Below are 228058 nucleotides of genomic sequence, written 5' to 3' on the forward strand. Positions count from 1 at the left end.
AAGTCCTGGGCCTGGAAGGCATTCTGAAAAAGCAGGTGCGCAAGCTGTCGCTGGGCGAGCGCATGAAGTGTGAACTGGCTGCGGCGCTGCTGCACCGCCCGAAGATTCTGTTTCTGGACGAGCCGACCATCGGTCTGGACGTCAATATGCAGGAGGCCGTTCGCGAATTCGTTCGTGATTACAACCAGCGTTACGGCGCTACCGTTATGCTTACCAGCCATTACATGGCGGACGTCACGTCCCTGGCCCGGCGCATCCTGGTGATCGACCAGGGGCAGCTGGTGTTTGACGGCGATCTGGCCCAGCTGGCCGAGCAGGGCTCGGGAGGCAAGACCGTGCGCTTGCAGTTCCGGCAGCCGGTCAGCGGCGCACAGCTGGCCGCCTACGGCACGGTGGTGAGCAGTGACGGCCTGAGCGCCGAGCTGCGGGTCCCCCGCGCCGAGGTGAGTGCCCGCGCAGCGCGGCTGCTCTCCGACCTGGATGTGGCGGACCTCACGGTACAGGATCCGCCCATCGAGGCCGTGATGGCCGAACTGTTCGGGGCAAAGGCCGAGGTTCCGGCATGAAGTGGTTGTGGCACAAGGTCCGCGTGCTGTTCGCCACCCGTTTCGCCGAGATGGCCGAGTACCGCGCCGAGATCGTGATCTGGATGCTCTCGGGCACCCTGAGCATCGTGATGATGCTGGTCTGGATGGCGCAGGCCCAGAGCAGGCCCGACGGGACCGTCAACGGCTACGCGCCCGCCGAGTTCGCGACCTACTTCATCAGCACCTGGTTCGTGGCACAGCTGCTGGTCGTGTGGGTGGCGTGGGAGCTGGATATCGAGATCCGGCAGGGTCTGCTTTCGCCGAAACTGCTGCGTCCCATGGACCCCATGTGGCACCATTACGCCTCGCATGTCGCTGAGCGGCTGGTCCGGATCCTGCCCATGCTGGCGTTGCTGGGCCTGATGACCTGGTTCTCGGGCGCGCGGTTTAGCGGGGAACTCTGGGTCTACCCGGCGGTGCTGGGCCTCTCGGTCCTGGGATTTACCGCGCGCTTTCTATGGGAATACACCATCGGGCTGCTGGCCTTCTGGACCGAGAGCAATACCAGCTTTCAGGAGCTGGTATGGCTGGTCTACGCCGCGCTGGGCGGGATGTTTGCGCCGCTGTCCTTTTATCCGACCTGGGTGCAGGACATCGCCCGGTGGACGCCTTTTCCCTACATGCTGGGCCTGCCCGCGCAGCTGCTGGCAGGAAAGGCCACGTCCGAGCAGGCGTGGCAGGGCGCCGGTGTGCTGCTGGTCTGGCTGGTGATTTTCTGGTTTCTTCGCGCTGCAGTGTGGCGCGCCGGCCTGCGCAAGTACGGGGCGGTCGGGGCATGAGGCGGCACTTGCGCCTGATGCGCATCTTTATCGGGGCGACGGTGTCGGCACAACTGGAATACCGGGCCAACTTCCTGGGTGCGGTGCTGGCCAGCCTGGGCGAAGCCGGAGTAGCGCTGCTGGGCATCAGCCTGCTGTTCTCGCAGCCAGGGGTGCAGGGGGTCGGCGGCTGGACCTACCGCGAAGCGCTGCTGGTCACAGGCTTTTTTATGCTGACTGAGGGCTTTATCAGCGTGTTCGTGCAGCCCAACATGTCCAAGATCGCGGAGACCATTCGCACCGGCAATATGGACTTCACGCTGCTCAAGCCGGTGGACGCGCAGTTCAATGTCAGCACCCGGCACCTGAACGTGCTGCGCTTTCCGGACATCCTGATCGGCCTGGGCCTGCTGCTGTACGCCTCGGCGGGTCTGACCGTCACGGTGGGCGGCGTATTGACGGCTGCTGTGCTTTACCTCTCAGCGCTGGTCATCGTGTACTGCATCTGGCTGGGCCTGTCCACCACCGCGTTCTGGTTTGTAAAGACGCAGAACGTCAGCGAGCTGTTCAATGGTGTGTTCGGGGCCGCCCGCTTCCCGGTCTCTGCCTTTCCGGTCCCGGTCCGCTTCGTACTGACCTTTGTGGTGCCGGTGGCTTTCATCACGACCGTGCCTGCTCAGGCAGTGACTGGCCAGATATCGGCCCCGATGGCCCTGGCCTCTCCGCTGGTTGCCCTGGTGCTGTGCCTGCTGACACGGCTGCTGTGGCGCAAGGCAGTCGCCAGCTACACCAGCGCGAGCAGCTGATGTGGTGGTCGCGCCGTCGCCGGGCGCCCGCTTCCCTGCCGCCGGCCGCCCTGACTCACCTGACCGAGTTACACGATGTGTTCTCTCCAGAAGACGCCCGGCAGGCAGGGAACCGCACCGGGCACGAGAAATATATGGTCGGGGATCTGCTTCGCCCCCGTCCCTGGCTGAGCCTGATGGGTTCTGCCCAGGAGCTGCCGGCGTTGCTCTGGCGCACCGAAGGTCCTGGCCTGCTGGCGCTTCTGGGCGAGGCCGGGCCCTGGGTGTACGTTCCGGATGTTGCCGCCCTGCAACGTCTGGGCCGGGCCTATGACCAACTGGTGCGGGCAGCGTGGCCGGCAGGCGGGCCAGCAGGCAGTCAGGAGGAGAGCAGCCTGCTGGCCCGCCTGCACCTTCCTGGCCCAGTATCGGAATCTGGAGGCGACAAGGCGACCCTGCTCGAACACGAGTCGGCCTTCTGGACGCTGGCTCACCAGACAGCCCGGAACCGCCAGGAAGCGTGGGCGGCTCACCGGGTCTGGCCGTAAGCGGCCGGGTTATTCCTGCTGAGCGTCGTACACCCGCTGCGCGGTGCTGAATCCGCTCAGCGCGGCAGGAACGCCGGCGTAGATCGCCACCTGATGCAGCACGTCGCTCAGGTCACGCGGGCTGACGCCGGTCTGGCGGGTGGCCCGGACGTGGCCCTCAAGTTCCCGTTCCCGGCCCAGCGCCGCCAGAATGCCCAGCGTCACCATGTGCCGCTCACGGTCGGTCAGGTTGCCCCGGCCCCACACCGCTCCCCAGGCGTATTCGGTCATGAAGCGCTGGAAATCCTGGCCAAACGGAGGTTCCCCGTCCTGAGGAGCTTGTGCATCTGGAAAGGCGCGTTCCACGTACTCGGCACCCATGATGCGGCGGCGCCTGGCCAGGCCCTGCTGAAACTGTGTGTCGTCCATCTGCCTACGGTACCGGGCCGGGCGAGCCGAGTATGATCCCATGCTTAAGCACCCCTGCTTCTGCCGGTGCCGGCGGAGTCTAGATTGGGCAGGTGACCCAGCCCAGCGCCACCGTGACCCCCCTTCTGTTTACTCCCCTCAAAATTGACAGCCTGACCTTGCCCAACCGGGTGGTGCTCTCGCCCATGTGCATGTACAGCGCGCAAAATGGCCTCGCCAACGAGTTTCATCAGGTTCATCTCGGCCAGTACGCCCTGAGCGGCCTGGGCCTGATCTTCACCGAGGCTGCGGCCGTTTCGCCTGAGGGCCGCATCAGCCCCGAGGACCTGGGTCTGTGGGATGATTCGCAGATTCTCCCCCTGGGCCGAATTACTGATTTCGCCCATGCCCACGGCGCCTTGATCGGTATTCAGCTGGCGCATGCCGGGCGCAAGGCCAGCACCTATGCGCCCTGGCGCGGGCGGGGAATGGTGCCTATCGAGCAGGGTGGCTGGTCAGTGATCGGGCCAGATGGCCGGGCGTTCCACGAACTGTACCCCGTGCCTTCGGCCATGACCACCGATGACATCGCGCGGGTGACGGCTGATTTCGCGTCTGCAGCGCGCCGCGCTGAAATGGCGGGCTTTGATGTCGTGGAGGTTCACGCGGCGCACGGCTACCTGCTTCACCAGTTCCTGTCCCCGCTGGCCAACAGCCGCACCGACAAGTACGGCGGCTCCTTCGAAAACCGGGTTCGCTTCCTGCTCGAAGTCGTGCGGGCTGTGCGGGCGAGCTGGCCTTCCCACAAGCCGCTGTTCGTGCGTCTCAGTGCCACCGACTGGGCTCCAGGCGGGTGGGACGAGTTTCAGACCGTGGACCTTGCGCGGCTGCTGCGTTATGAGGGAGTAGACGTGCTGGATATCAGCAGCGGTGGGTTGACGACCGAGCAGCGCATCACGGTGGGCTCGGCCTATCAGACACCGTTTGCTGCAATGGTTCGCCGGGAAGTTCCTGATCTCATCGTCATGACGGTGGGCCAGATCGAAACCCCGGAACGTGCCGAGGGCCTGCTCCTCAACGGCGACGCCGACCTGATTGCTCTGGGCCGACCTCTGCTGGGCGATCCGCACTGGGTGTGGAAGGCGGCCGTGGCGATGGGCGTGAAGCCTCAGGTCGTGCCTCCCTATGAGCGCGGCACCCGCACCACGCTGTAGGTCGCTACCGCTCAGGCGTCCGTGAACTGACCGTCGAGCAGATGCAGGGTGCGATCGGCGTAGGCTGCCAGCCGGTCATCGTGGGTGACCAGCAGCACGCCCGCGCCCTCTTCCCTGGCCAGACTGACCAGCAGGGCCGCGACCGTTTCAGCGTTGGCCCGGTCCAGGCTCCCGGTCGGTTCGTCAGCCAGCACAACCGCCGGTCGGGCGGCCAGGGCCCTGGCGACCGCCACGCGCTGGCGTTCCCCGCCGCTCAAGACGCCGGGAAGACTGGCCTCCCTGCCCTGAAGGCCCACCCGGGCAATTAACTCCCGAGCCCGGCCTGGGTGGTCCTGACCGGCCAGCCGGCAGGGGATCAGCACATTGTCCAGCACGCTGAGATCCTCCAGCAGGTAGTGGTGCTGGAAGACCAGCCCGACCCGCCCGGCCCGCCGCTGCGCACGGGTCTGGGTATCCAGCGTGTCGGCCCGTTCGTCTGCCCACCAGACCTCGCCCTGCTGAGGAATATCCAGCCCGCCCAGCAGGTGCAGCAGGGTGCTTTTGCCGCTGCCGCTGGGGCCGGTGACCGCTACGACCTCGCCAGGCCACACCTCCAGGCTGACCCCGTGTAATACGTCCGTTCCGGCAAAACCGTGGCGGAGATTCCGGGCGTGCAGGACAGGCGGATGGGATGTTGCCGGGGAGAGCGTCACGACGCGCATGCTAGGGCATCTGACCTATAGACGCTGGTGTTGCACGCTCCGGGGGCGACGGGACGCTACACTGCGCGCGTGGACCTGCTGGACACTCTGAAACACTCCCCCCTTTTCCAGCGCGTGCCTGAAGACGCTGTGCGTGAGGCGGCCCGTGTTGTCACCCCCCGGAATTTCCAGGCGGGTGACACCGTTCTGGAACAAGATGCCCAGGGAGAAGCCCTCTACCTGCTCACCAGTGGTGCCGTGCGGGTCAGCCGGGTCAGTCTGGGCAGCCGTGAACGGGTCATGGGTGATGTCTATGCCCCGGGCGTGATCGGCGAGACTGCCGTTCTGGCCTCCGTGGGCGAACGCAGCGCCACCGTTGTCGCGCTGACTGATGTCACTACGCTGATGCTCTACCGCGATCATTTTTCGCAGATCCTGCGCCGTCACCCCCTGGTGCTCTGGAACCTCAGCGCCATGCTGGCCCAGCGCATCACCCACCTCAATGACGAGCTGATCGCCTTCGGCCTGAACACCGAAGCGGCCCTGGCCCACGTCTTTACGCATCAGCACCGGCAGCGTGTGCAGGCTGGGATACCGAGCCCGGAAGTTCTGCCGCTGGGAACCCAGGACATCATGCAGCGCATCAGCGCCAGCCGTGAGACCGTGTCGCGTGTGATGCGCAAGATGGAACGCCAGGGTCTGTTGAAGGTCAGCAACCAGACTGTGGTACTGCTGGACGTGCACGCCCTGGAGCAAAGCAGCCTGGACGAGGCGGACAACGAGTAAAACCCTTTCGTTGGGTGTTGATCTGACTCGGGGGTTTCGGGGAGCACGGGGTGCTGTGCGCCCACGCCCGGTATCTTACAGATATGCGTCTCGTCAGAATTCTTCATCAGGGGCAGGCCCGCTGGGGTCAGCTGCAGCAGGATACGGTACTTCTCAGCAGTGGAATGGGGGAAGCACCGACCGGAGAGACCGTACCGTTTGACCCGGCTGCCCTGCTCGCGCCTGCTGAGCCCAGCAAGATCGTGTGCGTGGGCCGCAACTACCTGGACCACATCCGGGAACTCGGCAATGACACCGGCGACCTTCCGAAAGAGCCGGGGATTTTCCTCAAGGGGCCCAACACCCTGGCCGAACCCGGCGGAACAGTCGTGCGTCCGGACTGGACTGATAACTTTCATTTCGAGGGCGAACTGGCCCTGGTCATGGGCAAACAGGCGCGTAACCTGAGCCCAGAGACCGCCCTGGACCACGTTGCCGGCTTTACCTGTGGTCTGGACCTGACCGCGCGTGACCTGCAGAAGACCGACCTGCAGTGGTTCCGGGCCAAGGCCGCAGACCGGTTTTGTCCGCTTGGACCGTGGCTGGAGACCGACTTCAATCCAGCTGATGTCCAGGTTCAGACCCGGGTCAACGGTGAGACGCGCCAGAACGGGCGCACAGCCCAGATGATTTTCCCTGTCGTGGACATTCTGGTCTACATCACGCGGTTCGTGACGCTGGAAGCCGGAGATGTGGTGCTGACCGGCACCCCTGACGGGGTCGGGGCCCTGCAAAGCGGCGATAAGGTTGAAGTTGAAGTCGAGGGCATTGGAGTGCTGACCACGCTCATAGGCTAAGCAGACAAAGAAGGGAGGCCGGACTGTGTCCGGCCTCTTGTTTTGTCGCACACCAAGGGTTGTGCGTCTGGTCTTATCTGAGCAGGTGGCGGCTGATCACGACACGCTGGATCTCGTTGGTGCCCTCGTAGATCTGGTTGAGCTTGACGTCACGAAGCAGCTTCTCCACCGGGTACTCACCGACATAGCCGTAACCCCCGTGTACCTGAATCGCTTCGTTCGCGGCGTCGAAGGCCATTTCCGAGCAGTAGGCCTTGGCAATCGCACTTTCATACCCGTGGGGCTGGCCCTGGTCTACCAGCCAGGCGGCCTTCTGGTACATCAGGCGCCCCGTTTCGATGCCCATGGCCATTTCGGCCAGCTTGAACTGAATGGCCTGGAACTGTGCGATGGGTTTGCCAAACGCCTCGCGTTCCTTGGCGTATTTGACGCTTTCGTCCATCGCGCGCCGGGCAATTCCGACGCTGCCCGCCGCCACCGGAATGCGGGTCTTGTCCAGGGTCTTCATGGCGATCTTGAAGCCGTCCCCCAGTCCACCCAGCTGGTTTTCTCTGGGAACGCGAACGTTCTCGAACACGAGTTCCGAAGTCAGGCTTGCCCGCTGGCCCATCTTGTGCTTGATCTTGTTGTATGAAAAGCCCGGCGCGTCCTTGGGGACAACCAAGGCGACCGTAGCCTTATGCCCGCCCTGCCGGTCGGTCGTGGCGAACACCACTGTGATCTCGGCCAGACCACCGTTGCTGATCCACATCTTGGTGCCGTTGAGGACCCATTCGTCACCGTCGAGCACTGCGGTCGTGTGCATGGCAGCGGCATCTGAACCGTTGTTCGGCTCACTGAGCGCAAAGGCGGCCAGCCCTGCTTTCTCCGTCAGGGGGCCCAGGAACCGCTGCTGCTGCTCCTCTGTGCCCCCGATCAGGAGCGGCGCGATGCCCAGCTCGCTGGCCATCAGAACGGTGTAGATACCCATGCAGCCGTAGGCCAGCTCCTCACCGATCAGGCACTCGTCGAACATCCCCAGGCCCAGCCCCCCGGCATGTTCGGGAATGGTGGGGTTGAGCAGTCCGACCTCGAACGCTTTCTCGACGACCTGCCAGGGCAGCTCTTCTTTCTGGTCGTATTCGGCCGCGATAGGAATGATTTCCCTGCGTGCAAAATCACGGGCGAGTTGCTGCAACTGGCGTTGTTCGTCGTTCAGGGTGAAGTCCATGTGCGCTCCTGTGAAGTCGCCACGCCGGGCGACCAATCGTTTATACCGAGTTCAATTTATCAGAATGAGAACAGACTCTTATAGCCTAACGGTCGTTAGGCAATTCGGGAAGCCGTCACACGCTCAGTTGCACAATCAGCCGCTCCAGCACCGTGCCAGCATCAAGGCCGCGCTTCATTCCCAGGTCCGCTTCAAGGATGCGGCTCAGGTGCCCTCGCATGCGGGCTTCATTCAGCCGCCGGGCCACATCCAGGGCTTTCTTTGCCGGGTACGGCTTGACCCCCAGCCGCTGCGCCGCCAGCGCTTCGGTGACGCGGCCTTCTTCCTGCAGCAGGGCCACGCAGCGGGCCACCAGGCTGTATTGCCAGATCACTGCGCCCATCAGCTTGAAAGGGTCCTCGCCGGATGCCAGAAGCCGCCGCAACTGCGTCAATGCTTCGCCGGGCCGCCCGGCAGTGGCTGCGCCCAGCATGGCAAAGCTGTCCCCTGGAGGCTCCCGGCCGACGACGCGATGAACAGTGACGCGGTCCAGAGCGCCGTCCAGCAGAGCCAGCTTGTTCAACTCGCCGACGATGCCTGCAAGGTCAGGCCCAAACACCTCACCCAGATACGCAGCGGCGTCGCGCTCCAGAGGAAGCCCAGCTTTTTTGGCACGCTGCACCACCCAACCGGTCACGTCTCCTGGTTTAACCGGTGCTGGCGAAGGGATGACCTCGCCGTGTTTTTCGTACAGCTTGAGGCGGGTCGCCGGCGGAGCCTCGTCAAGCAGCGCGACCGTGACCGGCGCGCCTGAGAGCAGCTCAAGCAGCGCCTTGTCAGCCTTGACACCCTCCAGGTCGACAATGACGCCTCCATCCCCAAACAGCCCAGGAGAGAGGTGGGGACGCAACCCCTCAGCGCTGACGTCCTCGCCGCCCAACCGGGGTAGTTCACGGGGGTTGAGCCCACGGGCGCGCAGTGAATCACGCAGGGTTTCATCAGCCAGAAACCGGTTTCCGGTAAATGCGAGCAGGGCCACGCCCCGACTGTATCCCGCTGCGCCCTCAGCTGCTCAGGAGTGAATCACCCTGAGCAGTGAGGTCTACACCAAGCCCGGCGGCTATCTCTGAGAGCCAGTCAAGCATGACCGCGGCGCTTCCCGGGCGGTCCTGAGGGTCGCGCCGCATGGCGGCCAGCATCAGCGGATGCAGGCTACGTGGGCCGGGAAGCGCCGCGCGATCGTCGTGCAGGCCAGCCAGCCAGCCCATGGCATCTTCGTACGGTGGGAAGCCCGCCAGACAGTCAAACAGCAGGACACCAGCCGAATACAGGTCACTGCGCGGCTCTCCCCGCAGGCCGCGGAACTGCTCGGGGGCCATGAAATGCGGCGTGCCCATGCGGGTGCCCTGGTGGATATCCAGAGGCAGCCCGCGGGCGTGGCTCATGCCGAAATCGATGATTCGGACGGCGTCGGCCAGTGGCCGGCTTTTAGCCAGAAGCACATTTTCCGGCTTCAGGTCCTGGTGGGTGACGCCCTGCCAATGCAGTTGGCGCAGACCTTGCAGCACGCCCGCCGTAACCCTCAGTGCTTCAGGTACAGGCAGGGGACCGTTCTCGATCCGTTGGCGCAAGGTGCAGCCCTCAATCCATGAAAAGAACAGCTGTGTGGGAGAACGGGCCAGTAATGTCGCCAGCTGCCGATGATTCAGACAGGACGCCACGGTTCCTTCGTGTTCGAAACGTGCCACTGTGTCGGTGTCATTGGATTCGAGGGTTTTAACGAATACGTCGCGGTCCTGCCAGCGGGCACGCTCGGCCACCACACCTCCATGGCGTGACACCAGCACAGTGCCCTCCAGAGGCTGAACAGCCGACATGATCTGCACGTCCGCCATCATATTGACCTTTCCGGGCTTCTGGCCCACGGGGAACAGGTTCAGTTCAGCCTCACACTGCTGGTCAGGTTCTTGATAACAGCTTCATTGCGGCTGTAGTCCTTGACGTTACCCGCCACTGTGACCACAAGAAGGCGGCCGTTCAGGCTGGTCATCAGGAGTTCACGGCGTAGTTCATCGCCCTGTCCGGGAGTAGTGAATACAAACTGCGCCCAGGACGTTCCGCCCTGCTGCAGCAGATTGGCCTTAAGGGACTTGATATTGGGAACCTGGGCCCGGATCAGAGCAGGAAACTGGGCAACCAGTTTTTCGACTTCATTGGTGGCCAGTTTGCCTTCGCGCCATTCGAACGCGACGCTGACCTTGCGGTCTTCGGTCACAAAAACGACGTCTGGTCGGCCAGCGGCTGATGGAAAGGCTTTGCGGATGCCCTCGGCGGTCAGGGTCAGGAGCTTGGCGTTGGGTTCCACAGTGACTGGCAGAATGCCAAGTTTCACGGGGGCTGCCGCGGCCAGACCGGACAGAACAGTGGCGGCGGACAGGGTGACAAGCAGAGCGCGCTTCATGTGGTCTCACCCTATCCGCCGCATCCACGCTGCTCATGAAGTGCGTATGAGGAACGTGGAAGGTGAATCATATGGCAATCAGGCCATGCGCCCTGGTGCTGGAGGCTCGTCCTTGTCAAGAAAGCCCGCTGCGCGCACCAATAATCATGCTGGTCACGTAGGTGTTGGCCCGGATCAGCTGTGACATTCCTGTGGCGAGCGCGTCCCAAAGCCCCTGATGCCATAGCCAGTAAGCTCCCGGCTCGCCTCGGCACGGCCGCTCTGGCCCGGAGCCGCGGTGCCACTCTCACCCGACCGGCACAATCTGGCATACAAGGGTCCTGAGCGAGACGTTGTCCTGACAGTCTTTTCCTGGTAGCGCGTCTTGCCGGCGTATACCCTCCGGGAACCGGTCTGTGCAATCCATCGGACCTGATGGATACCGGCCGTCAGCCTGATCAGGTCACGGTTATCACACAGGTAAGCCGGGCCAATGACAGGTCTGGCTCTTGGATTGAGTGCTGGCCAGAGCATGCAGCTGTAGTAATGGGGCACTGCCTACTCGCTTCTCGGCGAAGGTGATGTCTCGGGCGTAAGCAAGTTTGAAGTGAGAATCAGGATCTGCCTATGGTGGCGGTCAAGTGCCAATGGTTGCACTCCAGAAGGCACGGGCCACAGCTCCGGGCAGGAAGACCTGAAGGTCAGGGCAGGTGGCCGCTAGACTCTGCGCATGACCGATCTCCAGCTTCCAACCGGTTTTCGCGCCGCGGCCCTTGCCGCTGGAATCAAGCCCAGTGGCAGGACCGATCTGAGCACTGTGGTTTCAGATGCCGACTGTGCCTGGGCCTTCGCAGGGACCCGCAGCACGACAGCTGCGGCCTGCGTGACCCGCAACCGTGATGTCTACGCTCAGGGTGGGCCAGTGCGCGCGCTGCTGGTCAATGCCGGCAACGCCAACGCCGCCACAGGTGCCCGGGGCGCAGCCGATAACGCTGATATGGCCGACGCGCTGGGGAGCGTGCTTAATGTGCCTCAGGACAGTGTGCTGACCGCCAGCACCGGCATCATCGGGCACCTGCTGCCTATGGACCGGGTACTCAGCGGCATCGAGCATCTGCCCGAAGACCTGGGAAGTGGCGCTGACCTCTTTGCCCAGGCCATCATGACCACCGATACCCGGCCCAAAACGGCCTCCGTGACCCTCAGCACCGGCGCGCGGATCGTGGGAACTGCCAAGGGCAGCGGCATGATTCATCCCGATATGGCCACCATGTTTGCCTTTGCCCTTACCGACGCCCAGGTCGATCAATCCGCCCTGCGCGCTGCTTTCCCAGCTATTGTCGCGCGCACATTCAATGCCGTGACCGTAGACGGAGACACCAGCACAAACGACATGGCAGTGGTGCTGGCCAATGGCCTGGCGGGGCCGGTACCGCTGGAAGAGTTCCTGGAAGCGCTCGAAGGAGTCATGCGCAACCTGGCCCGCCAGATCGCCGCCGATGGAGAAGGCGCGACCAAGCTCCTGACCGTGCGTGTGTCAGGGGCACGGAGCGAGGCCGAGGCCCTGAACGCTGCCCGCACCTGCTGCGTGAGCCCGCTGCTCAAGAGCGCAGTACACGGCAACGACCCCAACTGGGGACGCGTCATCATGGCGGTAGGCCGCAGTGGCGCAGCCGTAAATGTCGAGGCGATGACCGTCAGTGTCCAGGGCCACGCCGTCTTTGCGGGCAAGCCGCTTTCCTATGACGATGCGACGGTCAGCCAGAGCATGAAGGCTGAAGAGGTTGTTTTCGAAATCAACCTGGGGGTTGGAGAAGCCGTGGGGGAGGCCTGGGGCTGCGACCTGAGTGCTGAATATGTCAGCATCAACGCTGACTACACGACCTGAAGCCTGTGTGATGCGCGCCTAACGCGACGAAGACGCGACCCCTGTTTCTGGCTGGCATAGTTTGACTGGCAGAGAAGGCCGCCCAGGCACCTGGGCTGCTGGATTTCCGGCAGCCTTCGGGCCTGGCCTTTGAGGGAACCTTGAGGGCTGGATACCCAGCCCGGGCCCTCGGCGTACCGTGTCGTATGACCCAAGCCCTGAGCAATACACTCACAGACCTGCTCCAGGAGTCTGCACTCGCCCGTCCAGTGGATCTGCGCTATGCGTCTAACCGGTACGCCGTAGGAGGCGCAGTGGCGGCGGCCGTGACCGCGAGGCTGCTGGGCGGGAGTTGGGCAGATGCGCTGGGGGTAGGCGGCGCAGCGTTTCTGGCCTGGGCTACCGCGCGTGAGCTTGACCCTGACCATTCTGAGACGGCCACCGTGGCGCTCCCGGTCGCCGCGGCAGCCGCATGGATGGGCGGCCCCGGCAATCCCCTGTCCGGGCTGGCTGCCCTGAGCGCGCTGCGAGTGATGGCTGGGACTGTTGGGCGTGGTCCCACGGCAGTTGATCTCGCGGCCCTGGCTGGTCAGGCCGGCCTGAGTGCGGCTTGCGGTGAAAAGGCGGCTGCGCTGCTGCCTGCCGTGACGCCCTACGTTACACCCGGTGCCAAGGCCCTGTGGCCGATGGGCGGGGCGCTGGTGCCTGCTCTCAGCGGAGGGGCCGGCGCTTCCCTGCCAGCCAGCATTACCGGACTTGCTGCCCTGATTCTGGCACCTCGGCTGATCGAACCGGAACTGACAGCAGCGGAGTGTGACCATCCACCGCGAACGGTGCAGCCTGTAAGGGTCCAGCGGGCCCGTCAGGCGGCTGTGCTGACCATTCTGGGAGGTGTGGTTACCGGACAGACCCGGTCATTGGTCCCCCTGGCAGCAGCAGCATTGGCTGTCGGCCTGCGGCGTCAGGGGTAAGACGGCATGATCAAAAGCGTGCCGTGAACTGCAGGCCGCTGCGGCCGGGCAGGACGCACGCTACACTTTCCGCTGATGCCTGCGCCCTTCGACACGCCCCTGGCCCTGATCGGTCACCCACCTGACGCCGCGCGTGCCCTCAGGGCGCTGGGACTGCTGGCCATGAGTGTGCCGACCGATAACCTGGGAGCTACTTTGGAGGCCTGCCGGGCGCTGCACTTCACCGGGGCCATAGTGCACTCGACCCTCGAATCGCATCTGCCTGATATCAGCACCCCAGATGCCGGTGCGCGGCGGGTAGGCCGGGTGGACGCCCTGGCATTTGCGGGGGGCACACATGGCATTTTCGCCTTGTCAGATGCTCTGGGCGAAGCCCTGACCGACAGCGGCTATGCCACTCGCGGGGCTGGCGCCCTGCTGATTGGCCTGGACGCCGTGGACCTTACACTGGCGCTCCCACTGGCCCGGCTGGGTTTTGCCAACATCGGGGTAGCGGCCGAGACGCTTCCAGATGCCGAACGCGCAGCCCGTCATCTTCCGGCTGGTTTGCGGACCTTCCCGGTCAGCCGCCGTGACGCAGCGCTGGCGACCCTGGCCGAACGGGCGGACCTGATTGTCCTGACCGGCGGATCGTTGCCGTTGGGACTTCTGCAGCCTTATCACACCCTGGCAGACCTGACCGGACACGCGGTCGTCGGCGCTTCAGGGGCCACTGTGCTGGACCTGTCATCATTGCCCGCCCGCCGCCTGGCCCGGCAGCTGGAACACGCCACGGGGCAGCGCTTTCATGCTCAGGATCTGTCTGAGATCGCAGCATTACTGCACTAGGGTACGGGAGTCATATGGTGACGGTAACTTCCGGGATGGCTCAGCAGGATCACAGGGGACTATAGACGTCGTGGCATCTGCTGTCTGATCAAGGCAGTAACCAAACTTCATTTCCTAGGCCACAAGAGCATTCCAAAGGGAGATGGTCCTCTGCTGGCAGGTCATGTCCACGGCCTGCCTACATGTCTGTTGCGGCGCGCAGAGCTCTTTTAAGGAGTCTGGCCGTTTCATATCCAGCTGGTGAGCTTTTTCTGACGGGCGGTACTGGTCAGGGTATGGATTGAAGCTGGCTCTGACAGTGCCACACCTGGGCACACCCTGTCCGGGAGTTGACACCTGGTTACCTAAAAGCCGTAGAGTACGGTTGTTTTCAGATTCTGAGTATCTGTCGTGCGTGGCGTGAGCCGCGTACTTCCTGCGGTGTGCCCTTGGCCCTCAAATTGACATTCCCTGATCCTGGAGGATTCATGACTGTTGCACTACGCCTTTCTGTTCGCCCTGCCTTAGCTGTCCTGGCCGCAAGTCTGCTGCTGGCCAGTTGCAGCACCACCCCCGCTCCAGTAGCGGAGACCCGTCCCCACGACGCCCGCACTTTCACGCCTGTGGTGCCGACCACGACGCCGGTCCCGGGCGCAAGTCTGTATCAGGGAACCTACGCTGGCCTGAAAGGCCAGGCGAGCTACCAGATTGAGGTGCCCGACAACTGGAACGGCACGCTGGTCATGTACGCTCACGGCTACGCGGGCACAGGCCAGGAACTGAAAGTCGCGCCGCCGGCACTCCGTACTTACCTGCTTAGCCAGGGCTACGCCTGGGCCGCAAGCAGTTACTCGGCCAACTACTACGACGTGCAGGCTGGTGTGGAAGACACCAACGCGCTGGCGCTGGCGTTCCCCACACTGACTGGGGGAAAGCACGCCAAGCCCGGCAAGTACCTGATCATGGGCGTCTCGATGGGCGGCCATATCGCAGGTGCAGCCGTTGAAAAGGAAACGCTGGCCACCGCACGCAGCAAAGTGAACTATGCCGCCGCCCTTCCTCTTTGTGGGGTCATGGACGAGGAATACGAATTCCAGTGGCTGGGAGATTACACCATGGCCGCCGCGCAGCTGGCCGGTCAGGGCACACGGACCTATCCTCAGGCCGACTATCAGGACAGGCTGGCGGCCATCAAGGCGGCGCTGTTCACGGAAACTGAGGGCTCCCACTGGACCGAAAATCCAACTCAGGGCGCTAAGTTGCGGGACCTTGCGCGCAATCTCACCGGTGGCGACCGCCCGGTCTTCGAACTGGGCTTCCGACTGGCTGGTACGCAGAGTGCCGTGTTCAGCACGGGTGGAGCGGACGGCACGATTAACGGCATTCTGAACAAGTCTCTGTATGGAAATGTCGGCGTGACCTACCGCTGGACCACCGGCCCTACCCCCACGGCCGAAGAGCTGGCGTTCAATGCCGCTCTCCCGCGCGTATTTGCTTCAATGAAGGCCAATCAGGCACGCCCTGATGGATTGCGGTGGTTGCCCCGGGTGAACGGTGAGTTCAGCGTGCCGGTGCTCACCCTGCATACCCTGGGCGACTTCTATGTGCCGTTTGCCCATCAGCAGAAATACCGGCTGGCGGCCCAGGCGAACGGCAATGGTGACCGGCTGGTGCAGCGGGCCATCCGCGCTGCTGGGCATTGTGAGTTCACTGCCCCCGAACTGGTGGAAGCTTTCAACGACCTGGTGATCTGGGAAAAAACTGGTGTGAAGCCCACTGGTGATGACGTGCTGACTGCCGCTACGGTCGCAGCACCTACATACGGGTGCCGCTTCACGCGAGGCGTCCGTGCTGGCGTAGAAGCCTGCCCGGCCCAACCCTGATCCACTGCCTGGCAAAACGACATCACTGGAAGGAGCAGCCACCGTGCTGCTCCTTCTTATTGCAACAGGCTGTGATCGGGAGGAGAGGGCGCGACGAGCCTTTTGCCTGGAAGCCGCTGGTCTTCGACAGACTCTGCTGGTTGGTTATTGTTTTGGGGATATGTGCTGGAGCTGCGTCCGTCTTACCGGACGCGGCTCTTTCTACAGAAAGGCGGCCCCCTGGGGCCGCCTTTATCGTGTTGGCTTGCCGCCGCTACTGGGTACTGCGCGGGTCAAGAACGTCGCGCAGACCGTCACCCAGAAGGTTGAATCCCAGCACGGTCAGGAAGATAGCGAACCCTGGAAACAGCATGGTCCACGGCGCGTCAATGTAGTACTGACGCGAGTCGCTGATCATGGTGCCCCATTCCGGCATGGGCGGCTGGGCTCCGATGCCCAGGAAGCCCAGGGCAGCGACCTCAATGGTCGCGGTGGCGATACTCAGCGCGCCCTGAACGATCAGAGGTGAGAGGCTGTTGGGGAGAACGTGCCGGAAAATGGTGCGTCCCTGGGAAGCACCAAGCGCGCCAGCGGCCTGCACAAATTCACGCTCACGGACACTCAGCACCACCGAACGGGCCAGACGCAGGTAGACGGGAACCTGCACCAGCGACACCGCCAGCATGGCGGTCACCAGCTGAGGGCTGTTCAGGGCAAACATCCGGTCCATCACGGCAATGGGGGGGGGTGGATCACTGGCATTGAAGATGCTTGCAAAGCCGATGGCCAGCAGAATTCCTGGGAATGCCAGCATGACATCCGAGAAGTAGCCCAGCACATTGTCGAGCCAGCCACCAAAGTAGCCGGCAAAGATACCCAGCAGTGATCCTACGACCAGGGCCAGGATGGTACTGACAACACCGACCTTCAGACTCAGCTGCGCGCCGTGCAGCACCCGGGTGGAAATACTGCGGCCCAGGTTGTCTGTTCCGAAGGGCGCAGCCCAGGCATTGACTTTTCCAGTGACCGGATCCTTATAGGTCTCGGCCACCTCCTTGTTCCACAGCGCGGCAACGCTCGGCGGTTTGAGGTTCATGCGGTAATTACGGTCGGTGGTTGGGTCATAGGGCTTGAGCACCGGGGCCAGGATCGCCAGCAGGACAAAGAGCGCCACGATGACAGCACCGACCTTGCCTGGTGTACTGCGGCGGAAACGGCGCCAGAAGACGCTCTGGGACCCGCGGGGTTTGGTCAGGGTAGGGGAGATGGTCGTCACGGGGTCACCTGTACTGAATGCGCGGGTCAAGCGCGGCGTAGCTGAGGTCGACCAGCAGGTTCACGAGGCTGACCACCAGCGCTGCAAAAATTACTCCACCCTGGATGACAGGGTAGTCGCGCTGGCTGATGGCCTCATACACCCATGACCCGATGCCCGGCCACGAGAAGATGGTTTCGGTCAGAACCGCGCCGCCCAGCAGAGCGCCAGCCTGCAGCCCGATCACCGTGACCACCGGCAGCATCGCGTTGCGCAGTGCATGCTTGAGGGTCACGCTGCGTCCGGACAGGCCTTTGGCACGGGCCGTCCGCACGTAGTCCTGTCCTAAAACATCCAGCATGCTGCTGCGCGTGATCCGCGCGATGATCGCCAGGGGAATACTCCCCAGAGCGATGGCCGGCAGAAGCAGGTGGCGCAGGGTGTCCCAGAGTGCCGCCGGCTGTCCACGCAGTATGGCGTCCAGAACATACAGTCCTGTGATCGGTTCGAGGGTCGATTCATTGCCCAGACGGGCGCTGGGAGGCAGCCAGCCCAACTTCACGGCAAAGAAATACGAGAGCAGCAGACCCAGCCAGAACACGGGCATGCTGACCCCCACCAGACTGATGGTGGTCGCCAGGTTGTCCCACATGCTGTTGCGCCGCAACGCCGCAATAATGCCCGCCGGCATGCCGATCAGGATCGCGAAGGTGAGCGCTGCCAGACTCAGCTCTGCCGTGGCTGGGAAGCGGGATCCCAACTCGTCACGAACAGGGATATTGCTCTTGATGCCGCTGCCCAGATCACCCTGTACCAGGGCCTGAATGTACTTGGGGTACTGGGCGTCCATTGGGTTGGACGGATTGAAAAACCAGGGCTTGTTCAGCCCCATCTGCTCGCGTAGAGCTGCCGCTGCGGCTGGCGTCGCCCGCTCGCCCAGCAGCGCCGTTGCAGGGTCGCCAGGGATGGAACGGACGAACACAAACACCACCAGGCTGATGCCCAGCATGACCACCAGGGTCCTTAACAGGCGCCGGATCAGATAACTGCCCAAAATAGGACCTCCTTGGAAAACAGAATAGAACTCTCCGGAGACGCAAGGTCAGGCGGGGCGGGCCGCTCCGAGCTGGCCCGTCCCGCCGTATCTGCTGCCTGAAGCCTGACCCCGGGAGGGTCAACTGCCTTCTCCCGGGGAGGCCAGAGGGTGCTTACTTCTTGCCGTCAACGCTGATGGTGTTAAAGGCCTCACTGCCCAGCGGGCTGGGAATCCAGCCCTTGACGTAGGAGCGGGCCGCGGCCAGCGGGTTGCTGTGCACCATGGGAATGCGGTAGGCAGCCTTGTAGGTAAGCTCGTGAAGCTGAGCGTACACCTTGGCCTTCTCTGCCTTGCCGACGGCGGCGCGGCCACGCTCGAGCAGGGCCTGCACTTCGGGTGGATTCCAGTTGATGTCGCTGCTGCCGTTGGGGCCGTAGTACGCGCCGTAGAAGTTGTCCGGGTCGCCGTAGTCGCCGGTCCAGCCGATCATGTACATGTCGAAGCCGGGTTCCTTGTTGCGGTCTTCCAGGTACTTGGCCCAGTCTTCGGTCTTCAGGTTCACCTTGATGCCAATGGCGCTCAGGTCAGCTGCAATGGCCTCGGCGATGGGCTTGGGGGTCGGGAAGTAGGGGCGGCTGACGGGCATGTACCACAGGTCGATGGTAAAGCCGTTGGGGTAACCGGCGTCGGCCAGCAGCTTCTTGGCGGCGGCTGGATCGTACTTGTAGTCGGCAGGCACGCTCTTGCTGTTGGCCCAGTCCAGCACGGGGGGCAGGAAGCTGGCGTTGCTGACACCCAGACCGTTCCAGAAAGCATCAACAATGGCCTTCTTGTTGACGGCCATGGTGATCGCCTGACGCACCTGTGCGTTCTTCAGGTACTGGTTTTTGTTGTTCATGGTGAAGAAGCCCACGTTGAAGCTGGGTCGCTTCACGGCCACAAGGTTGCGGTCGGCGTTGATGGCCTTGAGGCTGTCGGGGCTGAGGTCGCCGGTGAAGTCGATGGTGCCGGCCTTCAGTTCGTTCAGACGCTGGGACGCGTCCTTGATGGCGCGGATCACCACGGTGTCTACCTTGGGTTTGGTGCCCCAGTAGGCCTTGTTGGCCACCAGGGTCACGCGGTCACCCGTGCGCCATGACTGGAAAATGAACGGGCCGGTGCCGATGGGCTTGCTGGCCGGCGTGCCGTATTTGGCGCCGTCCTTCCTGATGGCCGTGGGGCTGGCAATCCCGAAGTAGCCCGCGCCGATGACTTCTGGGAAGACGCTGCTGGGCTTGTTGAGGTCCACCCGCACGGTGTAGTCGTTGACCTTGACGATGTTCTTGATGACCGAGGTCGCGTCGCCCTTGAAGCCGCCGAGCAGGTCGCCCACGATTTCGTAGGTGCGGCCCTGGTCGCGGAAGCCGTAGGGGTGGCTCTTGTCCCACCAGCGGCTCATGTTGAAGACCACTGCGTCGGCGTTGAACGGCGTGCCGTCATGGAACTTCACGTTGCGGCGCAGGTTGAAGGTCCACTGAGTGGCGTTGGCATTGCTCTTCCAGCTGGTGGCCAGTCCGGGCTCGGTGTCGGTGGTGCCGTTCTTGAAATCGACCAGCGTGTCGTAGATCTGACGCTGAATCAGAATGCTGATGCCGTCCGTGATGTTTCCGGATTCCAGGCTGACGGGTTCACCGTTGGCGCCGAAGACCAGCGTGGCGGCCGAAGCGGTGGGAAGGGCGGCGAGCAGGGCGGTAAGAAGCAATTTCTTCATGGAGCCTCCGGGCGGGTCAGGACACTGTGAATGAGTGCACCGTGACCGTAGGTTAAACGAGTTGGCGTGCGCCCAGCCTAGGCGGGAAGGCCGAGGGTGTCAACCGGTCTGGACCCCTTGGATCACCGGCTTCCAATCAGGGTGAGTCCGAGCAGCGTCGGGTTGGCACCTTTGCCGGCACTGATCAGCGTGACGCTTTGAATCGTGAGGTCCGGTTTGGGATTGGGCCATTCCAGAAGCGTGACGTTGACATCCAGCCCATTCTGGGTCTGTCCGCTCCAGGCTGGGGCAGTAATCATGCTGCTGGGCAGGGTATCGGTCCACGCCCGCAGATGCCGGCCATACTCCAGAGGCACGCTTTGCGTGGTGCCGTCGGTGTACTTGATCTCGTACCTGCCAATAGGTTCCCGGTTGGTCGGCGCGGGCCAGCCGGTCGTGTGCAGGAACACCAGCGCGTCGGCCTTGCGCCCCAGTTCAGCTGTGACCTTTTCAGGCAGTTGCCTGGCTGCGGCGCGGTCCCCCCGCAGCATCACAGCCCCACTGACGTCGAAACGGTAGCCGCCCAGCATCACGTTGCCGGTGGGGAGGCGGCTCAGGTCTGTTTCCGCGCCCTTCCCGATCCAGCCCTTGCCGTCTGCGTCGGTCAGCTTGCGCGTCACCAGCGGGCTCAGATTCACTAGTGCGCCCGGCGCCTGGCCAAAGCGCTGCGGCTGATAGAGGGCCCGGTAGGCCGATACAGGATCCTTCAGCGGGGCTGCTGCCGGGTTCCAGAAACTCGCACCCGCGCGGACCAGAGCCACGCCCTGCTCGGCCATGCCGTCCCACACACTGGGATTGCCGAAGTACCCTGACCAGCGCGTCTGGATCATGCCCGCAGCGCCGGATCTGGCGGCGGCCCGGGCCATGTCCTCGGGGTTGCTCTCCTCGTACCAGGACGCGCCCAGGACCGGGAAGCCCAGTGCCTTGATCCGGTCCAGCATGCCGGTGTTGGCATCGGCGGTGTAATTCCAGTAGGCAACCTGAATGTCCTTGGGCAGCCTGGCCGGCAGGGTCGCAATGACGCTGTCACTGAACGCTGCGTCGTGCCACATCATGGTGCCTACCCCTCGGGCTTTCAGAAATCCGTGAATCTTGACCGTATCGTCGACGAACAGTTTCTCGAAGCCGGCAGCCTTGCCGTTGGCGCGCGCCGGGAAACGGTCACGGTTACGGACCTCGTCGTGACCGATGTGAATGACCTTGGGCCCAAAGACCTCGATCATTTCGCTCAGGACCGGAAAGACGACCCGGTCGTAGGTTTGCGGATTGAGTGTGTCATAGGCGTAGGGCTGCTGCGAATCCGGGTCCTGCACCAGGTCCCTGTTGCGTCCGCCGTGGAACATCCAGCCGGCATGTCCCAGGGTTTCCAGCAGGGGAATGACTTCCAGGCCGTGTTCCCGCGCCAGCCGGGCCACCCGCGCAGCCTCAGCCTTGGTGGCGCCGCCCGGATGTGCCCAGCCGCCGGCCTTAGCGGCGTCCCACTGCACGTAATTGCTCATGACCAGGACGGTATTGAACTTCAGCCGTGCCAGAAGCGGAATCAGGCGGTCATTGACCGGCTGGCTGGTGGAATCCAGATACAGCATGGCCACCCGCTGTTTCAGAGCCGGGGCGTCCTGAATCCGGGCGTAGCGAAGACCTTGAGGAGTAAGCAGACCAGCCAGAGTCTGCGCGCCGTAGTACGCCCCCTGAGCATCGGCTCCCACCACATAGGCGCCGCTGGCGTCGACCCACAGGGCGTAGCCTTCGGGAGCCTCGGTATACAGACCTGCCGCCCGGGCCTTTGCTGCCAGCGCAGCGTCCGCCCGGGTCCCGATCACGATGGGAGTCCTGCCGGCTTCTGCCAGGCCTGTGCCCAGCAGGGATTGCCACGTCGCGCGCAGGTCACGGGCTGCCCAGCCCAGTTGCGGCGCACTTCCCGAAATCTGGAGTCCCAGCCCGGAGAGGGCCAGGGTACCGGCTGGAAATTCGGCCTTCTGCGGGGTTGGAATCAGACTGGGATGTGCGGAAATGGTACGCGCGTCGGAAACCTGCGTCACGCTGAGCTGCGCTCCAGTGGCGGAACTGAGCAGAACGGAGCCCAGCAGACAGGCGCCCAGCAGCCTCAGGTGGGGGCCCCGGACATGGGACGACGGAGAACGCACGGCGGTGGGGACACGGCGGGAAGGAATGCGCATGGTTCAGAGCTCCTTTCGGGCAAGAGGCGCGGGGAACTGACATTGGACTGGACGAAGTATGCCCATCACTCATGAAAAAGACGAGGGGAATGGCGCACAAGCCACTCCCCCTGAACCCTGGCGCCTGGTTTACAGGCTGGCGTTCCAGGCTTTCACGATGTCGTCCAGGGCCGCCTTGACTGTCTTCTGCCCGGCCATGGCAGACTCGATGTTGTCCTTGAAGACCTTGTTGAGCTTGCTGGCATCCGGATAGACCAGAGTCAGGTCCCGGGCCTTTTTCAGTTCTGTACTGGACACCAGTTTGCCCTGCTCTACAGCGCCCGACCCACCCTGCTTGAAGAACTTGTCCGTGCTGGCCTTGACGGTGGACGGGAAGGTGGTCTTGGTGACCTTGGAGAAGGCCAGCTGGTTGGTGTCGTTGGTCAGGAACAGGGCCAGCTTCTGGGCCAGGGCCTTGTCCTTGACGCCCTTGGGCACGGTAAAGCCCATCAGCGGTGTGTGAATCACGTTGCCGGCGATGTTGATGGGGTAGGGCGCCACGCGGGTGACGTCATAGATGGCCTTGTTGTCGTTCTGTACCCGCAGGATGAACTGCGGCCCGGTGATCAGCATGGCCAGCTTGCCAGCCGAATACAGCTCGGTGGCTGCCGTGAAACCGCGGCGCATGGTGTCTTCGGGAATGTAGCCCTTGCGGTACAGGTCCACGTAACTCTGGACCAGCTTGATGTGCTCGGGGCTGTTGAATACGGCTTTGCCGCCGGACTTGTCCAGCACCGGCAGTCCGGCTTCCTGGAACAGATACAGCATGTTGATGCCGTTGATATTGGGCATGAAGCCGTACAGGCCCGTCTTGTCCTTGATCTGCTTGGCCGCCGACATCAGCGTCTGGATGGTGCGTGGGGGATTGGCCGGGTCCAGCCCAGCCTTGCGGAAGATGTCCGCGTTGTACGCCACGACCTTGGGAGCCCAGTACCAGGGCACGCCCATAATTTTGTCCTCGTAGGTGAAGGTCTCCAGCGGCGACGCAAAATACAGCTTTTTCTGGGCAGCCGTGAGGCTCAGCGGTTCGAGCGCCCCCTGCTGCACCAGTTTGACGGTCATGTCCGACGACAGGTTGACCGCTGCCGGAGGCCTCCCGGAGGCCACAGCCGCCAGCAGTTTCTGCTCCATGGCATTGGCGGGGACATCCACCCACTTGAGCTCGACATTGGGGTTTTCCTTCTCGAACTGCTGTACCAAGCGGTTCATTTCGTCGTTGAACAACGGAGCCAGACTGATGGTCCAGAACTCGAGCTGCGTCTTCTGGGCACCGGCGGTACCCACGGCAAGCAGGGCGGCGGTCAGGGCAAGTGTTTTCATGCAGGCTCCTTGGTGAACATCGGCCTGTTCAGGTCAGGCCACAGGGAAACTCTGGCAGCGCACGGATGGCAGCCGGATAAAGACGGAATAAGCGAGCTGCACAGACTGTAACGTCTGAGTCAGGCAGGTGTCTGAGAATATGAGCCACGTTCTCACCTCCAATCCTCCCTGCGGGTCAGGAACGCTGGTGAAAGGCACAATGCGTTTACGCTGTTGGACGTGACTCAAGCTGACCTGCTGCCTGGCGCCCTGGCGATGGTAGATATTCCCGGGCCCACCCTGGACCCTGACACAGCTGATTTTCTGCGCCGGTATGGGGTACGGAGCGTCTGCCTGTTCGGCAAGAATGTGCGCAACGAGTTCCAGTTACGGGCCTTGTGCCGTGACCTGAGAGACCTGATGGGCGACGGCGCCCTGATTGCCCTGGACCATGAGGGAGGCGCCATTCTTCGCCCGGATTTCTGGCCGTTTGCGCCCTCGGCCATGGCGCTGGGAGCCGCAGACGACCGGCAGCTGACCCGGGACGTCAACGCCGCGCTGGCACGGCAGCTGCGCAGTGTCGGAATCAACTGGAATTTCGCGCCGGTACTGGATGTCAATCTCAACCCTGGGAATCCGGTAATCGGGGAGAGGGCCTACGGTGCGGACCCGGCGCTGGTGGCCCGACATGGCCGCGCTGCCCTGGAGGGACACGCCGCCGAGCGCATTGCGGCGTGTGTCAAGCACTTTCCGGGTCACGGCGATACTCATCTGGACAGCCATCTGGCCCTGCCCACCGTACGCAAGACCCGCGTGGAACTCGAACAGGGCGAACTAGCTCCCTTCAGGGCCCTGCTCGGCGTGTCGCCAGCTGTCATGACTGCGCACATCGTGTATCCGGAACTCGATCCCCGGCACCCCGCCACCCTGAGCCGCGTGGTGCTGCATGATCTGCTGCGCCGCGACTGGGGATACCAGGGCGTCATCGTGACAGACAGCATGGGCATGCAGGCCATCGACGCCAACTATGGCCGTGGTGAGGCGGCGGTGCTGGCGCTTCAGGCTGGTGCCGATCTGGTGATGGCACTGGGACGCCGTGAGGTGCAGGAGGCGACGTTGCAGGCTATCGCGGCCGCTATGAAAACCGTTCTTGACGGCGGTGAGATGCAGGCCAGCCTGAACCGTCTGCGTTCCCTCGCACTTCAGTATCCGGCTCAGGCCGATGAAACATTGAATCCTGCGGCTGATGCGGGCTTTTTTGGAGAAGCCTGGGCGCAGGGGTTGACGACCTGGGGCGAGCCTGTGCCGCCAGCCCCAGACTCACGGGTTGTGCTGATTGCCCACCGGAGTCCGGAGCGGGAAACGGTCAGCGAGGCCGCAGCGGACGCCGAGACCCTGGCACGCGAACTGGGAGCGGTGTATGAGGTGGAGCTTGTTCCATTCCAGACGCCCGATGAGCTGGACTGGACCGCCCTGAGAGCGCGGGGCCTTCCCTTGATTCTGGCCACGACAGGACGTCACCGCCACGCTGCGCTGCAAGGTGCCCGGCCGGACCTCCACCTGGCCCTCTATAACCCCTACGCCATCCTGGACGTGGATGCGCCGGCTGTCGTGTCGTACGGTTTCCGTCCAGAGGCACGCGCTTCTGTGCTCAGGTGGCTCCGCGGAGAGTTGCCGGCAGCCGGTCGTCTCCCTTTTCAGGCATGAACCCAAAACGAGCGCACCGGGTCAGCCTGACCCAGTGCGCTCTTATTCGTGCTTATTCGTGATTCTCAGCGTTCCCAGGGCCACGCCCCGGCTGCAGCCGCAATTCCCAGGGCGCGCGGCCCGGTGTGGATGTTGAGCACCGGATTAACCGGGGCAAAGTCAGACCAGACAATCGGGTGCCGGCCGCGCAGAATCTCAAGGGCGGTGTCCGCGTCTTCGCGCACACTGCCATACAGCAGGCCCAGGCGCAGGGGGGTGCCTTCCCCGTACTTCTGAGTGACCTGGGTGGCCACCGCTTCTATGGCGCTGCGGTAGGTGCGGGCCCGGCCGACATTGGTGTACTGGCCGGTGCTCTTGTCGACCGTGATCACCGGCTTCAGGTTAAGCAGCCCTCCCAGTGTGGCCTGTACCCGGCCTATCCGCCCGCCCCGGCGCAGATATTCCAGTGTCTCGATAGTGAAGTACAGTTCTGTTTCCTGGTGAACTCTCTGCATCCAGTCCAGCGCGACTTCTACACTTTCACCGCGCTGGACTGCGGTGCTGGCGGCATGCACCTGAAAAGCCTGAGCAGCGCTCAGGGTACCGCTGTCATGGATGTGCCAGGTCAGGTCGGGATTCAGGCTTCGCGCCTGCTCCGCAGCATTCCGGCTGCCACTCAGCCCGGCACTGATGGTCACGGCCAGGATCTGTGCGGCTCCACTTTCCTGAGCGGCCGTCACCCAGTCCTGCGGCGTGGGCTGACTGCTGGTGGGGTGCTCAGGATCGGTCCGCAACTTCTCGTACAGTTCCTCCCGTGTAATTTCGTTCATGCGGTAGGTCGTCGAGCCGAAGTTCAAGGCGAACGGCGCGACCGGAACAGAGTTGAGCAGGCTGGGAAACGCGTCGAGGCCGCCATCGGTGATGATGCTGAACGGGGAAGTGGTCATGTGATCTCCTGTGCGTTCATACGCTCAATGAGTTTCAGAGCCGCCGAGTGGTCCTCATGTTCCCCAATAATCTGTGCTGCTGCCCGGTACAGGCCGAGGGTCTGTGCCAGCACCGGGGCGCTGCCCTTGACGCTTTCGACCACATCCAGGGCAATTCCGGCGTCCTTGGCCAGCAACCCCAGCGCAAAGGTCACCGGAAATTCGCGGGTCAGCACGCGCTGTCCGATCAGATTCTCACTGGCGTTGCTGCGCCCACTGCTGGCATTGATCACTTCCAGCGCCGCGCCGATATCGACGCCGTGCTTGCCCAGGACAGCCAGCCCCTCGCCCGCGGCCCACAGGTTGACGGCCAGCAGGACGTTGTTGATCGCCTTGACGGCGAAACCTGCACCCGTATCCCCCACGTGCACGACCTTGCCGGCAAACGCCAGATGCGGGCGCACGGCGTCGACTTCGGCAACCGGGCCGCCCACCATGACCGTCAGCGTCCCGGCCTGGGCGCCATTGGTCCCGCCGCTGACGGGAGCGTCCAGAAAGGTCACGCCATGGGCAGACAGAACTTCGCGCTGTCGCCGCGCTGAATCCGGATGTCCGCTGGTACAGTCCACCCACACGGTACCTGGACGGAGCCGGGAGCCCAGCTGGCGGATGACCTCATCCACCTCGGCGCTGGTGGGCAGGCAGCTGAACAGCACATCGGCCTGAGCACAGTCCTGAAGGTCAACGGCTGTGCTCGCGTGCTGCGCCGCGTGGGCCCGGGCGCGCTCTGGAGTACGGTTCCAGACCAGCGCGTGGCCCCCGGTGTCCTGGGCCAGCCGCGCGAGATGCGCGGCCATCGGGAAGCCCATTGCCCCAAGCCCGATGAATGCAGAGGTGGTCGTCATGATGAGTCCAGGCTAGTTCAGCCGGCCAGGGGCCGTGATAAATCTGAACCGGGTTTAATCTTGAGACGCGCGGCTGCCTGTGGCCGGCAGCCGGAGTTCATGGCCCGCCTCTCCAAAGCGTTCCCGCAGAAAGCGGCCCTGGGCCAGCAGGCGGTCGGCCGCCGCATGGTCGTGGCGCAGGGCCTCCCGGACACCGTCTTCCATCAGGGCCAGCTGCTCTTCAAGCAGCTGTTCGGGAGGCTGACCCTGGGCGTCCAGGGCTGACCGGGCGCCGTCGGTCAGGGCCTGATAGGCCTGCAGGGTATCGGGCAGATACGCCTGACGCGTCTGGGCCAGCAGATAGCCAGTCCGGGCATCAGCTCCAGTATTGGTGAGCCGCTGAGCATCCGAAATGACGCACAGCAGGCCCCAGGCGCGGCTGCGGGCTGGCTCAGGCAGGTCCAGGATCAACGCCTCCACGCCCGTGGATGATGCGGCAGCGAGCGCCTCGGGACGCGGCGGTCTGGTCAGCGCTGCGGCACGCCGGTTGGACTGCGTGGTGTTGTTGACGTACGTAATCAGGGCAATCCCACTGAAAATCACGATCAGGATCAGGACGGCCGTCATGAACGGATGCTACCCCCTTAGTCGGCTGTTTTTGTGGCGGCGCTCAGGGACTTCAGGTCCAGCAGAAAATTTCCGTCTGCCGGAAGCATCACGGTGTTGATGCCCGGCGACAGCTTTTCGGCCACGGTCAGCTGAATCAGCTGTGGGTTCTCGCGCAGGGCCCGGCCACGCAGTGACAGCGCCTGTGCTTCACCCCGGGCCGTGGCTACGGCTGCCTTGGCGGCGCCCTCTGCCTCCACGACGGCGCGCTGGGCACTGATGTTGGCCTGCTGAAGCCGGTTTTTCTCGACGGCGACCTGCTGCTCGGCCGTCTGCTTCTGCTCGATGGCCTTGGCCACACTTTCCGGAATCCGCAGTTCGCGAAGCAGGACGCTGTCGAGCAGCAGATTGTTCTTCGAGAAGATCTCGGTCAGCGAGCGGGTAATGTTCGCCTCCACCTCCTGGCGCTGGGTACTGATCAGATCGGCAGCGTTGAACTGCCCGATCGCGTCACGGACCTTGCTGCGGACCTGCGGCCTGACCACTGTGACCATGTAGTTGCGGCCCAGTTCCTTGTGCATGATGGCCGCCTTGGTCCGGTCGATGCGGAAGTTAACCGTCACATCGGCTGTGATATCCAGGCCTTCCTTGCTGCGGGCCCGAATGGCTCCCTCATCTCCGTCGCTGACACCCTGCCTCAGGGTCATTTCCTGGAGCCGGCCGTCATACAGGTTGACCCGGTCCACAAACGGCACCACGAAGTGCACGCCTTCCTGCAGCGGCTGGGGCTTCACGCCGCTCAGGGCACTGAACACCACCCCCACGTAACCGGCAGGGATCACCTTGATGCCCTGTGCCAGCAGCAGGCCGGCCAGGACGACTCCTCCAACAGTAAAGGCCGTGCGGCCGGACACCTGCCTGGGCGGGTTTACTGGAGCGGAAGAGCCACGGGTCTGTGTTGTTGCGGTGTCACTCATGCCTGCTGGTACGCGCCGAATCTGCACAGAGTTTCCCTTCAGGGCTGAACGCCGTCGACGTAGACCCAGCGGCCATCCACCTGCGCAAAGGTGCTGCGTTCGCGCAGGTGGGCCCGCTCGCCCCCAGGAAGCCGCAGACTGGCGGTAAACGTCACTTCATGGTCGCTGGCACCGTGTACTTTCAGGCCCAGGTACCGGGTACCGTCGTGAAGGTCCATGCTGGTCGGGCGGGTATGCGGATGCCAGGTGTCCAGGACGAAAGCCTCGTCCCGAAGGGCATAGGCGCTGTAACGGGCACGCATGAGGGCTTCAGGCGAGGAAGGCAGCGCCACGCCGCTGTGAAAGGGGCCGCAGCAGTTTGAGTAGCTTCGCCCGGATCCGCAGGGGCAGGGTTTTAACGGAGGGTACGCCAGAGCCATGTCCGCAAGGTAGCGCCCCCGGCCGGCCGCTCGGCGGCCGGCGGACTTGCCCGCCTTCACGTCATAATGCGCGGTGCATGAGCGGCGCTGAGACCATTACCTCCCTGCAGAACCCACACGTCAAGCGGCTGGTGCGTCTGCGTAATCGCCGCGAGCGGGAAGCCCACGGTGTAATTCTGATCGAGGGGGCGCGTGAACTTGCCCGGGCGGTCCAGGGCAGCGTGCCCCCTCACACGCTGTACTGCTGCCCTGAGCTGTACAGCCCGGAGGCCAGGAGCCTGGCTGCCACGCTGCCCGGGGACCGGCTGGAGCTGTCCCGAGCCGCGTTTGAAAAGGTCAGCGGCCGTGAGAATCCCGACGGTCTTCTGGGTGTAGCCGATCTTCCTGCCCCGCGCCTGCCGGAGCCGGGCAACGACGCTGTTCTGGTGGTCCTGCACGGCCTGGAAAAGCCCGGCAACGTGGGGGCTATTCTCCGGAGTGCCGACGCTGCTGGGGCGCAGGGTGTGCTTGTCCTGGGGAGAGGCGCCGATCCTTACGGACCCAACGTGATCCGCTCCAGTCAGGGGAGCGTGTTTACCATGCCGGTGGCTGTCCTGGACGAGGGCACGGCCTTGGAGTGGCTGTCCACGCGAGGCTTTACCACCGTCGCCTGCACTCCGGATGCCCCCCGGACCTACTGGGACGCTCCCCTGACCGGGCGTGTGGCTCTGCTGCTGGGCACGGAGCACGCCGGGCTCCCCGAAAGCTGGCGCCACACGGACCACAGTGTCAGCATTCCCATGCACGAGGGCAGCGGCGCCGACAGCCTGAACGTGGCAACAGCCGCAGCACTGGTGCTGTTCGAATGTGCCCGTCAGCGTCGGGTCCAGGAGCGCGGAGCCCGTACGTGACAGCAGTTGCCCGGGACCCTTACCGCGACTGGCTGCGTGCGCGGCTGAGCCCGGAAACAGGTGTGGGGGATGCCGAACAGGTCATTGAAGAAGCCGCGCAGCGCCGGGGCTGGCCTGCCCAGCGAGTCTTGGGGCCACGGGATGTTGTGGCCCTGATGCAGGACATCTATGCCTTGGTTCGTGCCCTTTTAGGGGACCCGGCGGCAGAACGTTGGGTGGAAGCTGCCACCCTGGACCTGGCAACTTTTGCACAGTCGGTGCCTGTCCCCAGCCAGCCGGTGCGCGGTGAAATTGCACCGGTGCTGGGAGCAGGTCCCGTGCGTTGGGGCCGCCGGGCCCATGACCTGCCCCTGCTGCTGGCGCGGTCGCACGCAGAAATTGCCGGCCGGAGCCTGGAGGCTATCCGCGCCAACCCGGACCTGAGCCCTCTTGAGGACGCTGCTGAGTGGGACATGCAGGCCACCCAGGCTGAGGTCCGCCGCTGGGAGACCGAGGAAGTGCTGAGCTCGCTGCGTGCAGATCACGCCCGTGTGGAAGTGGCAGACCAGGTTGCGGTTGCCGCAGCGCAGGCAGAAGTGCTGCACCTGACTGTGCGGGAACTTGAGCAGTTAGAGGCGCAGGGCCAGCCGGTTGGTCCCAGACTGGCGCATACACGGCTGATGAGCCAGCAGACTGACGCCTTCCTGGCGTCGTTCAGTCCGCTGATCCGGCTCGACGACGCCGATAGCCCTGTGGAGGTTCCGATGATGGATCTCTCCAGCGTTCGTTACTCGTTGGGTGTTCCGCTTCATCCAGCAGTGCTGCGTGCTCGCAGTCAGCTGAACTACGCCCGGTGGCAATCGGGAGATCAGGCCACCGAAGACCCGGCGGTTCAGCAGGCCCGTGCCGCACTCGCACAGGCAGAGCATGAGGCCCAGGCCCAGCTGAATGCGACCCTGAGCGCTGCGCGTGCACATCAGCGGGCGCTTGAGGGTCTGATTCGGCAGGTCGCGCTATTGGAAAAGCGCGTTCAGTCGCTTCGTCAGACGGGACGGGACAAGCTCGGCGTGGCACGTGTGGTTCTCGAATGGCGACAGACCCGCAGCGCCGCAAGGGTGCAGGCTCACCGCCTGCAGGAAGCAGCCAGCCTGTTGGACGCGTTGATCTCCGACAATGATTCAGGACGATGATTACTGGGCAGGTGGAGGCCCTCCTGTCTCTCCAGGACCTGGAGGGCGAACGATGGTCAACATGTAGCGTCCGAGGGCTCGGATGGCCTCATAGAAGCGGTCGAATTCCACGGGTTTGACCACGTAGCTCGCAGCGTAGGCCTGATACGAACGCAGGACATCCTCTTCTGCCTGACTGGTGGTCAGCATAATCACGGGAATGGTCATCAGGTCAGGGTCCCGTTTGAGCTCCTCCAGCAGTTCCAGACCGTTCATTCGGGGCATGTTGATGTCCAGAAGAATCACATCTGGCCTGGGAATCCGGGGGCGGTCGGGGCAACACCGCAGCAGTTCGAGAGCTTCCACCCCGTCGCGTGCAATATGCAGGGTATTGGCAATGCCTGCTTCGGAAAACGCCTCGCGCGTCAGATGAATATCTGGTTCGCTGTCCTCCACGAGAAGAATCTCGATCGGGGAAGCGGAAAGTGGAGTGGGGAAGAGCGTGGTCATGACATCAGGCCTCGTGGAAAAACACAAGACAACCCGGAGCCACAAGGGAGCCGGGGTGCCGGTCATTTCCTGTTTCGAGTCTGGCGGTGCGGGCCATGAAGTGACAGACAATATCCTTAAATTTTTCGTGTCTGGCCCTTGGCTTGCCCTTGAATATCCTTCACATAAGCGCGCGAAGACAGCGGGTAGGCGGCGCCTGCTAGCCTGCTTGGCATGAATCTCCTGCAATACCTGCTGCTCGGGGGCTCCGGCTTCCGGGACGTTCGGACACTGGTGCAGGACCTGGAATGGGACGAAGCCAGCCGCACCTTTGAAGGGCTGCCCTATACCCTGGCCGACTTGATTGCACACCTGGCAGTAACCCAGCGCGCGAGTCTGGACCTTGCCTCAGGAAGAAGTGAAAGCTGGCCCGAAGATCTGCCGGTGTGGCCAGTCTCTGCCCTGGACGAGGCCCAGTTCAGGGCCCACCTTATAGAACTGGAACTGGGTCTGCTGCAGGCCCAGGCGCTGGCTCAGGACCCCTCGGAGCGGGCCCGAGAGATTCTGATCGACCTTGCGGCCCACAGCGCCTACCACTGGGGCCAGGTGGCTGTCCTCAGGCGTCTGGCCGGCACGTTGCCTGATTCAGCGCGTTAGGAACCGGGTTCTGGATGCGCCCTGCCGGCAGAAACGTCCTGGGTATTGACTTCAGAAGGGCTGAACCGGTTCCCATCTGAAAAAGTATCGACGGCTCTACCCTCGGGCATGACCTCCGATGTTCAGGTGATCCACAATGCCGAGCACAATCGCTATGAGTTACACAAGTCTGGCCAGCTGGCCGCTTTCGCCGAATACCGCCCGGCAGGAAACGCGGTTATGCTCAGCCACACTGAAACCAGGTCTGAGTTCGAAGGTCAGGGGCTGGGGTCCCGGCTCGTTCAGGAGACGCTCGATACCCTGCGTGCTGAAGGACGCCAGGTGGTCCCCATGTGTCCCTTTGTGGCCAATTACATTCGTGAACATCGTGAGTACGTGGATATGGTGCAGCCGGATCAGCGCGGAGTTTTTGGACTTTGAGCGTTACCCGAGAGGTAGCAGGGTCAGCCTGACGCCACCAAACTAACGTCTGTTAGGCTGAACGGATGTGGATTCAAAAGCGGCAGGTTGGTGAGGCCGAGGTGGTCAGCCTGACCGACGGCCAGTTCCGTCTGGATGGAGGGGCCATGTTCGGCACAGTGCCCAGGGTGCTGTGGGAAAAAGTGGCGCCCCCGGATGAGCTCAACCGGATCACCCTGCGGATTAATCCGCTGCTGATCCGGCTGGCGGGGAAGAATATCCTGGTCGAAACCGGGTTCTGGGACAGAGGCGGCGAAAAGTTCGAGGCAATGTTCGGGGTAGACCGTGACGAGACAGTCTTCCGGGGCCTGAGCGATGCCGGTCTGGCGCCTGCTGACATTGACCTGGTGATCAATACCCACCTGCATTTCGATCACGCCGGTCGCAATGTGACTGCGCTGGGCGAACCAACTTTCCCGAATGCCCGTTATGTCGTGCAGGCTCAGGAACTGCACGACGCGCTTCACCCCCATGAACGCAGCCGCGCCAGTTATATCCGCGATTACATCGAGCCGCTGCACGATGCCGGGCTGTTCGAGGTGGTGGACGGTGAGCATGAACTGCTTCCCGGCCTGAGTGTGCTGCCGTTGCCCGGCCATAACCTGGGGCAACAGGGCGTGGTGCTGCGCAGCGGAGGACAGACCCTGGTGTACACCGCCGACCTGCTGCCCACCACCATGCACAGCCCCACAGCCTGGGTCATCGGGTATGACCTGTACCCGGTCACCAACCTGGAAAACCGTCGCCGGTACTTTGCCGAGTGGCATGAGCAGAATGCCCTGATCTGTACGCCTCACGATCCACAGGTGCCGTTCGCGCGTTTCGAGCCCAACGCCAAGGGGGGCTTCCGGGTGGTGGCTGACACGCAGGCTTAAGGAAAAAGTGCAAAGAGGCGCAGCTGGACCTGACTCCGGCTGCGCCTCTTTAGTGATCTGTCTTGGGAGGTTTACGCCGGATGCAGACCAGCGAATGCCAGGCCCATGGTCTCTTCCCAGCCGTGGGCGATGTTCAGGCACTGCAAGGCGTGGCCCGCTGTGCCTTTGACCAGGTTGTCAATGGCGCTCATCAGCACGACCCGTCCGGTATCCACATCCATCTCGAAGCCGATATCGCAGTAGTTGGTGCCGTCCAGCAGCATGGGGTCCGGGTAGCGGTGGATGCCCTTGGCGACCTTCACGATGCGCACAAAGGGTTCATTGCCGTACACCTCGCGGTAGGCACTCCAGACATCGCGGTCACTGTAACCGTCGGGAATCCACGCATGTGCTGTGGTCAGAATGCCGCGCACCCGGGGCGTGCTGATGGCGGTCAGGTGCAGGGGAAAGTGCCCGGGCAACTCCTGCTGGGCTTCAGCGGTGTGACGGTGCCCAACTGGCTTGTAGACCCGCAGGCTGCCGGCACGCTCGGGATGATGGCTGCCGTCGCTGGCACTGGCGCCCGCAGCGCTTGATCCGACCAGTCCAGTAGCAATGATGTCCTTGGGCAGCAGCACGCCCAGCTTGACCAGGGGATACAGCGCCAGCACCACGCTGGTGGCAAAGCAGCCGGCGCAGGCAATCCGGGTGGCACCGCGCAGCTCCTCCCGGTGGAGTTCCGGGTTGCCGTAGACCCATTCGCCCAGTTTCTCAGGCGTGGGGTGATCCTCGCCGTAGGTGGCGCGGTAGACCTCAGGGTCCTTCAGCCGGAAATCGGCCGACAGGTCCACGATGACCCGGCCTTTGGCCTCGAATTCGGCAATGCGTTTGGCAGCCGAGTTATGCGGCAGGGCCAGCACCACGATATCGGCGTCTTCCAGGGCCGCCGCCTTGATGAACTTAAGGTTGGTGCGCCCGCGCAGATTCGGGTGAATCATGCTGACCGGCAGACCGGAGCTGCGCTCACTGGTCACCTGGGTGACCTTCAGGTTGGGGTGGCTCAGCGCCAGCCGAAGAAATTCCCCGCCGGCATAGCCGCTGCCTCCTACAATTGCCACTGTCTTGTGCTCACTCATCGCTCCATACTCTGCGCGATAAAGAGAAGCCGCGACGTAACCTACCTGTCACTTGTCCAGAGGCAGGGGACGCTTTCAAGTGAAAACCCGCCCTGGCCTTGACCAGAGCGGGTGAAAGTTCTGCCTGAGACTCAGGCTTTAGGAGCAGCGACGCCGCCGGGGACCTTACGGCGGACCTTCCACTCTTCCAGGAAGACCACCAGAGGCGCCACGATGTAGATGCTGCTGTAGGTCCCGACCAGGATGCCGATCAACAGAATCAGGCTGAAGTCGCGCAGCACGGGACCACCGAAAATCAGCAGGCTGACCAGCGGCAGCATGGTGCTGATGGAAGTCATGATCGTGCGCGAGAGCGTCTGGTTGATGCTGGTGTTCACGATCTGACGGTAGGACTTACCGCGCATCTCGCGCAGGTTCTCACGGATACGGTCCGACACGATGATCGAGTCGTTCAGCGAGTAGCCGATCAGGGTAAGCAGCGCAGCCACGCTGGCAATCGTGAACTCCAGGCCCAGCAGGCTGAACAGACCCAGTGCGATAGCCACGTCGTGAACGGCGGCCAGGATGCTGCCCAGACCCATCACGAAGTCGAAGCGGAAGCCCACGTAAACCAGGATCAGGCCCAGACCCAGCAGAACGGCGGCGATTGTTTTGTCAGTCAGCTCGCGGCCTACAGCTGGTCCGACGGTTTCCGTGGACAGCACTTCGGCGTTTCCAACCTGGCCGATAGCTGCGCTGATGGTCGTCAGCTCTGTGTTGTTCAGCTCCGGGACCTTCACGGTGTACTGGGTGCCGGGCTGTCCAGGAACCACATCACGCTGGATGGTCGCGTTCTGGGGAGAGATCTTGCTCACTCCGGCACCGGTCACGGCCGTGCGGATCTGCTCGGTCGTGACTGCTGCCGGAGCGCGGACGGTCATGGTGGTTCCACTGGTGAAGTCCACGCCGTAGTTCAGGCCCTTCACCGCCAGAATGCCGGCGCCCGCCAATGCAATCAGCACCGAAGCGGTGGTCACCAGCGGGGCAGCCTTGATGAAATCAATAGCCGTCTGCTTGATGCGCATCGGGGCACTCATATTGGGTCGGCGCTGGGCCAGCCACTCCATGAACCACTTGGCGAATACCAGGTTAGAGAAGGTAGACGCAATAACGCCAATAATCAGGGTGACGGCAAAGCCCTTTACAGGGCCGGTGGAGTAGTTGTACAGCGCCATGGCGGAGAGCAGGTGGGCAGCGTTTACGTCCAGAATGGCGGCGGTGGAGTGTTCGTAGCCGGCCCCGATGCTGTTCTTGATGCCTTTGCCGCGCTGGAGTTCTTCCTTGATGCGTTCAAACGAAATCACGTTGCCGTCTACTGCCGCGCCGATGGTCAGCACTAGACCGGCAATACCGGGGAGGGTCAGGGTGGCCCCGAAGCCGCCCAGCATGCCCAGGATAATCACGGCGCTGAACAGCAGACCCAGGGCGCCCACCAGCCCGAACCAGAAGCCGTAGTACAGGAACAGCATGCCAAAGACCAGGGCAATGCCCACCAGCGAGGCGATCGCGCCGCTGCGGATGGCGTCGGCTCCCAGGGTCGGCCCGATGGCCCGTTCGGCCTCGGTCTTCACCTTAATGGGCAGGGCGCCGGATTTGAGCACCAGAGCCAGCTGACTGGCTTCCTCGGCGTCGAAGTTGCCGCTGATCTGCACGTCACGGAACAGGCGCTGCTGGATGGTCGCCACCGACTGGATCTGGTCGTCAAGAACCACAGCCATCAGCTTGTTGACGTTCTTGCCCGTAAAGTCGCCGAAGGTCTGGGCGCCCTTATCGGTGTTGGTGAACGACACCACCCAGCGCCCCGTCTGTGGGTCGGTGGCTGCCTGCGCGCTGGCAATAATCTCGCCAGTCGCCTGCACGGGTCCCAGCTGATCCAGCGAGTATCCGTTCGAGCGGGGGTTTTTCTGCGCCAGCTCGGGGTCGGGCTGCGCGTTGTCCTGCACGATACGGAACTCAAGACGCGCCGTGCGCTGAATAATTTCACGCGCCTGCTGCTGCACGGCGGGGGTGGCGCCCGGAATTTCGACGACCACACGCTTGCCACCTGCGACAGTAACGGTCGGTTCTGCGACGCCAAGGGCGTTGATGCGGTTTTCGATCACGGTCTTGACGCGGTCGAGCTCTTCCTTGGTGGCAGGACCGCCCTCAGGTGCCAGCTCGATCCGCAGGCCGCCCTTAAGGTCCAGACCCAGGGTCATGAACTGGAATTTGTCGTTCCAGAGGCTCAGCGGCTGGTCCGGGTGCTGCCAGGGCCGCCAGATGAACAGCAGGCTGGCCAGCAGGGTAAGCAGCAGCAGCAGGCCAGTCAGAAGATTGGGTTTGCGCCCGGCGGGGGCATTGCGTGGTGGGGGGCGGCGGTTGGAGCCGCCACGTTTATTGCGGTTGTTGCTGTACGTCACTTCGAACTCCTGAGCTGTGTGGGGTGGACAGGGACAGAGGCGGACCGCAGAGGGTCAGCCGCCGTCGGTCTGCTGACGACCCCAAGTAATCAGGTCCGGGCGTGGCTGCCATGAGACCGGCGCTGGGCGGATCTGAATCCGTGTGTGCTGTTCCCTGCTTAGCCGCCACGGTTCCGGCGGCGGTGAGGCAGGCAGCGGCGTGGCTGGAACTGGCTGCGGAGCAGGTCGCAGTTCCGGCATCCCCGGAGAGACGCTGCCCGCCGTCATCCGCTGCGAGGCGTCGACCGTGGACATTGGAGTCCCCAGGATGACGGCCAGGACCGACAGCAGGGTCAGAACCCCGGGCAGGGCAATCAGCCGGGTGTGCCACTGCAGTGGGAGGGGAGACCTGTCCTTCAAAGCGATACAGGATACCAGACCAGCGCAGCTTGGTTCCCCGCTTACGGTCGCTTTCCGGAATGGATATGTGTGGCACTCGTTGGACTGTAAACGTGTGACGCGTCTGCCTCCTGGTTTCACCGGCGACGGGGCTGGGCCTCGAAACAGTTGGAGCTCGTTGGGAGCTGCCGCACCTCGGAGGCCTTCTCAAGGACAAGCAGTTGGCTGGAAGCCTTGCCCTGTACCGTTTATGACTGTGTCTATGTACGTGTGGTTCCGCTCTGTGTGATCTCTCATGACTTGCCCGAAGGTGACAGCGGAACAGGTGTTTGCTCAGCACGATGGCTATCTGGGTTCGGACACGACGCCCCAGGTCCAGCCGGTGCCATGCATGGTGTTGCCGGGGAGCTGACCCGCTTCTCTATGACAGATCACCACCCCCATGCTGAGTACTGCTGGCCTGGACTAGCTCAGGCCCCATGTCCATCAGGGTGGGGTGACGGGAAGCCGGGCTGCATGCCAGTCGAGGGTGTCTGAAAGCAAAAAAGAGGGCGGCTCTCCATTTCGGAGAGCCGCTCCTTTGCTACAGGTACTTCAGGCCTGTTCGACTTCGACCATCTCGCTGGCTTCGATGATGTCGCCTTCCATCACGTCATTCCAGTCGAGGTTGATGCCGCACTCGTAGCCGGTCTGCACTTCGCGGACGTCGTCCTTGAAACGCTTGAGGCCCACAATGGTGCCTTCGTAAACCGTCTGCTTGCCGCGGGTGACCTTGGCTTTGGCGTTGCGGCGGAACATGCCGTCGGTCACGTAGGAACCGGCAATATTGCCGCTCTTGGGGTGACGGATGACCATGCGGACCTCCGCGCGGCCCAGGTAGCGCTCCTCGAACACGGGCTCTACGTTGCCCTTGATCAGGCGGTCCACCTCGTCGATCAGTTCGTAGATGATCCGGTAGGACTTGATATCGACGCCCTTGTTCTCGGCCATCTTGGTGACGCTGCCCGAAGGGGTCACGCTGAAGCACAGGATGGTCGCTTCGGCGGTACTGGCCAGCAGGACGTCGCCCTCGGTCGGAGCGCCGATGCCGGCGAGCATCACGTTGATCTTGACGTCTTCGCCTTCCTTACGCGCCAGGATGCCCTGCAGGGCCTCGACGCTGCCCTGCGTGTCGGCGCGCAGAACCAGATTGACAGTCCGTACTTCACCGATGGGACCCATGATGTCTTCAAGGGTGCGCTGGGTCTTGCGGCGGTCCCGGGCGTTTTCCTGGTCGCGGCGGACATCCGCGCGGGCGGCGATCACGTCACGAGCAGCGTGCTCATTCTTGGCGCTCTGGACCTTCTCACCGCTGGCCGGCACTTCGCTGAAGCCCAGAACCTGCACCGGAGTGCTGGGCCCGGCTTCCTTGATGCGGCCGCCGGCCGAATCGGTCATGGCCTTGATCTTGCCGTAGTTCTCGCCCACCACCAGGAAGTCCCCAACGTGCAGGGTGCCTTCCTGAACCATCACGGTGGCCAGCACGCCGGCCTGGCGATCTACCTTGCCTTCGATAATGACGCCGCTGAACGGACCTTTGGGGTCTGCGCGCAGGTCTTCAAGCTCGGCGGTCAGGCTGATGTATTCCAGCAGGTCCTCGACGCCTTCACCGGTCTTGGCGCTGACAGGAACGACAATCAGGTCACCGCCGTACTCTTCTGGTACGAGGTTGAGCTGGGTCAGGTCGGTCTTGACGCGCTCAGGGTCGGCCTGGGGAAGGTCAACCTTGTTGATGGCCACGATCATGGGCACCTTGGCGGCCTGCGCGTGGGCAATCGCTTCGCGCGTCTGGGGCATCAGCGAGTCGTCGGCGGCAATCACGATAATCGCGATATCGGCCACGTTGGCTCCACGTGCCCGGATGGTCGTGAACGCTTCGTGACCGGGAGTGTCGATAAACACGATCTTGCCCTTGCTCGTCTTGGCCTCGAAGGCCCCGACGTGCTGGGTGATGCCGCCGGCTTCCTTGGCTGCCACCCGGGTCTTGCGGATGTAGTCCAGCAGGCTGGTCTTGCCGTGGTCGACGTGACCCATGATGGTCACGACCGGCGCGCGGTGGGGAATTTCGTTGACTGCAGGCTCGGGTGCGGCGACTGGCTCGGCCACAGCCTGTGCAGCCTGGGCCGCAGCCGGCTGAGACGACGCAGCCTGAGGAGCTGCGGGCTGTGCTGCCGCAGGCGTCTCAGCCACCGGAGTGCTGTCCTGAGCCTGAGGAGCACTTTCTTCTTCCAGAATCTGCTTGATCAGGTCAACGGTCTCTTCTTCAATGGTGCTGCTGACGCTCTTGTAAGCGACGCCCAGGCCATCGAGGATTTCGAGCATCCTGGCATTCTCGACACCAAGATCCTTGGCTAGGGTGTAAATACGGACTTTCGACATGGCTCACCTCCGGTGAGTCCCGCGCCGGGCCGGTCCCTTGGGGGGCGGCGGGCAGCGGGAAAAAAGATCAGTCAGTCATGGGCTGATTCGTCTGGGTAGTTTGAAACCGTCTGACAAGCAGCGCCGCGACATCCGGCGCCTGCGGACCAAAGGCCCGGCGAAGGCGTTTGTCCTGCCAGCAGTTGGGAGAATCGGAACACACGTACGCACCTCGGCCAGTCCGGTTAACAGTCTGCTCCTGCCAGTGCCCTTCTACCCGTGTCAGGCGTACGAACTCGCTCTGGGGGCGGCGGGCCCGGCAGACCACGCACGTCCGCTCGGGAACGTGGTGCTCGCGGGGCTGTCCGGCTGGCGTGGCGCACATGTGGCTTTAGTCCTGCGTGTCGTCCGGGCTGGCAGTGGCCACCGACTTGCTGTCCTTGAACAGCGCGTCGAAGGCGGACTTGGCCGTGTCGTCACCGTCGCGGCCATCCTGGTCATCCTGGAGGGCCTGCTGCATGGCAGCGTCGAGGTCGCTGATGGCTGCTGTCTCGCGCAGATCGATCTTGAAGCCGGTCAGCTTGGCTGCCAGGCGTACGTTCTGACCACCCTTGCCGATCGCCAGAGACAGCTGGTCAGGCGTGACGGTAACGGTCGCCTCGCGGCGGTCCGGCTGAACTTCGATCAACCCCACCTTGGCCGGAGACAAGGCATTGCGGATGAACTCGCGGGTGTTGGCGTCCCACAGAATCACGTCCACGCGCTCGCGGCCCAGTTCGCCGGTGACAGCCTGAATGCGGTTGCCGCGGTGGCCGATGCACGCGCCGATGGGGTCGACGTTGCTGTTGTGTGAGAACACCGCGACCTTGCTGCGCTGCCCGGCCTCACGCGAAATGGCCTTGACTTCCACGATGCCGTTAGCAACTTCCGGGATCTCCTGCTTGAGCAGGTAGTCCAGAAGCCGCTCGTCGGCGCGGCTGGCCAGGATCGTCGGCCCCTTGGGCGTCTTGCGGACTTCCTTGAGGTAGATCTTGACCCGGTTGCCTGGCGTGAGCTTCTCGCCGGGGATCTGCTCGCGCGGCGGCAGAATAGCTTCGCCGGCGCCCAGTTCCACGAACCAGTTGCCCTTGTTGTCGCTGCGCACGACCTGCGCAGTCAGCACCTGGCCCTCGCGGTCCTTGTACTCGTTGAACACCACGTTGCGCTCGGTTTCGCGCATCTTCTGGGTCAGGGTCTGTTTGGCGGCCTGCAGCGCGATGCGCGAGAACTTCTCGCGGTCCACCGGGAACTCCATTTCCATGCCGATCTCGACGCCAGGGTCAAGTTCGAGCGCGTCGGCCAGTGAAATCTGCAGATGCTCGTCCTCGACCTTCTCGACGACCTCACGTACGACCAGCACTTCCAGCTCGCCGCTCTGCGGATCAAGGTGCACTTCGATGCGCTTGTCAGGCTCCACGTTGCGGGTATAGGCCTGAGCCAGAGACTGTTCGAAGGCCTCGATCAGCTGCAGCTCGTTGATGTTGCGGGCCTGCGCGACTTCACGCAGCGCATCCGCGAAATTGATCTCGGGTTGGGTCATCTCACTCTTCCTTTGTGGAGCTTGTGGAGTCAGGTACTCAGCGGTGCCGGTCCGGGAATTCGGCCAGGTTGGCCTGCACAGCGCTGGCAGAGACCGTGACGTCCTGCCCGCTGACATCGAAAGTCACCTGGTCGCCACTGACCGCCTTGATAGGCGCGGTGAAGGCGTGGCCCTCTCCACGGACGCGGGCCTTGAGCCCAAGCATGCGCTCAAAGTGCCGGGCGCGCGTCAGAGGACGCTTGGACCCAGGCGACTCGAATTCCAGGCGGTATTCACCGGCCACTGGGTCCAGCCGGTCAAACTCGGCCTCGGCCGCGCGGCTGGCTTTGGTCAGGTCCTCCATGGTGACGGGCTGTTCGTCAAGCCGGTCGACCCGGACCAGCACGATTTTCTCGCCGCCCTGTGACTGCACCTGAACTTCCAGCACCTCGAAGCCCAGGGGCTCCACGGCCGCATGGGCGATCTGTTGCAGGGTTGAATTGTCGGTTGTGTTGTTATTCATATTGTTTCGGCCCCGGTGTTGCTGGCCTGTTAACCACCCCCTCCACAAAAAAAGGTGGGACACCTGCCCACCCTCTTCCAGAGGAATTCCGGACTTCAGTATACCCGAATGCACCAAGTCAGACGGTAAACGCCTTACAAAGCGCCTGCGCACAGCTCCGGAGACACCGTGCAGGACGTCATACAGGTCACACCTGCCACGTCACTTTTGAACGTCGATGACGATCTGGCCGTCCTGAAGCCGGGCAATTTCTGCAGCAGGCGGCCCTTCGGAGCGCCGCATATTGCTCAGGCTGCTGCCTTCCGGGGCGCGGGCCACAGCGTCACCAATGCGGATCTGCGTGCTGGCAATCGGCCGGGCCCACACGATGGCTTCGGCGTGGCCCCCCTGACCGGCATGGGCCACGCCCCGCAATGCCCCCACCACGATCACGTCGCCACTGGCCACGATCTCGGCGCCGGGATTGACGTCTCCCAGCACAATTACGCTGCCCGGGTATTCGCCACGGAAGCCTGCCCGTACTGTGTGCGGCACGATCTGTGTACGCGAATTGACCACCAGTGTGCCGGGAGCAGCCTCGCTGGACGGGCCCGGCACGGTGACACGCGGCGCCCGGATGCGGCCAGGGGTGCCGCCTGCAGCCCGGATAGCCTGAAGGGCAGCTTCCACAGCGCCGGGATCGGCGTCGCCCTGGATTTCCAGAGTGACGTGCGATACCAGCAGATCGGTACGAACAGCCAGCAGCTCGCCCACGCTATGGGCAGTATCACCCGGTTCGAGGAGAAGGTTCAGGCCACCGAGTGTGCCGCGCAACTTCATAAACCTCACTCTAGCGTTACCCAACGGCCATCAGGCCATGCCATAGAGGCGTGAAGAAATGATGCGTAAACAGTGGCCTGGGTCATGGTGTAAACTGCCAGTCATGCCTTTTGAGGAGATTACCCTTGGTGCAGCTTGATTCCGGTGCGGTCGCAGAGGGCCGTATCACGCGCGTAACAGACTTTGGCGCGTTTATTCAGTTCGAGAACGGCGAGACGGGCCTGGTCCACATGTCGCAGATTGCTCATTCGTTCGTGCGGAACATCCACGACCATGTGCGCGAGGGCGACACTGTGGAAGTCAAGGTGCTCGGCCGTGACGAACGGGGCCGTCTCGACCTGTCGATCAAGGAACTCCTTGAAGAACCCGAGGAAATTCCGCGCCCCCGCGCGATTGGGCGGCAGAGCCCACAGTTCGAGGCCAAGCTGCGCTCCTTTATGCGCGACGCCAAAGAACGCACCACTGGTGGCGGTGGCAAGAAGCCGGCCACCAAGCGTAAGAAGTAAACTTCCCGCGCATTCATGGCATCCGGAGCAAAGGCCCGGGTGCCTTTCTGTTGCCGGTAGGGAGAGGGTCAAGACACGGAAGCGGTGTTTTAACCGTCACGTAACCCGCAGGCGCCACACTGCGCAGCATGAAACGTCCCCTGCCACTGCTGCTGCTCACTGGTGCCCTCGCCCTGGGGTCCTTTGTTGGATATCAGGCCAACGAACGTCAGAACAGTCCTGCCGAGACAGCGTCGGTGACTTCCAGCACCCCGGTGGAGGAAGAGTCAATTCAGGGCCAGATGGTGCCAGCCACCAACCGGCCGGCTGCCTTCAATCAGGCGCGGGCCCGCACCGAATCCGAAGCCAACACCGTGCAGGTCGTCAAGGACCGCCAGGACGGTCTGGTGTACATCAGTGTCACGGAAAGCAGCAGTGGCAGCGAGCAGGCTCAGCTCCGCCAGCGCCTGCAGGAACAGTTCGGCCTGCCTGAACTTCCTGGGGGCAACGGGGCACGCAGCGGAACCGGCAGCGGATTTTTCGTCAGTGCTGCCGGTGACATCATTACCAACAACCATGTGATCGAGGGGGCCAGCGAGATCACCATCCGGCTGCATGGCAACAAGAAAACCTACAAGGCAAAGGTCATTGCCCGTGCCCCGGACTTTGATCTGGCCCTGATCCGTGCCGAGGGGGTGCCCCGGGAGGACATTCAGGCGCTGCCGCTGGGGGACAGCTCCCGGCTGGACGTCGGCCTCAAAGCCATTGCCATGGGCGCGCCATTCGGGCTTGATTTCAGTGTTTCCGAAGGCATTATCAGCAGCCTGGAGCGCACGGTGCCAGTCGGAACCAAGCAGGTGAACCAGCAGGTGATCCAGACGGACGCGGCCATCAACCCAGGCAACAGTGGCGGGCCACTTCTAAACAGCGCCGGAGAGGTGATCGGGGTGAACACCCAGATTCTGACGGGCGGCATTGGACAGAGCGCCGGCGTCGGGTTTGCTATTCCTATCAATACTGTAAAGAAGCTGCTCCCCCAGCTTCAGGCCGGGAAGGGAGGTGTCATCCGAACTCCGACCCTGGGAATCCAGTTCACCGACCTGAGTGCCCTGAGCGACGAGGAACGCAAGGCTTACAATCTGCCGGCCAGCGGCGCGCTGCTTCAGCAGGTGTACCCCAACAGTCCTGCAGCACGTGCGGGACTCAAAGGCGGGAGCGAGGCGGCGACCGTTTCTGATACAGGAGGCGGAAGTGCACAGATTGCCACCGACGGCGACATCATCACGGCGGTGGACGGCCAGGCCATCACCGAGGGTGACGACCTGCGGCGCGCGGTGATCGGCAAACAGATCGGAGACCGCCTGACACTGACGGTGAGGCGGGGAAGCAAAACACGCGAGGTGACCGTCCAGCTCCAGGCGTTCGACTTCCCGCAGGCAAGCGGACAGGAGTAAAGAGGGCCTTTCTGGAGAACGCCCCCAGCCATGGGGGCGTTCAGGTGTTCAGTGCCGATTGGAAACCAAGGATGAGGGCCCAGACCAGGGTGGAATACCGAACCAGACTCCAGGTGCACCTTCAGGCTGGAGCTCCCATGGTTTCCGCAAACAATGGGCCCAGATCGGTCATACGGCCAGTCGGTTCAGGTGCAGTCAGTGTGTAACTACCAAAAACCTGTAGAAATTCGGCATGTGACAGGGCGCGGGTCTGGCCTGTGGGGCCGGTCGCCTGCACCTGATCACCCCGTGCGGTCAGGTGATAGACGCCCAGCTCACGCACAGTGGCCTTGCGCCCGCGCCCCGAGCACAGCAGCGCGGTCACGCGGTACTCGCGGCCACCACGGGTCAGCAGGAACGAAAGAAGTTCAGTGGGCGCCAGCATCCGGCGCGGAGCATAGCAGGGAAGACCGGACCGGTGCGTCACGCGGTACTCGTCCTTTGCAACCCGGCGCGGATATCCCGCGCGTCAGGACACCACCGTTCCGGCGCCTTCCAGTGCGGCTGTAACGGGCTGTCCAGCGCGGGCGTCTCCGAAAATGACCCGTTTGACGCCGCCCTGCACAGCCTCAGCAGCGCCCAGCACCTTTTTCTTCATTCGGTCCTGCGCAAATTCCAGGTAGTCCTCGACATTGCTGGCTGGAATCTCGCGGATCAGGCTGCTTTCGTCGGGATAGGCGCGCAGCAGGCCAGGCACGTTGGACAGCAGCAGCAGGGCGTCTGCCTTCAGGGCCACGGCCAGAGCCGCCGCCGCGCGGTCCCCGTCGACATTGATGGCCACCCCCTCATAGCTGGCTGCGGGCGGGGTCAGCACCGGCAGGTAGCCGGCGCCCAGCAGGAGCTCGATGAGTTCTGTGTTGACCTTCTCCACGGTCCCGGTGTGGTCCCCCCGCAGCACCTTGACCTTGCCGTTTTCCACTGCCCGTACGCTGTCCTTGTGACGGCCTTCGAATATGCGGCCGTCGAGCCCTGAAAGGCCCACTGCGTTGACCCCGAGCCTCTGCAAACGCTCGACGATGCCCTTGTTCATCTTGCCGCAGTACACCATCTCGAAGATTTCCAGGGTCTCGCGGTCGGTAAAGCGGGAGGTGTAGCCGCTGGGACTGGTCACGAAACGGGGGGGATGTCCCAGTGCTTCGGCAATGCGGTTTGTTTCGCCGCTGCCGCCATGCACGAGCACCAGCCGTTCGCCCGCCTTCCAGCGGGCCGCGAGGTCGGCACAGACAGCGTCGTAATCAATCCCGGCACTTCCGCCGACTTTCACGATGATCATAGTGCGAACCTTAGCATATGACAATAAATAATGTCAAAGGATTTTCAAATGTAAAATCTTTGCAGCAGATGTAGCGTTCCAACCACAGCACATGCCGTCACCCATCCCAGAGCAATCGGCCGGTAGATTCGCTGATACGACGCTTTCCGAGTCTTGTGACGAAGCAGGAGCTGCGCAGCCAGAGATCCCGCCCAGCCTCCCCAGGCTTCCAGGCGATGCAGGTTTTTTTCAGGCGTGCGCCGCCTCAACTGCGTCGCCAGACGCTTGTCATGCCCCATGGCGATAAAGGCAACCATGCCCCAGATGATCTGCCAGGCCACAAAGAGGCGTACCGCGATCTCCAGAACCTCAGTGGTGTCGAGCCTGCCTATCACTGCATGGTGCGCGGCAGCTGGTCGGTCGGCAGGATCTTGCGAGGCTCCCGGAATTCTATGTTCTCCCACTCGCCTTCCTCGGTGACCTGCAAGAGAGGATTGAGCGAACGGAAATGCTCGACCACAGCCTGAACCAGATCATCCGGGGTACTTGCCGCACTCGTGATGCCTACCGAGCGCACCCCACTCAAGTCCAGCATCTGCAGGTCCGCCACAGTCTCGAGCCGCTCGGCCCGGCCGCAAAGGCTGCGGGCCAGTTCCAGCAGACGCATGCCGTTGCTGCTGTGGGTACTGGTCAGGACCAGGAACATATCCACCACCGGTGCGATGGCCTTGACGGCGTCCTGACGGTTCTTGGTGGCGTAGCACAGGTCCTCGCTGGGAGGCACGACCAGCGCCGGAAAGCGGCTCCGGAGCACATCCACTGTGCGGCGTGTGTCGTCCACACTGAGCGTCGTCTGCGTGAGCACCACGACTCTTGAGGGATCAGGCACCTCCACCGTATGCGGATCGTTGAGCCCCGAGTCTTCGTTGTGCGCCTGTCCCAGAACGCCCACCAGGATGGTATGGTCCGGCGCCTCTCCGCGGGTACCGATGACTTCCTGGTGCCGGGCACTGTCGCCGATCAGCAGAATGGTATAGCCCTCGCGGGCATATTTCTTGGCCTCGGTGTGAACTTTCGTGACCAGTGGGCAGGTAGCGTCAATGGTCGCCAGACCCAGCTGCCGGGCACGTTCGCGCACCACCGGGCTAATGCCGTGGGCACTGAAGATCACGGTCTCGCCGTTTTCAGGGAGCGCCTCGATGGCGTCGAGGTCCTCAACAAAGTGAACACCGCCGCCCGCGCGCAACCGCTCGACCACCGTGTGGTTATGGACAATGGAGTGGTACACCGTGACTGGCTTTTCCTCAGTGCGGGCCGCTTTCTCCACCGCCTGGATGGCCATGACCACGCCCGCGCAAAAGCCCCGCGGTTTGGCCAGATGAATGCGCTCGATCATGTCAGACAGTGTAGGGGAGAGCCGGGTTGCAAAAAGCGAGAGGAATGAGCCTTGGACGCCATCTGCCCCTGTCCCGGCTGGCACGCCCTGCCCTCAGCACCGCTGCGCCAATAGCGCTCGTAGTCACCAGTAGAAACGACATTTTCCAGGTCTCTTTGGTCCAGACGCAGGCCCCATCCAAGTGAATGCCCGGCCACTGTGGCCGAATCAGTCCACCACGGTAAAGCCCAGCTTGTCGGCCTGTTCTACAAAGAAATTGATGTTCTCGCTGAGGGTCTGCGGCCCCAGGCTCTTGCGGTTGTGCTCGCCGGTGGCCGCGATAATCAGGGTTTCTGCCAGACAGGCAGGAACCGCCCCTTCACCGAACTGCAGGTCGATGTTGCTGGTCATGCCGCCGGGAGGCCGGACCACGCCTCCGGGAATGATGCGCACACCAGGAACTTTTTCGACGCTCTGATCGACGTCTGCCGGCCGTCCCTCATCGAAGATCCAGGCGCCCGGCTTGACATGCTGCGGGAAGATCACTGGATTGGGGTCGCTGGTCGCCGTGAAGATCAGATCCGCTTCATTGAGGGTGTCGTAGCTGGTGGTGGTGACGATCTCGGTGTCCTTGTTGGCCCGGCGCAGGGTCGCTGCGCTGCGCTCCAGACGCTCCATATCGCGCCCGATCATGATCAGGCGGCCCACCTGGGGTGCGATGGTCCGCGCAATCCCGAAGGCGACGACCCCATTGGCCCCGACGATGCCGGCAGTCGCTGCCTTGAGGTCCCGTCCGGTCTCCTGAAAGTGCTGCAGGATGCCGGGAATCGCGGCCTTGATGGTCCCGGAGGTGTAGGCTCCACCGTTGGTGATGGTGATCTCGGGCACGGCCGCCTGCACGTCCACGCCCTTGTTGCCCACCACCGACCAGAAGGCCCCCAGGCCAAAGACCTCTGCGCCCAGTTCGTGGGCCAGTCGTGCTCCTTCGATGGCACGCTGGGTCGCCAGTTCCGGCTGGTCACGGAAAACGTCGGGCAACAGCGGGCTCGACAGCAGGTAACAGCGGATCGCCTTGCCGTCAACCGTCCGGATGCCACGCAGTTCTCCGACCTTCATAGGACGCAGCCGCTCGGCCATCTGGCGGACACTGGCCTCACTGACCACGCCCCGTTCCACCAGGGGCCGCAACCAGGCGAAGCGCTGCGCCGACCAGAAATTCTCCAGCGTCATGGGGTGAATCATGAAGGCGGCAACCACTTCGTCGTTGCGTTTGCCTGCCAGCGGTACCTCATCACCGAAGCGCGGCTCCGTGCCGTCCAGAATGCGCCCCAGGTTCTCTTTGAAGCGCCACGCGGCCGTGACCAGCAGTCCCAGGGCCGCGAGCCGGGCAGGGACCCCCACGGGAATCAGCAGCGTGGCCAGTGTGAAGGCCAGGAGCGCCGAGAGCGTTGCGCTGCTGACAAAGCCCCAGTACCCAACGACGCCGGCGTAGACCAGCACGGGCAGAAGAGCCGCCCAGAAGGGTACGGCCCCTGTGACTGGCAGTGCTGCCAGAGTACCCAAAAGCACCAGATTGCCCCGGCCACGCGGACGCGTGTTGCCGAACAGCGCGCGTGGTGGGTTGAGATGGCCCAGGTAAGCTGCCAGGGCTGCCAGCACCGTGAGGTCTGGCTGCTGAAGACTTGACGCCATCAGCACCGCCAGGAACCCCTTGAGAAAATCCAGTGAGGCCGACGCGACGGCGAGACCGGGTCCCACGCGCCGCAGGACGTTTTCGACGCCCAGGTTATGGGCATTGTTCAGCCGGACGTCAACGCCCGCGCGGGTCAGCAGCGCATGACCGATGGGAACGCTACCCACAAGAAAAGCCACCAGCAGGAGCAGCGCGGACAGAAACAACATGCCGGGCATTCTAGACCAGCCGCACCTGGAATCAGCGCGGGCCTCCGGATCTGCCGGATCACTCGCCTGCTATGTAGGGCTAAAGCAGATCTGGTTGGCTGGCGACCGCTGTCACAAAGATCTACAGTTCCTGGGCGTGATCCTGTTCCCAGACCAGGTCTCGCAATACCCAGCCACTGCCGGGGAAGCGTAGACCAAGGCGCAGTTCACCGAGCAGATATTCACGCACGACATGTACGTCCAGACCGCCTTCGACCAGGTCCCCCAGATTGCGTTCGCCGTCCAGTTCTTTGGCTACTGGATGCAGGTTGGCACGCTGGCCGGCTGGCATCATGCGCAGACTGAACCAGGCGAAATGATCCAGTGGTTCCAGGCGCCCTTCGCGAACGGCCTCGGTGACCTGCTGGGCAACATCAAAGAGCGGCACTTCCGACTCCCTTGACGCAGCACGGATGCTCAGGCCGTCTTCGCGGTCAAAGAGCCCCAGTTCTCCCCGGAAGTAGCGGCTGGGGCTGCCGATCACGGCGCACAACGTTTCCCACTCGTCGGCGGCCCGGGCCCAGTCGGTTGTGAAGTGTTCGTAAGGCCCCAGCGGCGTGCCAGTGACCTCGCGAGGCACAAACTGAAAAGAGCCGGATTCGGGCAGCAGCGGCGCTGCCTGGAGGGCCTCGCGACCCATCCAGTCGAGGATGCCACCAGCGACGATCTCGCCCTGCCGGAAGGCCACGGTAAAGGGTACGTTCGTCTGCACGTCCAGAACCCCAGTCTGACGGGTGGCATGCACGAGTTCGAGCACACCCAGGAGCGGAAGATCAGTCAGCAAACCCTGCATTGCTGCCCAGCCTAGCACCCAACGTTAGACCCGGAACGACAGTCGTTCTCTTGTGGGGTGGGTCTCACTGGTCAAATCAGTCCAGGCAGCACCTAACTGGGAGGCCACATCAGTGGCACTCAGACCATAGCCGTGAAGCTGACCGGCACGTTCACCGGCACGTGCATGGAGCCTGACCCCAGCCACAGCCGCCTGTACCACGTCCATTCCCTGTCCCAGAAGGGACGCCAGGATGCCGGAAAGGGTATCGCCCATTCCCGCGCTGGCCATCCCAGGATGTCCCCCCTGGGCAACACTCAGGCCCCCCGAATACGCAACGACACTGGGCCCGCCCTTGAGCACCACCACCCCGCCCAGCTGTTCCTGCAGGGCCCGGGCAGCCTCCAGGGGATAACGGGTCAGCTCCGGGGTGGAAGTCCTCAGCAGGCGCGCGGCCTCACCTGGATGAGGCGTCCACAGGCATGAGTCATGTCCATGACCTATCAATTCCGGTTGCAGGGCGTCGGCGTCCAGCACTGTGGGAATGTTCCACGACAGTACCCGGCGCGCGATATGAGCGGCGTCCGGACCCAGACCCATGCCCACGGCCACGGCGTCGGGCCGGCGGTCACCAAAGGCCCTGAACGCTGCGTCCCATACTGAATGACGGTGCACCATCAGTTCCGGCATCACCAGCGGGATTTCGGCCACCGAATGCACCGTGACCAGGCCCGAGCCGGTCCGCAGGGCTCCGGCAGCTGTCAGAGCGGCGGCTCCCACTGTTCCCGGATGACCACCCAGAACCCAGACGTGTCCAGCCGTGCCTTTGTGCGCGTCGTTGCGGCGTGCCGGCAGCATGGCCCCCACCTCGGCGTCCGTAGGGCGCACAGCCAGTGCCTGTGCCTGCACCCACGCGGCAGGCACGGTCAGCGGCACCAGGGTCACGGCGCCTGCGCGCGCCGCCGATTCTCCGAACAGCAGGGCTGGCTTCCAGCCCATCAGGCTCACCGTGTGCTGTGCCTGCACGGCAAGGCCCGCCTCGGCGCTGTGGGCGTCTATTCCACTGGGAATGTCGATACTCAGAACTGGGCAGCTCGCCGCGTTAATGATGTGAACAAGCGTGTCCAGTGGGGCCCGCAGAGGTGGTGTGAACCCGGTGCCCAGCAGACCGTCCACAAGCAGAGCGGCAGCCTCCACCGAGCGCTGCGCCGCTGCTGCTTTCAGCGGGCGGCACGCCACCCCTACGGCCTGCAGGCGGCGGCGGTTGAGCTGTGTCAGCCGGTGACGGGCGGGCAGGGCCAGGACCTCCACCTCGCGGCCCTGCACATGCAGATGCCGGGCGGCCACCAGCGCGTCGCCCCCATTTGCTCCGCCTCCAGCCAGGAAGAGCACACGCCCAGCCGGATACTGTTGCTGAACAAGCCGGGCCACGGCTGATCCGGCCTCCTCCATCGCCAGGTCCAGCAGACCGGCGCGTTGCAGCTGCTGGTCCACTGCGGACGCCTGGGCCGCAGTCAGCACGTACTGGGGCATGACGTAGGCCTCCCGGTCAGGCCCCGGCAGAGCGCATCAGCAGCACCACGGCCAGAACCAGGACGACAAGAATGATCCAGCGCATATTCCTGAGCACCGGACTGCGGGCGTACTGTTCCTTGATATCGGCGCGGGTATCTTCCTGAGAGCGTTTGACACTCAGCCGCTGTCCACGCCGGATGGCGGCCACAGATTCACTGACCTTGCCCTGACGTCGCAGCGCCACCCCAAGGTTATGATGCCCGCCGTCGTAGTCGGGGTTGAGCGCAATAACTTCGCGGTAGCGCCGCTCAGCGCTGACAACATCTCCGGCTTCCAGGTCCAGATTGCCCAGATTGGTCAGCGCCCGGTAATGTTTGGGATCGGCCTGCAGAGCCTCTTCCAGCCGCAGGCGGCCCTGAATGGCGTCTCCCATCAGGGCACTGAGAATGCCCTGCATATTCAGTGCTTCGGCGCGCGTGAGCGGATGTGACAGGGCTGGCTCCAGACCGGAAGCCAGGGCGGCCGGGTCGGTCTCTTTCTGTAAGCCGTCGAGGCCGTCGAGTGCAGCTTCAAGTTGCTCGGGTGGCGCCGCAAGGCGAACCACGTCGCGCTCTGGGGCGTCGGCAGGAGCCCGGCCAAGTGCGGCGCGGTAGCCGTCCAGCGTACTTCTGGCCTTGGAATAGCGGCGGGCGCGTACCTGCTCCTGAAACCCTGTCAGCAGCTCAAGCGCGTCCTGCACGTCTACGTCCATCTGCTGGGCGCGGGCGACCTGCGCAGCGCGTTCCCATTCTCCAGCCCGCACCAGTGAATCCAGGGTAGGGGGAACCAGAGGGGGTGATGCATACAGCTCAGGGGAGTCCTGGGCAGCGGTATGGGGCCCGCTCTGCCCGGAACGGACGGGATCACTCATGCCGGAGAGTATACTGACGCGCTCAGCTGGCCGCCGTTGCGCCTGCCCATTGTGATTCCTGCCCACGTTTCTTTGCCCCTGCTCAGAGTGCCCAAGCGTACCGAGCTCCTGAACCCAACTGCCGGAGACCCCGTGACCCTGCCTGATCCTGTCCCTACCACCACCGACCCCGCTGCCGACACCAAAGAGGCGCCGCTGTACTCGCCTGCGCGGGTCCGCGAGCTGCTGAACCGGCATGGACTGAGGCCCACCAAGAGCCTGGGGCAGAACTTCCTGATCGACGGGAATATTCTGCGAGCCATTGCCGAGGCCGGTGGGGCACAGGCCGGGGCACGCATTCTGGAGGTTGGACCGGGACTGGGGGTGCTGACCCGTGAAATCGCTTCGCGGGGCGCACATGTCACCGCCCTGGAAAAGGATGAGCGGCTGCGCCCGGCGCTGGCCGAGACTCTCGCAGGGCTGGATGTCGAGCTGATCTGGGGCGACGCGCTGGACTTTGACTATGCCAGCCTGCCCGAGGGCACGCGCGTGATCGCCAATCTGCCGTACTACATCACGGGAGTGCTGCTCTCTCGCTTTATGCATGCCCCGGGCATCGTGTCGGCCACGGTCCTGGTACAAAAAGAAGTAGGCCAGCGCCTTGCTGCCCGGCCCGGTGAAGACGCCTACGGGTTCCTGAGTGCATTGGCAGCCCTGCACGGCAGTGTCCGGCATGTCCGCGATGTGCCCAAGGGTGCATTTCTCCCGGCCCCTGACGTGACCAGCAGTGTGATCCGGCTGGACTTTGACCGGAGCCGCCCGGCTCCTGAAGCAGCCCTTTTGAAGTTTGTGGAAGGCGCGCTGCACCACCGACGCAAGACACTGCGCAATAACCTGCGCATGATCGGGCATGAAGGCCCGGCCATAGACGCTGCCCTGATTGCCGCCGGACTGCGCCCCGACGTGCGCGCCGAGGACGTGCCCCTGAGCAAACTTGAAGACGTGGCGCGGCGTCTAGGCGTGGTACGGTAACATTTAAGGATCCTGATCCGCCTGCCTAACCCAGAAATTGTGGGCCGCGCTGCCGGCCCGGAGGACAATGTGAAGTTTTACGTTATCGGTGACGTCACCGTCGACCACCTGTACCACCTAGATCGCCTGCCTGCTCCCGGCGAGGAAGTAGCCCCGATTCGTGCCAGCATGGAGCCCGGTGGAGCTGGAGGGACCATCAGCGTGACCCTCGCGCGCCTGGGCCACACCGTTACCCTGGCTGCCCGCGTGGGCGCCGACCCCTTTGCTGAGTATGCCCTGAGCCATGTGCGGCAGACCGGGGTCAGTGAAAGCGCGATTCAGCGTGATCCGGAAGTGCTGACGAGCACGATTACCGTTATGCAGACGGCCAGTGGCCAGCGCGCCATGATCAGCGACGGCGCCGCCAACCGGCTGCTTGATCCTGCGAAGCTCAAGAAGAAGGATGTCGAAGGAGCCGACGCTCTGATCGTGAGTGCCTACAGCCTGACTGAAGGCCCACAGCGTGAATACGCCCTCAAGGCTATTGATCTGGCCCGGGGTGCCAAGAAGCCGGTGCCGGTGTTTATTGACCTGGGTGCCGGCGCGGTCAACCGGGCAGGTACCAGCCTGCTCGGTAGCGTGATTCAGGCGGACTACCTGATGCTCAACCAGCACGAGCTCTTGGCCCTGACCGGCACCAACAGCATCAGTGCGGCGTTGGCCCAGCTGGGCAGCAAGGGTGCCCAGCGAGTGATCGTCAAAGTCGGCAAGATGGGCTCAATCGTATGGACCCCCACGGAAACGGAACTGGTCGACGCTGTGACCCTTGCGGAGAACCTGGTCGACTCCACGGGAGCGGGTGACACTTTTACCGGGGCCTTTGCCCACGCGGTGATGACCGGAGCGTCACTGGCCGAGGCTGCGCGTGCGGCCAATGCTGCGGGCGCCCTGTCGGTGACAAGCTTTGGTGCTCAGGAACGGCCTATTACCCCGGCTGATCTGGCACAGGTCCTGAAGCAGTAGGCTTCAGCCGGAATCTGGATCAGTGAGGTGCCCTTGATCGGGGCACCTCACTGGCTGTGCTATATGACGCGGCTCTGAAACACCATGACATCGCTGCGGCTGTCCAGGGGCCCACCCTGAAAGCTGCCGGTGACTTTCGGGGACTCAAAGCCCGCGAAGCGCAACAACCATTCGACCTCATAGCGCGTGTAGTAACGCTGGGTCAGGGTGTAATGCTGTCTGGTCAGACGGCCGTCCGGCTGCGTGGTGTCCACGTGATATTCGGTGGTGATGTGCTGGCGGGCTTTGTTGTGCCGCTGCACCAGGAAGATATCGCGGCGTGATCCGTCCGGAGCATGGAACGTTTCTCCCTCATGGCGTAGGGTGTTCATCTTCCCGAAGCGCGGCACGTACAGGTCGAATACGAATGGAGTCCCTTTCGGGGCGTGAGTCCTCAGGTTTTCCAGCGCCTGAAGTTGTTCGCTGGGCGTGTAGAGGTGCATCAGGGCGTTGAACGGTGCGATCAGCAGGGAAAACTGCTCATCCAGACGGAAGGTGCGGACGTCCCCCTGCACAAACTGCGGCTGTAGCCCGTCGCGCGCAGCGCGGCTCCTGGCGCGCTCGATCATGCGGGCGCTGGGCTCCAGGCCGATGACATCCACCCCTTTGCGCGAAAGGAATGTGGTGACTCGGCCCGTGCCAGCCCCGACTTCCAGTACCTTGCCGCCCGCCCGCTGTGCTATGCCGGCATAGAAGTGCAGGTCATCCCGGTACAGGTCGTACTGGTGATCGTACAGGTCAGCGAACTCGTCGTAATTCACAGGCGTCAGTATGGCTGGGCAACTCAGTCGCCGTAGCGCTCCAGAAAGGCTTCACGGCTCAGGATGCTCAGCTTGGGCTGAGGAGCACCCGGAACACTGCCGTAACCGCGGCGCAACACGTTGGCCCAGCGCTGGAGCCGCCGCGTATCGGCCGGTGGCAAGTCCACAGTTTCGAACCCCAGGGCTGCGAGCAGGCTTGAGAGGGCTGAAAGGCAAAACACTACCTGCGTATCTTTCAAGTCAGCTCGCGTGCGCAGATCGCGGGCCACTCCACGGAAGTCCTCGCGCGCCAGCCGGACGCTGCGCCGTAAGCCGAGGTCGACCAGCAGCGGATTATTGACGTGGAACTCTGCGGCGGGGATTCCCTGGGGAATCAGCGTGCCGTTCGAAAGCTTGACGCCGTGCAGTGGAAAGGTCACCCGTCCGGTCCGGAACAGATTGTCAGCGCGGCCTTCGGTGGGCCTGACCTGATGGAGCCGGTCATACACGGCGTCAAGGCCAATAAACAGCCGCCGTCTGAGGCCGGCAGTATCGAGAGGAATGGCGCCGTCCAACTCTCCAAGGGGCACGCAGCGGTAGCCGCGAGAGTGCAGTTCCGTAAGCAGTCCAGGCAACGCTGGAACCGTAGTTCGCGCTCCTGGTCCAGCATCATGCAGCACGACCACGGCTCCCGGTGTCACCTGGGCCAGTACCCGCTCTTTCACTTCGGTGGGCGACTGGGCTGGGTCCCAGTCCCGCGCCTCCACGCTCCAGTGGGCCCCTGTCAATCCCGCCATGCGCTGACCGAGCACAGTTGCCAGGGAATACGCCCCATGCGGGGGCCGGTGAAACCTTACCGGCTGTCCGGTCACTACGCCGATCCGCCGGGCAGACCGCGCCGGGTCCAGGAAGCCGTCCCATGGGGTCCGCAGCCAGGCATGTACGTGGCGGGCTGCGTGGGCTCCAACCTCGTGGCCCTCATCCAGCATGCGGCGGATCAGGTCCGGGTGCGCTTCGGCGCGGTTGGCTATCACAAAAAAAGTGGCCCGGGCCTGGGTATCGCGCAGGGCATCCAGGACAAGTGGTGTCGTCACCGGATCAGGACCGTCATCGAACGTAAGAGTCAGTTCACGGCGTTCCCGGCGGCCTTCTCGGATCAGTCCAGCACCAGCCTGTTGTACCAGCAGATACGGCAGCCCTAGATAAACCAGCAGAGCCCCACCAAGTGCAGCCAGTGCGCGCCGCTTCATGCGCGCCCTAGATGTCGCAGCAGCACTTCAGCCACCTGGTCGGCGGCGTCGGGCCGGCCAACTGCACGCGCGCACTGGCTCATGCGCTCACGTTCGTCTTCGTCCAGGGCACGCAGTACTGCCCCACGCAGATCGCGCCGCTGGCGGACCCACACGCCCGCTCCGTGCCGTTCCAGGAAGTCTGCGTTGTGCTCTTCCTGGCCAGGAATCGGCCCAAACACCACCATGGGCACGCCCAGGGCTGTTGCTTCAGCCACCGTGAGGCCTCCAGCCTTTCCGACGACCAGATCAGATGCCGCCAGCAGTTCCGCGAAGTCGGTGGTGTGCCCCAAGCGGTGGATCGTTGCGCTCCCGGACTGCTTCACACCCCGGCCCCGCGCTCCGGCCAGCAGCAGCACCTGCACCCTCCGCCCGAGATTACTTAGTTCGGACAGCAATTCGTTCAGAGCCCGGTAATCACCGTTTCCACCGCCGGACACCAGGAGCAGGGGCAGGTCAGCCCGCAGGCCGTGCTTCTCGCGGAGTGCAGCCCGGTCAGCCCCGATCAGCTGGCGAAAGCGTGCATGGATGGGAATGCCAGTCACAAATATCTTCGCCGGGTCAGCGCCACGCTCCACCATCTGCTGCGCCGTTTCTTCCGAGGCCACCATGGTCAGCTCCGCCTCGGGCCTGATCCAGTGCCGGTGGGCACGGTAGTCGGTGACGACCAGGGCCTGGACGAATGACAGTCCAGTCCTGCGGCGAACCGTGTCGGCCAGTGGAACGGAAGACCAGTAACTGCTGACCACCAGTTCGGGCAGTGTCTGTTCCAGATCGCGCTGCATGCCGCGTAAGCCCACCCAGCGGCAGAAGCTGACGATCAGGCTGAAGGGCCGGTCGTGATCGGTTCCGTGGTAGAACCACGCATACAGCCACGGGGCGTAACGCAGCTCAAAGGCATACAGGTCAACGGTCCACACACGCTCAGTGGGCCCAAGGTAGGCGACCGCGTCGCCCTGCCGCGTTTCGAGCGGCACGCCCCGGGCCTCCAGCGCCTGCTGCACTGCCATCTGCGCCTGGTGATGCCCCGATCCGATGGACGCGCTGACGAACAGCGCCCGTAATGGGCCTTGCTGACTGGACTTTTTCATGCGGGTCACGCCCGCCTCAGCATCCAGAGGCCCGCCACGGCAAACACGATATTGGCCAGCCACACACCCACCTCCGGAACAGCCGGCATGGCTGAAGCCACGGTCAACCCAACGAAGAACAGCAGGTAGTAGGCGACCGCAATCAGCAGAGCAATGCCCAGACTGACCCCCAGGGTCCGGCCAAATCGCAGTGCGAAAGGCAACGCGGAGAGCGCCAGCACGAGGTTGGCAAATGGCAGCGCCAGCTTACGGTTCAGATTGACCCGCGCGGCCTGACGCTCGCTGGCTTTCACACCGGGGGCAGTCAGGGCGGTGATCAGTTCGGGCCAGCCTTCGCTGTCGGCACCAATGGCGTCGGCGTACTGGGCCAGGGTCTGCTTGCGGCTCAGGCCGGTATCCACTTTCAGCGTGTCGGTGGTTTTTTCCGGGATGACCACACTGGGAAACACGTTCTGCACGGCTTCACGAAAAGCGAGGGGATCGTTCTCCGGGACCCTGTTCAGTTCGGAGGCTGCCTCGTAATCCACGGTGTAGACCTGATAACCGCTCAGGGCCAGCTGGTTGTTCTCGAAGGTCCCCTTGTCGGCAAAAATCAGCGTTGCGCGCCTGGGAGCGTCTGCATTCCATTTTTCGACACGTACTCCCCGAAGTTCGCGGGTAGCAGAGTCGTACGAAGCCAGCGCCAGCGTCAGGCCTCCGCCCAGGTCAACGGTCTTTCCGACCAGCTGCGACAGGCCAGCTCCCGTCAGCGCGTCCCAGTACAGGCCGCGGGTTTCCACATTGGCCTTCGGTGCGATCCACAGACTTAGCCACAGGGCCAGCGCCGTCACCAGCCCCGCCACCAGCGCCACAGGCCGTGCCACGCGTCCCAGCCCGATGCCCCCGGACTGCACGGCCACGAGTTCACGCTCGGTGCTCATGCGGCCGAAGGCCACCACGGTCATCAGAACAATGGCCATGGGAAAGACTTTGACCAGCGTGTCCGGTACCTGATACGCAATCCAGCGGCTGACCAGGCCCAGCGGCACGCCTGCCAGCCACTGGCTGGAAATGAAGAAGTAACCGAAGCTCAGCACAGCCGTAAACAGCAGTGTGCCGGCCAGCAGCGGCGGAATCAGTTCGGCAGTTACGTAGCGGGTCAGGCGGGTCACTGGGCAGCCTCGCGCGGACAGACAAAGAAAACAGGCGCCAGGAAAAGAGGGGAGAACAGCATTCCCCTTACCCTAGCGCCCCGACCGGGCGGTCGTCTCACCCTTTGGACAGGGCAAACAGGATGGTAGCTTCGACGGCCAGTTCGCCGTTGACCTCGGCGCGGCAGGTTGTCTTGCCCAGGCCACGACGGGCGAATTCCAGTTTGGCGTGCAGATGCAACTGGTCACCCGGAACGACTTTGCGCTTGAACCTGGCTCCTTCGATCCCGGCGAGATAGCCGACCATGCCTGGTTCGAGACTTTCGTGCATGCAGAAGAAGCTGGCCTGGGCGAGCGCTTCAATCATCAGGACGCCGGGCATCACTGGCTCCTGGGGGAAGTGCCCCGGGAAGAAGGGCTCGTTGAAGGTGACGTTCTTGATGGCATGCACCTCGCCGTTTTCCACACTCAGCACGCGGTCGACCAGCATGAAGGGAAAACGGTGGGGCAGCGTTCTGAGCACGTCCTGAATCATGATCGGGTCCATAGTGTCCTCCTGAAGAAGCAAAGAAAAGGCCGGAGCCTGGAGCGGCCCGGCCTGAAGTGGCGCGCGGGACGCGAATCAGCGGCGCAGGTAGTTGTCGCTGGACACCAGGCTGTCACCCAGCACCGGGATCATTTCCAGCGCCATGCCTGTGCCGACCGCGACGGCTTCTACCGCGTTTTCTGCAACGGCGACCGGAATGCCGGTGGTCTGGCGCAGCAGTTCATCGAAATTGCGCAGCAGGCTGCCGCCGCCGGTCATCACGATGCCACGGTCGATGATGTCGCTGACCAGTTCCGGCGGAGTGATTTCCAGTACGCGCTTAACGCCTTCGACAATCTTGGTGACCGGCTCGGAGAGTGCTTCGACAACATCCGTGCTGTCCAGGCTGATGGTCTTGGGCAGACCGTTGACCAGGTCGCGGCCACGGACTTCGGCGGTCAGGTTCTCGGAGTCGTCGAGCAGCATGGCTGCGCCGACCTTGACCTTGATTTCCTCGGCAGTGCGCTCTCCGATCAGCACGTTATGCTTGCGGCGAACGTAACGGATGATGCTCTCGTCGAATTCGTTGCCCGCCACGCGCATGGACTCGCTGACCACGATGCCGCCCAGTGAAATGACAGCAACGTCGGTACTGCCCCCACCGATGTCTACGACCATGGAACCAATGGGTTCGGCAATCTTGAGTCCGGCACCGATCGCAGCCGCCAGAGGCTCTTCGATCAGGAAGGCGCGCTTGGCATTACTGTTCAGAGCTGCACGCAGGACGGCGCGTTTTTCCACGTCACTGACGTTGCTGGGCACTCCGACCATCAGCTGCGGCTTGAAGCCGAAGAGACGTCCGGCATTGCCCTGCACCTTCTGCAGGAACATGGTGATCATCTTCTCGGTGAGGCCCTCGTCGGCAATGACGCCGTCCTTGATAGGCCGCACAGCGACAATGCCGCCAGGTGTGCGCCCGATCATGCGGTAGGCCTCCTCACCCACGGCCTTGACCTGCTTGCTGTCGCGGGCCATGGCAATCACACTCGGTTCCTGAAGCACCAGGCCGCGCGTCTTGCTGTAAATAAGGAACGTTGCCGTTCCCAGGTCAATGCCGATATCTTCAGAAAACCTTCCCACGCAATCCTCCGGTCAAAACGCATCAATCGTAGCACGCACCATGAAAGCTTCCTGAAGTCGTTCAGAAGCCCCGACAGCCTTTCAGGAACGCGGTTTGATGTAGGCGCTGAGGGCAAAAATGAGTCCGGTCACAATCACCATAAGGGTGGCCCGGGTAAAGCCTGGCAGGGAATCCAGATTCAGGCGTGCGCTGAGGAGGGTCTCGATGCCTCCCAATGAGCGCAGCCACAGGGACGTGCCACCGTTGGGAACCAGAGAAGCGAACGTACCTATGGTCAGCACAGCCAGCGCCATTCCGGTCAGGAACAGAACAACAGTCAGGACCCAGAGCAGCGCACGCATAAAGATTTCACTTTGAGAAGGGCAGAGGCCGGCAGAGTCATCCGGCGCATTCTAAACGCGTGGTTGTTCGGCGCGGTGAAACAGCGTTTCGGAGGATGGGTTTTCCTGGGGAGCAGAGCGAGAACAGAACCCAGTGCCTCCGCCGGGCTGATATGTATGGCTCTACATGCGGTCTGTGACCGCCGACCACGTGACTGACCGTGACACGTTAGAGCGATATCACAGTCCGCAACCAACTGGCCTTCGACCTACTTCTCATGTGAACTGAGCCCTGAATAACCCGAAGAAGTGCTCGGCCTCTACACTGCGGGGGTGAGTCTGCCCGCCCGCGTCCGCGTCACCCGTCCACCCCTTCCTCTGGCTCCTGCGCTTCGTCAGGCGGCGGCGCGGCTCTGTCCGGCTGCGCCGCTGGACCGTCTGTCCAGCGCGGCCCTGGCGATTGCAGGCGGCGCGGTGATAGGAGCGCACCTGAAGTGGGAGGAGGGAGAGGTCCAGGCCATAGAGACAGGCTGGCGCGGGCGGGGCATCGAGGAAGCACTTGCCTCCGCCTTGACTCCTGCGACCTAACGGTCGTTTGGTAGGCTGAACTCATGACCAGCCCCGATACCGGCATGAGCTTTGCCCTCAGCGGCGACCAGCGCATGATTCTTCAGATGGTGCGCGACTATTGCAGGGCCGAACTGGCTCCCAGGGCCGCTGAATTTGACCGGAGCGGCGAGTACCCCCGTGAACAGCTGCGTGGTCTGGCCGAGCTGGGCCTGATGGGGGCCACGGTACCTGAAGAGTGGAACGGTGCTGGCCTGGACTCGGTCACGTATGCCCTGTGCTTGGAAGAAATCGCCGCGGCCGACGCCAGCGTGGCCGTTATCGTCAGTGTGCAGAACGGCCTGCCAGAGCAGATGATTCTGCGCTACGGCACCGACACCCAGCGCGAGAAGTACCTGAAGCCACTGGCCAGCGGCGAGCATATCGGCGCCTTCTGCCTGACCGAAAACAGTGCCGGAAGCGACGCCGCCAGCCTGCGGCTGCGGGCCGAGCGTGATGGGGACAGCTGGGTCTTGAATGGCAGCAAGTCCTGGATCACGTCCGGGGGACAGGCCGATACCTATCTGGTGATGGCCCGGACCGGCGAGAGCGGCGCCAAGGGTGTGAGCTGCTTCATCGTTGAGAACGGCACGCCCGGACTGAGCTTCGGGAAGCCCGAGGAAAAGCTGGGCCTGCACGCGTCACATACCACCACCGTAAACTTTGAAGGCGTGCGCGTCTCCCAGGAAAATATGGTCGGCGCGGAGGGCCAGGGGCTGATCATCGCGCTGGCCAGCCTGGACTCTGGACGCATCGGCATTGCCATGCAGGCTCTGGGGATCGCCCGCGCTGCAATGGAACACGCCACCCGCTATGCCAATGAGCGGGAGCAGTTCGGCAAGAAGCTGCGCGAGTTCGAGGGCGTGTCCTTCAAGATTGCGCGCATGGCGGCGCGCATTGAAAGTACGCGGCTGATTGCCCTGAAGGCGGCGTGGCTCAAGGACCAGGGCCTGGCGTTCGGAAAGGAAGCCAGCATCGCCAAGCTCCTGGCCAGCGAAACGGCCGTGGACGTCACCCGTGACGCTATCCAGGTGTTCGGCGGCAACGGCTACAGCCGGGAATATCCGGTGGAGCGCCTGTACCGCGACGCCAAGGTCACCGAGATCTATGAAGGCACCAGTGAGATTCAGCAGCTGGTGATCAGCCGCGCGGTGTTCAAGGAACTCGAGTAAGGAAAATCAGGCAGAGGAAGAGGGAAAGCATTGAACACGTGCTTTCCCTCTTTGGTAAAGCGAAGCCTCAGTCGGTGTACGCGCCGACCTCGGCACCGCTGACCAGCTTGGCGTACTTGGCCAGGACTCCGCGTTCGTAGTTGGGCTTGGGCGGGCTCCATTCGGCGCGGCGGCGGGCCAGTTCCTCATCCGGCACGTGCAGCGTGAGGTTGAGGGTCTCGGCGTTCAGTTCGATGGTGTCGCCCTCGTGGACCAGCGCGATAGGGCCGCCGACAAAGGCTTCCGGCGCGACATGGCCGACCACCAGGCCGAAGGTTCCTCCGGAGAAGCGTCCGTCCGTGATCAGGCCGACACTGTCGCCCAGACCCTTGCCGATGATGGCACTCGTCGGAGAGAGCATCTCGCGCATGCCGGGGCCGCCTTTGGGACCCTCGTAGCGGATGACCAGCACGTCACCGGCTTTGATGCGGTCGCCCATGATGGCTTCCATGCAGGCTTCTTCCGAGTCGAATACCCGCGCGGGCCCGGTGATCTTGATCTGCTTCAGGCCGCTGATCTTGGCCACGCTGCCATTCGGCGCCAGGTTTCCGCGCAGGATTGCCAGGTGACCCTGCGTGTAGATCGGCTGGTCGAAGGGACGGATGACGTCCTGGTCTGCATTCGGCGCATCAGGCTCATCTGCCAGGTTTTCCGCCACCGTCTTACCGGTCACAGTCAGGCAGTCGCCGTGCAGCAGGCCCTCTTTCAGCAGCATCTTCATCACGCGCGGAATGCCGCCTACCTCGTGCAGGTCGGTAGCCACGTACCGTCCGCTGGGCTTGAGATCACAGAAGACCGGTGTGCGCTCGCGGATGCGCTCAAAGTCTGCCAGCGTCAGGTCAATGTTGCAGGCGTGCGCCACGGCCATCAGGTGCAGGACGGCGTTGGTGCTTCCACCCACGGCCATGATCACGGTGATGGCGTTCTCGAAAGCCTCGCGGGTCAGGATGTCCAGTGGGCGGATATCCGCCTCGATAAGTTTCAGCAGCGCGCGTGCACTGTCGGCGCTGCTGACGGCCTTCTCGGCGTCCACAGCGCTCATGGTGCTGGAGTGCGGCAGGCTCATGCCCATCGCCTCGAAGGCGCTGCTCATGGTGTTGGCGGTGTACATCCCGCCGCACGAGCCGTTGCCGGGGCAGGCACGTTTTTCGATCTGCTCGAAATCGTGCCGGCTGATCTTGCCGGCGCCGAACGCCCCCACCGCCTCGAATACGCTGACAATAGTCAGGTCCTGCCCGTTGTAGTGTCCAGGTTTGATGGTGCCGCCGTACACGAAGATGGCCGGAATGTTCAGCCGGGCAATGCCGATCATGGCGCCCGGCATGTTCTTGTCGCAGCCGCCCACCACAATCACGCCGTCATGAGACTGTCCGCGTGAGACGGTTTCAATGGAGTCGGCAATCACCTCGCGGCTCACCAGCGAGCACTTCATGCCCTCAGTACCCATGCTGATGCCGTCGGACACCGTGATGGTGCCGTAGATCTGGGGCATGCCGCCCCCTTCATGAATAGCTCCGGTGATGTGGTCTGCTAGCTCTCCCAGGCCGTTGTTACACGGCGTGATGTTGCTCTGGGCGTGCGCCACGCCAATAATCGGCTTTTCGAAATCACCATCCTGGAAGCCCACAGCGCGCAGCATCGCGCGGTTTGGGGCACGCTCGTCGCCTTGCGTGATGTGGTGACTGTTCCAGTTCAGCTTGCGCTTCTGTGCCGTGTCGGTCATGCCTCACCCTACGCCCTGAGCGTGTGGCAACTGGTCCAGAAGCACAGACAGGTGCGCATCAGAACAACAGGGACTCCCCTTTTTGGGGGAGTCCCTGACCAACGCCGCGTGAACTTATTTGGGGGCAGGCGCGGCTGTAACCTTCACCACATCGGGGAAGGACTCGGTTTTCATCTTGGCAATCTGAGAATTGAGGTATTTCTGCGCAGCTTCCCGGGTCAGCTGTTCACGAATGACAGGCGCAGCTTCGGCCAGTGGAACCATTCCGGCTTCGGTGCGCTTGGACACCAGCACGACGTGCCATCCGAACTCGGACTGGACGATCTGGGGGGTGTTCAGCGGGCCGGTGAAGCTGGCCTTGTCGAAGGTGGCAACCATGTCGCCTTCTCCGAAGCAGCCCAGGTCGCCGCCCTGCGCAGCACTTCCAGGATCCTGGCTCTTGCTGGTAGCAATTTTGGCAAAGTCTCCGCCGGCCTGCAGCTCTTTGACCACGGCCTGGGCTTCAGCCTGAGATTTGACCAGAATATGCCGGGCACACGCTTCACGCTGACGCATAAACGAAGTGCGGTTGAGGTTGTAGTTGCCTGCCACCACAGCGTCTCCGAACTTGAAGCGGCTCTGGATGGACCGGAGGTAGGTGCCGACGATCAGCTGCCGCTCGAGATCGGCACGCAGGTCTGCTTCGCTGGCATACCCGGTGCCACTCAGGGCATCGGCAAATTCGGCGTCACTTTCAAAATCGGCGCGAGCATCGGCCACCTGCTTGTCTATCTCGGCGGCGTCGGCCTTGACGCTGCCGCGGGCCAGCTGGTAAACAGCGCGGTCACGCAGATACTGCTTGAGAAATTCGCCGCGGGCGTCGTTGAATTCTGCCATGTAGCTTTCTTCGAACGGTACGCCCTGAGAATTCAGCACCCGGGCCACGGCCTGCCGGAAGGCACGGTTGAATTCGGCCAGGGTGATGACCTCCTGGCCGATCCGTCCCACGACGGCGCTGTCCTGCGCCGCGGATGTCTGAGCCGGCGCGGTCTGCGCAGGAGCAGGCGTCGCAGGTGTGGTGCTTGGAGGCGTGGTCGTTTGGGCCAGGGCGCCGCCTCCAAGCAGCGCCAGCGTGATCAGGAGTTGTTTCACGCCTCCCACTTTAGCGCGCACATTTCAGCCCTCACTGTGTAGCAGGTGAAGGCAGGGAAAGAACAGTGGGTCAACCACGTCGTCCCGCTTCATGTCGAAGGCGGTCCGGGAACAGGGGCTGATACAATCCGCCCCGTGCGCCTGACCCTGCAAGAAACGACCGACCCGCGTGTCTACGACGATGCGGTGAGCCGCCTGCCCATTACCAGTGCCCTGCAGGGCTGGGGCTACGGCGAGGCAAGGCGCGCCCTCGGGCAGACTCCGGTACGGTACCTGATCACCCGGGACGGCCAGACGGTCGGTGCTGTGCAGCTGATCCGCAAACGGCTGGTCCCTGGCTTTTCTACGCTGTACGCCCCACGCGGCCCCGCTCTGGAAAGTCTGGACCTTCTGCCGGCCGTTGCTGACGCAGTGAAGAAAATTGCCCGGCCGACGGACGCCCTATTGAAGATCGAGCCCCCGGTGCCTCTGCCTGCCAACGACGACAGCCGCGCCATTCCTGAAAGTTACGGACCGTTTCAGCGTGCGGCCACCGAGCAGCCGGAGCACACCATCGTGGCGGACCTGCGTCAGAACGAAGACGAGCTGTTCGCAGGGCTGCACAGCATGGCCCGGCGTAACGTTCGCACCGCTCAGAAGCTTGGAGTCGTTGCAGGGCGCGACGACGACTTTGAGGCCTTCTGGGAGATTTTTACGGCTACCAACGAGCGGGCCAAGCTGGGGGCCTTCCCGCGCAAGTACTACGAGACCATGCTGCGTGAAGGCAACGCCCACGGAGGTGAGGCGTATCTGGTGCTGGCGCGGTCACAGGGCAAGGCTCTGGCAGGCGGATTTTTCCTGGCGATGGGCAAGGGGACCTATTACCTGTTTGGGGGCAGCGTCCGTGACGACCGGGTGGATGATGCCGGTCAGCCGTTCAAGGACGCCAAGGCTCCCGACGCCTTCTACTGGAACGCCATGCTTGACGCGAAACGACGTGGTTACGAACTGTTCGATTTCTGGGGCATCCCACGCGAGCTTGACGAGAGCAAACACAGCTTCGGCGTCTTCAAGATGAAGCTCAAATTCAGCGAGCAGCGGGTCTGGTATCCGGCTTATGACCTGAACCTCAACCCGGCCGCGCCGGTCATCGTCAAGGCCCTGCGCTGGCGCAAGACCCAGAACAACCTTCGTAAGCGCGGCAGCGCCGAAGACGTGCTGTAACACGCGACGCCAGCATCTGAGCGGCGGCAGAGTGCCTGACCACCTTGATGCTCCGGGCTGCCGCAGTAGCGTAGGCTGGTTCAGGAGCCTTTTTGTGTGCTCTGCCGGGGGCTGCCTTTACCCGTCACTCAGCCGGAAGGCGTGAGTGAGGCGTTAGTCATCAGCGCCTAACGTGGAGGCAGCTCTGTTCCGGCACCAGCCCCAATTCTTCCGCGAGGACACCATGAAAAAAGCGCTGTTGACCTTTTGTCTGCTCCTGGGTACAACCGCAGCCCAGCAGGGCCCGGCCACCACGTCCACCCTGACGGGTATTCGCCTGACTCCTGGGGCCATCCGGGTAACCGACGCGGGCGCGACACGCGAACTGGGGCAGTATCTGAACACGCTGGCCAAAGATCAGGGGAGTGGCTGCCAGACCAGCGAGTACCTGGTATGGGACGATCCTGACCTGGCCGAGCAGATCAGCGACGATCTGGCCTCGGCGTTCCAGGCCCGCAAGCTGGTGTTCAAGACCCTCAGCGAGGAAGAGGAGGAGGAGGCCTATTCGCTTTCATTCCTGCTGACCCAGTCGCCAAATCGTTTTGTCGGCATGCTGTTCATGGACTCCGAGAGTGTGGTACTGGGTTGGTGTCATCTGAAAGCGGCGGCCCAACAGGCTGCGCCAGCGGCACCAGCTGTTCCCGCAACTCAACCCAGGCCAGCGGCACCCACCAGTGCTTCCCAGCAGGCAGGTCAGCAGTCCGGGAGCGCGCCCAGGCCCGGACATTACCGCGGGGAACTGGTGGGAGATTTCAAAGGCAACGCCATCAGCTTTCAGGTGGCGGCCGACGGCAAGATCATCAGCAACGTGCAGATGACTGGTTACTGGCGGTGCAGTGATTCGCTGAGCAACACCACCTATAAGACCAATCCCAGGCTGGTCAGTACCTATGGAGCCATGCCAGGAACCGTGCCTGTAAAGGGAGGCCTCTTTTCCGCCGAGGCCAAGCAGCCTTATCTACTCTGGGATGTCAGTGGACGATTTGTGTCGCCGACTACCGCGCAGGGCACGTTCATGGTTCAGTCAAACGACTGTACGTCCTACAAGCTCACCTTCACCGCGACCCGTCAGTAGGCTTCGGCTGAGGCGCAGCGCCCTGCGCCACTGTTGTCTCCGTCGGGAAGGCGGCATGCTTGCGTCTTGCTGTGGGTACATTTCAGGATGCTGACTCGGTTGTTTCCGGACGCCGTTTGCGATGGCGTTTGACAGGAGCGGGTGGCGCTCCCCAGACGTCGAGCTCTTCCTGGCTTACCCCAAGTTCCAGCAGCGTCGCCGTGTCCTGCGGCGTGAGGCCGGCATCTGGCAGCAGGTCGGGGCGCCGTCTCCAGGTCCGCTCCAGAGCCTGCGCCCGGCGCCAGGCTGCGACTGCTGCATGATTGCCGCCCTTCAGGACCTCTGGAACCGGCTGACCCTGCCACTCGGCAGGGCGGGTGTATTCCGGATAGTCCAGCAGCCCGCTGCTGAAGCTGTCGGCCTGATGAGATTCCGGATCGCCCAGTACTCCAGGCACCAGCCGCGCGACTGCCTCAAGCACGCAGGCGGCGGCCGCTTCGCCACCCATCATCACAAAGTCGCCGATGCTCAGTTCGCGGGTCACCAGGCCTTCGACCCGGGCATCAAAGCCCTCGTAGCGGCCGCACAGGAATGCCAGATGCTGGCGACCAGCCAGTTCTTCGGCCACCTGCTGGGTGAAGCGCTCGCCCGCCGGCGTAAACAGAATGACCTCGTCGGCAGGAGGCAGGCTGTGCAGGGCACGCTCAGCCACATCCACACGGATCACCATGCCCGCGCCGCCACCGTAAGGTGTGTCGTCAACCTTCAGATGTCTGTTCTGCGCAAAGTCACGCATATTTACCAGATTGACGTCCACCAGCCCCCGCTCCCGCGCCTTGCCAACAATGGCTTCGGCAGCGAATGGAGCCAGGAGCTCGGGGAAGAGAGTAAGAAACGAAAACGTCAGCATCAGGGCCTATTTCTCAAGGTCTTTGGGGTTTCCCTGGTTCGCGGCGTCATCGTCACTCTCTGCTTCCTCGTCATCACCCAACAGCCCGGCCGGAGTTTCGGCTGTCAGGGTCAGCGAGACCGGCTGGCGACCTTCCAGATTCACCTGCACGTACGGCGCCTGAAGAGGCACAAACGAGTCGCCCCCCTCATGCCGGACCACCAGCAGATCCTGATGCCCCGAATCCTCCACGTCCACGACTTCGCCCAGTGGCGTGCCTGATTCATCACGCACCGGCAGGCCACGCAGCTCGTGGTAGTAATAGACGCCCTCCTCGGGGGCTGGCAGGTCGCTGTCGGCGGCATACACATTGAGGCCGCGCAGGGTCTCGGCCCCTTCCCGCGACGTGATGCCTGCCAGATGCAGCGCGACCCCCGGAACCAGCGGCTCGGCCCGGCGGACGCGCAGCCAGCCCCTGTCTTCAACATAGACGCGCGGCAGCTTCAGCACCTGTTCTGGACTCCCCAGCACATACAGCTTGATGCCTCCCTGCACGCCGTGCGGACCCAGGAAATGCCCCACGCGGGTGTGGTCGACTCCGGGCCCGCTCACGCTTTGCGCGGTGCGTCCAGGTCGACGTTAACGCGCTCGCGGGGGTCGCTCGCCGCGCGGACCAGCGTACGGATAGCCTGGATCACGCGGCCCTGACGGCCAATGAGCCGCCCTTCCTCGCCCGGGGCCACGCGCACCAGCACCGTCGGCCCACGCCTGGAAACGCGCACGAGCGACGGCTGGTCCACCACGCTCTGCGACAGAAACAGGGTCAGGTCCACAGGATCACTCTTCATGGGGCACATTCTAGAGTACGCTGGCGCCTTCCCGGGTTATTTGAACGTGCTGGGGCATGAGAAAGGGCCCCCGAAGGGGCCCCGTTCAGACTGAAGGGAAAACGCTCAGGCGACCTTGACGCCCTGCGCCTTGAGCAGGCGGCGGGCAGTCTGGGTGGGCTGGGCGCCCTGGGCGAGCCAGTAAGCGGCGCGCTCGGTGTTGACCTTCAGGTAGGTCTCGGTGGTCTTGCGTGGGTCGTAGTGACCCAGGTTTTCGATGTATCCACCGTCACGGGGACGACGGGCATCGGTCACCACAATGCGGTAGTGGGGGTTATGGGTGGAACCAAAGCGGGAAAGGCGAATCTTAACCATGTCAAAGAACCTCTGGGGTGGTGGTGAGGGTAAAGCTCCCGCTTAGGATCACGGGGTCATGCGCCCGTCAGCAGCCAACCGGAAAGCGCACCGCAAAAGAGTATCAGACCTTTCGGCCCAGGAGCAAGCCTGCCGCTAGAACCCGGGAGCGACAGGCTGCCGGGTTGCGCCCTGGACCCGGTTAAGCTGAAACGCCATCCGGCCAGGGCCAAACACCGGGCTTCCCCCAACCCGTCCCAGCGGCGTTCCCTGCGCCACCCGCTGCCCAGCACGTACCTGGGGGTCCTGCAGTCCCAGATACACCGTGACCGCGCTGGAGTGCTCGACCAGCACCACCCAGCCCAGACTGGCGTAATAGGTGGCGGCCAGGACGTCTCCTGCCTGTGACGCCACTGCCTGGGCGTCCTCGGGACCCTGCAGCACCGTCCACTGCGCTCCGTTGGTCCCGTACGGACTGCTGACCTGCCCGGAGCTGATCGGGAACCCCTGGGGACCCGTCTGCACCGGAAGCGGCGCCAGGGCTGCTTCGACCCGGGTCTGTTCCTGCTCGACCTGCTGGCGGCGCGCCTCCAGGGCAGCCTGCTCCTGCTGGATCTGCTGCTGACGGGCCCGCTGTGCCGCGGCCTGGGCGGCCCGCTGCTGCTCCGATCTCTCCGCAGCCTGGCGCTGGGCCTCTTGCTGCTCGGCCCGCCGCCGCGCAGCTTCCTGAGCCTGCCGCTGTGCCGCCGCCTGAGCCTGCCGCTGCGCGGTGGCCTGCGCCTGCCGCTTTGCAGCTTCTTCAGCCTCGCGTTGCGCGGCCAGCTGCCGGGCACGTTCCTCAGCCTCCCGGCGGGCCTGTTCCTGACGGGCACGTTCCTGAGCCACTCTCAACTGTTCGAGCCTGATGGCTTCCAGCCGGGCGCGCTCCTGGGCCTCGCGGATACGGCGCTGCTCTTCTTCGCGCCGGCGGCGTTCTTCTTCCAGACGCCGGCGACGTTCCTCTTCCAGGCGGCTGCGCTCGGCAACCACCTGACCGACAAGCTGATCGATGCTCCGGGCTGTCAGGGCCTGCTCCGCCTGGGTCTGGGCCGCCAGGGTCCGCTGTCCCTGTTCCGAAGCGCGCAATGTAGTCAGCAGCTGAGTCTGCTCCTGTCGCCGGGTCTGCAACTGCGCCAATGCTGTGCGGCGCTGATTCTGTACCTCGCGCAGCGCCCGGGCGTTGCTCTCCTGCTGCGCCTGCTGGGTCTGCAGTTCCCGAACTTCTCCACGCAGCGTCTCGATGATGCGGGTATTGTGCTGTCCCGCCATATTTGAGTACTGCAGCCGGATCAACAGGTCCGAGAGGCTGGAGGCCTGCGACAGGAGCTGAAGGTAACGCCCACTGCGTTCGCGGTACAGCGCGTTGAGAATCTGTCTGACGTCGTTCTGCAGCCGCGTGACCCGCACCTCAGTCACCTGACGCCGGGCCGTGGTGTCGCTCAGGGCCTGCTCGGCCAGGGCTGTGCGGGCATTGAGCGTGGCAACATCGTTTTCCAGGTTGGTGATGCTGCCGGCCAGGGCGTCCAGACGCGCCAGCGTTTCCTTCTGCTGGCTGCTGAGGTTGGCGATGCGGCTGCGCAGCTTCTGCAGCTCACGGGCCTGCTCGGCACTCTGGGCCCGCTGCTGTTGCAATTCACTCTGCAGCTGCTCCAGGCGCTGGCTGGTGGTCTGGGCTGCAGCCCCAAGCAGCAGGGTGCCCAGCAGCAGACCTAGCACCGGCCGGCGCCCCAGCAGCGCCGGGCGACGGGTCGGGGTCACTCCAGCTCCTGCAGGTAGCGGCGCGTGGCAAACAGGCTGCCTAGCAGGCCGATCATGATGCCCAGCACAGCCACACCTGAGAGCAGTGGCAGCAGCGTGGCGCTGTCGGTGACGACCGGGAAGACAGGAGCCAGTTCCTGCACGCGGCGGGCCAGCGTCAGGTATGCGGGGGTCAGCACCGCAAGGGCAAGGGTGGCGGCCAGCACCCCCACCAGCAGGCCCTCAATCACATGTGGAAGGCGGATAAAACCGCGCGTCGCGCCCAGCAGCCGCATCACACTGATCTCGTTACGCCGGGCGTACATGGCCACCCTTACGGCATTCAAAATGTTGAACAGGGTGCCCAGCAACAGCAGGCCGACCAGCGCGTAGCCCGCTCCACGCACGGCGGTCAGGGTCTTGACGGTGGGGTCCACATAGCCGGCTCCATACTCCACGTCCTGAACCCCGGGCAGGGTCGAGGCGGCCGCAGCCACTGCGCGCGAGTCTTCTACGCGGTTGACCAGCATGCGCAGCGTGTCCGGGAAGGGGTTGCCCACCAGCGCCGCAGCGTCCCGGGTATAAGGAGAGTCGCGGGTCATCTCTTCCAGCACCATCTCGCTGGTGACCAGCCGGGCCTCACGCACCTGTGGCAGGGCGCGCATGCGTGAAAGCAGATCGGTGTCGTTGGCGTCGGGTTTCAGAAAAGCCGCGACCTCCACCTGGGACTCGAGCTGCTGCAGGGTGCGGTTGACATTCAGCGTCAGCAGCAGCACGAACCCCAGCATCAGCAGCGTCAGGGTCATGGTGACCAGCGTGGACAGGGTGGCGGTCAGGTTGCCGCGCATCGCCAGCAGCGCCTGTCGGAAGTGGTACATCACAGGGCGTAGCCTCCGTAAGGATCGTCGCGCACCAGTTTGCCCTTACGCAGGGTCAGGGTGCGGTGGCGGTAGGTCTCCACCAGTTCGCGCGCGTGGGTGGCCACAATAACGGTGGTTCCACGCCGGTTGACGTTCTGCAGCACCTTGAGCACCTCACGGCTGTTGTCGGGGTCCAGGTTGCCGGTTGGCTCGTCGGCCAGCAGCAGGGGCGGATCCGACACGATGGCCCGGGCAATAGCGACGCGCTGTTGCTCGCCCTGGGACAGCTGGACCGGCAGGGCATACTTCTTGTGTTCAAGCCCGACCGTGCGCAGGGCGGACGTGACCCGTGAGGGCCATTCACGCTGCGGCACCCCGGTGACGCGCAGGGCGAAGGCCACATTGTCATAGGCGTTCAGATGTTCGAGCAGCAGATTGTCCTGAAAGACCGTCCCGATCCGGCGGCGCAGCAGGGCTGTGCGCCGGCCGCGGTAGCGTGAAAGCGACTCGCCGGCCACCTTCACTTCTCCACGGGTCGGCAGCGCCCGTTTGAGGACCAGATTCATGAAACTGCTTTTTCCGGCGCCCGAGTGGCCGACGAGATAAACGAATTCTCCCTTCCCCACATGCAGGCTCACGTCGTCCAGCGCCAGCGTGCGGGTCACGGGGTACTCCAGGGACACCTGCTTGAGGTCGATCATGCGCGCCTCAAAGGCAGCGCGAAAGGCAGGAATATCAGAGGCGATGGCATGCTCGCCGTTCAGCATAGCCCAGGCATCCGAATGGGAAGTTAAACCTCATGGTGGCTCACCCAGGGCGGGTATTCTGATCAGGTGAACCCTAAACGACTCACCATTGTTGCCGCCGCCCTGGCCGGCACTGCAGCGGTCGGATATGCGCAGCTTGGCGGGTACACCACTGCCAACCTCGCCAGCACGGCCTCAGGAAAGAGCCTCCTGGAGGTTTTAAACAACCTCAATCAGTACTACCTGTACCCGGTGGACCAGGAGAAGGTGCTGCGCGGCGCGATTCAGGGTGCGCTGGGCAGTCTGAATGACGAGTTTACCTACTACACCGAACCAGCCAACAGCGCCATCGACGCCGAGAACCTCAGCGGTGAGTTCGGCGGGATTGGCGTGACCCTGGTGGCCGCTAACCCGGACGGAACCGGCGGCAAGATCGACAACGTGTTCCGCGGGGGCGCGGCCTCCGAGTCGGCAGTCCAGATCGGCGACATCTTCGTGAAGATCGGCGACAAGGAAGTCATGACCAGCAAACTCGACGAGATCGTGCGTCTGGTGCGCGGCAAGGTAGGCACGACCGTGAACGTGACTTTCGCACGTGACGGCAAGCCATACACCGTCACGATGGAGCGCCGCAAGGTCACCATTGTCAGCGTCGAGCAGACCATTCTGCCCGGCAACGTGGGTTACATCGCTCTGAATACCTTCTACAACGAGAAGGTCAGCGAGCAGTTCCGCGCCGCAGTCGCCAGCATGAAGAGCAAGGGCGTCACCAAGCTGGTGCTCGACCTGCGTGACAACGGCGGCGGTCTGTTGAACTCCGGCGTAGACGTCGCCGATCAGTTCCTCCAGAGTGGTCCGATTGTCAGCCTGCGTGACCGGAGCGGCAAGACCACGGTCTCCGGTTCGGCCCGCGCGCAGGCCAGTGATTACACCGGCAAACTCGTCGTTCTGGTCAACAAGAACAGCGCGAGTGCCAGCGAAATTGTGGCTGGAGCGCTGCAGGACACCAAGCGGGCCAGCGTGGTCGGCGAGCAGACCTTCGGTAAGGGCGTGGCACAGATCCCGCTGACCACCACCGACGGCGGCAAGGTTGCCATCGTCAACAGCGCCTGGTTGACACCTGCTGGCCGCGAAATTCATAAGAAGGGCATCACGCCCGACGTGGTGGTCAAGGACACCCGCTCCACCCTGCCGCTCAACTTCAGTGGGGCCGGGGCGACTCCTGGGCAGAAGATCACCCTGACGGTAGAAGGCAAGCCTGTGACCGTCACGGCAGACAAGGACGGCAAGTTCACCTATACCGGCACGGTCAAGCGTCCGGTGCGCAGCACCTCTCAGGGTGAAGCCGTGGTGGACCTGCAGGGCGACGCTATTCTCAAGCGCGCTGTCGATCTGCTGAACTAAGCGAAGTCAACTTTGTGGCGCCCGCCTTCCGTGCCTGGAAGGCGGGCGCTGTGGTCACTGGCTTTTTCGCTTTGAACCAGGCTGGTTTGATCTGTTGCGACGAGCATACAGCTGGGCGTGGTGACCATTGGCCGGGCCTCGCGGTGCGGCGAGAACTGTCCTGGACAGGTTTGGATTGATTGTCGGGCTGGTCAGTCTGTATCAGTCCCAGTCCCATTCACGCCAGTCACTGGGCCTGGCTTCAGGCTGTCTGGAAGGGGTTGGCTGGGCACCAGAGCCCGGATACCACGGATAGGCCGCCGCCAGCGCCTCATCCAGCCGTTTGCGCAGCAGCGTGGCCAGCACAGCCGACTCACGGGCGCTCACGCGGCCGATTTCCTGTTCCAGCCGGACCTGGATCCGTCCCATTTCCGGCAGATAGGGTTCCCGGGCCTTGCGCACCGCTCCCTTTCGCAGGGGCTCTGGGTGCACCACGGGAATGTACGACTCAGCTGCCGCTTCCAGCAGGGCGGCTCGTCGCATTTCACGGACTTCGCGGGCCTGTTCAGCGCGTGCACGGGCATCGGCAGCCCGGGCCTGCGCTGCCAGGAAGGTGTCGTCACGCTCGACTTCCAGGACCCGGGCCTCGGCATACAGCTTCACGGGAGGCAGGCGGCGGCGTCCCATCCGCAGACCGTTTTCACGGGTAGTGTCATGCTCGCCCAGAAAGCGCCGGATCAGCGGTGGAGTCCAGCCCCGGTCCTTGAGGTCCTGAGTGGCCAGGAAGCCCTCTGGATTCACAGGTTTTTTCCCGGTCGGCCGGGTTTGCCGCGGACTCATGGTTCACGCGGCGTCCACTCTCGCCGAAGCAGGTCCAGGCGCACACTGTCAAAGCGCTGTCCACCGACCACCCGGGCCTCGCGTATCCTGCCGGCTTCCTGAAAACCCAGCCGGAGAGCTGCACGGATCATTCGCTCGTTGCCGCTCCAGGTAGTGAAGGTGAGCACGTGGGCTTCCGTTTCATCGAAGGTGGCCTGGACCCACTGTGTCAGAGCGCTGGAGCCCAGTCCCTGTCCCCACAGGGCCGGGTCGTACAGCAGGATGCCCAGGTCCCACCACCCGCCGCCGGCCGGCTCCTCCTCGGAGCGGTTGACCATGCCCACACATCGTCCTCCCAGGTCAATGACGCGCTGGTGTGGATCAGGCGGTGTCCGGGCCAGATGCTCCACATAGGCTTTCAGGGACGCGGTGGTAGTCGCCGCGGGAAAGTATGGAGCGTCCCACTGCCGCCACTCGGCCTGCGGGTCGGTCAGCCAGCGTTGCAGGGTAGACAGGTCACGCGGCCGGCGACCCCGGATAGTGACCTCCTGGGCCGGGGAGTGCTCTCGGGAACGGGCGGCCTCTTCACTCACGGATGCACTATGCCAAACCACGCAGTCTGACCGCGTGTTCCCGGTCTTTAGAGCGTTTGACAGAATAGAAGCATGAATACAGCCGGGGTCCGAGGTTACGCCATCGAGTTGCGGACGCGCATTGTGGCGCTGGTCGAGGGAGGCGCTTCCCCCGACGAAGCCGCACGACATTTCTCCGTGCATGTTTCCACTGTCAAGCGGTATCTGGCACGGCACCGGGCAGGAACCCTGCAAGTGGTTGCGCGGCCAACAGGGCGTCACCGTACGGTGACGGCTGATCACGAAGTGCAACTGCTGGCCCAACTCGAAACCCACCATGACGCGACCTTACAGGAGCACGCCGACATGTTGGAAGCCAGTACCGGGGTAAGGGTGAGTTACAAAACGGTAGACCGGGTCTTCCAACGTCATCACATCACTCATAAAAAAAACGCTGGTCGCCAGAGAACGCAGTGAGGAACGCCGCAGGGCGTTCCTGAACGATCTCCGGCCCCTTCTGGAACGCCCTGATCACCTGGTGTTTGTCGACGAGAGTGGCTTCAACACGGCCATGACGCGCGGGCATACCCGCGCGTCACGTCAGGAACGGGCAGTGGGAGTGGTCCCACGCAATCATGGCCGGAACTACACCCTGATCTGCGCCTTGAGTCTGGCTGGGCCACTGGCCCCCTTTGTTCTTGACGGTGCAGTGACGGGCGAGTGCTTCGAGTTCTATGTGGCCCAGGAATTGTGCCCACTGTTGCGTGCCGGGCAGGTGGTCATCATGGACAATCTCTCTTCACATCATCGAGCGTCCATTCGGACGCTCGTCGAGGAGGTCGGGTGCCATCTCTTGTATTTGCCGCCCTACAGCCCTGATTTCAACCCGATTGAGTGGTTGTTCTCGCAACTCAAGGCTCGGCTGCGGGGGGAGGCCCGTCGTACGGTGAAGAGCCTGATGCAAGGGATTGCGGACGCACTGAAGGTCGTGTCTGGGACCGATATCCAAGGGTGGTTCTTGGCAGCCTTCAAAAAACATCTCTTATGACAAATGCTCTAGAAGCCCGTTAGCCACCCAGCCGCTGGAGCAGCGGTGGCAGCAGCACCGTGGCGCCGACCCCCAGCGCTCCCAGGCTGCCTACCAGTACGGCCGCTGCCGCTGCGTCTTTCGCGACCTTGGCCAGCGGATGCACCGCCGGACTGGCCAGATCCACCACGGCTTCGACTGCGGTATTCAGCAGTTCCAGCCCCAGAACCAGCGCGCAGCTCAGGATTACCGGCGCGGCCGGCGCATTCAGCCACCAGGTCACGCCAAGCGCCAGAAGCGCAGCCCACAGTTCAATCCGGAAGTTCGCCTGAGTCCGGTACACGTGAGCCAGGCCCATCCAGGCAAACCCTGCCGAGCGCCACCAGCGTTTCAGGCTGAGGGCAGAGCCGTCCGAACGCATGGGCTCAGACCCCGGGAGGCAAGGCTGAGCGAGCCGCTTCCCAGGCATCATGGAAAATCTGCCACTCGGGTCCGGTGGCCCCTTCCTCGAATCCCAGGCCTTCGGCGTGGGGGTGGTCGTGCCCGGTCAGGTGCGTCATACCGTGACTGGCCAGCAAGGCCACCTCACGGGTCAGGCTGTGTCCACGCGCGTCAGCCTGGCGCCGGGCGGTATCCAGGCTGATCACGATGTCTCCCAGGTGCGGAGGCACAAACGGGTCACCCGGCTCCCAGGTGGGAAAGCTCAACACGTCGGTCGCGGCGTCCTCGTCCCAGTGCTCCAGCTTCAGGGCGCGGATCGCCCGGTCACCCACCAGCACGACCGTCACTTCCCGGTCTGCGACCCCAAAATGTCGCATGGTGGCCTCCAGACTCCGGCGCAGTATGGGGCGCAGCCCAGCCGGCGGGGCCTTGCGAACGATCAGGTCAATCATGCTGGCAGGGTAAAGCAAAAAAGCGCCGGGACCACGTGATGGACGTGATCCCGGCGCACACTGCCAGTTCAGGCAGGGCGCATGTCGTCCCCGTCGGCCTCGGGGATGCTGGCAAACTCGCCGCGCCGCGCCGCACGCTTGTCCTGCTCGGCTTCCTCGGCAACTTCGTAGGCTTTGATGATCCGGCCCACCAGCGGGTGGCGCACCACGTCCACCTCGGTAAACTCGTGCCAGGCGATGCCCTCGATGCTGCTCAGGACCCGCTTGGCCACTGCCAGGCCACTAGTGATGTGCCGTGGCAGGTCGATCTGGGTGACGTCGCCAGTCACAACAACCTTGCTGCTGTAGCCCATGCGGGTCAGGAACATCTTCATCTGCTCGCCGGTGGTGTTCTGGGCCTCGTCGAGGATCACGAAGGCGTCGTTCAGGGTGCGTCCGCGCATGAAGGCCAGCGGCGCGATTTCAATAACGCCACTGGTCAGATATGACTCGAACTTCTCCTGATCAAGCATGTCCTGCAGGGCGTCGTACAGCGGGCGCAGGTAGGGGTCGATCTTGGCCTGCAGGTCGCCGGGCAAAAAGCCCAGTTTCTCGCCGGCTTCTACCGCCGGTCGCGTCAGAATGATGCGCTTGATCTTCTTGGCCTTGAGGGCCTGAACGGCCATGGCCACAGCCAGGTACGTTTTCCCTGTACCGGCTGGACCCACGCCGAAGGTAATGTCACTGGTTTCGACCTTCTCAAGGTAGATTTTCTGACCGGGGGTCTTGGGTTTGATGCCTCGCGGAAGGCTGAGGCCAGTGATCTGGGTTTCCTGGGCCAGACTGCGGCCCTCATCGCTCAGGCGGGCGCTGCGCAGCAGGCTTTCAGGCGTCAGCTCGCCTCCGCTGCGGACCACGTCCAGGGCGTCGCGCACCATGCGCTCGGCGCGGGCCACTTCCAGCTCTTCGCCAGTAATGGTCATCGTTTCTCCGCGCGCGATCAGCTTGGCGCGGGTCAGTTCACGCATGCGCCGCAGGTTGACATCACCGGCGCCCAGCAGCGCGTATGCCTCGCGCTGATTTTCCAGCGCGACTGTGGCGGTTGCCGTGGGGGAGGGGGTAGAGGTGGACTGGGACTCGGTCGGGTCGGTCAAAACGGCTCCTGGCGCCACAGGCGCACACTCCCGCCGTGATGCTTCACGGGTGGGAGAAAGGGGACGGGTCTCATGCGGATGGATCATTGTCTGACCTGCCTAGGCGCCGGGACGTGTGCCACCGCACAATCTGAGCGTGTCTGGCAGGGTCGATAAAGCCCGGGCCAAGCCCGGAGAACAATTGTTTTGACCACACAGGGTCGTATCGGCCAGCTCCTGACCGCTACACTGACCCGGTGAGTGTGGACCACAGCCTGGCAGTCACCGGCACGGCCCCGCGGGCTTTTCTCTTTGCGGATCCAGCGGCCCATTCGCTTTCCCCGCGCATGCACAATGCAGCATTCGAGTGGGCTGGCATTTCGGGTCAGTATCAGGCGCAGCAGGTCCCGGCCGCCGATCTGCCTGCCAGGGTAGAAGGTCTGCGCCAGCCCGGTATCCTGGGCGCCAACCTGAGCCTGCCGCACAAGGAAAGCGTGCTGCCTCTCCTTGACGCTCTGAGCGACGCGGCCCGGGCCATCGGGGCAGTGAATACCATCATTCACCGTGATGGCCAGCTGATCGGAGACAACACCGACGCTCCGGGACTCATGGCAGCCCTGGATGACGCCGGTGCGCCTGACCGTGGTCCAGCCGCGGTCCTGGGGGCCGGCGGCGCGGCGCGCGCGGCCGTGTGGGCCCTGCGGGCCGCGGGCCGTGAGGTGCTGGTTGTTAACCGTACCCAGGCCCGGGCTGAGGCGCTTACCCGCGAGCTGGGAGGCCGGGCCTGCGCGGTAGCTGCCGTGTCGTGGGCTGAGGTAACGCTGCTGGTCAATGCCAGCAGTGCGGGTTTGGGAGACCCGTATGCCACGCCCCTGGCTGATTTTGCCTTCAGACAATTGCCCGCGGAAGCATTGGTGTACGACATGGTCTATAAACCGGCCGAGACCCGGCTGATGCGTGAAGCCCGCGAGGCCGGCCGCCACGCCGAGAACGGTCTGGGAATGCTGGCTCACCAGGCCCGGCTCGCCTTCCAGGCCTGGACCGGGCATGACGTACCGGTCCGGATTTTTCTTGATGCTCTGGCAGGAGTCACCTCATGACCGATTCCCAGCCGCCTCGCGAGCGGCCATGGATGCACTGGGCGCCGGTGAGTCTCCTGCTGGCGGTGATCGGTCTCTCGCTGGTGCTGGCGGTCGTGGCTTCACGGTATGTGGCGAGCGAGCAGCACACACGATTTCAGCGGGCCACCGATGCCCATACCCTGGCGCTGCGTGAGCGGCTCACGCAGTATGAAAACGTCCTGCTGAGCGCCCGGGCAGCCCTGTCGCTCCGCCAGGACCTGATGTCCCAGAATGACTTTGTCAGCTACGCCCAGCGGCTGGATCTTCTCGAGCGCTATCCCGGCATACAGGCCCTTGGCTTCAATGTCTGGGTACCGGATGGTCGGCTGGGACCTGTGCTTTCGGAATTACGGCGCAAAGTCAGGCCCGACTTTACCCTCCGCCGTGAAAGTCCGGCGCCGCTGGCCATGGCGCCTATCACACTGATTGCTCCTCCGACGTCAGAAAACATCCGCGCCCAGGGCTACGACATGTACAGCGAGGTCAACCGGCGGGATGCATTCGACCGTGCCCGGCGCCAGGGAGGGATGCAGGCCACCAGACCCGTCACATTGGTGCAGCGGGACACCTCGGCGGTGCCCCTGAAGGGATTTCTGGTGGTGCTGCCAGTCGCGAACAGAAGTGTCGAACCTGCTGGTGAAGCGCCTGAGGGCTTGCGTGGGTTTGTGTATCTGGCCATTCGCACCGACGAACTCCTGGCGTCCCTGAATGGAGCACGTCTGCCAGGCCCCCTATCGGCACAGGTCACGATGGGGGGGCGGGCGCTCAATGGTCCCGCCGAGACCCCTCAGGGAGCGTTCCGACAGGTGCGGCGCCTGACCCTGGCAGGACAGCCCTGGACGGTGCAATACACAGCTTCCCAGACATTCGGCCGCGGTCTCTCCAGTGCCCTGCCGATGATTGCTGTCATTCTTGGCCTTCTCATTGGAGGGTTGTCGTACTGGATGACTCAGGCGCAGGTCAATGGACGCCGCCGGGCGGAGGCCCTGAACCAGACCCTCGTGGAAGCCCGCACGCAGCAGGCCCAGGCCCGTGCGGAGTTCGAGGCTATCTTCCAGTCTATGCAGGACGCAGCTGTATTTACCGATGCCGGTGGTCATATCCGGCGTGTGAACCGCGCGATGGGAACCTTGTTCCGTCAGCCTCTTCAGCACCTGATGGGCCAGCCTCTGGCAAAGCTGCACCTCGACCGGCGCCTGGAGAGCCGGTCCACCTTTCAGGCCCTGACCACGCCGTACCGCCGGGACGACGGCACCATTTTTTCTGGAGAAAGCCAGCGCAGCGAGGTCCGGTCCGAAGAAGGTGAACTTTTGGGATCTCTGGAGGTCGTGCGCGATGTGACCGAGCGGATGGAGGCTGAGCGTGCTCTGCAGGGTGCCCAGCGCCGCGCCGGAGAGATCCTGGATTCGATTCCCCACGTGCTGTGGGTCAGCGACTCGGGTGGTGAAGTCACCTATCTGAATGCACAGTACAGAGGGCGGTTCGGTACGGCCCACATCCGGGTTCATCTGGACAGCCAGGACCACGGCAGTTACGACGCGCTGTGGCGCCGCGCCCATGCGCTGGGCGGCGCGTCACAGGCTGAGGTGCGGTTGCGGATCGGAGACGTCAGCCGCTGGCATGTCCTGCGCGTGAACCCGGTGCGCAATGAGCGCGGTGAGATCGTGGAGTGGGTGGCCAGCGCCACGGACATTCACGACCGCCTTGTGGCCGAACGCCTGGCCCAGCACAACGAGCAGCGGTACCGCGGTGTCCTGGAGGGCATGCCGCAGATCGTCTGGCTGACCGACGCGCAGGGTGCGCCCAGCTATTTCAACCGGCGCTGGGCTGAGTATGTGGGCCCCGAGCGTGCCGTCCAGGGCTTTTTGCAACTGCTGCATCCCAACGACCGCGGCGAATATCAGGCCCGCTGGGCGGCGGCACTGGAGACCCAGCAGCCCTTTGAGGCTGAGCACCGGCTCCTGGGGGCCGACGGTCGGTACCGCGCTTTCGTAAGCCGTGGCTCTCCGGTGCGTGATGCCACTGGACGAATCATCGAGTGGGTGGGCACCAGCACCGACGTGGATGACCCGGTGTTTGCCGAGACGGCCGCCCGCCTGCTGGCTCACGTGACCGAGAGACTTTCCGCCCTTCCAGGCAACCGGCGGCGGCTCCGTGCGCTGCGTTACCGCGAGGCTCTCGACCTGCTGACCGAGCGGTTCGCGGAAGCTGCTGCGGTCTGGACCGTGCCCGAAGAGCCGATGGCTGTGTCGCAGGCCCTGCCAGCGTGGAGTCAGGGTCCCTTTCGCGAGGTGTTCGCGGCGCAGGTCAGGCTGGCGATGGAAACCGGGGAAGCTCAGTTCCCGGCTGACCAGGCCCTGCTGCATCAGATCGGAGTATCGGAAGCTCTGCTGATCCCACTGCTTTCACGCGACGGCACGCGTTTTGGGGTCCTTGGTCTGGCCTTCCGGCAGCCGCTTCAGGACCGGGACCATGAGCTGGCCTCTGAGCTGGCCCAGCGCTTTGCAGCGGCGATGGAAAATGATGCGCTCCGGGCCCGCGCCCTGGAAGCCCAGCGCGATCTGGAGCTGCTTAACCAGTCGCTTGAAGAGCGGGTCCAGCGCCGCACCCGCGAGCTTGAAGCCACCGCGCGGGAACTGGAAGCGTTCAGCTACAGCGTGTCGCACGACCTGCGCACTCCGCTCCGGCACGTCGTGGGCTTTGCCGACCTTTTGCGCAAGGACCTGGGCGACAACCTGAGCCCCAAGAGTGCGCGCTACCTGAGTGTGATTTCCGAGGCCAGCACCCGCATGAGCCAGCTGATTGATGACCTGCTGGCCTTCTCGCGGATGGGGCGCCAGGAATTGAGGAATGTTCCTGTGGACCTGACCAGTCTGATTCGCGCCAGCTGGCATGGGCTGGAGCCTGACCGTCAGGGCCGAGAAATTCAATTCAGACTCGATGAGCTGCCTACCGTTCCCGGCGACCCCGCGCTGCTCGGGCTGGTATTCACCAATCTGCTCAGCAATGCCATCAAGTACACCCGGACCCGTCCTCAGGCCATCATCGACGTGACGGGCCTGGTCCAGGACGGGCAGGTCACCGTGCAGGTGCGGGACAACGGTGTGGGTTTTGACATGCGTTACGCGGATAAACTGTTCGGTGTGTTTCAACGACTGCACCGCGCTGAGGAATTTGAGGGCATCGGGATTGGCCTGGCCAACGTCAGGCGCATCGTGACCCGCCACGGCGGCGGGGTTACGGCTGATAGTCAGCCGGACCAGGGGGCCACCTTTACTGTTACGCTACCGCTGGAGCGCCCTGATAATGACTGACCAGACCCTGACCTCGCCTGCCAATCAAGTGGCAGGGAACCGTGCTTCCAGCAGCTGGGAGGGCACACCTGGTCCCGGTGAGACCCTTCGTATCCTGCACCTCGAAGACAGCGAACTGGACCATGAGCTGGTGGTCCTGAACCTGGCCGGTGACCTGCCCTGGACAGTTGAGGTCACACGTGTGGAGGACGAGGCTGGCTTTCATGAAGCGCTTGAAACCTCGCAGCCCCACCTGATACTCAGCGACTTTGCTCTGCCCAGCTATGACGGCCTGAGTGCCTTCCGTGCGGCGCATGAACGTCTGCCGCTGGTTCCATTCATCATTGTGACTGGCGCAATGGGGGAGGAGGTTGCGGTCGATACCCTCCGGCAGGGGGTCACAGACTACATCCTCAAGCAGCGCCTGGAGCGGCTGGCTCCGGCTGTACGGCGCGCCCTGAATGAGGTCGAGGCCCGGATCAGCCGCGAGCGGGCCGAACAGGCAGTGCGCGAACTGAACACCTCACTGCAGGCCCGGCTGGAAGAGGTCGAGCGGCTGCGCAATATCGCCGAGCGCCAGAGTCAGCGGCTTGAAGTGCAGGCCAAGCAACTCGAGGAGGCTCTGAACATGCAGAAGACCTTCCTGGCAGAGACCAGTCACGAGTTACGGACACCATTGACCGCCCTGCACGGCTATCTGCGCCGTGCTGAGCGCGAGGTGGGCGGCAGTCAGACTCTGCTTGACGCCCAGCGGGTCGCTGAGAATATGACCCGGCTGGTCAATGACCTGCTGCAACTTTCGCGCGGGGAGCTGGTTCAGAGCATCGAGATGCACTTTATGAATCTGGGCAATGTGCTGCGGCAGGTAGGCCGCGACTTTGGCGTGCGTGCTCCGGAAGAAAGCCCGGAGATTGTAGGAGATCCAGGCCGCCTGACCCAGGTGTTCATGAATCTGGTGACCAACGCGGTGCGGGTCAGCGGCTCTCCCGATCTGGTTCACATGGAAGTGGCGCACCGCCCTGGTGAAGTCGAGGTGCGCGTTGTTGACCGGGGCCCTGGGGTTCCTGACCCGATCAAGCCACGTATTTTCGACAAGTTCTACCGGGGCAAGGAGGCGGGGTCCGCAGGATTGGGACTGACCATTGCCCAGCAGGTTGTGGTTGCCCATGGCGGCAGCATCGACGTGATTGACACACCGGGCGGCGGAGCCACCTTCAGGGTCCGGTTGCCCACGCCCGACGAGGAAGACGAGTAGGCTCCGTGGACGGTGGCCTGACGCTACCCTGAGGGAATGAAGAAGACCCTGAACGTTACGTGGCTCGGAGAGCAGCGTTATCTGGGCGTCAGCGAAAGCGGCCATCAGCTGCTCATTGACAATAGCCCGGTGAAGGTCGGCGTGTCGCCGATGGAAGCCCTGCTGGGTGCTCTTGCCACCTGCACTGCCTACGACGTGGTTGAGATCATGAAAAAGCGCCGCACGCCCCTGAGCACCTACCGCATTGAGGTCGAAGGGGAGCGCGCCGACACCGATCCCAAACGCTATACCACCATCACGGTGCGGCATATTGCCAGCGGGGAGGGCATTACGGCTGAGGCGCTGGAGAAGGCCGCCCATCTGAGTCACGAGAAGTACTGTTCGGTGGCTGCCAGTCTGAACAGTGAAATCAAGCTCGAAACACAGCTGGAATAAGCATCCCTGACGGACCTATCGACCAACCGGAAGAGTCGAGGCCTAGAGGAATTGCAATGCAGCGGTCTGCGAAGAATATGTACGCGGCAGATAGGAATTGGTTATCGCTGACTTTCCTGCAAGACAACATTACTAACCAAAGTTAAAAAGGAGGCGCCATGACGCCTCCTTTTTCTTTACATCAGTCAATCACGTCTACGATCTCACTGCGTTCCTCTAAAAGCACAGACGATGAAATTCAGATCAGTCCGTCCTTCAAACCTTCTGATTGCGCACTCTTCGTGCTCGCGACGCGGCTTAATCAGAGGACATATCAGGTGGGCAGGGGCGTGGTTGCCGTGGTGCTGTCGCGGGCAGTCTTAAGAGCCTTCGTCCACCAGGCCAGTTCCTCAAGCATGGCCTGTACGCCAGGCTCGAGGTGCGTCAGTTCGTTCAGGTCCTTGCCCTGCTGCCATACGGCAAAAAAGTCCGCACCTTGAATATGTACGCCTGTACGAATTGGAGCCATCTGAAGCTCTACGGCGATGAGGCGCAATTGCTCAATGGCACGGGCTGCACCCACAGAGCCGTAGCCAACGAACGCGACAGGCTTCCTGTTCCATTCGACATATGAGTAGTCAAGGGCGTTCTTCAGAACAGCGGTCGGACCGCGGTTGTACTCCGCCGTAATAATGACGTAGCCGTCAAATTCCGCGACTTTTTGTTGCCAGCGCTGGGCCACCTCATTCTGGCTTGGGACGTAGGCGTTTGAGGCCACTTCATTGAAAAAGGGAAGTGGGAAGTCGCGCAGATCCACAACCTCAAAGTCCAGGTCTGTACGGCCTTTCGCAAAACGGGCAAACCACTCGGTGGGTTTATCGGCAAAGCGGGTTTCACGGGTGCTGCTGATAATGATCGCAATCTTGGGCATGGTCAGCTCCTGTTTGAGACGGCGCGAAAGCGGGGCAGGTACACGGTTTCCGGAGCACCATAACAGACGAAAAGGGGGCTACCCTCCGTTTCTATCGTCAGACTTAAGGCGTGATGCAGTCTCCGGATGTGCCGGTTTCTCCGCCCCGGCCTAAGGACGCCCCGCACAAACAGGGGAAGATTCTGGATGCCGCGCGCTGCCTGTTTGCAACAAAGGGCGTGTCTGCGCCAATAGACGCAATAACCTGTAGGGCTGGCGTCGGAATCGGCACGCTAAACCATCACTTTCCTGCTCATGAGAACCTGAATGCCGAGCTGCTCTGCAACGACTATCAGGCGTTTCACGAGGCACCGGACGAGGAGCTGGCGATTGAGGACGGTCATGAGCTGGCTGAACCGGGTTTAATGACTCAACCTACGCTATGAACGGCGCGCTGATGCTCACCCTGATTGACCTTGACCTGCAGCTTGATCTGTTTGCAGACGGTGAATTGCATAGCCTGAGAGGACGACAGCTGGCTATGTCGTGTCAGCGTGATGGGAAGTCCACGATGAGGATTCCCTCTACATGCAAGGGCTGCGCGGCCACGACCTGACCATCTGCACTGACCGCGAAGGACCCGCCAAAACGGCTGTCCCGATCATCGAGGTGATTGGTCAAAAAGCCAGCCGTGCGGGAGCGGGAAGATAGTGCTGGTGGTTAAATCGGTCACCAATTTCCTGTTGGCAGGGGGATCGGCAGTGCAGACCCTGGCGATGGTCCGGAGCGGGGGTGGCTGGGTTACGCGACGGGCTCCTGTAAACCGTTGCGATTGACAACGATCAGGGTTCAGAAGTACCGTCATTCCAGACTGTTGTCAAAAGCAACGAAAGGAGAGAGATGAGTTCTGTCACCCCCGGCGATCTACTCCGACGCATTACCCACCTCCATACCGCCCTTCAGCAGGAAGGGGCCAACTGCTGCGGCATCACCAGCCTTACACGCTGCCAGATCCTTACTACCGTGGGCCGCGACGGCACCCTTACTCTCGCTGGCCTCTCGCGCCGGCTCAATCTCGACAAAGGCTGGCTCAGTCGCACCATCGACGACCTAGTACACAGTGGCCTCATCCACAAGCAGCCCAGCACCACCGACAAACGCACCATCGACCTCACCCTCACCCCACAGGGCCAGCATCGGGTGGCCGCGCTTAGCAGCGAACTGAACGATCAGTCCGGCCGCGTGATCGACCGCCTGCCGGTCACCGAACGCCACAACGTCCTGCGCGCCCTGGAATTGCTCGCTGATGCCCTCGAAGCCGAACTCAACTCACAGGAGCCCTCCTTATGCCCCGTGTGCTGACCTTTCGCCCGGCCACACCAGCGGATCTTTCCGCCATCGAAGCCCTGCTGACCGCTGCTGGACTGCCTGTAGAGGGCGTTCGTGACCACATGTCAGGCTTCCTGCTCGCAGAGGACCTCACCGGGCTGGCGGGGGTGGCGGCAATCGAAGGTTACGGTAAGCAGGGTCTGCTGCGGTCGGTCGCCGTTCGCGAAGACCACCGTGGAACAGGGCTCGGCGTACAGCTCACGCGTGCTCTGATCGACCGCGCCCGTCACAGCGGTCTAAGCACCCTGGTGCTGCTCACCACCACGGCCGAGCACTTCTTCCCGAAATTCGGCTTTGTGCGCATCAGCCGGGAAGAGGTGCCCCTGGACGTTTTCGCCTCTCGGGAATTTCAGGGCGCCTGCCCCGCTTGCGCCGTGGTGATGCAACTGGACCTGGCGGGGGTGAATGCGTGACCGCCCCGGCATGGGTGCGCACTTCTATAGCCCTGCCTCGTCCTTCGGTGTGCCTGGCCGTCCCCAAGATCAGGAACGCCCTATGCGCGCAGCGCCCCTGACGCAGCACTTCAACGGAAGGATGGTGCAGATCGACCGCGAGCGACCAGGCGTATTCATGGTCTGTGCCCTGATGAACGAAGCCGGTCAATGCAATCTCGGAAAACACGGAGAACACGACGAGGGAAGCTTGGTGGGCTGCTGTCTGCTGGACGTGGGAGAGCATGGCGTCGAGCGTTTATGTCGGTGATGGTGAAACTCGAAGAGTGGCAAGGGCGAATCGGGGAATGTCAGAGCGTTCGTGAGTTGAGGGCGGGATTGTACTGGTTGCGTTTCGTGGGGACAGGAGATACGAAGACCATTAAGTGGGCTGCACAAAACCAGTGCACTTAATGGTCTTCGTGCCAGGGCTGCAGGCCCTTTGCCAGAGCGTACACTCGATCAGAATCAACCCATCCGCGTCAGCCTGCATAGAAACTCCCGGTTGGCGGGCAAAGAGTGTAGGCATCATTGAGGCAAAGGGTCCTGTTCTACTCGCTGCACGGCAACTTCAGCACCAAGGGAGTACACCGCATGTTGACTGATCGTGGTTCAATCCCGGCACCTGCTCCGAGCCGGGGCCATCGCTTTGAGCTTGGCCTGTATACCTTCGCGGAACGTACACCTGATCCCTACACCGGTCAACTGGTATCCCCAGCTCAGCGCCTGCAGGATCTGCTGGAGGAAATTGTTCTGGCAGATCAGGTGGGGCTGGACGTCTTCGGCATAGGAGAGCACCACCGCCCTGAGTTTGTTGTTTCCAGCCCCGCAGTGGTTCTGGCTGCGGCGGCTGCACGGACGAGATCCATACGTCTGACGAGCGCTGTAACGGTACTGAGTTCCGACGATCCGGTCAGGGTGTTCCAGGATTTTGCCACTCTTGATCTGCTGTCTCAGGGACGGGCGGAAATCATGGCTGGGCGGGGCTCGTTTATCGAGTCCTTTCCGCTATTTGGCTATGACCTGCACGACTATGACGCCCTGTTCGCCGAAAAGCTTGATCTGCTGCTGAAGCTTCGGCAAGCCGAGCGGGTGACATGGACGGGACGGTACCGCCCGGCGATCACCGACCTGGGAGTGTACCCGCGCCCATTGAACACTCTGCCTGTCTGGCTGGCAGTCGGAGGCACTCCTCAGTCAGCCGTCCGGGCGGGCACGCTGGGCCTGCCCCTGGCGGTGGCCATCATTGGCGGAATGCCAGAGCGGTTCGCTCCGCTGATAAGCCTCTACCGCACTGCTGCCCAACGGACCGGCTTTGAGCCTTCGGGGCTGCCTGTCGGCATCAATTCGCATGGTTACATTGCTCCTACCTCCCAGCAGGCTGCAGACGAGTCTTTTCCGTACCATCAGCATCTGATGAATACCATTGGCCGGGAGCGCGGCTGGCCTCCGTTCACCCGCGAGCAATTCGATGCTTCGCTGGACCTGCGTGGAGCACTGGTGGTCGGCGATCCTCAGCAGGTGGCGGAGAAGATCCTGTTTCAGCATGGGATTTTCGGGCATCAGCGATTCCTGCTGCAATTGAGTGTGCGTACCATGCCGCACGCGCAGATCATGCGGGCCATCGAACTGCTCGGAACTCAGGTGGCGCCTGTTGTGCGTGAGGAAGTCAGGCGCCGGACGTCTCCTGGCAGCGCCCCATCCGAAGCCCGATCTGAGTGATGGTTTCCGAGGCCTGCTGGTGTGTACCCGACTCAGGCCAAGGTCATGCTGGCAAGTCTGGTGAGCGGCACGGCCATGCCGTGTCCTGCGTGGTGGCCCCTGATTTCTCGGGCGCCCAATACAAGCCTGCTCGGCAGGGCACGCGGTTGAAGATGATGAGCCCTCAGTTTCAGCGGGCGGCCGAAATGACCGCACTGCTCGAGAGTAGATTTCCTGGATCGGACATAAATTTCAGGAACACGCTCTCTGAGCGGTTTATCCATTAACACTGGTATTCCTTACACGCAGCTCGGCGTTATTACCCTGGGACTGGTTCCAGCATCATGCACTCACTCTTTCTTTAAAGAGTTGAGGATCCTTCTCATCTGTGCAACCCTGACATCCAGAGACGCCAATCAGCTGTAACGACCCTCTTGCCCTCGTGTCCCTTCAAAAGGAGACAGTATGCGGCCAAAATCCCGGCACCTTCGATTTTCGCTGGCAGCTCTTCTGGTAGGCCTTTCAAGCTGTACGGTGGTCAACCCGAGTTTTCCGCAGGGCATCTTCCCGCGTGACTTTCCCCGGGTGCCTCCCGCGGACGCCGCCGCGGCCCAGGTTCCCGCGGGGTACCGGGTCGAAGTGGTCATGCGTGACCTCGAGTATCCCACCAGCGTTGAAATGGACGACCGGGGCAACCTTTACATTGCTGAGGCGGGCTTCACCTACGGGGATCCGGTAGCGCCTGCGCGCGTTCTCCGGGTGACACCATCGGGTGGAATCTCGATTGTTGCTGAGCAGCTCAGAGGGCCCATCAATGACCTGCTGTGGCACCAGGGCCGGCTGTTCATTTCCCACTTCGGACGGATCTCCGCACTTGAGCAGAACGGAACGGTCACTGACCTGGTCACTGATCTGCCCGTGAGCTTCGGCCATCAGAACAACCAGATGACCGTGGGGCCGGACGGCAAGATCTACTTTGGGCTGGGCACCATAACCAACTCCGGGATTGTTGGTCTCGACAATGCCTACCCCTTCGTTGACCTGCTGCTGTGGCCGGACATGCGTGACGTTCCGGCCCGGGATATACGGCTGACCAACGAAACATTCCTGACGCCGCAGCCGAACAACGTCCTGGCCCGGCAGGGTCGGCTCGTGGACCTGGGAAGCAACCTCACTTACGCCGTGACCAGCCTGTTCAACCGCGATCCGAATACATCCATGCTGGTTCGCACCGGGCCCTTCCAACCCTTCGGGCACAGTGGCTCCAAAGTGATTCCCGGCCAGATCAAGGCCAACGGAACCGTACTGCAGATGAATCCGGACGGCTCTGGTCTGAACGTCTACGCCTGGGGCTTCCGCAACCCGTACGGTGTCGGCTGGGGACCCGACGGAAGGCTGTACGCCACGGACAACGGTTACGACGAACGGGGAAGTCGTCCCATCGCCAACGCCGAGGACAACATCTGGGTGGTGAAGCAAAACGCGTGGTACGGCTGGCCGGACTACTCCAGCGGTATTCCCGTGACGGACCCACGCTTCCACTCCACACGCGGGCCCCGACCTCAATTCCTGATGGCCGAGCACCCCACTGTCGAAAAGCCACTGATGACCCGTCCGAAACACGCCGCAGTAACCAAATTTGACTTCAGCCGGAGTGCTGCATTTGGCTTCGAGGGCCAGATGTTCCTGGGTGAATTCGGTGCGGGCGTGCCGATCACAGGCCCCGACCAACCGCAGGTGGGGCAGCAGGTGGTCCGGATCAATCCCGCCACCGGAGAAAGCGCCACCTTCTTTGCCGCCAGGCCGGGCGCACTGGGGCCGAAGGGAGCAGAGTACATCGCCACGGCTGGCCCGAAGCACCCGGTAGATGTGCGGTTCTCACCGGACGGTTCAGCGATGTACATCGCTGATATTGGCGCCATGACATTCAGGCTGGCAGGAGCTGGGCCGTTTCCCAAGCCGTTCCCGGGAACTGGTGTGATCTGGCGTGTGACGCGTGAAGGAGCACCTGCGGCCACCCCCCCTGCAAACCTCTCGCCACTTCCGCCACGAGCTACCCGCTAAACGGCAACTATGCCGGGAGCTTGCCCTGAGTATCCGGTTAGGGTACAGGCTCGTATGAAGCCAGCCCGGTATCCAGGGTTCCGGGTGTTCCTCGCGCACTTTCATTTCCAGCCGGAACGTTAAAAGACATTCTATGGAGCATCTGGGGCTCTCTCCGTAGGGTGAGGTATGACCACATCCCACTGGGCACTGCCTCCGCCGTCCTTCGCACCGCTCATTCAGGACCTGGAGGCCGACACCGTCGTTGTGGGCGGCGGCATAGCGGGAGTGACGACGGCGTATCTGCTGGCGTGCGAGGGGCAGCGGGTCGTGCTGCTGGAACGCGACGAGATCGGCAGTGGTGAAACTTCCCGCTCGTCGGCACAGCTGACCGCCAGCCTGGACTTCCGGTACTTCGAACTGGCCGCTCTTCATGGGGAAGACCGGGCTCGCCTGATTGCCAGGAGCCACCTGGAAGCTGTGGACGAGATCGAGCGGATCGCAAGCGGCGAACGCATTGCGTGTGACCTAGTCCGGCTTCCCAGTTTCCTGTTCGCCCCACCAGAGCAGCAAAAAGATCTGATGCGGGAGCTGGCAGCTATGCAGAGTGCTGGCCTGAACGTACAGATGGTGGACCCGCCTGCCGGAACGCTCAATCTGGGGCCGTGTCTGCGTCTGGAGCATCAGGCGGCATTTCATCCAGTCCGGTATCTCCAGGGCCTGGCCGAGGCAGCCCAGCGCCGGGGCGCGAAAATCTATACCCACTCGGCGGTCACTTCTTACGACTCCACCGGTGTGGTCACGCAAAACGGAGCACGGGTGCACGCCGCGCACGTGGTTCTGGCGACCAATGTTCCGGTGGCTGACCGTGTCAAGTTCTCATTCCGGCTCGAACCGTACCGGACCTACATGATCAGCCTGGACCTGACGGCTGCCATCGAGCCCGGACACTACTGGGACACTGTGGACCCCTACCACTACGTCAGACTGGACGGCGACCTGCTTCTGGTCGGTGGGGAAGACCACGTCGTGGGCCGTGCAGACGACGCAGAGAAGCGCTACCGCTGCCTGGAGGTCTGGGCGCGTGAACACTTTCCGGTAGGCCAGCGCCGGGAAGCGTGGTCAGGACAGGTGGAGAACACGCCGGATGGTCTGGCGTACATCGGCGAAAGTGCCGGCGTGTACGTTGTAACCGGCGATGTGGGAAACGGTCTGACGCATGGCACCATCGGCGCTCTGGTCATCCGGGACCTGATTCTGGGCCGGGAGAATGCCTGGACTGAGCTGTACGATGCCAACAGGGTGCCGCGCGGAAACCGCCTGGAGTGGCTGAAGGAAGGAATCACCGCTGCGGCGCACCTGGGAGAGTGGGTCACTGGGGGGGACGACCCCACCGACATCGCGCCGGGTGAGGGGGCAGTCATCCGGCAGGGAATCAGGAAGCTCGCCGTGTACCGGGACGAGCACGGTGAACTTCATACGCGCAGCGCCATGTGCCCACACTTCGGGTGTGTCGTTCACTGGAATACCGGTGAAAAAAGCTGGGACTGCCCATGTCACGGTTCACGGTTCACGGCGTTCGGGGACCTTCTCCACGGACCAGCCCGGACCGGGCTTGCGGCTGAGGACCTGTCCAGCGACGCCCGCACGCCGGACTAACCGGCCCTGTTCAGGGTGAAAGAAGCAGGCGGCAGCCAAGAATTGTCCTTGCTGCTGCCTGCTTCCCTGGTCATGCCCCGGGGGTGCTGTGGTGCGCTCTTAGGGTTTGGGTGTACTTGCTCCCCGGGCCTCACGAATCGCGTAGACCCGGCGCATGTCTTCCAGCTCGCCCAGGCAGGGCTGCTGCTCGGAAAGCGGCAGGGCACTGAGACGCTCGTCGAGTTTGACGCACCAGCGTGCCGCGAACATCCGTTTCACCGCGCGCAGGGCCGGTCCCGAGCCTTCGCCGCCGTTCTGGAAGAAGGCGACCACCGCAAAGGTCGGCTTTCCGTCCTTGCCGATGGGGCCATAGCCCTCGTACCAGGCATGCGTGTAGGCATAGCCGTCGCGGTAGCTGCGGCCGTTCTCGGCGGTTCCGGTCTTTCCGCCGGTGCGCACTGGAAAGTTCAGGGGGCCGACCTCATGGATCGCCGTACCGTACCGGGTTCCGGCGGTCGTGCCGGCCATGCCTTCCTGAACTAGCTTGAACACGTCGGTGTTGCCGTTGCGCACCACACTGGTAACTGGCTTGCGAGGCTGTTCCTTTCCTCCGACTGCCTTCAACACGGTCATGGGTCGCTGCTGACCATTGTTGATGATGGTGGACATCACCCACGCCACCTGCGCAGGCGTAACCAGGACGTCCCCCTGCCCGATACTCATGATCAGGCCGAAGCCGGGAAACCAGGGGGCCTCGGGTGTGGTGTAGTCATCGATGTTCGACAGCCGGCCGGTCTTTTCGCCCACCAGTTCCAGGCCGGTGGTGCGGTTGTATCCCAGTTCAGTCAGGCGGCTCTTGAGCTGCCGTGAGTAGACGCCCGGAGTGGCCAGCGCAGCTGAATGGTAGTACCAGGGATTGCAGGAGTAGGAGATAGCCAGCCGGCCGTCCACCATGCCAAGTGAGAACCGGGCCCAGTTGTTGAACCGGGCGCGTCCAAAGTAGTACGAGGGAGCGCAGTGTATAGAAAAGTTGCCCCACTTCTCGATGTACATCAGCGTCGTGGCAATCTTGAATACACTGCCTGGGTTGTAGGCCTGTACCACCCGGTTGCTGGTCACGGCGTCCAGGGCGGCGTCCGGCCGGTTCGGGTCCACAGCCCAGTTCTTGGCCTTATGGTCCGGACTCGGCACCCGTGAGAACCAGTTCGGGTCATAGGCCGGGCTGCTGGCCATGGCCAGGACTTCATTGGTGCGCGGATCGAAGGCGATTACCGCGCCGCGGGACAGCTTCTCGGCCGGTTTGCCCCATTTGGCACGCCCCGCATTGATATCGGTCAGACCCTCACGCAGGGCGGTTTCGGCGGTGCGCTGGAGCAGGCTGTCCAGCGTGAGGGTCACGTCCTGTCCCTTCACGCCCTGATCAAGTACGCGTTCGGTCTGCGGCCGGCCATTTGCCGTCACTTCCCGCCGGCGCAGGCCGTTTTTTCCCTGCAAGGTGGTCTGCAGGCTGTATTCCAGCCCCGAACGACCAACCAGATCGCCCACGGTGTAGTTGCCTTCCTCGACCTCACGGGCGTTGGCTTCCGATACGTACCCCAGCAGGTGCCCGGCGAGCTTGCCTTCGGGATAGATCCGCTCGACCCGCTGGCGCAATTCCAGGCTCGGCACCAGCACCACGTATTCGTACAGCGCGGCCAGCCTCTCTTCAGGCACGTTGCGGGCCAGAATCACGTCCGGTTCCTTGCGTGGGTCGGGCTCGCGTGGCTGGCCATCCACCAGCACGTCCTCCTTGATTCCTGCCAGATACCGGATCTTGTCCCAGGAAGGAATGGCCTGCTCCGGGTCCGAAGGATCGCGCCGGCCGGTGTACACCAGATCGACCGCCAGCCGGTTCGTGGCCAGCAGCAGTCCGTCGCGGGTACGGATTTCTCCGCGCATGGCCCGCAGCACCTCATCGCGCTGGTAGTTGCTGGTGGACTGCACCGCAAACTGGCTGTGCTGCGTCACCTGCAACTGGTACAGCCGCGCGCCCATGCCCACCAGGCCCAGCGTAAACGCCAGGGCCATGATGCGGACACGGCCATTTGGAGCGGAGGCTGCCCGCTCCTGTCCGGTGCCGCCACCGGCGCGGCGACGCAGGGTCTGGCGACGCTCTCTGACCCTGCTCATGAAAAGTGCTCTTCCTGGCCGTCACGCGGTCCCATCGCCCAGCTCATGACACGCTCCCATAGCGGCGAAACAAGTAGTGTACCGGCGAACATCACTGGAATGATTCCCAGCAACGTGTCGAGCGTGACCAGTTCCGAGCGCATCCAGTAGGTGAGCAGCAGAAAAACCAGCCACTCGCCCAGCGTGGCCGCCAGAACAGTCAGAAAAGCCTGAAAAATACCGCTGTCACCAAACGAGCGCCGCACGAACAGGACCAGAAGCGCGCCCCCGGCGACACCCGCCGCATGCAGACCGAGCATCCCACCGCCCAGCAGATCCTGCGCCAGTCCCACTCCGTAGGAAGCCAGCAGTGCGGGCAGGGCGGGTATGCGCCAGGCCAGCGCTGCACCTGTCAGCAGAAACAGGTCGGGCGCCGGCAGGCCCAGGGTATCGAACAGGCGAGACAGCAGCCCCTGCACCACGACCAGGGCAAAGATGTACAGCGTCGGCCGGACCCAGCGCGCTGACCCCCGGTGCGCCCGGGCCGAAGCCCTCACACACCCTCCAGGATTGTCACGTCTTCAATCACGCCGACATCAATGGCTGGCTTCACGATAACGCTGCGGTTCACGTCATTTGGCCCGAGGGGCAATACCTTTTCGACGGTGCCAACCCGGATTCCCACCGGATACAGTCCACCGATACTGCTGGTGACCAGAACGTCCCCCTTCTTGACCGGCACACTGCGCGAAAACTCGGCCTTCATGCGGTCAGGCGGCAGCCCGTGTGCCAGTCCGCGCCCGCCCTTGCTCCCCTGAAGTGTGACGCCCACGCTGCTTTCCGGGTCCACCAGGGCGACCACGGTGGACTGACTTTCACTGACGCCCGTGACCTGACCAACCAGGCCGCCCGGTACGGTAACAGGCATCCGGAGTCGGACACCGTCACGCTTGCCCTTGTTGAGGGTCAGCCGGGCCAGGAGGGCGCTGGGGTCCACTGCAATCACCTGTGCAATGCCCAGGGCGTTGGGCGCCTGCGTGGCCGTGATTTTCTCCAGCTGGCGAAGGCGCATGACTTCACGGGTCAGCATCTCGTTGCGCTGCCGAAGCTCGTCGTTCTGTGCCTGAAGCCTGCGCAGGTCGGCGTTCAACCGGCGTTCCTCGAACAGCGTCGAATAGGCGCGGCGCAGGTTATCTGCGGCCACCACCCCGATCCGGCTGACCGGAGCAGTGGCGGCGCGCAGGGCAGTCGGCGCCACTGCCTGGAACCGCAACAGCAGCAGACTGATCAGCAGCAGGCCCACAAAGACCAGCAGGAGCCGGGGCCGTTCCTTCACGCGCCGTGCACCTCATCCCAGACCGGCACGCCAGCGCGGCGTAACAGGGTAATGACCACGCTGAGCGGAAAACCCACCACGTTGGTGTACTCGCCCTCGACCCGGGAGACCAGCGAAGCTCCGAGCGCCTGAATGCCGTAACCACCCGCCTTGTCCATTCCTTCGCCGCTACGGGCATAGAAGGAAATCTCGGCTGCGGTCAGGGGACGGAAGGTCACGTCGGTGCGGGCCACCTCTACCTGCTCCGTGCCTCTGTGCAGGGCGGCCACGCCGGTAAACACCTGATGGCTGCGGCCGGACAGCACACGCAGAAACGCCTCGTTCTCGCTGGTGTCCGCCGGTTTGGCCAGCAGAACGCCTTCACAGGCGACCACCGTGTCTGCTGCCAGCACCACACTCTCCGGGTGCAGTCTGGCCACCGAGCGGCCCTTGAGGAGTGCCAGCTCTGCCGCCAGCCGTGCCGGATCGGTCTCGGTGCTGTCCTCGTCCTCGCCACTGACGACCACCTGAAACGGCACGCCCAGGTTTTCCAGCAGTTCCCGGCGTCTGGGACTGCCGGACGCCAGCACCACGCCCGGATGCCCTGAGGGCATTAGTAGCCCTCGCCGCTCTGCGCGCCAGAAACCAGCGCAACACCACCAGAGGTGCCCAGGCGGGTCGCGCCCGCCGCGATCATCTCTTGCGCGTCGGCGGGCGTGCGGACCCCCCCGGCAGCCTTGATCTGGGCGCGGCCGGCAATGGTGTCGCGCATCAGCGCAACGTCTGCAGGGGTCGCGCCACCCGTTCCGAACCCCGTGCTGGTTTTGACAAAATCCGCCCCGCCAAGCACGGCTGCCTCGGTGGCCCCGCGTTTCTGCTCGTCGCTGAGGTAACACGTCTCGATAATCACCTTCAGTACGTGCTCCGGTATCGCGCGCCGTACCGCTCGGACATCCGCCTCGACGGTGTCCCAGTCGTTGTTCAGTGCGGCACCGATATGAATGACCATATCGACCTCGTGGGCGCCGGCTTCCACACTCAGGCGCGCCTCCACGGCCTTCTGCTCGCTGGACACGGCACCCAGGGGGAAGCCGCACACCGTGGCCACCTTGACCGCGCTGCCCTCCAGTTCGGCGACAGCCTGAGGCACGAACACCGGGTTTACGCAGACCGCGTAGAAGGAATGCTCCCGCGCTTCGGCGCACAGGGTGCGGATATCAGCAGAGGTGGCGGTGGCTTTCAGGAGGGTGTGGTCAATGTACGGCGCGAGCTTCACGCCCCTCAGCATACGCGGGGTGGACTAAGAAAAATAAAGAAACACCTGCTTGCACGCTACCCTGGAAGCATGACCGAACCCCAGCGTATAGAGCCCGGTGCGACCTTCCCCGAATTCAGCCTTCCCGACGCGAGCGGAAAGGCGCACCGTCTTTCCGAGTATGCCGGCCGGTACGTGGTGCTCTACACCTACCCCAAAGACGACACTCCCGGGTGCACCAAGGAAGCCTGCGACTTTCGCGACCACACCCTGCTCAAATCCCTGAATGCCGTGATTCTCGGCGTCAGCCGGGACGATGCCAGCAGCCACGCCCAGTTTGCCGAGAAGTACAGCCTGCCGTTCCCGCTGCTCAGTGACCCGGACGCCGAGTTCCTGAAGAGCATCGGCTCGTACGGCCCCAAGACCCTGTACGGCAAGGTGACCGAAGGGGTCAAGCGTCAGACGTTCCTGATCGGCCCGGACGGACGTCTGGTCAAATCATGGCTGGCCGTCACGGTGGACGGTCATGCCGACGCTGTCGCGGACGCGATCCGGGAACACCAGTCGAAGGAACCGGTTGCATGAGCGATCTGGAGGCACTGAAAAAAGAGGCCGCGGTGCGCGCCGCAGCTCTGGTCGAAAGCGGCATGCGGGTCGGCCTGGGGACGGGCAGCACGGCCAAGTACGCCATCGAGGAACTCGGACGCAGGATCGCCAGCGGTGAACTGAAGGACATAGTGGGGGTGGCGACCAGTGAGGCCAGCGACCAGCTGGCGCGGCAGCTCGGAATTCCGGTTGAGCCGCTTGATCCTCGTCCCCTGGATATTGCCATTGACGGCGCCGATGAAATAGACCCGAAGCTGAACCTGATCAAGGGCCTGGGCGGCGCCCTGCTGCGCGAGAAGCTGACCGAGGTTCAGGCCCGGCGCTTCATTGTGATTGCTGACCACACCAAGACGGTCACGCACCTGGGCGAGAAAGCTCCAGTGCCTGTAGAAATCGCAAAGTTCGGGTTCCTGAGCACCATCGAGCGCCTCAGGGCCATGGGGCTCGGAGGCCGGTTGCGTCAGCCCGGAGCGCAGCCGTACGTGACCGATAACGGCAACCACATCTTCGATGCGCAGCTGCCTGAGTCCTTCGACCCGGCCACCCTGGAACGGCAGTTGAAAGGCACGCTGGGCGTTGTGGAGACCGGGTTCTTTCTGGGCATGGCCGAGCGCGCCTTCGTGGCCTCACCGGATGAGGTCCGGGAACTGACTCCGGTTTAATTTCAGCATGAAGAGTGGGGCGGCCGGACGTGGCCGCCCTTTTTCATTCAGTCCGGAGGCTTCCGAGCTGCCTCGCCAGTTCCTCTGGCGCCTGCGTGGGCAGCTGACAGGCATGATTCACGCAGACGTAGGCTGTTCCTCCGCCGCGGCGCCCTTCGAGCACGGGCAGGTTGCCTCCAGGCTCGGTAAAGGCGAGCGCGGTAAAGGGCAGCGGAAAGCGGGCCGCCACCCGTTCCAGGGGCGCCCTCTCGGCGGCTGTGCCAAGAATGGCGACTTCGGTATGTCCGGCGTGCAGGAATGCAGCCGCCCGCCACAGGCCGCCGAATCCCGACGGAGCCGCCTGCATGTCGGTGCGGAAACTCTGCACCGTGCGCCGGGCGATGGCCTCGGCCTCCTGGTCTGCAAAGTAGCGGTGCATCCACAGCCCCAGCAGGGCCGCCGCCGCATTGTCCGACAGGACCGCCGAGTCGAAACCCTGCACCTGGCGCGACAGCAGGGGCTCCGCCTGGCCTCCTGTGGAATGGAAGACCCCAGCATCCTCGTCCCAGAAGTCCCGGCGGACCAGGGTCCAGAGTTCCCGGGCCCACTCCAGGTGACCCAGATCACCGCCAGCCTGAAACAGAGCCACCAGGCCCAGGCCATACAGCGCGTGGTCCTCCAGCAGACCCTCGACCCTGGCCTGCCCGTCTTTGAAGGTGTGCCGCAGCGTGCCATCCGGCAGCCTGAGTTCACGCCTGACAAATTCAGCGTTCTGACGGGCGATTTCAAGGTAGCGGGGCTCTCCGAGCACACGTGCGGCATCGGCGAAGGCTGCCAGCGCCAGTCCGTTCCAGGAGGTCAGCACCTTGTCGTCGGTACCCGGCTGGGTTCGCTGCTCACGTGCCTCCAGCAGCCGCGCGCGAGCCTGATCCACGCGGCTGTGGAAGGCCTGGGGATCTTCGCCCAGGTCGCGGGCCAGTTGCTCCAGCGGCGTCGGCAGGTGCAGCACGTTCCGGCTGCCGTACTCCCGGCGGTGCGGATCAAGGAAGTTGCCCTGGTCGGTCACACCGTAGACCCGCTCGATCAGGGCAGAATCGCCGCCCAGCACCGCCCGGATTTCAGCCGGGGTCCACGTGAAGGTCAGCCCTTCCACACCGCCGTGGTCGGTGGGTGTATCGGCGTCCTGGGCGCTGTAGAACCCGCCGGCAGGGGAGAGCATCTCGCGCTCCAGATAGGTCAGCGTTTCCCGCGCCAGACGGGCGAAATCCTCGTCGTCCGTATGCTGGTAGGCCTGCACCAGAACACGGGTCAACTGCGCGTTGTCATACAGCATCTTCTCGAAATGAGGCACCAGCCAGCGCTCGTCCACGCTGTACCGGTGGAAGCCGCCGCCGAGCTGATCGTAGATGCCCCCAGCCGCCATACGCCTCAGGGTATGCAGCGCCATGTCACGTCCCTCGGGGCGGGTCAGCAGGAACTCCAGCAAGGTCGGGGCCGGGAACTTGGGCGCGCCACCAAATCCGCCCAGGTCCGCGTCAAACACCCTTCGGAGTTTATCCGGAGCCTGCTGAAGAAAACCGGCCGGAAGGTCCCCCTGCGATGGCCGGGGCCGGCTGGCCTCGCGGATGTGATCGGTCAGCGCCCGGGCATTCCCGGTCAGCTTTTCGCGGTCGTTCTGCCAGGCGTTGGCGATACTGGCCAGCAGGCGCCGGAAGCTGGGCAGGCCGTAGCCGTCCTGAGGCGGAAAGTATGTGCCAGCGTAAAACGGTTCGCCGTCCGGGGTCAGAAAGACGGTCATGGGCCAGCCGCCCTGCCCGGTCATGGCCTGCGTGGCTGTCATGTACACCGCGTCCACGTCCGGCCGTTCCTCACGATCCACCTTGACGCACACGAAGTGCTCGTTCATCTGGGCTGCGGTCGCCTCGTCCTCAAACGACTCGTGAGCCATGACATGACACCAGTGGCAGGTGCTGTATCCCACCGACAGCAGCACCGGCAGGTCACGCTGCCGGGCTTCAGCGAACGCCTCGGGGCTCCAGGGCCACCAGTTCACCGGGTTGTCCTTGTGCTGCAGAAGATACGGGCTGGATTCGGATGCCAGACGGTTCATGTCTCCGAGCGTAGAGGCGCCGGATGAGCGGCTGCGCCACACCATGGTCAGTACATCTTCCGGGGAGGTTTACCCTTGGCAGAGGTTCACAGATCGCGTGGACATGCGGCAGAAATTGGGCAATTGCGGGGCGGTGCGGCGTCCAGTCTCAGTCCTGGGGCGCTGGTCTTCCATAGTTTCCACATTGCCCCGGCGCTTTCATGACGGTTTCAGCAGTTCGCGGATATACGGCAACGTGCCCATTCAAATCTCCGCGCTGGTTCGCTCAACGGCCCGACTGGATTTGTTTTTCCTTTCCCAGATGCTCAGCGGAAGTGGCCGACTGGCCGACAGGTGCTGCCCGCACGCCCCATTCCCGATAGACTCTCTGACTATGGACTTGAAGGCACAACTCAAAGCTGCTGTGGAGGCTGCCGCCCAGAGCATGGGCATACCGGTGGACGCAGCTATTCAGGACACCCCGGCTTCCAAGCCGGGCGATTACGGCACCCCAGCGGCGTTTCAGATGGCGAAGAGCGCCGGTGGAAACCCGGCCCAGATTGCTGCTCAGCTGGCCCAGACGGTGCAGCTGCCCACGGGCATCAAGCGTGTGGAAGCGGCCGGGCCGTTCCTGAACTTCTTCCTGGACACGGCGATGTTCGTGCGCGACGTGGTGGAAAATCCCTTTGTCATGCCGTCTCTGGGCGGCAAGGTGGTTATTGAGCACACCAGCGTCAACCCCAACAAGGAACTGCATGTGGGCCACCTGCGCAACGTGGTGCTGGGCGACAGCATGGCGCGCATCTTCCGTGCCGCCGGCCACACCGTGGAGGTTCAGAACTACATCGATGACACCGGGCGCCAGGCCGCCGAGGCCCTGTTTGCTATCAACCATTACCACCGGGAGTGGGACGGAACTCAGAAGTACGACCACTGGCTGGGAGAAGGGTACGTTCGCCTGAATGCCGACCCCGCCAAACCCGACCTGGAAGAGGGCATCAGCGCGATCATGCACCGCCTGGAAGCCGGCGTTTTGCGCGGAGAGGTCGAGAAGGTCGTGACTGCGCACCTGCAAACCTGCTTCCGCCTGGGCGCCCGCTACGATCTGCTCAACTGGGAGTCGGACGTGGTCGGCAGTGGTTTCCTGACGCAGGCCATGAACATCCTGGAGAGCAGCCGCTACACGTCCAGGCCAACCGAGGGGAAGTACGCCGGCGCCTTTGTGATGGACGTCTCCGAGTTCATGCCAGGTCTGGAAGAATCCAATGTGGTGCTGGTGCGTTCCGACGGCACGGCCATGTATGCCGCCAAGGACATCGGGTATCAGTTCTGGAAGTTCGGTCTGTTCGAGGGAATGAAATTCAAACCGTTCATGACTGATCCCGACGGCAACACCGTGTGGACCAGTGCTCCGGACGGGGAGCCCGACGTGCAGCGCCGCTTCGGCCACGCCGACGAGGTCATCAATGTGATCGACTCGCGTCAGGATCACCCGCAGACGGTGGTGCGCTCCAGCCTGGGGGTTGCGGGCCAGTACGAGAAGAAGGACCGCAGTATTCACCTGTCCTACGCCTTCGTGACTCTGGAAGGACAGACCATCAGTGGCCGCAAGGGCATTGCCGTGAGCGCTGACGACGCCATGGACGAGGCCGAGAAGCGTGCGCTCGCGGCCCTGACCGAACTCAACCCGGATCTGGCTGCCCGCGAGGACGCGGCCGAGATTGCCCGGCGAATCGGTATCGGTGCAATCCGCTTTGCCATGTTGAAGGCCGAACCCACCCGCAAAATCGACTTCCGCTGGGAGCAGGCCCTGGCCCTGAACGGCGATACCGCGCCCTACGTGCAGTACGCCGCTGTCCGTGCCGCCAGCATTCTGCGCAAGGCCCAGGAGGCCGGGCACAACATTAACGGCAGCGGCGCCGACTGGGACGCGCTGCCGGATGTGGACCTGGCCCTGGCCAAGATGGTGGCCCGCCTTCCTGAAGTGGTCGCTCAGAGCGTGCGAGTCCACTCTCCGCACGTGGTGGCCCAGTACGCGCTGGACCTGGCGACGGCTTTCAATGCCTGGTTCAATGCCAAAGACCGGCAGGGCAAACCGGCCACGAATGTGCTTCAGTCCGAGCCCGGCCTGCGCGAAGCCCGCCTCGCGCTGGTCGGTCGCCTGCGCCGCGCCTTCGAGGAAACGCTGGACCTGATCGGCATTGAGGTTCCCGCCGCGATGTAAGGCAGCATAAGGAAAGGGGGCTGGGCACATGCATGTGCCCAGCCCCCCTTTTTGGGGACTCAGTGTTTGCGTGCCGTCGTGCCCAGTTCAAGCCTCTGGAAAAAGGAGGTGATGCGCCGTGCCATGTCCTGGGAGAACCGGTTGGCACCGAGGTGCGGTCCACTGAGGGTCACGAACTCACTGAGCTCCGGCTGGGCCAGAGCATACAGCCGCTCACTGTTGGAGTGCAGGGGAACCGTGGCGTCATCGGGGCTTCCCGCCACGAACAGCGGCAGCATGGGCGCCAGATGCGCCTGATGCAGCGGGTCCAGATCCGTTGGAGGTGGGCCGGTCAGGCGGTAAGCAGCGCTGATCTCGTTCCGGCGGCTGGTTGCTGTGCCCCAGGCGCCCCGCAGGTCGGCCCAGGCATCGACGAGGGCCAGGCCATGGACTGTGTAAGGGCTGCCCGGCAGGGCGCTGCGCAGCGCCATCAAGCCCCCCATGCTGAAGCCGACGGCATAGGTGCGGCTGTTCCACTTGAAACGTCCCGTAGCTTCGAACTGTGTCTGGGCCACCTGGGTCAGGGCGTCCGGGCTGCCCCAGGTGGTGGGGCCTCCGTCACCGCTGATCAGTACGGCAAAGCGGGCCTTGAGCAGGCTTTCGCTGAGGGTCAGGATTCCGGAGCTGCGGACCATCCGGTCAGCGTCCTGGGCCCGGGGGTGCGAGATGATGACCAGCGGGCAGGAGGTGACCTGACAGCGGTCCGGCACCAGCAGGTATGACCGGACGCCCAGCACGTCCAGTGGTTGGGCAGTCCGGGTGGTTCCGGCTGGAGCAGCCTGAACCGCTGGAGGGGGCGAAGTAGTGGCAGTGGCCGCCTGGGCGTTCAGGGGCGTCCAGGCCACCAGCAGAGTCAGAAGCAGAGATCGTCGCGAAAGTTGCACTGGCGCGTACTGTAGCGCGGTTCGTCTGACGGTGGCCTGACGGGATGACAGCGGTCTCAGCGGCCAAACACCCAGGTGCTGAGGCGGGTACGCAGCAGGGCGCGTCCGAGGATGGCCGGGACCAGCAGTGCGACCAGGGCATAGATGACAACCTGCGCCAGCATGAGAGCGGGTGGGCCGAGCGGTGCCCGCCATAATTCCAGGGCCTGAAGGACCGCCGGATGCAGCAGGTAGATCTGAAGACTGACCGTGCCCAGGGTCGCGACCGCAACCCGCACCCTGTCAGGCCCACGCTGCAGCCGGTGGGCAAGCCCCATCAGGGCCAGAGCCACCAGCGCCGTAAATGTCCAGCTCAGCGTGCTGTAAATCAGCGGCGTGACTCTTTCTCCACGTACGTAGGCCAGGGCCACCGGCAGGTACAGGGCGTACGCGGCTGCCAGCAGCGGCAGCAGAATGACGCGCCGCCGCCGCCACCAGTCCTCGAACTCCCCGAAGCGTGCGCCCACGGCGACACCCAGGGTGATGGGCAGGACATACCAGAATGCAGTGCTGGCCGGGAACTGCAGGTGCAGCACTTCCTTGTTCAGGAAATAAGCTCCAATCTGAGCGGCCAGTCCAGCGAGCAGCGCAACACTGACGCTAGGCCGGCGGCGCGCCAGGGGAAGCAGCAGAGGCAGCACCAGATAGACCTCCAGTGCGACCAGCAGGAAATACAGATGATAACTGCCCTTGCCGTACGCCAGCCAGGTCCACCACCTCTGGGGATCTTCGAGGCTGGCAGCGTCGCGCTGGCCGGTCCAGACATACCAGAGGATATACAGCACGCTCCACAGGAGGTACGGCCAGCCGCCCCGGGTCAGGCGCCGCCAGTAGTACTGCCCCGGGTTGAAGCGCCTCAGCAGGCTGTTGGTCAGAACCACGCACGACAGAAACACGAAGGCCGGCACAGCGAAATGCAGGCTGCGGTTCAATATCGTCAGCGCGTCGTGGGTGAGGCTGCCGGGGGTAGCGTGCCGGAGCGCCATGCCACTGGCATGGTGGCCGACCACCTCCAGGATGGTCAGGCCCCGGAACACATCTATGGCACTCAGGCGGTCAGAAGCGGCCGCTGTGTCCGTGGCGGAAGGTGGGGAAGAAGCGTCAGTCATAGAGACCTGCCGCGCAAAAGACACACATCGCCCGAGCATGCCACGTCAGAGGGACCGTAAGGTGAAACCCCGGTGACTCAGGACCGGCCTCTCACCTCAAAGCCTGCCCCGGTCAGGATCCCGGCGGCGCGCTGCACTTCCTCGGGGCTTTCCAACCCGAGCCGCAGCGCGCCGCCCTCCTCACGGATGGCCAGCACCTCGATGTCCTTGATATTGACGCCTTCTGCCCCTAAGGCCTGGGTTACTGCTCCAATCTGGTTCGGCCTGTCCGGCACGGCGACCACCAGGTCGTGTTTCTGCGGCAGCAGGCTGCGTTTGACCACCGGCAGGCTGTCGCGTGTGCGCTTGCCCTCGTAGGCAGCGGCCAGCAGTTCTTCAGGTTCGTCGAGGTCCGCCTCCAGGCGTTCGAGCTGCCGCCGGAAGCGCTCGAGTGCGCAGCGCAGCGCCTCCTTGTTTTCCACGATCATGTCGCGGCTCATGCGCGGATCCCCACTGGCCACCCGGGTCAGATCGCGGAAGCCCCCCGCTGCCAGCAGGCTCAGACGTTCGTCTCGCGCCACCATATGGGTCAGGGCCAGACTTGCCAGGTAGGGCAGATGGCTGATGGTGGCGACCAGGTCATCATGCGCTGCGGGTGGCATCACCACAGGAGCAGCTCCCAGATGCTCGACCAGCGTGCGTGCCCGGCTCAGTGCGGTCAGCGGCGTGTGGTCGGTGGGGGTCAGCACCCATACGGCGTTTTCCAACAGTGCGGCGCGGGCGTGCACTACGCCGCCGCGTTCACTGCCAGCCATGGGGTGACCGGGCACAAAATGGCGCACACCCAGCCGCTCCATCTCGGCTGCGATACCGCTCTTGACGCTGCCCACATCAGTGACCAGGGCGGCGGGATTCAGGAAGGGCGCCAGCTCACGGGCCAGCGGTTCCAGAGCGCGCATGGGAGCTGCCAGAACAACCAGGTCCGCCTCGCGCAGCCACTCGCCAGGACTGATACGAACCTCGTCCACTACGCCAAGGGCCTCGGCCTCGCGCAGCACATCCATGCTGGCGTCCAGGCCGACCACACGGCGCGCCAGGAACCGCTGACGCAGGCCAAGCGCCACACTGCCCCCGATCAGCCCCACGCCTGCGACCACCGCCGTATCGAACAGGGGCGGAGGGGTTGCGGGCACGGCACGGTCACTCATATGGCGAGGCTAGCACGCGTTTTTCGCCTTCTGCTGCTGGCAGGCCAGACACGGCCATGCTGGTGCGGCAACCCGGCGCCGGGAGCCTGCTACAGTCCTGGTCGTGCCCGGCCCCGAAGTGCTTCTCTACGGTCTTCCACTTGCCTTTCTGGCTGGATTTATTGACGCTGTTGCAGGTGGTGGCGGCACCATCACGCTTCCTACGCTGTTTTTTATGGGGCTGAGCCCCGCGCAGGCGGTGGCCACCAACAAACTGCTGGCCATTTTCGGCTCGGGCAGCGCCACCGTGCAGTACTGGCGCAAGGGCCATGTGGACCGTGACCTGGTGGTGCGGCTGATCCCGCTGGCGCTGGCGGGAAGTGCGCTGGGTGCCTACCTGGTACATTTCATCGACCCCGACGCCTTTCGGACGCTGGTGGGAATAGTGATTCTGGGCGTGGGCGCGCTGGTACTGGTCAACAAGCGCTTTGGTATGGAAGACCGGTTTCCGGGGCTGACCACCCGTGTCCTGGCCCTGACCCTGCCGGGTGCGTTTGTGATCGGTCTCTATGACGGCTTCCTTGGCCCCGGCACCGGCACGTTCCTGATGTTCCTGTTCGCGCTGGTGGGCTTCAACCTGGTCCGTTCCAGTGGCAACGCCCGCACCATCAACTTTGCCACCAATCTGGGCGCCTTCCTCTTTTTCCTGGTCGGCGGGCAGATGGTCTGGTGGATCGGCCTGCCCATGGGGGTGGCGAACGCCCTGGGAGCGGCCCTGGGCGCCCGCATGGCTATGCTGCGCGGCAGCGGTTTCGTGAAGGGCATGTACGCCCTGATTGTGCTGCTGGTGGCGGCCCGCCTCTTCCTGGTTCATTAATGTCTGCGCGTCAATGGTGAGGCCTGCGGGGTGCGCGTGTTCTGCAGACGCCAGAATGCCGCCATGACCGACACCGCAATGCAGGGCATGCAGCAGGCTATTCTCGCCGGGGGCTGTTTCTGGTGCACCGAGGCCGTGATGAAGGACCTGCGTGGGGTTCATAAGGTAGAAAGCGGCTATATCGGCGGCCATACGGCGCGGCCGGACTACCGCAGCGTATGCAGTGGCACGACCGGTTATGCCGAGGCCGTGAGGGTGACCTTCGACCCGGCCCAGGTGAGCTTCCGCGACCTGCTGGGGCTGTTTTTTGCAACGCACGACCCCACCACGCTCAATCGGCAGGGCGCCGACGTGGGGACGCAGTACCGCAGCGCTGTGTTTCCGCTGACCCCGGAGCAGGAACGCGAGACCCGTGAGATGATTGCCGACCTGAACGCTCAGAACATTTTCGAGGCGCCGATCGTGACCACCATCGAACCGGCCTCTGAATTTTTCGTGGCCGAGGCCTATCACCAGGACTACTACGCCAATAACCCGAATGACGGTTACTGCCGGGCGGTCATAGCACCGAAGGTCGCCAAGCTGAGGCAATACTACGGGGAGAAACTTCGCGCCTGAACAAGAAAAGCAGGGCCCGCACGTTAAGTTGTGCGGGCCCTGCTTCCTAAACTTACTGGCGCAGGCTGGTCAGCCGCTCCTTGATGTCTTTACGAAACCGTTCTGCCACCGGAAAGGTGAGATAGGACTCGAGGAGCTCCGCCTCCGGTGCCTTGGCATACACCATATCGAACAGGTCGCCTACCGTCGGCGCCAGTGGATCGCCTGGAAGATAGGTGACGGCGTCACCGCGCCCAACGGTGCCCCCGGCCAGAACCCGGGTGTAGAAGCCGGGCCGGCGTTCCTGGGCAAACCGCTTCACGAAACCCGCGTCAGCCATGTGAGCACCCAGGGTGTCGCAGGGGATTCGGGGTGCCGTGACTTCCAGCACGACGGCCTCGCCGTCCAGGCGACGTAACTCCAACCGGTCGCCCACCCGCACCTGAGCGGATTCCAGGCCGCTGACCACCAGATTTTCGCCAAAGGTTCCCGGAATCTGCTCAGCGCCCATTCGCTCGGCCCAGGCGTCATAGTCCTCGCGGGTATACACATACACCGCCTGATCCGCGCCCCCGTGGTAGCGGCGGTCCATGACCCGGTCACCTTCGAGCCCGGCAGGGGTGACGCGCACCCGGCCCGGCACCGCGTGTTTGACGATGCCGGTGACCTTGGTGCGGTTGCCCACCTGCAGGGCTGTAGGTTGCCCCACATTCACGCTGATCACCTTCATGCTGGTCATGAGGGCAGGCTAGCAGGAAGTGTGAAGGTGCCCGTTCAAGGCTGCCCACTAGGCTGATCGCCATGCTGTTCCGCTGCTCACACCTGATTTCGCGTTGCTGGCGAATCCTGGTGTGGGCGTCCATGCTGGGCTGTTGGACAGAAGCCAGCGCGCGGGCCACTTTTCCTTCTGAAATTCGCAGCGCCGGGATAGGTGCCTTTCAGGTGCCCCTCGACCCTCTGCCTGCGCCCAATCGACTTGCCCTTGACGGCCTGGGGGTGGTGAGCCCCTGCCCCAGGCCTGAAGCTCCGCTGGACCGCATCCTGTACGACCATCTGGACGGCGAAGGAGCTGCGCTGAGCTGTGGCAATGCGTTTGCGTCGCTGGTGCACTTTCCGGACGCCGGGCCTCTCAACCCCTCGCAGGCCAGTGGCCCCTTGGGAGCTTTCGCGGTGCTGGCAGATTCCATCCGTGGAGCACGGCGGGAAGTGCTGCTGGAGAACATGATCTGGGACGATGATCAGCCCGGGCGCACCACGCCCGCCCCCGGTGCGCTGATTGCCCAGGCGATCGCGGACCTGAGACGGGACGTTCGCGACCACCCGGAACGCTATCCACAGGGAGTGAGCGTGCGGCTTCTGCTGGGCAACTCCGTGCGCCTGGACAGCCTGCTGAACCCTGAATCCAGTGCCTACAGCGCCGCAAGACACCTGCTGCTGGCTGGCGTTCCACTGGCCGGCGACCCTGTGCCCGGCTGGCACCTGGAAATCGCAAATTACGCCTATTTTGCGCCGCATGACCACGCCAAGCTGCTGATCGTGGACGGTGAGGAGGTGTCTGCCGGAGGCTACAACATCAGCTGGTTTCATGTGCCGCTGCGCACACGCGGAGGCCGCGACCTGACTGACCTCGCCCTGCGGGTGCGCGGCCCGGTGGCCCGGCACGCAGTAGCAGCATTCCGCGATGCCTGGCTGCTCAGCCGGACGTTGCAATGCCCGGAGGGCGTGACGCCCGCCACCCTGCAGAGTTGTGCGCTGGGGACCCAGGCGCAACCCTTTACGCTGATCTGGTCCAGTCCACCCACTCCAGTGGGGTCGTCCCGGGTGTACGGGCTTTACCGCCGCTCCGGGTACAACGGGGCAGACGACGCCATGACTGCCCTGCTCGGAGCGGCCCGGACCCGCATCGACCTGATGCAGTCGCAGGTCAGCGGGACCCTGCGCTGCAGCCTGAGCCTGCTGGCTCCCGGCGGCTGTCCCTTTCCCGCTGAGCACCTGCCGGTGTGGCAGGCCATCATCGGTGCCGTGCGCGAGCGGGGTGTACAGGTCCGGTTGGTGGTGGACCACGACCCCGCCCTGCAACTGGAGACGCTGGCCTTCCTGGCTGGCGTTCAGGCCGCCCTCAGACCTCTGGGCCTTCAGCATCACGTGCAGGCGCGCTGGTCCGGGACCGACGGTGGACTGCATTCCAAGGCCGCCCTGATCGACGGGCAGATGCTGACCGTCGGCAGCCAGAACCTGCATTTTTCCTCCTTCGGTGACCGGGGCCTGAATGAATACACCCTGGCGACCAGTGACCCGGCTGCTCTGGAGGCCGGGCAGCGGACCTTCGAGTTCGAGTGGGGCCGGAGCCGTCCGCTAAGCCTTCCGTCGTGGCTGCGCCCCTGAGCGCACCACCGGCGCATGGCTGGTGAGATTCGTCCCGCTGCCCGGGGCAAGGCCGTGCTGAAATAGACGGGTGACGCCTCAAAAGTCTCCATCAGCTCCACAACCGGCGTCCGGACCGGACAGTCCCTTCGATCCGGCTCTGGCAGACGCTGGCCGGATCCCGACACTGGTGGTGTTGTGGGGCTTGTTTACCCTGTCAAGCACCCCCTTCCTGGGTCGGCTGTTGCAGGGTGAGACCACTCTTTTTGCTCAGAATGTCCTGTACACCTGCGCCACTGCGGTATTACTGGTCCTGGTCTGGCGCGGCAGCGTGTGGGCCTGGCGCCTGACCGTGTCGTTCAGCATTTTTACCGGCCTGGTGGTGTTCGTGGTCGGCATGCTGGCTGGTGCAAACTCCTGGATGGGCTGGCTGGTGAGTGCAGCCGGAATCGGATTTCTGCTGCTGGCCTGCTGTCTGGTCGCCATTCCCAGCATCCGGTCATTCCTCGACAGCCGCTGGGCTGCGCGCCGCAGGAGCACCCCAGCCCGGAGCCGCCCGTGACCGGGGGGCCTGAGACTGGTGGGCGCCGGTTCATGGTGCAGGGTACCAACAATGCCTTCGCCTGTGGACACTGCGGCGCTGAGGTTCAGCCGCTTCAGAACGGCAGTGTCCGCAACCATTGCCCCGAGTGCCTTCATAGCAAACATGTCGATATCAATCCGGGAGACCGGGCCAGCACCTGCCACGGGCTGATGCAGCCGGTCGCTGTGGAGCAGAGTGGCAAGAAAGGCTGGTTGATCGTGCACCAGTGCGTCAGATGCGGATTTACCGGGCGCAACAAGGCGGCGCTCGATGATCCGCAGCAGCCTGACAGCTGGGACGCCATGATCCGGCTCAGCGCCCGTCCGCCGATTTAGGCCGGCGCCCGACACCTCTGCCGTGACAGTCAAGGTGCCTGGCCGCCGGAATGTGGATTGCTACACTCCTGGGCATGGTTCTTTGGCTGGTGGTGGTTTTCATTCTGCTCAGTGCGACCCTGATACTCGCGCTGTCGTTCGGTCCATTGAAGACGGCAGAGAATATCCGGGTCATCCGGATGTTCGCAGCTGTTCAGTACCTTGCGGCGCTGCTGCTGGCACTGGCGCGCCTGATGGGTCGTGCATGAACGGGCCGCAATTGATTGACCTGCACTTTCAGGAGACCCCGGGCGTCATTGCGGCCCATGTCCTGGATACCGGTGATGGCCTGGCTCTTGTCGATCCGGGCCCTGGCAGCACGCTGGACGCTCTCGAAGCTGGTCTGAATACCCTGGGGGCTGAGCTCAGCGATGTCCGGCACGTTCTGTTGACGCATATTCACTTTGATCATGCGGGGGCGGCGGGTACCGTGCTGGCCCGCGTGCCCCGGGCCAGGGTCTACGTTCACGGACGCGGAGCAGGTCATCTTGTGAGCCCGGAACGGCTGGTCGCCAGCGCCACCCAGATTTACGGCGACCAGATGGACCGCCTGTGGGGCGTGATGCAGCCGGTTGATCAGGACCGCCTGACTCCCCTGGAGGACGGGCAGACATTGCGTCTGGGGCGGGCCGAGGCCCGGGTGCTGTACACCCCGGGGCACGCCGTGCATCACGTGGCCTATCACATCGGAGACGACCTGTTTGTCGGAGACGTAGGCGGTGTCCGGCTGGACCCCCGGCAGACGCCGCGTGCGCCTACCCCTCCGCCAGATATTCAGCTTGATGACTGGAAACAGAGCATTTCGACCTTGCGCGTCCTCGACGCCCGTACGCTGCAGCTGACCCATTTCGGTGCCCATCCTCAGGAGGCTGCCCACTGGGACGGACTGCTTAACAACATGGAGCTCGACGCCAGCCGGATACGGGAGGGAATGGAGCGGGGCCAGTCGTTCGAGGCCATCTCCGAGGAATACACCGAGGTCCTGATGGCCGAGCTGGCGGCCGAGGGTATTCACCTGCCCGCCCGCTATGAATTTGCCTGCCCGCCCTGGATGAGTGTGCAGGGCCTGATGCGTTACTGGCAGCGGCAGTCCGTCCGCAGCGGAAGGGGAGACGCCTGATGCGCGTTCTGGTGATCGGCGGCGGCGGCCGTGAGCACGCCATCGTGGCGGCGTGTACCCGCCATGGTCATGAAGTGCTGTGTACTCCGGCAAATCCCGGCATTGCCAGACAGGCGCGTGTGCTACACAGCCCGCAGGACGCTGCTTCCCTGGCCCGATTGGCGCAGCAGGAAGCCGTGGACCTGGTGATCGTCGGTCCCGAGGCCTACCTTGCTGCTGGAGTGGTGGATGCCTGCACAGCGCTGGGCATTCCGGCCTTCGGCCCTACCCAGGCGGCCAGCCGGCTCGAAGGAGACAAGGCCTGGAGCAAGGCCTTCATGGCCAGGCATGGGATTCCTACTGCTCAGCACCTGACTTTTGACAACCTTGAAGACGCGCTGGCGCACGTGCGTGGCCTGCGGACACCAATTGTGGTTAAAGATGCTGGTCTCAAGGCAGGCAAGGGCGTGACTATTGCGCACAGCCACGAAGAGGCTGGAGCCGCCCTGAGAGACATCTTCAGCGAGGCGGGGGCCAAGGCCGTCATCGAAGACTTCATGACCGGGCAGGAAGTCACGATCCTGGCCCTGACCGACGGAGTGCGCTATGCCCTGACGCCTCCCAGTCAGGACCACAAGACCATTTACGAGGGCGATACCGGCCCGATGACCGGTGGCATGGGTGTGATCTGCCCATTCCCGGTGCCTGACGACGCCCTCTCGCTGATCCGCGAGACGATTATCATTCCGACGCTCCGGGGCATGGAAGCAGAAGGTGTGCCGTTCCGTGGTGTGCTCTACGCCGGACTGATGCTTACTCCCCAGGGCCCCAAGGTGGTGGAGTTTAACGCCCGGTTCGGTGATCCCGAGGCTGAGGCCGTATTGCCGCTGCTGGCAAGTGATCTCGCGCAGCATGCCCTGGAGGCAGCGCAGGGCCGGCTGGACCCTGATGCCGTGCAGTTCCAGCGTGGGGCCAGCGCCGTGGTGATTCTGGCGGCTCCGGGGTATCCCGCCGAGCCTGTGCGTGACATCCCTATTACCCTGCCGCCCGAGCCATCCGGGACAGCCATCTTTCACGCAGGAACCCGTCAGGACGGTGAGGTACTGCGGAGCAATGGGGGCCGCGTTCTGGCAGTAACTGCGACCGCCACTACTCTTCAGGAAGCCCTGAGCGGGGCCTATTCGCTGGCCGACCAGATCGATTTCCCTGGCGCGCAGATGCGCCGGGATATTGGTCACCGGATCGGGTTGGCTCCTGGAGCTGAGGTTTGACCGCGGGCCGTCCCCGCGCTACCATTCTCCACGGCAAGCTCCCCGGGCGTGCCGGTGTGGCGGAATTGGTAGACGCACTCGACTCAAAATCGAACGGGAAACCGTAGGGGTTCGAGTCCCCTCACCGGCACCAAATTAGAGCGCCTCGTCCTTGGACGGGGCGCTCGCTTTTATCGAGGAGAGGAAAAGAAAATCAGGCAGGCTGATTGCCGCTACAGATTGAGCCGAAGGATCTTCGGCTCAGGTCATGAGGGTCAGAGAATCCGAAGGCGACTGTTAGGTTTGAAAAGCCTTCCTCTGTGCCCTTTTTCATGGTCTGGGAAGTCACGTCATGTGGATAGTGCAGTTTGGGCAGCGCGCTTAGCAAGCAGGTGTGTAGCTACATGCGCCGCAAGAGGACGGCCGGGCAGGAAGCCTTGCGCGCTCATTACGCCTGTATCTTGCAGGGCTTTCCGAAAATGCTGCTCGCGTCTGGCTTCAAGGGCAGCCTTGTCCTTGCACCAGCTGAATGTGGTTGCTTCGGCAGACTTCCTCTGGCAACAGAGCTCATTTGTCTGGCACTCCTGACCCTTTATGGTCGGCTGATATGCTTTTCAAACACCAAGGCAGATCACTTCAAGAATTGTGTGCACCAAAATTCAGTCCGCTTGAGAAAATTATCAGTGACGACAGCAATTCCTGGCGTGACACGCTACGCCGGCGCTTCGGGTCTTCTGATATGCAGCCCGCGCCAATGGTCTTCAGCAGATCGTGGTTTGTCTGGCTGCCGTGTATAGTGGAAAGCTGTATGGTGCCCCGTGAGAAGTCAAACGGGCAAGCCGGAGGCATAGCTTACCGGTAGCGCCGAAGAGGTTCCCATGATCCTGAATCTATTTATTGTTCTGTTCGCCTTGATCTGCCTGGCACTGGTGTTTTTCGTATTGCTTCAGGTGCCCAAACAGGCTGGTCTGTCCGCCAGTATGGCGTCCGGCGGCTCCCTATTGGGGGGGCGGGGAGTGGAAGGCGGCCTTATTCGGGTCACGAGTGTACTGGGAGGCTTCTTCATGCTACTTGCACTCCTGATCTCCTTTATTTCTCGCTGAGACCACCTTATTCTGTGTTGCCCGGCTCATCGTGGAGCCGGGCAGTCGTCATATCTGGAGCTGACAAACATAGGATCGGCAACAAACCAATCCACAATTGTAGTACCTAACACCGTAAGCATGGTCAGATCGTAAGAGCAACCCTTGACCAAACCTAGGCCAATTCATATAGTGACCACGCTGGAAACTCAGAAATCCCTCTCGTGTAGACCCCTTGGCTGGCATCTGCTGCCTTTGGCTATACACGGTCCAGTCTTATAGGAGACTCCATGAAAAAAGCCCTGCTTCTTGCGCTGGCCATGACCGCCAGCACCTCGCTCGCAGCACCCTTTGTGTGGCCCGCCGCCTGGACCGCTGAGCAGAACACCGCTCCAAAGCGCGGTGGCGAATACCGCAACTACAACCTGACTGATTACAAGACGCTGAACCCTTTTACGAGCGTTGAAGCTAACAGCCTGCCCCTCCGCATGGGCTACGGCACGGGTCTGTTCTTCCAGGATCCCCGCAACGACGAATTCATTCCCTATATGGCCGATGGCAAGCCTGTTGTCAGCAACAATAACAAGCGCTTTGTGGTCAAGATCCGTCAGGGCATGAAATTCAGTGATGGTCAGGCCATCACCGCCGACGACTGGGTCAGCACCATGACGATCCACAAGGATGACAAGGTCGGCAGCAACAGCTTCGACAGCTTCTTCCTGAACAAGAAGCCCATCACCATCAAGAAGATTGACACTTACACCCTGCAGTTTGACTTCCCTCAGCCCAGCTCTCAGGCTTACAGCCGCATGGCCTTCACCCCCTGGCCTGACCACGTCTTCGGCAAGACCTACCGTGCCGGCGGCGCTGAGGCCATCAAGAAGATGTGGACCCTGGGCACCAACCCCAGCGAGATCGTGAGCCCTGGCGCTTGGGTCCTGGAATCGCTGCGTGCTGGTGAGCGTGCTGTCCTGAAGAAGAACCCACACTGGGGTGACTGGAACCAGGACAGCCGTGGCAACGAGCTGCCCTACCTGGACCGTACCTCCTACCGTATCGTAGGCGACGCGAACGCGGCGCTCGCCGCTTACCTGTCCGGCCAGATCGATACCGTCGCCGTGCGTAACGCCGACGACCTGGCCCAGATCAAGAAGGCCATGGACGCAGGCAGCCTCAAGGCTTTCCTGAGGCCCAACGTCAGCCCCCAGGCCACCAGCCAGTGGATCGTCTTCAACTGGAACAAGGCCAGTGATCCTGCCAAGCAGAAGCTGTTCCGCGACGTGCGTTTCCGCCGCGCCATGAGCCACCTCGCCAACCGTCAGGCCATGGTTCAGCTCGCTCTGGGTGGTCTGGGCACCGAGACGTACTTCAGCGTGTACCCGATCTTCAAGCAGCAGATGGCCGCTGGCGCCAACGCTCCCAAGTACCCCTTCAACCCCGGTGAAGCCACCAGGCTGCTGGCCCAGATGGGTTACACCAAGAAGAACGCTCAGGGCTTCCTGGTCGACAAGGCTGGTAAGGTCCTGGAGTTCAACCTCAGCACCAACGCCGGCAACACCGTGCGTGAGCAGCTCGGCCGTATTTTTGCCGACGAAGCCAAGAAGGTCGGCGTGAAGGTTAACTTCACCCCCATTGACTTCAACAACCTCGTTAACCAGCTGACCGCCAAGGGCGAGAACCGTCCCTTCGACGCCATCCTGCTGGGTCTGTCCGGTGGCAGCAACATCTGGAGCTTCGGCAGCAACGTCGTTCCCTGCGGTACCAACCTGCACAGCTACAACAACCCGACTAACGGCGCCTGCGCCACCAGCCAGGAACAGCTGATGACCAAGCTGTACTACCAAGGCGACGCCGAGTTTGACGACGCCAAGCGCCGCGCCATCGGTGGCCGCATCATGCAGGCCGAAGGCGAGCTGCAGCCTGTGATCTACCTGGTCGGCGGTAACTACCACGCCACCTGGAACGAGCGCGTCGGCGGTGAGCGCCCGGCAGCCCACCTGGACGCGTACTACGGCGACCGCGAACTGGCCCTGACCTTTATCAAGTAACCCCGCCACACCTTCAGGAGGGGTGGCCTGCGAAAGCGGGCTGCCCCCCCAACCATGTGAGCCCGGTTCTTTCGTCACCTCTCAGAGGTACCTAGCATGATCCCATTCATCCTGCGGCGGGTGGTCCAGGCCGTCCCCACACTCTTTCTCTCCAGCCTGCTGATCTTTTTTGTCATTCAGCTGGCTCCTGGTGACTTTCTGACACCAGCACGGCTCAACCCGAACATTGCCCCTGAGCAACTCGAAGCGCTCTCCCGAAACTTCGGCCTGGACCGCCCGCTGTGGCAGCAGTACCTGGTATGGATGCGCAACATGGCCACCGGCGACTTTGGGCTGTCGTTCCAGTACCAGCAGCCAGTACTTAACATCGTCTGGCCGCGCATCGTGAATTCTCTCTACCTTGTACTCCTGTATCTTGTCCTGTTTTATGTCATTGCCATACCGCTCGGCGTGTACGGCGCAGTGCGTCAGAATTCCTTCGGGGACCGCAGCACCGGAGTCGTGCTGTATTTCCTCCTGGGTTTTCCCAGCTTCTTTCTGGCACTGCTCGTGATCTACTTCATCCTTCAGGTCAGGCATGCCACGGGCCTGGATATTCCTATTGGTGGAATGACCAGCGACAATCACAACACGTTGTCGGCCCTGGGTAAGGTCTGGGATATCCTGAAGCACATTCTGATCCCGGCCACGGTCCTTGCCGTGTCGGACGCCGCTGGCCTTACCCGCGTGATTCGTGGTCAGATGCTTGAGGTGCAGCGTGCGGACTATGTCAGGACCGCCCTGGCTAAGGGAGTGACTGAACGCGTTGCGATCTGGAAACACACCTTCCGCAATGCCATCCTGCCTATTGTCGCTGGCATCGGCGGTCTCCTTCCCAGCCTGTTTGCTGGTGCGGGCTTTGCTGAAGTGGTGTTCGCTTACCCTGGCATCACGCCCATGCTTCTCTCTGCCATCAATACCCAGGATCTGTATGTCATTGCTGGATTTACCATGATCACAACCGTTCTGCTGATTATCGGGAATGCCCTGAGCGATCTGCTGCTTGCAGTAGTAGACCCGCGCGTGAAGGTAGGCTGAGGAGACCGCTATGACGACTGTTCCCTCAAATGTTCCTGCTGTCCGCTCCAATAAGGCTCAGTCCCAGTTCGGGGTGGCCTGGAGGCAGTTCCGGAAAAACCGTCTGGCCCAGATCGGCGGCTTCCTGCTTACCTTGATGTATCTGCTGGCAGTGTTTGCGCCTGTGGTGGCTCCGGATGGCCTCTCTACGTATTCCACGTCAAACATCACCCGTTACCATCCTCCAACTCCCGTTCATATTCGTGACCCTGAAAGCGGAGCCTTTGGGCGGCCTTTCGTGTATAAGTACACGCAACAGCTCAACATGGATACCTTCGTGAACGAGTACAAGCCGTCGGCTGAGAAATGCCCGATCTTTTTCGGTGTTCGCGGCGACAGCTACCGCATTCTCGGCCTGATTCCCGGAAACATTCACCTGTTTGGTACCGGCCAGGAGAATCCGGATTGCAACGTCTACCTGTTTGGGGGCGAAGCTCTGGGGCGTGACCTGTTTACGCGGACCATGTATGCCTCGCAGATCAGCCTTACGATCGGTGTGGGCGCTGTATTGATCAGCACCCTCATCGGACTTGCGATGGGATCAGCGGCGGCCTTCTTCGGCGGCTTTGTGGATACCGTGGTGATGCGCCTTGTGGAAGTGATCGCGGCGATTCCCTACCTGTTCCTGCTGATCTTGCTGCGCTCCGTCTTTCCCCAGGACATCAATCCGATTCTGGCGCTGTACATGATTCTGGGTCTGCTGGCTTTTATCAGCTGGGGTGGTCTGGCCCGCGCGGTTCGTGGCCAGCTGATGAGCGTACGGGAACAGGACTTTGTTTCTGCGGCTCAGGCCCTGGGGGCAAGTAACGGACGCATCATGTGGCGGCACATGCTCCCTACAATGACCACGTTCGTCATTGTTGGACTGAGTCTGTCCATTCCGGGAGCCATCCTGACGGAATCGGGATTGAGCTTCCTGGGAATCGGGGCCGTCGAGCCCTACGTGTCCTGGGGCAGCCTGCTCGCTCAGGCTCAGGAAGGCGGTCTGGCCAGCATCAATCAACGTCCGTGGGTGCTGATTCCCGGCTTCTTCATCGTATTTACGGTGATGTGCTTTCAGCTTCTGGGCGACGGGCTGCGTGACGCCTTCGACCCCCGCAAGCGTCAGTGAGGCGTAACAGGGTCACGCTCTCGTCAGCCTGTATGATGCAGGGCGTGTCCCACAATGAGCAGCAGATGGAGGAAGAATGACCCATCAGGGTGAAGTATTGCTGGCGGTGAACGGCCTGAAAACGTATTTCTACACCGACGACGGTGTAGTCAAAAGCGTTGACGGCGTCACCTTCCATATCAACAAAGGCGAAACGCTGGCCGTTGTGGGCGAATCGGGTTCAGGCAAGAGCGTGACCAGTCTGTCGATCATGCGCCTGATTCCTATGCCACCCGGCAAGATTGTCGAAGGCGAGATTCTGTTTACCGACAAAAGCGGTACGCAGAAGAACCTGGTAAACATCAGTGAAGCTGAGATGCGCCAGATCCGTGGCAATGACATCAGCATGATTTTCCAGGAGCCGATGACCAGCCTCAACCCGGTCTACACCATCGGTGATCAGATTGCCGAGGCGGTGATCCTGCACCAGAACAAAAACAAGAAAGAAGCTCTGGGCGTGGCCACCGATATGTTGCGTCTGGTCGGTATTCCTGCCCCCGAAAAACGGGTTCACGAGTACCCGCACCAGATGTCCGGGGGCATGCGTCAGCGTGTGATGATCGCCATGGCACTGTCTTGTAACCCGGCTCTGCTGATTGCTGACGAGCCGACCACCGCGCTGGACGTGACCATTCAGGCGCAGATCCTGGACCTGATGCGCAAGCTGCAGCGCGAGATCGGTATGAGCATCCTGTTCATCACCCATAACCTGGGCGTGGTGGCGGAGATGGCGGACCGCGTCGTCGTGATGTACGGCGGCCGTGTGGTGGAAGAAGGCGACGTGGTCGAGATTTTCAAAGCCCCGCGCCATCCTTACACCATGGGCCTGCTGAACAGCATTCCGCGTCCCAGCGATCACGAGTATGTGCCCGGCGCGCCCAAGGGCCGCCTGGAAGCTATCCCTGGCAACGTTCCCAACCCCCTGAATCTGCCGCCGGGCTGCTCTTTCGAGCCGCGCTGCAAGTTCGCTATTCCTGAGTGCAGTGCAGCTGTGCCGCCCCTGGAGGACACCGGGCACGGGCACACTGCCCGTTGCATTCGCTGGCGCGAATTCGAGAAGGTTCAGACGGAGGTCACCGCATGACTGCTACCCCTTTGAGCCCAAGCGTGGCCCGTGACCGCAGCGCCATGGCAGCGACTGGACAGACGCTGCTGGATGTCCAGCACCTGGAGAAGTACTTCCCGATCCGCGGCGGCCTGATGTCGCGGGTGGTCGGCAACGTCAAGGCCGTCAACGACATCAGCTTCAAGGTCGGTCGCGGCGAAGTGGTCGGCCTGGTCGGTGAGTCCGGGTCGGGCAAAACCACCGCTGGCCGCGCCATTCTGCGTCTGGTTGAGCCGACCGGCGGACAGGTCATCTTCAACGGCACCGACATCACCAAGCTCTCCAAAGGGCAGATGCGCGACTACCGCCGTGAGATGCAGATCATTTTCCAGGACCCGTTTGCCAGCCTGAACCCCCGAATGACGGTCAGTGACATCATCGGTGAGGCCATGCAGATCCACAACCTGCACCCGGGACGCGAGCGTATCGACCGCATCGCCGAGTTGCTGCAGCGCGTCGGTCTGCGCCCCGAGCACATGGGCCGCTACCCGCACGAGTTCTCCGGAGGTCAGCGTCAGCGTATCGGTATTGCGCGCGCGCTGGCCGTTGACCCCAGCTTTATCGTGGCAGACGAGCCGGTTTCGGCACTGGACGTTTCGATTCAGGCGCAGGTGGTCAACCTGATTCAGGACCTGCAGGAAGAACTGGGCCTGACCGTGCTGTTTATTGCCCACGACCTGCACGTTGTGGAGTACATCTGCGACCGCATGATCGTGATGTACCTGGGCCGCATCATGGAGATTGCGCCCAGCCGCGAGCTCAACCGCAATCCCAAGCACCCTTACACCGAGGCCCTGCTGTCGGCGGCGCCGGTGCCTGATCCCACGATCAAGCGTCAGCGCATCATCCTGGAAGGCGACATTCCCAGCCCGATCAATCCGCCTTCGGGTTGCGTGTTCCGGACCCGCTGCCGCTATGCCATTGCCGACTGCGCCAACATCGTTCCGGAGCTGCGTGAGGTCGCGCCCGATCACTTCAAAGCCTGCATCCGCGACGATATTCTCTGATCGTTCCTGCACCATGAGAACCGTCCATACGAGCGTATGGGCGGTTTTCTTTGGTGACTAACTGTTGATTCAAATGGTCATCTTCTCACACTTCATCAGGGGACGTGGCGCAAGCTGACTTTATGCGACACCTACTATCACTTGCTGCTGCCCTGAGCCTTGGAGGTGCTGTGGCTACTGATCTGCGCGTCTACCCCAGCTTCACGGAAGTGCGGGAACCAGTGACCGCTTCGGGCACAACTCTAAGCGTCGCTCTGCCGCAGGAAGCCTGGGCAGGAGTCATCCCCGGGAGCCTGGACCTGGAGGGTCTGGCCTTTATCAGTGCCCTTCAGAACCTGGAACCCAACTGGTTGGCCACCCTGGAAGGCAAAACCGTGTATCTCATGCGTGAAGGAAATCGCACCGAGCCGGTCACACTGATCCGGGCCCGCGATCTGCTGGTGCGGGATAGTGCTGGCCGCTACTTCACGGTGCAATTCAACCAGTTGCAGTTTGACGTTCTGCCTCCCAGCAATCCACTCAGCCCGTCACAGAGCCTGGTCTTCAACCTTGCAAAGGCAGGCAGCGGCACGCTGAGCTACCTGACGCGCAGCGTGAGCTGGCAACCTCGTTACACCCTGAAGGCCAGCGACGCCGGAGCTCAGCTTGCGGCTCTGGCCGATATCCGCAACGGTACAGACCTGCCCTACGAGGTGAAAAACACTGAACTCTACGCCGGAGACGTCAATGTGCAGGGCGGGGGATACCCTCCCCCTGCTCCGATGATGCAGAGCGAAGCTATGGATTCTGCTGCTCGGGTCACGTCTGCCCCCAAAATCGTCAGCAGTGGGGATCTGCGCGGTCTGTATAAATACACTTTGTCCACCGCTTTCAGGCTGCCTGCCAACAGTGTGGTCACGCTGCCCTTCCTGAACCCTAAACTGACCAGCTTCGACCGTTACGTTGGCCTCAACACCTTTTTTAGTCCAGAGGCACAGGAAGGAACGCTAAGCCGCTTTTACCGTTTTAAGGCAGATGACCGGCTTCCAGGGGGACCTATCACTGTTCGGGAAGAGGGACGTATCGTTGGTCAGACGAACATTGGTGAGACCCGTAAAGGCGGTATGGTGGAATTTACCCTCGGTCAGGACCCTGACGTGGCCTACACCCGCACTGTGCAGACCCTTAACCAGGCCCGCGACGCCAAGGGCAATGTCAACCGCACGACTTACAAGGTCACTTACCTGCTGGAGAGCAGCAAGACCCGCTCCGTGCGTGCTGAGATTACGGAACGTGTTGGTGGACGGCGGATCATCATCGACAGTCTTCCTCCCGCCCAGAATCAGGGGATAGCCACGCTGAAGGTGGATATTCCTGCCGGAGGGAAAGTAACCCGCAGCTTTACTGTGGTTGTCGATAACAGCTGACCTCCAGTCAGGTCCAGGCCGCTCCTTTGCAATGCAGAGGAGCGGCCTGCTTACTGGGAATATCTGGGGCTATTCGCCAGCCCTACAGCTGTATGACTCCCGGCTTTAGCCAGACCGACAGCTACAGCAGCCCGCCCAGATATGCCAGCGTGTCCGCGCGCACCGGCATGAAGTATGCGTGCTGGTTGCGCTCCTGGGCAAAGGCAAGCATCTGGGCTGCAAACTGGCGGTTCCATTCCAGGGTCGGCTGAAAGCTCCTCGGGAATACGGCATGGTTGCGGGTGCGCCAGTAGTTCAGCGACCCTTCTTCGGTTACAGAGGTTGCCCCCCACCAGACTTCGGCTTGCTGCGGAATGAGGTCGGCGTACGTTTCCATCAGACGGAGGTCAAAAAACGGTTGGGTAAAGAAGCCCACAGCTCCGGCTTCCAGCTTTCGCTCCAGATAGTCCTGTTCGCGGGCCAGCGACTGGCGGTAGGGGTCAAGGCCAGCGTAGACCCTGACATGAGGCAATTCCCGGGCAAAACGCCGAATTGCCGTGATGGCGTCCACATCGTAAACGCGGGCACTCATGTCGGCAGGTGCGTCACCGGAAACAATCAGGACTTCATCCAGTCCGTGCTCATCCAGGTGGGCCGCCATCGGCAGTGGTTCATGAGGGTTGAGATCCACAGCGCGGATGTGCGGAATGGCCCGGTAGTGCGGACGTGCGAAAGCGCAGCCGTGCCATGAACGCGTCGAAAAGCGCGTCAGATCCGGAATATTGACCGTATCCACCCCCGGCAGATGTTCTGCGACTGCCTGCAGTTCTGCACGCAACGCCGAGCGCGACCGGGGCACAAGTTCAATAGACACGCGCGTCACAGCGCCACCGCCTCGGCCCTGCGGGCCGGATCATAGGCCAGCAGAGGACCCAGCCAGCGCTCTGCTTCTTCCAGAGTCCAGCCCTTGCGGTGGGCGTAGTCTTCGACCTGATCCCGGCCGATTCTCCCTACCGCGAAGTACTGGGCGTCCGGGTGAGCAAAGTACAGACCAGAAACTGCAGCCGCCGGGGTCATGGCGCAGGACTCGGTCAGTGCCAAGCCGGCTTCTTCAGCCCTCAGCAGCTGGAACAGGGTCCGCTTTTCGGTATGGTCCGGCTGTGCAGGATAGCCGGGTGCAGGCCGGATACCGGCATAGCGCTCGCGGATCAGGTCGTCGTTGGCCAGGGCCTCGTCGGGTGCGTACCCCCAGTGACGGACCCGGACATCGCGGTGAAGTTTCTCGGCAAAGGCTTCGGCCAGCCGGTCAGCCACAGCCTTGACCAGGATCGAGTTGTAGTCGTCATGGGCGGCTTCGAAAGCCCGGGCCAGTTCCTCGGCACCGTGAATGGCCACTGCGAAAGCGCCGACATGATCCCCCTGCTGCGCCACAAAGTCGGCCAGGGCGGTGTTGGGAGTTGTCTGGTCGCGCTGCTGACGCAGGGTATGCAGCCGGAATTCCGTGTCAAAGTCAGCGCGGCCGGCAGCCAGTTCATGGGTATGGTGATCGAGCGTGTCCGACTGAGCGCCCGCAGTAACCACGATGTCATCCCCTTCACGGTGTGCAGGCCACAGGCCGATCACGCCCCGGGCGGTCAGCGTTCCTTCAGCAATCACCCGCTGCAGGAGCGCCTGGGCATCCTCGAAGAGCTTCCGGGCTTCGGGGCCACGCAGGGGATCAGTCAGGATGTTCGGGTAGATCCCCTTCATTTCCCAGGCAATGAAAAAGGGTGTCCAGTCGATGTAGTCGAGCAGCTCCGCAATGGGCTGTTCGATCAGCTGACGGCCCGGCTGCGCGGGTGCCGGAGGCACAGCAGGGGAGAGCTGTGGAGCCCGTGCTCTGGCTTGTGCAAGGGGAATTAAACGTACGGTGCGTTCACCGTGGCGTTCGCGCAGGCTGGCGTACTCGTCGCGCGTTCTTTCCTGCACAGCTTCGGGCTGGGTCAGCAGATCATTGACCACACCGACGGCGCGGCTGGCGTCCATGACGTGCACGACCGTGCCGTCGTAGGCCGGATCGATCTTGACCGCCGTGTGGGCGCGGCTGGTGGTGGCGCCACCGATCAGCAGGGGCGTTTTCAGGCCCCGGCGCGTCATCTCTCGGGCGACCGTGACCATCTCGTCCAGGCTGGGGGTAATCAGTCCAGACAGACCAATGACGTCTGCACCCATCTCGCTGGCGGTGTCCAGAATCTTTTCGGTCGAAACCATGACGCCCAGGTCGGTGACCTGATAGCCGTTGCAGGCCAGGACCACCCCGACAATGTTCTTGCCGATGTCGTGAACGTCTCCCTTGACGGTAGCGAGCAGGACCTTACCCTTGCCGCTCTGGCTGGTCTGCTCAGCTTCCAGGTACGGCGTCAGGTGAGCCACCGCGCGTTTCATGACCCGGGCACTCTTGACGACCTGAGGAAGAAACATCTTGCCTGCACCGAACAGGTCGCCCACGACGTTCATGCCGTCCATCAACGGCCCTTCGATGACGGCCAGTGGGGAGCCCAGCAGCTGATAGGCCTCCTCGGCGTCCTCGGTGACGTGATCGGTAATACCACTGACCAGCGCGTGCTTCAGCCGCTCAGTGACCGGCAGTTCGCGCCAGGCGCTCTGTGCGGAGGCCTCACGCTTGACGCCCTTGTAGCTCTCGGCCAGGGTGATCAGCCGCTCGGTCGCGTCGGGACGGCGTGCGAGGATAACGTCCTCCACCGCCTCCCGCAGCTCCGGCTCGATGTCCTCGTACACGGCGAGCATGCCCGCATTGACGATGCCCATGTCCAGGCCTGCACGGATGGCGTGATACAGGAACACCGAGTGCATCGCCTCGCGCACGTGGTTGTTGCCCCGGAACGAGAACGACACGTTGCTGATTCCACCTGAGACCAGCGCGCCCGGCAGGTTTTCCTTGATCCAGCGTGTCGCCTCGATAAAGTCGATGGCGTAGCGATCGTGCTCCTCCATGCCAGTGGCCACCGTCAGGACGTTGGGATCAAAAATAATGTCCTGCGGCGGGAAGCCGGCCTCCTGCGTCAGCAGCCGGTAAGCGCGGGAGGTAATCTCCTTGCGGCGCTCCAGGTTATCGGCCTGCCCCTGCTCATCGAAGGCCATGACCACAGCAGCGGCTCCGTACCGGCGCAGCAGTCTCGCGCGCTCCAGGAACTTCTCCTCGCCGTCTTTCAGGCTGATGGAGTTGACCACTGCCTTCCCCTGCACCCGCTTGAGGCCCGATTCGAGAATCTCCCACTTGCTGGAATCCAGCATCAGGGGCACGCGTGAAATGTCGGGCTCACCTGCCAGCAGGTTCAGGAACTTGACCATAGCCGCCTCACCGTCGAGCATGCCTTCATCGAAGTTCACGTCGACCAGCTGCGCACCGTTCACAACCTGCTGGCGGGCAATCTTGAGACCGGAGTCGTAATCGTCGGCCAGAATGGCCTTCGAGAACTTGGGACTACCCGTCACGTTGGTCCGCTCACCCACATTCACGAAGTTCGTTTCGGGAGTGACTGTAAAGGCTTCGAGCCCGCTCAGGCGCAGGTAGGGAGGCAGCGTCGGGGGGGTTCTGGGCGGCAGTCCTGCCACGGCCTCGGCTATCGCCCGGATGTGGTCTGGTGTGGTGCCGCAGCATCCGCCCACGATGTTGACCAGCCCGTCTTCCGCGAACGATCGCAGTACGGCGGCTGTGTGTTCCGGGGTCTCGTCATACTCGCCAAAGGCATTGGGCAGACCGGCATTGGGGTGCACCGAAACGAGTGTCCCCGAACTGGCTGCAACGGCGCGTAAGTGCGGGCGCAACAGGTCGGCGCCCAGCGCACAGTTCAGGCCCACACTGAACAGCTGGGCATGTTCCGTGCTGATCACGAAGGCTTCTGGGGTCTGGCCACTCAGGGTGCGTCCGGAGGCGTCCGTAATGGTGCCTGACAGCATGATGGGAAGCGTCCGGCCCGCCTGCGCGAAAGCTTCCTCGCAGGCGAACAGCGCCGCTTTGGCGTTCAGGGTGTCGAAGACCGTCTCGATCAGAATCAGATCGGCCCCGCCTGCGATCAGCCCATCGACCTGCTCGACATAGGCAGCCACCAGATCATCGAACGTCACATTCCGGAACTCGGGACGCTCGACGTCTGGGGACAGCGTCGCCGTGCGGTTGGTCGGACCCACAGCCCCTGCCACCCAGCGGGGCCGGCCGTCACGCGCCGTAAACTCGTCGGCCACCTCGCGGGCGAGGCGGGCCCCCGCTTCGCTCATGGCACGGGCCAGGTGCTCGGTGCCATAGTCTGCCTGCGAGATCACGGTGGAGTTGAAGGTATTAGTGCTGGCGATGTCCGCGCCGGCCTCGAAGTAGGCGCGGTGAACTTCGCGGATCACGTCAGGGCGGGTCAGCTGCAACAGGTCGAAGTTGCCCCGGTACATCCGCAGTGGATCGGCGCCGTCCCAGCGGAAATCGCCCTCGGTCAACCCGGCACGCTGGAGCATGGTGCCCCACGCGCCGTCCAGCACCAGAATGCGGCGCTGGGCTTCACTGTGAAGGCTGGCCACCCTGACCTCGTGCGGTGTCGCGGCCGGTTGAACCGGTACATTCGTCGTGCTATCGCGGCTGGTCAAAACACACCCCTGGTCGAACAGGGCCGCGTGTAAGCGGCCCACAAGTTTCTCTTGCGCTAAGCGCCTCCGCTGGGCCATCGTCGCCCGCTCGCGCCATCGTCAGCGCACCTACGCGGGGGCTTTCCTGAAAGCACCATGGCCGCAATGAAGGCCGGTTGCCGCGCCGTCACAGGGCAGGAAAAACCCTCGGGCATCTCTGGATGACCGTGCCGGGGAGGCACGATAAACGCAAGAATAGCGCGCTTGGGAATTTCAATTGTGCAGAGAGCTATTCAGGACTCAGGCACCGGTCACAGGGGTCGTGCAGGTCCGGCCACGACCTGACAGGAATGAGTGGGGGCGAGCTACAGTGCGTCTACCATGCACATTGTCCAATTGCTGCTGCCGCTGTACGACAATTCGGGCGAGGCCTTCGAAGGCGAGCTGTTTGCGCAGGTGCGGCAGACCCTGACCGAACACTTCGGCGGTCTGACCGCCTATGTCCGCGCCCCGGCAACAGGTCTGTGGAAGGAGGGCGACCGGACCGTGCGTGACGACGTTGTGGTGTACGAGGTGATGATTGAAGAACTGGACCGTTCCTGGTGGCGTACCTACAGGGAGTCCCTGCGCCTTAATTTCCGCCAGGATGCGCTGGTCATCCGGGTGCAGCCTGTTGAGCTGCTCTAGCCGCCGGGCCGTCTCCAGCGGCGGACCCTTTGCACCACCCCACAGCAAATCAAGAAACGCTAAGTCTGTTCAAGTCCTACTGCGGTTCCCGTCGTGGCTCAATGCAGGAAGCAAGCACGGCCTGGACAATGCCCTGTGACATGGTCCGGCCCGTTTAAAGGAGGAAGTTATGGTCAGAACCTTCGCACGTGCTGCCGGCATCATCTATCTCCTCGTGGGTCTTCTCGGGTTTATTCCTACGTTCCTGTCTCCATACGCTGGTCCTGATCTGGCAGTAGATTCCATGCAGGGGCGACTGCTGGGTCTGTTTCCAGTCAACCTGATGCACAACCTCGTGCACATCGCGATTGGGCTCTGGGGCCTGTCGGCGGCCCGCTCATTGGGAGCCTCGGTGGGCTTCGCCCGCGGCCTGGCAGTGCTGTACACGCTGCTGGCCATTATGGGCCTCATTCCGGGGCTGAAAACCATGTTCGGTCTGGCGCCCCTGCACGGCAACGACGTATGGCTGCACGCCGCAACTGCCCTGGTGGCCGCTTACTTCGGTTGGGGTGCCACACGCGACACCGCCGTCACCCGGACCTGAGCTCAAGGTATGGCAGCGCGGGGCAGGCGAATGGGCCTGCCCCGGTTTTATGAGTCCGTTTACCCCACTGTGTCCAGTGCCCGCGGATACGAACCGATGATCTTGGCATAGCTCGCCTTTCGCAGCACTCCGGCCAGTGCCTGCGCCACCTGAGGGTCCCGGGCGTCTCCCTCAATATCGACGTACATCAGGTAGCTCCAGGCCCGGTCGCGCCGGGGCCGGGATTCGATGCGGCTGAGGTTCAGCCCCCGCAGTTCGTTCAGTGTCTCGACCAGAAAACCTGGGGTGTGCCGGACGGCAAAAACTAGGCTGGTCTTGTGTGGAACGTCGGAGACGGCAGGCTCATGCCGGGCCAGGATGATGAAACGGGTGTAGTTGAACGGTTCGTCCTCGATCTCGCGGGCCAGGATGTTCATGCCGTACAGCTCCGCTGCGCGGCTGCTGGCAATCACCGCCTCGTCGCGAGCACCCCGGACGGCGAGGTCCTTGGCGCTGCCAGCCGTATCGTGTGCCGCTACAGGCCGCCAATTGTGCTTCCGGATCAGCGTGGTGCACTGATCCAGGGCCGGCTGCTGGCTCAGCACCTTACGGATGTCTCCCAGTTCCACGCCGGGCAGCGCCATCAGGCAGTGGCTGACCCGGACGACAACCTCGCCGATGACGTGCAGATCGGTCTCGCTGAGGAGGTCGATGGTCTGGTGGATGGCGCCCATCAGGCTGTTTTCGACCGGCAGCACCCCATAGTCAGCCTCGCCGGTTTCTACGGCACGTGCGACCTCATGGAAGGTGGGATAGCCGCAGGTGGCCTGCGTGTTGGGAACAGCATTGAGCGCAGCGATCTCGCCGTAGGCACCGGGATTTCCCTGGAACGCCACCGTCACGGCAGAGCTGGAGTGTGTGGAGGCCACGTCAGTCATGTTTCCGAGGCTACCGCACGGTACCGTTTTTACGGACAGCAAGAGGTAGACGTGGGCGGCCGACGGTCGATGCAAGCTACATTGCGGACATGACTGCCACGCCCCCGGACCCGATCCTTGATCTGGATGCCTGTGCCCTCAGCGCCGCAACCACCCGAGGTGACCTGACCTGTTCCGAAGTGACACGCGCGTACCTGACGCGTCTGCAAGCCTTAAATGGGCAACTGCGGGCTGTGATCACGGTGAACCCCAGTGCCCAGGCGGACGCTGAAGCCCTGGACCAACTCCCCCTGGGGGAACGACGGTCCATGCATGGAGTGCCTGTCCTGATCAAGGACAACATCGACGTTGCCGGACTGCCGACCACCGCAGGAAGCATCCTTCTGAAGGATCACATCCCGGCCGAGGACGCACCCCTGGTGGCCCGGTTGCGCGCCGCCGGGGCCGTGATCCTGGGCAAGGCCAACATGACCGAGTGGGCCAATTTCATGACCCTGGGAATGTCCAACGGGTACTCGTCCCTGGGCGGTCAGACGGTCAACCCCTGGGGTCCGGAGGTGGATACCGGGGGCAGTTCGTCCGGCAGCGGGGTTGCGGTCGCCGCCCGTCTCTGTGCTGCTGCCATCGGTACGGAGACCAGTGGAAGTATCGTCAGCCCTGCACATCAGAGTGGGGTGATCGGTCTGAAGCCAACCGTCGGTCTGGTGCCACGTACCGGAATTATTCCCATCAGCCACAGTCAGGACACTGCGGGTCCAATTACACGCAGCGTACGGGACGCCGCCCTGCTTCTGAACGTAATGGCTGGTCCCGACGCCCAGGACCCGGCCAGCCGTAACCTGCCTGTTCCTGACCTGAGCCTCACGGAAGGGGCGCTGAAGGGTGCGTCCATCGGGGTCATCCGGGACGAGACAGGCGTCAGCCCTGCCGATCAGCAGGCACAAAGTGCCGCCGAGGAGGCCATGATCCGTGCCGGGGCGACTCTGGTTCCCGTGGATTTTCCCAGCCGCGCGGAGATGCAGGCCTCGGGCTGGATGCTTGACGTCCTGGTCTATGAGTTCAAGCACGATCTGAATGCATACCTGGCAGGGGTTACGAATGGTCCGCGCTCGCTTTCAGAGGTCATTGAGGCCAACGACGCAGATCCGGAACGCTGCCTGCGATATGGGCAGCACCTGCTGTATGCCGCTCAGGGAACCAGGGGTGACTTAAGTGAACAGGGCTATCTCCGTGCCCGTGAGCGTGATTTACGGCTGACACGCACCGGGGGTTTTGACCAACTGTTTGCGCGTGGTCTTGACGCGGTGTTGTTTCCTGGCATTCAGGGCTGTAGCCAAGCGGCCAAGGCCGGCTATCCGAGTCTGAGTGTGCCTCATGTCGGCACGGGCGCACCTGGGGGCGTCCTGCTTGTCGCGCCCGCTGGCCAGGACGGCAGGCTGATGAGCCTGGGCGCCCACCTTAACCGTGAATTGGGAGGTGTGCGCCTCCCGCCGATCTGAGGCTTGCACTTTTGCTGCGGCTCAGGTAATATTTCAGGCCGCGTGGGCGGTTAGCTCAGCGGTAGAGCTTTCGCCTTACAAGCGACGGGTCGGGGGTTCAAATCCCTCACCGCCCACCACGTGCAGGACAGCAAATCCGCCCGATTCATCTCGGGCGGATTTCTCTGTTTTGGGGCATTCGTGCCTATCTCGTGCCCAAATCTCTTCAGGACAACTTCCCGGTGAGATTGAGAACCGGGGCCGCAACCTCTTCCTTGAAGACGTGACTGTAGACCGTCATGGTCACGAGGGGCGTCTTGTGGCCGATCAGTTTACTGATGTGCTGCAAACTCACTCCAGTTGCCGCCAAGAGGGTGACGAAGGTGTGGCGCGTCGCGTGCATGGACAGGTAACGGACCCCCGCCTTCGTGGTCAGTGCCTTCACCTTACGGTTGATGTTGGAGGGGTGCTGCATCTTGCCGTCCACGGTGGGAAACACGAAGTCCGTACCGCCCCAACCAGGGCGCGTGCTTTCAAGGTCACGCCATTCCCGTACCGCCTTCAGCACCCTCACGGCCTCCTCGCTCAGCGGCACCACCCTGCGAGACTCACGAGTCTTGGGATTACCCACGGCCCGGTGCCCGTCATTCTCGGTCAGGTTCCCCACGACCTTCAGCGTCTTTCCGGCCAGGTCAACCGCCGACCACTTAAGCCCCAGCAACTCCCCACGTCGCAGTCCAGTTTGCAGGCCAAGCGCCACTGCCCAACCGAACGGGGACCGATCTTCCATCGCCACGGCGAACAGCTTCGACGCCTCCTCATGCGTCCACGCCGGGACGTCTCCCGCATCTGCCAGTGCTTCGCGCCGAACTGCCTTCGCCGTGGCAGGGCGGACGACCTTTGCTGGGTTGCTGAGGATGACTCCCGTAAGAACCGCATGGTCAAGTGCTTGCCGTAGAACGAGGTGAATCTGGACTCGGGTACGCTCAAGGTCGGTATCCCTCCGCAGATCGGTGTAGAACCCCTTGAGCCGGGCGGCATCTAGCGCCCTTACTTTCGTCCCGCCGATGCGTGGGCGGATGTGACGGAGGAACACGCCCCGGTAGATGCTGGCGGTCCGTGCGCTGACCTCCTGCGCCTTCCCGTCCAGCCATTCCTCAATCAGCGTGTTCACTGTCATACCAGGGTCGGCGCTCACCCCTTGCCCCTTCGCCTCCAGCTTGACCTTCTGCATGAATGCCCGAAGCTCCTTCTCCGTGCCCGAGAACCGGCCTGTCAGCCGTTTGCGGGATTCGTCGGGAAGTTCTGCCCAGATGCGGTACTGGAACTTGTAGCGATTACTTCCCAGGCTCTCCAACACCGTGAAGGTGCCCATTCCGTGCTTGCCCATAGGCACAGACTAGGCCGCGAAAATGTTGCCCGTCAACAGTGTTCTGCGATGTCGCACGAGTTCATCATGCGACAGGTCAAAGTTGACGCCGCCGGAAACCCATAATATCCCCTTCATATCGCTGGGCACCGTTTCCCACCTGTGTCTACACGGAGCTCAGGAAATGGAACCAAGTCTTATCTTCCAGATAGCTCACCCATCAAAAATCCCGCCAGGACGGCGGACAGGGGTCACACAGGGTACTTGCGGGCGGCCAGGTACAGGGCCGCCGTGGTGAAAGGTGCGCCCGACCTGGAGGTAAAGCCACGACCTCGGAGGTCGGCGGCGACCTCTTCCCACGTCAGGCCCTCACCCCGAAGTCGTTTGGCCTCGGTCAAGGCCGGGCGCAGCTCGGTCAGGGCCTGGTCGCGCTGCCGGGCGTGGTACGCCGCCAGGTGCCGCCCGCGCCCGCTCACGCGGCCCTCCGGGGCAGGAAGGCCGCCCCCTCCACGCGAGCGGCCACCGCCAGCCAGGCCAGGGCGAAGGCGTTCAGGGCCTCCTGGGCCGCCGGGAGGAGCGCGGCGGCCTGCTGAGGCCAGCTTCCCGGCTCCACCCTGCGCCACGCGGTTCCGTCCGCTAGGTGCCTGCTGTACACGTTGCCGTGGACGGCGTATTCGCACATCACCAGCGCAACGGACTCGATGAACGCGGCCCGCGCCTGGTACAACTCCCGCTCAAGCTCGCGCCCTTCCAGCTCAACGGCGGCCACAGCCTCCAGGTCCGGCGCACGCCACCCGATCAGCAACCGCTCGACCACAGGCCGCCCAGCATCCAGCATCCGAGCATCGGCCCGGAAGCGGCCAGCCGGTGCCCATGCAGGCGCCTCCCAGCCCTCTGCCTGCACGTCCTGCTGCCCCGCCACGCTCACGCGGGCGACCGCTTCGACGTCCCCGCCCATCGTCATGACCACACCCCGGAACACCGTCACAGCGTCCCGCAGCGTTACCAAATCAGCACCCTTCGTCATCGTTCCCAACTCCTTGTCAAAATCACGTCTCCGCACGCCTTGGCGGCGGGGATGTCCCGAAAACACTCGCCCAGCGCACGCCCACACCCTCAAGGTTCAATCCTTCGCGCCCACGCTCAGGGCATCACCGTCAAGGTGTCCGCCCCCGTGCAGCAGCTTCAGCACCATCCTGCGAGGGTCAACCCTGAAGAAGTGCCGCCGTGGTCATCACTTTCGGTAAACCAGCGGGTGAAAACAGGTGCGCGATGCGCCCGACTTTCCCCCGTTGCAATACCTGCTCCAGCCCGTCTGACACGTTATCCAGAAGATGTTTCGTGTAGAGCACGAAACCCCACAGCGAACTCAACTCCGACCGGGCAGACTCGAGAGGCCGGTGCGGACTCATAGCCCTCCGGTCCTCTGAGTGGTGGTCGGGGTGGTAGCCGATCAGAACACCCGCGTCCTTCTCGGCGCGGGTGTTCACGTGTAAGTGTTCGGCCTTGGTTGCCGTCCAGGGCGTACCCACGCAGCATGAAGCCAACGAGAACGGCTCCCGCCACAGGAGCCGCCGCACAACACGAGGTAATGCCGTGAATTCTACCAAGAGCGCCCACCAGGGCTATGTAAACCCGAACACTGACCAGCACTCCGCCACCTACCGCACCCAGGTGATCGAGGAAGTGCGCCTCAAGCACCCCGCCGCCTTCGCCTACTGGCAAGCCACGAAGCCCGCCCAGATCGAGGCCGGGTATCTGCCGGATGCCTGTATGCACACTGGGGCGCGAGTGAACGCCGCCATCGGGTACGCAGTGGACACCGACACCGGGGAGATCATCATCAAGCCGCGCCGGACCTTGGCCGGCATCATGGCCCGCGAGGAACGTGCCCGTGACCGGTGCGGCCTGCACCTGGTCACGGTGGACGAGCTGCACACGGTGACCCGCTTCGACCGCCTGAGCGATTGGCAGCGGGCAAGGACCGCCGCTCTGGCCTTCGCCCGCGAGATCAGCCCCAATGCCCCGCTCGACTTCAGCGTTGAGATCAGCGCCACGGGCCGCGCCCATGCCGCCTACATTTGTGACCTGACCAGCGCAGTCAAGGCCGCTGATCTCGGCGCACACTGGGAAGCCATCGAGGAGGGCGGCATCATCCGGGTCGTGCAGTATCTGGCGAAGCCTGTGCAGGCCGTGAACTGCGGCCACTACAGCGAAGATGAAGGATGGAGATACGCCACACCAGATCGAGCTGCTGAGGGCGTGGCAAATCTTCTGTTGGCACAGCAGGACACCCGACAGCAGCGCGGCCCGAAAGCCCGCCTTCCTCAGATGAGCGGCCATCTCCCCGGCAAGGGCGGACGCAGTGGCAAGGTCGTAAACGTCGCTGCACCTAACCTACGTACTACCAGTGAGGATGAACCCCACCAGGTTGCAACCCCTAGGAGTGACAGGCGACGGACGGCAGCCCTCACCCAGCGGCTTCAGCCGGGGCGCCGGTCATGGTTCCGAACGGTGACCTTCAGCGGGGCGCTACTGCGAGAGCCGGGGCGGCCACCGAAGACGGCCCCGGCTCTCTGCATCACGCCCACTCCCGGCGGTGTCTCCAGCCTGAGAAGTGCGGCCCCAAGAGCCTGCAACTCCCCAGCGCGGCCCTCCACATAGGCATACCAGGCCCGCCAGATCACGCCGCACCACCAGCGCCGCCACTCAGTGCTGCCGTCCACGGCGTGCGCCAGCGTCGAGGCCAACTCCCCGACCAGCGGGCCCGCTTTCGGGTTGAGTCCGCCTCCGTTCTAGTGGACTGTCAGCAATGGTCTGTCAGATCGAGGGTTGGCCTGCAGCTGTGATTGCTACAGCACGGACTGCACTATTTTTACTTCAAAGGCCGCTTGTACCAGATAAACGTGAGTTCGACCTCATGAAATTTTCCATTGGACGCAACTTCCTTGTTGATGCGAAACTCATGATTAACCATCTCCCATCCAAGTCCACCAATGTAATCCTGGAATTGTGTATCTGCAGCGTATGGAGCGCCCATTTTGCTCTTGTCGATCTTGAAGAACTCGAAAAACCTGTCATTACTTGAATTCATGACCAGGGGGTCTTCAAAAGTGATGGTGCGGCCTGCACTCGTAAAGCTGAGCGTTTTTAACGGTTCACCTTTTGCCCCCGGTGCTGGTAAGGTCACTCGCTCTACGAGCAACGCGTATTCCCATTTTTGTATTTGCGCAGAGGCGGTAGAGACGAGAAGAAGCCCCGCGCAGACCATAAGCTGTTTCACACGTTAATTTTATCTTAATTCGTATCGCGAGTCATGCTATCGGCGTTCCGCCAGGTTCCAGCGAGCGAGCCTCAATCAAAAGCTGCTACATAAAACCACAGCCGTTCTGCGCGTACAGCCGTTCATCCGCCCCCCTGACAGACCATTGCTGACAGGGTGCTGAGACCCCCAAAGACGAACGGAAGCACCTTCACGGGCTTCCTGTGAGCGCGGAGAACCACTCAACGACAAACCCGCCAGCCTTGATGGTGCCGGGGGGTTTGTCGTTTTGGGTCAAGCAGCGGTGAGGGAGTCAAACCAGCGTTCAGCATCTTCATGGCGAATGCGGATGGTCACGCCAAACTTGCCCGCCTTCAAGGTTCCTTCCTTTACGGCGTTGTACACGTGTGACCGGTGGACGCGGTACATCGCGGCAACTTCGGTCACGGTAAGGACGAGGGGGCGAGGGGTAGGGGTCAGGTTATGGGTATCCATAGGGTCTGATCTCTTTCGATGGGTTCACCTCGTCCGGCATCGTAGTCGCATCAAATTCGGGTGTCAAGGTTTTGACATGATTCGAAGAACGTGTAAATCCATTGTGCTGCACGGTGTCTACGGGGTGCGCACGCGTGCCTATCTTGTGCCCAAAATGGTTGAAACCGCATCGAATTCCATCACACTCCGCAAGCCGAGCGGACGGGCTGAAGTGCGTCCCAGCGGAGACCAACGATAGACCACCACACTTCGTGAAATGGCGTGCATCGGCCTGCCTTACAACTTACAAGCGACGGGTCGGGGGTTCAAATCCCTCACCGCCCACCAGAAAAAACCTCGTCTAGGACGAGGTTTTTACTTTTAACGCTTTTGTATTGTTTGTTTGCCGACAAATCCACCATGCGGTATTCACCTGTCGCTGATGCACAGTTATTTTCTGTTGGTGCAAAGGCCGAAAGAATAGTTGCAAGTAGCAATTACAAAAACGTAACACTGTAGACACAGGCTAAAACCGCCGGTTTTTCATTTCTTCATTATTAATTCATACTTTATTTAATCGCTGCTTAATATTAGAAGATTTGCACTGACATTAATTGCAGGCGCCGGGATAATTCCGCTTATGTCTGGCAGCAATTCGGCCCCAAGTCCTTTTTTGAACGATCCTGAACGTGACCATCTTCTAGAGATGATCGCGTACGGAGCACCATTTCATAAAGTTCTTGAAGCGGTTTGCCGCCTGGTTGAAGATCAGGTGCCGGACATCCGGGTCTCCATATTCCCTACCGATATGTCTGGTCGTTACCTGCGGGGAATGGTGGCCCCTAGCCTTCCTCATGACTTCTGCGAACAGGTAGGCGAACTTGAGATTCAACCTCATGGGCCCAGCTGCGTGCGTACGGCCTACAGCGGTGAGATCACCATTGTCGAGGACACTCGGACGGATCCTCAATATCAGCCGTTCCTGAGCCTGATTCTTCCCAATCAACTCGTCAGTGCCTGGTCCATACCCATCATTGGCCGAAGTGGTGTTTGTCTGGGCAGTTTTGCGATGTATCACCGCGAGGTGCGAACCCCAACGGAAAAAGACATCACGGTGCTCAAGCAGGCGGCCCTCATTGCCGCCATTGCTATTGAAGACTACCGGCAGGCAACGCGCGCACGCGAGGAGCAAGGTACGTGGGAAGAAGCGGTTCGGGCCGAGAAGCAGGCCCGGCTTCACGCGCTCGCCAGTGAACTTGCCCTGGAAGGTCCCGGGGAGCATGGACGGCTGGAAGACGAGTTCTGCAGTCTGTTTGCCCAGGCACTCGGGATCGAATCGGCTGCTCTGTGGCAGCAGGACCCGGCTGCTCCTCCCGGCTTGTTGAAGGCCGTGGGAATGTCTGGTGTGCCTACCGAGAAGCAGCACATTCTGCAGACCGCGCGCGTCAGCATCGAGCCTGGAAGTGTGGCTGAGCGGGCATACCAGGCTGGTCATGGCAAGCTGGTATGGGCGCACCGCGAGGACCCGATCGGTTCGTCCGGAGCGCAGTTGATGGAGACCTTCGAGGTCGAAACCCTGTTCTGCTGCGCGCTGCACACGTCGGCTACGACGTACGGCCTGATGTACGGAATATCACGCACGCCCGTCACGCCCACCCCTGCGCAGATCGCAAATGCCGAGGCGATCGCCAGAATCCTGCTGGGTGGGTTCGAGCGCCATGATCTTCAGGCACAGGCCCGTGACCAGCGCTCGCTGATCGGGTCGGTGATGGACCACTCGCTCGACATGATCGCTACTCATGAAGCTGGCGTGTTCACCTCCGTCAGCCGTGCGTGCGAAGCCATCCTCGGGTACGCGCCAGAAGAGATGATCGGCCAGCCCGCAGATGCATTCATCCACCCGGACGATCTGGAGCGGACATACCAGGAAGCCGTGACCGTGCGGGATGACGGAGAGGTTGTTCTCAACTTCCGAAACCGTTACCTGCACAAGGATGGTCATAGTGTCTGGCTGGAGTGGAGCGGCAGGGTCACCGGTGAAACAAAGTTTTTGGGTATCGCGCGCGACATCACGCTGCAACGTGAACACGCAGCGCTGGTAGAAATGCTCCTGGAGCAGTCACTTGACCTGATCGTCACTGTGACCGTCAGCGACCGGGTGTTCGTGAACGTCAGCCCGTCCTCACGCGCCATTCTCGGGTATACGCCGGAAGAAATGATCGGCAAAACCGTTGAAGAGTTCGTCCATCCCGATGATCTTCAGACCGTTGCCGATATAGGGGCAGCACTCCAGGCAGGCACCGGATCATTGATGGGTTTCCGACAACGCTTTATGCATAAGCTCGGACATACCGTCTGGATAGAATGGGCCGGACGAATACTCCGTGATGACGTCTCTTTTGGCATTGGCCGCGACATCACACAGCAATATCAGCGTGACGAGCAACTAAAGACGGTGCGGCGGATGAACGATCGTTTCAGCGCCACGCTGGATCTGCAGGCACTCCTTGACGCGCTTATTGAAGAAGCCTGCGGACTGATTGGTGCGGAGGGCGGCTGCGCCGGACTGTACAGGGATCAGGGTTTCTCCTGTGCCAGGTACTACGAGCAGGGCAGGCTGATTGACTTCAACTATACCTGGCCGGAAGGTCATGGGCTGACTGGGTGGCTGCTGGAGTACAAACGTCCGTACCTGACAAACGATGCGGTCAATGATCCAAATGTGATTCCACAGCTCCGGGAGGTTTTTGGGATTCACTCTGCCCTCGCTGTACCCATTCTTTCCGGGAACGGTGAGATGCTGGGGTTCATCAACTTACATAACAAACGGAACGACCAGCCGTTTACAGCTGACGACCAGACGTCGCTCGAGGCGGTTGCTCAGGCTGCGACCACGGCCATACAGAATGCCCTTTCCATGATGAAGTTGCAGCATGCGCAGGAGCAGGTGCGCAAAAGCGAACGCTGGTACCGGGCCATAGCGGAAAACGAAACCAGTTTTGTATTTGTCGTTGATGCGGCGGGCATTCTCAAGTACGTCAGTCCATCGGTGTCACGTCACCTGGGATATGCTCCTGAATCTCTCGTCAATCGCTCGCTTTTTGACATCGTCGGCCCAAAATACGCCACGATTCTCCAGAAGCGCTTCGAGTTACGGCGAAGCGGTCAGGACTCGGACCTTACCGAGAGCGTCATTCTCCGGGTTTTCCATGCCAACGGGAGCCGCCTGTGGCTGGAAGCAAAGGGCAGCAACCAGCTCCAGGACCCGGACATTCAGGGAGTGGTCGTCAACGCACGCGATATCACCCACCTGCATGCCGCGAACCAGCAGCTGGAGATGGCGAAACGCGAACTGGAGAAACGTCTCGACCGCCTCACGGCGCTCCATGAAATCGACCTTGCGATCACGTCCAGCCTCGACATGCGGCTCGTTCTGAACGTCGTCCTTGACCAGACTCTCCAGCAGCTCGGCGCAGACGCGGCTACCGTCATGCTCGTGCGCCAGGGCAGTCAGGAGATGTACTGTGCAGCCAGCCGCGGCATTCGCAGTATGAACCTGAGACAGGCCACCGTGCGTCTCGGGGAGGACCTCGTCCTGGCCGGGCTTCTGCAGGAGCGCTCTTCGCAGCGTCTGAACCTGATGGATCACGTGGACAAATTGCAACGCCCGGACCTTGTCACTCAGGAGCGCTTTGTGGAGTACCACGGCGTGCCACTGATCTCAAAAGGGAAGCTTCTCGGCGTGCTGGAGATATTTGGCCGTTCCCCACTGCCAGAGGAGGCGGACTGGGTAGAGTTCGCCGAGATGCTTGGTCGCCAGACCTCCATCGCCATTGAAGACGCCAATCTCTTTCGCGACCTGCAGCACAGCAACCTTGAACTGACCCTTGCGTACGACCGCACTATTGAAGGTTGGGCACGTGCCCTGGACCTGCGCGATGAGGAAACAGAAGGGCACAGTCAACGGGTGACAGAACTGACTGTCCGTCTCGTGCGCGAACTGAATTTCACCGAGGAGCAGATCGTACAGGTGCGCCGCGGTGCACTGCTTCATGACATCGGCAAAATGGGCGTCCCAGACAGCATCCTGTTGAAACCTGGGAAGCTCACGGACGAGGAGTGGGTGATCATGAAGCAGCATCCTGAGCTCGCGCTGAACCTGCTCTCTCCCATTGATTTCCTGCGACCGGCGCTGGACATTCCGTACTCTCACCACGAGAAATGGGATGGAAGCGGCTACCCACGAGGTCTCAAAGGGCATGAGATTCCCCTGGCAGCCCGCGCGTTCGCGCTGGTGGACGTGTGGGACGCGCTTCGCAGTGACCGGCCTTACCGTAAAGGCTGGCCCACCGAGAAGATCACTCAGTACATCCAGGAAGAGGCCGGGCGGCACTTTGATCCCGAACTGGTTCCAGTATTCCTTCGCATGATCGACGCGCCAGCAGGTGGACTATGAACCAGAATCACTCCGAAGGCTAAGAAAAGAGGCCTATCAAGAAATATTGACAAGCGAACATGGATCACACTTGCGTTATCGTGTGAGCGCGAACTGACTCCAGGCCATCATACGGAGTGCTGTTCCCGTAGCTACCGCCAGAAGACGACCTTCCGTACGCCAGAAGGCCGCACCCGCAGCAACTCTCAGACTCAGGGTCAGTACCGCGAGGAGGACGCGACTGACCACCAGTCCATTGGGGCTGAAGTAAGCAACAGCGCCTTCCGCGGCAAACAAGGCCACGAGCAGAATTGGCATCCAACCATCGTGCGAGTGTGCATTCTTCGAACGAATGATCAATGCCTTGGATCGGCGGTGCGATCAAAAGGGCTGAGGTTGGTTCACTTCCGCAGGTGACGAAGATCTGGCGGAGCCCCGAGCGCTCCAGGAAGCGGAATATGTCCGATGCCCACTGGAATGTTTTGCTTGTTCTGTCGAAGCACCTCGTTTACCTGTGATACGCGTCATAAGCTACACGAGTGCAGGCGGGAATAGGCTGGTTCCGACCTGACGACGCCCACTGGTCAGAGATTGTTGTGAACCAGACCTCGAGTTCGGATTTTTGACATTCAGGCGCACGTTATCGGCTTTGCTACGTGAATTAAGAAAACCGTAAGACTCCATAAGTAGTCTTGGTTCACGAAGATGCTATCTGTCAAACTTCATCTGGCTGGCGGCGATGTAATCGCCTTGAACATGACTCTCTCTCAGAAGAACCGGATCAGCCGGACTATGAATCAGAATCAGCTTCCAACCACTCCCTTCACAACTCAGGTGAATGGCTTGGACATTGAAATTCCATGGCGCTCGATTGCCTACCTGTCTTCTGGACCACAAGTCCAGTTGGCACAGATGCAACAGGAAGCCGCCGATTAAGGTTCAGCCCTAAAGCCCCGCCCTGTGCGGGGTTTTTCTGTTTCATGCCCAGGCGTTACATTTTTCGGGTCGGAGGGATGCTGAGCATAATTTCGTCGCGGAGCATGGCGGCTTCCTGAGCCGGCATTCCACAATCGTCGAGGTAGAGCAGGACGGCCTGACCTGCGGAAGCGAGTGCCTCTTCAGGGTTTTCGATGTTGGCAAACATTGCCCAATACAGTTTGAACAAGTGGTGGGCCGTTGCCCTGACAACCTGACTGATGTCCATTCTGCACTCTACCGATCGGCCTGCATTTCTCAGTGAGTGTGGAAGGTGGACGGTTGACCATCTTCATTTGCTTGGAAGCGACCAGAAGGCACTGAGCAAAAAGCTGGGTACTACAGCCCGGTGATCCGCCCCAGGGCCAACATGCAGTTTCAGGGGACTGACCTTTCAGTTCTCCTGAAACGAGAATCTGTTGAGGTCGCGACCTTACACTCAGCGCCGAATTGGAGTCCCGGCTTCCAGCAGGTCGGCAGTATGCCCGGGCCGCAGAATGCTCAAGCCGTCCCGCCCCAGGGGGCAAACGCCAGACACGTGTGCGCTGCCGTCCTGCCGTATGCGAAAAGCAGAATAGTTTTTAGAGGAGACGGAACCGGCCTCGACTCACCCGCTCCAGGTCCTTGTATTTCCCTGCTTCCGGCCCGGCGGCGTTAACGCACATCTGCGTGCTGACGTGCCGACGGATCGTGGTGTCGAGATGTGTGGTTCCGCGTGCCCGCATGGCAGCCACGATGTCCTGGATGGAGAAGGTGTTGTCGGCGTGCTGTCTGCTCAGAATGCGAGCAACAACCAGAATCTCCTCGCGGCATGTCATACACCTATTCTCGCTCAGGGACAGAGGGTCATTGCAAGATGACTGTTCGGCTCCTCTGGCGGTGAGGTCGTGTTTCGTCTTCCGGCAACTCAGAAACGAGACACCATATTCGTTCTGGTCCAGCATCCTGCCGGATAGAGGAGAGGTTCGCCTTCGTACGGGACTCAGCCGCGACTTCTGGCATTGACACATGGGTGGGTCTGGCCGGGCTGCGTGCATCAACCCTTGATTACTCCAGATCCCGCAAGGGCACCGTTTTCATTGTGGCTTAATGGTGTTCGAGGTTCTTGTGAGAGAAAAAGCTGGCCTGGTGGTGTTCTGTCTGATATTTGCCGTGATGTTCGGGGGCGGTGGAGCTCTGGCAACGGCTCAACTGGTGGGCATGATCAGCAACTGGACAGCTGCGCGTAGCTGGGTGGCGGTTCCGGCTCAGGTTCTGGAGGCTGAGCTGAAGACCGAACCTGGTCGAAAGGGGAAAACCTATGAGGCAACGACCCGCTACGCTTATACCTTTGGTGGGCAGACCTACGAATCATCGCGCCTCGGCATTGGTCCAGGGGGCGACAGTATTGGTGACTGGCAGCGTTCCCAGCACCTTGCACTTCTTGCTGCCCTGAATCAGGGTCGTCAGGTCACCGTGTGGGTCAACCCTTCGGCACCGTCACAAGCAGTGTTCAACCGCGAGCTAAGGATCGGACAGGTGTTGTTCTGGTTGCCATTTGCCTCTCTGTTCTCCCTGATAGGGCTGGGGGCCCTCTGGGGGGTTTGGTGGGCGATCCGCTCCAGGCCCGCTGGAGCTATTCCTCCCAACCCACCCCGTATTTCATCTGACGAGCGCCAGGGTCTGTGGGCAACCTTCTGGTTTGTACTGTGCTGGAATCTGCTGGTCTTTCCCATTGGAGCGATGGTGCTTGTGGAACACGGGCTCTGGGGCAGCCATCTGGTGGTGCTGATCTTTCCACTCATTGGTCTTGCACTTGTGCGGTGGCTGATCCTGAAGGCGCAGAACAGGCGCCGTATCGGTCGCACGTCGCTTGTCCTGGCTCCAGCGCAGCCGGTCTGCGGAGTGCCTCTGTTCGCCCAGGTCGAGTTCGGGAAGATACCTCAGGAGGGGGAGTACACATTGCACCTGCTCAACGAGCGGATCGTTCAGGGTCGCAAACACAGACGCACTCACCTGTTGTGGGAACAGGAGGTTCGGGTATGGGCCGGCAATGGGACATTGACCTGCCGCTTTGATCCCCCTGCAAGCGCTCAGTCCAGCGCGGTCAATGGGCGAGTGCTCACCTCCTGGCGTCTTAACCTGAGATGGCCTGACGGAAAAACCAGCCGGAATTTCCCGCTGACAGTCATGCCAGCCAGCAGTCAGATGTCTGAAGCCGCAGCTGCCGCGCACCACCTGCCAGAAGTCAAGGAGGTCGACCGGTCAGAAGCAGTCGCCATGCCTGCCTCTGTGGGGGTCTTGGTACCCCTGTCAGACGGGCTGCGCATTGAGTATGCGGTTGGCCGGCACCGCGCGTCGGCCAGGGCCATGTTGACCATAGGTGTGCTTTTCTGTGCGGTTGCTGGCCTGCTGGCAGTTCGCTCTGGGAGCAGTGTGATGTCCCTGCTGCTTGGTCTGACCAGCCTGGGCCTGCTGGTGACGGGTATCCGTTCGTGGACCACGCCTCTGCGAGTAGAAGCCACATCTCAGTTCCTGACAGTGCGCGGTATCACTGCGTACAAACGTCTGAATGAACAATGGCCAGCTTCATCAGTGAAGCAGATTGTGCCGGTGGTTGAAGGTTCCAGCGGCGCTGACCATGACCAGCGGTACTCCTATGCTTTGCAGGCCGAACTCAGTTCTGGCGGGAAAGTTATCCTGGGCAACGGCATCAGTTCACGGGCTGTAGCTGAAATGCTGGCGCAAAGGATTCGGGATGCACTTGAGAAGTAAAAAGCGAACTCAGGCGCCCCGATTTTTCAGCTGTGTTCAGCGCTGCGTCCCGGACGTGGCGACCATCATCAGAACCCTGCGCAGCTTCACAGCATGTGGCCACCGACCACAGAACCACCTGCACATCCGACCGAGTCAGAGAAGAGCCCCCGGAGCGTTCAGCGGGGGCTTTGGGTGGCGCGGGTCTGGTGAGTCATCACTGGTGTTCGTCGCTCCGACGAGCCGGATACAGTACCGGCAGCAGCATGAATGGCAGAATTACAGCTCCGGCAGCGAGGAAAACTTCCATGGCGACAGTGTGCCGGTACAGGCACTCCACAGGATGATTGCGACCTTTACGGGGCGCCCAGCGGAGATTGAGCAAGCGTCAATCTTGTAGGCGCACGGCTCCCTGCCCCCGGTGGGGGCATTGTGCGCCGCGCACTGCGCACGGCAGAATTTTTAATCAGGAACGGGGTGTCGGGTCCCCAGAGGTTGTCAAGTGGAAGTTTTACGTGTTTCAGGAAATTCAAGGCCCAACGCTCTGGCGGGCGCTATAGCCGCGCTGCTTCGCACCCAGCAGGCTGTGGAAATTCAGGCCATCGGGCCGGCGGCTGTCAACCAGTCGGTCAAGGCCCTTGCCATTGCGCGGGGTTACCTGGCCGGGAATGGCATCGATCTGAGTGCTCAGCCGGAATTTATCAAGCTCGACGTTGACCGTGAGGAACGCACCGCCATTCGTTTCGTGGTCCGGGCGGTTCCTCCTGCGCCTGCGCCCTGAGGCTCAAGGCCCTGTCAGCGCGGTTTCATAGTGCAGCCTGGAGCACCGCTACCATAGACGGTGGAGGGATCTGCTATGGAATTCCTTGGGCCTTACACACCACTGATTCTGATCATCTTTGTGGCCTCAATGCTGATCCAGGGGCACCTGAGCCGTGTCTACCGCACCTGGGGACAGATCCGCAACGCCCATAACCTGACTGGCGCACAGGTTGCCCGAATGATGCTCGACGAGAACGGTCTCAGGCACATTCCCGTCCAGATGGTCCGGGGCCAGCTGACTGACCACTACGACCCTCTTCGGAAGACCGTGAATCTGTCCGAAGGGAACTTCAACGTCCCCAGCGTGAGTGCTATGGCCGTGGCTGCCCATGAGGTCGGGCATGCTATTCAGGACAAGGTTCGTATGCCTGCTCTGGTCCTGCGCGGCCGCATGGCCGTCCCGCTCAGTCTTGGGATGAATCTTGCGCCACTGCTGCTGCTGGTCGGCATCGTCACCCAGGTGACCGGACTGATCTGGGTAGGAGCGGCGCTGTTCGGGGCTGCCCTGCTGTTTCACCTGGTCACCCTGCCGGTCGAATTCGACGCCAGCCGCCGGGCCCTGATTTACCTCAACCGGCGAGGCCTGAACGGCTCGGCCGAGGAACAGCACGGGGCCCGCGCTGTCCTGAACGCCGCCGCACTGACCTATGTGGCAGGCTTCGCCATGGCCATGGCTCAGTTCTTAAATGTACTGGCTCTGGCACGTCACAGCGACGATTGATCAGCGGCAGGTGTGCCACATGGCGTCCGGGCACGGACTGTTCCGGGTCTGGTAGGATCTGCGAGTACATGCAAGAAGCGCCGTCTCAGTCCAAACGAGACGGCGCTTCTTTCTTTTTCTATTGTGATTTTAGACGTTGAAGCCAAACATACGCATCTGGCGCTTGCCGTCCTCGGTCATCTTGTCGGGGCCCCATGGCGGAGTCCACACGAACTCCACGTTGACCTCGCTGACCCCGTCGAGGCGGCTGACCGCCATTTCAGCGTCTGCGCGGATCAGGTCCTGAACCGGGCAGCCGACGCTGGTCAGGGTCATGGTGATGTCAACCAGTCCGCTGGGCTGAATGTCCACGCCGTAGATCAGCCCCAGGTCCACCACGTTGACGGGAATTTCCGGGTCCTTGACGATTTTCAGGGCTTCCAGAACCTGCTCCTGATTGGGCAGGTCGGCCGACCCCTGCACTGCACTGCTCATCTGCTCTTCCATATGCTCCCCCTCTTACTTTCCGCGCACGCTGGGCAGGCCGGCGTCGACCCAGGCCAGTGTGCCACCAGCAAGATTTACGACGCTGCTGTAGCCCTGATCCAGCAGAAACTGACCGGCGCGGGCGCTGCGGGCCCCACTGCGGCAGATCATCACCAGCTCGCGGTCGCGGGGCAATTCGCCTGCACGGGCCTCGAACTCACTCAGGGCGATCAGCTGCGCCCCTTCGGCATGAATCTCGTCAAACTCATTCTGCTCGCGGACATCCACGAGCAGTGCGCCCTGCTGGACGCGGCGCTGACCTTCCTGTGGGGTGACTTCTTCCATTGACTCAGCATACCTGAGCGTGCAGGTCGGAATGTGGCCGGAGCTGTGCGGGTATGCTGTGTGGATGCCGCTGCCCGAGCCCGTGACTGTGGTGGACCTGAGGCCCGAGGACCTGCGCCGGGCCCAGCCGCTGGACGGACTTGGATTGCGTGTCGTGGCAATCAGTCTGCAGGCCATCGAGGACAGCCAGCACGGCCTGACCCGGGACCAGGGGGCTCTGCTGGTGGTCTGCGAGCGCGGGGTGCGTTCCAGTCTGGCTGCCCGGTACCTGCGCGCCGAGGGTCTGGACGCCCAGGCGCAACCGGGCGGAATCGACGCCCTGTTGCTTGCGTTGCGCCCCTGATTCATCTCCAAGCCTGCGGCAGGTCACCCACCGCTACACTGGCGGGATGACGGGACTGCCCCACGGATTTATCCGCAGCCGCGATGTGCTTGAGGACCGCCTGACCGGCGCTCAGGTCCGCACCCTGGAGCTGCAGCATGGCAATGAGGAACTGCTTTACGGACTGGACCTGATCGGGGTTGCTGGTCCCTTCTCCAGCGTGACGCCCTGGGAGCTTGAAGATGAGCAGGGCGTTCGCCGCATCAACGCCAGCGGATATTCGGCTACACCCTTTGGAGAAATGCCGCTGGTGCTGACAGACTTCCTGAAGGAGTTTCTGGAAAAAAACCGCGCGATGACCCTGCCGCAGCAGTCAAGCAGTCCCTGGCGGGCGGCCCTTGAAGCCAATCTGGTGCGGCTGCTTGCCCGCGAACTGCCCAGTCACCAGGACAGCCAGGTGTTCTTCTGCTCCAGCGGCACTGAAGCCATCGAGGGGGCACTGAAGTTTGCGCGTGCCTGGCGGCCCGGCACCAAGTACAGCATCTCTTTCAACAGTGGCTATCACGGCAAAACTCTGGGCAGCCTGAGCCTGACGCCCAACCCTGAGTATCAGGATGTCTTCCGCCCACTGGTGCCTGGAGCCGTCACCTGTCCCTACGGCGACCTGGACGCGCTCTCGGCGCTGATCCGGCGCCTGGGGCCTGACAAGGTGACCTGTGTGGTGGTTGAACCCATCCAGGGAGAGGGAGGCGTGAATATTCCCCCTGAAGGCTTCCTGCGCGGCCTGGGAGAGCTGTGCCGGCGCCACGGCATTGTCGTCATCGCAGACGAGATTCAGACCGGTCTGGGACGGACCGGACATTGGTTCGAGTCGGCGGCCCACGGGCTGGATCCGGATATTGTGACGCTGGCCAAGCCGCTCGGTGGGGGGCTGGTCGCGGTCGGCGCTACTATCGTGCGCCACGCCATCTACAAGAAAATGCTGGGTGGCCTGAGCAGCAAACGGCACAGCAATACCTTCGGGGGCGGGGCCCTGGCCATGGCGGTCGGCCTGCGCAGCCTGGAACATCTGATCGAGACCGATCTGCCCCGGCGCAGCCTTGAACTGGGCGAGGTGGGTCTGCGCCATCTGCAGAGCCTGCGGGCGCGCTATCCTCGCCTGCTTCAGGAGGTACGCGGTCAGGGCCTGCTGCTGGCGATGCAGTTCCAGCCGGTGGTCGGCATTCCACTGCCTGGACCCGTCAAGGAGCTCGTCTACGAGGGCACGGCCATCCTGGCACTCAGGGAGCTGCATCAGGCGGGCGTCATGGCCAACCTGAGCCTGAGCAGCAAGCGGACGGTGCGTCTGACTCCGGCGCTGGACATGCCACGTGACGTCTTCGAGATCATGTTTGGCCGCGTCGATACCTTCGCGGCGCGCAATCCGGCTTCCCGCAACCTTCTGACTAACACTCCCGCGGGCGTCACCATGAGCCTGGCAAAATTTGCGGCCAGCAAACCCAAGAAGCGCACGCCCAGCGACGGCTGACACTGCGCTGCGGCCTGGTTGCAGCGGGAGCTTCTGAAGAGGGCCAGAGACGGGTCCAGGGAATTGACGCTCCCTGGGCCTTCTTTCTAGGCCAGCCCGCAGGCACGCTGGAGTAACAGATGGACCTCATCTCTGGGCAGACGCCGGGCACGAAGTGGAAGGTCCGCCGGCAGGGTGCTCAGCCCAGGAACGATAGGGGCGTAGCGGAACTCCGGCCGTGCGATCAGGTCGCGCCCTGCGGTCAGCGCGACCACAAAGTCGAGCTGCAGTTCAAAATGGGCATTGAGCTCGGTGCGCAGGGACCCCGGGTCTCCAGCCAGCAGGGCCAGGAGCGCGGGGTGTGGCTCAAACCCGTCTTCCAGGTCGCTCAGGATCCGGGCCGTGTCGATAAACACGCCTGCCCCCGGCAGCGCGTACCCGCTGATGCGCCGCCGCGCCGTTTCGGGCGCGTCACCACGGACCAGCGAGACCCTACGGCCTGCCCGCTGAGCCCCCGACAGCAGAGACCACAGGCGTCCCAGGCTGGAGTAGCGGGCCAGTTCCAGATAGCCGGCTGGTTTTGCTGGGATGGGCCGCGTGGGCCGCTCGCCTCGGTCGGTCACCTCTGCATGCTAGCGGGCCCGGGCAGGTGAAAGGCGCAGGGACGCGGGTCCCGCTGCAGGGTGGATGTGCAGCGCAGATCTCAGGGCTGCCTCACAGCACCAGTACGCCCTGATGCTTGGCTTTTTCCTGCGGCTCCACGTGAATGGTCACATTGGCTCCGCCAATTTCGACCTGTATGGCGTCCTCCAGACGGTCACAGATCAGGTGGGCCTCGCTCACCGACATCTCTCCGGGCACAACCATATGAAACTCGACAAAAGTAACCTGACCGGCCTGACGGGTCCGCAGGTCGTGGATCTCCAGCGCTCCGGCTGCGTGAATGCTCATCAGCTCACGCAGCCGCCGGGTCGTTTGAGGATCGGCGATATCCATCAGTCCTCCAACACTGTCACGCACCAGATGCCAGCCGCTCCAGAGAATATTGATCGCCACCAGAACGGCCAGCAGGGGATCAAGGATGTACCAGCCTGTCATACGTGCCAGGAGAACGCCGATCAGCACCCCGACACTGGTCACCACGTCCGTCAGGAGGTGGCGTCCATCGGCCTGCAGGGCAGGAGACCGGACTGCGCGCGCTGCTCGCAGCAGGAAGCCGGCCCAGACCGCATTCAGCACGCTGGCCCCCAGATTCACCGCCAGACCCGAGAGCGGCGCAGCTTTGATAGAGGGGTTCTGCAGCGCAGGAACCGCTTCGCGCAGGATCGTCACAGCGGCCAGGACAATCAGGACGCCTTCTGCGACCGCACTGAAATATTCAGCTTTGGTATGGCCATATGGATGATTCGCGTCGGCTGGCCGGGCGGCAATGCGTAAGGCGACCAGTGCGGCAAGAGCTGCCGCCACATTGATCACACTTTCCAGCGCATCCGAGTACAGCGCAAGGCTGCCGGTCATGACATAGGCCAGGAACTTGAGACCAAGCACGACAGTGGCCACCACCACGCTGCCCAGCGCTATGTGTATCGTGCGGTCCATACCTTGGATGAGGCTAACAGGATTAGGCGACCCAAATACCGTGCCCTGGCCAGGAACAAAGGGTGTAATGCTCAGTACATGAACAGCATCCAGTAGCGGTTATTGCGTTCGGTCCAGCGCGAAACCCGGACCCCCCGACCCTGAACATGGTTATATTTCACGTCGCCGTTGCTCAGCGTCTGAGAGGCGTGATACCCGAACTGCCGCAGCTTTGCTTTGAGCGTCAGTTCGAAGGTCCGGGACGCCTGACCTTCTGGAGCTGTCCAGATCTCGAAGCGCACTCCAAGCGAGTGATACTGCTGAATTTCTGCTGCGTAGGCAGTGTATTTGCGCCCGCTACAGACTCGTTTTGCTCCTGCGGGGCGGTTGAACAGGCTGTTCATCACCCGGCCCGCCGGATCACAGGCCGGCTGGGCAGCCGCACTGTGTGCAGGAACAGAACTCAGAGGCACCAGGGTCAGCAGAGAAACCAGAACAGGACGGGTCAGGCGTGATGAACTCATAGTTCAGGCGTCCAGCCCAGCAGAATGAAACCCCAGAACGACATTGAACTCATGCTAGTCGTCCACGTTGAACGGCAGAAGAGAGCGGGCCCGCAGTCAGGGGCTCACGCCTTAATCTGCCGTTTACCTTCAGGGGTGGTTGCTGTCTGGGTCCTGATATTCGTCGGCATGGACGTTGATCGTAGGATGGCGTTTTTCAAATTGAACACACAGCACGCCGTTCGCAAGAGTGGCCTGACCCGACTGCGGCACGATTTCCACCGGGAGTCCCAATGTGCGGCTGAAAACGCCGTGAGGCCGCTCTGCGCTGAGGCGGCCCTGGGGCGCAGGGCGCTCGCCAGAAATGGTGACGCTTTCGCCGGTCTCATGCAGAGCCAGGCTGTCAGGGACGACCCCAGGCACATCCAGGTGCAGGGTGATGTGGCTGTCGGAGTCTGTCCAGTCGGCCAGCGGCACCCAGGGTCCGCTGCTGGTCAGGGCTTCCACGCCTTCACGCAGGGTCATCAGATGTTGCAGGCGGCTCAAAACCGGCTCGTTCATGCTCAGTACGCTACCACTGCTTTTTGAGAGCTTGCCAGCCGTGAGGGAACGACCAGGCAGCAGCTTCCTGCCCTACGTGTTCCAAGCCCTGCCTTTTGGCGCCACAAACGGTGACTCTGCGCTCCAGGCAGCCCCGTCAACGCACCGCAGGGCAACTGCCTTACAATCCGGCCCGTGAGCCCGGTGATTCCCATTCTGACTGCCCCCACGGCGGCTGGCAAAACAGCGTTGGCACTGGCGCTGGGCAAAGACATGCCGGTGGAGATCGTGGCTGCTGACGCCTTCACGGTCTACAGAGGGCTGGACATCGGGACGGCCAAGCCGACCCCCAGTGAGCGTAGTGCTGTACCTCATCATCTGATTGATATTGCCCGGGTCACCGAAAATTACGATGTGGCCCGCTTCGTCCGGGACGCGGAGGCGGCCTTGCACGACATCCTGGCGCGTGGGCGTCAGCCCCTCGTGGTGGGTGGCACCGGCTTTTACCTGCGAGCGCTCATGCGCGGTATGCCGCTGACTCCTGCCTCCGACCCGAACCTGCGCGCGGCCATCGAGGCTGAACTCCTTGACCGCGGTCTTGACGCCCTGCTGCTGGAAATCGCGGAGCGTCTCCCCGCCGAGGCGGCAAGAATGGAGCGAAATCCGCGCCGGGTCGTGCGTGCTCTGGAGATCTACCGCAGCACCGGGCGTTTCCCAGGAGAATTTGGAACCTTACCTCCAGCATTCCGGTATGAGGTCACCGCTTTTACCCGGCCCGGCCCGGAACTCGAAGCGCGGATGCACGCCCGCGTGCAGGCCATGCTGGAAGGAGGCTGGCCACAGGAAGCACGGTGGTTGGCCGCGCAGGTGTCCCCTGGCACAGTGCCGAGGCCAACTGCCTGGCAGGCCCTGGGATATCCGGAGGCACTGGCAGTGGCGGAAGGGGCGATGAATATGCAGCAGGCTGCCGAGGCAATAGTGAAGGCGTCCAGGCAGTATGCCCGACGGCAACTGACCTTCGCCCGGACCCAGTTGGGTGCCGTGATACAGACAGTGGACGGAGCCCACACCGAACTGCGCCAGCGTCTTGGTGTTGTATAGGTCCCTCAGGACACAAGAAAGCCTAAAGAGCGGAGCAGACGCCTTCGCCGCCTAGAATTAGGAGGTAGACGACGCTTTTCCGCCCCAGGTTCCGGCGGGTCCCGGCATAGGAGAGAGTGCCTCCTGGCCGGACCCTTTTTCCTCACACTTCAGGGAGCAGGCATGAAACCACGTGTACTGGGCATGATTCTCGCTGGTGGCCAAGGCTCGCGTCTGGCACCGCTGACACAGAAGCGCAGCAAGCCTTCGGTTCCGTTTGGCAGCAAATACCGCATCATTGATTTCGCCATCAACAACTTCATGAACAGCGGTGTGTTCTCCATCTACGTCCTGACTCAGTACAAGGCGCAGAGCCTGACTGAACATATCCAGCGCGGCTGGCGTTTCGGTACCTTCCTCAGCGACTACTTCATCACACTGGTTCCGGCACAGATGTACCGCTACGAGGAACTGGGCGCAGTCTGGTACCGCGGCACGGCCGACGCGGTGTATCAGAACATGCATCTGATCGATAACTTCGACGCGGATTACGTGGCGATCTTCAGTGGCGACCACATCTATAAGATGAACGTCGAACATATGCTCGAAAAGCACATCGAGTCCCGCGCCGACGTGACAATCGCGGCCTATCCCATGCCACGCAGCCAGGCCCACCAGTTTGGCGTGATGCAGGTGGACGCGGGTTGGCGCGTCACCGAATTTCTGGAAAAGGTGCCGGACCCGCCTGGCCTGCCGGAAAATCCGGACCTGTCGTTGACCAGCATGGGCAATTACATCTTCTCGCGGCGCGCCCTCGAAGAACTGCTGCACACCAGTATCAGTGGTCAGGAAGATGGCTTTGACTTCGGGCATAACGTGATTCCTAGAGCCCTGGCAGACGGCTATCACGTCCAGGCTTACGACTTTCACCGCAATCCTATTCCGGGTCAGTCCAATCCAAACCTGTACTGGCGGGATGTCGGCACCATCGACGCCTACTACGAAGCCAATATGGATCTGATCAGCATCAATCCGGAATTCGATATCTACAATCCCAGCTGGCCCCTGCGCACCAGCAGCGAGTTTTCGCCACCTGCCAAGTTTGTGCACGAAAGCGATGGCCGAAAAGGACAGGCCTTCAACTCGGTGATGGCCGGCGGAGTGATCATCAGCGGCGCCACGGTGCGCGACAGCGTGCTGGGCCGCAACATCAGGGCGCACTCGTACGCGCTGATCGAGAGTTGCGTCCTGTTTGACGACGTGGAGGTCGGGCGGCACAGCCACCTGAACCGCGCCATTGTAGATAAGAATGTCAAAATTCCGCCGGGTACCAAAATCGGCGTCGACCATGACCATGACCGCGAGCGTGGGTTCACCGTGACAGAAAGCGGTGTGGTCGTGGTGCCCAAGAGCTATACCTTCTGAGCACCTGTTTCGGCCCTTATCCGCTCAGCGCGGCACGTACCGTCTGCACGATCTTTTCGCCGTAGGCTTCCAGCCTCTTAGGGCCCAGACCCGGCAGGCCCCGCAGCTCATCAATGCTGCGGGGCTGGCGTTGTGCCACGGCCTCGAGCGTGGCGTTGGGAAAAACCAGAAAAGCACTGACGCCGGCCTCGCTGGCCAGATCGCGCCGCGTGGCCCGCAGCGCCTCCGCTACAGCCTCAATGCGGTGCTGGTCCGGGAGACTCTCGCCGCCTGACGTTACGCCTGCTGGGGCCTCGGTGGCCCGCCGGGACCCGCTCAGGATGTCCAGCACCGCCCGGTTGCCGGCCACGCCTCGGTCAGGGGGCGTAGCCTGGACACCTGACGCACCACCAAGATCACGCACCACCTGCAGCACCTCGTCGCCGTAATCAGCAAGTTTCCGCTGCCCAACGCCGCTGACGGTGCCCAGGGCAGCGTGGCTCCCGGGCCGCGTCTCGGAGACTGCCTTGAGGGTAGCGTCGGTAAAGATCACGTACGGAGGTACACCCTGCTCCCGCGCCTTGCTCAGTCGCCATTGACGCAGCGCCTCGAACAGCGGCTGATCCTGCGTGCTGACCGCGGTGCGGCCTGACCGTGCCGAGTCGCGCTTGCGCACCCGCTCGCGTGGCTGGAGGCTGTCCTCTCGCAGCGCGAGCTTCGCTTCTCCTTTCAGAATGGCCCGGGCTTTGCCGGTCGCACTCAGGCCATGGTATTCACCTGATGTCAGATACCCCAGGCTGGTGAGCTGCCTGAGTACGCCCCGCCAGAACCGTTCGTCGTGTTCGCGTCCCACTCCGAAGGTCGGCAACTGGTGGTGTCCCATGGCCAGAACCTTCTCGGTCTCGCGGCCCAGCAGAACATCCGTCAGATGGGCTGCTCCGAACCGGTTACCGGTCCGGATGGCGGCAGAAAGTGCCATCTGCGCCTCGCGGGTCGCGTCCTGCACGCGCGGTGGACTCAGGCAGACGTCGCAGTTCCCGCACGGCTCGCGGAGGTGTTCGCCAAAGTACTCAAGCAGAAGCTGCCGCCGGCAGGTCGCCGCCTCGCAGTAGGTCAGCAAGGCGTCGAGCTTGCCAGCCTCGACACGTTTGACGTCCTCGGGAGCGTCACTTTGCGCCAGCATCCGGCGAACATTGACCACATCAGCCAGTCCGTAGACCATCCACGCGGTGCTGGGCAGCCCGTCGCGCCCGGCGCGGCCGGTTTCCTGGTAGTACCCCTCCATGCTTTTGGGCAGGTCCAGGTGCGCCACGAACCGCACATTGGGCTTATCGATTCCCATCCCGAAGGCCACTGTGGCCACCACGATCAGGCCTTCTTCGTTCAGGAACCGCTCCTGCGCCTGGTTACGCTCACGGGGCGAAAGGCCGGCGTGGTAGGCGACCGCATCTACTCCCTGCGACTGCAGCCAGCGCGCCGTTTCCTCGACAGATTTGCGAGAGAGGCAATACACGATCCCGGCGTCGCCCGGATGCTCAGCGCGGATGAAGTCAAGCAGCTGTGTCTTGGGGCCTTCCTTGGCCGTGACCCGGTACTGAATATTCGGGCGGTCAAACGAGCTGACGAAACGCGGAGCGCCGTGCAGCTGCAGCACACGGAGCATGTCCGCCTGGGTGCGCTCGTCTGCGGTGGCGGTCAGTGCCAGCCGGGGAACGTAAGGAAAACGCTGAGGCAGCACGTGCAGCTGCCCGTACTCGGGCCGGAAATCATGTCCCCACTGCGAAACGCAGTGCGCCTCGTCAATGGCAAACAAGGCCACCTGTGCACGCTCGAGCAACTCCAGGGTGCGCGGCAGCAGCAGCCGTTCGGGAGCCACATACAGCAGGTCGAGCTCACTTTCCAGCAGCGCCTGCTCGACCTCGCGCACGCCATCGGCAGTCAGGCTGGAGTTCAGGAACGCTGCACGGACGCCGAGCTGGCGCAGGGCGTCCACCTGGTCCTTCATCAGCGCAATCAGCGGAGAGACCACCACGCCTGTGCCCGGGCGCAACAGACTTGGCACCTGATAACACAGACTTTTTCCGCCGCCAGTCGGCATCAGGACCAGCGCGTTGCCCCCATCGGTCACTGTCCGGACGATTTCGGCCTGAACGCCGCGGAACGCGCTGTAACCCCAGACCCGGTTCAGGACCTCCAGGGCTTGGGTAGGTGAAGCGGGGGAGACAGCAGTCATCACCTCCAGCATAGCGCGTTATGTCATTAGCGTAATGAAGTTGTCGGGGCCTCGGTCTGGAGCATCAGCTGCATGTACACGGTGTCCAGCCAGCGATCGAATTTTCGCCCGACCTGCGAAAGCCGGCCGACGACCACAAACCCGAAATTCTCGTGGAAACGGATACTCGCGGCATTTTCTGCGTCAATGACACCCAGCATGACGTGCAGGCTCCGTTCCCTAGCGTCTGCAAGCAAGGCGGCCATCAGCGCCCGTCCTATGCCACCGCCGCGCCCACCGGCGTGCACGTATACGCTGTGCTCCACAGTCCCTGCGTACCCAGCTTTGTCGCGGTAGGGCCCGTAGGTCGCCCAGGCCACCACCCTACCTTCCTGCTCAGCCACCAGCACCGGCCAGCCTGCCTGCTGCTTGTGGTCAAACCAGGTCAGCCGGGACTCCAGACTGACGGGCGCCAGATCATAGGAGGCCGTGGTATTCACAACCGCTTCGTTGTAGATCTCCAGAATGGCGGGGACGTCAGCCCGGTCAGCGCGGCGCACAGTCACATCGGCGGTCATTCAGGTAGTAAAGCAGCTTCATGAGCCTCCTGAATACCCGTTGTCCGGCAGGACTATACCTTCAGGTCTTCGCTGCGTGTACCGAAGCGCTCTTCAAGAAATCGCTGATGCGTCAAGAGGTCCTGACTGCTGACTTTCAGGGCCCCGCCCAGTAGCTCCTGCACAGCGCCCAGCAGCAGGTCCAGCTGTTCTCTGAGCAGTTCACCACCGGTTTTTCCATCCTGAAGGGGTGTCACTTCCGCCTGGACACTGGGGAGCTTCAGATAGGCCTGGACAGCAGTGGGTGCGTAATCCTCACGGATAGCCTGCGCCAGGTAGGCCCCCTCACTACTGGTCTGTCCTCCAGCTTGCAGATGCGTGAGGACTTCCTTAGTCCGGAGGTCCAGCGCCACGAGCTGTGCCCGGATATCCGCAGGAAGACCTTCGTTCCGGTACAGGGCCTCCAAGGCACTGGCCGGTCCGCCGAGAGGAGCAGCTTTTGCAGTTGAATGTGATGGTTCGGCTTTGCGCTTGCTGGTATTTGCCGTTGTTGCCCGGACCGTTGAGACTTCCCCTTCAGGTGATAACCAGTTCCGTTCACCAGGCCACATCTGCCCCCCTGTGTGCTCTGGCAGGGCTCCTGCGGCTCCTGAGGGCTGACGATGGTGCCGGCGCGATCCCGATGACCCCTGGCTCAACAGCCAGAACGCCGCCATAACAGCCAGTGGGTACATGATCCACTGGGCGCCCAGCGCACTGAATACCAGCGCGGCCAACAGTCCGGTAAACAGGGCAGCCCTGCGTTTGTGCCACTTGCCAAAAGCCTGGGAGCCAAAGAAACCCAGGAGCATGCCAGCTGCCGGATGCACCACCCAGTCTGCGCCCAGAAGGGCTGCCAGAACCACCAGGCCGGACGCACGGACTACAGTTCTGGCACTGGTACCCTGCGACCTGAACATCACCGAAGAAAAGTAAATTACGGCGAAGATGGCCAGAGGCAAGGCCAGCCAGTTCAGAACATCGGGCATCAGAGTGTTCCTCCGAGAGTCGCGCCGTTCATATGGTCAGGGTACGTGGCAAACCACCTTGCAGTTCCCCCGAATGTGGAAATAACGGATTTGACGTGAAAGGGCAGGAACCTCTGACTGGCGGAAGCGGGCAGGAGGAAGCTACCCCCTGCTGTGCAGGGGTCAAAGCGAGGGCAGTAATGCACAGCATCGGAGTGTAATCCGCTCTCGATTGCCGTCTGTCACTGGCAGGACTTTGTAAACGTTCAGGGTTCGGGACAAATCCATGACATAGGTCATCACTGCAGTGCCAATCCCCTGCCCACGAGCGTCATCGTGCGTGACTACGTTTTCGATCAGTCCGTACGGTCGCGCCCCTTGCGTCAGGTTGCGTCATCACGCCGCGCAGATCATCGGGGCGACCGAGGCACAGACACAACGAGGAAATGGCGGAGTTACAAGGGCGATCCTGCAGACTGCTCTGGCCTGGTGACAGGAAATCGAGCCCGGGATTCGTAATGAATCTCGGTAACGCTGAATGACTCTCACATCCTGGCCGTATTACGCTCAGGTCGCTGATTGCAAGCTTGCCTGGCACCCTTCAGACCACTGAATGAGACAGGAGGCCGGGTATGACCCGGCCTCCTGTGACTGCTTCGTTCTGTTACAGCTTCGTTTACTTGCGGAAGCTGGGGTTGAGCACTTTTTTGCGCAGGCGGATGCTCTGCGGCGTCAGTTCCACCAGCTCGTCGTCGGCAATGTACTCCAGCGCGTCTTCCAGGCTCATGCGCTTGGGCGGGATCAGGGTCAGGGCTTCGTCGGCACCGCTGGAACGAACGTTGGTCAGCTTCTTGTTCTTGCAGACGTTGACGTTCATGTCCTGCTCGCGGGCGTTTTCACCCACGATCATGCCCACGTACACTTCCTGACCAGCGTCGATGAAGAAGCTGCCGCGGTCCTGCAGTTTCCAGATGCTGTAGGCAAAGGCTACGCCATCTTCCATGCTGACCAGCGAGCCGTTCTGGCGGGTCTTGAGTTCCCCGGCCCACGGTGCGTACCCGTCAAAGATGTGGCTCATGATGCCTTCACCCTGGGTCATGCTCAGGAACTGGGTGCGGAAGCCGAACAGCGCGCGCGACGGAATCTTGAATTCCACTCGGGTACGCGAACCCTGGGGTTCCATGTTCACCATCTGTCCCTTGCGGGCACCCAGCACACCAATCACGGTGCTGGAGTGGTGATCCGGCACGTCGATGACCAGATGCTCGATCGGCTCGTGCTTCTCGCCGTCGATCTCGCGGATGATCACCTGGGGCGCGCCGACCTGCACTTCATAACCCTCGCGGCGCATGGTTTCCAGCAGGATCGAGAGGTGAAGTTCCCCGCGCCCGCTGACTTTGAATTCGTCAGGGCGGATCTCTTCGACCTTCAGCGACACGTTGGTCATCACTTCGCGCTTGAGGCGGTCGTTGATGTGGCGCGAGGTGACGTACTTGCCTTCCTTACCGGCAAACGGTGAGGTGTTGGGCTGGAAGATCATGGAGACGGTCGGCTCGTCCACAGTGATGATGGGCAAGGCTTCAGGATCCGCCAGGTCAGCTACGGTCTCGCCGATCTGCGCGTCCTCGATGCCTGCCAGAGCCACGATATCCCCGGCTCCGACCTGATCGACCTCGATACGGCGCAGGCCCATGTGGGTGAAGGGCTGCACGACGCGGGACTTGGTCATGGTCCCGTCCTTGTGCATCAGCTGCACAAACTCGCCCTTCTTGACGGTGCCGCGCTGAACCCGGCCCAGCACGATGCGGCCCAGGTACTCGGAGTAGTCCAGGTTGGTCACCAGCATCTGGAAAGGAGCTTCCAGGTCTACGCTGGGAGCGGGAATCTGCTCGAGCACCATCTCGAACAGCTCGTGCATGTCTTCCTGCGGGTTGTTCAGGTCCTTGAACGCCTTGCCTTCACGTGCAATGGCATACAGGATCGGAAAGTCGAGCTGGTCGTCGTTGGCGCCCAGTTCAGCCATCAGGTCGAAGGTCAGGTTGACCACTTCTTCAGGGCGTGCGTCCTGGCGGTCGATCTTGTTGATGACCACGATGGGCTTGAGACCCAGCTCAATGGCCTTGCGCAGCACGAATCGGGTCTGGGGCATGGGGCCTTCGGCCGCGTCTACCAGCACCAGCGCGCCGTCCACCATGCCCAGCACGCGCTCGACTTCACCGCCGAAGTCGGCGTGTCCTGGCGTATCCACGATGTTAATCTTCACGCCGTTGTATTCGACGGCCGTGTTCTTGGCGAGAATGGTGATGCCACGTTCCTTTTCCAGGTCGTTGCTGTCCATGGCCCGCTCTGCGATTTCCTCGCCGTGGCCGAGCTTGAGGGTCTGCTTGAGCAGCCCGTCCACCAGTGTGGTCTTGCCGTGGTCAACGTGCGCAATAATGGCGATGTTCCGGTATTCCATAAATCTTCTCGCTCCTCGTGCCGAGCCTTGAGCAGCCAGCCGTGCGCTGGAATGTCTTCAGCTCTCTTCTCAGGCATAAAAAAGCCCGCCACACGATCGCGGGGCGGGACACCCAAACGTAGATTTTAGCAGATCGGAAGGGGGACACCGCGGATGTTGCCCTGGACGGGCCAGTGTGCCCAGGTGCAACCGCAGTTTTCGCCTGCATTTGTATGGTCGTCCGGGAGCCACTATCACGTGAGGCACGCAAGACTCTGCTACCCTGGAGGCAACCTAACGGGCGTTAGTTTTTCGCGGCTTTGCATCAAGATGCCGGCCCTGCCTGTCTCCCCTGGAGGTGCCTCATGAAGACCAAGAACGAGTGGTTGCAAAGTGTCTACGAACCTGCGGCTCAGAAATTTCCGGAGCGCAAGTACAACTTCAAGAACCTCTCGGATATGGAGCCCGAGCCGATCTATACGGCCGACGACCTGGATGGCTGGGACGCGGAACGCGACCTTGGGTATCCCGGAGAGTTCCCGTACACCCGGGGCGTCCAGCCCAGCGTGTACCGCGGCAAGCTCTGGACCATGCGCATGTTCGCGGGCTTCGGCAGCGCCGAGCAGACCAACGAACGCTTTCACTCGCTGCTCAAGGCCGGTCAGACTGGCCTGTCCACCGCCTTCGACCTGCCCACCCTGATGGGGTATGACTCCGACCATCCCTTCAGCCGAGGAGAAGTCGGGAAGTGCGGTGTGGCTGTCAGTTCTCTGGCTGACATGGAGATCCTGTTTCAGGGCATCGACCCTGAACTGGTCACGACCTCCATGACCATCAACTCGCCGGCCAACGCCATCTGGGCCATGTACATCGCCAACGCCCAGAAGCAGGGCAAAGACCTGAGCAAGGTCGGCGGCACCATTCAGAACGACATCCTGAAGGAATTCATTGCCCAGAAGGAGTTCATCTACCCACCCGCACCCAGCGTGAAGCTGGTCATCGATACCTTCGAGTGGGGCCCCAAGGTCGTGCCGCGCTGGAACTTCATCTCGGTCAGCGGGTACCACATCCGCGAGGCCGGTGCGACCGGCGTGCAGGAACTGGCGTTTACACTGGCCGACGGCTTTCATTATGTAGAAAAGGCGCTGGAACGTGGCCTGAACATCGACGAGTTCGCCCCGCGCATCTCGTTTTTCTGGGACATCCACAACGACTTTTTTGAGGAGATCGCCAAGCTGCGTGCAGCCCGCCGGATCTGGGCGCGTCAGATGCGCGACCGCTACGGGGCCAAGAACCCCAAGAGCTGGATGCTGCGCACGCACTCGCAGACTGCTGGTGTCTCCCTGCCAGCCCAGCAGCCACTGAACAACATCGCGCGTGTGGCCATTCAGGCGCTCGCGGCGGTGCTGGGCGGTACTCAGAGCCTGCACACGGACGCCTTCGACGAAGCGCTGGCCCTGCCCACCGAGGAAAGCGCCGCGATTGCTCTGCGCACCCAGCAGATCATCGCCTATGAAACCGGCGTGGCCGGTGTGGTCGATCCACTGGCCGGAAGCTACTATGTCGAGAAGCTCACCAACGATATCGAAGCTGCTGCCATGGGTTACATCGAGCAGATCCGCATGATGGGCGGCGTGGAAGCCGGTATCGACAACGGTTTTTTCCAGCTGGAAATGGCAGAAGCTGCCTACCGCTACCAGCGCGAGGTCGAGACCAAGGACCGGTTGATCGTGGGCGTCAACGAGTTCGTGCAGGACGCGGTGGAAGTCCCGCTGCAGATCATCGATCCGCAGGTCGAGGAATTGCAGGCCCGGCGCCTGGCCCAGGTTCGCCGCGAACGCGACCCGCAGCGGGCAACCGCCGCGATCGAAGCCCTGCGGGACACGGCCGTGACCGGCGCCAACTCCATGCCCGCCTTCCTGGAATGCGCCCATGCCTACGTCACGCTGGGCGAGCAGATGGACGTGCTCAAGACCGTGTACGGCGAATACACCGAACCCGTTCTGGTGTAAGGAGCCAAAAGAAGCAGCCCCGCTTGAGTTATGGCGGGGCTGCTTCTTTGTTTCCTACAGCGTTAGTGCCAGCTCCACTGCTTCGCGGAGGCCGCCTTCATCCACATGACCCACGGTATGCCGCGCGGCGTCCCGGGCCGGCGCGTCGGCATTCCCCATGGCCACGGGATGTCCAACAACTTTCATGGCCGAGACATCGTTCTCGCCGTCACCGACCATCATGGCGCGGTCCAGGGAAATTCCGTACTGCGCGGCGATCCGCCGTATGGCACTGCCTTTACTGATGCCGGCGCGCGTGACGCTGATGAACATTACGTCCGGCATGCCTGGGCTCCCGGCAGGATGCAGATCCAGGCCTTCATGAGGGCCAGCGACCACGAGTTCTTCCTGTTCACGCGGCACCACCCATTGGGTGCGCACCGGAGTGCCACGAAGCTCCTCTGGAGCCTGAGGCTCGTAAGGTACGCCCAGCAGAGCAGCGTGGCGGCGCGCCAGTTCGCCGGGGTGGGTCACGGCCACCTCAACGTCGGAATAGACTTCCAGCAGGCGCCCAGTGGCCCGCGCGCGTTCCAGGAGCCCAGGCAGCGCTTCAGGGGGGAAGGTCTCTGACATGCTTTCGCCGCTTGATGCGTGAACCACGCTGGCACCGTTCTGGAACACGTGCCAGCCGTCAGGGTCGAGCCTCCGGGCGTAGTCCAGCGCATGACCAAGGGCAGGGCGGCCACTGCACAGCACGATCCTCACACCCCGCGAGCGGGCGCCTTCCAATGCCTTCCAGACATCGTCCCTGACCTCATTGCGGGTGCCCACCAGGGTCCCGTCTACATCCACACCGATCAGACCAAGCATCCGGGCAGTGTAGGGTCTGGCGGGCAGGTGTTGCCCTGATGTTCCAGACGGGCTAGCTGCTCAGGGGCCGCGACCAGGTCCCTTCCCGGTCGAGAACCGCCTCACCGCCGACATGAACTGCCCGCACGTCGTGACCCTGAATCTCGATCTCGACTTCCACTTCGCCTGGTGTCCCCATGGCGTGTCCCTGATTAATCAGCCCGCACGCGCGTTCGCCCCTGACGGGCAGCCGACCCTGCGATGCGAGCAGGCCCAGCAGAGCGCCAGCAGCGCTGCCCGTCACCGGGTCTTCGGGAATGCCGACGCGAGGCGCAAAGTCTCTCGTGGCAAACCGGTTGACACCCACTGGGGCATACGCATACAGGCTGACGACATCCAACGCTTCGGTGAGGCTGTGGATACGCGAGAAGTCTGGTTCCAAGCCGTCCAGAATCAACCGGTCCAGTAGAGGGACCACGACGCTCCACCCGCCTGTGCTTGCGGCAGCCAGCGGCAATCCCCGGTGGATCATGCGTGAGTCGATTCCCAGGACCTCTGCCAGCTCTCCGCGCAGGCTTGGTGGCACAGAACGGGTCTGCAGTGCGGGCTGCCGCATCCAGACCTTGCTGGGCACACCCGCCTGACATTCCAGACGCAGCGGTACTCGGCCGGCCAGGGTTTCCAGATGCAGGGATTGCCCTGTCCAGTGCCCGTTCTGCGCCAGAACAAGACCCAGAGCAACGGTCGCGTGACCGCAGAATTCAATTTCCTGCGTAGGCGTGAAATACCGGACCCGAACGGCACCCGGCGTAAGTCGCGTCGCGAACACTGTTTCGGGCGTGCCGACGAATGCGGCAAGCTGCTGCATTTCCTGTTCGCTCAGGTCAGAAGCATCCAGCACCACCCCAGCCCGGTTGCCCATTCCCGGGGTATTGGTAAAAGCGCAGACCTCGCTGTAGGCGATCATAGGCACAGCTTAGCTCAGCAATGCAAGAGAAAGAGAACACTAAAATCACGATCTTGAGATATCGTGAAGAAATTCACATAGAGTAAGGGACATGGATCATTTTATTATCTTCCCTGAGTCCGACGCAAAAGAAGGGCTGTGACAAGTGTTCACAGCCCCTATCCGTTTGTCAGCTCACGGCCGCATTCGCGTGAGCATACGCGGGAAAGGAATAGCCTCCCGGATGTGGTCGATGCCGCTGATCCAAGCAATCACCCGTTCAAGTCCCATCCCGAATCCAGCATGAGGCACGCTGCCCACCCGGCGCAGGTCCAGGTACCAGTCAAAGGCTTCCAGCGGCAGCCCTTCATGCTCGATACGGGATTTGAGGAGGTCGTAGTCGTGGATGCGCTCGGAGCCGCCGATGATTTCTCCATAGCCCTCCGGAGCGATCATGTCGTCGCACAGAGCGACCCTGGAATCTTCCGGATCAGGCTGCATATAGAAGGCCTTGATGGCAGCCGGATACTTCTCGATCATGACAGGACGGTCGAAATGGTGCCCAAGGATGGTCTCATGCGGCGCCCCAAGGTCGTCCCCCCACTCGACTGGCTGCACGTCTTCCTGAACGTTAGGGGGCAGATCCTTGTTTTCGATGTGCTGCCTGACAATCTCGAGGGCTTCCGTGTAGGTCACCCTCGGGTAGTTGCCTTCAGCTGCCCCCTTGAGTTTGCTGAGGTCACGCCCCAGCATTTCAAGTTCCACCGTGCATTCGTCCAGCGCCCGGCGGACCAGGAAGCTGACGAACCGCTCCTGTAGGTCCATGTTCTGCTTGTGGTTGCTGGGCGCAACTTCGGGTTCGACCATCCAGAATTCCAGCAGGTGCCGGCGCGTCTTGCTTTTTTCAGCCCGGAAGGTCGGTCCGAACGTGTAGACCTTGCCGAAGGCGAACGCGCCAGCTTCCGCGTGGAGCTGTCCGGTCTGTGAAAGGTACGCCTTGTCCTCACCGAACAGGTCAATCTCAAACAGTTCCGTGGTGCCTTCGGCGGCGTTAGGAGTAAAGAACGGGGCGTCAAAACGTACGAAACCTTCGCTATGAAAAAAATCTACGATGGCGCGCTGGACGCAGTCCCGGATACGCATGATGGCCCAGGGCCGTCGGTGACGGAGCCACAGGTGCCTCTGGTCCATGAGGAACTCGATGCCGTGTTCTTTTGGAGTGATCGGGTATTCGGCGTGGTTCTCGCTGATGGGGGAGAGCCTGCGCACGCTCAGTTCCACTCCGCCAGGTGCGCGCTCGTCGGCACGTACCTCGCCGGTCAGGGTCAGCGCCTGCTCCTGGGTCAGGCGTTTCGCTGACTCGAAGACCTCTTCCTCTACGTCATTTTTGAATACTGTGGCTTGCACGAACCCGCTGCCATCGCGCAGCTTGAGAAACTGAATTTTGCCCTTTCCACTCTTGTCGGTCAGCCAGGCTTGGAGCGTGACTGTCTCACCCACGTGCTGCTTCAGGTCGCGAATATTGCTGATCATCGGCGGTTAGTATAGGCGGGCTGAAAAGAGGGCAGACGAGCTGCAGTATTTTCTTTGCCCTGGCCTGCGCAAGGCTCTCTCGTATAGGCTACAGTGACAGGTTCCATGGAAAATCGACGGTGGTTGCATGCTGAGTAGCATTGATGCCTGTAACGGTGCGAGCATCGGCGCCTGTAACGAATTTTTTCGGTCGCCGCTAGACCGGTAAATATGTTCGTCCTGACGAGAGGAAAGTGGGGTCTGATTTTGAGCCTCTGAGCCCTTCAGCCTTATGACTTGCTGTTGAGGGTGCGTAGGCACGTTAGACCTAGGCCGCACACACACGCTCACACATAAGCACACATCATTCGACAGACCGATTAAGCGAACCAAAATTTCACGATCTGGCATCATCGTGAAAATATTCACTAAAGCGAAACCTCCCGCAACAGTTGATATGCGGGAAGAGGGAAGTGCGTTACTTCAAAGCGTCGTTCATGCCGACAACGTCAGCAACCTTGAGGCTGGCGCCGCCGACCAGAGCGCCGTTCACATTCGGCTTGGCGCAGATTGAAGCGATGTTGTCCGGCTTGACGCTACCGCCGTACAGAATGCGCAGGGTGCCCGCAGCCTCACCGTACTGTTCGGTCAGAGCGCCGCGGATAGCTTCAGCGAGCTCCTCAGCGTCTTCCGCTGTGGCGGTCTTGCCGGTCCCGATCGCCCAGACGGGCTCGTAGGCAATCACCACATCCGTTCCGACTCCTTCGAGGCTGCCACGCAGCTGGGCGAGCGTGTACTGGACGTGCTCACCACGTTCACGCACCTCCAGCCCTTCGCCCACGCAGACGATAGGAGTCAATCCGTGAGCCTGTGCCTGACGTGCCTTGGCGGCCACCACGGCGTCGGTTTCACCGTGGTACTCACGGCGCTCGCTGTGGCCCACGATGGCGTACTTGGCCCCTACGTCCCTGAGCATGGCGGCGCTGATCTCGCCGGTATACGCTCCTGATTCATGCTGGCTGACATCCTGCCCGCCATAAGCCACGCCAGCCGGCAGCCCGGCGGCAAGTGCTGGAAGCATGATGGCCGGGGCCATGACGGCCAGTTCGGCTTCACCCGGTGACAGTGCGGAGGACAGCTCGGCCGCCCAGGCCTGAGCCTCGGAGGGGGTCTTGTTCATTTTCCAGTTCAAGGCCAATAGATTGTTCGGCATTTATAGCTCCTGCCCGTCGAACACGGGCCTCAGAAAGGTTCGGTCATAGCGTGTCACGAAGTCTGGAAGCTGCTTGAAGAGCTTCTGACACACAGGGTCGAGTGCCGACTGCTCGCGGTAGGCTTCGTACGCGGACAGACTCGGGAAGGTGAACAGCGCGTAAGCCACGTCCGACGCGCCTTCCGACGGGAGAAAGTAACCGTGATGCTCCCCTCCGAAGCGGCCCACCAGGGTGATCCACTTGCGGCCGTACGTTTCGAAGTCAGCCAGATGTTCGGCGCGAACTTCGTACCGCAGCAGGCAGGTCACCGCCATTAACGCATCGCTTCGACGCCGGGCAGCGCTTTGCCTTCGAGCAGCTCCAGGCTGGCGCCGCCGCCGGTGCTGATGTGGTCAATCTGGTCGGCCTTGCCACTCTTGTTGATGGCGCTGACCGAATCCCCACCGCCCACGACCGTGTAGGCCTGATTTTTCAGGCTGCCCACGGCGGCAGCGACAGCATTGGTGCCTGCTGCGAACGCCGGAAACTCGAACACGCCCATCGGCCCGTTCCAGAACACGGTCTTTGCGCCGCGCAGCGCTTCGGTGTAGGCCTGCTGGGTGTCCGGACCAATATCCAGGCCCATCCAGCCTTCCGGAATCTGGTCTGCAGGCACAACCCGGGTATCTGCATCTGCAGCGAACCGGTCGGCAGCCACCGCATCAGTCGGGAGCATCAGCTTGTCCCCGAACTGTTCCAGCAGACCGCGGGCGTAGTCGACCTGATCGTCCTCGACCAGGCTGTTGCCGATCACGCCGCCACGCGCCTTGATAAAGGTGAACATCATGCCTCCGCCGATCAGCATGCGGTCTACCTTGGGCAGCAGATTCTCGATGACCTTGATCTTGTCGCTGACCTTTGCGCCGCCGATGATGACCACGTACGGTGACTCCGGAGCCTCGATCAGGCGGCCCAGGGCCTCGACTTCAGTCTGAAGCAGCGTGCCTGCCGCATGAGGAAGCTGGGCGGCCACGCCGCTGACCGAGGAGTGTGCGCGGTGGGCACTGCCGAACGCATCCAGGACAAACGCGTCACCCAGGCGCGCGAGTTTCTGGTTGAGCTCGGGATTGTTCTTCTCCTCACCGGCCTCGAAGCGCACGTTTTCCAGCAGGGCCACCTCTCCGGGCTGCAGTTCCTGCACGGCCTGAAGAGTCTCGTCACTGCCCGGCAGGCTGGCAATGAACTTCACGGGCCGGCCCAGCACCTTTTCCAGCACAGGCGCCACCGGCCTCAGGCTGTACTTGTCTTCCGGGCCGCCTTTGGGCCGGCCGAAGTGGCTCATCAGCACCACCGACGCGCCGGCGCCCAGCAGGGCATTCACGGTGGGCAGGCTGGCGGTCACGCGGGTATCGTCCTGCACCACGCCGTCTTTGACCGGCACGTTGTAATCCACACGAACCAGCACGCGCTTGCCTTTCACGTCCAACGAACTGAGATTCTGCATCTAAACCTCCTGGGAAGATTGAAAAAGGGGAGGCAGAAAGCACGGTTGCCGGCTTTCTGCCTCCCCTTCACGCCGGGGCGGCCTGGCGTGAAGCTGGAACCTCCGCGTGACGCTTGCGGGTACAGCTCCGCGTGTCGCTCCCGGCGCAGCCTGTTTAGGTGCCTTTTTGCTGAACGAGCTGCACGAGGTCGGCAATGCGGTTGCTGTAGCCCCACTCGTTGTCGTACCAGCTGAAGAACTTCACCAGGTTGCCCATGGCCATGGTGAGCCCGCCGTCGATGATGGCGCTGTGGGGGTCGCCCACGATGTCGCTCAGCACGATGGGATCTTCGGTGTAGGCGATGATGCCCTTGTGGCTGCCTTCGGCGGCCTTACGGAACACATCGTTGACCTCGGCGACCGTCACTTCACGGCCCAGGATCACCACAACGTCGCTGATGCTGCCGGTGGGCGTGGGAACGCGCAGGCTGGTGCCGTCGAACTTGCCCTTCAGGGCCGGGTACACCTGGGAGACGGCTTTCGCCGCTCCGGTGCTGGTGGGGATGATGTTCACTGCGGCAGCGCGCGCACGGCGCAGGTCGCTGTGCGGGAGGTCCAGCACGCGCTGGTCGTTGGTGTAGCTGTGGACGGTGGTCATGATGGCCTTCTCGATGCCGAAAGCCTCGTCCAGCAGCTTCATCGGCGCACCCAGGCTGTTGGTGGTGCAGCTGGCGTTGCTGATGATGTTGTGGTTTTTGGGGTCGTAGTCTTGCTCGTTGACGCCCAGCACCACGCTGAAGTCCTCGTTCTTGGCGGGAGCCGTGATCAGGACCTTCTTGGCGCCGCCGGCGAGGTGCTTGCTCGCCCCCTCGCGGTCGGTGAAGATACCGGTCGACTCGATCACGATGTCGGCGCCCAGTTCGCCCCACTTGATGTTGGCGGGGTCGCGCTCGGCCAGCGCCTGGATCTTCTTGCCGTTGACGGTCAGGCTGGCTTCGTCGAACTCGACGGTGCCGTTAAAGCGTCCGGCGGTGCTGTCATATTTCAGGAGTGTGGCGAGGGTACGGTTGTCGGTCAGGTCGTTGATGGCCACGACCTCCACACCTCGCTCTTCAAGAATGCGGAACACCAGACGACCAATGCGGCCAAAGCCGTTAATGCCTACCTTCATGCTGTGCCTCCAGTCTTGAGGGCCTCTCCGCTTGCCGGAGATGATCACCTCGCATATCGCAGTGTAACGCCTCTCGCAAGGGCGCTATTGGTGTGTTCTGGACACCAAAGGAATTCTGAACCTGGTGCAGACCTCCTGACCATACGGCGTTGCTCAGACGCCTGCTGCCGCGTGCGGGATGGCCGGGGCATACTGCGGGCCATGGCTTACTCGCTTCTGGTGATGAAATTCGGCGGGACGAATATGCAGGACGCCCGCGCGATCCGGCACAGCGCCTCCCTGGCCGGGCGTAGTGTGCGCGAGGGCATCCGGGTGGTGGTGGTCGTCTCGGCTATGGCGGGCGTCACCAACGCGCTTCTCAAGCTGGCTGACGCCGCGCAGGCTGGGGATATCGCGGCCGCCAACGATGAAATCGCCGCCATGCGCACCCGGCACTTCACGGCTGCCCAGGAACTTGGCGCCTCGCCCGACAGTGCCACTGTCCGCGAGATTCGCGAAATGCACGAAACCCTGCGTCAGGCGGTGTACGGCGTGTACCTGCTGCGTGAGCTGACGCACCGCTCTCGCGACCTGATCGTGGCTTTCGGTGAGCGCCTGTCCGCGCCGCTGATGGCCCTGGCCCTGGAGCAGTCCGGCCTGCGTGCCCATCACCTGACCGGCGGTGAGGCAGGCATTCTGACCGATGCCCACTTTGGCAACGCCAAGCCGCTTCCCGGCACGTACGAGCGCGTCAAGGACCGCCTCAGCGGTGTGCTGAGCGCTGGCGTCACGCCAGTCGTCGCGGGCTTTATGGGCGAGACCGACAAGGGCGCGACCACCACGCTGGGGCGCGGCGGAACCGACTTCAGCGCCACCATCATCGGCAAGGCGCTGGGTGCCGACGAAGTGTGGGCCTGGAAGGACGTCGACGGTGTCATGAGTGCCGACCCGCGTGTCGTGCAGGACGCCCGCAACATCGAGGTCCTCAGCTACGGCGAGGTGATGGAACTGGCGTATTTCGGCGCCAAGGTGCTGCATCCTCTGGCGGTCACGCCGCTGCAGGAAAGCGGGATCCCGCTGCGGGTCAAGAGCGCCGCCGACCCGGACTTCCCGGGGACCCTGGTGCAGGCCGACGCTCTGGATGACGGCCGCCACCCGGTCAAGGCCGTGACGGCCATTCGCAACGTCAGCATCATCAACGTCAGCGGCGCCGGTGCCCTGGGCGTGCCGGACGTCGTAGCGAGCCTGTTCGCCGCGATTGCCCGTGAAAACATCACCCTGCTGATGGTGTCGCAGAGCAGCTCCATGAGCAACGTTTCGCTGGCCGTGCAGAGCGTTGACGCCGAGCGCACCCTGGGTGCCCTGCGCAGTGCAGTCACTGCGGAACTGCAGGTCGAGGAACAGGCAGGCGTGGCCGTGCTGGCCATCGTGGGCAGCGGCATGCGTGGTCAGCGCGGCGTGGCTGCAGGGCTGTTCAGCGCCCTGGCCCAGTCCGAGATCAATATTCTGATGATTTCGCAGGGAAGCAGCGAGCTCAACATCAGCGTGGCGCTGGACGGCACCCAGGTTGAAGAGGCGACCCGCGCCGTACATCAGGCTTTCCGCCTCGGTGAACTGCCAGCCGCCGTTCACTAAGCTGGCGGCTGTTCACTGCGCGGACCACACCAGCCAGAGCACTCCAGGACGCCCCGTCACAGTTGCGGGGTGTCCGCCTTTTCTGACTCCTTGACCGTCAGGGACGGCCAGCGGGGGCGCATCAGCACGTACAGTCCATACACCCAGGCCGTGCTGGCCAGAAAGCCCACCAGCACATCAGTGGGATAGTGCACGCCCAGGTAGTTGCGGCTCGATCCGATAAGCAGCGCCCACAGCAGGGCCACCAGCGCCACAGGCCAGCGGACGCGTGTTCGCCAGAAGATCAGAGTCAGCGCAATGCTGAAGGCCGCATTCGACATGCTGTGCCCGCTGGGAAAGCTGAATCCCGGTTCCTCCAGAACGGCGCCCATCAGGTCCGGGCGGGGCCGTGAAAACACTGCTTTTGCAGCGAGGTTCAGCAGCGTCGCCCCGATGACACTCAGCACCAGAAACCACCCGTGGGGCCGGCGGTGCTGAAGGGCAAGTAACCACGCGGCCAGCAGAGTCAGAATGGGCAGGACCGGAACGCCAGCCACGGTGGCGAGCGCCTGTGCAGTGGCCGTCAATTCCGGGGTTCGACGTTCGCGGTACCAGTCCAGGATGGCCTGGTCCCAGGCGAAGCCCCCATCCTGAAACACGTCCTTGACCAGATCGGCAATCAGGACCAGGGGGGTCAGAACACCCAAGAGCAGCAGTGCCAGCGCCTTCCAGTGCCGCTTGAGGAAGGGCAGCAGTTCCAGGCGCACACGAGAGAACATCCCCGCCATTACACGCCACAGCCCTGCTGGACTGGCTTACGGGATTCTTTAGCAGACTCCTTCCAGGGCCACCCCGTAAGCCAGTGTGCTGAGCTGCTGGTGCGCGGCTGGCGCATGTGCTCACAGTGGGCCATACCGCACCATAGGGGTACCTCGGGCCGGCCAAGGGTGCCAGCGTGGCAGCGGCCCGACAGGACACGAGCATGCACTTTCATATCGAACTTGCCCAGCAACGGGCGCAGGACCTTCGGCAGGAAGCTGCTCAGCGTCGCCTGATCCGGGAAGCTCAGGCCCGCAAACGCCGAAAATTCCGTTTCCCCTCGCTCCTCGGTCATCTGCGTCTCGCATGACGGTGAAGGTCACCAGACACCGCCCACTTCAGCTGAAGTGGGCGGCTTCATAGAGGACTGCTCAGCTGGTAATGGGCGCCTGATTGGCCGCCCGCTGCGCCAGAAAGGTCTTGACGCTCTGGGCCGCGCGGGTGGTCATCCCCGGCACCGCTGCAATCTGCTCGACCGGCGCAGCTGCCAGGTCTTCGAGGCTGGTGAAGTGCTCCAGCAGGGCGTCCCTGCGTTTCTGCCCGATTCCCGGCAGATCGTCGAACACGCTGCGCAGCATGTCCTGACCGCGCAATTTGCGGTGATAGGTCACGGCGTAGTTGTGCACCTCATCGCGAACGCCAATCAGCATCCGCAGCGCCGGATGTGTCTGAGGCAGCAGCAATTCACGGTCCACGCCAATTTCAGTTCCGTTTTCCAGCCACCACTGCGCTCCATAGCGTCCCGGCAGAATCAGGCGTTCCTCGCGTTTGGCCAGGCCGACCACCGGAACCTGAATGCCAGCCTCACGCAGGGCGTCCAGTGCGGCGTTCACCTGCCCCCGCCCGCCGTCGATCAGGATCAGGTCCGGCAGCGGCAACTTGTCAGCCAGACTTCCGGTAAAGCGGCGGCTGATGGTCTGTTTCATGCTGGTGTAATCGTCAGGGTGGTCCAGTCCTCGCACCTTGAACCGGCGGTGCTCGCCGCGCCGTGCCCGCCCACCCTCGAAGACCACCATGCCGGACACGATGTTGGTGCCAAACAGGTTGCTGTTGTCATACCCTTCGATCCGCCAGGGACGGTCAGGCAGGGCCAGCGCTTCACGCAGGGCGTCGAGGCCGGGATGATCTCCCCGGCGCTCCAGCAGCGCGAGCTCGGATTCCAGTCCGGTATTGGCGTTGCGCTGGGCCATCTCGACCAGATCCACCTTGTCGCCCCGCTTGGGGGTGCGCATCTCGATCCTGCGTCCAGCCTTCTCCGACAGGAAGGCACTCCAGATCGGGGTGTCGTCAAAATCGGCCGGCAGCAAGATCAAAGGGGGAACATGCGTGGCCTGCGTGTAGTAGTCCTGCACAAAGGCCTCGACAATCTCGCCCAGCGGGCTGTCCTCAGTTCCGGTCAGGAAACGCTTGTCTCGCCCCACAACCCGCCCGCCGCGCATCCGGAACAGCTGAACCATGGCGTATTCGCCGGCCTGCGCCGCCCCGAGAAAGTCAAGGTCCGTTTCGTCGCTCACGAAGGCGTGCTGCTCGGTTCCGAACAGCTTTTCGACGGCCTGCACGCGGTCCCGCAGCCGGCCAGCCTGTTCAAAGTCCCTGGCCAGGGCGGCGGCTTTCATGTCCTCTTTGAGTCTGGCGATCACAGGTGCCGCGCGGCCTTCAAGCAGGCTTTTGACGTCCTCCACTACCCGGCGGTAATCGTCCACCGGAGCCGCGTCAATGCATGGTCCCAGACACCGGCCCATGTGATAGTTCAGGCATGGCCGGGCTTTTTTCTGGAGTGGCAGGCCCGAGTTTTTGCGCAGGGGGAACATGGTGTCGATCAGATGCTTCACGCGACGGACGGCAGAGGAGTCCGGGTACGGGCCGTAGTAACTGCCGCCATCCTTGAGAACGCGCCGCGTGACCACCAGCATGGGGTAGGTCTCGTTGGTCAGTTTCAGGAACGGGTAGTGCTTGTCGTCCTTCAGCGTGACGTTGTAATGCGGGCGGTGCTGCTTAATGAGGTTGGCTTCCAGAACCAGAGCCTCAACCTCGTTGCGTGCGGTGATGAATTCCAGCGTGTCTGCGAGCGCCGTGAATTTGCCGCTCTTGCCGCCGGCCTTGAAGTGCTGCCCGACGCGTGACCGCAGGTTGTTGGCCTTCCCGATATAGATCGGCGTCCCCCCCTTGCGGAAGATATACACGCCGGGCGTGGTGGGCAGCACGGGAAGGTCGTCAAAACGCATTCCAGACAGCATAGGGGAGCGAGCTGCCGGCGACGGGAAGCGGGCCTACGAACCGGTAGTGGCTTGAGCCATAGTTCAAGAGAGGACCCATTGTGGTGACGTAAGAGTTGGGTCTCAGTCGGTGACGAGGGCTGTATATGAGACAAGCAGCGCGAAGGCCGGTACATTGGAGCTGTTCCCATGACAGCAATAGCTATCGATCTTTATCCATTCGCGTAGAGAACCGGAAAATCACGAATTGGATTTATCGTGAATGATTTCACTTGTTCTACTTGAGACAAGAGGGGCGCCAAGCCCCTCCATTTCAATCTTCAGGAAGGGGAGAGCACACCTACTCCAAGCTCCGCCAGTTGTGCGTCGTCCACCAACGACGGCGCTTCGGCCATCAGGTCAGCCCCACGGTTGTTCTTGGGAAAGGCAATCACCTCTCGAATGCTGCTTGCTCCGCTCATGACCATAACCAGGCGGTCAAACCCCCAGGCGATGCCGCCGTGCGGAGGAGTCCCGTATTCCAGGGCGTCCATGAAGAACCCGAACTTCTCGCGTGCCTGCGCCTCGGTAAAACCGATGGCTTCAAACATCTTGGTCTGCACGGCCGGGTCGTGAATCCGGACGCTGCCGCCACCGACCTCGAATCCGTTGAGCACCAGATCGTAAGCCTGGGCCCTGATTTCACCCTGGCGCAGGGTGCCGAACAACTCCGCGTCATCCGGGTGAGGCGCGGTGAAGGGATGATGCATGTAAGTCCAGGTGCCACTGTCTTCGTCAAATTCAAGCTGAGGAAAGTCAGTGACCCAGGAAACGTGAAAGCGTGGTCCGCTGGACGTCAGGTCAAACAGATCACGCACGGCGAGGCGGACGGCTCCCAGCGCGGTCACGGCCTTTTTCCAATCACCGGCGGCAAACAGGAGGGTCCCGCCGTCCTGCACGCCACTGCGCTTGATCAGCTGAGGCGCCACACTGCCGACAAACTTGCTGATCCCGCCGGTAAAGCTGTCGCCGTCACGCTTAAGCCAGGCGAGCCCTCCTGCACCGTTCTGCTTCGCGACCCGTTCCAGTTCGTCAATCTGCTTGCGGGTCAGCTCCGCAGCCGCGAGAACCTTCACGCTCTGAGCTGCAGCAAAGGCCTTGAATTCGCCGCCCTGAAACAGATCGGTCACGTCTACCAGGGCAGACTCGAACCGCAGGTCAGGCTTGTCCGAGCCATAGCGGTCCATCGCGTCGAAGTAGCTCAGCCGCGGGAACGGCCGGGGAAGGTCCACGTCCAGCGTGGCCTTGAACACGTGGGCCATCAGCCCTTCTTGAAGTTCGAGCACGTCGTCCTGCTCGACGAAGCTCATTTCCATGTCCAGCTGCGTGAAGTCAGGCTGACGGTCGGCGCGCAGGTCCTCGTCACGGAAGCAGCGGGCGAACTGGTAGTAGCGGTCGTATCCGGCAATCATCAGCAGCTGCTTGAACAGCTGGGGCGACTGAGGCAGCGCGTAAAACTCGCCTGGGTTCAGGCGGCTGGGCACCAGGAAGTCGCGCGCGCCTTCAGGCGTGGACTTGGTGAGCATCGGCGTTTCCACCTGCACGAAACCGCTAGAGTCCAGGAAAGCCGTAACAGCCGCCATCGCGCGGGACCGGAGCAGCAGGTGGCGCTGCATCTCTGGTCTACGCAGGTCCAGGTACCGGTACTTCAGGCGGATATCCTCCGCCACGCTCTCGCCCTTGTCGAGCTCAAAGGGTGGCGTCTTGGCGGTGTTGAGGACCTTTACGCGGGATGCGATCACCTCGTAATCCGCTGCGCCGCCTTTCCGCTGGTTTTCAGGGCGCGCCCGATAGATACCCTCGACCTCGGCCACGTACTCGGCGCGCAGCTGGTCCGCCTGGGCAAAAGCAGGGGAGTCCGGCTCAACCTGCACCTGCACCAGACCGCTGCGGTCACGCAACTCCAGGAAGATCAGCCCGCCCAGGTCACGGCGCCGGTTCACCCAGCCCTGCAGAGTGACGGCCTGGTCGAGGTGCGTGGTGCTGAGCTGTCCGATAAGGGCGGTGCGTTTCATGCCTTCTCCTGCGGGGTGGGGTCGTGGGGAATTGCGGGGGAGTGCTGATCAGCCTGCCCGGCGAGGAAGGCCTGCAGGTCGCGGGTTTGGACCTTGGACTGCTGGCCGGTCTGGAGGTTCTTGATGCTCAAGGTGTCTTGCGCGACTTCATCAGAGCCGATCAGCGCAATAAACCGGGCTCCCCTGCGTTCGGCGTCGCGGAAAGCGGCTGCTGGTTTCATGGCGCGGTAGGCGAACTCGGCGCGTGCCGTCCGGCGGGTGGTCAGGGCAACTGTGGCCGCGTAGGTGACGTTCTCATCGTCCATAGCCGCGACGTACAGCAAAGGTCCTGAGGTCTCGGGCAACGCCACCCCTTCGGCGTCCATGGCCAGCAGCAGCCGCTCTATTCCGAAGGCCCAGCCGATACCGGGAACCACTTCCTTGCTGCCCAGCTCCTGTGCCAGCCCGTCGTAGCGGCCGCCGCCGCCCAGGGCGGATTTGGCGCCTACACCCTCGTGGTGCAGTTCCCACGCAGTGCGCCGGTAATAATCCAGGCCGCGCACGATGCTCGGGTCCACTTCGTAGGACACGTCCCAGGCATTCAGATAAGCCTGCACCTGCTCGAAGTGCGTCCGTGCACCCTCGCCCAGAAAGTCCAGCATGGGCCGCACACCAAGCTGAGCGATCAGTGTCTGGTCGCTTTCACTCTTGCTGTCCAGAATCCGCATGGGATTGCGGTTCAGGCGGTCCTTGCTGTCGTCCGACAACGCTTCCAGATGAGGGGTGAATAGCTCCCGCAGGTACGTGTTGTACGCCTCGCGGTCCTCGGGGTCACCGATACTGCCCAGCTTGACCTTGACTTTCTGAACGCCCAGGGCGCGCACGACCTCGGTCATCAGGGCAATGGCCTCCGCGTCAACCAGCGCGTCGGCGCTGCCCAGGACCTCGTAATCCACCTGGTGAAACTGACGCAGCCGGCCCTTCTGCACGTTTTCTGCCCGGAACATGGGGCCATGGGTCCAGAGCTTCAGGGGCGCCGGTAGCTGCTTGAGCCCATTTTGCAGGTACGAGCGCACCAGGCCGGCCGTGCCTTCAGGCCGCAGGATAAAACCCCCGTGATCCCCGAAGTAATACACGGTGAACATCTCCTTGCGCACGATGTCGGTGCTGCCGCCCACGCCACGCTGAACCAGCTCAGCTTCCTCGAACAGCGGTGTATCGGTGAACTGGGCGCCGGCGCGCTCCAGTACCCGCCGGGCGGTTTCACGGACAAACGTGAAGGCCGCCGCACGGGTGTCCAGACTGAGTTTCGGGCTGCCGTCCGGCAGGTGGTCCTGGGTCCCCTTGGGACGCTTGATCGCCATAACAGAGGAAGTGTAGCGCCCGCCGGCAAATCCTGCGCATATCGGCGCTGAATGCGGGCAGGGAAGAGGGCCGCTCCCAAACATAGGAAGCCGGCCCTCAAAGACTGAATAGGCTTACTGACGAACGCTGTAGGGCAACCCCGTCGACTGCCGGCCCCCAACCTCAACGAACAGCCAGGAGCCGCCCACTGGGGCGTCAGCCGGGATGGTCAGCACGATTTCGGTATCGGACCAGGAGCGTACGGCCGCGGCAGGGAAGACAAAGCCGCCCTCACCGCGCTCATTGGCACCCAGACGAACACGGCCCGTTGCCGGGCCTCCCAGGTAACGTCCCTGGATGGTCACGGTTCCGCCGCGCGCCGCCGGTTCAGACAGCTTGATCAGCATTGGCGTCACCGTCACCTGCTGGGACACCTGAGCGGTTGGGGAGCAGGATGCGAGAAGACCAGCACACAGTAAAGAAGCAACAAAGAAATGACGCATAGCAACAGCCTCCGTGAACGCAGTCTAATGATCCCTAAGATGACCGGTCAAACACCACCCCCCAGCGAAACACCTGACTTACCAGACATCTCCGCGGCTGAGACCGACGCCCTGGCCGCCCGGCGCATCCTGGTCGTCTGGAACCCACGCAGTGGTCACGGCGACAGTCCGTTGCCGCAGTTCATTGAGCTGCTCCGCGCGGCCGGCGCCGACGTGACGGACCGCGAACTGGAGCCTGATACCCCCATGGCTGACTACGTTCACGATGTCGAGACCTATGACGCCGTCGTTGCCGCTGGTGGCGACGGCACAGTGAGCAGCCTGGCTTACGCCACTCGCTACAAGAATATTCCGCTTCTGGCATACCCGGCCGGAACCGCCAACCTGATCGCGCAGAATCTGGACCTGCCCAAAACCCCGGAGGAACTCGTGGAGGTCATGCGGGACGGGCACTCGGTACGCCTGGACCTGGGCGAGATCGAGGTCAAGGGAGAAAACCGCGGCTTTGCCATGCTGGCTGGCGCTGGTGCCGACGCGGCCATGATCCGGGACAGCGAGGAGCTCAAGGAAAAGTACGGGGAAATGGCCTACGTCATCAGTGCCATGAAACAGCTCAACCCGAAGAAGACCACCTTCAACCTGATCATTGACGGTGAACCACGTTCGTTCGAAGGCATCGGTGTCATGGTGGCGAACCTGGGTATGGCCAACTACCGGCTGCCGATCACCAGCGACATCAGCCCTTCGGACGGGCGCTTCACAGTGATTCTGATGAAAGCAGGGAATATCTTCCGGCTGGTGCCCAACCTCATCGACTCGGTACGCGCCAAGTTCAACCTCGGTGATCCCATGTTCAGCAGCAACCTGGAGACCATTGAGGCCCGTCAGGTCCAGGTGGACGCGGTCGAACCGTTCCCGCTACAGTTCGACGGCGAGCTCCATGTGGAAACCACGCCGTTTGTGGCCCGCATCCTGCCTGGCGCTGTCCGGTTCATCACGCCAGTGCGGCGGGACGAGCTGGATACCTGAAATGTCGCTGCTGTAGCCGACAGATTTTCGCCAAGCTCACAGGAGGCCCAGGAAGGGGCCTCCAAAGTGTTTTGAGGGATACGGGAGGGGCCAGATATCAGCCGCCAAAGCTCGGACGCACATCTCCGTGTCCCCACCGCCGATGTATTCCGTTGATAATGCATGTTATCATCGGAACACATGACCACTGATCTGGTTCCCTTTACCGCCGACCGCCTGGGTCAGGCCCGGACCTTCAGCAGCTTGGGCGACGAGGCCCTGAAGGTCCGGGCCGTCACAGCAGCGCGCGACAAGGACTTCGCTGAATTGTGGCCACTAACCCTGGCTTACCTGACCACCGACACCAGCGGCGGTGTGGCACTGAGTCCGCATACGCTGCGCGCCTACCGCAAAGGTGTCGAGGTTCTGTTGACCCACGCCCGGGAGCATGCCTGGAACCTGCTGCACCCGGGCCGGCGTGAACCGGGTTTGTATGTGGCAGCTCTCAGCAGTTCCGGTCTCAAACCTGCCACAGTCATGGCCCGCGTCGCGGCGGCGGCGGCACTATACCGCGCGCTGCGCTGGGCAGGCGCCACCGACGCTGACCCGTTCGCGGATGTAAAGCGCCCCAAGGACCGCACGCGTGGCATCGTCAAGAATCCGCCGTACCGGGCTGAATTCGTGCAGGCGATGCTGGAGCACGCCGACGACCAGGAGCGGGCGCTGCTGCTGCTGCTGACCCACGCGGGGCTGCGCATTGCCGAGGCGCTGGCAGTGGAGTGGGCTCACGTGGACCTGCCACGCCGCCGGTTACTGGTCGCTCATGGTAAGGGCGACAAGGCGAGGCGGGTGCCCATGAGTGGCATGCTCCGTGAGGCGCTGAGAGCGCTGCACGAGAGTTCAGGCGCGGCGACCTCCGGGCGCGTTCTGGCCTTCCGGGCGTATTCCACTGCCTATGACCGGTTGCAGAAGCTGGCGCTGAAGGCTGGCCGGGAACATGAGTTCCGCGGCTTTCATGCCGGGCGCAAGTACGCCGGAACCCAGTTGTACGCGGCGACCAAGGACTTTACGAGGGTCGCGGGTTTCCTGGGACATGAACAGGTGGACACCACACGCCGTTACGTGGAGGTTCCGGAAGACGATCTCGACGATATTGTCGAGCATTTCCGCTGAGGGGTCAGCTGATGCGGCGGCGTTCCGACCGTTCGATCAGCAGCCCGAAGAGGACCATCAGTCCGGCCAGACTCAGGGCCGGCAGGTCACCCCACCGTTGATAGAGAGTCTGGCCCTCCAGCAGGCGGTACCGGGCGTGGATGACGCCCTCTCCCCTGCTGAGCGTCTGGCGGGGGCGACCCAGGTCGTCAATGACGGCCGCGACCCCCTCATTGACGCTGCGCAGCACCCAGCGCCGGTTCTCGATGGCCCGCACGCGACCCATCATGAAGTGCTGCTGCACCCCCCACCCGTCGTACCAGCCGTCGTTGCTGGCGTTGACCAGCACCTGCGCGCCCTTGTTGCTCAGCTGCCGCGCAACCCAGGGGAACACGCTGTCATAACACACGTAGGCACCGTAACGCACCCCGTCCAGGGTCAGAACGTTGAGAGCCTGGGCAGCCGGGACACTCGTGAGAGACAGGCCGATCTGCCGCTCGATGATGTGCCACAGAGGAGCCACCGCCTGACGCAGGGGGTAGTATTCGCCAAACGGTACTGGCCGGGCCTTGTCCGTACTGCTGGTGATCTGCTGACCATCCCAGGCCACAACGCGGTTGGCCCGGAGGCCACTACTGAAGGAGGCACCATACAGGCCGCCTGCAGGCGCCTGCGGCACCAGTTCTTCCTTACGAATGGCGCTCTCGGACCAGATCACCACCTCGCCAGGCTGACGGAAGCGCGACAGGCGCAGATACTGCGCCACGTCCTCTTCGGGAGTAAGCACCTGACTGGCACGGCCAAAGGTGTCAATGGTGTTGCGCTGCAGCAGAGCCCGACCTTCGGGCCCCTGGGAGGAAGTGCGCGTCACGCCGTAGGCCAGGGCCAGAATCCACACCGCACTCATAGCCAGCAGTGGCGTGCGGCGGTCCAGCCAGAAGCTGACCAGGGCGGCAGCCGTAGCCGCAACGATCACGCTCCCCAACAGGACGCCGCCCAGGTCCGCGACCTGGATCATGGGCGTGGGCAGCAGCGTATACCCGAGTGAAGGCCACGGAAAGGCCAGGGGACCTAGAAAACGCAGCCATTCCAGGCCCACCCAGACGCCGGCCAGTACCCAGACCCGGGCGTGGGCGCTGCGGACCAGCCTGGCAGCCAGCAGTGCCATAACAGCGAGAAAGGCACCTTCCAGGGCATACAGGACCAGCGCCAGGGCACCGGCCGGCGGGAAGCCAAACAGCTTGCCCAGGAAGGCCGTGAGCCACCACAGATGGACGGCGCTGTAGGCCGTTCCCGCCCACCACATCCGGGTGGCCACCGCCCGGGTACCCACAGGCTGGGCCACGTACAGCAGCAGCACCGCCAGAGGCAAGGGCGTGACGAAGCTCCATTGCAGAGGCAGGTTGCACAGGGCCAGGGTGATACCTATCAGGACACACACGAGGGGGACGGGCAGGCGCGACATCTGTGGGGCATCATAGTCGTCTATCTGGGGGGGTTATGCCCTGTTGCCGACAAATTGCTTTAGGATGGAGGCACCTTGCGTCTGGCCTTTATCAGTGACCTTCATGGAAATATCCACGCGTTGACAGCCGTCAAACGCTTCCTCGCGGAGAACCCGGTCAGTCAGGTCATCGTGGTAGGTGACATGGTCGGCTACGGCGCCAGCCCGGGTCCGGTGATCGATTTCGTGCGCAGAGAAGGCTGGCCGGTCGCGCTGGGCTCAAGCGATATGCGTGTTGCCATGGAACTTGGGGAACGTGCGGACCGGCGTGGTGTAGCCGAGCAGGTTCTGTCCTGGTCACGGACGATGCTGTCTCCGGACCAGATGGATTTTCTGCGCCGGTTGCCTCCCGGGGGCCGCCTGACCACCCCGATAGGTCGGGTGCGGTTCTTTCACGGCAGCCCCCATGACCCTGAACGGCGGGTGGACCTCATGGCCCACGAGCGGGACCTGGAGATCCTGGCCGAGGAACTTGCCTCCCGCGTGGTCGTCGTTGCAGGCACCCACGTTCCCTTTGTGCGGGTCATCGGCGAGACCACCTTTGTCGACCCAGGCAGTGTGGGGCTGTCGCTGAACCATGAGCCCGGCGCCGACGTGGCCATCGTGGACTGCGGAGGACGCAAACCCAAAGTCACCCTGCACAAGGTCAGCTACGATTACGCGTCCAGCGCGTTTGACATCATGGCCTGGAACCTGCCCCCGGTGATTGCAGACGTGATCCGTACCGGCCGGATGGGCTGAGCTGGGAGGGTTCAGAAATGAAAACAGAAGCGTGGCGGAATTTGACCGCCACGCTTCTGTCTTGTCTGTCTTATCTGTCTTATACCAGCACGCCGTGTACGGCTTCATCGAAGCGGCCAGCCAGACCGCGTTCTCCCAGCAGGTCCTCAAGGGCAACCATCAGGGCGCGGTACGGAGCCGGGTGGGCACTCTCACCCATCAGGCCCAGACGCCAGATCACGCCCGCCGTTGGTCCCAGGCCACCGGTGACGCTGATCTCACGGCGTCGCAGCGCCTGACGAATTCCAGCGTCGTCAAAACCGTCCGGGAGGCGCAGGGCCAGCACGGTCGGTAAGCGGTCCTGGGGGCGCTCGACGTAATGGCTGAAACCCAGGGGCGCGAGCGTCTGGGTGATGGCCTGGCCCAGCAGGGCCACCCGGCGCTGGCGCTCGACCAGGCCTTCTTCCAGAGCGGCGCGCAGAGCGGCGTGGAAGGCAAAGTGGAGATTTACCGGCACCGTGTGGTGGTAGGTGTGGTCCACCCAGTAGTCACGCAGACCCTCCAGGTCGCAGTACCACAGGGGCACCTTTGTGCGGCGGGCGGAAAAGCGGGCAAAGGCGCGTTCACTGACGGCTATGGGCGCCAGCCCGGGAGGAGCGGAGAGGCATTTCTGGGCGCCGGTGTAGGCGTAGTCCACCCCCCACTCGGCCATGTGGAACGGCTCCATGCCGGCTGTGGTGACGGCATCGACGGTCAGCAGGGCGCCGCTGCCGCGCACAAGTTCAGCTATTTCCGGAACAGGATTAAGCACCCCGGTGCTGGTTTCACCGTGCACCACGGCCACCATATTCACACCGTCCAGATGGGCCGCGACATCCTGTGGGCGAATGGCCTCGCCCAGCGGTGCGGTGACCAGGCGGACGCGGGCACCGTAGCGGCCGGCCATCTCGGCCATGCGGCTGCCGAAGCTCCCGTTGGCGCACACCAGCACCTCGTCGCCTGCCTCTACCAGGTTGGCGAAGCCCGCCTCCATTCCCAGGCTGCCCGTTCCTGCCAGAAGGGCTGTGAACGCCTGCGGCTCGGTACCGTACATGACGCGCAGATCAGCCTGAATCTCGCTGTTCAGAGCGAAGACTTCAGGGTCCATGTGGCCCAGCATCGGCCGGATCAGCGCCTGCTGGGCGCGCGGGTGGATGGGCGTGGGGCCGGGAGTCAGGAGAATGTGCTCGGGGTGCGGCTCGAACATACCTCCATGCTAGAGGGCTGGGACCCATCTGGCAATTTTATTGCTAGACATTGACAACTCAGATGATTCAGAGCAACAGAATTGCGCAAAAACCCAGATTTCCGGCTTCAGCACGGGTGGAGTCAGCACAGTAATATGGCGTGCATGGCTTCTTCCGGATCTTCCCCACGCCTCCGTGCAGTGTTGTTTGACCGAGACGACACCATCGCGTACACCGACCCCGCGGTGTACCGCGAGGCGGCGGCGTGGGCCGCCGGACGCTTCGGACTCGACGCACAGGTGGTCAGCGAGGCACTCGCAGCCCAGTGGAAGGCGCGGGCCCTGAGCTGGAGGGACCTGCGCACCCACGAGGACGAGGCGGATTTCTGGATGACGTACGGTCTGAAACTCACAGGTCGCCTGGGCCTGCCTGAATCTTTGGCCGCAGAGTGGATGGAAGCCTACCCCTACGAGCGCTACATGAAGCCGGTTCCTGGCGCGCGGGAAGTGCTGGGTGAACTGTGCTCCCGAGGGCTGAAAATCGGAGTCCTGAGCAATACCCTGCCCAGCATCCACCGCACGCTTCAGGCCCTCGAACTTCATGACCTGGTGGATGTGGCGGTGGCCACCTGCGTGATCGGCACACACAAGCCGGGCGCAGGCGCCTACGCGCATGCACTGGAGGCGCTGGGTGTGCCACCCCACGAAGTTCTGTTTGTGGATGACAAGGTCGAGAACGTCGCAGCCGCCCGCGAGCTGGGGATGCAGGCCACCCTGATCGACCTTCAGGGTGAGAACCCGCAGGCCATCCACGACCTGCGCGCCGTCCTGGAGCTGGTGGGATGACACGGACACCAGGATTTCTCATCGACGGACACCTGGATCTGGCCATGAACGGTCTGGATGGCAGAGACCTGACGCTGCCGCTCGGCATCCTGCGGGCGAATGATCCGGTCACCGGGCAGACCGCGACTGTATCGTTTCCGGAAATGCGTGAGGCCGGAACGCGGGTGTGTCTGGGCACGCTGTTTGCCATGCCGCGCACCGCAGAGTCACCGCAGGGCTATGTGGACGCTGAAGGTGCCCGCCGTCAGGCCCTGGCGCAGCTTGACCAGTACCGCCGCTGGGAAGCTCAGGGCCAGATTACGCTCCTGGCAGGTGCTCAGGCCGTGTCGGCGCATCTGCAGCAGGAAGATGCGGATGTGCCGCTGGGCGTGGTGCTGCTGATGGAAGGCGCCGATCCGGTCCGTGACGCGGATGACCTCAGCTTCTGGGTAGAGGCCGGCGTTAGGATCATCGGCCCTGCATGGGGGGCGACCCGCTATGCGGGAGGAACCGGGGCGCCAGGACCGCTGACCGACGCAGGCAAGGCCCTGGTCACGGCGATGCGCGACCTGAACCTCACCGTCGACGCCTCGCACCTGGACGACGCGGCGTTCTGGGACGTGGTGGAGATAGGTCCCCGCCTGATCGCGTCACACTCCAACGCCCGCGCCCGAATGGCGCGTCAGGATGGGCAGCCGGCCAGCAACCGCCACCTGAGTGACGAGATGGCCCGCGCAGTGGCCGCGACGGGCGGCGTGGTCGGTCTGGTGTATCTCAGCAGTTTTATCCAGCCGGACTGGAAGCCCACAGACGCCCGCGCCCCACTGCAGAAGCTGGCCGACCACGCCCGGCATTACGCCGAACTGATCGGCTGGGACCGGGTGGTGCTGGGTACCGACATGGACGGCGGCTTCGGGCAGCAGAAATGCCCCGCCGGGATTGACCGGTACGCGGACGTCCCACGGCTTCTGGACCTGCTGCCGAAAGCCGCGCGGGCGGGAGTGGCCGGGGAGAACTGGGCGCGCTGGCTGGAAACCTACCTCTGAAGCGGGGCTGCTGATCCGCCTCCCCAGTGGGCGAACTGCTCTACGCTGAGTGGCATGACCAGCACGCTCCCAGACCGTCGCAATCACGCCTTTGATCCGGACGCGCGTCTGGCCGAGGAGATCCTGCGTGGTCAGCTGCCACACGGTGAATGGCGCTATGTCGCCCCCCGGCCGATGTGGGCCGCGCTGCGGGTGAGTTTACGCTCGGCTCCCGACCCACAGAGTTCCCAGGTGACCGAGGCGCTGCCGGGAGAGCCCGTGGAACTGCTCTGGGAGAACGCGGGCGGCTGGGGCCATGTCCGCACCCTGCACGACAGGTACCTGGGCTGGGCCCGGCTGGACGAACTGGTGCACCAGCCTCCTCAGGGTGAGGGCCTGACAATCACAGCGCTGCGGGCCCACGCCTTCGCCGGGCCCAAGGTCAGCCAGCCGGTGCTGGCCGAACTGGCTTACGGAGCGCAGGTCTTCTCCACGGGCGCAGAGGTGGTCGAGGAAAACCACCGCCGCTGGCAGCCGGTAGAGTTGCCGGATGGCCGGCCAGCGTGGGTTCAGGAAGTGACCCTCTCTCCCCTGGCGGCCACAGATCCGGTCACGTTTGCCCTGCGTTTTCTGGACACACCTTATGTGTGGGGTGGGCGCAGCGCCTGGGGCCTGGACTGCAGCGGCCTGACCCAGACGGTGTATGCGGCGTGCGGCCGTGAGTTGCCGCGTGACGCTGACCAGCAGCACAAAGCGCTGCATCCCGTGGAGACGCCCGTGCCTGGAGACCTGGCGTTCTTTCCGGGGCATGTGGGCCTGATGCTTGACGCCCGGCGCATGATTCATGCCAATGCCACCCACATGGCGGTGACGATTGAAACCCTGGGTGTGGGTGACTACGGCTCACGTCTTCAGGCCAGCTGCACGAGGTTCGGCCGGTGGCCAGAGTGAGCGGCGACGCGCCGGCAGTCAGCTGGGAGACCCTGGACCTGCATACGGCTCAGCCCTTCGGAATTGCGCGCTGGACCCACAGCGTCTATCCGCGCACTTTTGTCACACTGACCCTCGATGGCCGGCGTGGCCGGGGCGAGGCCGCCCCGAATGCGTTTTACGGTGAGACGCGCGGCACGGTCGAAGCTGTGCTGCCGCTGCTCGCCCCAGCGCTGAGCGACCCGTGGGACTGGGACGGTCTTCACGCGGCCCTCGGGGCGCGCATGCCTCACGACCACCCGAGTGTGAAATGCGCGCTGGAAATGGCAGCTGTCGAGTGGTGCGCACAGGCGGCGGGCGTGCCGGTCTGGCAGCTGCTCGGTCTGTCTCCAACCGTGCTACCGGAAAGCAGTTATACGGTCAGTCTCGCGCCTCTGCCGGACATGCGGCGTCAGGCCCGCGAGGCCGTCGGGCGTGGACACAGGGTGCTGAAGGTCAAGCTCGGCACCGATCAGGATGAGGCCATCCTGGAAGCGCTGCGCGAGGAGGTGCCCGAAGTGGCGTTGCGGGTGGACGCCAACGCCGCCTGGACGCGCGCCCAGGCCAAACGGATGCTGGGCGTCCTGGACGCCGCACGGGTAGAGTTTGTCGAGCAGCCGCTGGCCGCCGGAGATCTGGAGGGTCACGCCATGCTACGGGGGGTCTCGCCCGTTCCTATCGTGGCGGACGAAAGCCTCCATCACGTGGGCGACGTTCTTGCGCTCGCCCGCGCCTTCGATGGCGTCAACCTGAAACTGGCCAAACTGGGAGGACCGCTTCAGGCGCTGCGCGCCCTGCGGCTGGCCAGAGCGCACGGAATGCAGGTGATGATGGGCTGCATGATCGAAAGCAGCCTGGGCATCGCCGCCGCCGCGCACCTCGCTGGCCTGTGCGACTGGGCAGACCTGGACGGCGCGCTTCTGCTGGCAGACGACCCGTATACCGGCCTCGACTGGACTGCGGGCCAGCTTGCCCGGCCCGGTGGGACAGGCTGGGGCGTTACCCGGCGGTCATGACATGACAGTTCAGGTCGCCATCATCGGCTGCGGGAACCGCGGCGCCGATGTGTATGCCAGTCACCTGACCCAGCAGGGCGCGCAGATCACCTTTCTGGTAGACGCCCGGCCACAGCGGTTGCAGGAGGTGGCGGAAAGGCACGGGGTGGCCCGTGAAGCGTGCTTTCTGACCGGGAAGGATTTTTTTGCCTTGGGCCGTGTTGCCGACGCCGTGGTGATTGCCACGCCGGACAACGATCACGTGGAGCCGTGCCTGGCGGCACTCTCGCTCGGGTACGACGTGCTGCTGGAGAAGCCCGTCTGCCTCAGCCCCGACGAGCTTCCGCTGCTGCTGGAGGCCGAAGCTGCCTCCACCGGGCGGGTCACGGTCTGTCATGTGCTCCGGGCCACGCCATTTTTCCAGGAGATCCGCGCGGTGCTGGACTCTGGCGTCCTGGGCCGTCTGATCGGCATTCAGCACACTGAGAACGTCGCGTACTGGCACTACGCCCATTCGTACGTGCGGGGAAACTGGCGCGCCTCTCCGCCAGCGGCGCCCTTCGTGCTGGCCAAAAGCAGCCATGATCTGGACCTGCTGCGCTGGTTTGCAGGTGCGTCGCCAGTCGGGGTCCACAGTGTGGGAGGGCTGAATCACTTCAGGCCGTCCAACGCGCCGGTGGGCGCCAGCGACCGCTGTGTGACCTGCCCGGTTCAGGACTGTCCTTATGACGCCCGGCGCATCTACCCCCCGCTCCCGGCAGACCGCTGGCCTGTGACGGTGCTGACTGCAGGCGGGCTCACGCTCGGTGAGGCGCTGGAATCAGGACCTTATGGACAATGCGTGTACCTGGGGCTCAATTCGGTCCCAGACCATCAGGCCGTGACCGTCAGCTTCGAGAACGGCGTCGTGGCTCAGCTGACCGTCAGTGCATTCACGCACAACAACACTCGGACCCTCAAACTGCTGGGCACCCACGGCGAACTCCGCGCTCATATGGAGCGCGGAGAACTTGAACTGCATGATTTCCGTAGCGCCGGGCCGCAACGCTGGACCGTACCCGTCAGCGGCACGCACGGAGGTGGTGACACCGCCCTCGTGGCAGCCTGGCTGGCATTCCTCAGACGCGAGCAGGATGTGCCGACGTCACTTGCTGAATCACTCGACTCGCACCGGATGGCCTTTCTGGCAGAAGCAAGTCGTACCGCTTCTGGGGGGTGAAGACGAAATCTCCATACAAATTACGTCGAGACTAAGTGAATGATTTCACGATACAGCTTGATCGTGAAATTTTGGTTCCTTACATTTTGTGCTTGTCAAGACTGTCCAGGAAATCAAGTGTGTAACGTGCCACGGCGCGTGGATGACTATCGGTCAAAGCGTGGGTTCCGCCCCTGATCTCACGGACCACAGCGTCCGGGACCGCATCGCAAATTGCGCTGACCGTCCAATTCTGAATCACCCGGTCGCTTAGCCCATTCAACAGAAGGGTAGGCACATCGATGTAGGGCAACAGGGGGCCTGTATCGTGTCTCCCCTGGTTCTGCGAAAGGCGGTACATCAGGCTTACTCCACTGCGCACGTACGCGGGGATCCCCAGCAGCATAAGCCCGGGACGTTCACGCGGCAGGTCAAGCAGCAGGCGAAGCAACTGAACCGCCACACTGGGATTTTCAGGAATTCCGGTGGGCGCACAAGCAACGATTGCCGACGCGAGGTGCGGATATCTGACAGTCAGGTCAAAGATGACCTCTCCCCCCAGGGAGTGTCCGAAAAGCGCCGCTCCCTGCAGGCGATTTTCCTCCAGCCATGCCGCCAGGTGATCAGTCAGGTCTTCGATAGTCCGGGGAAAATCGGCGCGCCCCTGACTGTAGCCGTGGCCTGGTGGATCGTAGACATAGACCGTTCGGCCGCGCGCAAGCTCGCGCGCGACGCGAATGTACATCCACGAGGCACACCCCAGGCCTGGAACGATAACCAGAGGAGCGCCACTCCCCCGAACCCAGGCATGGGTCCACAGCCCCCTGACCCAGGTGAACTGCGCGTGTCCCTTGACGCCTGCTTGAGAGCTCAAACCGCTTCACTTTCTTTCATAAAGGAAAGGACCAGCCGGTTAAACGTCTCCGGCGCATCCACCATCACAACATGACCCGCACGCGGGATCTCGTGATATTCCGCGCCGGGAATGGCCGCTGCCAGCGTCCTCCCCAGGGCCACCGGCACCAGAACGTCGCGGGCGCCCCATATCACCAGCGTGCGGGCGCTGATCTGTGGCAGCAGGTCGTGCACGCTGTCCCGAAGCAGGTCACTGGCGCCATGCCACAGGTTGAGGGGACCGGCCCTGAGAGCGTCCGCCATGATGCGCGGCACGAACGAGGGCCGGCCGACCATCATGGCGTGGGGCAGTTTCAGGGCAGCCCGTGTGGGTGAGGTTTTCAGCAGACCACTGGCGCAGGCCAGCACCAATCGGTCAACCCGTTCAGGCGCCAGGGCAGCGGCTCGCAGGGCAATATGCCCGCCCATCGAATGGCCAATCAATGTCACGTCAGACAGGTCTTCGGTTTCGAGCCAGTCAGCAATCAGCTGCGACGCAGCCTGCACGCTCAGGGCCCGCTGACGCCACGCGCGACCGTACCCGACGAGATCCAGGACAAATACCTGATGCTCCCTGGACAGTGCGGGAATATTCCGACGCCACCAGCGACTGGACCCGCTGAGTCCATGAATCAGAACGACCGGCGGTCCGTCCCCGGTTTTCTGGACGTGCAGGGTAGCCTGGGCGGCCTGGAAAGTCTGCATCTGCACGGAGCCAGCATAACGGGAGGCCCCGCCTGAGGTCAGGCGGGGCAAATCTTTAGATCTTCCGGGTATCAAACGGCTGGCGCAGTTTCCTGCCGGGTTTCCTGCACGAGATCCAGGAACAGGGCGTGAATGCGCGGATCAAGGGTCAGTTCAGGATGAAAGGCACTGGCCAGGACCCGGCCCTGGCGGACCATGACGACCTGTCCGGCATGCTCCGCAAGCGGCTGAACATCAGGGCCCAGATCCGTGAGCACCGGAGCCCGAATAAACAGGGCCTCGAAGGGCGTCTCCAGCCCGTCCACCTTCAGGGGAACGGAAAACGAATCCACCTGCCGCCCGAACGCATTGCGGCGAACGTTGACGTCAAGCAGACCCAGGCTGTCCTGATGGCCGCCGAACTGGGGGGGTGCACCTTCGACCTCACGAGCCAGCAGAATCGCCCCGGCGCAGGTGCCCCAGACAGCTCCCCCACTGGCGTGAAAATCACGCAGCGGACTCCACAGCCCAAAATCACTGAGGAGGCGGGCCATGCTGGTGCTCTCGCCGCCGGGCATCACCAGGGCATCGAGGCCTTCAAGGTCTGCAGGAAGCCGCACCTCACGCACCTCAGCGCCCAGACCTTCCAGACGCTGCCGGTGCTCGCGAAAGGCGCCCTGAACTGCCAGGACGCCTATCTTGAGTGGTTTACCAGCCACGGCTGGCGAGGCGCTCGGCCGGGATCAGGTCATCAATATTGATGCCGGTCATGGGGGCACCGAGGTCCTCGCTGATCTCGGCCAGCACGTCCGGGTTGTTGTGATGCGTCACGGCCTTGACGATGGCGTGGGCGCGGCGCTCGGGGTTGTCGCTCTTGAAGATGCCGCTGCCGACAAAGACGCCGTCCAGGCCCAGGTACATCATCAGCGCCGCGTCGGCAGGAGTCGCCACGCCACCCGCAGCAAAGTTCACGACCGGGAGGCGGCCGTGCTGATGAACGTACTTCACCAGTTCATACGGTGCCTGCAGATCACGGGCCGTGGTCATCAGTTCCTCGGCAGGCTTGGACTGGATGGCGCGGATCTCGCCCAGCACGGTGCGGGCGTGACGAACCGCTTCCACGACGTTGCCGGTGCCGGCCTCGCCTTTGGTGCGGATCATGCTGGCACCTTCGCCGACGCGGCGCAGCGCTTCGCCGAGATTCTTGGCGCCACACACGAACGGCACCTTGAACTCGCTTTTCAGGATGTGAAACTGCTCGTCGGCAGGAGTCAGCACTTCGGACTCATCGATGAAGTCCACGCCGAGGGCCTGCAGGATCTGCGCTTCGATGACGTGCCCAATGCGCACCTTGGCCATTACGGGAATAGTCACCGCGGCGATGATCTCTTTAATCATCTTCGGGTCGCTCATCCGCGCCACGCCGCCGTCCTGACGGATATCGGCAGGAACGCGCTCAAGGGCCATGACAGCCGTCGCGCCGGCAGCTTCGGCGATGCGGGCCTGATCCGCCGTAACGACGTCCATGATCACGCCGCCTTTGAACATCTCGGCAAAGCCCTGCTTCAGTTGGGGAGTTCCACTCTGGTGCTCAGTCATACACGCACCATAGTCTTAAACTGACCCCTTGAACAGGGCCAGAAACGGCTCACCGAAGGGGTCAGTTCTTTACTGGCCCTGATCCCTGGACGCCAGCACCTCAACAATACGCTCGACAAGTTGGGCAGGCCGAAACGGCTTGACCAGATATTGGGCCTGAACATAGGTGCCCAGGTCAGGTAACGGCTCCGCACGAGTCAGCCCCGAGAGGAAGATCACCGGCGGCATAGTCTCCTGCAGTTCCTGATGGAGGGCCCGGACAGACTCAAAGCCGTCCCAGGGAGACATCAGCACGTCCATCACGATGACGTCATAGGTTTCCGTACGGCACTGCTCCACAGCTTCAGGCCCACTGCCGGAGCATCTGACCCGGAAACCCTGCATGGACAGCGTCAGGTCAAGAAGTTCGCGAATCTGGGCCTCATCGTCAACCACCAGGAGGTGCGTTTCGGCCCGCGATTTCATGGGAGCAGTGCCAGAGGGTCAACCGTCTGGCCGCCAAGCCGCACCTCAAAGTGCAGGTGGGGGCCGGTGCACACGCCGGTACAGCCGATGTATCCCAGCAGTTCTCCCTGGCGCACCTGCTGCCCAGGGTTGACTGCCGTCCGGCTCATGTGTCCGTAGATCAGCGTGCTGTCACCGCTGACTGTATAGACATTCAGACCATACGCGCCGTAGCCGCTCTGCGTGACCGTACCGTCCGCAGCCGCATAGATAGGCGTGCCCACCGGCGCAGCCAGATCGATGCCGCCATGGAAAAACTGCACATGAAACGGGATATCCCGTTCAGCATAACGGCTGGTCAGGCGGAAATTCTTCATGGGCCATGCCAGGGTACGACTGTCCGTGCTGCTGGCCGTCCGTACACTGGGCTGCGTGGGCCGGGACTGCGTGGTACGTTGCTGGGCCGCCTTCTGCTGGGCGCGGGCCAGGGCGGCCTCGTACTGGACCTGCCGCTCATAAGCCTCTTTGAGGCGCTGGCGCTCCGGGCCGTTTTTCCAGGCTAGATAGGCTTCGTAGCGCTCCTGGCGTTCGTACTTCTCCTGGAGCTGCTGACGTTTGCGCTCGGCTTTCCAAGCCAGGAACCGCTGGTACTGTGCCTGCCTGCGCCGGGCCGCCTCGGCTTTGCGCTGCGCAGCCTGACGTGCCAGGAGGGTTTTCTGAAACCCGTCCGCGCGGACATCAGGCAGCAGCAGTTCGTCTCCCACGCGCAGAGTGTTGGGGAGCACCCCGTTGGCTTCTACAGTTTGCACCAGGTCCGCCCCATAACCGGCGATCAGCGACCAGGCATTCTGACCAGGTTTGATACGCACCAGCAGGCCACGGGGCCCGGTCGGAATGTTCAGGGTCTGTCCAGCACGCACCCGGCTCAGGCTGCTCAGATGCAGGTTGGCTCCCAACAGGTCGACGACTCCAAGGCCAAAGTCTGATGCGACCGAGGCCAGTGAATCGCCGGGGCGAACACGGTAGGTCTGGATTGAAGGAGGGCGAATTGGAGCGCGCTCCACGGCCGGTTCAGGCAGCCGGACGCGGACCAGTCGCCCAGGCTCCCTGTCACGCGGCAGGTACGCCACCGCGCCGGACGTGACGCCGTAACGCGCTGCAATCTGTTTCAGCGCCGCCTTCCCGCTGGTGACCACCAGCACGGATGTGCCGTCCTGGGAAGGACGCAGGGTGACGTCGGGAACTGAGTGCAGCAGTCTGTCTGCGGGCGGGTACAGGCCGGCGAGGGGCGCCGGAAGCTCGGCAACACCCTGGGCGTGTGCGCCGGCAGCACAGGCAAACAGGCTGAAGGTCAGGGCCTGGCGTGCGGCCAGGCCGGAAAGAAAAGCAAACTTCATTCGGTGTGTGGAACTCCTTAACCGCCGGCCAGAGCCTGCAGAAACTCGACGTTGTTGCGGGTCTTGCCCATGCGGGACAGCAGCATTTCCATGGCGTCTGCCGGATCCATATCGCTGATGACCTTGCGCAGCAGCCACATCTTCTTGAGGACTTCAGGCTGCAGCAGCAGTTCCTCACGGCGGGTGCCGCTCTTGAGGATGTCCAGGGCCGGGAAGATGCGGCGTTCCTCCAGACGGCGGGACAGAACCAGTTCGGCGTTGCCGGTGCCCTTGAATTCCTCGAAGATCACGTCGTCCATACGGCTGCCGGTTTCCACCAGCGCAGTGGCCAGGATGGTCAGGCTGCCGCCCTCGCGGATATTGCGGGCTGCTCCCAGAAAACGCTTGGGCCAGTGCAGCGCGTTGCTGTCCAGCCCCCCCGAGAGGGTCCGGCCCGTGGGCGGTGTCACGAGGTTGTTCGCACGGGCCAGGCGGGTAATCGAATCGAGCAGGATCACCACGTGGCCGCCGTCTTCGACGATGCGGCGGGCCCGCTCATGCACGAACTCGGCCACGCGCACATGGTGCTGCGGGGGCTCGTCGAAGGTTGAGGCAATCACCTGGGCGCCCTGAACACTTTCGCGGAAGTCGGTGACTTCTTCCGGGCGCTCGTCGACCAGCAGAACCATCACCGTGACGTCGGGGTAGTTCTTGACGATCGAGTTGGCGATCTTCTTGAGCAGGGTGGTTTTCCCTGCCTTGGGCGGCGCAACGATCAGTGCACGCTGTCCCCGGCCGATCGGCACCAGCAGGTCCACCACACGCAGGCTGAGGGTGTCGTCGGTCCCCGGGTCTTCCAGCACCAGTTGGGCGTCAGGGAAGGTAGGAGTCAGGTCGTCGAAGCGGGGACGGCGGCGGGCGGCCTCAGGGTCCAGACCGTTCACCGCTTCCACGCGCACCAGCGAACCATAACGCTCGTTCTCACGTGGGCGGCGGGCGCGCCCGATGACCTGGTCACCGGTCCGCAGGTGAAACTGCTTGATAATGCCGGCCGTGACCAGCACGCTGCGGCTCTGGGGATCAAGCAGATCGGCCTGCAGAAAGCCGTAGCCGTCCGGGCTGATTTCCAGGTAGCCGCGCGCCAGGATCTGCCCCTCGGCGTCCGCCTGATGTTCCAGGATCGCCAGCGCCAGCGCGTCTTTTTTCAGCTTGCGGTAGTTCTCGATGCCGTAACCGGCGGCAATCAGGTGCAGTTCCGGCAGAATCTTCTGTTGCAGCTCGTGATATGGCAGGGCGGTTGTGGGCTCGGTCACTGCTTCTGGCCTCCCTGGGCATCTACGCCGCCGGTCTGCGGATTGCTTCCCGCTTCACTGGGGGGCGTCTCACTGCTGGCCCCGGCGCGCTTGGCCCAGTCCTTCATGAAGCCGTCCAGGCCGGCCTGGGTCAGGGGGTGCTTGATCATCTGCGTAAAGACCTTGTACGGAATGGTCGCTACGTCCGCCCCCGCCAGCGCCGACTGCACCACATGCATCGGATGCCGGATGCTCGCTGCCAGCACCTTCGTCTCCAGGCCGCCCAGCACATACGCTTCCTTGATCTGCCGGATCAGTTCGATGCCGTCCCAGCCGATATCATCCACCCGACCCGCAAACGGACTGATGTACGTCGCCCCCGCCCGCGCCGCCAGCAGCGCCTGCGGCACACTGAAGCACAGTGTCACGTTCGTCTTGATGCCCGCATCCGTCAGCGCCTTACACGCCTGCAGACCGGCCGGCGTCAGCGGCAGTTTGACGACGACATGCTCACTCCACGCGGCCACTTCCTTGCCTTCACGGATCATGCCTTCAGCGTCCAGGGCGGTGACTTCTGCGCTGATGGCGCCGCCGACCATCCCAGCGATTTCCTGCACCACTTCGCGGAAGTCGCGTCCTGAAGCCACGATCAGGCTCGGGTTGGTCGTGACGCCTGAGAGCACACCCCACGCGTTGATTTCCTTGATCTCGTCCACGATCGCCGTGTCAATGAAAAATTCCATGTGTTCTGTCCTCCCGGTCAGCGGGGGCGCGGGGCATGCCGCGGCTCTCCCCTGCCCCCCTGTTCATGAACCAGCATACCCCGGCCAGCGCGGGACAGGCGACCACGCCTTAGAGCGGTGTCCGGTACAGATGCATTGACCGGGTGCGTCTGCAGGCCTACCATAAGCAGCAACCCCGCGTAGGGGTCATACATTCACGGCGACCGTGAGGACAGTAGGACGGGAGAGCAGGCACGAGCGAGTCAGGGGCGGTGGAAGCCTGACGCCCAGCCCCGGATTCCCGAAGATCACCTCCCGCGCCGGCGGAAGAACAGCCCCCCCTCCAGAGGCTCAGTAGACCCGTCCGTACGCCCCACGACAGAGGGCCTTGCAACGAGGTCGGCCCAGGTGCCGGCGAAGTTGGGTGGTACCACGCGCACTGACCGGCCGCGTCCCAGCATCTGCTAGGGCGCGGCTGTTTGCTGTGGTTCCAGAGGAGGGTTCTCAGGATGCACAGCCTCCTAGACCGGTTCTGCCGTCCCATCCGGCAGTCCCTGACGCAAATAAGGCCGCAGTTGACCGCCTGTCCCAAGACCCTTTCAACGCATTCCCCAGTCTTTAAGGAGAGCCCATGACCGTAACCCCCAAGCCCCCGATGTTCGGGACAGTGCCGACCAATCCCAGCTTCCCGGAACTCGAACTTCAGACACTACGCTGGTGGCAGGAGCGCCGCATCTTCGAGCGCAGCCTGGAGCAGACGGCCGATGGCCCGCGCTTCACCTTCTATGAAGGCCCGCCCACGGCCAACGGCATGCCCGGCATTCACCACGTGGAGGCCCGCAGCCTCAAGGACCTGTTTCCACGCTTCAAGACCATGCAGGGCTACTTCGTGGGCCGCAAGGCCGGCTGGGACACACACGGTCTGCCGGTCGAGATCGCGGTGGAAAAGAAACTGGGTCTGAACTCCAAGCGCGAGGTCGAGGCGTACGGCATCGATAAATTCAATGAACAGTGCCGGGAAACCGTGTTTGAGTACGAGCACGAGTGGCGCCGCTTCACCGAGCGTATGGCGTACTGGGTGGACCTGGACCGTCCGTACATGACCCTGCAGCGCAACTACATCGAATCGATCTGGTGGAGCGTGCAGCAGCTGGACCAGAAGGGGCTGCTCTACAAGGGGTTCCGCGTGGCGCCGTACTGCCCCAAGGACGGCACGACCCTGTCCAATGCCGAGGTCAGCGAGGGCTACAAGGACATCCAGGACCCCAGCGTTTACGTGCCGTTCCGGTTGACCGACCCGGCCGCACTGGACCTGCCTGATCACACGGCGTTCCTGGTCTGGACGACGACCCCCTGGACCCTGCCTTACAACGTGGGCGTGGCGATCCACCCCGACCTGGAGTACGTCGCGGCCAGGGATAAGGACGGCCGGGTGCTGATCCTGGCCGCCAGCCTGCGCGCCGAAGTGCTGGGAGAGGACGCCGAGATCGTCAGGACCTTCCGCGGCTCAGAGCTGGAGCGCGTGGCGTACGAGCCCCTGTTTACCGAAGCCTACGAGGCCGAGGGTGAGGGAAAGACGGTGTGGATGTCGGGACTGGACACCTATGTCTCCGACAAGGACGGCACTGGCATCGTACATACCGCGCCGGCCTTCGGTGAAGACGACATGCGCCTGGCACGCAACTACGGTTTCCCCGTCATTGTCGGCGTGGACACCGAGGGCAAACACCGCTTCGGACCGTGGAAGGGCGTGTTCTTCCGCGACGCCAACACCGAGATCGTGCGCGACCTGCGGGCCCGCGGGCTGATGTGGAAGGAAAAGAACTTCCTGCACTCGTACCCGCACTGCTGGCGCTGCGGCACCCCGCTGATGTACTACGCCACCGAAAGCTGGTACCTGAACAACACCCGCCTCAAGGACCGGTTGATCGAGCTCAACGGCACCATCGACTGGCACCCGGCACATATCCGTACAGGGCGTTACGGCGGGTGGCTGGAAAACCTGATCGACTGGAACATCAGCCGAAGCCGGTACTGGGGCACGCCACTGCCGGTGTGGGAAGCTGAGGACGGCGAGTACCGTGTGATTGGCAGCTACGCCGAACTGGCCGAGCTGAGCGGCCGCCCCGAAGTCACCGGAGAGAGCTTCGACCCGCACCGGCCCTATGTGGACGACATCACCTTCGAAGCGGACGGCAAGACCTTCCGCCGGGTGCCCTATGTCATGGACGTCTGGTACGACTCGGGATCCATGCCGTTTGCGCAGCACCACTACCCCTTCGAGAACAAGGAGCTGTTCGAGCAGGGCGGATTCCCGGCGGATTACATCTCTGAAGCCATCGACCAGACGCGTGGGTGGTTCAACTCGCTGCACCAGATCGGCACCATGGTGTTCGACTCGGTGGCCTACAAGTCCGTGATCTGCGCCGGGCACTTCCTGGACGAAAAGGGCCAGAAGATGAGTAAGTCCAAGGGCAACATCCTGGACCCCTGGGAAGTGTTCAACACCTACGGCGCGGACGCCGCGCGCTGGTACACCTACGTGTCCGCGCCGCCTGAACTGTCGCGCCGGGTGGGGCTGAATGTCATCGGTGAGTCCTTCCGTAGCTACTTCATGACCCTGTGGAACACGTATTCCTTCTTTGTGCTGTACGCCAACCTGGACCAGCCTGATCTTCGCGCGGCCCCACCGGTCGAGGAACGCCCGGAAGTGGACCGCTGGCTGATTGCCAAGGTGCAGGCATTGGTAGGCACAGTCACCGGGGCACTGAACAACTATGACCCCACGGGATCAAGCCGCGCACTCCAGGACTTTGTTGTCGAGGATCTCAGCAACTGGTACGTGCGCCGCAACCGCCGCCGCTTCTGGAGTGGGGACGGTCAGGTGGATCTCAGCGCCTACGCGACCCTGCACTACGCGCTGGTCACGGTGACTCAGCTGACGGCGCCGTTCACGCCGTTCCTGGCCGAGTCGCTGTACCAGAACCTGGTCCGCAGCGTGACGCCTGATGCGCCCGAAAGTGTGCACCTCGCCACCTGGCCGCAGGTTGATGAGGCGCTGGCGGCCCCCAGCCTGGTGGGCGAGATGGACGCTGTGCTGCGGGTCGTGTCACTCGGCCGGGCGGTGCGTGGCCAGACCGGCATGCGCCAGCGTCAGCCGCTGCCCAAGGTCATGCTGCGGGCCCGCAGCGCCGAGCAGACAGCAGCCCTGGGCCGCTTTGTCGAGCAGATCAAAGAGGAGCTGAACGTCAAGGAGGTCGAACTGCTTGACCAGTACGCCGAACTGGTGAGCTATCAGTTACGGCCCAACCTGCCCCTGCTGGGCAAGAAGTTTGGTAAGGCAGTCCCGCAGGTCCGTGCAGCGCTGCAGGAGGCTGACGCTTCTGAAGTCGCGCGATTTGTGCGCGACGGCAAGTTCTTCGAGGTGGTCGCCCCGACCGGTGAGCGCTTCGAACTGGGGCCGGACGAGGTGCTGGTAGACGCCCGGTCACCTGAAGGCTTTGCCGCGCAGGAGGAAGCCGGTTACCTGGTGGCCTTCGATACGCAGCTGACGCGTGAACTGGAACTCGAAGGGCTGGCGCGCGATCTGGTGCGCGGGATCCAGGACGGCCGCAAGAAAGCCGGATTCGAGGTGTCCGACCGCATCACGCTGCACCTTGACCTGACCGGGGACGCCCGGGAAGCCGCAGAAGCCTGGCAGGAATACCTGATGAGCGAAACCCTGACCGAATCGCTTGTCTTCGGGGCTGCCGAAGGTTTCGCCGCAGAGGTTGAAGGCGGCACAGCGTACCTGGAGCGCCTGGAGCGCGACGGGTCGATGGCCGGCGCTTAAAACAGACCTGGAAAGCGAAGGGGCGCGTGATGCGCCCCTTTTTGCTGTCAGAAGTTACCCGTGAAAGGGCCGCACAAGCACACCGAAGGTCCCGGGCCCGACGTGGGCACCGATCACCGGTCCAAGCAGCAGAGCGCGTCCCTGTTTGATATTCAGTCCGCTGCGGCCGACGGCACCATGAAGTTCGGTGATGCGGTCTGCGTCACGGCCGGCGTGAACGATGGTGACGGTCACTGGCTTATTCCCGAAACGCTGTACAGCGCTGGAGAGCATGTCCGGCAGGACCTGGGGAGCCTTGAGGCGCTTGATCACACTCAGCTTGCCCTGGTCAAAGTGCAGGACCGGGCGCAGATTGAGCATGTTGCCAACCACCTGTTGCCCCCGGCTGATCCGGCCGCTGCAGCGCAGGTACTCCAGCGACGCCACGCTGAAATTCGTGGACATCTCAGCGCGGGTGGCATGCACCTGCTGTTCGGCCTGCGCCATGGTCTGTCCGGCATCCAACGCTGCGCGGGCGACAAGAGCGACCTCAGCCAGGGGGGCAGTGGTCAGCTTGCTGTCTACGACCCTTACACGTGCCGGATCGGGCAGACGCTGAGCCGCTTCTCTGGCCCGCCGCACTGTTTCTGACAGCTCACCCGAGATGTGCACGCTGAACACTGCCTCATGCGTCTGGAGCAGGCGGCGGTAGTGCTATTCGAAAAAGTCAGCAGTGGGCGGCTCGGTCGTGGACTGCCCACCAGAGCGCAGATGACCATACACCGCGTCCGGATCGATCTCCTGCCAGTCCAGGAAGGCGCGTCCGTTGATCTGAACTGTCCGGAGAATCACTTCGATGTTGTATGCCCGCGCCGCGCCGCCTCTGGAGAAAAATCGCTGGTGGAATCGGTCAGAACGGCAATCATGGACTTAACCTAGGCTCGGTGTACACACTGCGCAATGAGGTTCCTTACGCCCTGGGGGGGATATAACGCCCCCTGGACGGCTGGGCTTGACAGGCCGATGACCCGCGTAGGGTTCTATACTTCACAACCATGACGCCTGGATTTCCCCTTCAAAACGGCCTGAAAATCGCAGTGCTGTGTCACGCCAGCGCCGGGGGATCCGGGGTGGTTGCTACCGAGCTCGGGCTGATGGTCGCCCGTGCCGGGCACGAAGTCCATTTCGTGGGCTCCGCGCAACCTTTCCGGCTGGCTGGTGCCGGAGGTATGAGCGGTCCGTATTTCCATCAGGTGGGCGGCTTCGCTTACGCGCTGTTCGACCAGCCCTACCCGGAACTGGCGGCCGCCAACACCCTGACTGAAGTCATTCTTGAACACGGCGTGGAGCTCTCGCACGCTCACTACGCCATCCCACATGCCAGTGCAGCGCTGCATGCCCGCAGCGTCAGTGGCCGAACCCGGGTCATCACCACGCTGCACGGCACCGATGTCACCCTGGTGGGCGCTGAGCCGGCCTTCCGGCACACCACGCGCTACGCCATCGAACGCTCAGACCATGTGACGGCGGTCTCGAATTTTCTGGCTCACCAGACCCGTGAAGTCTTCGGAACCGAACGGGAAATCGAGGTTATTCATAACTTCGTGGACAGTACCCGCTTTGTGCGGATCACTGACCCGGCGGTACGCGCCCGCTTCGCCCACCCCGACGAAGCTCTGCTGGTGCATGTCAGTAACTTCAGGGCCGTGAAACGTCCGGAGGACGTGGTGAGGGTGTTCGCACGGGTGGCCAGTGAAATTCCGGCGCGGCTCCTGATGATCGGCGACGGCCCGGAGCGGCCGCGGGCCTTCGAGCTGGCGCAGCAGCTGGGAGTCATCGGCAGGACTCACTTCCTGGGCTCGTTCCCGGACGTGCAGACCATTCTGGGCATCAGTGACCTGTTTGTGCTGCCCAGCAGCAACGAAAGTTTCGGACTCGCAGCCCTGGAGGCCATGAGCTGCGAGGTTCCCGTGGTGGCCGCCCGCGCCGGGGGCATCCCCGAAGTGGTTCAGGACGGTATTACCGGATTTCTCTCTCCAGTCGGAGATGTCGATCACATGGCCGACCAGGCCCTGCGCGTTCTGCGGGACCGTGAGGTCTACACCCGTATGGGACAGGCTGCACGGGCGGCGGCAGTCCAACTGTTTCACCCGGATCTGATTGTGCCGCAGTATCTGAAGGCCTACGAACGCACGATCGCTGGATAACGCCGACAAGGGGTGGTCCCTTTCCGACGAAACTTGACTTGTCCATTAGTGAATATTTTCACGATAAGCTAAGATCGTGAGAATTTTATTCCCACAAAGTTGGTGATGACAAAAAAAGAGCCAATGAAGGCCCTCGTTCGCCATCTCTTCGTCAACGGTTCAACCGGACAGACACCGCTGTGTCGGCCGCGAACGGTTTCAGGCTGACAGCGCGCCCGACATCCACAAGAAAGGCATTCCATCCTCGCTTGAGCGCTGCCACATATCCCTTGTTGGCCTTGACAGTGACGTCACCGTTCACCCAGACGATGAACAGTGTCGAGCGGCCCACCTGTGCCGCCACTTCGTTGAGGGCTTCTGCCTCGTCGCGTCGCCCGTTGTTGTTCTGGTCCCGGTAGGTAAAAAAACGCAGTTCTGCTGCCTGCACCTGTCCGCTGACCGCAACCGGATCAATGACTCCCGGCCAGGACACGTTCTGGGGGGTAAGCGCCACCTGGGCGCGGGCGGTGGGAGCAGTGATAGGAATTTCCAGGCTGAACCGGTTGCTCTGCACTGGAACACCGACTATTTCCTGCACAGGCTGCCCGAAAGGCGTTACCACCCAGCCGCTGACGCGGGTATCAGGAGTGACCGTTCCGTCCACCGTGCCGGTCACGACCAGGGCCGAAGCCTGCGTGGCCAGCAGGCCCAGAATCAGGGGAAGGACGTGACGTGTCTTCATACCTCAAGTGTACGGGTCTGGCTGACGGCGATGTGACTCCACATGACACTTATCTGAAGGCCACAAGGAAGGGCCGGATCACCTGGACCCGGCCCCCCTTCTGTGAAGGTACTTACTTGTTCAGCGCCTGCTTCACGAGATCGATGATCTCAGGCATCGTGTCAGCCACCGGCACATTCGCGGCCGCGAAGGCAGCGAGCTTGCTTTCAGGGGTCCCGACGTCACCCATGATGATGGCGCCAGCATGGCCCATGCGCTTGCCCTTAGGTGCGCTCCGGCCGCTGATGAATGCCACAACGGGCTTTTTCATGTTCTCAGCAATGTACGCCGCAGCCGCTTCCTCGTCCGCGCCGCCGATCTCGCCGATCACGATCACGGCGTCAGTGTCGGGGTCAGCCTCGAACAGTGGCAGGACGTCGGCAAACGTCGTACCGATCACAGGGTCCCCACCGATGCCCACGGTGGTGCTGGTGCCCAGGCCGGCGTCATTGAGCAGCTTGGCAGCCTCGTAGGTAAGGGTGCCGGAGCGGCTGATCAGGCCGATACGGCCGGGGTTGGTGTAGATCTTGTTGGGCATGATGCCCACCTTGGCTTCGCCGTTGGTCACCAGACCGGGGCAGTTCCCGCCGATCAGACGGATACCCTGACCGCCCTGAGCGCGGTTCTGGGCATCAAGCTGGTTAACTTCCTGAACGGCGCGCATCATGTCCACGGTAGGCACGCCTTCCGTGATCAGCACGATCAGGGGCATGCCGGCGTGAGCTGCTTCCAGGACGGCGTCAGCGGCGCCAGCTGGCGGCACGAAGATGATCGAGACGTTGGCGCCGTGCTTCTCTTTGGCTTCAGCCACCGAGTTATACACGGGCCAGCCTTCGAAGTCGGTGCCGCCCTTGCCAGGGGTGACGCCGGCCACAACCTGCGTACCGAATTCCTTCATGGCGCGGCTGTGGCTAGCACCTTCGCGGCCGGTCATGCCCTGCACAATGACCTTGCTGTTCTTGTCAACGAGAATGCCCATTATTTGGCCTCCGCAGCGTTTGCTTCCTTGGCAGCTTCATCGGCCGCTTCAAACATGGTGGGGTACATCTGGATCAGGGGGCTGTTGACTTCAGCCAGCAGCGCCTTGGCTTCGTCCTCGGCCGTGCCGGCGATGCGCATGCGCACAGGCTTGGTCAGGATCCCGTCTTTCAGGGCCTGGATAACGCCTTTGGCAACCTCGTCGGCGCGGGTGATGCCGCCGAAGATGTTGATAAAGATGGCCTTGACATCACTGTCCTTGCTGACCAGCTTCACGGCGTTATACACGACTTCGGCTTTGGCGCCGCCGCCAATGTCCAGGAAGTTGGCCGGCTTGGCGCCAGCGCGGTTGACCACGTCCAGCGAGGTCATCACGATGCCTGCGCCGTTCCCCAGTACGCCGACGTTGCCATCAAGCTTCACGTAGGCGAAGCCGTACTTGCTGGCCTCGATTTCCAGGGGGTGCTCGGCTTCCAGTTCGCGCCAGTCAGCCAGGTCCTGGTGACGGTACATGGCGTTGTCGTCGATCTCGAACTTGGTGTCCAAGGCCAGCGGTACGCCGTCAGGGCCCACGAACAGTGGGTTGATCTCGACCAGCACGGCGTCACGCTTCAGCGCGGCCTCACTCATCTTGACCATCATGTCGGCAATTTTGTTCAGGTTGCCCTTGAAGCCGGCCCTGATGGCCACCTCGCGCGCCTCGTAGGGGCGCAGGCCGGTCACCGGGTCCACGCGGTGCTTGATGATCTTCTCGGGAGTTGCGGCGGCAACTTCCTCGATTTCCATGCCACCCTCGGCGGAGGCCATCAGGGTGAAGCTCTGCACGTTGCGGTCAACGATCATACCGACGTAGTACTCGGTACCTGCGTCGATGTCCACGGCCTTGGTAACAAGCACCTTGTTGACGGTCAGACCCTTGATGTCCATGCCCAGAATCTTTTCGCCGTTCTCGAAGGCCTTGTCCTCGGTGGGGCTGAACTTCACGCCACCGGCCTTACCGCGGCCGCCCACGTGCACCTGGGCCTTGACGACCACCGGCTGACCGTACTCGCGGGCGATCTGACGCACCTCGTCGGGGGTGCGGGCGACCTTGCCGTCCTGAACGTTGACGCCGAACTGGCGCAGAATTTCCTTGCCCTGATACTCGTGAAGTTTCACGGTTCCTGCCTCCTCAATGATGGGGGTGGTTGGCCACTGTTCCCGGGCCAGCTCTACTTTTGTCCCGATCACGGAGTATAAGCCTCGCACTGCCGGCGCCCCTCAATGTCCCTCTCCTGGGGACAGACTGACAACAGCGGGACCCTGGAAGGCCGACGGCGGCGCCGTGTTACCGTGCAGCACATGAGCCAACTCGAAAAGTTGCGCCAGGCCATGGGCCCGGCGGGAGTAGACGCCGTGTGGATCAGTGATCCGGCCAACGTGCGTGCGCTGAGCGGATTTTCCAGCCCCAAGGACGCCAAGGTTCTGGTCACAGCCGGCAGCGTGACGTTGTACACGGACGCCCGCTATACCGTTCAGGCCCAGGAGGAATCGCCCCTCCCGGCCTTTATTGCGCGGCCGCCGGAAACCTATCAGCATGCTGCCCAGAGTCTCAGTGGACTCCGGGTGGGCTTTGAAGCTGAGCATCTGACGGTGGCGATGCTGGACGATCTGCGTGAGCACTGGCCGGATGCGCAGCTTGTTCCGCTGCGGGAGCTGGGCCGGGGCTTACGCATGGTGAAAACTCAAGACGAGATCGAGGCGATCCGGGCTGCGCAGGCGCTGGCTGACCGGGTATATGCCGAGGTGCGTCCCAGCATCAGTGCGGGGGTCCGTGAACGCGACGTTGCCCTTGATATCGAAATGCGCTTGCGCCGAGCAGGCGCAGAAAGTGCCTTCGACATCATCGTGGCCAGCGGTCCACGCGGCGCCATGCCGCACGGGGTGGCCTCCGACCGCGTGATTGAAGATGGTGAGCTGGTCACCATCGATATGGGCGCCCGGCTGGGGGGGTACCACAGTGACATGACGCGCACGGTTGCGGTCGGTACTCCCAGCGATGAGATGCTCCGCGTCTACCGCGCGGTCCTGGAGGCCGAGGAAGCAGCAGTTGCGGCAGTAGGGCCGGGGGTTCGGGCTGCGGATCTCGATACCCTGGCGCGCGACATCCTGACCCGGCATGGTCTGGGCGAAGCGTTTGCCCACTCGTTGGGCCACGGAATTGGACTCGAGGTTCACGAAGGTCCCAGCCTGCGAGGTGTCAGCACAGATGTTCTCGAGGCCGGCATGCTCGTGACCATCGAACCTGGAGCGTACCTGCCTGGAATCGGTGGAGTGCGCATTGAGGACCTGCTCCTGGTGACCGAAAACGGCCACGAGGTTCTGAGCCGCGCTGAGAAGGACCGGCTGTGAAAAGGGCGCTGCTGCTTTTCACACTGCTTTTGGGCAGTGCACACGCTGAGCAGGTGTACCGGGTCAAGGCCGGTGACACGCTGTGGTCGGTGGCCCAGGCTCACGGAACGACTGTTCAGGCAGTTCTGGCCCACAACGGCAGGGACAGCGCGGCCATTCAGGTTGGAGAGGCCATCCGGCTCCCGGGAACACCCGTGACCTCCCCCGCCCAGATCCCTGCGACCCCTGTCACCACGGCTGTGTTTCAGCGTGGCCAGGCAGCCTATTACAGTGGACGCCGCGACCGCAGCACGGTAATGACAGCAGCACACCTGACCCTGCCGTTCGGTACCTGGGTGCGGGTGACCCATGCCCGGACAGGCCGCAGCGTGGCGGTCATGATCAATGACCGAGGGCCTTTTGGCAATCGTTCCAGAGTGATTGACCTGTCGACCAGTGCGGCCCGGGTCCTCGGCATGCTGAGTGAAGGGGTCGCACCTGTGACCCTGACGGTGATGTCACGGCCCTAAGGAACTCATATCTGACCTCGCCGGATGTGGGAGGGGGGCGGATGTTAGAATCGGTCGGGTTTCAACCACAGATCAAACCGCTGTTGAGGTTCACCCACCGAGGAGGATGGTTTTAATGACGATGGAAACGGCACTGCTGACGCTGGATACGCTCGCGAAGTACCTCAAGGAAAAAGAAGTGCAGCTGGACATGGAAGAGAACAACGGCCAGCGCTTCATCCGCATGGGCTGGCGTTTCGAGATGGGCGACGCGGCCGTACTGGTCAGCGTGAATGACGGCCCGAACAACACCAGCCGCCTGGAAATCACCTGCGTGACCCAGAAGCAGTACGCTGACCGCCGTGTGGAAGTTGTAAACATGCTCAACGACCGCAACCGCGAGCGCGCCTTTGCCCGCAGCATTGACGCCGATGGCAACGTCTGGCTGGAATATGTCGGCTTCTACCCCACCCTGGCCGAAATGCCCCAGGAAACCTTCGACACCCTGTTCGGCGGCGTACTGATGCACTTCCAGGATGACTACGCAGCGCTTGAAGGCTTCGTGCCCCAGGGCATGCAGGTTCAGCAGCCTCAGGCCTGAGAATCGACAAATGGGCGGGGATTCTACCCCGCCTCTTCTTCCTTTGCTTAAGTGAATAGTTTCACGATATCTCAGATTCGTGAAAATTTTGCCTCTTGGGTGATTCAGCTTTCTAAGGCTATTTAGACCTGAGAAGGCCATGTCAGTGACTCTGACATGGCCTCTCCTTCCTTGAAGTTCAGCTGCGCTGGGGAAAAGACAGGTGCCCCTCAAATTGCCAGAGGCTCAGCTTTCTGGGCTTCTTTTCGTAAAGCGTGCCAGTCATCGGCCCGTGCTGGGTAGTAACGGTGATATCGCACTTGCCACCGCCCTGGGCACAGCCTTTACTCAATGCATCGATATCGGTCGCCAGGGTCCCTTTGCCCTGATGCCCGGACTCTGCCAGGATGGTCAGGCGTTTGGTTGGTGCGACTTGATAGGTCCCCTGCAAAATAATCATTGCTGCACTTTAGGCTTTTTTCCGATGGGCAACTGAAGCTTTCCACCTATCCACGTCCACGATGTTGATAGAACCCGGCCCGGACAACGCCTCCAGGCCTGCGTCCAGCAGGTCTTGTCGTCAGCTCTGCCGGGCAGCCAGAATTTGCTCCAGGCGGGCAACGTAGCCTTCCAGAGTGCGGAAAGTCGCCTGAACGGGCTCGGGGGTCAGCATGTCCACGCCTGCTTCCCTCAGGGCGTCTATAGGGTCCTGGCTTCCCCCGGACTTCAGGAACCGCAGGTACGTGGCCTGGGCCATAACCGGGTCAACACTGAACTGCTCCAGCAGCTGATGAGCCGCGCTGATGCCGGTGGCGTACTGGTAGGCATAGAAGTTGGCGTACAGGTGCGTGGAGAACTGAGCCCACAGGATGCCGCTGCGCTGGCGGTCCATGGTCACACCGTCGCCGTACCCCTGAGCCAGCAGGTCGGCAGTCAGGGCAATCAAGTCCGGAGCGCTCAGCGACTGGCCCGCTTCGACCCGGCGGTAGGCTTCGAGTTCGAACGCTGCCAGGGTCGGCATGATGAAGAAGTAGCGGTGAAAGTTACTCAGCGCTTCCTCGATGATGGCGACCTCAAAGTCGGTATCACCACGCTCGCGGGCCTGCTTCAGGAGGTACTGGCGCACCATGGCCTGGTTGAAGTTGCTGGCCACCTCAGCGTGAAACAGGGTGTAACGCGGCACGGAGTGGGGGTGCTCACGCTGGGAGAGCAGCGAGTGCATAGAGTGGCCGATCTCATGCGCCAGCGTGCTGTAGCTGTTCATGGTGCCGTTCCAGGTCATGAAAATGTACGGCTTGACGCGGCCTCCGCCGTTGCTGTAGGCACCCTGCCGTTTGCCTTCGTTCTCGGCATAGTCCACCCACCGGTCCTCGGTCAGGCCGTGGCGCATGTCGCGAAGGTACTCTTCGCCCAGCGGGGCCATCCCTTCCGCAATCCAGTCCACCGCCTGCTGGTAGGAGACGCTGCGAGGAGGATTCAGAGCCGCCTTGACGTCATACTCCCGCAGTTCAGGAAGACCCAGCCACTCGCGGCGCACGCGCCAGTACCGGTGCCAGATGGGCGTATTGGCGCGGTAGGTGTCGAGCAGGGTCGTGACGACTGCCGCCGGAATGTTGTCCGGAGACAGGCTGGCTGTCACCACATCCGGGTAGTGCCGGGCACGGGCCAGGAACACGCTCTGCCGCACGTTTGTCGCGTACATGGCAGCCTGGGCGTGCTGCACGGCGAGGTGCGCGTCGGCGTAGTTTTCCCACGCCTCCTGGCGGACCTGGCGGTCAGGGTGGCTGGTCAGACGGTCCACGTTGCCTTGCGTGACGGCCTCGCCGCCTGCAGTTCCAAAGCGCAGATCCATATTGGCCAGAGCCGGGTGAATGCTGCGCTCGCTGGCAAAGGGAGCCTGAACGGCGCCCAGCAGCTCTTCGACCTCGGCAGAGCGTACATGGGGCTTGAGGCGCAGAATGCGCTCCAGGCGGACCCGCTGGTCGGAGAACTGAGGAGTTTGCATCCAGCTGCGCAGCTTGTGCTCGTCAATGGCCAGAATCTCTGGGCGCGCAAAGGCAGACGCAGCCCCGTACTGGGCCATGATGCCGCTGGCACGGTCGCGGCGCGCGGCAGCCACCGCGTCACGGCCGTCTACACTGGCATTCATGCTGGCGTAGGACATGAAGCGTGAAAGACGCAGATCAAGCTCATCAGCCTGGACGAGGTAGGCGAGCAGGGCCTCCGGGCTGCTGCCCAACCTGCCGGCGTGCTCAGTCAGGGCGTTGATGGCCCCGGGCAGCAGCTGCGCCTCAGCCTCCCAGGCCTCCGGGGTAGCGAACAGAGCCTCAATATCCCAGGTTTCCTCGCGGGGAACGTCAGCGCGTGGGGGCAACACCTTCACTTCAGTTGTATTCACCGGCCCAGGCTAGCACCACCTCAACAGGAACCGGACATCGCGCCGGTACCGCATCTGTATTGATCCATAGGCCAGGAAAAAGAGAAAAGGGCCCGTTCAGGGCCCCTTTTTTGACAATGGAGCTGGCCCTCAGCGCTGGCAGCCGGCTGCGATCTCGCGGGCCAGAGCAGAGACGTCTGCCCCGTCACGAGCAGCATTGATAAAGGCGCTGCCCACCACCACGCCGTCGGCCATCTGCGCCACCTGATGAGCCGTAGCAGCGTCCTTCACGCCGAAGCCCACCACAATCGGCACCGTCGCATGCTTGCGCGCCAGATCAAGCATGGCCGGCACTTCGCCCAGGGCAGTGCCTTCGCGGGTCCCGGTGACGCCGGTGACGCTGACGGCATACAGAAAGCCGGTACAGGCCTGCGCCACCAGTTCCACCCGGGCGGGAGTCGAGGTCGGGGCGATCAGGAAGGTCACCGCCAGACCAAATTTGGCAGCAAGGTCCGCGATTTCCAGATCCTGATCGGGCGGCAGGTCCGGCAGAATCAGACCGTCTACACCTGCCTCCGCAGCCAGGGCCATGAATTTTTCCGGGCCGACGGCATAGATGGGATTGACATACGTCATCACCACGATCGGCGTGTCGTGGCGGCGGCGCAGTTCACGGATCAGCTCCAGGGTTCCTCTGGTGCTGGTTCCGCCAGCCAGTGCCTTTTCCGAGGCGCGCTGAATGGTGGGGCCATCGCCCAGTGGATCGCTGTATGGAATGCCGATTTCCATGATGTCGGCCTGTTCGATCAGCTGGTCAGCCAGGGCGGGAAAGGCCTCCGCGCTGGGATAGCCGGCGGTCATAAACGGGATGAAGGCAGCGCGGCCCTCGGCATCGGCACGGGCAAAGGCGCGGTGTAAGCGCTCTACCCCACGGGCAATGGTAGCTGTCATGCAGTGACCTCCCGGGTCATGTCTGTGTTGGCTTGTTCCCTGCTCAGGTCCAGAAGGCGCATGACTTCGGCCACATCCTTGTCACCGCGTCCACTGAGGTTGACCACAATCACCTGGTCGGGACTCATGGTCCGCGCAAGTTCGACCGCGTGGTAAACGGCATGTGAGCTTTCCAGCGCAGGAATGATTCCTTCCAGACGGGTCAGCATCTGCAGGGCTTCGAGGGCCTGCGCATCGGTGACCGGGACATACTCCGCCAGCCCGGCGTCGCTGTAGTAGCAGTGCTCCGGGCCAATGCCAGGGTAGTCCAGACCGGCGCTGATGGAGTGCGGCGGCACAATCTGGCCCTCATCGTCGTTCATCAGGTACATCAGCGAGCCGTGCAGCACGCCCACCCGGCCGCCAGCAACCGACGCGGCATGTTTGCCGGTATGAACCCCTTCCCCGGCGGCCTCGGTGCCGATCAGACGCGGGCGCTGATCAGCCGGCAGGTAGGCGAACGGAGCAAAGATCCCGATGGCATTGCTGCCGCCGCCCACGCAGGCCACCACGGCGTCGGGAATGGAGCGGCCTTCCAGCGCCGGCAGCTGCAGCATGACTTCCTCACCGATGATGCTCTGGAAGTCTCTGACCATGGCCGGGTACGGGTGGGGTCCCACGACGCTGCCCAGAATGTAGAAGGTGTCGCGAACGTGTGTGACCCAGTCGCGGATTGCCTCGTTGGTGGCGTCCTTGAGGGTTCCGGTGCCGCTGGTGACAGGCCGGACTTCAGCCCCCAGCAGCTTCATCCGGAAGACGTTGAGGGCCTGACGACGGATGTCCTCCTCGCCCATGTAGACCACGCATTCCAGGCCCAGGAGTGCAGCCGCCGTCGCGCTGGCAACCCCGTGCTGTCCGGCGCCGGTCTCGGCGATGACCCGCCGCTTGCCCATCCGCACAGCCAGCAGCGCCTGGGCCAGGCAGTTGTTGATCTTATGCGCGCCGGTGTAGTTCTGGTCCTCGCGCTTGAGGTAGATTTTGGCGCCGCCAGCATGCTCGGTCAGCCGACGGGCGAAATACAGCCCACTGGGACGACCCACGAATTCGCGGTAGAGCCGGTCAAGTTCTGTCAGGAAGATGGGATCCTGCTTGGCCACCTGATACGCAGCATCAAGTTCATCCAGGGCGGGAATCAGGGTTTCTGGAACATAACGCCCGCCGTAACGGCCGAAACGGCCGCGCACATCCGGCAGCGGAAAAGACGGGAATACCAGGGGCATGATGCCCAAGGTTACGCAACTGACCGGCTCTCTAGAGGGGGCTTGTCTTAGACAACTGGTCTAAGTTTGTGCATCTGTAACAAAGCTCTGCCACAGTGGCAACAGCTCAACGGCCGACACCTCGCCCGGGACCCGCCAGCCCAGAGAGGCCGCCAGGGCAGACAGCACCCGTCCCGGCGGCTCTCCCCGTTCACGCAGGGCCATCAGTGGAGGGGCTCCACCACGCTTGGCCAGCCTTTCGCCCCGGAACCCGGTCATGAGCGGAACGTGCAGGTAACGCGGTGTGGGCAGTCCCAGCGCCCGCTGCAACGCGACCTGCCGGGGAGTGGCGGGGAGCAGGTCCTCACCGCGCACGATGTCGGTTACCCCGGAGGCTGCGTCATCCACCACCACTGCAAGGTGATAGGCGAACACGCCGTCACCCCTTCGCAGCACGAAGTCCCCCACCTGCATGCGCAGATGCTGGCAGTGTACGGAACGGCTCAGCCCGTCGGGGACACAGATGGTCCAGTCGGGAACCTGCCAGCGCAGGGCCGGAGTGCGGCCCGCAGACAGGGGCCGCGAACTGCAGGTCCCGGGATACACGGGTTCCTCACCGTGAGGAGCCCCGGCACTGTCCTGAATGGCCTGCTGTATTTCCTTGCGGGTACAGGTACAGCCGTAAGTATCCAGCTGCGCGGCAGCAGCCTCATAACGAGCAATTTGGCTGGATTGCAGGCTTTCTTCGTCCCAGTCAAGCCCCAGCCACTCCAGGTCCCGGCGTGTGACGTCGTATGCCCAGTCCCGGACGCGGCCGACATCCAGGTCCTCGAAGCGCAGCAGGTGGCGCCCGTTGGCCGCGCGGGAATGCAACCAGGCCAGCAGAGCAGTGCGGGCATTGCCCATGTGCATAGCACCGGTAGGGCTGGGAGCAAAGCGGCCAATGACGGCATGCGGCGCACTCATGCGTGCAAGCTACCGCGCAAAGGCTCAGGCAGTTCAGGGTCGCACAACCCAGCCCGCAGCAACAGGATCAGAGGGCACCAGCCCAAGTTGCCTCTTCAACCTGCTGGGAAGGCGTTATGCACGGTCGCGCAACCACATCAGCAGCAGATCTTCAACAAGCTCACTGACGCTCTCGCCGCCGTCTTTCTTGATTTCCCGCCATACCGCCCGCACCGTTTCCTTGCGTACATAAACCGGCTCGAGCCGTTCGCTCGTGTCTCCATTGCGCCGGCCGTCCGGGGCTGGACTGACCTTGCGGCCCTCCGCCTTTCGCCCGGCATCCTGCAGATAAGCGAATCTTGGTTTCTGGCGCCCGGCCTTCATATCAGCTCCTTTGACAGGGCCAGGATGTCCTTCCAGGCTGGCGCAGCGCGGGGGTCTCGCACGTCACGCGCCAGGGTCGCCAGTTCGGCGGCTCGCTGGTAGGCAACAAAATTGCGAATCAGGGTGTTACACACCGTCACCCCGGAGTCGCGCAGGTCCTCGCGGGCTTCCTCGCCGGTCTTGCCCTGGGCAGGGACCCGGGTCAGAACCACGCGGGCACGGCGCGCGGCGCTGACCTCATCGTCCAGATAGTCGAGCAGACTGCGGGCTGCGTCCAGTTCCAGAGCTCCGGGACCGCTGGGAATCAGCATCAGGTCGGCCTGAACGGCCAGTGCCCGCAGATCCTTACGCTTGGGACGGCCTTCGGTGTCGATCAGCACCACGTCCAGACTGGTGAGCCGTTTGGGCTTCACGTCGCCAGCGGCCAGCACCGGAAACGGCAGGGGAACGCCGCGCTGGGTGGCGCGCGCAGCCCACCGCAAGCTGCTGCCCACCCGGCCGTCTTCATCGATCAGGACAACCTGTAGACCCCGTTCTGTCAGGGCGCCTGCAAGGTGAATAGCCAGGGTGCTTTTGCCCACGCCACCCTTTTCGGAAGTGATTGCCAGCACGGTGGGCATAACCGGAGCGTAGCAGAGGCCAATGGACAGTTGGTCAGCATTCTGTTGCCAGGGCCATGACGACCGGCGAATTTGCGATGCCACGGTATTTTGCTTCAGACGTGGCATCATGGCGCCATGCACGAAGCGGACCGCCTTGAGCAGTTGCTGGCCTCCGAACCGTATTGGACAGCGCGCGTGATGCAGGAGCAGGGCAGCCGCTTTTACCGCGCTCTTGGCGCTGCACTTGAAGCCGCCGATGCGTCAAACCGCCGGCTGATCTATGCCACGTGGACGGACGCAGTGTGGGACTTTTACCTGCGCGGGCGGCGGCTGGAAGAAACTGAGGCGGCGGGAGAGGGCTGAGTCGGACCTGACCTGAACAGGCCTGCGGGCGACCCTCCAAAGAGCGCCGTGAGACCGGGTTTTTCGCAATAAATAGGCGATATCCCGTCTTGAACTGGTGTGCTGCTTGCAGGCTACCCGCCATTGCCTACGGCCGAAGCTGGCAGAACTGCGCTCAATGCATTCAGGCATCCGCGCATGCTGGAATCGTCCCCCTCTAGACTGCCGGTCATGACGTCCACCCCGACCCTGCTGGCCATTTTTGCGCACCCTGACGACGAAGCCTTTAGCCTCGGAGGAACCCTGACTCACTACGCCCGGCGAGGCGTGCGGGTTGTGCTGGCGTGTGCTACCCGTGGAGAAGCTGGCAAAATCACGGTCCCTGGGATGACGGTCGAGGATCTGGGAGCACAACGCGAGCAGGAACTTCGCGACGCCTGCATGGCCCTGGAGATTCCGGAACCTGTATTCCTGGATTACCACGACTCCGGCCGCTATGAGCGCACACGCCACAATGATCCACGCGCGCTGATGAATGTCACACCCATGGAGATCGAGGTCAAGTTACGCGTCCTGATCGAACAGGTCCAGCCGCAGGTCATGGTGACCTTCGATCCGCACGGAGGCTACGGGCACATCGATCATCTGCAGATCCAGAGGGCAGCGACGGGAGCTTTCTTCAGTACCGGGCACCTGCCACTCGGGGGGCCTCAGCGGCTGTACTACACGGCCTTGCCCTATGAGGCAGCCGAAGGTCTGGCCCTGATGGGTCAGGACCTTGACCCTCTGCTCTACGGCGTGTCTCCACAGACCGTGGCGGTGCGGATGGACGTCAGCGCCTACGCTGAAAATAAGAAGGCTGCTCTGGCAGCGCACGGCACCCAGATGGGTGAACAGAGTCTGCTGGGCCGCATGGCCCCGGACGAGCGCGCACGGATGGAAGCCCGCATGCTGGGACAGGAGATTTTCACCGTGGGCGGTACACGCACCGGTTTACCGTCGTTTCCCCTGCGTGGTCTATTTGACGGCCTGCCGGGTCTGGAGGCTCTGGATGACTGAATCGTCCAACGGCAGGGACTGAAAGAATAGTGACTGACGTACCGTGCCGCGAGCTTTCTGCACGCCACCGTACACCGGACCCATGACATCAGGACCGGCACTTTATGTGGCGTTCAGTTCGTGCCGAGAAGCGATCCGTCTCCTCGGTACCCCAAGCGCCGGGCTGCTTCGCTTGAGGATTCTTCTCCCCAGAGTGCGGCAGCGACGTGCAGGGCCGCTTCGAACGCCCCTAAACCTCCGGGGGCAGTTCGCAACTGGGCATCCGTCACAGCCCGGCCAGGGTGTATGTCCAGCGGCTCGTAACTCCAGAGAGATTCGGTGAGGTCTTCACTCCCGCCAATCTCGCGTCCGCGCAGGCTGCCTGCCTCACCCAGCAGCAGCAGCCCACTGCCGCTGGCACCGGTGGGCAGCGCCGGGTGAGCACCCAGAAACGCCCGCAGAAGAGGATCACGGCTCGCTTTTGCTGCGCCTGGTCCGCCGGGCAGCAGCAGTGCAGCGGGTTCAGGCAGTGCCGCATACAACACATGCGGCGTGCTCACCAGCCCACCTGCAGTGAGAATGCTGGCCCGAGAACGGTTGACTGTCCGGGTGGCATCTGGCCCGCCACACAGGCGGCAGACCGTGACCATGATCCCGAGTTCAAGTTCGCTCACCCCGGCATAGACAGGAATAGCGACAACGGGACCAGAACTGGTCTCGAGGTCGGAACTCTCCGGCACTTCTGACCCAGTCACGGCTGCGACAGGGGCCCAAGGCGGTAGCCGCGCCGGGCAGTAGGCGGCGCCACCTCGCCGTGCTGCAGTAGAGCACTAACAGCCTCGTCAGGCAGACGTTCGATCCGCCGCAGGTAATCGCCCAGGGTCAGCAGGGTATCGAAGCGGCGGGGATGCGGGTCTCCTTCGATGTACAGGTCAATCCAGGCGATCACAGACGGGGTTTCCTCCAGGTCAGGCGCAGGTTCAGGCTCACAGGTCGCGCAGGTCTTCCCACAGCTGCCAGCCCACGCCGGCTGGCGTGCTCTCCAGCAGGGGGTTGAGGGTCTGGCTGGCGGCGCTGGCGTCGGCATGCAGGGCGTCGTTGCCCGGCCGCTCGTCGTACACCCGCAGCACGGTGAACTGGTAGAACACTTGAGAAGCCGTCGGCTCACCGTTCTCAAAAAAGGCAAACGGCGCCTGCACGCTGTCCCACAGCACATGGGCGTCTTCCGTACCACTCATTCCAGGTGGGTCAGGCAGCTCCAGCTCGCGGGGCAGGTAGTGATCAAGGTCCACGTCGGCGTCCTGCGGGTGCCACATGTAGCCCTGCAACAGGCGGACAGCGGCGCGGCCCCCGGCCTGCGAATCGGTGATGCTCACGCCGGACAGCATACCCGACTTCTTCCCCTGATCAGGAGGGACCCACCCGGGGGCGGCTGCCGCACAGGCTTTCCTCGGCCTGCACCAAAGCGTCCGACAGCCGCAACACCTGGAGGTCGGCTGCCGGGTGCAGTGTCAGCACAACGTCACGGGCACCGGGGTGCGCGGTTTCCAGGGTCAGTCCGACTTCGCGCCAGACTCCGGTTCGAAACGGAGCCAGACCATCGGCCTGGAGCGCGTCACGCAACCAGAGCAGCGTGCGGGTTCCGTCCATCACAGCAATGCGCGCCTCCAGGGTCAACAGCTGAGCCTGAAGACCAGGATCCACCTCCGATATGCTGGCAGGAAAGGACGAGTCCTGAACAGCCCCCGGCACCCGTCTGAGCAGCGCGTACGCACGGTTGATTTCAGCCAGAGCCTGGTCCGGTTGTCCTGCACGCCACTGCGCGTCGGCGTGAACCGCCCGTGCCTGGGCTTCTTCGTACGGATGCCGGGCTAAGGACAGTCCGGCGCTGGCATCCTGCATGGCACGTTGGGCATCCGGCTCGGCCAGAGCGCGGCTGAGATGCAGGTCCAGGCGCAGAATCAGGTCGCGGTCGCTGGCGTCGGCACCGTGCAGCAGCAGCTGGTCCATCAGCTGCCGGGCATGGGCGAGGTCCGGCGAGTCGCAGGTAGCCCCAGACAGTGGCTGCAGGTAACAGCGGCCCAGACCCCGGGTCAGGTAAGCCAGTGCCACACGCAACAGGGTGCGCCTCTGCCGGTACCCGGCCTCGGCTCGTCGGCCGTCACTGCGGGACAGCAGGGCCAGGGCCTCGCCAGCCACCCGCAGCGCCTCTTCCGGCTGGCCTAGCGCCAGGTGCGCGGGGGCGGCTTCAGACAGCAGCCGCGCCCGGGGCACGGCGTCTCCGTAACGCGGCAGGTCCTGAGGAAGCAGTGCCAGGGCCCGGCCAAGTCGCTCCAGACCTTCCCGGGCACGGCCCAGACGCCGCAGCGCCGTGCCCGACCGGGCCAGCACGCGGGCCAGCTCCTCGGCGGTGCCGCCAGCGACTTCCAGCCGGGACGCCGCGTCGTCCAGCGCCCGGAGGCCGGCCCCAGGCAGCCCCAGGCGCAGCATCAGGTCACCTTCCTGATAGCGGGCCCGGCCCGAGAGCAGTGGACTGGACAGCGGAACCGCGCGCAGCGCTGTCAGGGCCTCCGGCCAGCGGCCTGCATCCTTGGCGATCAGGCCGCGCCAGAGCAGCGCGCGTGGGCCACCGTGCTCGGCGCGGGGATCGCTGGCCTTGCGGGTGGCCGTCTCCAGATCGCCCTGCCAGCGTGCCAGAGCAGCCTCGACCAGCAGGGCGTCGGCCTGGGCAGCCCGGGCCCACGGTTCCAGAGAGGTGACAGGCTCCAGGACAGCCGCCACGTCCGCGTGCGCGAGTTGCAGATGTGCGGCCTCGATGTTGCCAGCCTCCAGGCTGCTTTCTGCGAGTTTGACCCTTGCCCAGGCCCTGACCACATCCCGGTCAGACTCCAGCAGGGTGAACAGTCCGTCGCGCAACCGGGGATGTCCGTATTCGCCGCGTCCGGCATGATGACCCACGACAGCCCGCGCCAGAGTTTCGAGCTGGGTGCCCTGCGCAGACTGGCGGATGGCAGGCCAAAGCGGCGGCAGATGCCGGGCGTCGTCGGGATGGCGCGTGACGAGCGTTGCCAGGGCTGCCCAGTCTCCGACGGCTGCCAGAGCCGACATCCGCAGGCCGCTGTCCACGGTGCCTTCAGCGCCGGCCACGTGGCGCAGGGCCGCCAGCCGGGCTGCGGGCGACACCTGTGGCCACGCCGCCTGAAGTGCCGCTGACGGCAGCCACCCACCGTCGGCGCCCCGCACAAGCGCGCGGGCGTGAGCTGGCAGCGAACTGACGTCTGAGCCCAGCGCAGCTTCAAGCACCGGGCCAGGGATGGGATGACCGGGAGGCAACAGAGTCTGCAGGGCCGCGGTGGCTTCTGCCAGAGCACGTGCGTCCCGGTCGGCCATCAGGTCTGCGATCCCTCCCGGCGCCCATTCACCGGTGTCAGATCCCAGGCTGCCCAGCAGTGCCAGCCGGTCTAAATGCCGGCCCGTCTCGGCCACCAGCCGGTCGGCTTCGGCCCGGGTCACACCAAGGCGGCCCATCAGGTATGTCCGCGCCTCGGCAGGGCTGGGCGGACGAAGCTCGATCAGTTCCGTGCCCTGCTCATCCAGACCTTCGGGGTCTTCTACTGCCAGCAGGACGGCCACTCCATCGGGAGCGCGGCGCAGCAGCTGTTCCTGTGCCCAGCGGGCAGGAGTCACGGTACGTCCCAGCGGGTCGCGGGGCGGGCCGCCCGCAAACGACAACTCGCGGGTGACACGCACCAGCAGCGCCCCATGATCAGGCAGCGCAGCGCGTGCCGCGTCGGTCTGAGCCTGACCCAGCGCCGCAAAGGACTGTCCAACGAGGTGTGGGAGGCCCAGCACCGGCCCAGCCTCGCCTGCCAGCGCGAGACGCCGGACCGGAACCTGAAGTTCCAGCAGTGCGCGCTCCACCTGGCTGAGAAGGATGGTCTTGCCGGCCCCGGCCCGGCCGGAAACGATCAGCCGCGGCGCGCGGCCAGCCCGAACGCCGGAGACAAACTGCTTGAAGGCACGCTTCTTTGAGCGGCCCAGCAACTCGAGCTCATCTGGAAGGGGTGCGGCCACCGGTGCCGAATGAGGTCCAAGCTCAGGGCGCCCGGCCAGCTTGGCCAGATCATTCAAAATGCTGGCCAACGCGGCCTTGTCGCGCGGGGTGCCGATATCGCGGTATACGATGTTGCGCAGACTCGCCGGATTGGCGCCACGCTCACGCATCTCTGCTTCCAACCAGCGCAGACTGCCCCGCACAGGGCCGCTGCCCTCGCCGGGAGGCAGATGAGCGCGCAGGTCCGCCAGGATTGCCTTCCAGTCCACGTCGCTTCCGAGCCTAGCATCTGTCAAAACATCAGTTGGACTGGGTTCAGAACAGTTGAAAGAATCTCCTTTGCAACAGCATAAAAGCCCGATTGGCTAAATGTGTATACTCGGTCCAGAAATCTGCAATATCTTCACCTCACCTCTGGAGGATGTATGCGTACACCAATTCTGATCATGACTCTTAGCCTGGCGGCGCTCACGGGAAGTGCAGGCGCCCAGACGTTTAAGGAAGCGCAGTCCCTGTTCAATCAGGGCAAATGGCAGGAAGCTGCCGCTGCCGCTGCTGCCCTGAATACCAGTGAAGGCTTTGCGCTGGCTGCCGAAGCCACTACGGCAGGCGCGGCCCTGAGTGCAGACTCGCTGAAGAAGGCCCTGTTTCTTGAGGCCCAGGAGTACGCCGACAAGGCGATAGAAAAAAACCGAGACAATGCAGAGGCTTACTTTGAAAAGGCCCGTGCCCAGGGTCGTCTGGCTCAGTACAGCGGGATTCTTCAGAGTCTGGGGCTGGCTGGGGACATGAAAAAGAACCTCGAAAAGGCTCTGCAGCTCAACCCGCGTCTGGCCGGTGCCTATGTAGCGCTGGGACTGTGGCATGCCAACCTGGTGAGCAAGGGGTTTGTAGCCACTCAGGCGACCGGCGCCAACAAGAACAACGTGGTGCCGAACTTCAAGAAAGCCATCGAGCTGGAGCCCACCAATCCCACCCACCGGGTGGAATACGTCAACGCTATGCTGCTTCTTAACCCCAAGGACAACCGGGCCTTCGCTGTACAGCAGTTGCAGGCCGCGGTCAACATGGGCGGCACCACCTTCTGGCAGAAGCGAGATGTGGAGGCAGCCCGGACTCTGCTGGCCAAACTGCGTTAAGGGTCTCCATCATGTGCCAGTTTGGGCTATGTGCCTGAACTGGCACTTTTTGTGGCTACTCAGGAGTGTCGAACAGAAATCCTGAAGCACAATGCCTTGTACGGGAGTCCGGGTCGTTTCTTCTGCGACCATGAACGTGTGGGAGCTGTCAGGCTGCCCTATCAGTACCGTGATGCGCCCGGACAAATCTCAGGGAGCATTCAACAGAGTCACGGCGCCAGGAAGCACCCGCACCTGCACCTCACGCACCAGACCATGCAGGTCACCGTCCAGGTGAAGGGGTGTGGGCTCGTCCCACCGGACGGTGATCCAGCGGCCAGAGGCATGGTGCACTCCTTCCTGGCCCAGATGACGTCCGCGAAGCACGGACACCATGAGCAGCAGAAGCCGGGGAGGAATCAGAGGACCACTGGCCAGCACGTTGGCCTCACCGTCCTGCACGTCGGAGCGGGGACTGATCTGAAAGCCACCGCCATAACGTGTGCCGTTCATCACGGCCACCAGTGCACTTCTGCCGTGATAGAACTCACGGCCATCCACGACTACGCTTACTGTTGCCATCTTTAGCTCGCGCAGGGTCACGAGCGCAGCCCAGCCATAACGTGCCAGGCCGGGCAGGCGTGCGGGGGCCCGGGCCATGTTCAGGGTCACCTGCGCGTCGAAACCCATCCCCAGGCCATTGAGCAACACGGTTCGCTTGCCGGTCCGCTCACCTTCCGTGACCGTCACTTCCAGCGCGTCTACCTGCCGGGGCAGGACATCCAGGAGTCCTGCCGCGTCCTGAAATTGCCCCGGACGGAGCCCGATCATGCCGGCAAAATCGTTCCCCGTCCCCAGAGGCACGATGGCCAGCGGACGATCTGTCCCCACGACAGCTGGGAGTAACGCACTTACCGTCCCGTCGCCGCCCACCGCCACCACCGGTACCGTTGCGGGCAAAGCCTGCACCCGCCGCAAAGCTTCTGCCCCTGTGTCTGCCTGAATCAGATCAAACTTCAGCCCACGCACAAGCAGAGCAGCTTCCAGACGCGGCCACTCCCGCAAAGCAAGCCCGCCTCCAGCATGAGGATTCAGGACGACCGCCACGCGCTCGAAACGGTTGGAGGACATACTCACAGTGGCGCCAGCATAGATCAGGAAGGCAGGCTCACTGCCAGTCGTCGGGGCGCTGCGTCAGGCCGAAATGCCAGGCAATGGCCTGAGCGATCCGCCCGGCTGCTTTTCCGTCGCCGTAGGGGTTACGGGCGCTGCGCATGGCTTCAAGCTGGCGCTCGTCGCCCAGCAGTTCCAGCAGGGTCGCTTCCAGCTGCTGCGGGTCGTTGCCCGCCAGCCGTAACACGCCAGCTTCCACCCCCTCGGGCCGTTCGGTGACATTGCGCAGTACCGCCACAGGCACGCCCAGGGCGGCGCCCTCCTCCTGCAACCCGCCGCTGTCGGTGGCCAGCAGGACGCTGGCGGCCATCAGCGGGGCCATCTCGCTGTAGTCGAGCGGCTCGATCAGTTCAAAATTCTCAAGGCTCCCGAGCGCGGGCCGTACCGCTTCCTGCACAGCCGGAGACAGGTGCACCGGGTAGATAAAGTGAAGCTCCGGATGCGCCCGGGCCACCCGGCCCAGAGCCTCGGCCATCTCACGCATCATGGGCTGATTTTCTCGCCGGTGCATGGTTACGGTCACCAGCCGCTGCCCGGCCTCAAGCCGCTGCCGCCAGGGCGGACGCAGCGGGACACGGCCCGCTACCTCACGTACGGCGTCGACGGCCGTCTGACCAGTCACAAAAATGCCAGTTTCCGACTTGCCCTCGCGCAACAGGTTGGCTTTGCTTCCGCCGGTGGGTGCGAAGTCCAGGGTAGACAGCACGCCGGTCAGACGGCGGTTGGCCTCCTCAGGAAAAGGCTCCCGCAAATTTCCACTGCGGAGTCCGGCTTCCACATGCCCGACAGGAATGCCCTCGTAAAAGGCTGACAGGGCAACGCAGAATGACGTACTGGTATCTCCATGGACCAGGACCATATCTGCCCCCATTTCGCGCAGGGTCCGGCCCGCCTGGGGCACGATGCGCGCAGTCAGGTCCGCCAGCGTCTGACGGTCGGTCATGACATTCAGGTCGTGGTCGGGAGTCAGGTCAAAGACACTCAGGGCGCCGTCAAGCATCTGACGCTGCTGCCCGGTAGACAGGATGAGAGGCTGCAGGCCGCAGGTCTGTTCCACAGCGCGGTACACCGGGGCCATTTTGGTGGCTTCAGGGCGGGTTCCAAAGGCCAGCACGATACGTTTTGAGGTCATACAGTCAGGGCCTCGTGGAATGAGATTCAGGGGCTGCAGCAGGTCTATCTTCACGGCTGTGGGCCCGCACCCGCCGGTGGGCGACAAACCACAGGCACACCAGGACCAGGACACCCGTCAGGCCGATGGCGAGAAGCGGTACGCCCTGCAGCAGCATGCCCAGCATGCCGCAGGCCAGAGCCACCATCCACAGGATGACGGCGGTGCGGCGGGCGCTGGCGGTCCGCGCCAGCACCCGGTGGTGAATATGGGTCTTGTCCGGGTGGCCCAGCGGGTTACGGATACCGCGGGCAAGGCGACCGATCACCACCTGGGTCGTGTCCAGCACCGGCAGAGCAAGCACGATCAGTGGCACGATCAGGCTGGCCCCTGCACTGAATTTGAGGGTACCCAGCAGACTGACGGCCGCCAGGGTGAAACCGATCAGGTACGCTCCGGCGTCTCCCATGATGATGCGGCTGGGATTGAAGTTGTGACGCAGGTATCCCAGGGTGGCCCCGGCCAGACCGGCCAGCAGAATCACCGCGGCCGCCCGGTCAGTGAACTGCGCAGCCGTAACAAGCAGCACCATGCTGACCACAAAGCCTACCCCACCGACCACACCATCGACTCCGTCCATGAGGTTCACGGCGTTGGTCAGGCCCACGATCCATACGATGGTCAGCAGGGTACTGAGAGGTTCGTTGACCGCCTCGGGCAGCACCGGCAGAAACGGAATCGCGTTGAAATCCATCTTCAGTCCATTGACCACCAGCAGCACTGCCACCAGCACCTGAACCACCAGCCGGGTCACCGGCGAGAGTCCGAACTGATCGTCGATAAAACCGACCAGCACCATGATGCTGGCTCCCAGCAGAATGGACAGCACCTGAATATTGACGAGCTCAACCATAATCGGCCGCAGGGCCCAGGCCAGCACCACACTGGTGATGAAGCCAGCGAAGATGGCCAGTCCCCCTGCGTTGGGCAAAGGCTCCTTGTTCAGCCTCCGGGCGTTGGGTTGGTCAGCCCACCCGGCCTTCACCGCGAAGTCCCGCAGGCGGGGAATGAACTGCCAGGTAAAGACCCAGGCAGCAAAAAACGTGATTATAACGCTAATGAAGCCGCGTCCAAACAGGTTGGCAATACCGAATTGCGCGGCGAGCGCCCCCAGTGAATCCATATGAATCTATTACCTCCACGTCTGCCCGGACGGCAGACGGCACGGGCACATCAGAGAAAGCCCTGACGGCCTTCCCCTATTCCCTGATTGAAGTCTAAAGGTTGTCGCGTCCGGGTGCCTCGTCCCAAAGAAGCACACGTCAGGCAGTCAGATCATTTGGTGCCGTAGATCCGGTCGCCCGCGTCTCCTAGGCCCGGGACTATATACCCGTGCTCGTTGAGGTGGCTGTCAACAGCAGCAACCACGATCTCGACCTCCGGGTGATCGCGCTCGATGACTGCAATGCCCTCGGGCGCGGCAAGGATCGACATCAGCTTGATGGACTGGGCGCCCGCGTCCTTGAGGCTCTGAATGGCGGCGCTGGCACTGCCCCCGGTAGCCAGCATGGGGTCGGTCAGAAACACCCGGCGCTCGGCAATGTCGGCTGGGAGTTTGTTGTAGTACGCAACCGGCTTCAGACTCTGGGGATCACGGTACAGGCCGATGTGCCCCACCTTGGCGGCCGGCACCAGGTCCACGATGGCGTCGGTCATGATCAGGCCGGCGCGCAGAATGGCCACCAGGGCCAGTTTCTTTCCGCTGAGCATCGGAAAGTCAGCTTCGACCAGTGGGGTCGTCAGGCGCTGCGGAGTTAGTTCGAGGTCGCGCATGGCCTCGTAGGCCAGCAGCAGGCTGACCTCGCTGGCCAGCTCGCGGAATTCCTTGACACCAGTGTGAATATCACGCATCAGCGAGAGCTTGTGCTGCAACAGAGGGTGGGCAACGACCGTAACCATGGCTTCACCATAACGCTGAGCGGGGCGGGAGGCTCAGCGCGGCAGTCTGGCCAGTGCGTGTCGCGCGCGGGGGACCTTACGGGCCCGTTCGCCCTCGAACTCGTAGGGCTCGTTCATCAGGAACCAGTACAGGTCATGCAGGGTTGTCAGGGCCAGATAGGCGCGGTACCGGCGCAGCGTGCCAGTGTCGGCCGCCGGCAGAAAGGACAGCGCGGCCTGCAGGCTCTCGTCAGCGCCGAGCAGATCCAAAGTGCCGGTCTTGAGCAGAGCCAGGTCCCGCAGGGGGTCGTCCCAGGCCGCCTTGGTCCAGTCGATGACCAGAACCGAGCCGTCATGAGGAGCGACCAGGATATTGTCATGCCACAGGTCCAGATGGCAGAACGCCGCAGGCTGATCGAGTTCACCACGCTCCAGGGGAAGTTCCACCGCCTCGAACAGGTCTTCCAGTGGGTAGGCGGCCAACGCACTGCGAAAGCGGCGCAACCGCTCCTGGACCCGCCGGAGATCGACACGTCCGCGGGTCTCCTGGTGCAGGGACCCCACAATCCGGCGCAGCTCCGGCAGTGCCGCCGGGATATCAGCAGTCCGCAGAGGCCGCCCCGGAAAGCGCCGCAGAATCAGGGCTTCAACGCCGTCCGCCTCCACCGCGTCGACCACCCACTGCCCCATGCCGGCGCGGCGCATGTTGTCAGCCTCAAGGCGATGATGCCCCTGATGGTTGCGAAAAACCTTCACTACAGCCTGTCCGTCGTGTGTGGCATAGACCCGGCTCTGCATTCCGGAGTCCATCGGCGTGAGTGGCCCAAAGCGCGCTTCCAGGTGAGGAAAGCGCGGCGCGGCGCTTTCCCCGGTGGAAGCCGGGCGCAGGGTCAAACCCTGCTCCCGAACCCGGCCGCACGCACGAGTGTAAATGCAGTCACTGCGGCAGTTTCTCCAGCGCAGCCACCAGCTTGGGGTCAAGACCCTTGCCAGCCTGGGCTTTGACGCGCTCCAGGTCACCCAGCCGGACGTAGGCATTGGCCACCGCCAGGATCCGCGCATACAGCGGAATGTCCTCCCCCGCCAGACGTCCCGGTTCTCCCTGACCGTCCCAACGTTCGTGATGATGGCGGATGGCCTTCTGGGCCTCGTTCATGAGAGGCACGTCGTGCAGAAAGTTGGCCCCAACCTGGGCGTGTGCGGTCTCGCCATGAATCTTACCCAGGTCGTGCATGGTCGCTGCGAACCACAGCTCATCCAGGTCCCGTCCAACCAGCCCGACAGCGCGGCCCAGCGCAACACTGAGGTCCGCCACCGCCTTACCATGTCCCAGCGCATCAAAATCCTGGCTCTCAATCGCCTCGACCACCGAGGCGGTGATCTGCCGGGCTGCAGCTTTCCATTCCTCACGGCTTTCCAGCACACCTATTAACGGCGCAACGGCCGCTCCCCACCGGTTTACCGCTTCCTGAGCCGCCGGCGAAACCCCTTCAGATGACGTCCGGTCAAGCACCAGGGCGCCCAGTGCCCGACCACGGTCACTCAGGGGCACCACCAGCGTCAGGCGGACGTCCTTCATGCCACAGGTGTCAAGCGTGCTGTGCAGTTCTGCAGGATTGGACTCGTACAGCTCCCTGGCTCCGTCGGCCAGCATGCAGGGCTTCATGGCTCTCCACGGTCCGCTCAGAGCCGTACCAATCAGGGCTTTTGGATAGCCGGAGACCCCGGCGACCTTGTCCTGTCCACGGCGGAGAATGGCGTATCCACGCATGTCACCGCCCAACAGAGTGCTGGCGTGCAGCAGAGCACCTTCAAGAATGCCTTCGAGGCTTGGGCGGGCCAGCAGGTCGTTCAGCACACGCGTTGCGTCCGGCACACCCCCGGCCGGCGTGGACGTGGGCTTACGGGCCTCTGTGACAGGCGCCGTTGGCTGGGGGGTTCTGGGGCGTCGGAACACGGTTCACCGAGTATACCCGCGGTACCCTGCTCTATATGACGTCCTCTGCACGCCTCACCACCAGCGGCCCGCACGCAGCTGTTACGGCCCCGGTCCGGCGGGGGTATGAACGCTACGCGCGCCAGGCTGGCCAGTGGCTCCAGGGGTATCAGGCCCGTGGTGGCAAGGTGTATTGCGGAGCGGGCTGCTTCGCATGCTGCAATATGCCAATCCGGGTCAGTCTGGCAGAAGCTCTTATTACCGCTGATGCGCTTGATCCCGCCAAAGCCAGAGCAGTCGAGAATCATGCCCGAGCCGCATTGGCCAACGCCCGAACGGCGCGGAATGACGAAGAATATGTGCGGCGCCACCGTGACGAAGTGGGCTTCTGCCCGCTGCTTGACCGGGAGACGGGAGCATGCAGCGAATACGACGCCCGCCCCACGCGCTGCCGGGACACATTCAGTGCCTTTCCAGCCCGGTACTGCGCGTCGGGAACCTGGGAGCAGATGAGCCGCCGGGAGCAGGATGCCTACCGCCGTGAAGTGGCCAGAACTCCAGGCACCGACGGCGAGCTGCACTTTATTGCGCCGCTTGAACACCTGTCCGAGCCGGTATGGGTCGCGGCAGCCAAGGCCATGCGAAGCACCTGGGGCATGGAGGTCTGGGGAGACTTCTGGGTGCTGACCACCCTGGCGCGAGACACGACCTTCATGGCGCGCGTGTCGGCGGGGGACGCGCGGGGCGCCTGGCGCGCAGCACACAGCCGGGGTCTGGCCCACCGGGACCTGCTTGAACTGAGCTGATCCCTGCCTGGCCTCCACTAGCGTCTGCGAAGTTTTTTCAAGCCGCGCCGCATGCCATGGTCGGGGCGCACTCCGTCGGCGATCAGGTGCAGCCACTGGCTGAGATAGTACCCGGCAATTAAAGGAGCCACGACCTTGACACTGATGGGCTGTGGAATGGCCGGGACGGTTACGGACGGCGCCACGTACCGCAGCAGACCGACAATCAGCGCCAGCAGTGCGGCCAGGTAGGCCAGCCGGGTCAGTGGGCCCACCAACCAGGTGTGTGACAGGCCCCGGTGGCTGAACAGCATGCCATAGGGCACCCACAGTACGCCCAGCACTCCCCAGTGGCGCTTGCTGTCTACTTTCCCTTCGGCGAGGTCAAGGTCAGGAGACAGCAGGAAGGTTCCCACAGCAAAGGCCAGGGTGAAGTAAAGGGCCTGCGACGGCGTGATACTCAGAATGTCCTGCCTGGAGGCAACCAGGACCGCGCCGGCCAGTACGCTATAGGCCGCAATATTGATGAGGTTATGAACTCGTCCACTGGGCACGCCCGACATTGTGCCAGCCTCAACGGGTAAAACTATGCCTCAGAAACAGGAATCATTCATCATCCATCAGCCCGCGTGCGGCATGCTGATCCCAAATGAAAAAATTGTCTGGTTCCTGGCCGATTCTGCTGACGTTGCCCTTGCTGTTGGCCGCGTGTACGGACAATTTCACAACACCAATCGTTGAACCACCAGTGGTGCAACCCCCTGCTCCGCAACCACCGGCGCCTCAGCCGCCTGCTCCGCAGCCACCGAGCGCCTCGCTTCCAGCCAGCGTAAATCTGGGTTATGGCTTCAGTGCTCCGGTGCAGGCGGCACACTCAGGTTCCTGGCAGGTTATTGACCAGCCGGCCTGGCTGAGCGTAACCCCCACGTCCGGCACCGGAGAGATCAGGCTTGCGGTCGCGGCCGACCGCAGCAAAGCGACACCTCTGGCTGCAGATCAGGCCAAACTGACCGGAGCCGTTATTCTGGAACTAACGGCTCCGGATAAGACGCGCACCAGGGCCACGATCACGGTAAGTGCCGACCAGTACCGCATGACGGGCCGAGTCGCCGACACGGCAAAAATAAGCGGACAGGCCCTGGTGACCTCCCCCATCAACCGCGCCCGCCCGGCCGAAGCGCGCGGCATTCTGGTGAAGTACCGTGACCGCGTGTCTTCGAGTGATCTGGTCGCACAGTCAGCGGCGCAGTCACCTGCCACCCGGAGTCGCGAGGTGCTCAGCAGGGCTGGAGTCACGGTGCAGTCGGCGCGCAGCCTCAATGGAGGACTGGCTGCTCTGAAGGTCACGGACCAGGCCGCCGCTCTGCGCGCCCTGCGGCAGAATCCAGAAGTGGAATATGCGGTGCCGAATGCGGTCCTTCATATCCAGCAGACCAGTCAGGCACTTGCAGCGCCCCTGGAACCCACTGACCAGTATGCGCCGCTTCAATGGCCTTTCAAGTTGATGGGATACCCGGCGGTGTGGCGTGACATGGAGTCCGGCACGTACAACCGTGCAGTTACAGTTGCGGTCGTAGACAGTGGGGTGCGATTCGACCACCCGGATCTGGCCGGGCAGCTATGGGGGCCAGCAGAAGGCGCCCTGGATGTGCTCAACGAACCTGACAACGGCGACGGCGACGGCGTTGACACCGATCCGACCGATCCAAGCGTAAGCGGGCGCAGCACGGGCAGCCATGGTACCCATGTCACCGGAATTATTGTCGCCCGCTGGGGCGAGAATGCCGGCAACTGTGCGGGGTGCAGCGGCACTGGCGTGGTGGGAGCAAGTTACCGCGCGCCGGTCAAGGTGCTGCCCATCCGGGCTATTGACGCCACCGGAGACGCCACGGTGGAGCATATCGTCCAGGCCCTCAACTATGCAGCTGGCCTCCCGACCCTGATCGGCGGCGTCACGTACACCAATCCCCGCCGGGCAC

Annotated in this window: 221 protein-coding genes, 2 tRNA genes and 1 pseudogene (2 of these 224 running past the window's edge); 90 read left to right on the forward strand and 134 right to left on the reverse strand. The window is 63.0% G+C overall.

Annotated features, from left to right (window positions below):
- The 4 genes in view from DEIDE_RS05760 to DEIDE_RS05775 are tightly spaced (each overlapping or abutting the next) and all read left to right on the forward strand, a layout consistent with a single transcriptional unit that may run on beyond the window.
- On the forward strand, positions 1 to 566 hold the 3' portion of the coding sequence (locus DEIDE_RS05760; protein WP_012693011.1) for an ABC transporter ATP-binding protein. Its footprint begins 436 nt before the window's first position; only the last 566 of its 1002 coding nucleotides appear in the window; its start codon lies off the left edge, out of view; the stop codon is at positions 564 to 566.
- A complete protein-coding gene (locus DEIDE_RS05765) occupies positions 563 to 1366 on the forward strand; it encodes an ABC transporter permease (RefSeq protein WP_012693012.1) in 804 nt (267 codons plus the stop codon). Before DEIDE_RS05760 ends, DEIDE_RS05765 begins: the two co-directional genes overlap by 4 nt.
- Positions 1363 to 2151 (forward strand): ABC transporter permease, encoded by a 789-nt coding sequence (locus DEIDE_RS05770; protein ID WP_012693013.1) that lies wholly within the window; start codon positions 1363 to 1365, stop codon positions 2149 to 2151. Before DEIDE_RS05765 ends, DEIDE_RS05770 begins: the two co-directional genes overlap by 4 nt.
- Positions 2151 to 2678 (forward strand): hypothetical protein, encoded by a 528-nt coding sequence (locus tag DEIDE_RS05775; protein WP_012693014.1) that lies wholly within the window; start codon positions 2151 to 2153, stop codon positions 2676 to 2678. Before DEIDE_RS05770 ends, DEIDE_RS05775 begins: the two co-directional genes overlap by 1 nt.
- Before the next feature lie 9 nt (positions 2679 to 2687).
- On the opposite strand, the gene pcaC is transcribed toward DEIDE_RS05775, so the two are convergent.
- A complete protein-coding gene (gene pcaC, locus DEIDE_RS05780) occupies positions 2688 to 3086 on the reverse strand; it encodes a 4-carboxymuconolactone decarboxylase (protein WP_012693015.1) in 399 nt (132 codons plus the stop codon).
- 92 nt (positions 3087 to 3178) lie between these two features.
- On the opposite strand from pcaC, the gene DEIDE_RS05785 reads away from it, so the two are divergent.
- A complete protein-coding gene (locus DEIDE_RS05785) occupies positions 3179 to 4279 on the forward strand; it encodes an NADH:flavin oxidoreductase/NADH oxidase (RefSeq protein ID WP_012693016.1) in 1101 nt (366 codons plus the stop codon).
- A gap of 11 nt (positions 4280 to 4290) precedes the next feature.
- On the opposite strand, the gene DEIDE_RS05790 is transcribed toward DEIDE_RS05785, so the two are convergent.
- A complete protein-coding gene (locus DEIDE_RS05790; protein WP_012693017.1) occupies positions 4291 to 4980 on the reverse strand; it encodes an ABC transporter ATP-binding protein in 690 nt (229 codons plus the stop codon).
- 69 nt (positions 4981 to 5049) lie between these two features.
- On the opposite strand from DEIDE_RS05790, the gene DEIDE_RS05795 reads away from it, so the two are divergent.
- Positions 5050 to 5745 (forward strand): Crp/Fnr family transcriptional regulator, encoded by a 696-nt coding sequence (locus tag DEIDE_RS05795; RefSeq protein WP_012693018.1) that lies wholly within the window; start codon positions 5050 to 5052, stop codon positions 5743 to 5745.
- A gap of 83 nt (positions 5746 to 5828) precedes the next feature.
- Positions 5829 to 6581 (forward strand): fumarylacetoacetate hydrolase family protein, encoded by a 753-nt coding sequence (locus DEIDE_RS05800; protein WP_012693019.1) that lies wholly within the window; start codon positions 5829 to 5831, stop codon positions 6579 to 6581.
- A gap of 73 nt (positions 6582 to 6654) precedes the next feature.
- Here the strand turns inward: DEIDE_RS05800 and DEIDE_RS05805 are convergent, their stop codons facing one another.
- The 4 genes from DEIDE_RS05805 to DEIDE_RS05820 all read right to left on the reverse strand — a co-directional run bounded on the left by DEIDE_RS05805 (position 6655) and on the right by DEIDE_RS05820 (position 10231).
- Complete coding sequence (locus tag DEIDE_RS05805) at positions 6655 to 7791, reverse strand: acyl-CoA dehydrogenase family protein (RefSeq protein ID WP_012693020.1); 1137 nt, start codon at positions 7789 to 7791, stop codon at positions 6655 to 6657.
- Positions 7792 to 7906: 115 nt separating this feature from the next.
- Complete coding sequence (gene holA / locus DEIDE_RS05810; protein ID WP_012693021.1) at positions 7907 to 8809, reverse strand: DNA polymerase III subunit delta; 903 nt, start codon at positions 8807 to 8809, stop codon at positions 7907 to 7909.
- 25 nt (positions 8810 to 8834) lie between these two features.
- Positions 8835 to 9665 (reverse strand): serine/threonine-protein kinase, encoded by an 831-nt coding sequence (locus tag DEIDE_RS05815; RefSeq protein ID WP_420809963.1) that lies wholly within the window; start codon positions 9663 to 9665, stop codon positions 8835 to 8837.
- 41 nt (positions 9666 to 9706) lie between these two features.
- Complete coding sequence (locus DEIDE_RS05820) at positions 9707 to 10231, reverse strand: hypothetical protein (RefSeq protein ID WP_012693023.1); 525 nt, start codon at positions 10229 to 10231, stop codon at positions 9707 to 9709.
- Positions 10232 to 10940: 709 nt separating this feature from the next.
- Here DEIDE_RS05820 and argJ point away from each other — a divergent pair.
- From argJ to DEIDE_RS05840, 4 genes are all read left to right on the forward strand, one after another.
- Entirely contained in the window at positions 10941 to 12098 is a 1158-nt protein-coding gene (gene argJ, locus DEIDE_RS05825) for a bifunctional glutamate N-acetyltransferase/amino-acid acetyltransferase ArgJ (protein WP_012693025.1), read from the forward strand.
- Between the two features lie 185 nt (positions 12099 to 12283).
- Positions 12284 to 13048 carry a hypothetical protein gene (locus tag DEIDE_RS05830; RefSeq protein WP_012693026.1) on the forward strand — a complete coding sequence of 255 codons (765 nt, stop codon included), beginning with the start codon at positions 12284 to 12286 and terminating at the stop codon, positions 13046 to 13048.
- Positions 13049 to 13123: 75 nt separating this feature from the next.
- Positions 13124 to 13876, forward strand: coding sequence for a shikimate dehydrogenase (locus DEIDE_RS05835; RefSeq protein ID WP_012693027.1), 753 nt, complete (start codon positions 13124 to 13126; stop codon positions 13874 to 13876).
- A gap of 467 nt (positions 13877 to 14343) precedes the next feature.
- Positions 14344 to 15738, forward strand: a complete 1395-nt coding sequence (locus tag DEIDE_RS05840) for a hypothetical protein (RefSeq protein ID WP_012693028.1) — start codon at positions 14344 to 14346, stop codon at positions 15736 to 15738.
- A 253-nt stretch (positions 15739 to 15991) separates the two neighbouring features.
- Here the strand turns inward: DEIDE_RS05840 and DEIDE_RS05845 are convergent, their stop codons facing one another.
- From DEIDE_RS05845 to DEIDE_RS05865, 5 genes are all read right to left on the reverse strand, one after another.
- Positions 15992 to 16993, reverse strand: coding sequence for an ABC transporter permease (locus DEIDE_RS05845; RefSeq protein ID WP_012693029.1), 1002 nt, complete (start codon positions 16991 to 16993; stop codon positions 15992 to 15994).
- Positions 16994 to 16997: 4 nt separating this feature from the next.
- Complete coding sequence (locus DEIDE_RS05850; RefSeq protein WP_012693030.1) at positions 16998 to 18026, reverse strand: ABC transporter permease; 1029 nt, start codon at positions 18024 to 18026, stop codon at positions 16998 to 17000.
- A gap of 154 nt (positions 18027 to 18180) precedes the next feature.
- Positions 18181 to 19758, reverse strand: coding sequence for an ABC transporter substrate-binding protein (locus DEIDE_RS05855; RefSeq protein ID WP_012693031.1), 1578 nt, complete (start codon positions 19756 to 19758; stop codon positions 18181 to 18183).
- A gap of 122 nt (positions 19759 to 19880) precedes the next feature.
- Complete coding sequence (locus DEIDE_RS05860; protein ID WP_012693032.1) at positions 19881 to 21974, reverse strand: beta-N-acetylhexosaminidase; 2094 nt, start codon at positions 21972 to 21974, stop codon at positions 19881 to 19883.
- 129 nt (positions 21975 to 22103) lie between these two features.
- Positions 22104 to 23333: an ABC transporter substrate-binding protein gene (locus DEIDE_RS05865; protein ID WP_012693033.1), complete on the reverse strand. Its 1230-nt coding sequence runs from the start codon at positions 23331 to 23333 to the stop codon at positions 22104 to 22106.
- A gap of 219 nt (positions 23334 to 23552) precedes the next feature.
- Here DEIDE_RS05865 and DEIDE_RS05870 point away from each other — a divergent pair, with 219 nt between their 5' ends.
- A complete protein-coding gene (locus DEIDE_RS05870) occupies positions 23553 to 25019 on the forward strand; it encodes a glycoside hydrolase family 3 protein (RefSeq protein WP_242402964.1) in 1467 nt (488 codons plus the stop codon).
- Between the two features lie 65 nt (positions 25020 to 25084).
- Here the strand turns inward: DEIDE_RS05870 and DEIDE_RS05875 are convergent, their stop codons facing one another.
- The 6 genes and pseudogenes from DEIDE_RS05875 to DEIDE_RS19485 form a co-directional block, all read right to left on the reverse strand.
- Positions 25085 to 25945, reverse strand: a complete 861-nt coding sequence (locus DEIDE_RS05875; RefSeq protein ID WP_012693035.1) for a DegV family protein — start codon at positions 25943 to 25945, stop codon at positions 25085 to 25087.
- Positions 25942 to 26829 (reverse strand): NAD(P)-dependent oxidoreductase, encoded by an 888-nt coding sequence (locus tag DEIDE_RS05880; protein WP_012693036.1) that lies wholly within the window; start codon positions 26827 to 26829, stop codon positions 25942 to 25944. Before DEIDE_RS05880 ends, DEIDE_RS05875 begins: the two co-directional genes overlap by 4 nt.
- A gap of 54 nt (positions 26830 to 26883) precedes the next feature.
- Entirely contained in the window at positions 26884 to 27435 is a 552-nt protein-coding gene (locus DEIDE_RS05885) for a hypothetical protein (RefSeq protein WP_012693037.1), read from the reverse strand.
- Positions 27436 to 27452: 17 nt separating this feature from the next.
- Positions 27453 to 28391, reverse strand: a complete 939-nt coding sequence (locus DEIDE_RS05890; protein ID WP_012693038.1) for a prohibitin family protein — start codon at positions 28389 to 28391, stop codon at positions 27453 to 27455.
- Positions 28392 to 28429: 38 nt separating this feature from the next.
- On the reverse strand, positions 28430 to 28723 hold the full coding sequence (locus tag DEIDE_RS05895; protein WP_275040574.1) for a YchJ family protein: 294 nt from the start codon (positions 28721 to 28723) through the stop codon (positions 28430 to 28432).
- 12 nt (positions 28724 to 28735) lie between these two features.
- Positions 28736 to 28810, reverse strand: a pseudogene (locus DEIDE_RS19485) (SEC-C metal-binding domain-containing protein); the annotation flags it as partial.
- A 77-nt stretch (positions 28811 to 28887) separates the two neighbouring features.
- Here DEIDE_RS19485 and DEIDE_RS05900 point away from each other — a divergent pair.
- Together DEIDE_RS05900 and DEIDE_RS05905 are read left to right on the forward strand one after the other, a co-directional pair.
- Entirely contained in the window at positions 28888 to 29700 is an 813-nt protein-coding gene (locus DEIDE_RS05900) for a TrmH family RNA methyltransferase (RefSeq protein WP_012693040.1), read from the forward strand.
- Positions 29697 to 30869: a hypothetical protein gene (locus DEIDE_RS05905; protein WP_012693041.1), complete on the forward strand. Its 1173-nt coding sequence runs from the start codon at positions 29697 to 29699 to the stop codon at positions 30867 to 30869. Before DEIDE_RS05900 ends, DEIDE_RS05905 begins: the two co-directional genes overlap by 4 nt.
- Here DEIDE_RS05905 and DEIDE_RS05910 read toward each other — a convergent pair whose 3' ends face one another.
- Positions 30870 to 31358 (reverse strand): response regulator, encoded by a 489-nt coding sequence (locus DEIDE_RS05910; protein WP_012693042.1) that lies wholly within the window; start codon positions 31356 to 31358, stop codon positions 30870 to 30872. It abuts the gene before it with no gap.
- Between the two features lie 213 nt (positions 31359 to 31571).
- Here DEIDE_RS05910 and DEIDE_RS05915 point away from each other — a divergent pair, with 213 nt between their 5' ends.
- The 3 genes from DEIDE_RS05915 to DEIDE_RS05925 all read left to right on the forward strand — a co-directional run bounded on the left by DEIDE_RS05915 (position 31572) and on the right by DEIDE_RS05925 (position 33328).
- On the forward strand, positions 31572 to 31994 hold the full coding sequence (locus DEIDE_RS05915; protein ID WP_012693043.1) for a hypothetical protein: 423 nt from the start codon (positions 31572 to 31574) through the stop codon (positions 31992 to 31994).
- Between the two features lie 108 nt (positions 31995 to 32102).
- Positions 32103 to 32414, forward strand: a complete 312-nt coding sequence (locus DEIDE_RS05920) for a GNAT family N-acetyltransferase (protein ID WP_041227134.1) — start codon at positions 32103 to 32105, stop codon at positions 32412 to 32414.
- Between the two features lie 65 nt (positions 32415 to 32479).
- Complete coding sequence (locus DEIDE_RS05925; RefSeq protein ID WP_012693045.1) at positions 32480 to 33328, forward strand: MBL fold metallo-hydrolase; 849 nt, start codon at positions 32480 to 32482, stop codon at positions 33326 to 33328.
- Positions 33329 to 33399: 71 nt separating this feature from the next.
- Here the strand turns inward: DEIDE_RS05925 and argC are convergent, their stop codons facing one another.
- The 8 genes from argC to DEIDE_RS05960 form a co-directional block, all read right to left on the reverse strand.
- Positions 33400 to 34443, reverse strand: coding sequence for an N-acetyl-gamma-glutamyl-phosphate reductase (gene argC, locus DEIDE_RS05930; RefSeq protein ID WP_012693046.1), 1044 nt, complete (start codon positions 34441 to 34443; stop codon positions 33400 to 33402).
- Between the two features lie 131 nt (positions 34444 to 34574).
- Entirely contained in the window at positions 34575 to 36881 is a 2307-nt protein-coding gene (gene secD, locus DEIDE_RS05935) for a protein translocase subunit SecD (RefSeq protein WP_012693047.1), read from the reverse strand.
- A gap of 54 nt (positions 36882 to 36935) precedes the next feature.
- Complete coding sequence (locus tag DEIDE_RS05940; RefSeq protein WP_012693048.1) at positions 36936 to 37280, reverse strand: hypothetical protein; 345 nt, start codon at positions 37278 to 37280, stop codon at positions 36936 to 36938.
- Positions 37281 to 37853: 573 nt separating this feature from the next.
- Positions 37854 to 39677 carry a translation initiation factor IF-2 gene (gene infB, locus DEIDE_RS05945; RefSeq protein WP_012693049.1) on the reverse strand — a complete coding sequence of 608 codons (1824 nt, stop codon included), beginning with the start codon at positions 39675 to 39677 and terminating at the stop codon, positions 37854 to 37856.
- Between the two features lie 67 nt (positions 39678 to 39744).
- Positions 39745 to 40041 (reverse strand): YlxR family protein, encoded by a 297-nt coding sequence (locus DEIDE_RS18385; protein ID WP_012693050.1) that lies wholly within the window; start codon positions 40039 to 40041, stop codon positions 39745 to 39747.
- A gap of 6 nt (positions 40042 to 40047) precedes the next feature.
- Positions 40048 to 41235, reverse strand: a complete 1188-nt coding sequence (gene nusA / locus DEIDE_RS05950) for a transcription termination factor NusA (protein ID WP_012693051.1) — start codon at positions 41233 to 41235, stop codon at positions 40048 to 40050.
- 37 nt (positions 41236 to 41272) lie between these two features.
- Positions 41273 to 41737, reverse strand: coding sequence for a ribosome maturation factor RimP (gene rimP, locus DEIDE_RS05955; protein WP_012693052.1), 465 nt, complete (start codon positions 41735 to 41737; stop codon positions 41273 to 41275).
- A 201-nt stretch (positions 41738 to 41938) separates the two neighbouring features.
- Entirely contained in the window at positions 41939 to 42556 is a 618-nt protein-coding gene (locus DEIDE_RS05960; protein WP_012693053.1) for a septum site-determining protein MinC, read from the reverse strand.
- Between the two features lie 125 nt (positions 42557 to 42681).
- Here DEIDE_RS05960 and DEIDE_RS05965 point away from each other — a divergent pair, with 125 nt between their 5' ends.
- Both DEIDE_RS05965 and DEIDE_RS05970 read left to right on the forward strand, forming a co-directional pair.
- Entirely contained in the window at positions 42682 to 43062 is a 381-nt protein-coding gene (locus DEIDE_RS05965) for a S1 RNA-binding domain-containing protein (protein ID WP_012693054.1), read from the forward strand.
- Between the two features lie 128 nt (positions 43063 to 43190).
- Complete coding sequence (locus DEIDE_RS05970; RefSeq protein ID WP_012693055.1) at positions 43191 to 44495, forward strand: S1C family serine protease; 1305 nt, start codon at positions 43191 to 43193, stop codon at positions 44493 to 44495.
- Between the two features lie 121 nt (positions 44496 to 44616).
- Here the strand turns inward: DEIDE_RS05970 and DEIDE_RS05975 are convergent, their stop codons facing one another.
- The 8 genes from DEIDE_RS05975 to DEIDE_RS17965 all read right to left on the reverse strand — a co-directional run bounded on the left by DEIDE_RS05975 (position 44617) and on the right by DEIDE_RS17965 (position 52299).
- Positions 44617 to 44919 carry a hypothetical protein gene (locus DEIDE_RS05975; protein WP_012693056.1) on the reverse strand — a complete coding sequence of 101 codons (303 nt, stop codon included), beginning with the start codon at positions 44917 to 44919 and terminating at the stop codon, positions 44617 to 44619.
- A gap of 84 nt (positions 44920 to 45003) precedes the next feature.
- Positions 45004 to 45807 carry a [LysW]-aminoadipate kinase gene (locus tag DEIDE_RS05980; RefSeq protein WP_041227135.1) on the reverse strand — a complete coding sequence of 268 codons (804 nt, stop codon included), beginning with the start codon at positions 45805 to 45807 and terminating at the stop codon, positions 45004 to 45006.
- A 44-nt stretch (positions 45808 to 45851) separates the two neighbouring features.
- Positions 45852 to 46103, reverse strand: coding sequence for a DUF1294 domain-containing protein (locus tag DEIDE_RS05985; protein WP_162485403.1), 252 nt, complete (start codon positions 46101 to 46103; stop codon positions 45852 to 45854).
- Positions 46104 to 46177: 74 nt separating this feature from the next.
- A complete protein-coding gene (gene ispH, locus DEIDE_RS05990; protein WP_012693059.1) occupies positions 46178 to 47182 on the reverse strand; it encodes a 4-hydroxy-3-methylbut-2-enyl diphosphate reductase in 1005 nt (334 codons plus the stop codon).
- Between the two features lie 207 nt (positions 47183 to 47389).
- Positions 47390 to 49063: a glycerol-3-phosphate acyltransferase gene (locus DEIDE_RS05995; protein WP_041227453.1), complete on the reverse strand. Its 1674-nt coding sequence runs from the start codon at positions 49061 to 49063 to the stop codon at positions 47390 to 47392.
- A gap of 121 nt (positions 49064 to 49184) precedes the next feature.
- Positions 49185 to 49895, reverse strand: coding sequence for a DUF4388 domain-containing protein (locus DEIDE_RS06000; protein WP_012693061.1), 711 nt, complete (start codon positions 49893 to 49895; stop codon positions 49185 to 49187).
- 24 nt (positions 49896 to 49919) lie between these two features.
- Positions 49920 to 51407 (reverse strand): bifunctional ADP-dependent NAD(P)H-hydrate dehydratase/NAD(P)H-hydrate epimerase, encoded by a 1488-nt coding sequence (locus tag DEIDE_RS06005; protein ID WP_012693062.1) that lies wholly within the window; start codon positions 51405 to 51407, stop codon positions 49920 to 49922.
- A gap of 16 nt (positions 51408 to 51423) precedes the next feature.
- A complete protein-coding gene (locus DEIDE_RS17965; protein WP_012693063.1) occupies positions 51424 to 52299 on the reverse strand; it encodes a tetratricopeptide repeat protein in 876 nt (291 codons plus the stop codon).
- A gap of 132 nt (positions 52300 to 52431) precedes the next feature.
- Between DEIDE_RS17965 and rsmA the strand changes: the two genes are divergently transcribed.
- Both rsmA and DEIDE_RS06020 read left to right on the forward strand, forming a co-directional pair.
- A complete protein-coding gene (rsmA, locus tag DEIDE_RS06015; RefSeq protein ID WP_012693064.1) occupies positions 52432 to 53310 on the forward strand; it encodes a 16S rRNA (adenine(1518)-N(6)/adenine(1519)-N(6))-dimethyltransferase RsmA in 879 nt (292 codons plus the stop codon).
- 69 nt (positions 53311 to 53379) lie between these two features.
- Positions 53380 to 54312: a carbohydrate kinase family protein gene (locus tag DEIDE_RS06020; RefSeq protein ID WP_012693065.1), complete on the forward strand. Its 933-nt coding sequence runs from the start codon at positions 53380 to 53382 to the stop codon at positions 54310 to 54312.
- Between the two features lie 59 nt (positions 54313 to 54371).
- Here the strand turns inward: DEIDE_RS06020 and DEIDE_RS06025 are convergent, their stop codons facing one another.
- The 7 genes from DEIDE_RS06025 to DEIDE_RS06055 all read right to left on the reverse strand — a co-directional run bounded on the left by DEIDE_RS06025 (position 54372) and on the right by DEIDE_RS06055 (position 60609).
- Positions 54372 to 55112: a class I SAM-dependent methyltransferase gene (locus tag DEIDE_RS06025; RefSeq protein WP_012693066.1), complete on the reverse strand. Its 741-nt coding sequence runs from the start codon at positions 55110 to 55112 to the stop codon at positions 54372 to 54374.
- 23 nt (positions 55113 to 55135) lie between these two features.
- Positions 55136 to 56341 carry a polysaccharide deacetylase family protein gene (locus DEIDE_RS06030; protein WP_012693067.1) on the reverse strand — a complete coding sequence of 402 codons (1206 nt, stop codon included), beginning with the start codon at positions 56339 to 56341 and terminating at the stop codon, positions 55136 to 55138.
- The gene (locus DEIDE_RS06035; protein WP_012693068.1) at positions 56338 to 57471 is read right to left on the reverse strand and encodes a UDP-N-acetylglucosamine--LPS N-acetylglucosamine transferase; all 1134 of its coding nucleotides are present in this window, start codon (positions 57469 to 57471) and stop codon (positions 56338 to 56340) included. The genes DEIDE_RS06030 and DEIDE_RS06035 overlap by 4 nt, the downstream gene beginning before the upstream one ends.
- A gap of 5 nt (positions 57472 to 57476) precedes the next feature.
- The gene (locus DEIDE_RS06040) at positions 57477 to 58622 is read right to left on the reverse strand and encodes an LptF/LptG family permease (RefSeq protein ID WP_012693069.1); all 1146 of its coding nucleotides are present in this window, start codon (positions 58620 to 58622) and stop codon (positions 57477 to 57479) included.
- 97 nt (positions 58623 to 58719) lie between these two features.
- Entirely contained in the window at positions 58720 to 59148 is a 429-nt protein-coding gene (fabZ, locus tag DEIDE_RS06045; RefSeq protein WP_012693070.1) for a 3-hydroxyacyl-ACP dehydratase FabZ, read from the reverse strand.
- Between the two features lie 75 nt (positions 59149 to 59223).
- Positions 59224 to 60267: a rod shape-determining protein gene (gene mreB / locus DEIDE_RS06050; protein WP_012693071.1), complete on the reverse strand. Its 1044-nt coding sequence runs from the start codon at positions 60265 to 60267 to the stop codon at positions 59224 to 59226.
- A gap of 81 nt (positions 60268 to 60348) precedes the next feature.
- Positions 60349 to 60609: a hypothetical protein gene (locus DEIDE_RS06055; protein WP_012693072.1), complete on the reverse strand. Its 261-nt coding sequence runs from the start codon at positions 60607 to 60609 to the stop codon at positions 60349 to 60351.
- A 312-nt stretch (positions 60610 to 60921) separates the two neighbouring features.
- Between DEIDE_RS06055 and DEIDE_RS06060 the strand changes: the two genes are divergently transcribed.
- Positions 60922 to 61176, forward strand: coding sequence for a hypothetical protein (locus tag DEIDE_RS06060; protein WP_012694512.1), 255 nt, complete (start codon positions 60922 to 60924; stop codon positions 61174 to 61176).
- Between the two features lie 23 nt (positions 61177 to 61199).
- Entirely contained in the window at positions 61200 to 62366 is a 1167-nt protein-coding gene (locus DEIDE_RS06065) for an acyl-CoA dehydrogenase (protein WP_012693073.1), read from the forward strand.
- A gap of 67 nt (positions 62367 to 62433) precedes the next feature.
- Here the strand turns inward: DEIDE_RS06065 and ilvD are convergent, their stop codons facing one another.
- Both ilvD and DEIDE_RS06075 read right to left on the reverse strand, forming a co-directional pair.
- Positions 62434 to 64128, reverse strand: coding sequence for a dihydroxy-acid dehydratase (gene ilvD, locus DEIDE_RS06070; RefSeq protein WP_012693074.1), 1695 nt, complete (start codon positions 64126 to 64128; stop codon positions 62434 to 62436).
- Positions 64129 to 64242: 114 nt separating this feature from the next.
- Positions 64243 to 65259, reverse strand: a complete 1017-nt coding sequence (locus tag DEIDE_RS06075; RefSeq protein WP_012693075.1) for a peptidylprolyl isomerase — start codon at positions 65257 to 65259, stop codon at positions 64243 to 64245.
- A gap of 135 nt (positions 65260 to 65394) precedes the next feature.
- Between DEIDE_RS06075 and DEIDE_RS06080 the strand changes: the two genes are divergently transcribed.
- Together DEIDE_RS06080 and DEIDE_RS06085 are read left to right on the forward strand one after the other, a co-directional pair.
- A complete protein-coding gene (locus DEIDE_RS06080; protein ID WP_012693076.1) occupies positions 65395 to 66462 on the forward strand; it encodes a lipid II:glycine glycyltransferase FemX in 1068 nt (355 codons plus the stop codon).
- 223 nt (positions 66463 to 66685) lie between these two features.
- Positions 66686 to 67576, forward strand: coding sequence for a hypothetical protein (locus DEIDE_RS06085; RefSeq protein WP_012693077.1), 891 nt, complete (start codon positions 66686 to 66688; stop codon positions 67574 to 67576).
- A gap of 82 nt (positions 67577 to 67658) precedes the next feature.
- Here the strand turns inward: DEIDE_RS06085 and trmD are convergent, their stop codons facing one another.
- The 7 genes from trmD to ftsE all read right to left on the reverse strand — a co-directional run bounded on the left by trmD (position 67659) and on the right by ftsE (position 72962).
- Positions 67659 to 68465: a tRNA (guanosine(37)-N1)-methyltransferase TrmD gene (gene trmD, locus DEIDE_RS06090; protein WP_012693078.1), complete on the reverse strand. Its 807-nt coding sequence runs from the start codon at positions 68463 to 68465 to the stop codon at positions 67659 to 67661.
- 6 nt (positions 68466 to 68471) lie between these two features.
- Entirely contained in the window at positions 68472 to 69056 is a 585-nt protein-coding gene (rimM, locus tag DEIDE_RS06095) for a ribosome maturation factor RimM (RefSeq protein ID WP_012693079.1), read from the reverse strand.
- Complete coding sequence (locus DEIDE_RS06100; protein ID WP_012693080.1) at positions 69053 to 69292, reverse strand: KH domain-containing protein; 240 nt, start codon at positions 69290 to 69292, stop codon at positions 69053 to 69055. The genes rimM and DEIDE_RS06100 overlap by 4 nt, the downstream gene beginning before the upstream one ends.
- A gap of 105 nt (positions 69293 to 69397) precedes the next feature.
- Positions 69398 to 69646: a 30S ribosomal protein S16 gene (rpsP, locus tag DEIDE_RS06105; protein ID WP_012693081.1), complete on the reverse strand. Its 249-nt coding sequence runs from the start codon at positions 69644 to 69646 to the stop codon at positions 69398 to 69400.
- Positions 69647 to 69781: 135 nt separating this feature from the next.
- Complete coding sequence (locus DEIDE_RS06110) at positions 69782 to 71422, reverse strand: peptidoglycan DD-metalloendopeptidase family protein (RefSeq protein ID WP_012693082.1); 1641 nt, start codon at positions 71420 to 71422, stop codon at positions 69782 to 69784.
- Positions 71419 to 72279 (reverse strand): cell division protein FtsX, encoded by an 861-nt coding sequence (locus DEIDE_RS06115; RefSeq protein WP_012693083.1) that lies wholly within the window; start codon positions 72277 to 72279, stop codon positions 71419 to 71421. The genes DEIDE_RS06110 and DEIDE_RS06115 overlap by 4 nt, the downstream gene beginning before the upstream one ends.
- Entirely contained in the window at positions 72279 to 72962 is a 684-nt protein-coding gene (ftsE, locus tag DEIDE_RS06120; RefSeq protein WP_041227456.1) for a cell division ATP-binding protein FtsE, read from the reverse strand. Before ftsE ends, DEIDE_RS06115 begins: the two co-directional genes overlap by 1 nt.
- Before the next feature lie 132 nt (positions 72963 to 73094).
- Here ftsE and DEIDE_RS06125 point away from each other — a divergent pair, with 132 nt between their 5' ends.
- Entirely contained in the window at positions 73095 to 74411 is a 1317-nt protein-coding gene (locus DEIDE_RS06125) for a S41 family peptidase (RefSeq protein ID WP_012693085.1), read from the forward strand.
- A 201-nt stretch (positions 74412 to 74612) separates the two neighbouring features.
- Here the strand turns inward: DEIDE_RS06125 and DEIDE_RS06130 are convergent, their stop codons facing one another.
- Together DEIDE_RS06130 and DEIDE_RS06135 are read right to left on the reverse strand one after the other, a co-directional pair.
- Positions 74613 to 75230: a hypothetical protein gene (locus tag DEIDE_RS06130; protein ID WP_012693086.1), complete on the reverse strand. Its 618-nt coding sequence runs from the start codon at positions 75228 to 75230 to the stop codon at positions 74613 to 74615.
- Positions 75227 to 75802, reverse strand: a complete 576-nt coding sequence (locus DEIDE_RS06135; RefSeq protein WP_012693087.1) for a GNAT family N-acetyltransferase — start codon at positions 75800 to 75802, stop codon at positions 75227 to 75229. Before DEIDE_RS06135 ends, DEIDE_RS06130 begins: the two co-directional genes overlap by 4 nt.
- A gap of 72 nt (positions 75803 to 75874) precedes the next feature.
- Between DEIDE_RS06135 and DEIDE_RS18390 the strand changes: the two genes are divergently transcribed.
- Positions 75875 to 76829 (forward strand): IS630-like element ISDds8 family transposase gene (locus tag DEIDE_RS18390; RefSeq protein WP_076611701.1). Its coding sequence is split into 2 segments (ribosomal slippage): positions 75875 to 76225 and positions 76227 to 76829, totalling 954 coding nucleotides; the frame shifts between segments, so codons are not numbered across the junction.
- A gap of 19 nt (positions 76830 to 76848) precedes the next feature.
- On the opposite strand, the gene DEIDE_RS06150 is transcribed toward DEIDE_RS18390, so the two are convergent.
- From DEIDE_RS06150 to DEIDE_RS06160, 3 genes are all read right to left on the reverse strand, one after another.
- Positions 76849 to 77229: a diacylglycerol kinase gene (locus DEIDE_RS06150; RefSeq protein WP_012693090.1), complete on the reverse strand. Its 381-nt coding sequence runs from the start codon at positions 77227 to 77229 to the stop codon at positions 76849 to 76851.
- Positions 77230 to 77233: 4 nt separating this feature from the next.
- Complete coding sequence (gene ybeY, locus DEIDE_RS06155) at positions 77234 to 77701, reverse strand: rRNA maturation RNase YbeY (protein WP_012693091.1); 468 nt, start codon at positions 77699 to 77701, stop codon at positions 77234 to 77236.
- Positions 77702 to 77769: 68 nt separating this feature from the next.
- The gene (locus tag DEIDE_RS06160) at positions 77770 to 78834 is read right to left on the reverse strand and encodes a PhoH family protein (RefSeq protein WP_012693092.1); all 1065 of its coding nucleotides are present in this window, start codon (positions 78832 to 78834) and stop codon (positions 77770 to 77772) included.
- Positions 78835 to 79076: 242 nt separating this feature from the next.
- Here DEIDE_RS06160 and aroE point away from each other — a divergent pair, with 242 nt between their 5' ends.
- Genes aroE through DEIDE_RS06180 form a run of 4 tightly spaced genes read left to right on the forward strand, consistent with a single transcriptional unit; the run spans position 79077 to position 84917 of the window.
- Complete coding sequence (aroE, locus tag DEIDE_RS06165; protein ID WP_012693093.1) at positions 79077 to 79913, forward strand: shikimate dehydrogenase; 837 nt, start codon at positions 79077 to 79079, stop codon at positions 79911 to 79913.
- Positions 79910 to 83248, forward strand: coding sequence for a CHASE domain-containing protein (locus DEIDE_RS06170; RefSeq protein ID WP_012693094.1), 3339 nt, complete (start codon positions 79910 to 79912; stop codon positions 83246 to 83248). Before aroE ends, DEIDE_RS06170 begins: the two co-directional genes overlap by 4 nt.
- Complete coding sequence (locus tag DEIDE_RS06175; RefSeq protein ID WP_012693095.1) at positions 83241 to 84482, forward strand: hybrid sensor histidine kinase/response regulator; 1242 nt, start codon at positions 83241 to 83243, stop codon at positions 84480 to 84482. The genes DEIDE_RS06170 and DEIDE_RS06175 overlap by 8 nt, the downstream gene beginning before the upstream one ends.
- Before the next feature lie 36 nt (positions 84483 to 84518).
- Positions 84519 to 84917, forward strand: coding sequence for an OsmC family protein (locus DEIDE_RS06180; RefSeq protein WP_012693096.1), 399 nt, complete (start codon positions 84519 to 84521; stop codon positions 84915 to 84917).
- Between the two features lie 313 nt (positions 84918 to 85230).
- Here the strand turns inward: DEIDE_RS06180 and DEIDE_RS06185 are convergent, their stop codons facing one another.
- On the reverse strand, positions 85231 to 85827 hold the full coding sequence (locus tag DEIDE_RS06185; protein WP_012693097.1) for an NADPH-dependent FMN reductase: 597 nt from the start codon (positions 85825 to 85827) through the stop codon (positions 85231 to 85233).
- A 113-nt stretch (positions 85828 to 85940) separates the two neighbouring features.
- On the opposite strand from DEIDE_RS06185, the gene DEIDE_RS06190 reads away from it, so the two are divergent.
- The 6 genes from DEIDE_RS06190 to DEIDE_RS06220 all read left to right on the forward strand — a co-directional run bounded on the left by DEIDE_RS06190 (position 85941) and on the right by DEIDE_RS06220 (position 93029).
- Complete coding sequence (locus DEIDE_RS06190) at positions 85941 to 86252, forward strand: TetR/AcrR family transcriptional regulator (protein WP_012693098.1); 312 nt, start codon at positions 85941 to 85943, stop codon at positions 86250 to 86252.
- Between the two features lie 454 nt (positions 86253 to 86706).
- Complete coding sequence (locus tag DEIDE_RS06195) at positions 86707 to 87168, forward strand: MarR family winged helix-turn-helix transcriptional regulator (RefSeq protein WP_012693099.1); 462 nt, start codon at positions 86707 to 86709, stop codon at positions 87166 to 87168.
- A complete protein-coding gene (arsN2, locus tag DEIDE_RS06200; protein WP_012693100.1) occupies positions 87153 to 87608 on the forward strand; it encodes an arsenic resistance N-acetyltransferase ArsN2 in 456 nt (151 codons plus the stop codon). Before DEIDE_RS06195 ends, arsN2 begins: the two co-directional genes overlap by 16 nt.
- A gap of 612 nt (positions 87609 to 88220) precedes the next feature.
- Complete coding sequence (locus DEIDE_RS06210; RefSeq protein WP_012693101.1) at positions 88221 to 89348, forward strand: LLM class flavin-dependent oxidoreductase; 1128 nt, start codon at positions 88221 to 88223, stop codon at positions 89346 to 89348.
- 444 nt (positions 89349 to 89792) lie between these two features.
- Positions 89793 to 91391 carry a PQQ-dependent sugar dehydrogenase gene (locus DEIDE_RS06215; protein ID WP_012693102.1) on the forward strand — a complete coding sequence of 533 codons (1599 nt, stop codon included), beginning with the start codon at positions 89793 to 89795 and terminating at the stop codon, positions 91389 to 91391.
- Between the two features lie 168 nt (positions 91392 to 91559).
- Complete coding sequence (locus tag DEIDE_RS06220; protein ID WP_012693103.1) at positions 91560 to 93029, forward strand: FAD-dependent oxidoreductase; 1470 nt, start codon at positions 91560 to 91562, stop codon at positions 93027 to 93029.
- A gap of 99 nt (positions 93030 to 93128) precedes the next feature.
- Here the strand turns inward: DEIDE_RS06220 and DEIDE_RS06225 are convergent, their stop codons facing one another.
- From DEIDE_RS06225 to deoC, 5 genes are read right to left on the reverse strand one after another with little or no spacing between them, the layout of a single operon-like run.
- Entirely contained in the window at positions 93129 to 95177 is a 2049-nt protein-coding gene (locus DEIDE_RS06225) for a peptidoglycan D,D-transpeptidase FtsI family protein (RefSeq protein WP_012693104.1), read from the reverse strand.
- Positions 95174 to 95713 carry a hypothetical protein gene (locus DEIDE_RS06230; RefSeq protein WP_012693105.1) on the reverse strand — a complete coding sequence of 180 codons (540 nt, stop codon included), beginning with the start codon at positions 95711 to 95713 and terminating at the stop codon, positions 95174 to 95176. Before DEIDE_RS06230 ends, DEIDE_RS06225 begins: the two co-directional genes overlap by 4 nt.
- Positions 95710 to 96492 carry a rod shape-determining protein MreC gene (gene mreC, locus DEIDE_RS06235; RefSeq protein WP_012693106.1) on the reverse strand — a complete coding sequence of 261 codons (783 nt, stop codon included), beginning with the start codon at positions 96490 to 96492 and terminating at the stop codon, positions 95710 to 95712. The genes DEIDE_RS06230 and mreC overlap by 4 nt, the downstream gene beginning before the upstream one ends.
- Positions 96489 to 97085 (reverse strand): Maf family nucleotide pyrophosphatase, encoded by a 597-nt coding sequence (locus tag DEIDE_RS06240; protein WP_012693107.1) that lies wholly within the window; start codon positions 97083 to 97085, stop codon positions 96489 to 96491. Before DEIDE_RS06240 ends, mreC begins: the two co-directional genes overlap by 4 nt.
- A complete protein-coding gene (deoC, locus tag DEIDE_RS06245; protein WP_162485405.1) occupies positions 97085 to 97747 on the reverse strand; it encodes a deoxyribose-phosphate aldolase in 663 nt (220 codons plus the stop codon). The genes DEIDE_RS06240 and deoC overlap by 1 nt, the downstream gene beginning before the upstream one ends.
- 69 nt (positions 97748 to 97816) lie before the next feature.
- Here deoC and prxQ point away from each other — a divergent pair, with 69 nt between their 5' ends.
- Positions 97817 to 98311: a thioredoxin-dependent peroxiredoxin PrxQ gene (gene prxQ, locus DEIDE_RS06250; protein ID WP_012693109.1), complete on the forward strand. Its 495-nt coding sequence runs from the start codon at positions 97817 to 97819 to the stop codon at positions 98309 to 98311.
- Entirely contained in the window at positions 98308 to 98994 is a 687-nt protein-coding gene (gene rpiA, locus DEIDE_RS06255) for a ribose 5-phosphate isomerase A (protein WP_012693110.1), read from the forward strand. Before prxQ ends, rpiA begins: the two co-directional genes overlap by 4 nt.
- Positions 98995 to 99037: 43 nt before the next feature.
- Here the strand turns inward: rpiA and DEIDE_RS06260 are convergent, their stop codons facing one another.
- The gene (locus tag DEIDE_RS06260; protein WP_041227463.1) at positions 99038 to 101083 is read right to left on the reverse strand and encodes a thioredoxin domain-containing protein; all 2046 of its coding nucleotides are present in this window, start codon (positions 101081 to 101083) and stop codon (positions 99038 to 99040) included.
- 373 nt (positions 101084 to 101456) lie between these two features.
- On the opposite strand from DEIDE_RS06260, the gene DEIDE_RS06265 reads away from it, so the two are divergent.
- Positions 101457 to 103286 (forward strand): arginine--tRNA ligase, encoded by a 1830-nt coding sequence (locus DEIDE_RS06265; protein WP_012693112.1) that lies wholly within the window; start codon positions 101457 to 101459, stop codon positions 103284 to 103286.
- A 59-nt stretch (positions 103287 to 103345) separates the two neighbouring features.
- Here the strand turns inward: DEIDE_RS06265 and DEIDE_RS06270 are convergent, their stop codons facing one another.
- The 3 genes from DEIDE_RS06270 to DEIDE_RS06280 form a co-directional block, all read right to left on the reverse strand.
- Positions 103346 to 104209 (reverse strand): alpha/beta hydrolase family protein, encoded by an 864-nt coding sequence (locus DEIDE_RS06270; protein WP_012693113.1) that lies wholly within the window; start codon positions 104207 to 104209, stop codon positions 103346 to 103348.
- Positions 104210 to 104265: 56 nt separating this feature from the next.
- Positions 104266 to 105357 (reverse strand): acyltransferase, encoded by a 1092-nt coding sequence (locus DEIDE_RS06275; protein ID WP_041227140.1) that lies wholly within the window; start codon positions 105355 to 105357, stop codon positions 104266 to 104268.
- A 77-nt stretch (positions 105358 to 105434) separates the two neighbouring features.
- Positions 105435 to 106544 (reverse strand): prephenate dehydrogenase, encoded by a 1110-nt coding sequence (locus DEIDE_RS06280; RefSeq protein WP_012693115.1) that lies wholly within the window; start codon positions 106542 to 106544, stop codon positions 105435 to 105437.
- Positions 106545 to 106647: 103 nt separating this feature from the next.
- Here DEIDE_RS06280 and DEIDE_RS06285 point away from each other — a divergent pair, with 103 nt between their 5' ends.
- Positions 106648 to 107400 (forward strand): TSUP family transporter, encoded by a 753-nt coding sequence (locus tag DEIDE_RS06285; protein ID WP_012693116.1) that lies wholly within the window; start codon positions 106648 to 106650, stop codon positions 107398 to 107400.
- Between the two features lie 63 nt (positions 107401 to 107463).
- Positions 107464 to 108018, forward strand: coding sequence for a peptide-methionine (S)-S-oxide reductase MsrA (msrA, locus tag DEIDE_RS06290; protein ID WP_041227141.1), 555 nt, complete (start codon positions 107464 to 107466; stop codon positions 108016 to 108018).
- A 52-nt stretch (positions 108019 to 108070) separates the two neighbouring features.
- Here the strand turns inward: msrA and DEIDE_RS06295 are convergent, their stop codons facing one another.
- Positions 108071 to 108736 (reverse strand): MOSC domain-containing protein, encoded by a 666-nt coding sequence (locus DEIDE_RS06295; protein ID WP_012693118.1) that lies wholly within the window; start codon positions 108734 to 108736, stop codon positions 108071 to 108073.
- A gap of 203 nt (positions 108737 to 108939) precedes the next feature.
- On the opposite strand from DEIDE_RS06295, the gene DEIDE_RS06300 reads away from it, so the two are divergent.
- The 14 genes from DEIDE_RS06300 (at position 108940) to DEIDE_RS06365 (ending at position 122581) form a co-directional block, all read left to right on the forward strand.
- Positions 108940 to 110382, forward strand: a complete 1443-nt coding sequence (locus DEIDE_RS06300; RefSeq protein WP_242402966.1) for a phospholipase D-like domain-containing protein — start codon at positions 108940 to 108942, stop codon at positions 110380 to 110382.
- A 70-nt stretch (positions 110383 to 110452) separates the two neighbouring features.
- Positions 110453 to 110923 (forward strand): hypothetical protein, encoded by a 471-nt coding sequence (locus DEIDE_RS06305; protein ID WP_012693120.1) that lies wholly within the window; start codon positions 110453 to 110455, stop codon positions 110921 to 110923.
- Between the two features lie 32 nt (positions 110924 to 110955).
- Complete coding sequence (locus DEIDE_RS06310; protein WP_049760512.1) at positions 110956 to 111279, forward strand: RNHCP domain-containing protein; 324 nt, start codon at positions 110956 to 110958, stop codon at positions 111277 to 111279.
- A 74-nt stretch (positions 111280 to 111353) separates the two neighbouring features.
- Positions 111354 to 111527, forward strand: coding sequence for a hypothetical protein (locus tag DEIDE_RS19365; RefSeq protein ID WP_193589562.1), 174 nt, complete (start codon positions 111354 to 111356; stop codon positions 111525 to 111527).
- Positions 111524 to 112438: an MBL fold metallo-hydrolase gene (locus DEIDE_RS06320; RefSeq protein ID WP_012693123.1), complete on the forward strand. Its 915-nt coding sequence runs from the start codon at positions 111524 to 111526 to the stop codon at positions 112436 to 112438. Before DEIDE_RS19365 ends, DEIDE_RS06320 begins: the two co-directional genes overlap by 4 nt.
- Positions 112438 to 113688 carry a phosphoribosylamine--glycine ligase gene (purD, locus tag DEIDE_RS06325; RefSeq protein WP_012693124.1) on the forward strand — a complete coding sequence of 417 codons (1251 nt, stop codon included), beginning with the start codon at positions 112438 to 112440 and terminating at the stop codon, positions 113686 to 113688. Before DEIDE_RS06320 ends, purD begins: the two co-directional genes overlap by 1 nt.
- Before the next feature lie 50 nt (positions 113689 to 113738).
- Positions 113739 to 113821, forward strand: a tRNA-Leu gene (locus tag DEIDE_RS06330).
- A 724-nt stretch (positions 113822 to 114545) separates the two neighbouring features.
- Positions 114546 to 114770, forward strand: a complete 225-nt coding sequence (gene secG / locus DEIDE_RS06335) for a preprotein translocase subunit SecG (protein WP_012693126.1) — start codon at positions 114546 to 114548, stop codon at positions 114768 to 114770.
- A gap of 269 nt (positions 114771 to 115039) precedes the next feature.
- Entirely contained in the window at positions 115040 to 116797 is a 1758-nt protein-coding gene (locus DEIDE_RS06340; protein ID WP_012693127.1) for an ABC transporter substrate-binding protein, read from the forward strand.
- 96 nt (positions 116798 to 116893) lie between these two features.
- On the forward strand, positions 116894 to 117874 hold the full coding sequence (locus tag DEIDE_RS06345) for an ABC transporter permease (RefSeq protein ID WP_012693128.1): 981 nt from the start codon (positions 116894 to 116896) through the stop codon (positions 117872 to 117874).
- A 10-nt stretch (positions 117875 to 117884) separates the two neighbouring features.
- Complete coding sequence (locus DEIDE_RS06350) at positions 117885 to 119024, forward strand: ABC transporter permease (protein ID WP_012693129.1); 1140 nt, start codon at positions 117885 to 117887, stop codon at positions 119022 to 119024.
- Between the two features lie 76 nt (positions 119025 to 119100).
- Complete coding sequence (locus tag DEIDE_RS06355) at positions 119101 to 120147, forward strand: ABC transporter ATP-binding protein (protein ID WP_012693130.1); 1047 nt, start codon at positions 119101 to 119103, stop codon at positions 120145 to 120147.
- Positions 120144 to 121175: an ABC transporter ATP-binding protein gene (locus DEIDE_RS06360; RefSeq protein WP_012693131.1), complete on the forward strand. Its 1032-nt coding sequence runs from the start codon at positions 120144 to 120146 to the stop codon at positions 121173 to 121175. Before DEIDE_RS06355 ends, DEIDE_RS06360 begins: the two co-directional genes overlap by 4 nt.
- Before the next feature lie 122 nt (positions 121176 to 121297).
- Positions 121298 to 122581: a DUF4139 domain-containing protein gene (locus DEIDE_RS06365; RefSeq protein ID WP_041227467.1), complete on the forward strand. Its 1284-nt coding sequence runs from the start codon at positions 121298 to 121300 to the stop codon at positions 122579 to 122581.
- A gap of 121 nt (positions 122582 to 122702) precedes the next feature.
- On the opposite strand, the gene DEIDE_RS06370 is transcribed toward DEIDE_RS06365, so the two are convergent.
- Both DEIDE_RS06370 and metH read right to left on the reverse strand, forming a co-directional pair.
- The gene (locus tag DEIDE_RS06370; protein WP_012693133.1) at positions 122703 to 123443 is read right to left on the reverse strand and encodes a methylenetetrahydrofolate reductase; all 741 of its coding nucleotides are present in this window, start codon (positions 123441 to 123443) and stop codon (positions 122703 to 122705) included.
- Entirely contained in the window at positions 123440 to 127129 is a 3690-nt protein-coding gene (metH, locus tag DEIDE_RS06375; RefSeq protein WP_012693134.1) for a methionine synthase, read from the reverse strand. The genes DEIDE_RS06370 and metH overlap by 4 nt, the downstream gene beginning before the upstream one ends.
- A gap of 426 nt (positions 127130 to 127555) precedes the next feature.
- Between metH and DEIDE_RS06380 the strand changes: the two genes are divergently transcribed.
- Together DEIDE_RS06380 and DEIDE_RS06385 are read left to right on the forward strand one after the other, a co-directional pair.
- Complete coding sequence (locus DEIDE_RS06380; RefSeq protein ID WP_012693135.1) at positions 127556 to 127861, forward strand: hypothetical protein; 306 nt, start codon at positions 127556 to 127558, stop codon at positions 127859 to 127861.
- Positions 127862 to 128030: 169 nt separating this feature from the next.
- A complete protein-coding gene (locus DEIDE_RS06385; protein WP_012693136.1) occupies positions 128031 to 128444 on the forward strand; it encodes a DUF4383 domain-containing protein in 414 nt (137 codons plus the stop codon).
- Between the two features lie 59 nt (positions 128445 to 128503).
- On the opposite strand, the gene DEIDE_RS06390 is transcribed toward DEIDE_RS06385, so the two are convergent.
- The gene (locus DEIDE_RS06390) at positions 128504 to 129361 is read right to left on the reverse strand and encodes a prephenate dehydratase (RefSeq protein WP_041227142.1); all 858 of its coding nucleotides are present in this window, start codon (positions 129359 to 129361) and stop codon (positions 128504 to 128506) included.
- Positions 129362 to 129450: 89 nt separating this feature from the next.
- On the opposite strand from DEIDE_RS06390, the gene DEIDE_RS06395 reads away from it, so the two are divergent.
- Together DEIDE_RS06395 and DEIDE_RS06400 are read left to right on the forward strand one after the other, a co-directional pair.
- Positions 129451 to 130860: an amidase family protein gene (locus DEIDE_RS06395; protein ID WP_012693138.1), complete on the forward strand. Its 1410-nt coding sequence runs from the start codon at positions 129451 to 129453 to the stop codon at positions 130858 to 130860.
- Between the two features lie 44 nt (positions 130861 to 130904).
- Positions 130905 to 130979 (forward strand) — tRNA-Val (locus DEIDE_RS06400).
- Between the two features lie 86 nt (positions 130980 to 131065).
- Here DEIDE_RS06400 and DEIDE_RS06405 read toward each other — a convergent pair.
- The 4 genes from DEIDE_RS06405 to DEIDE_RS06420 form a co-directional block, all read right to left on the reverse strand.
- A complete protein-coding gene (locus DEIDE_RS06405) occupies positions 131066 to 132229 on the reverse strand; it encodes a tyrosine-type recombinase/integrase (RefSeq protein ID WP_012693139.1) in 1164 nt (387 codons plus the stop codon).
- Between the two features lie 230 nt (positions 132230 to 132459).
- A complete protein-coding gene (locus tag DEIDE_RS06410; RefSeq protein ID WP_041227143.1) occupies positions 132460 to 132684 on the reverse strand; it encodes a hypothetical protein in 225 nt (74 codons plus the stop codon).
- Positions 132681 to 133235 (reverse strand): hypothetical protein, encoded by a 555-nt coding sequence (locus tag DEIDE_RS06415; RefSeq protein WP_012693141.1) that lies wholly within the window; start codon positions 133233 to 133235, stop codon positions 132681 to 132683. Before DEIDE_RS06415 ends, DEIDE_RS06410 begins: the two co-directional genes overlap by 4 nt.
- 178 nt (positions 133236 to 133413) lie before the next feature.
- Positions 133414 to 133698: a hypothetical protein gene (locus tag DEIDE_RS06420; protein WP_041227144.1), complete on the reverse strand. Its 285-nt coding sequence runs from the start codon at positions 133696 to 133698 to the stop codon at positions 133414 to 133416.
- 106 nt (positions 133699 to 133804) lie between these two features.
- On the opposite strand from DEIDE_RS06420, the gene DEIDE_RS06425 reads away from it, so the two are divergent.
- Positions 133805 to 134872 (forward strand): hypothetical protein, encoded by a 1068-nt coding sequence (locus tag DEIDE_RS06425; RefSeq protein WP_012693142.1) that lies wholly within the window; start codon positions 133805 to 133807, stop codon positions 134870 to 134872.
- A 211-nt stretch (positions 134873 to 135083) separates the two neighbouring features.
- On the opposite strand, the gene DEIDE_RS06430 is transcribed toward DEIDE_RS06425, so the two are convergent.
- Together DEIDE_RS06430 and DEIDE_RS06435 are read right to left on the reverse strand one after the other, a co-directional pair.
- On the reverse strand, positions 135084 to 135491 hold the full coding sequence (locus DEIDE_RS06430; RefSeq protein ID WP_012693143.1) for a hypothetical protein: 408 nt from the start codon (positions 135489 to 135491) through the stop codon (positions 135084 to 135086).
- Between the two features lie 273 nt (positions 135492 to 135764).
- The gene (locus DEIDE_RS06435) at positions 135765 to 135965 is read right to left on the reverse strand and encodes a helix-turn-helix domain-containing protein (protein WP_041227145.1); all 201 of its coding nucleotides are present in this window, start codon (positions 135963 to 135965) and stop codon (positions 135765 to 135767) included.
- Between the two features lie 685 nt (positions 135966 to 136650).
- Between DEIDE_RS06435 and DEIDE_RS17970 the strand changes: the two genes are divergently transcribed.
- Positions 136651 to 140400, forward strand: a complete 3750-nt coding sequence (locus DEIDE_RS17970; RefSeq protein WP_012693144.1) for a PAS domain S-box protein — start codon at positions 136651 to 136653, stop codon at positions 140398 to 140400.
- A 75-nt stretch (positions 140401 to 140475) separates the two neighbouring features.
- Here DEIDE_RS17970 and DEIDE_RS06450 read toward each other — a convergent pair whose 3' ends face one another.
- The 3 genes from DEIDE_RS06450 to DEIDE_RS06465 form a co-directional block, all read right to left on the reverse strand.
- On the reverse strand, positions 140476 to 140697 hold the full coding sequence (locus tag DEIDE_RS06450) for a hypothetical protein (protein ID WP_041227147.1): 222 nt from the start codon (positions 140695 to 140697) through the stop codon (positions 140476 to 140478).
- 673 nt (positions 140698 to 141370) lie between these two features.
- The gene (locus DEIDE_RS06460; RefSeq protein WP_041227149.1) at positions 141371 to 141583 is read right to left on the reverse strand and encodes a hypothetical protein; all 213 of its coding nucleotides are present in this window, start codon (positions 141581 to 141583) and stop codon (positions 141371 to 141373) included.
- Between the two features lie 352 nt (positions 141584 to 141935).
- Positions 141936 to 142172 carry a DUF7669 domain-containing protein gene (locus DEIDE_RS06465; protein ID WP_012693145.1) on the reverse strand — a complete coding sequence of 79 codons (237 nt, stop codon included), beginning with the start codon at positions 142170 to 142172 and terminating at the stop codon, positions 141936 to 141938.
- A gap of 289 nt (positions 142173 to 142461) precedes the next feature.
- Between DEIDE_RS06465 and DEIDE_RS06470 the strand changes: the two genes are divergently transcribed.
- From DEIDE_RS06470 to DEIDE_RS06480, 3 genes are all read left to right on the forward strand, one after another.
- On the forward strand, positions 142462 to 144108 hold the full coding sequence (locus tag DEIDE_RS06470) for a DUF3592 domain-containing protein (protein WP_162485406.1): 1647 nt from the start codon (positions 142462 to 142464) through the stop codon (positions 144106 to 144108).
- Positions 144109 to 144589: 481 nt separating this feature from the next.
- Positions 144590 to 144868: a stage V sporulation protein S gene (locus DEIDE_RS06475; protein ID WP_012693148.1), complete on the forward strand. Its 279-nt coding sequence runs from the start codon at positions 144590 to 144592 to the stop codon at positions 144866 to 144868.
- Between the two features lie 75 nt (positions 144869 to 144943).
- A complete protein-coding gene (locus DEIDE_RS06480; RefSeq protein ID WP_012693149.1) occupies positions 144944 to 145630 on the forward strand; it encodes a zinc metallopeptidase in 687 nt (228 codons plus the stop codon).
- A gap of 129 nt (positions 145631 to 145759) precedes the next feature.
- Here the strand turns inward: DEIDE_RS06480 and DEIDE_RS06485 are convergent, their stop codons facing one another.
- Positions 145760 to 146116 carry a metal-sulfur cluster assembly factor gene (locus DEIDE_RS06485; RefSeq protein ID WP_012693150.1) on the reverse strand — a complete coding sequence of 119 codons (357 nt, stop codon included), beginning with the start codon at positions 146114 to 146116 and terminating at the stop codon, positions 145760 to 145762.
- A gap of 12 nt (positions 146117 to 146128) precedes the next feature.
- On the reverse strand, positions 146129 to 146440 hold the full coding sequence (locus tag DEIDE_RS19490; protein ID WP_041227150.1) for a rhodanese-like domain-containing protein: 312 nt from the start codon (positions 146438 to 146440) through the stop codon (positions 146129 to 146131).
- Positions 146441 to 146504: 64 nt separating this feature from the next.
- Here DEIDE_RS19490 and DEIDE_RS06495 point away from each other — a divergent pair, with 64 nt between their 5' ends.
- Together DEIDE_RS06495 and DEIDE_RS06500 are read left to right on the forward strand one after the other, a co-directional pair.
- Positions 146505 to 146783 (forward strand): rhodanese-like domain-containing protein, encoded by a 279-nt coding sequence (locus DEIDE_RS06495; RefSeq protein WP_012693152.1) that lies wholly within the window; start codon positions 146505 to 146507, stop codon positions 146781 to 146783.
- A gap of 46 nt (positions 146784 to 146829) precedes the next feature.
- Positions 146830 to 148290: an aspartate aminotransferase family protein gene (locus tag DEIDE_RS06500; RefSeq protein WP_012693153.1), complete on the forward strand. Its 1461-nt coding sequence runs from the start codon at positions 146830 to 146832 to the stop codon at positions 148288 to 148290.
- Between the two features lie 86 nt (positions 148291 to 148376).
- On the opposite strand, the gene DEIDE_RS06505 is transcribed toward DEIDE_RS06500, so the two are convergent.
- The 4 genes from DEIDE_RS06505 to DEIDE_RS06520 all read right to left on the reverse strand — a co-directional run bounded on the left by DEIDE_RS06505 (position 148377) and on the right by DEIDE_RS06520 (position 150911).
- Positions 148377 to 148892 (reverse strand): hypothetical protein, encoded by a 516-nt coding sequence (locus DEIDE_RS06505; protein WP_012693154.1) that lies wholly within the window; start codon positions 148890 to 148892, stop codon positions 148377 to 148379.
- 91 nt (positions 148893 to 148983) lie between these two features.
- Positions 148984 to 149868: a manganese efflux transporter MntE gene (gene mntE / locus DEIDE_RS06510; RefSeq protein ID WP_012693155.1), complete on the reverse strand. Its 885-nt coding sequence runs from the start codon at positions 149866 to 149868 to the stop codon at positions 148984 to 148986.
- Positions 149869 to 149939: 71 nt separating this feature from the next.
- Positions 149940 to 150371 carry a hypothetical protein gene (locus DEIDE_RS06515; protein WP_041227151.1) on the reverse strand — a complete coding sequence of 144 codons (432 nt, stop codon included), beginning with the start codon at positions 150369 to 150371 and terminating at the stop codon, positions 149940 to 149942.
- 129 nt (positions 150372 to 150500) lie between these two features.
- Positions 150501 to 150911: an Hsp20/alpha crystallin family protein gene (locus DEIDE_RS06520; protein WP_012693156.1), complete on the reverse strand. Its 411-nt coding sequence runs from the start codon at positions 150909 to 150911 to the stop codon at positions 150501 to 150503.
- 174 nt (positions 150912 to 151085) lie between these two features.
- Between DEIDE_RS06520 and miaA the strand changes: the two genes are divergently transcribed.
- Together miaA and glgC are read left to right on the forward strand one after the other, a co-directional pair.
- Positions 151086 to 151991, forward strand: coding sequence for a tRNA (adenosine(37)-N6)-dimethylallyltransferase MiaA (gene miaA / locus DEIDE_RS06525; protein WP_012693157.1), 906 nt, complete (start codon positions 151086 to 151088; stop codon positions 151989 to 151991).
- Between the two features lie 162 nt (positions 151992 to 152153).
- Complete coding sequence (glgC, locus tag DEIDE_RS06530; RefSeq protein WP_012693158.1) at positions 152154 to 153395, forward strand: glucose-1-phosphate adenylyltransferase; 1242 nt, start codon at positions 152154 to 152156, stop codon at positions 153393 to 153395.
- Positions 153396 to 153411: 16 nt separating this feature from the next.
- On the opposite strand, the gene recQ is transcribed toward glgC, so the two are convergent.
- The 5 genes from recQ to typA all read right to left on the reverse strand — a co-directional run bounded on the left by recQ (position 153412) and on the right by typA (position 159608).
- Positions 153412 to 155607 carry a DNA helicase RecQ gene (gene recQ / locus DEIDE_RS06535; protein ID WP_012693159.1) on the reverse strand — a complete coding sequence of 732 codons (2196 nt, stop codon included), beginning with the start codon at positions 155605 to 155607 and terminating at the stop codon, positions 153412 to 153414.
- Between the two features lie 26 nt (positions 155608 to 155633).
- Positions 155634 to 156164: a GNAT family N-acetyltransferase gene (locus tag DEIDE_RS06540; protein ID WP_012693160.1), complete on the reverse strand. Its 531-nt coding sequence runs from the start codon at positions 156162 to 156164 to the stop codon at positions 155634 to 155636.
- Between the two features lie 53 nt (positions 156165 to 156217).
- Positions 156218 to 157171, reverse strand: a complete 954-nt coding sequence (locus tag DEIDE_RS06545) for a hypothetical protein (RefSeq protein WP_012693161.1) — start codon at positions 157169 to 157171, stop codon at positions 156218 to 156220.
- A 162-nt stretch (positions 157172 to 157333) separates the two neighbouring features.
- A complete protein-coding gene (locus DEIDE_RS19495; protein WP_083764237.1) occupies positions 157334 to 157537 on the reverse strand; it encodes a GNAT family N-acetyltransferase in 204 nt (67 codons plus the stop codon).
- Between the two features lie 289 nt (positions 157538 to 157826).
- On the reverse strand, positions 157827 to 159608 hold the full coding sequence (gene typA, locus DEIDE_RS06550; protein WP_012693162.1) for a translational GTPase TypA: 1782 nt from the start codon (positions 159606 to 159608) through the stop codon (positions 157827 to 157829).
- Positions 159609 to 159952: 344 nt separating this feature from the next.
- On the opposite strand from typA, the gene DEIDE_RS06555 reads away from it, so the two are divergent.
- A complete protein-coding gene (locus DEIDE_RS06555; protein ID WP_012693163.1) occupies positions 159953 to 161599 on the forward strand; it encodes a methylmalonyl-CoA mutase family protein in 1647 nt (548 codons plus the stop codon).
- 54 nt (positions 161600 to 161653) lie between these two features.
- Here the strand turns inward: DEIDE_RS06555 and DEIDE_RS06560 are convergent, their stop codons facing one another.
- The 7 genes from DEIDE_RS06560 to gap all read right to left on the reverse strand — a co-directional run bounded on the left by DEIDE_RS06560 (position 161654) and on the right by gap (position 168732).
- Positions 161654 to 162448: a Cof-type HAD-IIB family hydrolase gene (locus DEIDE_RS06560; protein WP_012693164.1), complete on the reverse strand. Its 795-nt coding sequence runs from the start codon at positions 162446 to 162448 to the stop codon at positions 161654 to 161656.
- Between the two features lie 52 nt (positions 162449 to 162500).
- Positions 162501 to 163394, reverse strand: coding sequence for a PhzF family phenazine biosynthesis isomerase (locus tag DEIDE_RS06565; RefSeq protein WP_012693165.1), 894 nt, complete (start codon positions 163392 to 163394; stop codon positions 162501 to 162503).
- Between the two features lie 174 nt (positions 163395 to 163568).
- Complete coding sequence (gene asnS / locus DEIDE_RS06570; protein ID WP_012693166.1) at positions 163569 to 164906, reverse strand: asparagine--tRNA ligase; 1338 nt, start codon at positions 164904 to 164906, stop codon at positions 163569 to 163571.
- Between the two features lie 457 nt (positions 164907 to 165363).
- Positions 165364 to 166098, reverse strand: coding sequence for a triose-phosphate isomerase (gene tpiA, locus DEIDE_RS06575; protein ID WP_012693167.1), 735 nt, complete (start codon positions 166096 to 166098; stop codon positions 165364 to 165366).
- Positions 166099 to 166413, reverse strand: coding sequence for an NIPSNAP family protein (locus DEIDE_RS06580; protein ID WP_012693168.1), 315 nt, complete (start codon positions 166411 to 166413; stop codon positions 166099 to 166101).
- Positions 166413 to 167582, reverse strand: a complete 1170-nt coding sequence (locus DEIDE_RS06585; protein ID WP_012693169.1) for a phosphoglycerate kinase — start codon at positions 167580 to 167582, stop codon at positions 166413 to 166415. Before DEIDE_RS06585 ends, DEIDE_RS06580 begins: the two co-directional genes overlap by 1 nt.
- A 154-nt stretch (positions 167583 to 167736) precedes the next feature.
- A complete protein-coding gene (gene gap, locus DEIDE_RS06590) occupies positions 167737 to 168732 on the reverse strand; it encodes a type I glyceraldehyde-3-phosphate dehydrogenase (RefSeq protein WP_012693170.1) in 996 nt (331 codons plus the stop codon).
- 201 nt (positions 168733 to 168933) lie between these two features.
- Between gap and DEIDE_RS06595 the strand changes: the two genes are divergently transcribed.
- Positions 168934 to 170346, forward strand: coding sequence for an aspartate kinase (locus DEIDE_RS06595; protein WP_012693171.1), 1413 nt, complete (start codon positions 168934 to 168936; stop codon positions 170344 to 170346).
- A 56-nt stretch (positions 170347 to 170402) separates the two neighbouring features.
- Here DEIDE_RS06595 and DEIDE_RS06600 read toward each other — a convergent pair whose 3' ends face one another.
- Positions 170403 to 171104 carry a phosphatase PAP2 family protein gene (locus DEIDE_RS06600; protein ID WP_242402967.1) on the reverse strand — a complete coding sequence of 234 codons (702 nt, stop codon included), beginning with the start codon at positions 171102 to 171104 and terminating at the stop codon, positions 170403 to 170405.
- A gap of 203 nt (positions 171105 to 171307) precedes the next feature.
- Here DEIDE_RS06600 and DEIDE_RS19005 point away from each other — a divergent pair, with 203 nt between their 5' ends.
- Positions 171308 to 171454 carry a hypothetical protein gene (locus DEIDE_RS19005; protein WP_162485407.1) on the forward strand — a complete coding sequence of 49 codons (147 nt, stop codon included), beginning with the start codon at positions 171308 to 171310 and terminating at the stop codon, positions 171452 to 171454.
- A 61-nt stretch (positions 171455 to 171515) separates the two neighbouring features.
- On the opposite strand, the gene uvrC is transcribed toward DEIDE_RS19005, so the two are convergent.
- The 4 genes from uvrC to DEIDE_RS06625 all read right to left on the reverse strand — a co-directional run bounded on the left by uvrC (position 171516) and on the right by DEIDE_RS06625 (position 177240).
- On the reverse strand, positions 171516 to 173369 hold the full coding sequence (gene uvrC, locus DEIDE_RS06610; protein ID WP_012693173.1) for an excinuclease ABC subunit UvrC: 1854 nt from the start codon (positions 173367 to 173369) through the stop codon (positions 171516 to 171518).
- 311 nt (positions 173370 to 173680) lie between these two features.
- The gene (gene aspS, locus DEIDE_RS06615) at positions 173681 to 175414 is read right to left on the reverse strand and encodes an aspartate--tRNA ligase (RefSeq protein WP_012693174.1); all 1734 of its coding nucleotides are present in this window, start codon (positions 175412 to 175414) and stop codon (positions 173681 to 173683) included.
- Positions 175411 to 176757, reverse strand: coding sequence for a histidine--tRNA ligase (gene hisS / locus DEIDE_RS06620; protein ID WP_012693175.1), 1347 nt, complete (start codon positions 176755 to 176757; stop codon positions 175411 to 175413). Before hisS ends, aspS begins: the two co-directional genes overlap by 4 nt.
- Positions 176758 to 176871: 114 nt before the next feature.
- On the reverse strand, positions 176872 to 177240 hold the full coding sequence (locus tag DEIDE_RS06625) for an IPT/TIG domain-containing protein (RefSeq protein WP_012693176.1): 369 nt from the start codon (positions 177238 to 177240) through the stop codon (positions 176872 to 176874).
- Between the two features lie 39 nt (positions 177241 to 177279).
- Between DEIDE_RS06625 and DEIDE_RS06630 the strand changes: the two genes are divergently transcribed.
- The gene (locus DEIDE_RS06630) at positions 177280 to 178269 is read left to right on the forward strand and encodes a diacylglycerol/lipid kinase family protein (RefSeq protein ID WP_242402968.1); all 990 of its coding nucleotides are present in this window, start codon (positions 177280 to 177282) and stop codon (positions 178267 to 178269) included.
- 180 nt (positions 178270 to 178449) lie between these two features.
- Positions 178450 to 179421 (forward strand): tyrosine-type recombinase/integrase, encoded by a 972-nt coding sequence (locus DEIDE_RS06635; RefSeq protein WP_012693178.1) that lies wholly within the window; start codon positions 178450 to 178452, stop codon positions 179419 to 179421.
- Between the two features lie 4 nt (positions 179422 to 179425).
- Here the strand turns inward: DEIDE_RS06635 and lnt are convergent, their stop codons facing one another.
- Positions 179426 to 180865, reverse strand: coding sequence for an apolipoprotein N-acyltransferase (gene lnt / locus DEIDE_RS06640; RefSeq protein WP_012693179.1), 1440 nt, complete (start codon positions 180863 to 180865; stop codon positions 179426 to 179428).
- Positions 180866 to 180940: 75 nt separating this feature from the next.
- Here lnt and DEIDE_RS06645 point away from each other — a divergent pair, with 75 nt between their 5' ends.
- Positions 180941 to 181645 (forward strand): metallophosphoesterase family protein, encoded by a 705-nt coding sequence (locus tag DEIDE_RS06645; RefSeq protein ID WP_012693180.1) that lies wholly within the window; start codon positions 180941 to 180943, stop codon positions 181643 to 181645.
- Between the two features lie 79 nt (positions 181646 to 181724).
- Here DEIDE_RS06645 and DEIDE_RS06650 read toward each other — a convergent pair whose 3' ends face one another.
- Complete coding sequence (locus DEIDE_RS06650; protein ID WP_012693181.1) at positions 181725 to 182870, reverse strand: alanine--glyoxylate aminotransferase family protein; 1146 nt, start codon at positions 182868 to 182870, stop codon at positions 181725 to 181727.
- 135 nt (positions 182871 to 183005) lie between these two features.
- On the opposite strand from DEIDE_RS06650, the gene DEIDE_RS06655 reads away from it, so the two are divergent.
- Genes DEIDE_RS06655 through DEIDE_RS06675 form a run of 5 tightly spaced genes read left to right on the forward strand, consistent with a single transcriptional unit; the run spans position 183006 to position 187882 of the window.
- Positions 183006 to 183695 (forward strand): HAD family hydrolase, encoded by a 690-nt coding sequence (locus DEIDE_RS06655; protein ID WP_012693182.1) that lies wholly within the window; start codon positions 183006 to 183008, stop codon positions 183693 to 183695.
- Positions 183692 to 184720, forward strand: coding sequence for a dipeptidase (locus tag DEIDE_RS06660; RefSeq protein WP_012693183.1), 1029 nt, complete (start codon positions 183692 to 183694; stop codon positions 184718 to 184720). Before DEIDE_RS06655 ends, DEIDE_RS06660 begins: the two co-directional genes overlap by 4 nt.
- A 54-nt stretch (positions 184721 to 184774) precedes the next feature.
- Positions 184775 to 185650: a C40 family peptidase gene (locus tag DEIDE_RS06665; protein ID WP_012693184.1), complete on the forward strand. Its 876-nt coding sequence runs from the start codon at positions 184775 to 184777 to the stop codon at positions 185648 to 185650.
- Positions 185647 to 186684: a dipeptide epimerase gene (locus DEIDE_RS06670; protein ID WP_012693185.1), complete on the forward strand. Its 1038-nt coding sequence runs from the start codon at positions 185647 to 185649 to the stop codon at positions 186682 to 186684. Before DEIDE_RS06665 ends, DEIDE_RS06670 begins: the two co-directional genes overlap by 4 nt.
- 1 nt (position 186685) lies before the next feature.
- Positions 186686 to 187882, forward strand: a complete 1197-nt coding sequence (locus DEIDE_RS06675) for a Gfo/Idh/MocA family protein (RefSeq protein WP_012693186.1) — start codon at positions 186686 to 186688, stop codon at positions 187880 to 187882.
- A 79-nt stretch (positions 187883 to 187961) separates the two neighbouring features.
- On the opposite strand, the gene DEIDE_RS06680 is transcribed toward DEIDE_RS06675, so the two are convergent.
- The 8 genes from DEIDE_RS06680 to fsa all read right to left on the reverse strand — a co-directional run bounded on the left by DEIDE_RS06680 (position 187962) and on the right by fsa (position 194893).
- Positions 187962 to 188735 carry an alpha/beta fold hydrolase gene (locus DEIDE_RS06680; protein WP_012693187.1) on the reverse strand — a complete coding sequence of 258 codons (774 nt, stop codon included), beginning with the start codon at positions 188733 to 188735 and terminating at the stop codon, positions 187962 to 187964.
- Positions 188732 to 189460 carry an alpha/beta fold hydrolase gene (locus tag DEIDE_RS06685; RefSeq protein WP_041227154.1) on the reverse strand — a complete coding sequence of 243 codons (729 nt, stop codon included), beginning with the start codon at positions 189458 to 189460 and terminating at the stop codon, positions 188732 to 188734. The genes DEIDE_RS06680 and DEIDE_RS06685 overlap by 4 nt, the downstream gene beginning before the upstream one ends.
- A 71-nt stretch (positions 189461 to 189531) precedes the next feature.
- Positions 189532 to 190158, reverse strand: coding sequence for a pyridoxal 5'-phosphate synthase glutaminase subunit PdxT (gene pdxT, locus DEIDE_RS06690; RefSeq protein WP_012693189.1), 627 nt, complete (start codon positions 190156 to 190158; stop codon positions 189532 to 189534).
- On the reverse strand, positions 190148 to 191038 hold the full coding sequence (gene pdxS, locus DEIDE_RS06695) for a pyridoxal 5'-phosphate synthase lyase subunit PdxS (protein WP_012693190.1): 891 nt from the start codon (positions 191036 to 191038) through the stop codon (positions 190148 to 190150). Before pdxS ends, pdxT begins: the two co-directional genes overlap by 11 nt.
- A gap of 69 nt (positions 191039 to 191107) precedes the next feature.
- Positions 191108 to 191503, reverse strand: a complete 396-nt coding sequence (locus DEIDE_RS06700; RefSeq protein ID WP_012693191.1) for a response regulator — start codon at positions 191501 to 191503, stop codon at positions 191108 to 191110.
- Positions 191500 to 192879 (reverse strand): peptidoglycan DD-metalloendopeptidase family protein, encoded by a 1380-nt coding sequence (locus DEIDE_RS06705; RefSeq protein ID WP_012693192.1) that lies wholly within the window; start codon positions 192877 to 192879, stop codon positions 191500 to 191502. The genes DEIDE_RS06700 and DEIDE_RS06705 overlap by 4 nt, the downstream gene beginning before the upstream one ends.
- A 17-nt stretch (positions 192880 to 192896) precedes the next feature.
- The gene (rho, locus tag DEIDE_RS06710) at positions 192897 to 194171 is read right to left on the reverse strand and encodes a transcription termination factor Rho (RefSeq protein ID WP_012693193.1); all 1275 of its coding nucleotides are present in this window, start codon (positions 194169 to 194171) and stop codon (positions 192897 to 192899) included.
- The gene (gene fsa, locus DEIDE_RS06715) at positions 194168 to 194893 is read right to left on the reverse strand and encodes a fructose-6-phosphate aldolase (protein WP_012693194.1); all 726 of its coding nucleotides are present in this window, start codon (positions 194891 to 194893) and stop codon (positions 194168 to 194170) included. Before fsa ends, rho begins: the two co-directional genes overlap by 4 nt.
- A gap of 610 nt (positions 194894 to 195503) precedes the next feature.
- Here fsa and ileS point away from each other — a divergent pair.
- Entirely contained in the window at positions 195504 to 198704 is a 3201-nt protein-coding gene (gene ileS / locus DEIDE_RS06720; RefSeq protein ID WP_012693195.1) for an isoleucine--tRNA ligase, read from the forward strand.
- Between the two features lie 54 nt (positions 198705 to 198758).
- Here ileS and DEIDE_RS06725 read toward each other — a convergent pair whose 3' ends face one another.
- Together DEIDE_RS06725 and DEIDE_RS19500 are read right to left on the reverse strand one after the other, a co-directional pair.
- A complete protein-coding gene (locus DEIDE_RS06725) occupies positions 198759 to 199364 on the reverse strand; it encodes a DegV family protein (protein ID WP_012693196.1) in 606 nt (201 codons plus the stop codon).
- A gap of 33 nt (positions 199365 to 199397) precedes the next feature.
- On the reverse strand, positions 199398 to 199535 hold the full coding sequence (locus DEIDE_RS19500; RefSeq protein ID WP_242402879.1) for a hypothetical protein: 138 nt from the start codon (positions 199533 to 199535) through the stop codon (positions 199398 to 199400).
- A gap of 203 nt (positions 199536 to 199738) precedes the next feature.
- Here DEIDE_RS19500 and bshA point away from each other — a divergent pair, with 203 nt between their 5' ends.
- Positions 199739 to 200890 carry an N-acetyl-alpha-D-glucosaminyl L-malate synthase BshA gene (gene bshA, locus DEIDE_RS06730; RefSeq protein ID WP_012693197.1) on the forward strand — a complete coding sequence of 384 codons (1152 nt, stop codon included), beginning with the start codon at positions 199739 to 199741 and terminating at the stop codon, positions 200888 to 200890.
- A gap of 151 nt (positions 200891 to 201041) precedes the next feature.
- Here bshA and DEIDE_RS06735 read toward each other — a convergent pair whose 3' ends face one another.
- From DEIDE_RS06735 to sucC, 3 genes are all read right to left on the reverse strand, one after another.
- A complete protein-coding gene (locus DEIDE_RS06735) occupies positions 201042 to 201611 on the reverse strand; it encodes a hypothetical protein (protein WP_012693198.1) in 570 nt (189 codons plus the stop codon).
- Between the two features lie 112 nt (positions 201612 to 201723).
- Positions 201724 to 202629, reverse strand: coding sequence for a succinate--CoA ligase subunit alpha (gene sucD / locus DEIDE_RS06740; RefSeq protein ID WP_012693199.1), 906 nt, complete (start codon positions 202627 to 202629; stop codon positions 201724 to 201726).
- Entirely contained in the window at positions 202629 to 203786 is a 1158-nt protein-coding gene (gene sucC, locus DEIDE_RS06745) for an ADP-forming succinate--CoA ligase subunit beta (protein WP_012693200.1), read from the reverse strand. The genes sucD and sucC overlap by 1 nt, the downstream gene beginning before the upstream one ends.
- Positions 203787 to 203969: 183 nt before the next feature.
- Between sucC and DEIDE_RS06750 the strand changes: the two genes are divergently transcribed.
- The 3 genes from DEIDE_RS06750 to DEIDE_RS06760 all read left to right on the forward strand — a co-directional run bounded on the left by DEIDE_RS06750 (position 203970) and on the right by DEIDE_RS06760 (position 206108).
- On the forward strand, positions 203970 to 205019 hold the full coding sequence (locus DEIDE_RS06750; RefSeq protein WP_041227472.1) for a M24 family metallopeptidase: 1050 nt from the start codon (positions 203970 to 203972) through the stop codon (positions 205017 to 205019).
- On the forward strand, positions 205016 to 205528 hold the full coding sequence (locus tag DEIDE_RS19745; RefSeq protein ID WP_012693202.1) for a septal ring lytic transglycosylase RlpA family protein: 513 nt from the start codon (positions 205016 to 205018) through the stop codon (positions 205526 to 205528). The genes DEIDE_RS06750 and DEIDE_RS19745 overlap by 4 nt, the downstream gene beginning before the upstream one ends.
- A gap of 115 nt (positions 205529 to 205643) precedes the next feature.
- Entirely contained in the window at positions 205644 to 206108 is a 465-nt protein-coding gene (locus tag DEIDE_RS06760; RefSeq protein WP_041227156.1) for a YbjN domain-containing protein, read from the forward strand.
- A gap of 178 nt (positions 206109 to 206286) precedes the next feature.
- Here DEIDE_RS06760 and DEIDE_RS06765 read toward each other — a convergent pair whose 3' ends face one another.
- The 7 genes from DEIDE_RS06765 to DEIDE_RS06795 form a co-directional block, all read right to left on the reverse strand.
- Entirely contained in the window at positions 206287 to 206547 is a 261-nt protein-coding gene (locus tag DEIDE_RS06765) for a hypothetical protein (protein ID WP_041227157.1), read from the reverse strand.
- 120 nt (positions 206548 to 206667) lie between these two features.
- A complete protein-coding gene (gene pepF / locus DEIDE_RS06770) occupies positions 206668 to 208485 on the reverse strand; it encodes an oligoendopeptidase F (RefSeq protein ID WP_012693204.1) in 1818 nt (605 codons plus the stop codon).
- Between the two features lie 129 nt (positions 208486 to 208614).
- Complete coding sequence (gene trpA, locus DEIDE_RS06775; protein WP_012693205.1) at positions 208615 to 209415, reverse strand: tryptophan synthase subunit alpha; 801 nt, start codon at positions 209413 to 209415, stop codon at positions 208615 to 208617.
- Positions 209412 to 210674, reverse strand: a complete 1263-nt coding sequence (trpB, locus tag DEIDE_RS06780) for a tryptophan synthase subunit beta (protein WP_012693206.1) — start codon at positions 210672 to 210674, stop codon at positions 209412 to 209414. The genes trpA and trpB overlap by 4 nt, the downstream gene beginning before the upstream one ends.
- Positions 210675 to 210734: 60 nt before the next feature.
- Positions 210735 to 211619, reverse strand: coding sequence for a tRNA glutamyl-Q(34) synthetase GluQRS (gene gluQRS, locus DEIDE_RS06785; protein ID WP_012693207.1), 885 nt, complete (start codon positions 211617 to 211619; stop codon positions 210735 to 210737).
- 114 nt (positions 211620 to 211733) lie between these two features.
- Positions 211734 to 211982 (reverse strand): hypothetical protein, encoded by a 249-nt coding sequence (locus tag DEIDE_RS06790; protein ID WP_012693208.1) that lies wholly within the window; start codon positions 211980 to 211982, stop codon positions 211734 to 211736.
- On the reverse strand, positions 211979 to 212602 hold the full coding sequence (locus DEIDE_RS06795; RefSeq protein WP_012693209.1) for a ParA family protein: 624 nt from the start codon (positions 212600 to 212602) through the stop codon (positions 211979 to 211981). The genes DEIDE_RS06790 and DEIDE_RS06795 overlap by 4 nt, the downstream gene beginning before the upstream one ends.
- Before the next feature lie 117 nt (positions 212603 to 212719).
- On the opposite strand from DEIDE_RS06795, the gene DEIDE_RS06800 reads away from it, so the two are divergent.
- Both DEIDE_RS06800 and DEIDE_RS06805 read left to right on the forward strand, forming a co-directional pair.
- Positions 212720 to 212947, forward strand: a complete 228-nt coding sequence (locus DEIDE_RS06800) for a hypothetical protein (RefSeq protein WP_012693210.1) — start codon at positions 212720 to 212722, stop codon at positions 212945 to 212947.
- A gap of 210 nt (positions 212948 to 213157) precedes the next feature.
- Positions 213158 to 213985, forward strand: a complete 828-nt coding sequence (locus DEIDE_RS06805; protein WP_041227158.1) for a PIG-L deacetylase family protein — start codon at positions 213158 to 213160, stop codon at positions 213983 to 213985.
- A 113-nt stretch (positions 213986 to 214098) separates the two neighbouring features.
- Here the strand turns inward: DEIDE_RS06805 and DEIDE_RS06810 are convergent, their stop codons facing one another.
- Genes DEIDE_RS06810 through DEIDE_RS06825 form a run of 4 tightly spaced genes read right to left on the reverse strand, consistent with a single transcriptional unit; the run spans position 214099 to position 218287 of the window.
- A complete protein-coding gene (locus DEIDE_RS06810; RefSeq protein WP_012693212.1) occupies positions 214099 to 214719 on the reverse strand; it encodes a type 1 glutamine amidotransferase family protein in 621 nt (206 codons plus the stop codon).
- Complete coding sequence (locus DEIDE_RS06815) at positions 214716 to 214913, reverse strand: hypothetical protein (RefSeq protein ID WP_012693213.1); 198 nt, start codon at positions 214911 to 214913, stop codon at positions 214716 to 214718. The genes DEIDE_RS06810 and DEIDE_RS06815 overlap by 4 nt, the downstream gene beginning before the upstream one ends.
- Before the next feature lie 37 nt (positions 214914 to 214950).
- On the reverse strand, positions 214951 to 215340 hold the full coding sequence (locus tag DEIDE_RS06820; protein ID WP_012693214.1) for a DUF3208 domain-containing protein: 390 nt from the start codon (positions 215338 to 215340) through the stop codon (positions 214951 to 214953).
- A 31-nt stretch (positions 215341 to 215371) separates the two neighbouring features.
- A complete protein-coding gene (locus tag DEIDE_RS06825; protein ID WP_012693215.1) occupies positions 215372 to 218287 on the reverse strand; it encodes a hypothetical protein in 2916 nt (971 codons plus the stop codon).
- Positions 218288 to 218443: 156 nt separating this feature from the next.
- On the opposite strand from DEIDE_RS06825, the gene DEIDE_RS06830 reads away from it, so the two are divergent.
- Positions 218444 to 219157, forward strand: coding sequence for a hypothetical protein (locus DEIDE_RS06830; RefSeq protein ID WP_012693216.1), 714 nt, complete (start codon positions 218444 to 218446; stop codon positions 219155 to 219157).
- Between the two features lie 189 nt (positions 219158 to 219346).
- Here DEIDE_RS06830 and DEIDE_RS06835 read toward each other — a convergent pair whose 3' ends face one another.
- The 6 genes from DEIDE_RS06835 to DEIDE_RS06860 all read right to left on the reverse strand — a co-directional run bounded on the left by DEIDE_RS06835 (position 219347) and on the right by DEIDE_RS06860 (position 225315).
- Entirely contained in the window at positions 219347 to 220267 is a 921-nt protein-coding gene (locus DEIDE_RS06835) for a diacylglycerol/lipid kinase family protein (protein WP_012693217.1), read from the reverse strand.
- Positions 220268 to 220304: 37 nt separating this feature from the next.
- Positions 220305 to 221441 (reverse strand): non-hydrolyzing UDP-N-acetylglucosamine 2-epimerase, encoded by a 1137-nt coding sequence (wecB, locus tag DEIDE_RS06840; RefSeq protein WP_012693218.1) that lies wholly within the window; start codon positions 221439 to 221441, stop codon positions 220305 to 220307.
- A 4-nt stretch (positions 221442 to 221445) separates the two neighbouring features.
- Positions 221446 to 222603: an MraY family glycosyltransferase gene (locus tag DEIDE_RS06845; RefSeq protein WP_012693219.1), complete on the reverse strand. Its 1158-nt coding sequence runs from the start codon at positions 222601 to 222603 to the stop codon at positions 221446 to 221448.
- A 152-nt stretch (positions 222604 to 222755) separates the two neighbouring features.
- A complete protein-coding gene (gene upp / locus DEIDE_RS06850) occupies positions 222756 to 223379 on the reverse strand; it encodes a uracil phosphoribosyltransferase (RefSeq protein ID WP_012693220.1) in 624 nt (207 codons plus the stop codon).
- 33 nt (positions 223380 to 223412) lie between these two features.
- Complete coding sequence (locus DEIDE_RS06855; protein ID WP_012693221.1) at positions 223413 to 224252, reverse strand: aminoglycoside phosphotransferase family protein; 840 nt, start codon at positions 224250 to 224252, stop codon at positions 223413 to 223415.
- Positions 224253 to 224295: 43 nt separating this feature from the next.
- Positions 224296 to 225315: an HD-GYP domain-containing protein gene (locus DEIDE_RS06860; RefSeq protein ID WP_012693222.1), complete on the reverse strand. Its 1020-nt coding sequence runs from the start codon at positions 225313 to 225315 to the stop codon at positions 224296 to 224298.
- 35 nt (positions 225316 to 225350) lie between these two features.
- Between DEIDE_RS06860 and DEIDE_RS06865 the strand changes: the two genes are divergently transcribed.
- A complete protein-coding gene (locus tag DEIDE_RS06865; RefSeq protein ID WP_012693223.1) occupies positions 225351 to 226100 on the forward strand; it encodes a YkgJ family cysteine cluster protein in 750 nt (249 codons plus the stop codon).
- Positions 226101 to 226117: 17 nt separating this feature from the next.
- Here DEIDE_RS06865 and DEIDE_RS06870 read toward each other — a convergent pair whose 3' ends face one another.
- Positions 226118 to 226633, reverse strand: a complete 516-nt coding sequence (locus tag DEIDE_RS06870; protein ID WP_193589552.1) for a metal-binding protein — start codon at positions 226631 to 226633, stop codon at positions 226118 to 226120.
- 95 nt (positions 226634 to 226728) lie between these two features.
- Here DEIDE_RS06870 and DEIDE_RS06875 point away from each other — a divergent pair, with 95 nt between their 5' ends.
- Positions 226729 to 228058, forward strand: partial view of a S8 family serine peptidase gene (locus tag DEIDE_RS06875; RefSeq protein ID WP_012693225.1) — the 5' portion only. Its footprint extends 809 nt past the window's final position; 1330 of the gene's 2139 nt are visible here — the first part of the coding sequence; it begins with the start codon at positions 226729 to 226731; its stop codon lies off the right edge, out of view.

It is taken from the genome of Deinococcus deserti VCD115, from assembly GCF_000020685.1.
GTDB lineage: Bacteria > Deinococcota > Deinococci > Deinococcales > Deinococcaceae > Deinococcus > Deinococcus deserti.

Coding starts and splice junctions, on each gene's coding strand:
- DEIDE_RS05765 (WP_012693012.1), top strand. CDS start 563: ATGAAGTGGTTGTGGCACAAGGTCCGCGTGCTGTTCGCCACCCGTTTC.
- DEIDE_RS05770 (WP_012693013.1), top strand. CDS start 1,363: ATGAGGCGGCACTTGCGCCTGATGCGCATCTTTATCGGGGCGACGGTG.
- DEIDE_RS05775 (WP_012693014.1), top strand. CDS start 2,151: ATGTGGTGGTCGCGCCGTCGCCGGGCGCCCGCTTCCCTGCCGCCGGCC.
- pcaC (WP_012693015.1), bottom strand. CDS start 3,086: ATGGACGACACACAGTTTCAGCAGGGCCTGGCCAGGCGCCGCCGCATC.
- DEIDE_RS05790 (WP_012693017.1), bottom strand. CDS start 4,980: ATGCGCGTCGTGACGCTCTCCCCGGCAACATCCCATCCGCCTGTCCTG.
- DEIDE_RS05800 (WP_012693019.1), top strand. CDS start 5,829: ATGCGTCTCGTCAGAATTCTTCATCAGGGGCAGGCCCGCTGGGGTCAG.
- DEIDE_RS05805 (WP_012693020.1), bottom strand. CDS start 7,791: ATGGACTTCACCCTGAACGACGAACAACGCCAGTTGCAGCAACTCGCC.
- DEIDE_RS05815 (WP_420809963.1), bottom strand. CDS start 9,665: ATGGCGGACGTGCAGATCATGTCGGCTGTTCAGCCTCTGGAGGGCACT.
- DEIDE_RS05820 (WP_012693023.1), bottom strand. CDS start 10,231: ATGAAGCGCGCTCTGCTTGTCACCCTGTCCGCCGCCACTGTTCTGTCC.
- argJ (WP_012693025.1), top strand. CDS start 10,941: ATGACCGATCTCCAGCTTCCAACCGGTTTTCGCGCCGCGGCCCTTGCC.
- DEIDE_RS05830 (WP_012693026.1), top strand. CDS start 12,284: ATGACCCAAGCCCTGAGCAATACACTCACAGACCTGCTCCAGGAGTCT.
- DEIDE_RS05835 (WP_012693027.1), top strand. CDS start 13,124: ATGCCTGCGCCCTTCGACACGCCCCTGGCCCTGATCGGTCACCCACCT.
- DEIDE_RS05840 (WP_012693028.1), top strand. CDS start 14,344: ATGACTGTTGCACTACGCCTTTCTGTTCGCCCTGCCTTAGCTGTCCTG.
- DEIDE_RS05855 (WP_012693031.1), bottom strand. CDS start 19,758: ATGAAGAAATTGCTTCTTACCGCCCTGCTCGCCGCCCTTCCCACCGCT.
- DEIDE_RS05860 (WP_012693032.1), bottom strand. CDS start 21,974: ATGCGCATTCCTTCCCGCCGTGTCCCCACCGCCGTGCGTTCTCCGTCG.
- DEIDE_RS05865 (WP_012693033.1), bottom strand. CDS start 23,333: ATGAAAACACTTGCCCTGACCGCCGCCCTGCTTGCCGTGGGTACCGCC.
- DEIDE_RS05875 (WP_012693035.1), bottom strand. CDS start 25,945: ATGACCACTTCCCCGTTCAGCATCATCACCGATGGCGGCCTCGACGCG.
- DEIDE_RS05880 (WP_012693036.1), bottom strand. CDS start 26,829: ATGACGACCACCTCTGCATTCATCGGGCTTGGGGCAATGGGCTTCCCG.
- DEIDE_RS05885 (WP_012693037.1), bottom strand. CDS start 27,435: ATGACGGCCGTCCTGATCCTGATCGTGATTTTCAGTGGGATTGCCCTG.
- DEIDE_RS05890 (WP_012693038.1), bottom strand. CDS start 28,391: ATGAGTGACACCGCAACAACACAGACCCGTGGCTCTTCCGCTCCAGTA.
- DEIDE_RS05900 (WP_012693040.1), top strand. CDS start 28,888: ATGAGCGGCGCTGAGACCATTACCTCCCTGCAGAACCCACACGTCAAG.
- DEIDE_RS05910 (WP_012693042.1), bottom strand. CDS start 31,358: ATGACCACGCTCTTCCCCACTCCACTTTCCGCTTCCCCGATCGAGATT.
- DEIDE_RS05915 (WP_012693043.1), top strand. CDS start 31,572: ATGAATCTCCTGCAATACCTGCTGCTCGGGGGCTCCGGCTTCCGGGAC.
- DEIDE_RS05920 (WP_041227134.1), top strand. CDS start 32,103: ATGACCTCCGATGTTCAGGTGATCCACAATGCCGAGCACAATCGCTAT.
- DEIDE_RS05925 (WP_012693045.1), top strand. CDS start 32,480: ATGTGGATTCAAAAGCGGCAGGTTGGTGAGGCCGAGGTGGTCAGCCTG.
- argC (WP_012693046.1), bottom strand. CDS start 34,443: ATGAGTGAGCACAAGACAGTGGCAATTGTAGGAGGCAGCGGCTATGCC.
- infB (WP_012693049.1), bottom strand. CDS start 39,677: ATGTCGAAAGTCCGTATTTACACCCTAGCCAAGGATCTTGGTGTCGAG.
- DEIDE_RS18385 (WP_012693050.1), bottom strand. CDS start 40,041: ATGTGCGCCACGCCAGCCGGACAGCCCCGCGAGCACCACGTTCCCGAG.
- nusA (WP_012693051.1), bottom strand. CDS start 41,235: ATGACCCAACCCGAGATCAATTTCGCGGATGCGCTGCGTGAAGTCGCG.
- rimP (WP_012693052.1), bottom strand. CDS start 41,737: ATGAATAACAACACAACCGACAATTCAACCCTGCAACAGATCGCCCAT.
- DEIDE_RS05960 (WP_012693053.1), bottom strand. CDS start 42,556: ATGAAGTTGCGCGGCACACTCGGTGGCCTGAACCTTCTCCTCGAACCG.
- DEIDE_RS05970 (WP_012693055.1), top strand. CDS start 43,191: ATGAAACGTCCCCTGCCACTGCTGCTGCTCACTGGTGCCCTCGCCCTG.
- DEIDE_RS05975 (WP_012693056.1), bottom strand. CDS start 44,919: ATGCTGGCGCCCACTGAACTTCTTTCGTTCCTGCTGACCCGTGGTGGC.
- DEIDE_RS05980 (WP_041227135.1), bottom strand. CDS start 45,807: ATGATCATCGTGAAAGTCGGCGGAAGTGCCGGGATTGATTACGACGCT.
- DEIDE_RS05985 (WP_162485403.1), bottom strand. CDS start 46,103: ATGGTTGCCTTTATCGCCATGGGGCATGACAAGCGTCTGGCGACGCAG.
- ispH (WP_012693059.1), bottom strand. CDS start 47,182: ATGATCGAGCGCATTCATCTGGCCAAACCGCGGGGCTTTTGCGCGGGC.
- DEIDE_RS05995 (WP_041227453.1), bottom strand. CDS start 49,063: ATGTTGTTTCTGTCCGCGCTGCTCCTGCTGGTGGCTTTTCTTGTGGGT.
- DEIDE_RS06000 (WP_012693061.1), bottom strand. CDS start 49,895: ATGCAGGGTTTGCTGACTGATCTTCCGCTCCTGGGTGTGCTCGAACTC.
- DEIDE_RS06005 (WP_012693062.1), bottom strand. CDS start 51,407: ATGCCCCAGTACGTGCTGACTGCGGCCCAGGCGTCCGCAGTGGACCAG.
- DEIDE_RS17965 (WP_012693063.1), bottom strand. CDS start 52,299: ATGAGTGATCCCGTCCGTTCCGGGCAGAGCGGGCCCCATACCGCTGCC.
- DEIDE_RS06030 (WP_012693067.1), bottom strand. CDS start 56,341: ATGAAGCGGCGCGCACTGGCTGCACTTGGTGGGGCTCTGCTGGTTTAT.
- DEIDE_RS06035 (WP_012693068.1), bottom strand. CDS start 57,471: ATGAAAAAGTCCAGTCAGCAAGGCCCATTACGGGCGCTGTTCGTCAGC.
- fabZ (WP_012693070.1), bottom strand. CDS start 59,148: ATGGACCCGATCATGATTCAGGACGTGCTCAGAACGCTGCCCCACCGT.
- DEIDE_RS06055 (WP_012693072.1), bottom strand. CDS start 60,609: ATGCGTGCGCTGCTCTGGGTCCTGACTGTTGTTCTGTTCCTGACCGGA.
- DEIDE_RS06065 (WP_012693073.1), top strand. CDS start 61,200: ATGACCAGCCCCGATACCGGCATGAGCTTTGCCCTCAGCGGCGACCAG.
- ilvD (WP_012693074.1), bottom strand. CDS start 64,128: ATGACCGACACGGCACAGAAGCGCAAGCTGAACTGGAACAGTCACCAC.
- DEIDE_RS06085 (WP_012693077.1), top strand. CDS start 66,686: ATGAAAAAAGCGCTGTTGACCTTTTGTCTGCTCCTGGGTACAACCGCA.
- trmD (WP_012693078.1), bottom strand. CDS start 68,465: ATGCTGACGTTTTCGTTTCTTACTCTCTTCCCCGAGCTCCTGGCTCCA.
- DEIDE_RS06100 (WP_012693080.1), bottom strand. CDS start 69,292: ATGAAGAGTGATCCTGTGGACCTGACCCTGTTTCTGTCGCAGAGCGTG.
- rpsP (WP_012693081.1), bottom strand. CDS start 69,646: ATGGTTAAGATTCGCCTTTCCCGCTTTGGTTCCACCCATAACCCCCAC.
- DEIDE_RS06115 (WP_012693083.1), bottom strand. CDS start 72,279: ATGTACCACTTCCGACAGGCGCTGCTGGCGATGCGCGGCAACCTGACC.
- ftsE (WP_041227456.1), bottom strand. CDS start 72,962: ATGATCGACCTCAAGCAGGTGTCCCTGGAGTACCCCGTGACCCGCACG.
- DEIDE_RS06130 (WP_012693086.1), bottom strand. CDS start 75,230: ATGAGTCCGCGGCAAACCCGGCCGACCGGGAAAAAACCTGTGAATCCA.
- DEIDE_RS06150 (WP_012693090.1), bottom strand. CDS start 77,229: ATGCGTTCGGACGGCTCTGCCCTCAGCCTGAAACGCTGGTGGCGCTCG.
- ybeY (WP_012693091.1), bottom strand. CDS start 77,701: ATGATTGACCTGATCGTTCGCAAGGCCCCGCCGGCTGGGCTGCGCCCC.
- DEIDE_RS06170 (WP_012693094.1), top strand. CDS start 79,910: ATGACCGATTCCCAGCCGCCTCGCGAGCGGCCATGGATGCACTGGGCG.
- DEIDE_RS06175 (WP_012693095.1), top strand. CDS start 83,241: ATGACTGACCAGACCCTGACCTCGCCTGCCAATCAAGTGGCAGGGAAC.
- DEIDE_RS06180 (WP_012693096.1), top strand. CDS start 84,519: ATGAAGAAGACCCTGAACGTTACGTGGCTCGGAGAGCAGCGTTATCTG.
- DEIDE_RS06185 (WP_012693097.1), bottom strand. CDS start 85,827: ATGCCCAAGATTGCGATCATTATCAGCAGCACCCGTGAAACCCGCTTT.
- DEIDE_RS06190 (WP_012693098.1), top strand. CDS start 85,941: ATGCAGTCTCCGGATGTGCCGGTTTCTCCGCCCCGGCCTAAGGACGCC.
- DEIDE_RS06195 (WP_012693099.1), top strand. CDS start 86,707: ATGAGTTCTGTCACCCCCGGCGATCTACTCCGACGCATTACCCACCTC.
- arsN2 (WP_012693100.1), top strand. CDS start 87,153: ATGCCCCGTGTGCTGACCTTTCGCCCGGCCACACCAGCGGATCTTTCC.
- DEIDE_RS06210 (WP_012693101.1), top strand. CDS start 88,221: ATGTTGACTGATCGTGGTTCAATCCCGGCACCTGCTCCGAGCCGGGGC.
- DEIDE_RS06215 (WP_012693102.1), top strand. CDS start 89,793: ATGCGGCCAAAATCCCGGCACCTTCGATTTTCGCTGGCAGCTCTTCTG.
- DEIDE_RS06220 (WP_012693103.1), top strand. CDS start 91,560: ATGACCACATCCCACTGGGCACTGCCTCCGCCGTCCTTCGCACCGCTC.
- DEIDE_RS06225 (WP_012693104.1), bottom strand. CDS start 95,177: ATGAGCAGGGTCAGAGAGCGTCGCCAGACCCTGCGTCGCCGCGCCGGT.
- DEIDE_RS06240 (WP_012693107.1), bottom strand. CDS start 97,085: ATGCCCTCAGGGCATCCGGGCGTGGTGCTGGCGTCCGGCAGTCCCAGA.
- prxQ (WP_012693109.1), top strand. CDS start 97,817: ATGACCGAACCCCAGCGTATAGAGCCCGGTGCGACCTTCCCCGAATTC.
- rpiA (WP_012693110.1), top strand. CDS start 98,308: ATGAGCGATCTGGAGGCACTGAAAAAAGAGGCCGCGGTGCGCGCCGCA.
- DEIDE_RS06260 (WP_041227463.1), bottom strand. CDS start 101,083: ATGAACCGTCTGGCATCCGAATCCAGCCCGTATCTTCTGCAGCACAAG.
- DEIDE_RS06265 (WP_012693112.1), top strand. CDS start 101,457: ATGGACTTGAAGGCACAACTCAAAGCTGCTGTGGAGGCTGCCGCCCAG.
- DEIDE_RS06275 (WP_041227140.1), bottom strand. CDS start 105,357: ATGACTGACGCTTCTTCCCCACCTTCCGCCACGGACACAGCGGCCGCT.
- DEIDE_RS06280 (WP_012693115.1), bottom strand. CDS start 106,544: ATGAGTGACCGTGCCGTGCCCGCAACCCCTCCGCCCCTGTTCGATACG.
- msrA (WP_041227141.1), top strand. CDS start 107,464: ATGACCGACACCGCAATGCAGGGCATGCAGCAGGCTATTCTCGCCGGG.
- DEIDE_RS06295 (WP_012693118.1), bottom strand. CDS start 108,736: ATGACCAGCATGAAGGTGATCAGCGTGAATGTGGGGCAACCTACAGCC.
- DEIDE_RS06310 (WP_049760512.1), top strand. CDS start 110,956: ATGGTGCAGGGTACCAACAATGCCTTCGCCTGTGGACACTGCGGCGCT.
- DEIDE_RS19365 (WP_193589562.1), top strand. CDS start 111,354: ATGGTTCTTTGGCTGGTGGTGGTTTTCATTCTGCTCAGTGCGACCCTG.
- DEIDE_RS06320 (WP_012693123.1), top strand. CDS start 111,524: ATGAACGGGCCGCAATTGATTGACCTGCACTTTCAGGAGACCCCGGGC.
- purD (WP_012693124.1), top strand. CDS start 112,438: ATGCGCGTTCTGGTGATCGGCGGCGGCGGCCGTGAGCACGCCATCGTG.
- secG (WP_012693126.1), top strand. CDS start 114,546: ATGATCCTGAATCTATTTATTGTTCTGTTCGCCTTGATCTGCCTGGCA.
- DEIDE_RS06340 (WP_012693127.1), top strand. CDS start 115,040: ATGAAAAAAGCCCTGCTTCTTGCGCTGGCCATGACCGCCAGCACCTCG.
- DEIDE_RS06345 (WP_012693128.1), top strand. CDS start 116,894: ATGATCCCATTCATCCTGCGGCGGGTGGTCCAGGCCGTCCCCACACTC.
- DEIDE_RS06350 (WP_012693129.1), top strand. CDS start 117,885: ATGACGACTGTTCCCTCAAATGTTCCTGCTGTCCGCTCCAATAAGGCT.
- DEIDE_RS06355 (WP_012693130.1), top strand. CDS start 119,101: ATGACCCATCAGGGTGAAGTATTGCTGGCGGTGAACGGCCTGAAAACG.
- DEIDE_RS06360 (WP_012693131.1), top strand. CDS start 120,144: ATGACTGCTACCCCTTTGAGCCCAAGCGTGGCCCGTGACCGCAGCGCC.
- DEIDE_RS06365 (WP_041227467.1), top strand. CDS start 121,298: ATGCGACACCTACTATCACTTGCTGCTGCCCTGAGCCTTGGAGGTGCT.
- DEIDE_RS06380 (WP_012693135.1), top strand. CDS start 127,556: ATGCACATTGTCCAATTGCTGCTGCCGCTGTACGACAATTCGGGCGAG.
- DEIDE_RS06385 (WP_012693136.1), top strand. CDS start 128,031: ATGGTCAGAACCTTCGCACGTGCTGCCGGCATCATCTATCTCCTCGTG.
- DEIDE_RS06390 (WP_041227142.1), bottom strand. CDS start 129,361: ATGACTGACGTGGCCTCCACACACTCCAGCTCTGCCGTGACGGTGGCG.
- DEIDE_RS06395 (WP_012693138.1), top strand. CDS start 129,451: ATGACTGCCACGCCCCCGGACCCGATCCTTGATCTGGATGCCTGTGCC.
- DEIDE_RS06405 (WP_012693139.1), bottom strand. CDS start 132,229: ATGGGCAAGCACGGAATGGGCACCTTCACGGTGTTGGAGAGCCTGGGA.
- DEIDE_RS06415 (WP_012693141.1), bottom strand. CDS start 133,235: ATGACGAAGGGTGCTGATTTGGTAACGCTGCGGGACGCTGTGACGGTG.
- DEIDE_RS06435 (WP_041227145.1), bottom strand. CDS start 135,965: ATGGATACCCATAACCTGACCCCTACCCCTCGCCCCCTCGTCCTTACC.
- DEIDE_RS17970 (WP_012693144.1), top strand. CDS start 136,651: ATGATCGCGTACGGAGCACCATTTCATAAAGTTCTTGAAGCGGTTTGC.
- DEIDE_RS06450 (WP_041227147.1), bottom strand. CDS start 140,697: ATGCCAATTCTGCTCGTGGCCTTGTTTGCCGCGGAAGGCGCTGTTGCT.
- DEIDE_RS06460 (WP_041227149.1), bottom strand. CDS start 141,583: ATGGACATCAGTCAGGTTGTCAGGGCAACGGCCCACCACTTGTTCAAA.
- DEIDE_RS06465 (WP_012693145.1), bottom strand. CDS start 142,172: ATGACATGCCGCGAGGAGATTCTGGTTGTTGCTCGCATTCTGAGCAGA.
- DEIDE_RS06480 (WP_012693149.1), top strand. CDS start 144,944: ATGGAATTCCTTGGGCCTTACACACCACTGATTCTGATCATCTTTGTG.
- DEIDE_RS06485 (WP_012693150.1), bottom strand. CDS start 146,116: ATGGAAGAGCAGATGAGCAGTGCAGTGCAGGGGTCGGCCGACCTGCCC.
- DEIDE_RS19490 (WP_041227150.1), bottom strand. CDS start 146,440: ATGGAAGAAGTCACCCCACAGGAAGGTCAGCGCCGCGTCCAGCAGGGC.
- DEIDE_RS06495 (WP_012693152.1), top strand. CDS start 146,505: ATGCCGCTGCCCGAGCCCGTGACTGTGGTGGACCTGAGGCCCGAGGAC.
- DEIDE_RS06500 (WP_012693153.1), top strand. CDS start 146,830: ATGACGGGACTGCCCCACGGATTTATCCGCAGCCGCGATGTGCTTGAG.
- mntE (WP_012693155.1), bottom strand. CDS start 149,868: ATGGACCGCACGATACACATAGCGCTGGGCAGCGTGGTGGTGGCCACT.
- DEIDE_RS06515 (WP_041227151.1), bottom strand. CDS start 150,371: ATGAGTTCATCACGCCTGACCCGTCCTGTTCTGGTTTCTCTGCTGACC.
- DEIDE_RS06520 (WP_012693156.1), bottom strand. CDS start 150,911: ATGAACGAGCCGGTTTTGAGCCGCCTGCAACATCTGATGACCCTGCGT.
- glgC (WP_012693158.1), top strand. CDS start 152,154: ATGAAACCACGTGTACTGGGCATGATTCTCGCTGGTGGCCAAGGCTCG.
- recQ (WP_012693159.1), bottom strand. CDS start 155,607: ATGACTGCTGTCTCCCCCGCTTCACCTACCCAAGCCCTGGAGGTCCTG.
- DEIDE_RS06540 (WP_012693160.1), bottom strand. CDS start 156,164: ATGACCGCCGATGTGACTGTGCGCCGCGCTGACCGGGCTGACGTCCCC.
- DEIDE_RS06545 (WP_012693161.1), bottom strand. CDS start 157,171: ATGCCCGATGTTCTGAACTGGCTGGCCTTGCCTCTGGCCATCTTCGCC.
- typA (WP_012693162.1), bottom strand. CDS start 159,608: ATGGAATACCGGAACATCGCCATTATTGCGCACGTTGACCACGGCAAG.
- DEIDE_RS06555 (WP_012693163.1), top strand. CDS start 159,953: ATGAAGACCAAGAACGAGTGGTTGCAAAGTGTCTACGAACCTGCGGCT.
- DEIDE_RS06560 (WP_012693164.1), bottom strand. CDS start 162,448: ATGCTTGGTCTGATCGGTGTGGATGTAGACGGGACCCTGGTGGGCACC.
- DEIDE_RS06565 (WP_012693165.1), bottom strand. CDS start 163,394: ATGATCGCCTACAGCGAGGTCTGCGCTTTTACCAATACCCCGGGAATG.
- asnS (WP_012693166.1), bottom strand. CDS start 164,906: ATGATCAGCAATATTCGCGACCTGAAGCAGCACGTGGGTGAGACAGTC.
- tpiA (WP_012693167.1), bottom strand. CDS start 166,098: ATGCCGAACAATCTATTGGCCTTGAACTGGAAAATGAACAAGACCCCC.
- DEIDE_RS06580 (WP_012693168.1), bottom strand. CDS start 166,413: ATGGCGGTGACCTGCCTGCTGCGGTACGAAGTTCGCGCCGAACATCTG.
- DEIDE_RS06585 (WP_012693169.1), bottom strand. CDS start 167,582: ATGCAGAATCTCAGTTCGTTGGACGTGAAAGGCAAGCGCGTGCTGGTT.
- gap (WP_012693170.1), bottom strand. CDS start 168,732: ATGAAGGTAGGCATTAACGGCTTTGGCCGCATTGGTCGTCTGGTGTTC.
- DEIDE_RS06595 (WP_012693171.1), top strand. CDS start 168,934: ATGGCTTACTCGCTTCTGGTGATGAAATTCGGCGGGACGAATATGCAG.
- DEIDE_RS06600 (WP_242402967.1), bottom strand. CDS start 171,104: ATGTTCTCTCGTGTGCGCCTGGAACTGCTGCCCTTCCTCAAGCGGCAC.
- DEIDE_RS19005 (WP_162485407.1), top strand. CDS start 171,308: ATGCACTTTCATATCGAACTTGCCCAGCAACGGGCGCAGGACCTTCGG.
- uvrC (WP_012693173.1), bottom strand. CDS start 173,369: ATGCGTTTTGACGACCTTCCCGTGCTGCCCACCACGCCCGGCGTGTAT.
- aspS (WP_012693174.1), bottom strand. CDS start 175,414: ATGAAACGCACCGCCCTTATCGGACAGCTCAGCACCACGCACCTCGAC.
- hisS (WP_012693175.1), bottom strand. CDS start 176,757: ATGGCGATCAAGCGTCCCAAGGGGACCCAGGACCACCTGCCGGACGGC.
- DEIDE_RS06625 (WP_012693176.1), bottom strand. CDS start 177,240: ATGCGTCATTTCTTTGTTGCTTCTTTACTGTGTGCTGGTCTTCTCGCA.
- DEIDE_RS06630 (WP_242402968.1), top strand. CDS start 177,280: ATGACCGGTCAAACACCACCCCCCAGCGAAACACCTGACTTACCAGAC.
- DEIDE_RS06635 (WP_012693178.1), top strand. CDS start 178,450: ATGACCACTGATCTGGTTCCCTTTACCGCCGACCGCCTGGGTCAGGCC.
- lnt (WP_012693179.1), bottom strand. CDS start 180,865: ATGTCGCGCCTGCCCGTCCCCCTCGTGTGTGTCCTGATAGGTATCACC.
- DEIDE_RS06650 (WP_012693181.1), bottom strand. CDS start 182,870: ATGTTCGAGCCGCACCCCGAGCACATTCTCCTGACTCCCGGCCCCACG.
- DEIDE_RS06655 (WP_012693182.1), top strand. CDS start 183,006: ATGGCGTGCATGGCTTCTTCCGGATCTTCCCCACGCCTCCGTGCAGTG.
- DEIDE_RS06660 (WP_012693183.1), top strand. CDS start 183,692: ATGACACGGACACCAGGATTTCTCATCGACGGACACCTGGATCTGGCC.
- DEIDE_RS06665 (WP_012693184.1), top strand. CDS start 184,775: ATGACCAGCACGCTCCCAGACCGTCGCAATCACGCCTTTGATCCGGAC.
- DEIDE_RS06675 (WP_012693186.1), top strand. CDS start 186,686: ATGACAGTTCAGGTCGCCATCATCGGCTGCGGGAACCGCGGCGCCGAT.
- DEIDE_RS06685 (WP_041227154.1), bottom strand. CDS start 189,460: ATGCAGACTTTCCAGGCCGCCCAGGCTACCCTGCACGTCCAGAAAACC.
- pdxS (WP_012693190.1), bottom strand. CDS start 191,038: ATGACTGAGCACCAGAGTGGAACTCCCCAACTGAAGCAGGGCTTTGCC.
- DEIDE_RS06700 (WP_012693191.1), bottom strand. CDS start 191,503: ATGAAATCGCGGGCCGAAACGCACCTCCTGGTGGTTGACGATGAGGCC.
- DEIDE_RS06705 (WP_012693192.1), bottom strand. CDS start 192,879: ATGAAGTTTGCTTTTCTTTCCGGCCTGGCCGCACGCCAGGCCCTGACC.
- fsa (WP_012693194.1), bottom strand. CDS start 194,893: ATGGAATTTTTCATTGACACGGCGATCGTGGACGAGATCAAGGAAATC.
- ileS (WP_012693195.1), top strand. CDS start 195,504: ATGACCGTAACCCCCAAGCCCCCGATGTTCGGGACAGTGCCGACCAAT.
- bshA (WP_012693197.1), top strand. CDS start 199,739: ATGACGCCTGGATTTCCCCTTCAAAACGGCCTGAAAATCGCAGTGCTG.
- DEIDE_RS06735 (WP_012693198.1), bottom strand. CDS start 201,611: ATGAAGACACGTCACGTCCTTCCCCTGATTCTGGGCCTGCTGGCCACG.
- sucD (WP_012693199.1), bottom strand. CDS start 202,629: ATGGGCATTCTCGTTGACAAGAACAGCAAGGTCATTGTGCAGGGCATG.
- DEIDE_RS06750 (WP_041227472.1), top strand. CDS start 203,970: ATGAGCCAACTCGAAAAGTTGCGCCAGGCCATGGGCCCGGCGGGAGTA.
- DEIDE_RS06760 (WP_041227156.1), top strand. CDS start 205,644: ATGACGATGGAAACGGCACTGCTGACGCTGGATACGCTCGCGAAGTAC.
- DEIDE_RS06765 (WP_041227157.1), bottom strand. CDS start 206,547: ATGATTATTTTGCAGGGGACCTATCAAGTCGCACCAACCAAACGCCTG.
- trpA (WP_012693205.1), bottom strand. CDS start 209,415: ATGACAGCTACCATTGCCCGTGGGGTAGAGCGCTTACACCGCGCCTTT.
- trpB (WP_012693206.1), bottom strand. CDS start 210,674: ATGCCCCTGGTATTCCCGTCTTTTCCGCTGCCGGATGTGCGCGGCCGT.
- gluQRS (WP_012693207.1), bottom strand. CDS start 211,619: ATGAGTGCGCCGCATGCCGTCATTGGCCGCTTTGCTCCCAGCCCTACC.
- DEIDE_RS06790 (WP_012693208.1), bottom strand. CDS start 211,982: ATGAAGGCCGGGCGCCAGAAACCAAGATTCGCTTATCTGCAGGATGCC.
- DEIDE_RS06795 (WP_012693209.1), bottom strand. CDS start 212,602: ATGCCCACCGTGCTGGCAATCACTTCCGAAAAGGGTGGCGTGGGCAAA.
- DEIDE_RS06800 (WP_012693210.1), top strand. CDS start 212,720: ATGCACGAAGCGGACCGCCTTGAGCAGTTGCTGGCCTCCGAACCGTAT.
- DEIDE_RS06805 (WP_041227158.1), top strand. CDS start 213,158: ATGACGTCCACCCCGACCCTGCTGGCCATTTTTGCGCACCCTGACGAC.
- DEIDE_RS06830 (WP_012693216.1), top strand. CDS start 218,444: ATGCGTACACCAATTCTGATCATGACTCTTAGCCTGGCGGCGCTCACG.
- DEIDE_RS06835 (WP_012693217.1), bottom strand. CDS start 220,267: ATGTCCTCCAACCGTTTCGAGCGCGTGGCGGTCGTCCTGAATCCTCAT.
- wecB (WP_012693218.1), bottom strand. CDS start 221,441: ATGACCTCAAAACGTATCGTGCTGGCCTTTGGAACCCGCCCTGAAGCC.
- DEIDE_RS06845 (WP_012693219.1), bottom strand. CDS start 222,603: ATGGATTCACTGGGGGCGCTCGCCGCGCAATTCGGTATTGCCAACCTG.
- upp (WP_012693220.1), bottom strand. CDS start 223,379: ATGGTTACGGTCGTTGCCCACCCTCTGTTGCAGCACAAGCTCTCGCTG.
- DEIDE_RS06865 (WP_012693223.1), top strand. CDS start 225,351: ATGACGTCCTCTGCACGCCTCACCACCAGCGGCCCGCACGCAGCTGTT.